The sequence below is a fragment of the Candidatus Enterococcus huntleyi genome (assembly GCF_009933175.1).
GTDB lineage: Bacteria > Bacillota > Bacilli > Lactobacillales > Enterococcaceae > Enterococcus_K > Enterococcus_K huntleyi.
Window position 1 is genome coordinate 1 of sequence record NZ_MAEJ01000008.1, and the last position, 194,085, is coordinate 194,085.

Annotated in this window: 185 protein-coding genes and 3 pseudogenes; 43 read left to right on the forward strand and 145 right to left on the reverse strand. The window is 39.6% G+C overall.

Annotated elements, in window-relative coordinates; genetic code table 11:
• Positions 1–71: 71 nt before the first annotated feature.
• The 5 genes from BAU15_RS05355 to BAU15_RS05375 all read right to left on the reverse strand — a co-directional run bounded on the left by BAU15_RS05355 (position 72) and on the right by BAU15_RS05375 (position 7,580).
• Positions 72–887: an oxamate carbamoyltransferase subunit AllH family protein gene (locus BAU15_RS05355; RefSeq protein ID WP_161841715.1), complete on the reverse strand. Its 816-nt coding sequence runs from the start codon at positions 885–887 to the stop codon at positions 72–74.
• A gap of 100 nt (positions 888–987) precedes the next feature.
• Positions 988–2,211: an amidohydrolase family protein gene (locus BAU15_RS05360; protein ID WP_161841716.1), complete on the reverse strand. Its 1,224-nt coding sequence runs from the start codon at positions 2,209–2,211 to the stop codon at positions 988–990.
• A gap of 19 nt (positions 2,212–2,230) precedes the next feature.
• Complete coding sequence (locus BAU15_RS05365) at positions 2,231–3,568, reverse strand: citrate transporter (RefSeq protein ID WP_420022118.1); 1,338 nt, start codon at positions 3,566–3,568, stop codon at positions 2,231–2,233.
• 47 nt (positions 3,569–3,615) lie between these two features.
• Positions 3,616–4,548, reverse strand: coding sequence for a carbamate kinase (arcC, locus tag BAU15_RS05370; protein WP_161841718.1), 933 nt, complete (start codon positions 4,546–4,548; stop codon positions 3,616–3,618).
• A 23-nt stretch (positions 4,549–4,571) separates the two neighbouring features.
• A complete protein-coding gene (locus BAU15_RS05375) occupies positions 4,572–7,580 on the reverse strand; it encodes a bifunctional FdrA/YlbE family protein (RefSeq protein ID WP_161841719.1) in 3,009 nt (1,002 codons plus the stop codon).
• A 121-nt stretch (positions 7,581–7,701) separates the two neighbouring features.
• Between BAU15_RS05375 and BAU15_RS05380 the strand changes: the two genes are divergently transcribed.
• Positions 7,702–9,294 (forward strand): PucR family transcriptional regulator, encoded by a 1,593-nt coding sequence (locus BAU15_RS05380; protein WP_161841720.1) that lies wholly within the window; start codon positions 7,702–7,704, stop codon positions 9,292–9,294.
• Positions 9,263–10,093, forward strand: coding sequence for an alpha/beta hydrolase (locus BAU15_RS05385; protein ID WP_161841721.1), 831 nt, complete (start codon positions 9,263–9,265; stop codon positions 10,091–10,093). The genes BAU15_RS05380 and BAU15_RS05385 overlap by 32 nt, the downstream gene beginning before the upstream one ends.
• A 177-nt stretch (positions 10,094–10,270) precedes the next feature.
• Here BAU15_RS05385 and BAU15_RS05390 read toward each other — a convergent pair whose 3' ends face one another.
• Positions 10,271–11,071 (reverse strand): AraC family transcriptional regulator, encoded by an 801-nt coding sequence (locus tag BAU15_RS05390; RefSeq protein ID WP_161841722.1) that lies wholly within the window; start codon positions 11,069–11,071, stop codon positions 10,271–10,273.
• Between the two features lie 85 nt (positions 11,072–11,156).
• On the opposite strand from BAU15_RS05390, the gene BAU15_RS05395 reads away from it, so the two are divergent.
• Positions 11,157–13,337 (forward strand): alpha-galactosidase, encoded by a 2,181-nt coding sequence (locus tag BAU15_RS05395; RefSeq protein ID WP_161841723.1) that lies wholly within the window; start codon positions 11,157–11,159, stop codon positions 13,335–13,337.
• A 54-nt stretch (positions 13,338–13,391) separates the two neighbouring features.
• On the opposite strand, the gene BAU15_RS05400 is transcribed toward BAU15_RS05395, so the two are convergent.
• The gene (locus tag BAU15_RS05400; protein WP_161841724.1) at positions 13,392–15,371 is read right to left on the reverse strand and encodes a sucrose-specific PTS transporter subunit IIBC; all 1,980 of its coding nucleotides are present in this window, start codon (positions 15,369–15,371) and stop codon (positions 13,392–13,394) included.
• Between the two features lie 234 nt (positions 15,372–15,605).
• Between BAU15_RS05400 and BAU15_RS05405 the strand changes: the two genes are divergently transcribed.
• Together BAU15_RS05405 and BAU15_RS05410 are read left to right on the forward strand one after the other, a co-directional pair.
• Complete coding sequence (locus tag BAU15_RS05405) at positions 15,606–17,090, forward strand: sucrose-6-phosphate hydrolase (RefSeq protein WP_161841725.1); 1,485 nt, start codon at positions 15,606–15,608, stop codon at positions 17,088–17,090.
• A 13-nt stretch (positions 17,091–17,103) separates the two neighbouring features.
• Positions 17,104–18,087 carry a LacI family DNA-binding transcriptional regulator gene (locus BAU15_RS05410; RefSeq protein WP_161841883.1) on the forward strand — a complete coding sequence of 328 codons (984 nt, stop codon included), beginning with the start codon at positions 17,104–17,106 and terminating at the stop codon, positions 18,085–18,087.
• Between the two features lie 72 nt (positions 18,088–18,159).
• Here the strand turns inward: BAU15_RS05410 and BAU15_RS05415 are convergent, their stop codons facing one another.
• The 7 genes from BAU15_RS05415 to BAU15_RS05445 all read right to left on the reverse strand — a co-directional run bounded on the left by BAU15_RS05415 (position 18,160) and on the right by BAU15_RS05445 (position 25,384).
• Positions 18,160–19,020, reverse strand: coding sequence for a triphosphoribosyl-dephospho-CoA synthase MdcB (locus BAU15_RS05415; protein ID WP_161841726.1), 861 nt, complete (start codon positions 19,018–19,020; stop codon positions 18,160–18,162).
• Positions 19,021–19,101: 81 nt separating this feature from the next.
• A complete protein-coding gene (locus BAU15_RS05420; RefSeq protein WP_161841727.1) occupies positions 19,102–20,217 on the reverse strand; it encodes an acyltransferase family protein in 1,116 nt (371 codons plus the stop codon).
• A 27-nt stretch (positions 20,218–20,244) separates the two neighbouring features.
• A complete protein-coding gene (locus BAU15_RS05425) occupies positions 20,245–20,832 on the reverse strand; it encodes a malonate decarboxylase holo-ACP synthase (protein ID WP_161841728.1) in 588 nt (195 codons plus the stop codon).
• Between the two features lie 3 nt (positions 20,833–20,835).
• Positions 20,836–22,518 carry a biotin-independent malonate decarboxylase subunit beta gene (gene mdcD / locus BAU15_RS05430; RefSeq protein WP_161841729.1) on the reverse strand — a complete coding sequence of 561 codons (1,683 nt, stop codon included), beginning with the start codon at positions 22,516–22,518 and terminating at the stop codon, positions 20,836–20,838.
• The gene (locus tag BAU15_RS05435) at positions 22,508–22,807 is read right to left on the reverse strand and encodes a malonate decarboxylase subunit delta (protein WP_161841730.1); all 300 of its coding nucleotides are present in this window, start codon (positions 22,805–22,807) and stop codon (positions 22,508–22,510) included. Before BAU15_RS05435 ends, mdcD begins: the two co-directional genes overlap by 11 nt.
• 16 nt (positions 22,808–22,823) lie before the next feature.
• Complete coding sequence (gene mdcA, locus BAU15_RS05440) at positions 22,824–24,470, reverse strand: malonate decarboxylase subunit alpha (RefSeq protein WP_161841731.1); 1,647 nt, start codon at positions 24,468–24,470, stop codon at positions 22,824–22,826.
• Positions 24,471–24,478: 8 nt separating this feature from the next.
• Positions 24,479–25,384: an acyltransferase domain-containing protein gene (locus tag BAU15_RS05445; protein WP_161841732.1), complete on the reverse strand. Its 906-nt coding sequence runs from the start codon at positions 25,382–25,384 to the stop codon at positions 24,479–24,481.
• A gap of 121 nt (positions 25,385–25,505) precedes the next feature.
• On the opposite strand from BAU15_RS05445, the gene BAU15_RS05450 reads away from it, so the two are divergent.
• Positions 25,506–26,390 carry a LysR family transcriptional regulator gene (locus BAU15_RS05450; protein ID WP_161841733.1) on the forward strand — a complete coding sequence of 295 codons (885 nt, stop codon included), beginning with the start codon at positions 25,506–25,508 and terminating at the stop codon, positions 26,388–26,390.
• Between the two features lie 95 nt (positions 26,391–26,485).
• Here the strand turns inward: BAU15_RS05450 and ruvB are convergent, their stop codons facing one another.
• The 9 genes from ruvB to BAU15_RS05495 all read right to left on the reverse strand — a co-directional run bounded on the left by ruvB (position 26,486) and on the right by BAU15_RS05495 (position 36,813).
• Positions 26,486–27,496, reverse strand: a complete 1,011-nt coding sequence (gene ruvB / locus BAU15_RS05455) for a Holliday junction branch migration DNA helicase RuvB (RefSeq protein ID WP_161841734.1) — start codon at positions 27,494–27,496, stop codon at positions 26,486–26,488.
• A gap of 12 nt (positions 27,497–27,508) precedes the next feature.
• Positions 27,509–28,105 carry a Holliday junction branch migration protein RuvA gene (gene ruvA, locus BAU15_RS05460; RefSeq protein ID WP_161841735.1) on the reverse strand — a complete coding sequence of 199 codons (597 nt, stop codon included), beginning with the start codon at positions 28,103–28,105 and terminating at the stop codon, positions 27,509–27,511.
• 103 nt (positions 28,106–28,208) lie between these two features.
• Positions 28,209–28,643, reverse strand: coding sequence for a peptide-methionine (R)-S-oxide reductase MsrB (gene msrB, locus BAU15_RS05465; RefSeq protein WP_161841736.1), 435 nt, complete (start codon positions 28,641–28,643; stop codon positions 28,209–28,211).
• Between the two features lie 672 nt (positions 28,644–29,315).
• The gene (locus tag BAU15_RS05470) at positions 29,316–29,576 is read right to left on the reverse strand and encodes an AbrB/MazE/SpoVT family DNA-binding domain-containing protein (protein WP_161841737.1); all 261 of its coding nucleotides are present in this window, start codon (positions 29,574–29,576) and stop codon (positions 29,316–29,318) included.
• A 424-nt stretch (positions 29,577–30,000) separates the two neighbouring features.
• A complete protein-coding gene (locus BAU15_RS05475; protein ID WP_161841738.1) occupies positions 30,001–30,918 on the reverse strand; it encodes an L-lactate dehydrogenase in 918 nt (305 codons plus the stop codon).
• 642 nt (positions 30,919–31,560) lie between these two features.
• On the reverse strand, positions 31,561–32,514 hold the full coding sequence (locus BAU15_RS15560; RefSeq protein WP_202622713.1) for a hypothetical protein: 954 nt from the start codon (positions 32,512–32,514) through the stop codon (positions 31,561–31,563).
• A gap of 27 nt (positions 32,515–32,541) precedes the next feature.
• A complete protein-coding gene (treR, locus tag BAU15_RS05485) occupies positions 32,542–33,255 on the reverse strand; it encodes a trehalose operon repressor (RefSeq protein WP_161841739.1) in 714 nt (237 codons plus the stop codon).
• 195 nt (positions 33,256–33,450) lie between these two features.
• A complete protein-coding gene (gene pgmB / locus BAU15_RS05490) occupies positions 33,451–34,101 on the reverse strand; it encodes a beta-phosphoglucomutase (protein ID WP_161841740.1) in 651 nt (216 codons plus the stop codon).
• 3 nt (positions 34,102–34,104) lie between these two features.
• On the reverse strand, positions 34,105–36,813 hold the full coding sequence (locus BAU15_RS05495; RefSeq protein ID WP_161841884.1) for a glycoside hydrolase family 65 protein: 2,709 nt from the start codon (positions 36,811–36,813) through the stop codon (positions 34,105–34,107).
• A gap of 431 nt (positions 36,814–37,244) precedes the next feature.
• On the opposite strand from BAU15_RS05495, the gene treP reads away from it, so the two are divergent.
• The gene (treP, locus tag BAU15_RS05500; protein ID WP_161841741.1) at positions 37,245–39,254 is read left to right on the forward strand and encodes a PTS system trehalose-specific EIIBC component; all 2,010 of its coding nucleotides are present in this window, start codon (positions 37,245–37,247) and stop codon (positions 39,252–39,254) included.
• Between the two features lie 260 nt (positions 39,255–39,514).
• Here treP and BAU15_RS05505 read toward each other — a convergent pair whose 3' ends face one another.
• The 23 genes from BAU15_RS05505 to BAU15_RS05615 form a co-directional block, all read right to left on the reverse strand.
• Positions 39,515–39,862 carry a DUF7006 family protein gene (locus BAU15_RS05505; protein ID WP_161841742.1) on the reverse strand — a complete coding sequence of 116 codons (348 nt, stop codon included), beginning with the start codon at positions 39,860–39,862 and terminating at the stop codon, positions 39,515–39,517.
• A gap of 249 nt (positions 39,863–40,111) precedes the next feature.
• Complete coding sequence (gene lepB, locus BAU15_RS05510; protein ID WP_161841743.1) at positions 40,112–41,179, reverse strand: signal peptidase I; 1,068 nt, start codon at positions 41,177–41,179, stop codon at positions 40,112–40,114.
• Between the two features lie 3 nt (positions 41,180–41,182).
• Complete coding sequence (gene lepB / locus BAU15_RS05515; protein ID WP_161841744.1) at positions 41,183–41,845, reverse strand: signal peptidase I; 663 nt, start codon at positions 41,843–41,845, stop codon at positions 41,183–41,185.
• Positions 41,846–41,851: 6 nt separating this feature from the next.
• Positions 41,852–42,514 (reverse strand): zinc ribbon domain-containing protein, encoded by a 663-nt coding sequence (locus tag BAU15_RS05520; RefSeq protein ID WP_161841745.1) that lies wholly within the window; start codon positions 42,512–42,514, stop codon positions 41,852–41,854.
• A 49-nt stretch (positions 42,515–42,563) separates the two neighbouring features.
• On the reverse strand, positions 42,564–43,730 hold the full coding sequence (locus BAU15_RS05525) for a WxLIP family cell surface protein (protein ID WP_161841746.1): 1,167 nt from the start codon (positions 43,728–43,730) through the stop codon (positions 42,564–42,566).
• Between the two features lie 134 nt (positions 43,731–43,864).
• Positions 43,865–44,704, reverse strand: coding sequence for a WxL domain-containing protein (locus BAU15_RS05530; protein WP_161841747.1), 840 nt, complete (start codon positions 44,702–44,704; stop codon positions 43,865–43,867).
• Positions 44,705–44,737: 33 nt separating this feature from the next.
• On the reverse strand, positions 44,738–45,538 hold the full coding sequence (locus BAU15_RS05535) for a WxL domain-containing protein (protein ID WP_237580142.1): 801 nt from the start codon (positions 45,536–45,538) through the stop codon (positions 44,738–44,740).
• Positions 45,519–45,866 (reverse strand): hypothetical protein, encoded by a 348-nt coding sequence (locus tag BAU15_RS05540; protein ID WP_161841748.1) that lies wholly within the window; start codon positions 45,864–45,866, stop codon positions 45,519–45,521. The genes BAU15_RS05535 and BAU15_RS05540 overlap by 20 nt, the downstream gene beginning before the upstream one ends.
• Before the next feature lie 15 nt (positions 45,867–45,881).
• Positions 45,882–49,631 carry a pectate lyase-like adhesive domain-containing protein gene (locus tag BAU15_RS05545; protein ID WP_161841749.1) on the reverse strand — a complete coding sequence of 1,250 codons (3,750 nt, stop codon included), beginning with the start codon at positions 49,629–49,631 and terminating at the stop codon, positions 45,882–45,884.
• 892 nt (positions 49,632–50,523) lie between these two features.
• Positions 50,524–51,078: a Maf family protein gene (locus BAU15_RS05550; protein WP_161841750.1), complete on the reverse strand. Its 555-nt coding sequence runs from the start codon at positions 51,076–51,078 to the stop codon at positions 50,524–50,526.
• Positions 51,079–51,187: 109 nt separating this feature from the next.
• Positions 51,188–53,314 carry a DNA mismatch repair endonuclease MutL gene (mutL, locus tag BAU15_RS05555; RefSeq protein ID WP_161841751.1) on the reverse strand — a complete coding sequence of 709 codons (2,127 nt, stop codon included), beginning with the start codon at positions 53,312–53,314 and terminating at the stop codon, positions 51,188–51,190.
• 15 nt (positions 53,315–53,329) lie between these two features.
• The gene (gene mutS / locus BAU15_RS05560; protein WP_161841752.1) at positions 53,330–55,888 is read right to left on the reverse strand and encodes a DNA mismatch repair protein MutS; all 2,559 of its coding nucleotides are present in this window, start codon (positions 55,886–55,888) and stop codon (positions 53,330–53,332) included.
• On the reverse strand, positions 55,872–56,258 hold the full coding sequence (locus BAU15_RS05565) for a YlbF family regulator (RefSeq protein WP_161841753.1): 387 nt from the start codon (positions 56,256–56,258) through the stop codon (positions 55,872–55,874). Before BAU15_RS05565 ends, mutS begins: the two co-directional genes overlap by 17 nt.
• A 10-nt stretch (positions 56,259–56,268) precedes the next feature.
• A complete protein-coding gene (locus BAU15_RS05570; RefSeq protein WP_161841754.1) occupies positions 56,269–57,066 on the reverse strand; it encodes a TIGR00282 family metallophosphoesterase in 798 nt (265 codons plus the stop codon).
• Between the two features lie 143 nt (positions 57,067–57,209).
• Positions 57,210–58,121, reverse strand: coding sequence for a dihydrodipicolinate synthase family protein (locus BAU15_RS05575; protein WP_161841755.1), 912 nt, complete (start codon positions 58,119–58,121; stop codon positions 57,210–57,212).
• 16 nt (positions 58,122–58,137) lie between these two features.
• Positions 58,138–58,944, reverse strand: a complete 807-nt coding sequence (locus tag BAU15_RS05580; protein ID WP_161841756.1) for a MurR/RpiR family transcriptional regulator — start codon at positions 58,942–58,944, stop codon at positions 58,138–58,140.
• A gap of 3 nt (positions 58,945–58,947) precedes the next feature.
• Complete coding sequence (locus BAU15_RS05585; protein ID WP_161841757.1) at positions 58,948–59,835, reverse strand: ROK family protein; 888 nt, start codon at positions 59,833–59,835, stop codon at positions 58,948–58,950.
• Between the two features lie 4 nt (positions 59,836–59,839).
• Complete coding sequence (locus BAU15_RS05590; protein ID WP_237580146.1) at positions 59,840–60,319, reverse strand: NanQ anomerase/TabA/YiaL family protein; 480 nt, start codon at positions 60,317–60,319, stop codon at positions 59,840–59,842.
• Between the two features lie 12 nt (positions 60,320–60,331).
• The gene (locus tag BAU15_RS05595) at positions 60,332–61,690 is read right to left on the reverse strand and encodes an ABC transporter substrate-binding protein (RefSeq protein WP_161841759.1); all 1,359 of its coding nucleotides are present in this window, start codon (positions 61,688–61,690) and stop codon (positions 60,332–60,334) included.
• A 14-nt stretch (positions 61,691–61,704) separates the two neighbouring features.
• A complete protein-coding gene (locus BAU15_RS05600; RefSeq protein WP_237580143.1) occupies positions 61,705–62,547 on the reverse strand; it encodes a carbohydrate ABC transporter permease in 843 nt (280 codons plus the stop codon).
• A gap of 12 nt (positions 62,548–62,559) precedes the next feature.
• A complete protein-coding gene (locus BAU15_RS05605) occupies positions 62,560–63,471 on the reverse strand; it encodes a carbohydrate ABC transporter permease (protein ID WP_161841760.1) in 912 nt (303 codons plus the stop codon).
• Between the two features lie 12 nt (positions 63,472–63,483).
• A complete protein-coding gene (locus BAU15_RS05610) occupies positions 63,484–64,185 on the reverse strand; it encodes an N-acetylmannosamine-6-phosphate 2-epimerase (protein WP_161841761.1) in 702 nt (233 codons plus the stop codon).
• Between the two features lie 2 nt (positions 64,186–64,187).
• Positions 64,188–65,144: an acetylxylan esterase gene (locus BAU15_RS05615; RefSeq protein WP_337247989.1), complete on the reverse strand. Its 957-nt coding sequence runs from the start codon at positions 65,142–65,144 to the stop codon at positions 64,188–64,190.
• A 486-nt stretch (positions 65,145–65,630) separates the two neighbouring features.
• On the opposite strand from BAU15_RS05615, the gene BAU15_RS05620 reads away from it, so the two are divergent.
• Positions 65,631–66,788 carry a hypothetical protein gene (locus BAU15_RS05620; RefSeq protein WP_161841763.1) on the forward strand — a complete coding sequence of 386 codons (1,158 nt, stop codon included), beginning with the start codon at positions 65,631–65,633 and terminating at the stop codon, positions 66,786–66,788.
• Between the two features lie 792 nt (positions 66,789–67,580).
• Here BAU15_RS05620 and BAU15_RS15705 read toward each other — a convergent pair.
• Genes BAU15_RS15705 through BAU15_RS05635 form a run of 4 tightly spaced genes read right to left on the reverse strand, consistent with a single transcriptional unit; the run spans position 67,581 to position 70,052 of the window.
• Entirely contained in the window at positions 67,581–67,754 is a 174-nt protein-coding gene (locus BAU15_RS15705; RefSeq protein ID WP_237580144.1) for a hypothetical protein, read from the reverse strand.
• 5 nt (positions 67,755–67,759) lie between these two features.
• Positions 67,760–68,536, reverse strand: coding sequence for a Cof-type HAD-IIB family hydrolase (locus BAU15_RS05625; RefSeq protein ID WP_161841764.1), 777 nt, complete (start codon positions 68,534–68,536; stop codon positions 67,760–67,762).
• Positions 68,537–68,558: 22 nt separating this feature from the next.
• Positions 68,559–69,197: a DNA alkylation repair protein gene (locus BAU15_RS05630; RefSeq protein WP_161841765.1), complete on the reverse strand. Its 639-nt coding sequence runs from the start codon at positions 69,195–69,197 to the stop codon at positions 68,559–68,561.
• 57 nt (positions 69,198–69,254) lie between these two features.
• Positions 69,255–70,052 (reverse strand): formate/nitrite transporter family protein, encoded by a 798-nt coding sequence (locus tag BAU15_RS05635; RefSeq protein ID WP_161841766.1) that lies wholly within the window; start codon positions 70,050–70,052, stop codon positions 69,255–69,257.
• A gap of 342 nt (positions 70,053–70,394) precedes the next feature.
• Between BAU15_RS05635 and rpsD the strand changes: the two genes are divergently transcribed.
• The gene (rpsD, locus tag BAU15_RS05640) at positions 70,395–71,006 is read left to right on the forward strand and encodes a 30S ribosomal protein S4 (protein ID WP_161841767.1); all 612 of its coding nucleotides are present in this window, start codon (positions 70,395–70,397) and stop codon (positions 71,004–71,006) included.
• 106 nt (positions 71,007–71,112) lie between these two features.
• Here rpsD and BAU15_RS05645 read toward each other — a convergent pair whose 3' ends face one another.
• From BAU15_RS05645 to BAU15_RS05655, 3 genes and pseudogenes are all read right to left on the reverse strand, one after another.
• Complete coding sequence (locus BAU15_RS05645) at positions 71,113–71,724, reverse strand: site-specific integrase (protein WP_161841768.1); 612 nt, start codon at positions 71,722–71,724, stop codon at positions 71,113–71,115.
• A gap of 60 nt (positions 71,725–71,784) precedes the next feature.
• Positions 71,785–72,712 (reverse strand): annotated as a pseudogene (locus tag BAU15_RS05650) (IS91 family transposase); the annotation flags it as partial.
• 80 nt (positions 72,713–72,792) lie between these two features.
• A complete protein-coding gene (locus BAU15_RS05655; protein ID WP_161841769.1) occupies positions 72,793–73,263 on the reverse strand; it encodes an isocitrate lyase/phosphoenolpyruvate mutase family protein in 471 nt (156 codons plus the stop codon).
• Positions 73,264–73,353: 90 nt separating this feature from the next.
• Between BAU15_RS05655 and BAU15_RS05660 the strand changes: the two genes are divergently transcribed.
• From BAU15_RS05660 to BAU15_RS05680, 5 genes and pseudogenes are all read left to right on the forward strand, one after another.
• Positions 73,354–74,079, forward strand: coding sequence for an ArsR/SmtB family transcription factor (locus BAU15_RS05660; RefSeq protein WP_161841770.1), 726 nt, complete (start codon positions 73,354–73,356; stop codon positions 74,077–74,079).
• Complete coding sequence (locus BAU15_RS05665; RefSeq protein ID WP_161841771.1) at positions 74,080–74,997, forward strand: helix-turn-helix transcriptional regulator; 918 nt, start codon at positions 74,080–74,082, stop codon at positions 74,995–74,997.
• Between the two features lie 56 nt (positions 74,998–75,053).
• Positions 75,054–75,530: a GyrI-like domain-containing protein gene (locus tag BAU15_RS05670; protein ID WP_161841772.1), complete on the forward strand. Its 477-nt coding sequence runs from the start codon at positions 75,054–75,056 to the stop codon at positions 75,528–75,530.
• Positions 75,531–75,605: 75 nt separating this feature from the next.
• Positions 75,606–75,926: pseudogene (locus tag BAU15_RS05675) on the forward strand (DUF1801 domain-containing protein); the annotation flags it as partial.
• A 363-nt stretch (positions 75,927–76,289) separates the two neighbouring features.
• The gene (locus BAU15_RS05680; protein WP_161841773.1) at positions 76,290–76,430 is read left to right on the forward strand and encodes a hypothetical protein; all 141 of its coding nucleotides are present in this window, start codon (positions 76,290–76,292) and stop codon (positions 76,428–76,430) included.
• Between the two features lie 7 nt (positions 76,431–76,437).
• Here the strand turns inward: BAU15_RS05680 and BAU15_RS05685 are convergent, their stop codons facing one another.
• On the reverse strand, positions 76,438–77,067 hold the full coding sequence (locus BAU15_RS05685; RefSeq protein WP_161841774.1) for a Type 1 glutamine amidotransferase-like domain-containing protein: 630 nt from the start codon (positions 77,065–77,067) through the stop codon (positions 76,438–76,440).
• A gap of 178 nt (positions 77,068–77,245) precedes the next feature.
• On the opposite strand from BAU15_RS05685, the gene BAU15_RS05690 reads away from it, so the two are divergent.
• Together BAU15_RS05690 and BAU15_RS05695 are read left to right on the forward strand one after the other, a co-directional pair.
• Positions 77,246–77,485, forward strand: coding sequence for a helix-turn-helix domain-containing protein (locus BAU15_RS05690; protein WP_161841775.1), 240 nt, complete (start codon positions 77,246–77,248; stop codon positions 77,483–77,485).
• A gap of 74 nt (positions 77,486–77,559) precedes the next feature.
• Positions 77,560–78,048 (forward strand): helix-turn-helix domain-containing protein, encoded by a 489-nt coding sequence (locus BAU15_RS05695; RefSeq protein ID WP_161841776.1) that lies wholly within the window; start codon positions 77,560–77,562, stop codon positions 78,046–78,048.
• A gap of 362 nt (positions 78,049–78,410) precedes the next feature.
• Here the strand turns inward: BAU15_RS05695 and BAU15_RS05700 are convergent, their stop codons facing one another.
• On the reverse strand, positions 78,411–78,899 hold the full coding sequence (locus tag BAU15_RS05700; RefSeq protein WP_161841777.1) for a hypothetical protein: 489 nt from the start codon (positions 78,897–78,899) through the stop codon (positions 78,411–78,413).
• 256 nt (positions 78,900–79,155) lie between these two features.
• Here BAU15_RS05700 and BAU15_RS05705 point away from each other — a divergent pair, with 256 nt between their 5' ends.
• A complete protein-coding gene (locus BAU15_RS05705) occupies positions 79,156–79,503 on the forward strand; it encodes a DUF1648 domain-containing protein (RefSeq protein WP_161841778.1) in 348 nt (115 codons plus the stop codon).
• A 125-nt stretch (positions 79,504–79,628) separates the two neighbouring features.
• On the opposite strand, the gene BAU15_RS05710 is transcribed toward BAU15_RS05705, so the two are convergent.
• The 3 genes from BAU15_RS05710 to BAU15_RS05720 form a co-directional block, all read right to left on the reverse strand.
• The gene (locus BAU15_RS05710) at positions 79,629–79,913 is read right to left on the reverse strand and encodes a hypothetical protein (RefSeq protein ID WP_161841779.1); all 285 of its coding nucleotides are present in this window, start codon (positions 79,911–79,913) and stop codon (positions 79,629–79,631) included.
• Between the two features lie 82 nt (positions 79,914–79,995).
• On the reverse strand, positions 79,996–82,119 hold the full coding sequence (locus tag BAU15_RS05715; protein WP_161841780.1) for a heavy metal translocating P-type ATPase: 2,124 nt from the start codon (positions 82,117–82,119) through the stop codon (positions 79,996–79,998).
• A complete protein-coding gene (locus BAU15_RS05720) occupies positions 82,116–82,475 on the reverse strand; it encodes an ArsR/SmtB family transcription factor (protein ID WP_161841781.1) in 360 nt (119 codons plus the stop codon). Before BAU15_RS05720 ends, BAU15_RS05715 begins: the two co-directional genes overlap by 4 nt.
• Before the next feature lie 349 nt (positions 82,476–82,824).
• Between BAU15_RS05720 and BAU15_RS05725 the strand changes: the two genes are divergently transcribed.
• On the forward strand, positions 82,825–83,682 hold the full coding sequence (locus BAU15_RS05725) for a helix-turn-helix domain-containing protein (protein ID WP_161841782.1): 858 nt from the start codon (positions 82,825–82,827) through the stop codon (positions 83,680–83,682).
• A 171-nt stretch (positions 83,683–83,853) separates the two neighbouring features.
• Here BAU15_RS05725 and BAU15_RS05730 read toward each other — a convergent pair whose 3' ends face one another.
• The 4 genes from BAU15_RS05730 to BAU15_RS05745 form a co-directional block, all read right to left on the reverse strand.
• The gene (locus BAU15_RS05730; protein ID WP_161841783.1) at positions 83,854–85,653 is read right to left on the reverse strand and encodes a glycoside hydrolase family 2 protein; all 1,800 of its coding nucleotides are present in this window, start codon (positions 85,651–85,653) and stop codon (positions 83,854–83,856) included.
• A 22-nt stretch (positions 85,654–85,675) separates the two neighbouring features.
• Complete coding sequence (locus BAU15_RS05735) at positions 85,676–86,506, reverse strand: carbohydrate ABC transporter permease (protein WP_161841784.1); 831 nt, start codon at positions 86,504–86,506, stop codon at positions 85,676–85,678.
• 2 nt (positions 86,507–86,508) lie between these two features.
• Positions 86,509–87,414, reverse strand: coding sequence for a carbohydrate ABC transporter permease (locus tag BAU15_RS05740; RefSeq protein WP_161841888.1), 906 nt, complete (start codon positions 87,412–87,414; stop codon positions 86,509–86,511).
• Positions 87,415–87,487: 73 nt separating this feature from the next.
• Entirely contained in the window at positions 87,488–88,867 is a 1,380-nt protein-coding gene (locus tag BAU15_RS05745; protein ID WP_161841785.1) for an ABC transporter substrate-binding protein, read from the reverse strand.
• Between the two features lie 196 nt (positions 88,868–89,063).
• On the opposite strand from BAU15_RS05745, the gene BAU15_RS05750 reads away from it, so the two are divergent.
• Together BAU15_RS05750 and BAU15_RS05755 are read left to right on the forward strand one after the other, a co-directional pair.
• Positions 89,064–89,975, forward strand: coding sequence for an ArsR/SmtB family transcription factor (locus BAU15_RS05750; RefSeq protein ID WP_161841786.1), 912 nt, complete (start codon positions 89,064–89,066; stop codon positions 89,973–89,975).
• 253 nt (positions 89,976–90,228) lie between these two features.
• Positions 90,229–90,768, forward strand: a complete 540-nt coding sequence (locus BAU15_RS05755; protein WP_161841787.1) for a biotin transporter BioY — start codon at positions 90,229–90,231, stop codon at positions 90,766–90,768.
• Positions 90,769–90,932: 164 nt separating this feature from the next.
• On the opposite strand, the gene BAU15_RS05760 is transcribed toward BAU15_RS05755, so the two are convergent.
• The 4 genes from BAU15_RS05760 to BAU15_RS05775 form a co-directional block, all read right to left on the reverse strand.
• Positions 90,933–91,442 carry a QueT transporter family protein gene (locus BAU15_RS05760; protein WP_161841788.1) on the reverse strand — a complete coding sequence of 170 codons (510 nt, stop codon included), beginning with the start codon at positions 91,440–91,442 and terminating at the stop codon, positions 90,933–90,935.
• A 191-nt stretch (positions 91,443–91,633) separates the two neighbouring features.
• The gene (locus tag BAU15_RS05765; RefSeq protein WP_161841789.1) at positions 91,634–92,398 is read right to left on the reverse strand and encodes a 3-oxoacyl-ACP reductase; all 765 of its coding nucleotides are present in this window, start codon (positions 92,396–92,398) and stop codon (positions 91,634–91,636) included.
• Positions 92,395–92,619 (reverse strand): DUF2829 domain-containing protein, encoded by a 225-nt coding sequence (locus BAU15_RS05770; RefSeq protein WP_161841790.1) that lies wholly within the window; start codon positions 92,617–92,619, stop codon positions 92,395–92,397. The genes BAU15_RS05765 and BAU15_RS05770 overlap by 4 nt, the downstream gene beginning before the upstream one ends.
• A gap of 72 nt (positions 92,620–92,691) precedes the next feature.
• Entirely contained in the window at positions 92,692–93,306 is a 615-nt protein-coding gene (locus BAU15_RS05775; protein WP_161841791.1) for a DUF1054 domain-containing protein, read from the reverse strand.
• A 252-nt stretch (positions 93,307–93,558) separates the two neighbouring features.
• Here BAU15_RS05775 and BAU15_RS05780 point away from each other — a divergent pair, with 252 nt between their 5' ends.
• Positions 93,559–94,197 carry a YdeI/OmpD-associated family protein gene (locus BAU15_RS05780; protein WP_161841792.1) on the forward strand — a complete coding sequence of 213 codons (639 nt, stop codon included), beginning with the start codon at positions 93,559–93,561 and terminating at the stop codon, positions 94,195–94,197.
• Positions 94,198–94,226: 29 nt separating this feature from the next.
• On the forward strand, positions 94,227–94,673 hold the full coding sequence (locus tag BAU15_RS05785; protein WP_161841793.1) for a DUF1801 domain-containing protein: 447 nt from the start codon (positions 94,227–94,229) through the stop codon (positions 94,671–94,673).
• A 112-nt stretch (positions 94,674–94,785) separates the two neighbouring features.
• Here BAU15_RS05785 and BAU15_RS05790 read toward each other — a convergent pair whose 3' ends face one another.
• Positions 94,786–95,412 carry a helix-turn-helix domain-containing protein gene (locus BAU15_RS05790; protein ID WP_161841794.1) on the reverse strand — a complete coding sequence of 209 codons (627 nt, stop codon included), beginning with the start codon at positions 95,410–95,412 and terminating at the stop codon, positions 94,786–94,788.
• A 219-nt stretch (positions 95,413–95,631) separates the two neighbouring features.
• On the opposite strand from BAU15_RS05790, the gene BAU15_RS05795 reads away from it, so the two are divergent.
• Together BAU15_RS05795 and BAU15_RS05800 are read left to right on the forward strand one after the other, a co-directional pair.
• Positions 95,632–95,820 (forward strand): hypothetical protein, encoded by a 189-nt coding sequence (locus BAU15_RS05795; RefSeq protein WP_161841795.1) that lies wholly within the window; start codon positions 95,632–95,634, stop codon positions 95,818–95,820.
• A gap of 95 nt (positions 95,821–95,915) precedes the next feature.
• Entirely contained in the window at positions 95,916–96,170 is a 255-nt protein-coding gene (locus tag BAU15_RS05800; RefSeq protein ID WP_161841796.1) for a hypothetical protein, read from the forward strand.
• Positions 96,171–96,234: 64 nt separating this feature from the next.
• Here the strand turns inward: BAU15_RS05800 and BAU15_RS05805 are convergent, their stop codons facing one another.
• Positions 96,235–96,648, reverse strand: coding sequence for a helix-turn-helix domain-containing protein (locus tag BAU15_RS05805; RefSeq protein WP_161841797.1), 414 nt, complete (start codon positions 96,646–96,648; stop codon positions 96,235–96,237).
• Positions 96,649–97,531: 883 nt separating this feature from the next.
• On the opposite strand from BAU15_RS05805, the gene BAU15_RS05810 reads away from it, so the two are divergent.
• The 3 genes from BAU15_RS05810 (at position 97,532) to BAU15_RS15920 (ending at position 98,713) form a co-directional block, all read left to right on the forward strand.
• Positions 97,532–98,074 carry a helix-turn-helix domain-containing protein gene (locus BAU15_RS05810; RefSeq protein ID WP_161841798.1) on the forward strand — a complete coding sequence of 181 codons (543 nt, stop codon included), beginning with the start codon at positions 97,532–97,534 and terminating at the stop codon, positions 98,072–98,074.
• Positions 98,075–98,252: 178 nt separating this feature from the next.
• On the forward strand, positions 98,253–98,411 hold the full coding sequence (locus BAU15_RS05815) for a hypothetical protein (protein ID WP_161841799.1): 159 nt from the start codon (positions 98,253–98,255) through the stop codon (positions 98,409–98,411).
• A 5-nt stretch (positions 98,412–98,416) separates the two neighbouring features.
• Entirely contained in the window at positions 98,417–98,713 is a 297-nt protein-coding gene (locus BAU15_RS15920; protein ID WP_420022119.1) for a type II toxin-antitoxin system RelE/ParE family toxin, read from the forward strand.
• A 109-nt stretch (positions 98,714–98,822) separates the two neighbouring features.
• Here BAU15_RS15920 and BAU15_RS05825 read toward each other — a convergent pair whose 3' ends face one another.
• The 17 genes from BAU15_RS05825 to BAU15_RS05905 form a co-directional block, all read right to left on the reverse strand.
• A complete protein-coding gene (locus BAU15_RS05825) occupies positions 98,823–99,701 on the reverse strand; it encodes a CPBP family intramembrane glutamic endopeptidase (RefSeq protein WP_161841800.1) in 879 nt (292 codons plus the stop codon).
• A 510-nt stretch (positions 99,702–100,211) separates the two neighbouring features.
• Positions 100,212–101,768 carry a putative ABC exporter domain-containing protein gene (locus BAU15_RS05830; protein WP_161841801.1) on the reverse strand — a complete coding sequence of 519 codons (1,557 nt, stop codon included), beginning with the start codon at positions 101,766–101,768 and terminating at the stop codon, positions 100,212–100,214.
• Positions 101,752–102,513, reverse strand: a complete 762-nt coding sequence (locus BAU15_RS05835; protein WP_161841802.1) for an ABC transporter ATP-binding protein — start codon at positions 102,511–102,513, stop codon at positions 101,752–101,754. Before BAU15_RS05835 ends, BAU15_RS05830 begins: the two co-directional genes overlap by 17 nt.
• 107 nt (positions 102,514–102,620) lie before the next feature.
• Complete coding sequence (locus tag BAU15_RS05840) at positions 102,621–103,028, reverse strand: hypothetical protein (protein ID WP_161841803.1); 408 nt, start codon at positions 103,026–103,028, stop codon at positions 102,621–102,623.
• Between the two features lie 213 nt (positions 103,029–103,241).
• The gene (locus tag BAU15_RS05845) at positions 103,242–103,436 is read right to left on the reverse strand and encodes a GHKL domain-containing protein (protein WP_161841804.1); all 195 of its coding nucleotides are present in this window, start codon (positions 103,434–103,436) and stop codon (positions 103,242–103,244) included.
• A gap of 45 nt (positions 103,437–103,481) precedes the next feature.
• Positions 103,482–104,651: a sensor histidine kinase gene (locus BAU15_RS05850; RefSeq protein ID WP_161841805.1), complete on the reverse strand. Its 1,170-nt coding sequence runs from the start codon at positions 104,649–104,651 to the stop codon at positions 103,482–103,484.
• Positions 104,644–106,050, reverse strand: a complete 1,407-nt coding sequence (locus BAU15_RS05855) for a sensor histidine kinase (protein ID WP_161841806.1) — start codon at positions 106,048–106,050, stop codon at positions 104,644–104,646. The genes BAU15_RS05850 and BAU15_RS05855 overlap by 8 nt, the downstream gene beginning before the upstream one ends.
• On the reverse strand, positions 106,050–106,802 hold the full coding sequence (locus BAU15_RS05860) for a LytR/AlgR family response regulator transcription factor (protein WP_161841807.1): 753 nt from the start codon (positions 106,800–106,802) through the stop codon (positions 106,050–106,052). The genes BAU15_RS05855 and BAU15_RS05860 overlap by 1 nt, the downstream gene beginning before the upstream one ends.
• A 428-nt stretch (positions 106,803–107,230) precedes the next feature.
• Positions 107,231–107,491, reverse strand: coding sequence for a hypothetical protein (locus BAU15_RS05865; RefSeq protein ID WP_161841808.1), 261 nt, complete (start codon positions 107,489–107,491; stop codon positions 107,231–107,233).
• A 193-nt stretch (positions 107,492–107,684) separates the two neighbouring features.
• Complete coding sequence (locus BAU15_RS05870) at positions 107,685–108,479, reverse strand: helix-turn-helix domain-containing protein (protein ID WP_161841809.1); 795 nt, start codon at positions 108,477–108,479, stop codon at positions 107,685–107,687.
• 315 nt (positions 108,480–108,794) lie between these two features.
• Positions 108,795–109,355: a DNA-3-methyladenine glycosylase I gene (locus BAU15_RS05875; protein WP_161841810.1), complete on the reverse strand. Its 561-nt coding sequence runs from the start codon at positions 109,353–109,355 to the stop codon at positions 108,795–108,797.
• Positions 109,356–109,367: 12 nt separating this feature from the next.
• A complete protein-coding gene (locus tag BAU15_RS05880) occupies positions 109,368–110,267 on the reverse strand; it encodes a metallophosphoesterase (RefSeq protein WP_161841811.1) in 900 nt (299 codons plus the stop codon).
• Positions 110,268–110,349: 82 nt separating this feature from the next.
• Positions 110,350–110,925 carry a GNAT family N-acetyltransferase gene (locus tag BAU15_RS05885; protein WP_161841812.1) on the reverse strand — a complete coding sequence of 192 codons (576 nt, stop codon included), beginning with the start codon at positions 110,923–110,925 and terminating at the stop codon, positions 110,350–110,352.
• Positions 110,926–111,133: 208 nt separating this feature from the next.
• Positions 111,134–112,117 carry a siderophore ABC transporter substrate-binding protein gene (locus BAU15_RS05890; RefSeq protein WP_161841813.1) on the reverse strand — a complete coding sequence of 328 codons (984 nt, stop codon included), beginning with the start codon at positions 112,115–112,117 and terminating at the stop codon, positions 111,134–111,136.
• A 37-nt stretch (positions 112,118–112,154) separates the two neighbouring features.
• Entirely contained in the window at positions 112,155–112,913 is a 759-nt protein-coding gene (locus tag BAU15_RS05895; protein ID WP_161841814.1) for an iron chelate ABC transporter ATP-binding protein FitD, read from the reverse strand.
• Positions 112,910–113,878, reverse strand: coding sequence for an iron chelate uptake ABC transporter family permease subunit FitB (locus BAU15_RS05900; RefSeq protein WP_161841815.1), 969 nt, complete (start codon positions 113,876–113,878; stop codon positions 112,910–112,912). The genes BAU15_RS05895 and BAU15_RS05900 overlap by 4 nt, the downstream gene beginning before the upstream one ends.
• On the reverse strand, positions 113,875–114,822 hold the full coding sequence (locus tag BAU15_RS05905) for an iron chelate ABC transporter permease FitA (RefSeq protein WP_161841816.1): 948 nt from the start codon (positions 114,820–114,822) through the stop codon (positions 113,875–113,877). Before BAU15_RS05905 ends, BAU15_RS05900 begins: the two co-directional genes overlap by 4 nt.
• Before the next feature lie 159 nt (positions 114,823–114,981).
• Between BAU15_RS05905 and BAU15_RS05910 the strand changes: the two genes are divergently transcribed.
• Both BAU15_RS05910 and BAU15_RS05915 read left to right on the forward strand, forming a co-directional pair.
• Entirely contained in the window at positions 114,982–115,437 is a 456-nt protein-coding gene (locus tag BAU15_RS05910) for a YueI family protein (protein WP_161841817.1), read from the forward strand.
• 11 nt (positions 115,438–115,448) lie between these two features.
• The gene (locus BAU15_RS05915) at positions 115,449–115,853 is read left to right on the forward strand and encodes a hypothetical protein (RefSeq protein ID WP_161841818.1); all 405 of its coding nucleotides are present in this window, start codon (positions 115,449–115,451) and stop codon (positions 115,851–115,853) included.
• An 895-nt stretch (positions 115,854–116,748) separates the two neighbouring features.
• On the opposite strand, the gene gshAB is transcribed toward BAU15_RS05915, so the two are convergent.
• From gshAB to rnc, 5 genes are all read right to left on the reverse strand, one after another.
• The gene (gshAB, locus tag BAU15_RS05920; protein ID WP_161841819.1) at positions 116,749–119,016 is read right to left on the reverse strand and encodes a bifunctional glutamate--cysteine ligase GshA/glutathione synthetase GshB; all 2,268 of its coding nucleotides are present in this window, start codon (positions 119,014–119,016) and stop codon (positions 116,749–116,751) included.
• Positions 119,017–119,356: 340 nt separating this feature from the next.
• Positions 119,357–120,361: a signal recognition particle-docking protein FtsY gene (gene ftsY, locus BAU15_RS05925; RefSeq protein ID WP_161841820.1), complete on the reverse strand. Its 1,005-nt coding sequence runs from the start codon at positions 120,359–120,361 to the stop codon at positions 119,357–119,359.
• 13 nt (positions 120,362–120,374) lie between these two features.
• The gene (locus BAU15_RS05930; protein WP_161841821.1) at positions 120,375–121,184 is read right to left on the reverse strand and encodes a Cof-type HAD-IIB family hydrolase; all 810 of its coding nucleotides are present in this window, start codon (positions 121,182–121,184) and stop codon (positions 120,375–120,377) included.
• Positions 121,185–121,286: 102 nt separating this feature from the next.
• Complete coding sequence (smc, locus tag BAU15_RS05935; RefSeq protein WP_161841822.1) at positions 121,287–124,862, reverse strand: chromosome segregation protein SMC; 3,576 nt, start codon at positions 124,860–124,862, stop codon at positions 121,287–121,289.
• A 22-nt stretch (positions 124,863–124,884) separates the two neighbouring features.
• The gene (gene rnc / locus BAU15_RS05940) at positions 124,885–125,577 is read right to left on the reverse strand and encodes a ribonuclease III (protein WP_161841823.1); all 693 of its coding nucleotides are present in this window, start codon (positions 125,575–125,577) and stop codon (positions 124,885–124,887) included.
• 467 nt (positions 125,578–126,044) lie between these two features.
• On the opposite strand from rnc, the gene BAU15_RS05945 reads away from it, so the two are divergent.
• A complete protein-coding gene (locus BAU15_RS05945; protein ID WP_161841824.1) occupies positions 126,045–126,359 on the forward strand; it encodes a hypothetical protein in 315 nt (104 codons plus the stop codon).
• Positions 126,360–127,434: 1,075 nt separating this feature from the next.
• Here BAU15_RS05945 and BAU15_RS05950 read toward each other — a convergent pair.
• The 10 genes and pseudogenes from BAU15_RS05950 to BAU15_RS05995 all read right to left on the reverse strand — a co-directional run bounded on the left by BAU15_RS05950 (position 127,435) and on the right by BAU15_RS05995 (position 139,303).
• Positions 127,435–129,225, reverse strand: a complete 1,791-nt coding sequence (locus tag BAU15_RS05950) for an oligopeptide ABC transporter substrate-binding protein (protein ID WP_161841825.1) — start codon at positions 129,223–129,225, stop codon at positions 127,435–127,437.
• Positions 129,226–129,247: 22 nt separating this feature from the next.
• On the reverse strand, positions 129,248–130,147 hold the full coding sequence (locus BAU15_RS05955; protein ID WP_161841826.1) for an ABC transporter permease: 900 nt from the start codon (positions 130,145–130,147) through the stop codon (positions 129,248–129,250).
• A 23-nt stretch (positions 130,148–130,170) separates the two neighbouring features.
• A complete protein-coding gene (gene opp4B / locus BAU15_RS05960; RefSeq protein WP_161841827.1) occupies positions 130,171–131,133 on the reverse strand; it encodes an oligopeptide ABC transporter permease in 963 nt (320 codons plus the stop codon).
• The gene (locus tag BAU15_RS05965; protein WP_161841828.1) at positions 131,133–132,077 is read right to left on the reverse strand and encodes an ATP-binding cassette domain-containing protein; all 945 of its coding nucleotides are present in this window, start codon (positions 132,075–132,077) and stop codon (positions 131,133–131,135) included. Before BAU15_RS05965 ends, opp4B begins: the two co-directional genes overlap by 1 nt.
• Positions 132,078–133,115 (reverse strand): ABC transporter ATP-binding protein, encoded by a 1,038-nt coding sequence (locus BAU15_RS05970; protein ID WP_161841829.1) that lies wholly within the window; start codon positions 133,113–133,115, stop codon positions 132,078–132,080.
• 237 nt (positions 133,116–133,352) lie between these two features.
• The gene (gene acpP, locus BAU15_RS05975) at positions 133,353–133,595 is read right to left on the reverse strand and encodes an acyl carrier protein (RefSeq protein WP_161841830.1); all 243 of its coding nucleotides are present in this window, start codon (positions 133,593–133,595) and stop codon (positions 133,353–133,355) included.
• A 339-nt stretch (positions 133,596–133,934) separates the two neighbouring features.
• A pseudogene (plsX, locus tag BAU15_RS05980) lies at positions 133,935–134,921 on the reverse strand (phosphate acyltransferase PlsX); the annotation flags it as partial.
• A gap of 44 nt (positions 134,922–134,965) precedes the next feature.
• Positions 134,966–137,008: an ATP-dependent DNA helicase RecG gene (gene recG / locus BAU15_RS05985; protein WP_161841831.1), complete on the reverse strand. Its 2,043-nt coding sequence runs from the start codon at positions 137,006–137,008 to the stop codon at positions 134,966–134,968.
• Between the two features lie 201 nt (positions 137,009–137,209).
• Entirely contained in the window at positions 137,210–138,889 is a 1,680-nt protein-coding gene (locus BAU15_RS05990; RefSeq protein WP_161841832.1) for a DAK2 domain-containing protein, read from the reverse strand.
• Positions 138,890–138,940: 51 nt separating this feature from the next.
• Entirely contained in the window at positions 138,941–139,303 is a 363-nt protein-coding gene (locus BAU15_RS05995; protein WP_161841833.1) for an Asp23/Gls24 family envelope stress response protein, read from the reverse strand.
• A gap of 278 nt (positions 139,304–139,581) precedes the next feature.
• On the opposite strand from BAU15_RS05995, the gene rpmB reads away from it, so the two are divergent.
• Together rpmB and BAU15_RS06005 are read left to right on the forward strand one after the other, a co-directional pair.
• Positions 139,582–139,770: a 50S ribosomal protein L28 gene (gene rpmB, locus BAU15_RS06000; protein ID WP_161841834.1), complete on the forward strand. Its 189-nt coding sequence runs from the start codon at positions 139,582–139,584 to the stop codon at positions 139,768–139,770.
• Positions 139,771–140,676: 906 nt separating this feature from the next.
• Entirely contained in the window at positions 140,677–143,322 is a 2,646-nt protein-coding gene (locus BAU15_RS06005; protein ID WP_161841835.1) for a YfhO family protein, read from the forward strand.
• A 170-nt stretch (positions 143,323–143,492) separates the two neighbouring features.
• Here the strand turns inward: BAU15_RS06005 and truA are convergent, their stop codons facing one another.
• The 33 genes from truA to rpsJ form a co-directional block, all read right to left on the reverse strand.
• Positions 143,493–144,239 (reverse strand): tRNA pseudouridine(38-40) synthase TruA, encoded by a 747-nt coding sequence (truA, locus tag BAU15_RS06010; protein WP_161841836.1) that lies wholly within the window; start codon positions 144,237–144,239, stop codon positions 143,493–143,495.
• 167 nt (positions 144,240–144,406) lie between these two features.
• Positions 144,407–145,204, reverse strand: a complete 798-nt coding sequence (locus tag BAU15_RS06015; protein ID WP_161841837.1) for an energy-coupling factor transporter transmembrane component T family protein — start codon at positions 145,202–145,204, stop codon at positions 144,407–144,409.
• A complete protein-coding gene (locus tag BAU15_RS06020; protein WP_161841838.1) occupies positions 145,194–146,063 on the reverse strand; it encodes an energy-coupling factor ABC transporter ATP-binding protein in 870 nt (289 codons plus the stop codon). Before BAU15_RS06020 ends, BAU15_RS06015 begins: the two co-directional genes overlap by 11 nt.
• On the reverse strand, positions 146,039–146,878 hold the full coding sequence (locus BAU15_RS06025) for an energy-coupling factor ABC transporter ATP-binding protein (RefSeq protein WP_161841839.1): 840 nt from the start codon (positions 146,876–146,878) through the stop codon (positions 146,039–146,041). Before BAU15_RS06025 ends, BAU15_RS06020 begins: the two co-directional genes overlap by 25 nt.
• Before the next feature lie 276 nt (positions 146,879–147,154).
• Positions 147,155–147,535 (reverse strand): 50S ribosomal protein L17, encoded by a 381-nt coding sequence (rplQ, locus tag BAU15_RS06030; protein ID WP_161841840.1) that lies wholly within the window; start codon positions 147,533–147,535, stop codon positions 147,155–147,157.
• 27 nt (positions 147,536–147,562) lie between these two features.
• Entirely contained in the window at positions 147,563–148,501 is a 939-nt protein-coding gene (locus BAU15_RS06035; protein WP_010767963.1) for a DNA-directed RNA polymerase subunit alpha, read from the reverse strand.
• Positions 148,502–148,582: 81 nt separating this feature from the next.
• Positions 148,583–148,972, reverse strand: a complete 390-nt coding sequence (gene rpsK, locus BAU15_RS06040; RefSeq protein ID WP_161841841.1) for a 30S ribosomal protein S11 — start codon at positions 148,970–148,972, stop codon at positions 148,583–148,585.
• A 27-nt stretch (positions 148,973–148,999) separates the two neighbouring features.
• Positions 149,000–149,365: a 30S ribosomal protein S13 gene (rpsM, locus tag BAU15_RS06045; RefSeq protein WP_161841842.1), complete on the reverse strand. Its 366-nt coding sequence runs from the start codon at positions 149,363–149,365 to the stop codon at positions 149,000–149,002.
• Between the two features lie 17 nt (positions 149,366–149,382).
• Positions 149,383–149,499, reverse strand: a complete 117-nt coding sequence (gene rpmJ, locus BAU15_RS06050) for a 50S ribosomal protein L36 (RefSeq protein ID WP_010742772.1) — start codon at positions 149,497–149,499, stop codon at positions 149,383–149,385.
• Between the two features lie 32 nt (positions 149,500–149,531).
• Positions 149,532–149,750, reverse strand: a complete 219-nt coding sequence (gene infA / locus BAU15_RS06055) for a translation initiation factor IF-1 (RefSeq protein WP_002288695.1) — start codon at positions 149,748–149,750, stop codon at positions 149,532–149,534.
• Positions 149,751–149,950: 200 nt separating this feature from the next.
• On the reverse strand, positions 149,951–150,598 hold the full coding sequence (locus tag BAU15_RS06060; RefSeq protein ID WP_161841843.1) for an adenylate kinase: 648 nt from the start codon (positions 150,596–150,598) through the stop codon (positions 149,951–149,953).
• 64 nt (positions 150,599–150,662) lie between these two features.
• Entirely contained in the window at positions 150,663–151,958 is a 1,296-nt protein-coding gene (gene secY, locus BAU15_RS06065) for a preprotein translocase subunit SecY (protein ID WP_161841844.1), read from the reverse strand.
• Positions 151,958–152,401, reverse strand: a complete 444-nt coding sequence (gene rplO / locus BAU15_RS06070; RefSeq protein ID WP_161841845.1) for a 50S ribosomal protein L15 — start codon at positions 152,399–152,401, stop codon at positions 151,958–151,960. Before rplO ends, secY begins: the two co-directional genes overlap by 1 nt.
• A 39-nt stretch (positions 152,402–152,440) precedes the next feature.
• Positions 152,441–152,620, reverse strand: coding sequence for a 50S ribosomal protein L30 (rpmD, locus tag BAU15_RS06075; RefSeq protein WP_161841846.1), 180 nt, complete (start codon positions 152,618–152,620; stop codon positions 152,441–152,443).
• 14 nt (positions 152,621–152,634) lie between these two features.
• Complete coding sequence (rpsE, locus tag BAU15_RS06080; RefSeq protein WP_161841847.1) at positions 152,635–153,135, reverse strand: 30S ribosomal protein S5; 501 nt, start codon at positions 153,133–153,135, stop codon at positions 152,635–152,637.
• Between the two features lie 20 nt (positions 153,136–153,155).
• Positions 153,156–153,512, reverse strand: a complete 357-nt coding sequence (gene rplR / locus BAU15_RS06085) for a 50S ribosomal protein L18 (protein WP_161841848.1) — start codon at positions 153,510–153,512, stop codon at positions 153,156–153,158.
• Positions 153,513–153,575: 63 nt separating this feature from the next.
• Positions 153,576–154,112 (reverse strand): 50S ribosomal protein L6, encoded by a 537-nt coding sequence (gene rplF, locus BAU15_RS06090; RefSeq protein ID WP_161841849.1) that lies wholly within the window; start codon positions 154,110–154,112, stop codon positions 153,576–153,578.
• Between the two features lie 31 nt (positions 154,113–154,143).
• Positions 154,144–154,542, reverse strand: coding sequence for a 30S ribosomal protein S8 (rpsH, locus tag BAU15_RS06095; protein ID WP_161841850.1), 399 nt, complete (start codon positions 154,540–154,542; stop codon positions 154,144–154,146).
• Positions 154,543–154,577: 35 nt separating this feature from the next.
• Positions 154,578–154,763, reverse strand: a complete 186-nt coding sequence (locus BAU15_RS06100; RefSeq protein WP_002356214.1) for a type Z 30S ribosomal protein S14 — start codon at positions 154,761–154,763, stop codon at positions 154,578–154,580.
• An 18-nt stretch (positions 154,764–154,781) separates the two neighbouring features.
• Entirely contained in the window at positions 154,782–155,321 is a 540-nt protein-coding gene (gene rplE / locus BAU15_RS06105) for a 50S ribosomal protein L5 (RefSeq protein ID WP_161841851.1), read from the reverse strand.
• 27 nt (positions 155,322–155,348) lie between these two features.
• On the reverse strand, positions 155,349–155,681 hold the full coding sequence (gene rplX, locus BAU15_RS06110) for a 50S ribosomal protein L24 (protein ID WP_161841852.1): 333 nt from the start codon (positions 155,679–155,681) through the stop codon (positions 155,349–155,351).
• 36 nt (positions 155,682–155,717) lie between these two features.
• Entirely contained in the window at positions 155,718–156,086 is a 369-nt protein-coding gene (gene rplN, locus BAU15_RS06115; RefSeq protein ID WP_069697070.1) for a 50S ribosomal protein L14, read from the reverse strand.
• 59 nt (positions 156,087–156,145) lie between these two features.
• Complete coding sequence (gene rpsQ / locus BAU15_RS06120) at positions 156,146–156,412, reverse strand: 30S ribosomal protein S17 (protein ID WP_161841853.1); 267 nt, start codon at positions 156,410–156,412, stop codon at positions 156,146–156,148.
• 24 nt (positions 156,413–156,436) lie between these two features.
• Positions 156,437–156,625, reverse strand: a complete 189-nt coding sequence (gene rpmC / locus BAU15_RS06125; RefSeq protein ID WP_010767948.1) for a 50S ribosomal protein L29 — start codon at positions 156,623–156,625, stop codon at positions 156,437–156,439.
• Positions 156,615–157,049 (reverse strand): 50S ribosomal protein L16, encoded by a 435-nt coding sequence (gene rplP, locus BAU15_RS06130; RefSeq protein WP_161841854.1) that lies wholly within the window; start codon positions 157,047–157,049, stop codon positions 156,615–156,617. The genes rpmC and rplP overlap by 11 nt, the downstream gene beginning before the upstream one ends.
• A 2-nt stretch (positions 157,050–157,051) precedes the next feature.
• On the reverse strand, positions 157,052–157,708 hold the full coding sequence (gene rpsC / locus BAU15_RS06135) for a 30S ribosomal protein S3 (protein ID WP_010767946.1): 657 nt from the start codon (positions 157,706–157,708) through the stop codon (positions 157,052–157,054).
• 13 nt (positions 157,709–157,721) lie between these two features.
• Positions 157,722–158,069 carry a 50S ribosomal protein L22 gene (gene rplV / locus BAU15_RS06140; RefSeq protein WP_010767945.1) on the reverse strand — a complete coding sequence of 116 codons (348 nt, stop codon included), beginning with the start codon at positions 158,067–158,069 and terminating at the stop codon, positions 157,722–157,724.
• Positions 158,070–158,093: 24 nt separating this feature from the next.
• Positions 158,094–158,372: a 30S ribosomal protein S19 gene (gene rpsS, locus BAU15_RS06145; RefSeq protein ID WP_161841855.1), complete on the reverse strand. Its 279-nt coding sequence runs from the start codon at positions 158,370–158,372 to the stop codon at positions 158,094–158,096.
• A gap of 42 nt (positions 158,373–158,414) precedes the next feature.
• Positions 158,415–159,245, reverse strand: coding sequence for a 50S ribosomal protein L2 (rplB, locus tag BAU15_RS06150; RefSeq protein ID WP_161841856.1), 831 nt, complete (start codon positions 159,243–159,245; stop codon positions 158,415–158,417).
• A 40-nt stretch (positions 159,246–159,285) separates the two neighbouring features.
• A complete protein-coding gene (locus BAU15_RS06155) occupies positions 159,286–159,573 on the reverse strand; it encodes a 50S ribosomal protein L23 (protein ID WP_161841857.1) in 288 nt (95 codons plus the stop codon).
• Positions 159,573–160,196: a 50S ribosomal protein L4 gene (rplD, locus tag BAU15_RS06160; protein WP_161841858.1), complete on the reverse strand. Its 624-nt coding sequence runs from the start codon at positions 160,194–160,196 to the stop codon at positions 159,573–159,575. Before rplD ends, BAU15_RS06155 begins: the two co-directional genes overlap by 1 nt.
• Before the next feature lie 27 nt (positions 160,197–160,223).
• The gene (rplC, locus tag BAU15_RS06165; protein WP_161841859.1) at positions 160,224–160,853 is read right to left on the reverse strand and encodes a 50S ribosomal protein L3; all 630 of its coding nucleotides are present in this window, start codon (positions 160,851–160,853) and stop codon (positions 160,224–160,226) included.
• 28 nt (positions 160,854–160,881) lie between these two features.
• Positions 160,882–161,190 (reverse strand): 30S ribosomal protein S10, encoded by a 309-nt coding sequence (gene rpsJ / locus BAU15_RS06170; protein WP_005880808.1) that lies wholly within the window; start codon positions 161,188–161,190, stop codon positions 160,882–160,884.
• Positions 161,191–161,997: 807 nt separating this feature from the next.
• On the opposite strand from rpsJ, the gene BAU15_RS06175 reads away from it, so the two are divergent.
• Positions 161,998–162,423: a hypothetical protein gene (locus BAU15_RS06175; protein WP_161841860.1), complete on the forward strand. Its 426-nt coding sequence runs from the start codon at positions 161,998–162,000 to the stop codon at positions 162,421–162,423.
• A gap of 83 nt (positions 162,424–162,506) precedes the next feature.
• On the opposite strand, the gene rpoC is transcribed toward BAU15_RS06175, so the two are convergent.
• Together rpoC and rpoB are read right to left on the reverse strand one after the other, a co-directional pair.
• Complete coding sequence (gene rpoC, locus BAU15_RS06180) at positions 162,507–166,154, reverse strand: DNA-directed RNA polymerase subunit beta' (protein WP_161841861.1); 3,648 nt, start codon at positions 166,152–166,154, stop codon at positions 162,507–162,509.
• A gap of 86 nt (positions 166,155–166,240) precedes the next feature.
• Positions 166,241–169,858: a DNA-directed RNA polymerase subunit beta gene (rpoB, locus tag BAU15_RS06185; RefSeq protein ID WP_161841862.1), complete on the reverse strand. Its 3,618-nt coding sequence runs from the start codon at positions 169,856–169,858 to the stop codon at positions 166,241–166,243.
• Positions 169,859–171,008: 1,150 nt separating this feature from the next.
• On the opposite strand from rpoB, the gene BAU15_RS06190 reads away from it, so the two are divergent.
• The 3 genes from BAU15_RS06190 (at position 171,009) to BAU15_RS06200 (ending at position 173,787) form a co-directional block, all read left to right on the forward strand.
• On the forward strand, positions 171,009–171,980 hold the full coding sequence (locus BAU15_RS06190) for an ABC transporter substrate-binding protein (protein WP_161841863.1): 972 nt from the start codon (positions 171,009–171,011) through the stop codon (positions 171,978–171,980).
• 98 nt (positions 171,981–172,078) lie between these two features.
• Positions 172,079–172,987, forward strand: a complete 909-nt coding sequence (locus BAU15_RS06195) for an ABC transporter permease (protein ID WP_161841864.1) — start codon at positions 172,079–172,081, stop codon at positions 172,985–172,987.
• The gene (locus BAU15_RS06200) at positions 172,984–173,787 is read left to right on the forward strand and encodes an ABC transporter ATP-binding protein (RefSeq protein WP_161841865.1); all 804 of its coding nucleotides are present in this window, start codon (positions 172,984–172,986) and stop codon (positions 173,785–173,787) included. The genes BAU15_RS06195 and BAU15_RS06200 overlap by 4 nt, the downstream gene beginning before the upstream one ends.
• A gap of 670 nt (positions 173,788–174,457) precedes the next feature.
• Here the strand turns inward: BAU15_RS06200 and BAU15_RS06205 are convergent.
• The gene (locus BAU15_RS06205; RefSeq protein ID WP_161841866.1) at positions 174,458–174,670 is read right to left on the reverse strand and encodes a zinc ribbon domain-containing protein; all 213 of its coding nucleotides are present in this window, start codon (positions 174,668–174,670) and stop codon (positions 174,458–174,460) included.
• Positions 174,671–174,825: 155 nt separating this feature from the next.
• Here BAU15_RS06205 and BAU15_RS06210 point away from each other — a divergent pair, with 155 nt between their 5' ends.
• Positions 174,826–175,782 carry a biotin--[acetyl-CoA-carboxylase] ligase gene (locus BAU15_RS06210; RefSeq protein WP_161841867.1) on the forward strand — a complete coding sequence of 319 codons (957 nt, stop codon included), beginning with the start codon at positions 174,826–174,828 and terminating at the stop codon, positions 175,780–175,782.
• 193 nt (positions 175,783–175,975) lie between these two features.
• On the opposite strand, the gene menA is transcribed toward BAU15_RS06210, so the two are convergent.
• The 3 genes from menA to pplA form a co-directional block, all read right to left on the reverse strand.
• Positions 175,976–176,932: a 1,4-dihydroxy-2-naphthoate polyprenyltransferase gene (gene menA, locus BAU15_RS06215; protein WP_161841868.1), complete on the reverse strand. Its 957-nt coding sequence runs from the start codon at positions 176,930–176,932 to the stop codon at positions 175,976–175,978.
• Positions 176,933–176,956: 24 nt separating this feature from the next.
• Positions 176,957–178,042 carry an FAD:protein FMN transferase gene (locus tag BAU15_RS06220; protein ID WP_161841869.1) on the reverse strand — a complete coding sequence of 362 codons (1,086 nt, stop codon included), beginning with the start codon at positions 178,040–178,042 and terminating at the stop codon, positions 176,957–176,959.
• Positions 178,043–178,400: 358 nt separating this feature from the next.
• On the reverse strand, positions 178,401–179,342 hold the full coding sequence (pplA, locus tag BAU15_RS06225) for an extracellular electron transfer flavoprotein PplA (protein WP_161841870.1): 942 nt from the start codon (positions 179,340–179,342) through the stop codon (positions 178,401–178,403).
• A gap of 256 nt (positions 179,343–179,598) precedes the next feature.
• On the opposite strand from pplA, the gene BAU15_RS06230 reads away from it, so the two are divergent.
• The 6 genes from BAU15_RS06230 to BAU15_RS06255 all read left to right on the forward strand — a co-directional run bounded on the left by BAU15_RS06230 (position 179,599) and on the right by BAU15_RS06255 (position 185,878).
• The gene (locus BAU15_RS06230) at positions 179,599–181,560 is read left to right on the forward strand and encodes an NAD(P)/FAD-dependent oxidoreductase (RefSeq protein ID WP_161841871.1); all 1,962 of its coding nucleotides are present in this window, start codon (positions 179,599–179,601) and stop codon (positions 181,558–181,560) included.
• 106 nt (positions 181,561–181,666) lie between these two features.
• A complete protein-coding gene (locus tag BAU15_RS06235; protein WP_161841872.1) occupies positions 181,667–182,092 on the forward strand; it encodes a NusG domain II-containing protein in 426 nt (141 codons plus the stop codon).
• Between the two features lie 14 nt (positions 182,093–182,106).
• Positions 182,107–182,673: a Gx transporter family protein gene (locus BAU15_RS06240; RefSeq protein ID WP_161841873.1), complete on the forward strand. Its 567-nt coding sequence runs from the start codon at positions 182,107–182,109 to the stop codon at positions 182,671–182,673.
• Positions 182,674–182,696: 23 nt separating this feature from the next.
• Complete coding sequence (locus BAU15_RS06245) at positions 182,697–183,683, forward strand: polyprenyl synthetase family protein (protein WP_161841874.1); 987 nt, start codon at positions 182,697–182,699, stop codon at positions 183,681–183,683.
• Between the two features lie 291 nt (positions 183,684–183,974).
• A complete protein-coding gene (locus tag BAU15_RS06250) occupies positions 183,975–185,333 on the forward strand; it encodes a citrate/2-methylcitrate synthase (protein WP_161841875.1) in 1,359 nt (452 codons plus the stop codon).
• 140 nt (positions 185,334–185,473) lie between these two features.
• Complete coding sequence (locus tag BAU15_RS06255) at positions 185,474–185,878, forward strand: hypothetical protein (RefSeq protein ID WP_161841876.1); 405 nt, start codon at positions 185,474–185,476, stop codon at positions 185,876–185,878.
• A gap of 164 nt (positions 185,879–186,042) precedes the next feature.
• Here BAU15_RS06255 and gor read toward each other — a convergent pair whose 3' ends face one another.
• The 6 genes from gor to BAU15_RS06285 all read right to left on the reverse strand — a co-directional run bounded on the left by gor (position 186,043) and on the right by BAU15_RS06285 (position 193,743).
• Entirely contained in the window at positions 186,043–187,392 is a 1,350-nt protein-coding gene (gene gor / locus BAU15_RS06260; protein ID WP_161841877.1) for a glutathione-disulfide reductase, read from the reverse strand.
• Positions 187,393–187,707: 315 nt separating this feature from the next.
• A complete protein-coding gene (locus tag BAU15_RS06265) occupies positions 187,708–188,955 on the reverse strand; it encodes a peptidase U32 family protein (protein ID WP_161841878.1) in 1,248 nt (415 codons plus the stop codon).
• A 12-nt stretch (positions 188,956–188,967) separates the two neighbouring features.
• Entirely contained in the window at positions 188,968–189,891 is a 924-nt protein-coding gene (locus BAU15_RS06270) for a peptidase U32 family protein (protein WP_161841879.1), read from the reverse strand.
• A 256-nt stretch (positions 189,892–190,147) separates the two neighbouring features.
• Positions 190,148–192,634 carry an ATP-dependent Clp protease ATP-binding subunit gene (locus tag BAU15_RS06275; protein ID WP_161841880.1) on the reverse strand — a complete coding sequence of 829 codons (2,487 nt, stop codon included), beginning with the start codon at positions 192,632–192,634 and terminating at the stop codon, positions 190,148–190,150.
• 5 nt (positions 192,635–192,639) lie between these two features.
• Positions 192,640–193,107, reverse strand: a complete 468-nt coding sequence (locus BAU15_RS06280) for a CtsR family transcriptional regulator (RefSeq protein ID WP_161841881.1) — start codon at positions 193,105–193,107, stop codon at positions 192,640–192,642.
• A 384-nt stretch (positions 193,108–193,491) separates the two neighbouring features.
• The gene (locus BAU15_RS06285) at positions 193,492–193,743 is read right to left on the reverse strand and encodes a prevent-host-death protein (RefSeq protein ID WP_161841882.1); all 252 of its coding nucleotides are present in this window, start codon (positions 193,741–193,743) and stop codon (positions 193,492–193,494) included.
• Between the last annotated feature and the right edge of the window lie 342 nt (positions 193,744–194,085).

Genomic DNA, 194,085 nt, shown 5'->3' on the forward strand with positions numbered 1-194,085 from the left:
AGATAGGGGTAGCATACCAAACTGTCGCAGGTTCTTTTTTAATTATTCTATTTTATAAGTCTTTTTCACAACTACTCAGCTTCACTCACTTGCACAGCTTTAGCCCCTAGCAACAGGCCGTAGCACATATCTGCCCCTGACGTATGTCCGACTGCCAAAATTGCTTGGATTATCTCGTCAAGATTCAGCGAATTTGGATTGATTAAATAGTCATTTAAATCTTTGAATACTGAGCTGACGTAGCCATCTGCGAGAGCTAAAAAATAGTTCTCACTGATGATTGTGGTTCTCTTGATTGATTGTTGGATTAGTTTTTGTAGCGTTGCAGCTTGTGATCTTTGATAGAGTTTGAGCATGTATAGATAGCCTAATAATAAGTCATCGCCACTGGGAGTTAAGCCTTTGCCTCGACCTATAAAATAAGTAATCATCTCTGGCTCTATTTCGGCTTTCGCAAGCTGTCGCGCAAAACGTTTTTCTTTGTCTGCAAACTCTAGCCCTAACTTCTTTTGTAATCCTAGGTCCGTTATTGAGTCAACCACTGTTTGAAGGTGTCCTTCGCTATAAGGTACCACCCCGATTGCTAAATCTTTTACTTTGGTGGGTTTTAATGAAAGAATTTGAACTTTTTGGCGGCTATATATCACCAATTGACTCTCTGAAATTTTTACCAAGTCGCCTACCTTTGTATAAGAACGAATGGCTTGGAAGTCTGCCTCGGTGACACGCAAACCAAAACTTGAGAGAAAGGTGGGATAGCTCGTCAAATTAATCAAACGCTGCCCGACGATTATATTGAGAGAATGCTCAAAAATACTATGAATCTTCCTCATCGAACCCCATCGTGTGAGTGGCATCAAATAGGAACTGATCGTTGTTTGAGTCATGCTAATTCCCACCTTTCTCCTCTTATGTACAGAGAGATAGAAGAGGATTGAGCTCTCTTCTATCTCCATTTTACTCTTTATTTGGACTAATTTGATTCATTTATTTCATGATAGTAACTGTTTTTTCAACTTTTACGGTTACTCGACCGTTCTTAATCACATAGGCACGCTCTGGGAAATCAATCAAAGCTGTTGCTATTGATGTGGTGTCTAACAAGACTAAATCGGCGTTTTTACCGACAGCTAAGCCGTAGTCTTTTAGGCCTAACGCCTTGGCTGGATTTTCCGTAATCATCGGTAGTACCGTTGGTAAATCATCTGAGCCGCCTAAATGTCCGACTGGCACAGCGAGCATCGCAATCTGGATGAGGTCGCCATTACCATAAGGTGTGAAGGCATTACGAATATTATTGGTTGCGAGTGCTACGTTAACCCCAGCATCACGCAATTTGCGGATTGGTGTCACCGCTCGTCTCACGTTAAATGAATCATTTCGTGCGCCTAAATGTAAGTCGGTTGCTGGCAGTGGCATGACATTGATTTTGGCCTCTGCCATACTGGCAATGACTTTTTCTAAGCGTTCCGGTTCCATCGCATGAAGGGCTGTCAAATGTCCGACTGAAACGCGCCCTTGATAACCTTCTTTGATCGTTTTTTCGCATAGATATTCGATCGATGTGTTATCTGCTTCATCGGCAAAATCTTGGTGTAAATCGATGTCTTTATCATATTTTTTAGCAATTTCAAAAATCAAATCAATGTGTTCGTTGGCTGGTGCATCGTTATACGGAATCCCACCGACCACATCTGCGCCCATTTCCATCGCTTCGTATATCATTTTTTCAGTGCCTGGCGCTTTGAAAATTCCTTCTTGTGGGAAGGCCACCACTTGCATATCGATAAACTCTTTGTATTCTTCTTTTAAACGCATAATTGTGTTAAAGCCTGTGAAGCCTTGTGCTGGATCGAATTCAGCATGGGTCCGAACAGCTGTCGCGCCGTGGCTGATAATCATTTCCAAGGCTTTTTTTGCACGCGTATAAATGTCTTCTTCAGTGAACGTTGGTTTCAACTTGGCTGTCACTTCGATGGCTTCTTTCAAGGTACCCGATTTATTAGGTTCGCGATCTGCAATCAAGGCTTTATCCAAATGAATATGACTTTCTACTAAACCTGGGATTAATACGCGGCCGTTTCCTTCGATGGTTTCCGTAGCTGTGCCTGCAATAGTCGGGGCAATTTCGGTGATTTTCCCGTCAGTAATTGCGACGTCTTGCAAAGGTTCACCATCGTTGATTCGTACTTGTTTGATTAATAAATCCATTTTCTTCCACTCCTTCGTTTTATCCAAAAATTAAACCAATTACTAACAAGATAACTGAAGCCATACTGAGCCATTTGACGTTCCCTTTGACCACCTCTAAAATAGGAATCTGGAAACCTGAAGATAACGCTTGCATCGTAATGTTAACGAAGCTCATTTGACTACCTAAACCGACACCCATAGTTACAAAACCTAAGGCAATTGGTGGAAATCCTAATGACACGGCGACAGGCAGGACTAGCGTAAGCACTGAGCCAACGTAAGCACCGGCGGGCACTCCAATCAAAACGCCGGTCAAAATAGCTACCGGAACCACGATAAACTCAGGTGCATTTTGGGCCACCCCAGCAATCACGGCAAAGGTTCCCGTTTGGGCAATCACATTGATAAAGGCTAAGAAAATCCCAACTTGGAACAGTCTCGTTAAGATATAAGTCGAGCCATCAACCATCGCTTCGACCGATTTATTCATCGAGAAGTCTGTACATAGGTAAATTAACGCTAAGGTTAGGACCATGTATACTAATGGCGTGAAGAAAGCAAAGTTAATTAAGTCATTTACGATAGGACCAAAGATTACCGCAAATAATAAGAAGATGGCTGGTAAAGTGATTTTAAATAGCTCGCCATTACTTTTCTTTTCGAACTCATCATCTTCTGATTCTTTAAAGCCGATATTACGACGTTTTGTTCCCCAAAAGGCTAAAACAATTGCTAAAATAACAAATACTAACCAGAATGGACGCATTTCAGCCACATACGTTGAAACACTGACATCCCCTAATTTTGATACAATGCTTGATTCTAAGGAAGCTGGTGAAGTGGTAAATGAGACTGCAGCAGCAAGAGACATCGCAGCAATTAATTCTGGTACCACGCCAACTGCGGCAAAAGCTAGCGGCGCGATAACCATGGCACTCCCGCCACCGATCCCTGACATGTAGGTTGCTGCAGCTAATAGAATAACAATAAATGCTGAGACATATTCAACTTTCCCTTTGGTGCCACGTTTCGCTAACGTCAAAGCAGCAGAGTAACTCCCCACCTTAAAGACAGCCATCGCTATAGCAGAATTGATGATAGGTACAGTAATACTCAGCATCGACGGAATCGTTTCTAAGAGCTGTTTGTTGGCATCGGCTAAACTAATTCCACCAATAATCATGGCCAACACACCGGCGACCAACCCAGCAATAATCATATCTACTTTTCTAAATAATAAGACCAAAACTAAGATTAACGGCACTAAAACTAATAAAGCTTTCAGTCCTGTTGGTGCGACAATACTGTCAATCTCGGCGGCATAGGCGCTGACCCCTGATACCGCTCCAAAAAGTATCGATACTATCAGAAACATTATTTTCTTGCGTTTATTCATCTCGTTTTTCTCTCCTTTTTGTTGGATTAACAAACAATGGTGGTACCGAATCCGTTAGGAATATTTCCTAAATTTTCGATTGAGGTGATAATCGCCTCTCTGTGAGGATGTGCTTTGACAAACGCCATCGCCGATTCAACTTTAGGTAGCATACTCCCTGGCGGAAATTGATTTTCAAGAATATACCCTTGGGCTTCTTCACAGGTCATCTTTTCAATCTTTTTCTGATTTGGCTGATTGTAATTGACATAAATATAATCAACTCCGGTTAGAACAATCAACCGATCTGCATTTATTTCTTCCGCCAGCTTCTGTGCAGAGAGATCTTTATCAATGACTGCTTCGACACCAGTCAGAGCGCCCTCTTCATTTCTAATCACAGGAATGCCCCCGCCACCTACGCAAATTGTGATAATCCCAGCTTCGATTAATGACAAAATAGTCTCTTTTTCAATAATTTGAATAGGCTTTGGTGACGCGATGACCTTCCGATAACCGCGTCCTGAATCCTCTTGGTAAATGCCTTCTCCTTTCGCTTGTTTTTCTTGTGCTTCTTGTGCTGTATAAAAAGGACCAATTGGCTTCGTTGGCACTTCAAAAGAAGGATCATTTTCGGAAACTTCCATTTGAGTGACGATACTCACGACCTCTTTTTTAATTCCTAAGTCGGCAAGTTCGTTTTGAAGTGCTTGCTGAATCCAGTAACCGATGCTGCCTTCTGTCATTGCAACGTTTGTATCTAATTTCATCATCGGAGTTTTGTCGGACTCCCCGACTGTTTGTTGAACTAACAAGTTTCCGACTTGCGGACCATTGCCGTGGCACAAGACCACCTCTTCTCCTTGTTGGATAAACTTGGCCAATTCTCGCGCCACATTGCGTACAACCTCACGTTGTCCTTCATCGGTTGGTATTTTATCGAGGATCGCATTTCCCCCTAGTGCAATTACATTTAACAAATTGGCTTTCCCCCTTTTAGTCGTTAGTCGACCTCAATTCCTAAATCTCGTGCGTAAGCTTCCAAGGCTTTTTCAAAACACGCAAGCGGTGCTCTAACAGTTCCAGCACCAATTTGACCAACGCCAGCATTTTTATGAGCAATGCCTGTATTAATGACTGGTGTGATGCCAGTTTCAACGACTTTGCGGATATCAATCCCTAGACAAGTCCCTTGGAAATCCCACGTCGGAATCGTCCAAGTTGGATTATGACCCTCACTAATCTTAGCCATTTCGTTGGAGGTATCTAGTGCATCCTGGAAACCACCAGCGCCGACAAAGCGCGTCACGCCAGGTGCTGCCACCATCGCCATACCACCAACACCGACCGTTTCAGTAATTGAACTATCCCCCATATCAGGATTGCCATCGTCTTCAGTGAAGCCAGTAAAATAGAGGCCTTTTGGCGTATTAACTGGTGCCGTGAACCATTCATCGTTGGTTTGAGCAATCCGAACCCCAAACTCGACACCATTTCTAGCAAGTGTTGTAACAATCGTGCCCTTCGCACCTTTTCTTGCTGTATCAGCCATCGTTTTAGCAGCGGCCATCATAATATTTAAGAAAAATTGATCGGTATCAGCTAAGAATTTCATCACATCGAAACGGGCTTGTGTATCCATGTCCACTAAGATAATATATGGGGCAACTTCCCGTAAAAAGTTTAGTGAAGCGGCAAAATTCCGTTGATGGAATTCATCCCCCATCGTTATAGAACGTGCGATAAGAACACTGAGATTAATACCATCCTCTGTTTTCTTTAAGGCACTAGAAAGTGTTGGTCCTAAGACATCACGTAGCCAATTTAGACGCGTAATAACCTCTTCAGAAAAGGCGCCAAAGCGTAAGACTTTCCCAATTCCTTCATTCATTGTGCAGTAACCTCTGGTGCCATCTAAGCGATTTTCAACAACTAGCACGGGCATATTTGCGGAGGTAATTCCACCCATTGGACCGACTGCATTGACATGGTGACAAGGAATAAAGCGGATTTCATCTTGCTTAATTAACTCGGTCACGTCATCTTCATTTTTCGCCCAGCCTTCAAAAATAGCGGCGCCGACGACAGCTCCCTTCATAGGTCCCGTCATTTCTTGCCAAGTGATTGGCGGTCCGGCATGAAGAATTGTTTTCTTCTCTTCATTCAACTCAGGAATCGCGTCTTTGGCAGGTACAACATCGATTAGGAACGGCTGCGCATTTTTAATCTTGTCTGTCACTTTTTGGTTTTCTACTTCAATTTGTTCGTCGTATTCCTCTAAAGCATTTAAAATTTTAATCATTTTTTTATTGCCATTGGCCCGTGGCTTCCAACTAAATTGTTCGGACTGCCCATCAAATTTATGGATTGATTCATTGAAGCTAGCTAACCCGATATTGATAATCCGTGGTTTCGTAGTCAATAATTCCATTATTTTAGGACTGATTTCTGGAATACTTACTTTTTCGCCGGTATATTCGCGCACGTCTTTATCCGCTTCCGTCACCTTCAAGCCTTTTAAGCCCAAAGCCAGAGCGACAGCTTTGGCATTGCTTTCTGCTACAAAAACACCATTTTCCTTCAACGTTTGAACCGCTTGGGCATAATTTTGCGGATCATTGTTTGTACCTACAACTGTTGCTACAAAATAAAGCGGCCGATTATTTTCCGCTGCAGTTTGCTGCGCTTCCTTAATAGTTGGTAATAGAGCATTGACCATATCTTCATGCGCGCCGTAGCCTAACACGAAGTCTAATAATATAACGCCGGTCTTCTCGTCAGCTGCATACTCTTTAATTTTCTTTATACGTACCTCTGGATCAATCATTGGGTGCGGTTTTCCTTGAGTATAGACATCATCGCCGAGGTCAATCACATCATAGCCATGCGATTGCAAGACGAATCCAGATTTCTTAACTAAGCCTTCGAGACCGACCGCTTCAGATATCAGCATGCCTGCTTCTGCCGCCAACGTGCCGCCTGAATATAAACCGGTAATGACTTTGTCTTCATCAAGTTGTGGTACATCTGGCAGTGAAACTTCTTCAAAATAATTCTTTTTAATCGCCACTTCATTCGCTAAATCCACTGCAATCTTCGCCGTTTCTTCTAACGTATGGGCTAAATACACTTTACCTTCATGAGATGCCGGTTTTTCACCTAAAAAGATTGCTACGACTGGTTTCGAGATACTTTGTAACAATTGAACCACTTCATCACGCACTTCTTTTGCAGGTGGCTTCGAGATAACACACACGACATCTGTTGGCTCATGATTTTCAAGCGCAACAATGGCATCCTTCATAGTAATGGCACCGACTGCATCACTTAAATCACGACCGCCTGTTCCAATTGCATGAACGACTCCACCACCTAAGCGATCAATAATCGTCGTTACTTCTTGAATCCCAGTTCCCGATGCGCCCACGACGCCAATATTGCCAGGCGCGATAACGTTGGTAAAAGCAATCGGGATACTAGAAATAATTCCGGTTCCGCAATCAGGTCCCATCATCAAGAGACCTTTTTCATGAGCCAATTTCTTCAAACGGACCTCATCCTCAATCGGAATATTGTCTGTAAATGAAAATACATGTAAGTCATTTTTTAACGCAACTTCCATTTCAGCAGCCCCGTATTCACCTGGAATACTGAATAGCGCCATATTAGCGTCTGGTAAATTAGTTAAAGCTTCCTTCCACGACGTCGAAACACGTTCAGTAGTCTCTTGGCTCTTCGAAGATAAATCGCCTAAGAAACGATCCACCTCAGGTAACACTAAATCCATTACTGAGTCGGACTGACTATCCACAACAATCATCAGATCATTAGGTGAAGCTGCTTTTGCTTCTTGCGTCAACAGCCCTGTGTTTTGTAAAATATCTTTATTTGCATCCGTTCCCATCATCAATTGACTCATCTCAACTTCTGCGAGATCATTGATTCGATTGGTCAGTAGCATCAGATTTATAGAGTCTTGATAATTATTTTTTAAAATAACAGTATTTAACATATTTATCCCCCTATCATTGAATACAATACCTATTGTAAATTTAATTGTATGGGTTTTCATCGGACAATATTCTAAATAAGTGTTATAATTTTTATCCATAAGGGACAAAAAGGAGAATTCTATGAAATTAAGAGAGCTTTTATCGATTGGTGAATTAAAAACGAGTAAACTCTTAACAAAAGAGATTGGTTTGGAGAATGAAGTTGATTCAGCGATGGTCTTAGAGGCGATTGATATTGAGGTTTGGAGTAAGAATAATCAATTAATCTTGACCTCCTTCTACGCTTTCAGCGGATTGGAGATGCCAGCACTCGAGGAATTCTTTTCAAAAATGAAACAGATTGGTGTAAGCGGACTAGTCGTCAAAATGGATCGTTTCATTACGATGATTCCTGTCTGGTTCATCGATTTATGTTTCAAGTATGAAATTCCACTAATTAAGATTGCCCAAGAAATTAGCTATGAAAAAATTCTTTTAACGATTTATGAACCCTTACTCAATCATCAAACGCACATCTTGCGGACCTATTATGAGGTGAGACAACGGTTCACCCAGTTGGAAAAAAATAACTCTTCTATAGAAGCAATTATGGAAGAATTTTATCAAATGATTGGTCATCCTTGCTCTTTAAAGCTTGTCGATAAGCAAGTCGAGGTTAGTTTTGGCGAGCAACTAAGTAACTGTATTGTGCTATCGAGAGAGCCCATCGCGAATGGTGAATTCACTAAAAATGACTATTCTCTTCTCACACTCTATTCACAATCTACAGCACAGGAACAAAAAGCAATCGAGGTCAGCATCTTCAATAGTTACTCCAGCAACTGTCTATTACTCGTTTATTTGGATAGCCCAGAGATTAAAGAAACCAATCTAGTAATCATTGAAAATACCATTGACGTGCTTCAGGAAAAATTCAATACCGAACGTTTATTAAATAAAGAACGCTACACTCGCCTAAACAATTTAGCCGATGCGATTTTACAAAACACGCCGGCGAACCCGCTTGAGCTAGACAGTCTTCTATCGGAAGCCAACATGCGGGATTATCCTGATTATCAGGCGATTGCTTTTTCAACACGTTCGACGACTATCCAATTGGTTAAGGAACGCATCTTAATCCAGCTAAAATCACTAAAAAGTCACTCCATCTTCTTTGATCAACACAGCTATTCAATCGTCTTATTTAATTTTGACGAGGCGAATGGCTCTATCACTAAACAACGAATTCAAAAGCTCTTGGGTCAAACAATCGAAAAATATCCTGAATTGGCTTTTTCTATTAGTAACGTCAAACCTAAGTCGGCAATCAAAGAAATCCTTGTTGAGTGCTTGGATATTTTGCGTTTCAACGAAACCTTTTATAGTGATGCGATTGTCAGTCTAGCAGATATCGGGATTTTCCGTTATTTCATTCAAAATGAACAATTAGAAGAAATGGATAGCTTTATTCCTGAAAATTTAGCTGCTTTAGCAAATAATAATTACGATCTTTTTGAAACCTTTTATCAGTTTTTACGCAATAATCGTAACTTCAATAAAACAGCGGACGAGATGTTTTTGCATTCAAAAACGATTCGCTATCGCTTAAATAAAATCGAACGTCTATTGGCGATTGACTTCAGCAATCCTTTGCAATTACTGAATCATGAAATTGGTGCCTACATTATAAAAATGAGGAGAAATGCTCGTGAAAAAGACCCTAAAATTACCTAACGGTTCAGCAATCGATTATTATCAATCTGATTTTCCGACCTCTCAGCCCAAAAACTATATTTTTTATTTCCATGGCGGCGGACTTGTTTACGGCACAAAAAGTGATTTACCCACCGAGCTTACCGAAGTTTTCTTAAAAAATAAGTACGAGGTCATCGTCTTCGACTATTTACTTGCACCCAATGCGACACTCGAAGAAATCCTTCAAGCCTTATTTGAATCCATTCAGTATGTTCAAGGAAAAATCACTAAAAACCGACCTTACAGTTTCTGTGGTCGATCAGCAGGCGGCTTTTTGATGCTCCAATTACTCAAACAGTTTCCTAGTCTTGCACCAGAATTTTTAGTGAATTTCTACGGCTATACTGATTTGGCTTTTCTAAATGTGGAACGAACACTTATTCCAACCGAGATAACAGAAAAAGACATTCAGACAATTGATACCAGCCCAACAGCAGCTGTCTGGGATGATCCATTTTTAGAACGCTTCCTGCTCTATCATTTTGCTGTACAGCAACAAAAACTCCTTGATTACTATGGACTGACTACACAAACAGCGGAAAAATACAGACTCACACAAGCAGACTTAGCCAACTTTCCTATCTGCTTCAGTACAGCAAGCACCACCGACAAGGAAATTCCTTTTCGCTATAGTAAACAGTTAGCCAAAGCAATTCCCGGCAGCCAGTTCGTTCCGCTATACTATCTCGACCATGACTTTTTAAAGCAAACCGATCAACCATCAGTCAAAGAGCTATTCACAAAACTCGATACCTGGCTACAAGGTCAAAGTAGCTAGTCATCGCCAATTTAACTTAATTCTATAAATGGAAGCCGTGAATAAAAGTTTGCTCACCAAAATAAACCGTCAGAAATCTTTCTCTCTTTTGAAAGAAGATTTCTGGCGGTTTATTTAGTTTATTTCGTAGTTACATTAGCCGACTAAGACAAATTTTTATGGAATAGTTTGCATCTTCTACAACTCCCGATAATAAAGAGCTTTCTGATTGCGATAGTCACTTGGCGTCATGCCCATTTCTTTTTTGAAGACTTTGCTGAAGTAATTGCCTGACGAAAAGCCGACTGTTGTAGCGACGGTTTCAATGGGGTCGTCTTGCCATAAAAATGACAGTGACTGACTGACGCGTACTCGCTTCAGATAATTCATCGGTGTTATCTTATAGGCCTCTTCAAATTGACGAATAATCTTATATTTAGACATGCCATAGCTATCTGCCAATTGATCCAAACTGATATCGCTCATATAATCCGTATCTAAATAAGCCTTTATCTGTTGGACGGTTTTCGACTTTTTCTGTTCTTGGGATTGCGTGTATTCCTTTAGCTTCAGAAATAAATCGAAGGAGATTCGAGCATTTTCAAACGCACTGATTTCTCCTGACTTTAGTTCATCTGCCAACGCCAATAATTCTTCTACAAATTCATCTGAACCTTCTATAATTGAAAATGGCGTTTCTAGCCATTGCAGCATCACGGCCGAAAACTCGATGAATAGAAATTGCCATTCTTCTCCGTAATAGCGATACTGTCCAGGTATTTTAGCAAAGAATGCTTGGTTTTTATTCAATCGTTGTTGTTTACCGCCTCTTTCTATATAACCAGTTCCACTTATGGTTAATTGAAAAACAATTAGTTGATCTTTTCTAACGCTGGCATCCCAATCATAGCTGGCACTTCCTTGCCCAATTCCAATTCCTCGTATGACGGGTAGTTGTGGCTCATTAAGATAATAAAATTGACGGACAAAATTCTGCAATTTTTTACCCTCCTTGAAATTATTTCCTCTTGTTGCTTCTCATTATACTAGATAAGATAAAAGAAATACGGAAGAGGTGCGATAATTGACAATATTATTTGATGAACAACAACAATTTTTCCATTTAAGCAATTCAACGATGAGCTATATTATCGGAATAGAAAAAGAAAAATATATTACCCATCTTTATTTTGGCCAACGACTTGAAAGCTATCATAAAGTCAATCAACTGCCTTATATTGACAGAGGATTTGCTACGAATCCAATTAATGAAGAACGGAATTTCTCTTTAAATGCTTTACCTTTAGAAACAAGTACTCAGGGTAGTCTGGATTTCCGCATTAGTAATTATCAGTTCCGCAACAATACTGGTGGTCGTGTCACGAATTTTATTTATGATCATTACGAAATTCTCGATGAAAAGCCGACTCTATCTGGGTTACCTTCTGTACGTGGTGAAAACGAGCAGACACAGACTCTGGAAATATATTTAGTGGATCATCAGCAGCAATTAGAGATGGTTCTTCGCTATACGATTTATGAAACGCTCGACATTCTTACTCGTAGCGTTGAGTATCGTAATCATGGAACTCAAGCGATTTATCTTGAAAATGCGGGTTCGATGATGCTTGATTTCCCGAGAAGTGATTACGACTTTATTACGCTATACGGTGCGCATACGAATGAAGCAAATATTGCTCGTCAACCACTACATCCAGGGATTCAAAAAATTGAGTCTGTTCGTGGCACAAGCAGCCCGCAGCATCAGCCATTTCTCGCTCTAGCAGATTCTCAGGCAACTGAAGATAGTGGTGTTGTCTATGGTTTTCATCTTATTTATAGTGGTAATTTTGTAGCGCAAGCAGAGGTTGAACAGTATGGGAGTACACGGGTTCAATTAGGGATTAATCCTGAAACCTTTGAATGGAAACTGGAAGCTTCGACGGCTTTCCAATCTCCTGAGGCTGTCTTAAACTTCAGCAACCGCGGCTTTAATCAACTGTCACAGAACTTTCACACGCTATACCAAACGCATTTGGTCCCTACCCAATGGAGTCAGACTGAACGTCCTATTCTATTAAATTCTTGGGAAGGAAATTATTTTGACTTCACCCAAGAAACGATTATCCAACAAGCGACTCTGGCAAAAGAATTAGGGATTGAGCTATTTGTTTTAGATGATGGTTGGTTCGGCGAACGTAATGATGATACGACCTCTCTTGGTGATTGGTCAGTAGATAAAAACAAGCTACCTGATGGCATTGATCATTTAGCGACCACCATTCAAGAAATGGGCTTACAGTTCGGTCTTTGGTTTGAACCAGAGATGATCTCAGAAAAAAGTGACCTCTATAAAAAGCATCCTGAATGGAGTTTACAAGTTTCTGGTTATCCGCAAACGCAAGGGCGTCAACAGCTTGTGTTAGATTTGAGTAGACGTGATGTGCAGGATTATTTAATTCAAGTCTTCGATACCTATCTCTCTTCTGGAAAGATTACCTATATCAAATGGGATATGAACAGGCATTTAACAGAGGTCGGGAGTTTTGGCCTTGCTCATGACCAGCAGAAAGAAGTCAGCCATCGCTATGTACTAGGTCTCTATCGGATTTTAGCGACAGTCACGACACGCTATCCTCAGGTTCTTTTTGAAAATTGTTCTAGCGGTGGCGGACGATTCGACCCAGGAATGATGGCTTACATGCCTCAAACCTGGACCAGTGATAATTCGGATGCCATTTGTCGTTCGAAGATCCAATATGGCTATAGTCTCCTATACCCACCAGTTATGTTAGGTGCGCATATCTCAGAAGTACCTAATCACCAGATTGGCCGAGAAACACCTTTAGAGACGCGTTTCTTGATTGCCATGAGCGGCAACTTTGGCTATGAACTCTCTCTTGAACGACAAACAAAAGAGGACCTAGCAGCCATTAAAGAGCAGATTGCTTTTTACAAAACACATCGAAAACTGATTCAATTTGGTTCTTTTTATCGACTCAAACCGTTCGATGAACAGGCATCTACCGCTTGGTTATTTGTCAATGACACGGATGCTTTACTTATCTATTCCCATGGACTCGCTCGTCCTGCCCAAACCGTTGAATACCTGAAAACAACCTATTTGGATGAGGAAGCTCTCTATAAAGAAACTCAGACAGGAAACATCTATAGTGGCAGTGAATTGAACCATGCTGGACTCTTAATTCCGCGCATCAAAGGTGATTTCAAAGGGTTCTCACTGCACTTCACAAAATTATCTTAACTCTCAACAAGTGCAACAAAAAAAGCGCCTAGGCGCTTTTTTTGTTGCACTTACTTAGTTATTGTCATTCGCTACGACTGTCAAAATATCTTGCCCACCCTCGACAGTACCATTCGACAATGGATTAATTGCTGAATAAGCTTTTGTATTGGTCACAATCAACATGACCGTTGTATCGAAGCCGGCTTGTTCTAACGCTTCACGATCAAAGGTACCCAAGATATCGCCTTTAGAGACTTTGTCTCCTTTTGCACGTTTTGCTTCAAAGCCGTCACCATTTCTTTTCACTGTATCAATGCCAATGTGAATCAGAATTTCTGCACCCGAAGCTGTTTGGAGTCCGTAAGCATGCTTTGAGGCATGACTGACCGTAATTTCACCATCAGCTGGCGCGTAGATAATTCCTTTAGTAGGTTTGAATGCCAGTCCTTTTCCCATCATTTCTGTAGAAAATACTGGATCATTGACTTGGCTTAATTCGACAACTGTTCCGCTAACAGGGGCCGCCAATACGTCGTCTTTCACTGCTTGACTAGACGCTGAATTTGCAGCAATTGCTGAAACTTCAGCTGACTCTTCAGTTTGATTAGCAGATTCTGAAACTTCTTCGCTTGCTAATAATGACATGTGACTTTTTCCGTAAAAATAAGTCGTTAAGAAACCAACAATTAAACTGATAACAATCCCAATCATAAAGAATGGCACAGATTTTGAAGCAATTGAGATAAAACCAATCACGCTCGCTGGTCCCATCGCTACTGAAACGACGTGGAATGCGCCAATGAAGACACAGGCAACAGCGGAAGCAATCATCCCACAAATGAATGGGAATTTCAGTTTTAGATTCACACCAAAGATTGCTGGTTCAGTAATACCTAGCATCGCTGAAATACTCGCTGAGGTTGCTAAACTTTTCTGTTTCTGATTTTTCGTAAGCATCATGATAGCAAGCGTCGCAGCTCCTTGTCCAACATTTGCCATAGAAGCAACTGGGAAAATAAATGAGCCGCCAGTTTTCGCAATATCTGCTAATAAAGTTGTTTCGATTGCAGGAAAACTTTGATGCAACCCAGTGATAACAATCGGTGAGTAGAATAAGCCAAAGACACCCAGACCAATTGCACCCGTCGTATTATAGAGCCAAACTAGCCCTTCGGTTAAACCATCCGAAACGATTCGCATAAATGGACCGACAACAATAAACGTTAAAAATCCAGTAATAATAATAGCTAACATCGGTGTAAACGTATAATCAAACGCATTCGGAATTCGTTTGTGGAAAAACTTTTCTAACATAGCTAAAATATAAGACACAGCAAGGATTGGTAACACGGAACCTTGATAACCTGCTTGGGCAACATTCATCCCAAAAATATTCCAGTAAGGCATGGTACCCTCAGCAATTGCATTGGCTACCCCATAGCCATTGACCAAATCAGGCATCACCATCGCCATGGCCATCGCTGCTCCTAAATAAGGATTTCCGCCAAATCTTCTTGTTGCAGAAAAACCAACTAGAATTGGTAGAAATGCAAACGGCGCGGAAGCGAGTAAGTTAATGATACTAGCAAAATCAGTGACATTCGGGAACATTTCGACAACCGATTGCGGGCCAAATAAATTTTGTGCCGTCAAGACATTATTGATTGCCATCAATAAACCACCAGCAACTAAAGCTGGGACAATCGGAACAAAGATATCTGATAAGACCTTAATAAAAGCCATCACAGGGTTATTCTTTTTCCCTGCTGCAGCCACTTCCTTCAAATCAGCTGTTGATGCTTCTTTTACATGCGTGATTTTCACGAATTCATCATACACGTTATTGACATCCCCGGCGCCAATAATGATTTGGAATTGATCGTTTGCTTCAAAAGTGCCTTTCACTGCGTCATTATTATCTAACGCTTTTTGATCGACTTTCGATGAATCCTTCAAGACAAGTCTTAGACGAGTTGCACAATGGGCCGCCGCTTGTACGTTGTCTTCTCCGAGGGCTTTATTTATCTCCTCAGCCACTTTTTTGTAATCCATTTTTATTCCTCCCATTAAGTTAATTCTATTATTTGATAAGTGAAATCGCTTTTTCAAAACAAAGTATGCCATTCTTTTTCAAAATTGTCAAACGTTTATCAATTTTAATTTTAATTAAAACGACAAACGCGAGAATGATATATTTGAAATTAACTTTATAATTGTTATACGTTTGACATATTATTTATTACAGTATAAAATATGCTCAAGAATACGCTTATAAGGAGACAACTCATGCCTTTAAAAAAACAGTGGACGCAAGCACAGCGCTACCGTCCTTATAAAGAATGGCCACAAGAATATTTCAACGCTCTAGAGCAAACGGTTAATGCCTCTATTTGGCGTTTACACTACCATATCCAACCGCAGACTGGCTTACTAAATGATCCAAATGGCTTTTCTTACTTTAATGAAAAGTGGCATGTCTTTTATCAATCTTACCCTATGGGACCGGTTCACGGCATTAAATCTTGGTATCACATGAGTTCTGCTAATTTGGTTGATTGGCAGGCAGAAGGAACCACTCTTTTACCAGATGGCCCATTCGATAGCCATGGTGTCTACTCGGGTTCTGCACTTCCGCTAGACGATAAATTATTTATGGCCTATACAGGAAATGTGCGCGATGAAACTTGGCAAAGGCATTCCTATCAACTCGGTGCCTTCATGACAAAGGATGGGCAGATTGAAAAATTAGAGCAGCCTTTGATTGTCGCACCTCCAGCAGGTTATACAGCTGAATTCAGAGATCCCCAGATTTTCCGTTATAAAGAAGAGTATCTTTTAGTGATTGGAGCCCAGAATCAAGAAGAAGCAGGCGAAGTTCTGACCTATAGTAGCGCTGATTTATTAAACTGGACGCTGATTGGAAATTTACGCTTTACTGAAGAGAAAATGGGCTTTATGGTTGAATGCCCTAACCTTTTAATTCAAGATGAATTTGCTTTACTCCTTTTCTGTCCTCAAGGATTAGATCCAGCGATTTGTTCTTATCAAAATATTTATCCTAATATGTATACGATTGGTGAACGGTATGACCGAACTGAAAATCAGCTGGTGAATCCTTCGGTTATTAAAAATTTAGATGAAGGCTTTGATGTCTATGCTACCCAAGCCTTTATAGCTCCTGATAACCGGATGCTTGCTATCAGCTGGGTGGGACTGCCTGAGATCGATTATCCCACTGATCAAGAAAATTGGGCCCATTGTCTGAGCATGGTAAAAGAACTCACGGTGAAAGATCAAATACTGTATCAGCAACCCGTCAAAGAGATGGTTGAACGTCGCTGTACAGAGCCTTTCAACTTCGAAAACAACGAAGCATTTTTCTATGACAGTCAAACAAACTGCTATGAGCTGAATCTAACGTTTGAAGAAGGAGCAGTCGGTACGCTCACTTTATTTAGTCATCCAGAACAAAATCAGGGATTAATGATTAATTTTGATTCTAAGCATGGTAAAATAAAGATAGATCGCAGCTTAGCTGGCGTACCCTTTGCTGAAGACTATGGCCAAACAAGAGAGTTCTCAATCAAAAAACAAGCACTCAGCTTGCAAATTTTTGTCGATTCTTCCGTTGTTGAAGTCTTCATTAACGAAGGACAAGAAGTCGCTACAATGCGCGCCTTCCCTTCGACAGAACAGACAGGTTTTCAGATTGACTGTTCTACTAATTATACAGGCACGCTATGGCAACTGCGAAAAAATACAGTGCTATAAAAGGATGGACAAAATGGTTGTCAAACTAACAGACGTTGCCAAAAAAGCGGGTGTCTCACCTACGACAGTTTCTCGTGTCATTAATAACTATGGCTCATTGAGTCAAAAAACCATTGATAAAGTAAATCTAGCGATGAAAGAGCTGAACTATCAGCCAAACTCACTTGCCCGTTCCTTACAAGGAAAAAATACTCAGCTGATTGGCCTGATTTTCCCGACAGTTGCGCACCCTTTTTTCGGAGAATTGGTTGAACGAATCGAAAGTAAATTATTTGATTTAGGCTACCGCGCCATTCTGTGCGACAGCGCCAATAACAAAGAAAAAGAGCGCCACTATCTCAACATGCTAGCTGCAAATAAAGTTGACGGTATTATCGCTGGTGCCCATAATTTGGGGATTTCAGAATATGAAGACATTGAGTTACCGATTGTTTCTTTCGACCGTTATTTAGCCGATAACATTCCGATTATCGGAAGTGATAATTTCCAAGGCGGGTACTTAGCTACCGAAACCTTATATATGCGTGGTGCTCGAAAGATTGCGATGCTTACAGGCTCGCAAGAATCTGACTCACCAACGAATTATCGTTTAAATGGGTATCTAAAATTTCTAGAGGAGCAGCAACTGGAACCTAAAGTTTTCCACCTGCAATCGACTGCTCGCTCGACCACGCTAAAGAATCTAGAAATCAAACGAATCCTAGAATCAGAAGAGATTGATAGTCTATTTTGTACCGATGATTTAACGGCAATTCTGGCATACAATCAATGCCAACAGCTAGGCATCAAAGTGCCAGAGCAGCTAAAAATTATTGGCTATGATGGGACAAAATTCGTTCAAAATTATTTCCCTCAGCTCTCAACGATTGCTCAGCCGTTAGCTGATTATGCGGAAATTCTGGTTGATTTATTACTACAACGAATTCAAGTACCAGATAAACCACTTGAGAAAAATTATTTATTACCCGTCAAGTTAATTCAAGGAACCACAACTTAAAAGACAAATAAAAAAATCACTTCCCCAAAAGGAAGTGATTTTTATTTGTCTAGATTTTCCCAACTCAATTCTCTACAACAGTCCATCCTGTTCTTTCATTCCTTGAACATAAAGACTGGCTGCCAGCAGATCAGCACTTCCTCCTGGCGAGATTTGTTTTTCCTCACAGTAGGCGATCAGCGCTAGAAATGCTTGATTGGGTAGGGCAGTTTGATTGGCTTCTTTGGCAAGCTGATGGACATGGGTCAGTGTTTCTTGATTGCTACGATATAAAATACACGTATCATCTAATGAACCAATAATCGCTAAGAGCATGTGCAGATTGCGCATTTGTGTGGTTTCGTCAGTATGGCGTTCGTACTCGTCCAATGCAAGTTGGACATGTGGATAGCCAGCGACTGCTTCCCCATAGGCTCCGGATACGCCAAATTGTTGTTTGACCTTTTGCCCGTGGGTAACTTTTGATTCACGGCTGACTGGTGCTTTCTGATAGGTCCGATCGGGATAAGCCGCTAGTTTTGCAACTTCGTCAAAGATTGTTCGCGTATCGACGAAGCCTTGCAAGCTCATTTGGCTAGCCGATACACTGACCAACAAGCCTAACGACCAGATAGCACCTTTATGCGTATTGACTTGGTCGGTTGCTTGATACATCGCTTCTTCTGCTTGTCGACCAATCTGCGCAATCGCTTCTCTTAGTTCCTGATTGACGGGTTTGCCCCATGCTGCTTGAGCCATTTCATAAAAATAAGGTGTTAACGCGCGAGCTGATTTGATGAATAATTGATAATTCATGTCTTCATGAGAGCCATTATTTAGTCGATCCACTAGGCCTGGTTTTGGCGTTAGACTGACTTCCTCAATCAAGGCTGCTTCCACCTTTTTCGCTAGTGTCCAACTAATTACTTGGCTCTTTTCAACCACTTTATTCATCCTCTGCACTCCTTCTTTTCATTTTATTATTCCTATTTATTGAATAAATAGGTCCTTCCGATTACGAATTCCTATGATTCTCTATTTCTTAACTAAATGAGCAACTTCCTTTTGTGGATGCACTAGTCCTTTAACCCATGACCACACGATATGCAAGATGAACGATAGGAAGAAGGCGCAGGTTGCTGTCAATAAGTAAGCAAAAATAATCATCGCGCCTGTTGGTAATTTCAACCAAGTATCTTTGAAGACCAATAATAACGTTTGGAAAACAAAGACGTTGGCTAAATAGGTTCTGTATGCGTAAGTTGAGAGCCATTTGAAAGCAGGTAAACAGAACGAATTTTTCAAAATCATCTTAGAAGCAAATAAGAAAACAGCAAGCACAATCAATAAGCTATAGAGACTTTGAATTGTATTGAGGTACGGCGCATTGCCGAAGCTAACCTCGCCGGGTGCTGCTAATATAGCTTTAATCGCGAACATTGTAATAGCTATTCCTACAGGAATCAACGCGAAACGAATTTTGTTAAGAACGGTGTACAACTCTTCATGATAACGGAAGGCTGCCGCACCATAAATGCCATAGATTAAAAAGCTGAGTACTAAACGATCAAGTAAATACCAGTCCTCATTGTGGACACCTGCAAAGACTTGATTTTGATAGAATAGGTACCAAACGACATACAAAACTGTCGCTAAAAATAACACAGGAAGCACTTGTTTTTTCTTGTTAAATACCTTGTAGCCTAACCAAACAAAGAAAGGCATTAGTAATTGAATTTGGAGCATCATCACGGTATACCACAAATGTGGCGCACCGTCACCCGTGACATATTTCAAAAGAAAGCTGGCTGTATCAGTGTATGGAACCTTTTGTTGAACCGCTGGAAAGACGAATAAATAAACGCTTGTCCATAAAAGATAGGGCACCACCAATTCAAAAAACTTTTCCTTCAAAAATTCGATATAGGTTAAATGCTGACTCGTTTTTACCATGTTATAAACAATTGCAAAAATAAACATTGGCGCCGTATATTTCATAATCACATAAAAAGCACCGATGAAGGTAGCCGTTGTTTCATTGTGTGTGTTGCTCAAGGCAAAGGTCAAAATCGTTTGCATCATTACGGCCGTTACGGCAAACACCTTTTGAAAATCACTTACATTAATCTTGATTTCTTTATTTTCAAACATGTCATCTTCTCACTTTTCTGTATTTTTTTACCATAACTCATCCGTTAATACAGGACCTGTAATGGTTTTAAGCAGGAGTTTCTTCCCATGATTTCTGAGGTACTCTTTTAAAGCAAAACCGCCTTTTTCAGTGATGATTTGTGTGTCTACTTGGTGAAAATATTCAAGGTTTTGCTGAATGACCGTTAAAGGTAAATCAGCTAGCTCCTTGGTATAAATAAGCAAATCAAAATCACTGGTTTCCTTCACAGTTGGAAATCCTGTGGCTAGCTCAAAGCCTAAACTCCCGCCAACACCCCATTTTGATCCTTTCAGAATTTTCTTTGCTTGTTGGAAAGCAAGATAAACAGGATATTGAGCAATTTCAGTTTTACGAAAGCTCTCTTTTTCGGTCAGCTGCCACGGATGAATGACTGCTGTCACGGCTTCTTGAGGCAGCTCAAAAGCAAATCGTTGACTGCGTTCTTTGCCTCTGAGGCCGACAGGTAGTTTATTTTGCGTGGCTGTTCCTCGACGCACGGTTGCATAGAGCGGATCTGTTTCACAAAACCAATCTGGCCAGTCAACTTGAAGAGCTTCCGTTTTTTGAAATTGCACAATATCATGAGCATCCATTACTTATCCATTCCATTCTTCATTCATTTTTTTGAACACTTTATTTGTTTCTACACGTCCACCATCGACCGCAATTTGATTTGTGTAACGATTAGTTAGCATCGTGTCGTTGGTTTCTCGAACATCTTTGATGGCTGCATTCACAGCAGAAATTACTTGATTAACGCTATCTTCCGTTGTTTCTTGACTGACAACTGTTTCTAAAAATGCATAGACAGCGCCTAATCGAGTAAAGTTTTTCACATCATAAGCAATTGCTGGTACTTTTTCAGCTGCCGCTTCAATTTCTTCAATCGTTCGATTAGTTACCCGTCCAGCACTCGCTTTAGACATCGCTTGGACATTGATTTCTTGACTATTCAAGGCGATTAAACGAGAGGATTGCAAGCCATGTGCTAAGAACGCACCTGAGATAGCATTTCCGGCAATCACGCCAATAACTGGGTGACCCGCTTGACGTAATTTGGCATAGCCTGCGGCACTATTTGCTAGCGCCATGTGGATCCCGATCAATTCTTCATTGTAGCCGTAAGCTTGGCTTGGCACATCAATAACTGCTACGATTGGACGCTTGACTGATTTGTCTTTATCTTCTTGATAGATTGCTTCAAGAATTTGTCCCATGCGAAAGCCTTCAACTAGACCCACTTCGCCATTTCTCACACGATACATCGGATTTTCGTTGTCTGGAATAATGCTAGTCACGACGGCTTCTTCCGAAAATTTATCAGATGCCCCATAATAGACTGTTCCGACAGAAGATTTAGGTTGGCTGTAGTTAGTTAACGCTTGGAACCATTGGTATCCCACGCTATCACTCACGAATTCTTGTGACTCAGTAATCGTTGGTAACGCCACTTTCTCTTCTTTATGATTGTTCAATGCTTGGTTGTAGTCCTCAATAGTCATCGGTTTAGATAGGTCTAATTCTGATAGAAGCGACAAGTAAAAGTCAGCTCGTTCGCTGCGATGACTGTCGACTCTTTCTTTGATTGCCGTACTTACCGCTGCCTGAATCGCTTCGACTGAGTCCGTAACCACTTCATCGACCACCTGCGCATTCAACCGTTGACGCGAACCTACTGTATTCCAAATGAGGTCTTTGTCGCTCGCATCAAATTCACGCACGCCAGCTTCTTGTTCAATGACTTCAGGTCCATTCAACCCAACTCGGGCTTTTTTCGTTGAAATCAAGTAACTCATTAGAGCTGACGTTATAGACATGCCACCAAATGAACCGACACGTCCAGGAACGACGCCAATCACTGGCACATATTTTTTCAAAGCCACGATTAAATTACCAATCTCTGAAATCGAAAGTAGGCCATAATTTGCTTCTTGCAAACGCACGCCACCGGTATCTAAAATCAGTACTGGAATAATTTCATTTCCTGCTTGATTTTCTTCTAGAACGTGGGTTAAGGCAGCAATAATTTTAGCGCCTGATACTTCGCCAATCCCGCCTCCTTGGAATTTTCCTTCTGTCGCAATCACAACGACTGCTTTTTGATCAATCGTACCGCGACAAACTACGATCCCGTCATCACTTTCTGGGACAATCCCTTGTGCGACCAAGTTCGGAGCAATCATTTGGTCAAAAGGATCAATCAATTCGCGGCCGCTTTTATCATCTAATAAGGCCGCGACACGTTCTCTTGCTGCTAATTCAACAAAACTATTTTTCATCTGAAATTTCCTCCATTGCTTGTGTCAATCGTAAATAAACAACACCTGGTGTCGCACCAAAATCATTAATTACGATATCTGACAAAATAGGATAACGATCAAAAAATCGCGTCAAAACATTTTTCCACACTTCATCAAAGCTATCGCTACCAGTACATACTCGAACAGTCGCTTCACTTTTTTCAGTTGGAAACAGTAATATTTCTAAGTCACCTGAGCCAACTACGCCCACATGCACTTTTTCTTTAATTGGTTGGGTTGCTTTATAGGTATACGTTAATTGTTCCATCTTCTCTATCTCCTTCTTATGACCAAGTCCGAAACTTCATTGGGGGTTCATACAAGCCATCTGACCATTCAACTAAATCGTCGATGGTTTGAGCAGCTAATAAAGAACGTTTAGCATCGCTACGTTTGATGCCTAAATCCTCTGGCAATTTAACAATTCCGGCTTTTCTCAATTCATCTAATGACGCTTTTGTGCTAGTCATGCCAATCGGTGTCACGCCACCAATCGCTGCAATCGCTGCTTGTTTTTCAGCTTTTGTTTTGGCTTTGTAGAGATAAGCAATCCCTTCTTCAGTCACAATATGCGTCGTGTCTTCGCTATAAATCATCACCGGTGCATTCGCAAGTCCCGCTTGTTTTTGCACATCGATAGCATCCAGCGTTTCGACAAAGACTGGTTTCTTGTTTGAGCCATAGGTTTCAACCATTTGAACCACTAATTTTTGGCCTTTGCCTAATGGATCGTCCCCTTGACGTAATGATTGCCATGCGGGTGTTGAATGACGACGTCCGCCAGGATTATGGCCCATGTTAGGGGCGCCACCAAAACCAGATAGACGACCTTTTGTAACCGTTGAAGAATTGCCTTCATAATCTAATTGTAAAGTTGAGCCGATGAACATATCCGCTGCATATTGGCCGGCTGTTTGTGATAAAGCACGGTTACTACGCATGGTGCCATCTTTGCCGACAAAGAACACATCTGGACGAGCCGAGATATATTTTTCCATGCCAACTTCGCCACCAAAACTATGAATACTTTCAACCCAACCAGACTCAATCGCTGGAATCATCGTTGGATGTGGATTTAAGACCCAATTCTTCGCAACTTTCCCTTTAATTCCTAAAGTTTCGCCATACGTTGGCAACAATAATTCGATCGCTGCGGTATTAAAGCCAATCCCGTGATTCAATGATTGTACTTCATGCTCTGCATAAATTCCTTTTAGAGCCATCATCGCCATCAAAATTTGGAGCTCCGTGATGTTTTGTGGGTCACGTGTAAATAGTGGTTCTAATTGATACGGTTCATCAGACTGAACAATCACGTCAATCCAGTCACCTGGGATATCGACACGTGGTAATTTATCCACCACTTCGTTCACTTGAACAATCACAATACCGTCCTTGAAGGCTGCCGCTTCAACAATCGTCGGTGTTTCTTCTGTGTTATAACCGGTATAAAGATTGCCTGCTTTATCTGCTTTATCTGCAGCAACTAAGACCACATTTGGAATTAAATCAACAAATAAACGGCCGTATAATTCTAGATACGTATGAATATCGCCTAACTTCATCGTGCCATCTTCGATCATTTGTGCGACGCGCACACTTTGAGCACCGGCATATGAAAAGTCCATCTTGTCAGCAATCCCTTTTTCAAAGATTGTTAAATGCTCTGGGCGAGAAATACTCGACATAATGATATGCAAATTATTGACTTTCTCTGTGTTGACTTTTTCTAAGCTCTTTGATAAAAAGCTCGCTTGTTTTTGGTTATCGCCTTCTAAAACAACCTTGTCGCCCGGTGTAATTAAGCGTTCCAAGACCTCAACAATTGCCTCAGTTTGAATGTATTTTCCATCCATCAATTCACTGATTTTCGCCATTGTCTTCGCTTTTTTCTCACGTTTTGAAGCCCAATTTCTTTTTTCTTTTTCCATTATCAAATTCATCTCCATTTTTCATATAGAAAGACTGTATCTTCCATTCCATGCTGTTCAAGGTTAAGCAGCCTGATTTCCTCACCAAACTTCGCTTGATAAAGATTCGTTAACGTCTTGCCCGGTGGCAGCTCGATGGCCATCTTCATGCCCAGTTCTTTTGTCACATCCATGATTTTATTCCATTGAACAGGGTGGGCAATGTTGTTCAGTAAATCTTGACGAATCTCCTCTTTATCAGTTGTTGCGCGCCCATCAGTATTTTTTAAATACGTACAAGAAGGAGGTGCTAATTGCGTGTGTTCAACAAAAGGTGCAAAAGCTTCGACCGTATCTTCCATTAATAAACAGTGGGAAGGAACGGCTACTTTTAATAACTTAGCTGTCTGAGCTTGATATTGCTTCGCTGCCTCAAGCGTATGCTCCATTCCTTGAATACTCCCTGAGATTGTCTGTTGCATCGGACAATTTTCATTAGAAACATACACCGGATGAGCTTCATCGAAGGTTTTAGCAACCAATTCTTCGACTTCTGAACGCGTCAGGCCAACAATCACACCCATACCAAAGCCACTGGGATAAGCTTTCTTCATCAATGAAGCCCGATGATAGACCAACGCGAGCATCTCGTTTAGATTCAGTACGCCACACGCATAAGCTGCGGCAAATGCGCCAATCGAATGACCCGCAACTAACTCCGGATAAATCTCTCGCTTCTTCAACTCATCCGTATAAAAAGCAGCCTTTACGACTAACGCTAATTGCGTGAACACCGTATCCTCATAACACAATGGCGTCTCTTCTAACAAAATGCCGGTTATTTTTTGACAAGCCTCGATATATTCCTTAGGCACATCCTTCAACATACCCAAGCCTTGCCCCCCTTGTCCGGGAAATAAAAATCCACTACTCATCACTGCACCTCCTTTCATATAAGAGCTTCTATGACTATCTTAACGAATCTCTGCTATAATGATAAATATCGATATGATAACAACCTATAACCATAAAGATATGGATGGAGGAAAACGACTGATGAATTATTTACATCTGCGTTATTTTAAGAAAATCGTTGAGACAAAAAATATCACTCAAGCAGCCAGAGAACTCTATACTTCTCAGCCTGCATTAAGTCGAGCAATGAAGAACTTAGAAAAAAATTTGGATGTGCCTCTGTTCTCTCACCAAGGTCGTAATATTGAATTAACTGCCTACGCAGAAAATTTCTATCCTTACGTTGTCAAAAGTCTTCAAGCACTCGATGACGGATTAGACGTGCTTCGTTCTTTAAACGATCAAGATATTTCTTCTATTGAGCTTCATTTAGATGTAGCCTCAATCTCGATACCTAGTCTGGTTCGGACTTTTTCAGAAAAGCATCCAGACATTCAGCTATCCATCATGCAACACGACACCTTGCCCGACTATACCCAGGCAAATGTTCTGTCGATTACTTCTGAGGAGAAAAAAGGCTTAATCAATAGCCCGATTTTAACGGAACCCGTCTATATTGCGCTGCCTAAAAATCACCCACTAGCTAAAAAAGAAAAACTTTATCTAGCAGACATCTTACGCGTGCCAATCACCATGCTCTCTAAGAAAAATGCTTTCCGAAAAACGATTGATTTAGCCGCAGAAGGCAAAGGAATCGAACTAACGATAGGCTCTGTCATGGACGATCCAGCAACCCTCAGATCCGTCCTACGACAAGGATTAGGAATTAGCTTCTTCCCAAAGATTTCATGGTCCTATGATCAAAACGACCCGTTCGTCATTCGCCCGATTGAAGATTTCCCGATTGAACGAACCATCTACCTATCATCCAATTTAACGAAAGACAATCCACTAGCAAAAACCATCGCCCATACGTTAAAAGACTTTTTCTTAACGCGCCACTGCCAAAACGTGGTAGACGAATAGCAGAACCTAAAAAAGAGAACAAGCTGTGAAGATTTGATATCTTCACAGTTTGTTCTCTATGTGTTTCAGTAGATAAATTGGTTCTATAATATTTCCTATTCATCTTTCCCCATATAAGGATAGTTGAAATGTTCATAAGCCAATGCTGTCGCAACTCGGCCTCTTTGCGTTCTTTTGATGAAACCTTTTTGAATCAGATACGGTTCATACATATCTTCCACCGTTTCCGTTTCTTCGCCGATGTTGACTGATAATGTACTCAAGCCTACGGGGCCGCCGCCGTATAATTCAATCATCGTTCGTAACAGTTTTTGATCGACATAATCTAAACCTGCCTGATCGACCTGCAGCATAATCAATGCTTGATCCGCCACACTTCGGTCGATCACCCCATCTGATTGAACTTGCGCAAAATCTCGTACACGTTTTAATAAACGGTTAGCAATTCGTGGTGTGCCACGTGAACGGCGGGCAATTTCTAGCGCCCCGTCTTCAACAATTTCTGTCGCGAAAATATCTGATGAACGAAGCACGATTTCTTTCAAGTCACTCTCTTTATAATATTCCATATGCGAAATAATTCCGAAACGGTCTCGTAAAGGCGCCGAAAGCATCCCCGCTCTGGTCGTCGCACCAATTAATGTGAACGGTGGGAGTGGAAAATGAACCGGATGAGCAGTCGGGCCTTGTCCCACCATGATATCCACATAAAAATCTTCCATCGCCGAATACAGCATTTCTTCCGCTACACGTGGTAGCCGGTGAATTTCATCAATAAATAACACATCGCCCGGCTCAAGCTCATTTAAAATAGCCACTAAATCGCCTGGCCGTTCAATCGCTGGCCCACTAGTTGTTCGGATATTGACCTGCATCTCGTTAGCAATCACCATCGCCATCGTGGTTTTCCCTAATCCCGGCGGTCCATAAAGTAAGACGTGATCCAACGATTCTTCACGATTTTTCGCGGCTTCAATGTAAATACTCAACTCTTGTTTGACTTTATCCTGACCGATATATTGTGCTAAGTACTGAGGACGTAATGATTTTTCTAAGCTTTCCTCTTGCTCATTTGTTTCTGGCGAGACGATTCGTTCCTCTGTCATCACGACTCCTCCTTACTTTTTCATCATGAGTTTCAAGCCTAAGCGTAGGTATTCATCCGTCGCCATAGCCGGTTCTTTTTCAAGCAATTTCTCGACACGTTTGGCTTCTTTTTCGCTGTAGCCCAAAGCTGTCAATGCAGATACAGCCTCTTCCAACGCTTGATTTCCGGAAACTTTTGGCGTAGCTTTCACCGCCACTTCGCCAGCTAACTCGCCTAATTTCCCTTTCAAATCCAAGACCATTTGTTGTGCCGTCTTCTTGCCGACACCAGGGAATTTTGTCAAATAAGCAACTTCTCCCGTTTCAACCGCCTGAATTAAGCCTTCATGATCCTCATTTGCCATAATCGCTAAGGCACTCTTCGGACCAATGCCTGAGACACTAATTAAGCGTAAAAATAATTGCTTCTCTTCTAAATTATTAAAACCATAAAATGAGTGAGCATCTTCTCGAATCACTTGATGAAGATAAATTTTCACTTCTTGATTTAATTTTGAGCTATAACGATAGGGATTTCCCATCGCAATCTGATAGCCGATTCCCTGCGTTTCAATAACAATATAAGCGGGACTAATAAAGGTCACCTGACCAATAATATATTCGTACATGTATTTTTCCTTTCTGAACATATATTCGCTTTATTGTAGCACAAATTAGCCCACGAAAAAAGTTCAGATAGCCTGAATCTTGCTACCTGAACCTATCAACTCTCTATTTCACCAAATCGACATAAGACTCATAGCCTTCTGCGCTCATTTTTTCCAAAGGCACAAAACGTAATGCAGCTGAATTAATGCAATAACGCAAACCACCTTGATCCTGTGGACCATCGGTAAATACATGCCCTAGATGAGAATCTCCCTCGTGACTACGCACCTCAACGCGATGCATGCCATGAGTAAAATCTGCCTTCTCTTTGACACCTTTTTTCTCAATCGGCTTAGAAAATGACGGCCAACCACAACCCGCATCATATTTATCAGTCGAAACAAATAGCGGTTCCCCACTCACGATATCGACATAAATTCCTTTTTCATAAAAATCATCATATTTCCCAGTAAACGGCCGCTCCGTCGCATTCTCCTGCGTCACCGCAAACTCAATCGGCGATAAACGCTCTTTCAATTCATCCTTAGATTTATCCATAATCGCATCCTCCTCCAGATAATCCAGCCACTCATTCTCTGAATTACTTTGGAAAAAGTATAGCACACGATCCACCACTCAGTGGGCTCCAATGCTCAAGGAAATCAATAAAATCAACAGCTAGAACATTCATCCGGCAAACAATTAACCATCGAACTTTCTCAGTACTTTCTTTACCCTTTTACTACATTTTCATCACAATTAATTCAAACTTATCCGTTATATTATATACATACCAACAAACAACCCTAACAATAATACTTTTTCATTTTTTTAACTCCTATTGCCCACCAGCTACCCTCTGGTGGGCTATTTTTTTGTCAGTTGCCAGTTGCCAGTTCCGCTTACCAAGTATCGCAGTAGCGGAATGGTATGCGTAGAGCAATCCTGTGAATTGGCACAATTCACTTCCTTTAAACGCTCTTAGCTGCTCAATACAATTTTTAAAGATCCATTTTGTGGGATGGTATGCGTAGAGCAATCCTGTGAATTGGCACAATTCACTTCCTTTAAACGCTCTTAGCTGCTCAACTCTATAGCTGTACAACCATCTAGCAGAATGGTATGCGTAGGACAATAAAGAAAATGGTACATTTTCATTCCTTACCCGTCCCTAGCTGCTCAATTCAACAGTTATAAAACCATCTAGTTGATTTCTCTATACTAGCTACCTCAAGTATTTTGTGAACCCCAACTATGCTCTCCAAATTTTTCTTTCATTTTTTCTTCAGAATAACTATTTTCCATGGAAAAATTTTTAAAGCTATCTTCGATTAATTCTCTATCATGCTCTCTTCCAACATTTTGGATATCCAGTATTATTTTTTCACCATCTTGTTTATAACCTACTACGTCTCCTACTCGTAAGTCACTTTCTTTTGGTAGAATAATGCCGATTGAGTTCCCAATTTTTCGGACCAATACATCTTCCATATAATTTTTCTCCTCATCTAAGTACGCTCTTACTTAGTTATAGTCTTTATTACAACTAAGCACAATGGAAATACATAGCTAGCATCAGAAAAGAAGGTAAAACAACTTTCTCGTTTCAATCAACTTATGAAATTCTACTACAGCAAATTCCTTATAAGTTTCTTTACTCTTTTACTACACTTTCATCACAATTAATTCAAACTTGTTCGTTATATTATATACATACCAACAAACAACCCTAACAAAAACACTTTTTCATTTTTTAACTCCTTTGCCCACCAGCTACCCTCTGGTGGGCTTTATCAGCTCCGCTTTTACAGGAACACCTAACGGAATGACATGCTAAGAGCAATAGTAAAACACTACCTCTAACCCAAAATCTCAACTCTTAACATTCCCCTACTAAACCAACGTTCCTATTCTATCACTCACCTTTTACGATCCCATCAAATGTTCCGCGAATCACCGTGATTGATTCCTGTAATTTTCCAGACTCTTCGTCAGTCAATACGCATGGACTCAATCGTTCTACCCCATTTTTTCCAACAACTGCTGGTTGCCCATAATAGATTCCCGCTGATTCATCATATGCTGAAATAGGTAAAATAGCCTGGGCATCGTTGAAAATCACTTGAATTAACGCCGTTGTGCAGGTCGCGATTCCATAACTGGTATAGCCTTTCCCAGAAAATATCTTCCAACCGCCCAATCGAGCATCCTCTTTCAATTGTTCCAAGTCTTGTTTTTCATCTAAATTAAAAATAGATTTTCCGCCGACCGTCACCGTCGACCAAGCAACGAATTGCGATTCTCCATGCTCACCATAAACAAAGCCTTCAATTGAACGACTATCTATGGTTAACGCTTTTCCTACAGCCTGTTTCATCCGCGCCGTATCTAGTAAAGTCCCTGTTCCAATCACCTGATTTGTCGGTAATCCAGTTAATTTTTGCATGTAAGTCGTAATTACATCACAAGGATCCGTGATTACTACGATAATCCCATTGAACCCTGAAGCCTTAATTTTTGGTGCTATTTCTTCAACCATTTTACTGGTCAAACGTAGCTCCAATAAGCGCCCGCCTTCACCCGCTAAGACAGTGATTTTCCCTGGGCAAAATACGATAATATCAGCATCAGATAACTCCTCATAGCTCTGGATTTTTACGACTGTTTTACTCGGCAAATGAACCTGTGCATCCAATAAATCGTATTGCTCAGCCACCGCCTTTTTCTCTTCCTTATCAATCAGTACTAGCTCGTCAGCAATCCCTTTTGATACCAATGAATACGCCAGTGTGCTACCAACATTCCCCAATCCAATAATCCCAATCTTTCTCATATGACACCTCTCAGTTTTTTTACTTATAAGCGTACCAAACTAAGAATAGATTAGTCAATCCTAATTTAATTGTCACCATATTTTAATTTTCAATCGGACGATAAATGACCTCTTTTTCCCACTAGTCTTCATTCGCACACTTTTCATGGTGAAAAAAGATTGATTTAACAGCGAAACCCAGTATCCAATGGATTCTCGCAGTTTGAAGCACCTATAAAATCTTGTAAAACAGTGCGAATGAAGACTAGTGGACTATTTCTCGTTTCAAGTTAATTAACACTAATAGTACCGAATGTATTTTCATGGAAAATCTCAGCACAATCCCTTCTCTATACGGTTCTATGACTTTTATGAGTTCCAAAAATCACATTTTTTGAGTAATAAAGGACCTCTTTTTCCCCACTAGTCCTCATTCGCACACTTTTCATGGTGAAAAACGAGGTAAAAATGATGATTCTAGATGCAAAACCTAATAGGCAATGGAATCCTACTACTTTGTTCTCTGCTAAAATCCCAGAAAACAGTGCGAATGGCGACTAGTAGAAAAAGGTCCTCACATTTTGCGAGGACCTTCCTTTTTATTATTCATTTAAGTGAATAGCCATCTACACTTACAGTATGCTATCCAATTTTCTTGTTAGCTTATTTTTTAAATAATCTAGCCCACAACCCAGGTTTCTTTTCGACTTTTACAGCTGCTTCAGCTGTTTTATTCGAATTGGTCTCAGCAGTCGCTTTTGCACTGGTATCTGCTTGAGTTGTCTCAGTTTTTTCGTTCGATTCTGTCGCAGATGGCTCTTTTTCATTCGCCTCTGTTTTTGAAGCTGCCTCCACTTGTTTATCTGCGATTTCAGTGGTCTCGCCAGTTGTCGAACCTGATTCCTCATTTGAATCTTCAGTTGGTTCTTCACTCAACTCTGCCTTTTCATCTGAATCTACTTCAGTTTCTTTCACACTATCGTCAGTCGTTTCTTCAGTCACTTCGTTTTCAGTTGACTCGTCAGCTTTTGTTGCTTCCTCAGCTTGTTGATCTTCATCAGTTTTACTAGTCTCCGCGGATGAACTTTCCTCTTGCGGCGTTTCGACCGTTTCACTAGCCTTCGTTGCTACTACTTCACTTGCTTCTTTATCTTCTTTTTCTTCAGGCTTAGTTCCTTCTATTGAAAGTTGTTGGTTTGAAGAATGACCAACTTCTACAGGCGCTTTTAATTCTTTCACCTGTGTCTGCAACAATTCAATTTGCTTATTGGCATGTAAGGTCAATTGCTGTTGCTGATCCACTAATTTTTGTTGTGTTTTGAGCATCTCTTGTAGGTGTTCTATCTGTTCGTCCTTCTTCTCGATGATACCCTTTAGAAAATCATCGTTATGGACTGGGTAATCGCTAGGTACTTCACTAGGTGTTTCCCTAGGTACTGTTTCCGTTTCTACCTCGTTGAATTCCGAACGAATCGTTGTTACAGCAGTTTTTGTTAGGTAGGTAACATTTCCTTTTTTGTAGGTAAAATCGCTAGGTAATTTCCGTACACGGTATTTTACTTTATCTTTACTGACTCCCAGTTCGTCAGCGAGTTCTTTAATCGTTAAGTCAGACATAAATCTCTTCCTTCCATTTTTTCTTCATTAAACTTTTCTTCTGCGAGCGAATTCCACAAATCGAAACTTGTCTAAGCGGTGAATCGATTCAGTATATTCAAAGCAGCGTGTATCTTCCAAATAAACTAAACTTCGGATGACAACGACTGGTTCATTTTCTTTTAATTCCATTAATTCTTGGACCTCTTTACTGGCCGATTCCACTGTAATCTCTTTTTGTGCATAGGCAATTTCTAGTTGTAGATCATTTTCAAAATAATCATAAATCGAATCGGCTGCTCGTTCTTTAGGTAGCTTAGGAATGATTGACTTCACTAAATAATCTTTATCTAGAATAACAATTTCGCCGTCAATTTTCCGTTGACGTATCAATTGCCAAACAACTTCGTCCGTCGACCAACCAGTTAGCTCACTTAACTTTTTAGGGACAACCGTCTCTTCCAATGTATGTACAATTGTCTGACTAGGAATACCTTGAGTCTGTTGTAATTCTTTATAGCTTGTTAACCCAGAAATTGGGAAATCGAAGCGATTCAAATCTAGCACAATTGACCCTTTTCCTTGTTTTTTTTGAATATAACCAGCATTAGTTAATAAATTCAATGCTTTACGAATGGTTTCCCTAGAGACGCCATAAATCTTGATCAATTGATTTTCACTTGGCAGCAATGTCTGCGGTGGGTATTCATTTTCTAAAATCTTTCGTTCGAGGTCTAAAAAAATTTCATTAAACTTATTCATGACCGGCTCCTTATCTGATTGACTACCTACAAGTATAATCGTCTGCTTTTTTTAAATCAACCACTAGTCGCACAGAAATCCAGTCTTCTTCCAGTAAAAATCAAAGAAAAATAGGCAGACTTCTCTTTGAACAAGAAAATTCTACCTATCCGCCACTTATCTATCACACTAGCCACTGCTGATGTGAGTTACTCTTTATTTAGCTAATAATTCATCGACTGATAATTCATCTAATCGGCTGACTACTTGATCAGCACCTTCTAATACTTCCTCTGTCTGCACGCCAACTGCATACATGCCCGCCGCTTTGATGGCTACAATTCCAGCTGGTGCGTCTTCAAATCCGACTGCTTCACTTGGTTCAATCCCCAAATCTTTTGCAGCTCGAAGGAAGATTTCTGGGTCTGGCTTCCCTTTCTTTAACAAACTAGGATCAACAATCACCGAGAATTGCTCTTTAATTCCAAGTTTTTCTAAAATAAATGGTCCATTTTTTGAAGCTGAAGCAATTCCACATGGCACGTTTTTCGCTGCTGCTGCTTGAAGAAAAGCTTCTACGCCAGGTAGTAAATCTGCCGGTGTCAAATCTTGTAACAATTGGACGTACTCTGTGTTTTTCTTTTCGGCTAATGCCTCTTTTTCTGCAGTAGAATATTGCTTAGATTTTCCACCATACTCAAGAATCCGTTCTAGAGAATCAATCCGACTGATGCCTTTCAATTGTTCGTTAAATTTCAAATCAATCGAAATGCCTAACTCATCTGCTAGCTGTTTCCAAGCCACGTAATGATATTTAGCCGTATCCGTAATCACACCATCTAAATCAAAAATAAACCCTTTTTTCATCTACTATTCTCCTAATCTGATTTCCATTTTTTTATTCGGTACAAGTTGAATGACCTGATCGTCGACCGTCATCTCAACTGCTTCACTTGCTTCTATTATAAGTTGTGTGTGCGAGACAGTAAATGAAAAATGAATGCCTCTAATTGTCAACTTGAACGATAACTCTTGCCACTGCTCAGGTAAACGAGGTTGCATGTGAATTCGTTCTTGTCTAATATCAATGCCCGCAAAGGTCGTCAGAGTGATAAATAAAGTAGCCGCCATCACGCCTGCATGAATCCCTTCGGCAGTCGTCCCTCCTTGAATATCTCGGTAATCAGACTGTAACGCTTCTTGGTACAACTGCCAAGCAAGCGACCGATCACCGACGATCGACGCCAGCTGTGCATGAACAATTCGTGAAAGTGTCGAACCATGAGAAGTCCGAGCCAGATAGTACGCTAGATTCTCTTCCAAATAATCTTCAGGCAATTGATAATTCATATCCTTTAGAAGCTGATCAACCCGTGTTTTATGCAAATTATAGAAAATCATCAGGCTATCGGCTTGCTTAGCCACCTTAAATTCATCCGCTGAGCGACCCTCTGCTTGCAAAATCCGATCCATTCGATAGATATTGCCATATTTTTCTTTGTAATAGGTCCAATCAACTTCTTCTAAATCAAAATAGCCTTCAAATTGAGCAATAATCCCTTCCGAATTAATTTCCAAATGCAGGGCATGTTTTATTTGTTCCATTTGCTTACGCTGTTCCTCAGTCAAAGCGACCTTCTCTTGAATAGCTGATAAAACAGACGGTTGATAGGTTTGATAAATTTTTTCGATTTCTTCGAACAACCACACCACCATCATATTGGTATAGGCATTGTCCGTTAATCCGCCTGTCTGACTGTCTGGGTAGGCTTCATGAAATTCGTCAGGCCCCATTACACCAGCAATCGAATAACGCCCCGTCTCCTGATTAAAGTCTGTTTTACTTAGCCAAAACTTAGCGATTTCTAGCAACAGCTCAATCCCATACTTTTCCATAAATTCATGGTCATTAGTATTGTGAGTATATAGCCAAACATTATAGGCAATTGCCAGTGAAACGTGGCGCTGCAAACGACTATGATCTTCACTCCATTCCCCACTAATTGGGTTCAAATGCAGTTCTTGTGACTGCTCAGTTCCATCAAGTCCTGATTGCCACGGATACATTGCTCCTTCATAGCCGACCTCTTTTGCCGCTTGTTTCGCAGTATCCAATCGTTGATAGCGATACATTAATAATTGTCGCGCCGTTTCCGGAAAATGAATAATGTAAAATGGTAAGATAAACAACTCATCCCAGAAAATGTGTCCGCGATATGCCTCACCATGTAACCCCCGCGCCGTAATCGAGGCATCCAACTGATGATTCCCCACTGGAGAACCAGAGACTAATAAGTGATACGTATGCAGGTGTAGCATTTTTTCAGACAAACGATCGCCAGCCAGACTAATCTCTGCTCGTTGCCACAATTTTGCCCAAGACTCACTAGAGGCACGCGTGATTTCTTCAAATGTTCCAGCTGGTGGATTGGCCTCCATACTTGATATTTCAGAATTTAGCGTATCATTTGAACGAGCCTTAGCACGCGCTTTTTCTGAGTAAACAGAAACGATCTTCTCCACCTTGATTGATTGTCCTTTTGTCACAGCGACGGGAATTATCTGACGCACCTTGGTATCGGTTTGTTCACTAGTCATATGCTCAAATGAAATAGCGTCACTCTTTAATTCTGCTTGCTGACAAATTAGTATATTCGATTGGCGAGTTTGCGCAAGTAAGCGGCTTTTAGTCCCTTCAGACCCAATTTCCAGCACCTCTAAATGATGATGCGTTAAGCTACGGTACCGCGCAACATTGTAATTATAAACGCCGCCATCTGCTTCACTAATTAATTCAATCTCACCCGAGAAATTCAATGGTGTTACTTGATAAGATAACGCGTAGAGATGTCTGTCGGCCATACTAACCACTTTTTTGGCGACTACTTCAACTTCTTTTCCACTAGCTGTTTTAAAATGAGTCGTACTCGTAAATAATCCTGTCCGCATATCAAGTGTTCGTTCAAAATAGCCAACTTGTTCTTCAGTAAAAAGCAACTCTTCCCCATCAATTTTTACAGTCAAGCCTTGCATATTAGGGGCATTGACGAAATCTTCGTTCTTAATTTCTTTGCCAGCAACCTCCGAAACAGCTGTATTATATAACCCAGCTAAATAAGTAGCAGGATAATGATCCTCGCTAATCCGCATCTCGGGCGTCGTTCCTCTTAATCCGATAAAGCCGTTTCCGACAGTCAATAGAGATTCCGCTGCATACTCGTCTTTCCCTGGTTGATAGCCATAATAACGAAGAAGCCAACCCATCTTTTCTTTTTCTTGCTCAAGCGCCTCTGCTTCTGATGTCGTCACTTCACTATCGAAGATAACCGGACAATTCCACGCTTCACCCAATGCCTGACGAAAACTCTGCACTGCGTCTTCAAACACGATTCCCTTTGGACTTTCTAAGTGTTTTTCTGTTTCAGTCAGGATCATTCCACTTGTCGCTTGAGGGAATTTTTCCGCAATCTCTTCTGCCAATTGTCTAACATCTATCTGGGTGTACGTCCCTGCCCAGCGCAACTCCTTCTTCTCGTCGCTTATTATCAGTTCATCTTTCACTCGCTTAATCGTTAGCATTTTTCGACACCCTTTCACTTGTCTATACATGTTACCATGAGTATAAATGATAGTGAAAGCTTTTTCAATAAAAACAAGTAATTTATTTTTTTCGCACCTAGATAAATCTCTAATAGAAAATTGGCCTTCTCTTTTATTTCCGCCTATTTAGCCCCTCCAAAACAGGACGATTCTTTTTTCTATTTTTTTAATTAGGCGTACTTTTCCCTGATTACTGAATCCATCTTTCCACTGAAGTATTCATTCACTCCCAATACTCATTTAATTTTCAAGCGAATTTTTGCCGTTCATTTTATAGAAGGAAACTTTTACAACTAGAAAAGATCGAAAAAAATATATTAAAACGCTTGCATTTTTTCTTGTTCAAAGGTATGATGAAAACGAATTAACAAACTTGTATACACAAGTTAAAAAGAAAGGGGTACAAAACTATGGGTAAGTATCAAGCAGATGCTGAGAAGCTTCTAAAAGAAGTCGGTGGCAAAGAAAATATTGCAGCAGTCAGTCACTGTGCGACAAGAATGCGTTTTGTTCTTAATGACCACAGTAAAGCCAACGAAGCCGCTATTGAAGATATTCCTAGCGTGAAGGGAATGTTTACCAATGCTGGACAATTTCAAGTCATTATTGGGAATGATGTTTCCGTATTTTACAATGATTTCGTTGCTGTTTCTGGTGTTGAGGGTGTTTCGAAGGATCAAAGTAAAGCCTTGGCCAAACAAAATCTGAATCCCGTTCAGCGAGCAATTGCTGTCCTAGCAGAAATTTTCACACCACTAATTCCAGCTATCATTGTGGGTGGGTTAATTCTCGGTTTTCGAAATGTTTTAGAGGGGATTCAATTTGACGGCTCAACAATTGTTGAAAAATCAGTCTTTTGGAATGGAGTCAATGGTTTCTTATGGCTACCTGGTGAAGCAATTTTCCATTTCTTACCTGTCGGAATTACTTGGAGTATTGCCAAGAAGATGGGGACAACACAAATTTTAGGAATTATTTTAGGGATTACTTTAGTTTCACCGCAATTATTAAATGCGTATAGTGTTGCACAGACGGCAGCGGCTGACATCCCGTTTTGGGACTTTGGCTTTGCTCAAGTTCAAATGATTGGTTACCAAGCACAAGTAATTCCCGCTATGTTAGCTGGGTTCTTACTGGCTTATCTGGAAATCTTCTTCCGTAAGATTATTCCGCAAGCCATCTCGATGATTTTCGTGCCTTTGTTCTCTTTGATACCGACAATCATTGCTGCCCATGTTATTTTAGGCCCGATTGGTTGGGTCATCGGTAGCTGGATTTCATCTATCGTAAATGCTGGCTTAACTTCTTCGGTGAACTGGCTGTTCAGTGCTGTTTTTGGTTTCCTGTATGCACCATTAGTAATTACCGGACTCCATCATATGACCAATGCCATTGATATGCAGCTAGTTGCTGACTTTGGCACAACCAACCTATGGCCGATGATTGCACTATCTAATATTGCTCAAGGTTCTGCTGTATTAGCTGTAATTTTCTTACACAGAGGCAATGAAAAAGAAGAACAAGTTTCTATTCCAGCGATGATTTCTTGTTATCTAGGCGTGACAGAACCCGCAATGTTCGGGATTAACTTGAAGTATATTTATCCCTTTGTCGCAGCTATGATAGGTTCTGGAATTGCTGGTATGTTCTCAACATTAATGGGTGTTCGTGCCAACGCAATTGGAGTTGGTGGCTTACCTGGCCTTCTGGCAATCAACACAAAAATTGGTGGCGGCTGGCTAGCTTACATTATAGCTATGGTGATAGCTGTCGTTGTTCCAATTATCTTAACAATTATTTTCAGACGTCAAGGAATTTTAAACAAACTAGATCCAGTCGGAGCAAATGGTGGCGCCTTATATGCCGCAGATACAGCACCCGAACTAGCTTCAGCTGCTGCAGGTGTTGGCTCAACTAACGCAACAAATATGACGGGAGCAACAGCTTCAGCTACTCAAATCAAAACAGAAATGTATTTTTCACCAGCTGATGGTACTATTCTGCCAATCACAGATGTGAAAGATCCAGTCTTTTCACAAAAAATGATGGGTGATGGCTATGCTGTGCAGCCAACAAATCCTTCTATCTACTCACCTGTTGAGGGTCAGATTACTAATATTTTTGACACCAAACATGCGATTGGTATTTTGACTCCGAATGGCGTAGAAGTGCTTGTCCATATGGGCTTAGATACTGTTGAGCTCAAAGGAGAGCCTTTCCACGTACATGTCAAAGTGAACCAATCAGTGACACCTGATACCTTGTTGGCAGACATGAACATTGAGCAGATTAAACAAGCTGGAAAAGAAACGGATATTATCGTCGCTTTAACCAACGATGATCGTGTTCAAGACTTCAAGCTCACAGCTTCTGGCTCAGTCACACATGCGCAACAGATTGGTGAAGCTGACGTAAAATAATTTCACGTAACCCAGCACCAACTCGTGCATTAAAAAAATACTATAAAAATAACAACAGGCAACCAGCCTTTATCCGGCTGGTTGCCTGTTGTTATTCACTTATTCTATGTGTTGTCTAGGCACTTTTCATCATGAAAAACACCTTTCAGCTCATAATCAATCGGTTTTATCTAGCTATTTTAATTTCCACGTCTATCTCGGTATCCATTTCGTTAGCCCTATCCGATTGCTTTTGCCTTTGACGTTTCGCTTGTTACCTATTACACATATCTAGCCATTTGAAAAAGTGAGACAGGTGCTTTCTCGTTTAATTTGTAACCAAACTGTTCTTTTGCGAAGGTTTTATAGCCACTCTCAGCTATCTCCATCACCTTTTCTTCAGCCAGTATGCCTTTTAAATCAAGAATAATCTGCAGCTGGGCATCATATCCTTGTAATTTACCGATACTCCACAAGGCATTTTGTTCAGATATCTCTTGAATGATTGTCTCAATCGATGTACAAATTTCCTGCATTCTCCCAGCAATTTTGGGATATTTTTGTTGAAAATGCTCTTCCTTGTAGATAGCTTCGAAGTGATGTATGTAGTCTGAGTGATTTATTTCCATTTTCTCTCCTCCTATCCAACAATAATAAACAGATTTCCCCTACAGCTATTGTCTGCGCAAACAGTTCTGTCTTTGCCGAAGACATCCTCTGCAATTATTCCTAGCTATAATTTTTAATTAATCAAATGAATGACTCAATTTGCCTTGTTTTCTTAAAGGTTTACTGAAATCACTAGCCAGAAAAACTGATCTAAACTAGTGATCTGTCAGCGCCTTTGAAATTTTTTTCTGTTGTTTTACTTTACCTAACTAATAGACTTTTCCAACCACTATCTCACGACTGACAAAGCCAAAATTCCGACTGTCCACCGACTGTTCATAATTATCTCCCAGTACAAAGTAGCTGTCAGACGGGATTGTACTAAATCCTTGAATTCCTTTTAAATCCTCCATCTTCAGCTCAACGGTGATCGTCCCACTAGGCAATTGCCCATCTGAAGGATTAATGGTTGTCGCAGCTTTAATGTAAGGATTAATATATAATGTGTTGCCAGACAACCAAATTGCATCCCCTGGCATACCAACAATCCGTTTTACATACGTCTCATCTGTATTTTTCAGCTGAAACATCACCAATTCTCCTCTTTTAAGATTCTTGGTTTTCTCTGTAAATACAATCTCTTGATCCTTTAATGTCGGACTCATAGACTGTCCTTCAATCCGATGTATTCGAATTTTAAAGAGGGCAAATACTAACACCATTAGACCGATAGTCAGCAAGGCACTTTCATAGATACGCTTGACCAATTGTTTGCGTCTACGTTTCTTTTTCTGCTCTTCTAAAAAAGCTGCTTTGCGTTTTTCATAAGCCGCTTGTTCAGCAGGTGTTCTTTTTTTTCGTTTCTTTTTCGGCGCAGCTGTTTGTCCGGCTGATCCCTCAGCAGACACTTCTGAGCGTTTCTTGCCTTTTTTTCTCACTGATTCTTTTTTTCTAGCTGGCCCTTTTTGTAAAGGTGGCTCTTCTTTAGGCCGTGCTGCACTAGCAAGCATGTTTGTCGCGTGTGTTATACTCTGTGAAGGGTGTTGTTTTTCTAAATGAGTGCTTTTTTTACGAGGTCCATCTGACGAGTTCATTTGCGGGTTTAATGGCGGGTTCTGCGGTGATTTCTGTGTATAAGTGTCTGCCAATTCAGTAGTAGGTAAATGATTGGTTGACTTCCCCAGTGGATTCACCTTTTCAGTATTGTTCATCTCTTTATTCGTAAACGTTTCTTTGTCTAAATTAAGCACAGAGTCTGCAGGAGTAGACAATGTTTTTGCTGTCTTATTTAAAGACTGACCTTCTTTTTTTGAACGGAATTTCTTCTCTAAATCCATTTGCTACTCCCCCTCCGACTCTCGCATACTGATAACACCGATTACCTGATCTTCTGCTACTGGGCCAAAATATCGGCTGTCTGTCGCATAGGATCGGTTATCGCCTAATACATAATAGGTATTCTTCGGCACCGACTGGATGCCTTCAACTTCTTGTCCCGAAAACTCGCCAAGCTTTGTGGCCTCTTCTGTTGGGACAGATTCCTTCGTCAAATAAAACTCGACTCGCTCTTCATCATTCACATACAGCTTGCCTTGACGTAGCTCAACTTTCTCCCCCGGTAAGCCAATCACCCGTCGCACAATCACATCACCCTTCACTGTCCGAAAAGCGATTAATTGATAACGAGTGACCGGTTGGCGGCGATTGACAATCACTACATCTCCGTCATCTAAGGTAGGCAACATACTATATCCATATACCTTAGTGACTGAGAAAAAGTAGAAAAAGACAATCGCCATAAAGAACAAACCGCTACCGATTGACACCAGCGCCATCCGAATCGTGCGCTTTCTCGCCTGCTTGCGCCGTTGTTCCATCAACCAACGCTTCTTACGCAGACGCCGTGCTCGTTCTTTTCTGGCTCGTAGTTGTTTCGATGTGTGCGCGCTTTTTTTTACATGTGTGTGCTTTTTTTTAGGAACTCTTTGACGTTCTTCCTGCATAAACGATCACTCTCGTTTCGATAATGCGTCTTCTTTCAAGCCGAAATGCTTCGTGACTTCTTTCTGAATCGTTAAGATGCCTGATAGATCGTCGACATAATTCTGACGTCTCTCTTCATCCTCCAGTATTTGGATCAGATCTGCAGAAATATTCAAGCCAAATTCTTTCATCTTTTTGTAATAGCGATTTAATATCCGCTGCCCCTGCACATTGATTCGGCCATCGGCACGTTTACTTCCGAAACTCGCCATTCGGCCAGAAAGTTCAGTAATATTGGTCCGTGCGCGACTCGGATCTTCTTCAATCAAGGCCAGCTGTCCTTGCATCTCGCTCGTCAAATAATACCCTGAGACAATCGCTGACGTATCGTCTTTTGAAAGAGCTGTGGATTGATAATAACGACCACCAAAGCCACCAGCTACCAACAAAATGCCAATCAAAAACAAGGAAATGGCCGTGGTCCGCTGTTTCTTGCGCGCCAGTCTCAGTTGTTTGATTTTGCGCATCCATAGACGCTTTTTCTTCTTTCTTTTTGGTGGTGTCATAGCCAACAAACGCTGGATTTCTTTTTTCGTCCCAAAAATTCGAATGAAAAAGACCATGCCAAAGACCCCACATAAAATCGAAATACTGATACAAGCAATAAATAACCAATCGATAATGCTCATATTCTTCCCCTCATTTTCTTGTTCTGATTTTTAGGAATGACGGTTACGGTCATTTTTCCTCAGGCTCTTTTGTACTCCGCGTTGGGCGTTTCTTCCCGTTACCTGTTTCTTTTTTACTCGCTGATTTTTGCGCTTTTCGCTGACGTTTGCGCGCTTCTGCTAGTTTCTGTTGTTTCTTCTTATTCATGAGACGGATCCCCACGAATAGACCAACAGCGACGACAACACCGGCACCAACGATCATAGCGATCAAGGTCCAATCAATCCCGCGTTCTTGAATCACGCCGACATCTTCTTGGTTAAACTTATCTGCTTCTTCTTTGGTAATGGTGAACTCTTCGGTCCATTCCCATTTCTTTTCCCCAATCGTTGCGACGACTTTCGCCCGGTAATCGCCGGCTTTCATTTCGTCACCTTCCATACTTACTGGAATCGTAATTTGAGAATTTGGTGCCATGTTCATCCCGCTTTGTTTCTTATCATATAAGACTTCATCGGAATCCTTGCCAAAGATTTGTGCTTCAACACTCATATCAGCGACAAAAATGGCGTTAATATTTGAATAATTAATAAAGATTGACCCGCGATAGTTACTTAACCCCGCGTAAACCTTGTTCATTTTCAATTCAGGTACAACAGGTGTACTACTTTCTTTTAGTAACACCCCAATCAAGTTGGCATAGCGGTTAATAATTGTCGCGTTCGGATCGACTTCCCCTTGATCCTTCGAGATCATGCGGATTCCTCCTGCAATCACGCCATCATAGGCAACATCGGGCATCGTGATTTCGACAGGAATCTCTTCTTCACTTTTTGCTGGCACGGTAATTTCTGCCGGCACTTTGACGATATCGACAAAGTCATACTTCAATGACGCATCTTTTTCCACTAGACTTGGTCCCCATTCAAGGACACCCGCTGAGTTGGTTTTCGTACTATTCAGCTCAAGCGATAAGGTCATGGGTTTATCAGACGTATTTTTAATTTTAATCTTGACCGTTTGTTTTTGACCCGGCGTCATCTTCAGATCCAGTCCACCACTCTCACTAATCTGGTTCTCTGGATGCATCACTTGGTATTCAAAACCGGCTGGGCTTTGCCCTTCGGTGCTACTGGCTGTTTCTGCTGCTTTCTCCTCTCCTACCCCATATGCAACACTGGGTACTAAGAATAAGCCACAAGCGATCATGACGATCATGAGTATTTTTTTCTTCATATAAGTCCTCCTCTTTTCATCATAGATTAAGACACAAAAGCTGCCTGATTTTGTCTCTCAACCTACTATGAATAAATAGGGTACAGGATTTCTCCTGTACCAACTATTTTTTCATTTACTTAGTTAAGTAATAATTATACTTCTGGTGTTGTTGCTGGAATTTCAGCGATTGTCCAAGTGATTTCAGCTTGGTAAGTGTTCGCTGTTAATTGAGCAGTTGCTGGAATAGTTAATTTAACTGATTCTTCAGATTGAGTTTTACCTTCTGCTGCTCCAGGAGTAGCTAGGTCACCAAATTTGATATCGAATACGCCGAAACCTTTTTCGCCAGTAGTAGATAATACTTCTACTGAATCACCAGCTGCCTCTGCAGAAACTGTTCCAGTTTGAGCATTTGGAGCTAATACGAAGCTTGATTTAAGAGTTGTGTTCGCTGAGTCAATCTCTGGTAAGTTCGCTGCGTTACCTTCAGTTGTTACTAATTTAGCGTTATCGAAGCTTAAAGTAGCTGCTTTAAGTACTAAGCTTTCATCTGTAGTTGCAGTGAATTGTTTAGTTAACTGAGCGCTAACAGTGTAGTCATGGTTTTTAACACCACGGATATCACGGAATTTTACAAAGTTTTCTGTTGTTACAGGATTATTTGCTGTATCAGTTGTTGTAAAGTTTTTCGCGTTATACACTAATTCTTTTGTGAAACCTTCAATATTGTGCTCATCGAAGTTTAAAGGTGTAGCCGCGATCATCATTAACGGGCTATAGTCTTCAGGTGTTCCTGGTTCAGTAATAACTGGACCTTCTTCTCCTGGAGGAGTTACGATTGGTTCTTCGTTACCTTGTTTAAAAGTTACTGAACCTGTACCTGTTACTGGTACTGGTCCTGCTACAGGTGCTGCTGAAGCGCCTACTGGTAATAATACTGCTGAGCTTACTAATGCTAGTAAAGCTGCTGAACATAGTGTTCTTGTTTTCATTTTTTGTTTCCTCCTAGTATGTATAAAAAATATTTATGGTAGCTCGGACAATGTCCAAGTTAACACCGTTTGGTAGGGTACTGCTTTTTTCTCTGTTTTTCCTGGTACGAGTAAGGAAACAGAATTATTTACGTATACATCCTGTTTATAGACGGGATCCGTCACGGGCTTCTTATCCACAAGCATTTGTTCCAATGAAGGTTTCATGGACAGCTTGTTTGTTTCAGAAGCACCAAATGAAATCAACCATGTGCCTTCACCAGCGCCGGGTTTTGCCGTCGCTAGATCATAGGTCGTACCTGGCATCATTTCAATCACATCTTTTTGGACCTCCGGCTTACCCGTTGATTGGTTCGCTGAGTTGGCCCATGAATGGTTGAGTGAAATCACTGCCCCATTCAAGATGATGTTTTTATCCTCTGGATTACGAAATTGGTAATCTTGAGAGAGCTGTAAGGTCCAGCCTTTGCCTGTTCCTCTGAAATCACTGACTTGGACGTAATTCGCCCGCGCCGGTGTTCCATCATGGAACAATTGCGCTTTCGCTGGATACACCTGATCCTCTGAAGAAACTACCTGTTGGTTAAAGTCCAAGGTCGGTACATAATCAATCCGTAACGATTTGCCGGTTGTTTCACTTTCACCAGGGTCAACAATCTTTCCAGGATTTTCTGGATCGACCTTTTCCCAATCATATTCACCGGTGAACTTGATTGTTCCGTTATTCGAAACGTCTGACGTAGCCGAAGCACTCTGACTTGCCAGAGCCAGGGGACCCACTACCATCAAGGTAAGTGAAGTAAGTAAGAACGATTTAAGAGACATGTTCTTCATTCTTTTGGTCCTCCTGACTTTTTCGTTTAAAGATTAGGAAATAACACCCTATAAATAGGAGCGCTACCCCACTAATCCAGAGACTTTTGGTGACTAACTCCCCGGTTTTAGGGAAGGTTTTACCGGTACCTGGCGTTTTGGGCGTTGGCTTTTTCACGCCAGGTGTGACTACACCAGGTTTCTTACTTCCTTCAACGAAAGTAATCGTTCCCTGGCTTTTTACCGAGCCGCCGTCCTTCTCATTAGCATAGCTAACATCTGTAAACAAGAGCGTTGAAAAAGAACAGAGCACGATAACTAGCATAGCGCTAGCTAATTTTTTCATCATTTCAGCACTCCTTCTTTATTCGCCTGGTAAAATATTGGCCGCAGCTGGTAATGGCGTATTTTCGATATTCCATTCCAAGACTGCTTGATATTTACCGACGCTCTCTACTTTTCCAGCAGGGACGTATAACTCAAATCCATCAGTGGTCGCTGTATCTGTCCAACCTTCACTTAAGTTATATAAGCCTTCAGCATCTGGTGCTTTATAGTCGTTACCGACTAAAGGCATCGCTTGATTCGTTAATGTAGTCGTTTTATCGCCTTTGACAAAGCGAATTGCGTCTCTTAACACATCTGTGCCAAGGTCGCCATTCTCATCGACTAAGGTCAATTCTTGCGTTAATTTCACGGTGATATGCCATGGATCTTGACGATTGGCTGCACGCGTGTCCTCAACGACCAACGGATTACTATACGTAGGCGTCGTCACATGTGTCGCTTTCTCATTGATTTCTCGAATATCAAAATCAATTTTTTCTGGTGCAGAGACTAAACTCAAAGTACCGTAAACGGCACCACCAGGGTTCGGGATTGCTCGACTTGTGCTAACTTCATACGTTTGGTACGTTGGATTTTCAACAAAACCAGGGACAAAAGTTCCAGCTTCTCTCGGGGTAAACCCGATCGCTTTGGCACTGTTGTAAATGATTTCACCGACAGCATTCCGTTTAACTTTGGCTTTAAAGGTCACGGTTTTTTCTGCCTGTGACACTAAATCGCCTAGGTCAATCGTCAGTTTGCGGGTTTCTTCATCATACGTGAAGGTTGTATCGGCAGGAGTAATTCCCGCTGTTTCAACACTTGTCGCATCGAATTCTAGATGTTCATCCAGAATATCTTCGATTTTGACATCTTTCCACGTTGTTTTGAATATCGCATTTTTCGTGTTTTTGACTTTCAAGGTATAAATCAAGGTATCGCCAACTTGTGTCGTTGTCGCCCCACCTTCAACAACCACTGATTTATTGATGGTTGCGGAATTTGGTAAGACATCTTCCACTGTGTAAGTAATAGCTTTCTTGAATGTCGCATCACGATATTTAACATCTGTATCTCCTGGATTTCGGTTACCCGTTTTGATGCGCGTTTTTTCTAGACCTGTTTGATCGAAATCAGCAGGTAAGGTTGAACGGTCTTCAAAATAAATCGTCACGCGATCACCAATTTCTAGATAACGAGGCAAGTTGTATTCCCACATGCCAAACTCATCGACATAGTCAGCGAACAAGAGTCCACCACCTTCAATCGTCACGCGAACCATGGCACCTTTCTCAGCGCCAATACCAGAGATTTGCTTAGTCGCATTGGTAATTTTGTTACCAACGATCCCTTTTGGTTCTGGCGGCGTAACATCAAGAACAGTTGTAGCATCAATCTCCTCTTGAACCCACGGACCACGTTTCGCTGAAGCAGTAATTTGTTTCCCTGCTACGTTAAATCGAGTATCCGTGACTTTCGCATAACCATCTGCATCAGTAGGTACAACACGTTTTACACCATATGTATCCACAAATGTGACTTCCGCTTGGCCTTCTGAAGCATAGACTGGAACTAAAACTGCATTCCCAAATTCATCAAAGTCATCAGCAGGCGTGTACCCGATAAGTACGCGAACGCCATAGGTTTTATCGGCATCCGTTACAGGAATCCATTCCGTTTGCGGCGCTACATTCATTCCGGCAATCCGTCTGAAGCCATTGTATTTAATAGTCCTCAAGACATTCAATAAATCAGAATTCGTTGAGCTTGGTGTTTGACCAGTGAACTTCATATTAGGAACTCTCTCATACGTATAATCCGATGGTCCCATTACATGACTCGTATTCTTCCACAGGTCGATATCAGAAGAAATAATCTCAAACGTACCTGAAGATGCACTTATATCTATGGCTCTACTTCGGAAATCCTTATCAGCATTTCTATTTCGGATATCAAATATTTTCGGCGAATCAAGCAAGAACTTGTTCCCAGTCATATTATTGAGATAGCCATTCATTTCTATAATCCCTTGACCAAACACTTGTAATGGGATATCTGTACCCTCAACTTGTCCAGCAATAAAGATACTTGATCCTGGTTCTCCTATAAATGATGAATTACTCGCATAATAATTGACTACCGAAGCACCACCTCGGCTTAACAAGTTGACAGTCGAGCCTTTTTTAGCAACAAACTTAGACCCATTATCGTCAAAACGAACCGCATTTCCTGTCATATTCGCGTTGAACGTTGCGTTCTCGCCAATAGTCATTGTTCCATAATGATGGTAAATAGCTGGGAAAATATACCCGGCACTTGTATTTCGATTATAGACAAAGGAGTTCTCTCCGACTGTATATTCTTTCGTTCCACCAGTATCAGCAGCATCAGCTAGATGTTGATACCATAGCGTCGAATAGTCGTAGTGAGTACATGTATTCAACCAGAAGGTACCTGGCTCAATCACAACACTTCCTGCGTAAAAGTTTTCTGCGATAGTTGGCATGTCATTATGACCATACATAGTTACTTCACCAGAATACGCACGGGCTAAACGGGCAACTCCACGAGCAGTCATTGGATCATGAACCGTCCGGATATTTCCAAATCGATAGTACCAATCCTGACCAGAATCTTCATTAATCCCATCACCCGTTACAAATGACCATGAGCCTGGTGCTTCAGGAACTGACCCCCCTATCCAACCAGATACAGTACTTGTACTACCAACAGCGTTTGTTCCTTGAATAGCAACCACATCATGCATATGGAAAAATGCGCGACTTCTGCCGTTTTCAGTAAACGAATTAGGTCTGAGGTTTGTTCTCAAGTTATGACCACGCGCTAAGTACAAAGCATACCCTTGTCCATCAATTTCAATCGATTTTTGTCGCTCATCCAATCTTGACGAAAGAGAAGTACCAGGATCGGTAATGTGTCCTTGCATCACGATTTTTGTCGTCGTTTGATCATTGTAGGCAGCGTAAAACTGCGCCCACGTCGATACATATTTGACATTCGCATTCGGATTAAAATTCCCGTGCTTCGCATTCGCTGCTGCAATCTCTGCAGCAGTTGCCGGAATAAAGCTACCTTCCGTCGCTTGCGCATAGATAGATGCTTGCGTATCAGGTTTCGTATTATCTAGAAGCTTGTTAAGATGATCCGTAATCGTTGGTGTAATCAATGGATACTGACTTTCAACCACTTCAGACTCTTCAGTCTTTTCAGTTTCCTTCGTCTCACTAGTAGACTCAGAAGCTGTTGAACTTTCGCTCGATGTTTCTTTTGTTGCTTTTGTTTCCTTTGTATCTTCTGCTGCCTTTTCCTCTTTCAAAGTCGCTACTTTGTTTTCCCCAGAGTTAAGGACTGCTTCTGCCTCAGAAAAATCATCAGATTGAACAGGAATTAAACCTTCACTCACTTTTTCAGAAAATGTAAATTTAACTCTTTCAGCATCCTTTGTTTCTTTGACTTCAAAATCTGTAAATCCTTCTACGACTTCTACATCTTCTTCGCTAGATGTTGTTTCTGAACTATCTGTTTCTTCTTCTGCTGCAAAATCCCCCATGACTTGCATCCCTTTTAAATCTAATGTGTATTGTTCATCGGCATCCGTTACCTTGACTTTCAAAGCTTTTCCAGCATCGGTTTCTACGAGAGATAACTGATACGGTTCTTCTTTGGCCTGTAAAGGCTGAATCCCTTTGATAATAGCTCCCCCAATTAAAGCTACAACAACCAACATAACGATTTTCAAATAATTATTTAGTGCATTCTTTTTCATTTTCTCACCTCCTCTCAAGTAGAAATTTCCTACTCAATGTTGCTTCTATAGATCAAACACTAACATCAGCTAGCTTTTAATCAACTAGAATAACTAGGGTTATATTTATGTGGAAAATAAATACATGAATGAAAACTCCTATTCATGTATATTAGGCATAATGCATTCAATTAGAACATCTCTGAATTCTCGATACAAATCTGTCTTTTAAATTAAATGGGTCGTACTTTGCTGTTAGGCATTCTAAATTTTTAAGTACCTCTCGCAAATTCGACTTTTTTAGCGCTCGCTAAATTTGCTTTTCTGTACTATTTTTCAAGTTTTTCTTATGTATTGCTCACGCTTATCTACCAAGGTGCTAGCATTTCTAGCCTATTTCTAAGCCCACTCTCGCAACCTCTTCTATGTATCGTCAGTTATTTATTGAAACAAATCATTTGTTCATCGCCCATCCAAAAAAATGACACTTACTCAGTCCCAAACTAAGTAATCCCCAAAACATTGTCATACTGATGTCAACTACCCCTTGATTCGTCCACTGTTATCAATCAAAAATTCATTCTCAGAAAAAATTTCTGCAAATCATTTTCAACTATAAAAGCGCCAGATTCGATTTATCTCACCGAATTCCGCTCTCAAATAACACGACTTATTATACCATAAGTTATTTTAATAGCTGTGTCAACAGCCTGAATAAAAAAAATTTTGATTTTTTTTATTTGTCAAATAAAATCCCCTATTAATTTTAGTCGCTCTATTTTCTCAGCAAAAAAAATGAGGCGTATACCAATTAGCTGATAGACACCTCATTTATTTTTAGACTTTATTTATATTTTATCCGTAGCTTATTGCGCATATTCCTCGCTAATCACGCCTAGTTAATCTGGCAAGCTTACAGAAATTCTTTTAGTAACTGATGAACGACACCGACCGGAAAACCGACAATACTATAGTAATCACCTTCAACTTTTTTGACAAAAATTGACGCAGCACCTTGGATTCCATAGCTACCAGCTTTGTCTGCATAATCGCCAATATCCAAGTAATCATTGATTTCGTCGTCTGTAATCTCAAAAAAAGTGACTTCCGCTGGCACAGTTTCTTCACGTATCTGTTGCCCTCTTCGTAAGACAACTGTCGTGTAGACCATTTGTTTCCGTCCGCTCATTCTTTTTAACATACCAAACGCATCTTCTCGCGACACAGGTTTTCCTAAAATCTCATTATCTAAAGCGACAATCGTATCACAAGCGATAATCAATGCTTCAGGATACTTTTCAGCAATCGCCGCAGCTTTGGCAGTCGCCATCTGAGCAACGTATTCTTTTGGCGTATCCCCTTCACGGACAGTCTCGTCAATATCAGCTGGTACGATTTCAAATGAGTCAACCAACTGACTTAACAACTCTTTTCTTCGCGGTGATTGAGAAGCAAGAATAATTTTCATAGAGGAGTATCTCCTTTAGCATTTATTTAAAACCGGACATCGCAGTCCTACGCCCTCTTATCCACTGAAGGACTTATTTACTGAGGATTTTATTTACTGAGAGTCTTAATTAATGTGGATCTTGGATACGTTTAAACATTCGTTCCATATCAGAATTCGTAAAATGGATCAAGACAGGGCGACCATGTGGACAATTAAATGGATTCTCACAGGTTTTTAAATCCTCTAGTAAAACACGTGCCTGTGCCTCATTCAAATAATGATTGGCCTTAATCGAACGTTTGCAACTCATCATAATCGCCGTTGCTTCACGGAACTTCTTGACGCTAACACTCCCCGTCGTCAGCAACATATCCACCATTTCGCGAATAATATCTTCCTCTTGACCCGCTGGATACCAGGTTGGATGAGCGCGCACAATGAAACTATTTTGACCAAAGTCTTCTAAATAAATACCGACTTCTTCTAATAATTCCCGTTGTTCTTTCAGTTTTAAGGCATCATTATTTGGATAATCCAAAATAAATGGTACCAACAATTCTTGCAAGTCATCACTTACTTCGCCAATCTTTTCACGGAAATATTCATATTTAATTCGCTCTTGTGCGGCATGCTGATCGACAATATACAAGCCATCTTTACTTTGGGCAAATAAGTACGTGCCATGCATTTGACCAAAATATTCTAGCTCCGGAAACCGTTGCTTCGGCCGTTCCTGTTCAAGTTTTTTGATTGCTTGAGCCAATTCTCGCTCACTGGTTCCGCCATGAAAATCAAACTCAGGGTGTTGATAACTTTCTCTTTCACCCTCTGTATCCACAGGTTCCAATGATTGCGCAGGTTTTTCCACCATCTTAGACTCAGATTGGGGAGACTCCTGACTAAACACTCGATAGTTATCCACAAGTCCATCTTGATTTTCTTTTGTCTTTCTAACAGTTTTATCCACAGATTCATCTTGTTCAAGCTGATTTACCAACATTTCTGTGGATTGATTTTCCTCTGCCTCATGTTTTCCAGTGATTTCCACAGAGTTATCCACCGGTTTATCCACAGTGTTGTGGACAGCTGGTTTTTCGACGAAAAAGTCGCCGGTTTCTCGATCAAAGGACAAGCTACCTGGTGTCCGCTTAGTGGAAATGGTCGTTTCTTGTTCCTCCACTAGATCAATTTCTAGTTGTTCCACTTTGGGCTGATCCGCGACTTTCTTTTTGAAGCGCAAATTATCCGCTGCATTAGGAATTAAATTCTCTTCCTGCAAGGCCTCACGAATCGCTTCTGATAATAAAGCCATCAATTCTTTTTCTTTTGATAAACGCACTTCTTGTTTTGTAGGGTGCACATTAACATCGACTAATAACGGGTCCATCTGAATCTCAATGACCGCAATCGGAAAACGCCCCACCATCAATTTCGACCCATAGCCAGCCACAATCGCCTTATTCAGTGCAAAGTTCTTAATATAACGACCATTGATGATTGTCGACAAATAATTGCGGCTCGCTCGCGTTACTTCTGGTAAAGAAACATAGCCAGTAATTTTAAAATCTAAATCTTCTGCTTGAATTTCCAACATCTTCTTCGCCGTAGCCAACCCATAAATCCCAGCAATCGTCTGCTTCAAATCACCATTTCCAGCTGTATTTAACATCCGATTCCCGTCATGAACTAAGCGAAAGGCAATCGTTGGATGACTCAAAGCTAAGCGGTTGACGATATCACCAATATTCGCCAACTCCGTTTGAATTGATTTAACATATTTTAAGCGAGCAGGCGTATTAAAGAACAAATTACGAATGGTAATCTTCGTTCCCTGACGTAAAGCCGCCGCAGTATGAACCTCAACTGAGCCACCCTTGAGTGAAATAAATGACCCTTGCTCCGCCCCTTGAACAGCTGTTTCCACCTCTAGCTCTGAAACAGAAGCGATACTAGGTAAGGCCTCGCCACGAAAACCCAATGTTCGAATTCTAAAGAGATCATCGCGGCTATGAATTTTACTCGTCGCGTGGCGTTTGAAGGCGTTCAGGACATCCTCTTCGGCAATCCCTTCGCCATTATCCACCACTTGAATCGTCTTCAGACCGGCTTCTTCTATTAGAATGTCAATCTGCGTGCCACCTGCATCAATCGCATTTTCGACAAGCTCCTTAACGACGGAGGCTGGGCGTTCCACCACTTCACCAGCCGCAATCTGATTGGCTAAGCGTTCTGATAATTCTTGGATTTTCCCCATAATCTCTCCTTCTTCCTAGATTCGTTTTTGAAGATCATATAACGTATTTAAGGCATCCATTGGTGTCATCTCAAGTAAGTTTAATTTTTTCAGCGTATCCACAACACCTAACTCTTCAGTCGATACCTCTGTAAATAAGGACAACTGTTGCGTCTCCTCTTCAACAAGCTCTTTCTTTTCAACGGTGTGACTCCCCGCCTCTAAAGCCTGTAAAATGGTCGCTGCCCGTTCTAATAAATTCGTGGGTAAGCCCGCAATTTTTGCGACATGAATTCCGTAACTCTTATCTGCTGGTCCCGCCATCATTTTGTGTAAAAAGACCACATCGCCATCCTTTTCAACCGCCCCGACATGGACATTTTTCAAATGAGCTAAAGCTTCATCTAAGACGGTTAATTCATGATAATGGGTAGAAAAGAGGGTTTTCGCACGCACTTCTTTGTGGATATACTCGATAATCGCCTGAGCCAGTGCCATCCCATCATACGTCGCTGTTCCTCGACCTAATTCATCAAATAAAATTAGACTATTCGGTGTGGCATGTCGCAAGGCTTGATTGGCCTCCATCATCTCCACCATAAAGGTACTCTGACCCGCGATCAAGTCATCACTAGCCCCAATCCGGGTAAATATTCGATCAAAAATCGGCAATTCGGCAGACTCAGCCGGCACAAAGCAACCCATTTGAGCCATCACAACCGTCAAAGCCAGCTGACGCATATACGTACTTTTCCCCGACATATTCGGCCCAGTAATCAACTGAATCATCTCGTTCGGATTCATCTGCACACTATTTGGAATGTATTCCTGATGCCCTAGAACCTTCTCAACAACCGGATGTCGGCCCTCAGTAATTTGTAAATTCTGCCCGTTACTCTTCATTTCAGGTCGCACATATTGATATTGTTCACTAATCGTCGCGAAGCTTTGAAGTACATCTACCGCACTCAAAGACTTAGCCAATTTTTGCAAACGAGCAATCGCTTTTTTGACCTCTTCACGGACACCTAAAAACAGCTGATACTCTAAATCAACTGATTTCTCTTCCGCCTCTAGAATTTGCGTTTCTAACTCTTTTAATTCCGGCGTAATGAAACGTTCAGCATTCGCTAAGGTTTGTTTCCGATCATATTTACCTTCTTCAAGATTGGCTAAATTCGACTTAGTGATTTCGATATAATAACCAAACACACGGTTAAAGCCAACTTTTAAGTTCTTAATCCCAGTCTCCGCTCGCTCACGTGCTTCTAACTCGGCTAGCCACTGCTTGCCATTTTTCATCGCTTCTCGATAGCCATCCAGCTGCTCATTAAAGCCATCCTTAATCACATTTCCCTCTGTAATTTGCAAGGGGGCTTCTTCACGAATCGCTTCATTAATCAACTCAACCAGCTCATCCATCGGCTCCATATCTAATAAAAGGTCATTCCATTGGCCTTGGTTAATTCCTTCTATTAATTCTCGAATCATCGGTACTTGCTCTAACGACGTTTTCAATTGAATCAAATCACGCCCGTTGACATTCCCAAACGCGACACGTCCCGCTAACCGTTCTAAATCATAGACCTTCGTTAAGGCACCTTGGATATCAATTCGCTCAAAATAGGCAGCAATTAAAGAAGCCACCATCTCTTGTCGTGAAAAGATTTGTTTCTGCTGAATTAAAGGACGATCCAGCCACTGCTTTAATAAGCGGCCACCCATCGCCGTTTTCGTTTCATCCAACAGCCACAATAACGTGCCATGTTTCTTGCCCGTACGAATCGACTGACTTAACTCTAAATTATATTTCGAATAATAATCCATTTTCAAAAAATGATCTGGTTGATATTCCAGCGCTTTTTGCAGATGATCCAAGCCTCGTTTTTGGGTCACAGATAAGTAAGTTAAAAGTTTACCAGTGACTTCTTTTTCCAACGCATTCTCTAATTCACTAGTGAGAAAACTAAACTCGGCATTCTCTTCCGCCGTTTCCTGCGTCGAAAACACAAGACCCAAGCGCTCGCGCAATTGTTTTTCTAACGACTCTGGCAACGTGCTACCTAAGACAATTTCCTTCGTTTGAAGTGCAGAAGCTTCATTTAAAACAGCCTCTTCATCAGCAAGCACCGCGGTCTTCAACTCTCCCGTACTCAAATCGACATACGCAAAGCCAAAACCAGACGCCCCAGCAACCACCGCAGTCAAAAAGTTATTCTCTTTGGCAGACAGCCCCTTACTATCCATGACCGTCCCCGGCGTTACTAGCTGAACCACCTCACGCTTGACCATTCCTTTGGTGGTTTTTGGATCTTCCACCTGCTCACAAATCGCCACCTTGTAGCCTTTTTCAATCAGCGTATCGATGTAGCCCTGCGCCGCATGATGAGGCACGCCACACATCGGAATCGGGTCATCGGCATTTCTATTACGACTAGTTAAAGTCAGCTCCAAAATTTGTGCTGCTTTCTCAGCATCTGCATAAAATAGTTCATAGAAATCACCCAAACGATAGAATAAAAAAGCATCCGGGTATTGATCCTTGATGCTTAAATATTGTTCCATCATCGGTGTATTCTTAGTTTTTTGAGGCATAAACTAATCCTCCTTCTAATTCTTTGTTGACGTTTCTCTGAATCAAATCTGTGATATGCTGTACCAAATCATTGGCTTCAATCAGCTGTTCACGGTAAGCCAAAACCAACGGATGTTGATTAAATTCCGTGGTTAAGCGATCCGCTTCTTTGAGCGCCACACGTTCCGCTTCCGGCTTACCATAATGGGCAAACTGAACCGCATCCTTTTGCGCTTGTTTGATTTGTTCAACCAATTCATCCAAATAGGCATTTTTTTCAACGCGAGCTTTCAACTCTTTGTACCGCTGAATGACTTCATTTCCATCCAACAACTCACTTAATTTATCTAAAGCAGCCTTTACTGCCAGTTCTTGTTCTAATAAATCCATAATTTCTCCTTTATTCGGAAAATGGGCGATCTTCACTAATTTGGATAGGCACAATTGACGTTGCTTTTCCAGTCTGTTCATCAATATCAATCACACACGCGCACAATAATGAACGGCCCTGTTCCACCACTTCAAAACGTTGAGGTAAAGTCGTGATAAAACGTTCAAGCACTGCTTCACGCTTCATCCCCAAAATACCATCATAAGGCCCCGTCATGCCAACATCACTTAAATACGCCGTGCCATTCGGCAAAATTCGCGCATCATTCGTTTGGACATGCGTATGCGTCCCCACCACAGCCGAAACTTGACCATCTAAAAACCAACCCATCGCTTGCTTTTCACTCGTCGTTTCGCCATGGAAATCAACAAAAATAAACGGCGTCCGCTCTTGGGCGATATTCACCAATTCCTCGGCTTTCTTGAACGGATCATCAATCGCGGTCATGAATGTCCGAGCCTGTATACTAATCACCGCAAGCTCAATCGTATTCACGCGCACGAAAACCATTCCTTGACCCGGCGTTTCTTCCGGAAAATTCGCCGGACGAATCATCTTTTTCGCATCATCGATAAACTCAAAAATATCGCGATTATCCCACGTATGATTACCCAGTGTCACGACATCAACACCATCTTGCAGAAATTTCTTATAAATTTTCTCTGTAATTCCGCGACCCGACGCCGCATTCTCACCATTAGCTATCGTCACCTGTGGACGGTATTTCTTTTTCATTTTAGGTAGGTAATCAGTCAACATTTGGCGACCCATTGAACCCACAACATCTCCAATAAATAGTAAACGCACACTATTTTCCTCTTTTCTATTCACATCTTTCCCTATTATAGTTGTTTTTCGAAAGAAAGAAAAGCCACGGGGAGAAAGGGTTAAAATAAAATTGTACAAAAAAAGTTACGTCTTCTCAACGCAACTTTTTGCTCATTACAATATTATTTAAATTTTGCCACATACGTTTGTATCAATTTATCTGCTTCATCTATAAGCAGTTGATCATTTGATGTAACAGGAAGCAGTGGTGCGCGAACACTTCCCACCTCTACTCCTCGTTTAGCTAAGATTGCTTTAATCACTGCATACATATTTCCTTCACAGCTAGTCAATTTCAGTATAATTTGATTGATTGCTACTTGTATCTCTTGCGCTTTGGCGATATTTCCTTCCTCAAAAGCTTGGTTAGCAGCTATAAATAATTCTGGCATAGCTCCATACGTACCACCAATTCCCGCATCAGCACCCATTATTCGACCACCAATATATTGTTCATCCGGACCATTAAAGACTATCGTCTCTTTATCAGCAAAATATTTAAATAGCTGGATATCTAGTACTGGCATTGATGAATTTTTCACACCTATTACTTGCGGATGAGCAGTCATTTCTTTAAATAAATCCATAGATAGGGCATACCCAGTTGTCTGAGGAATGTTATAGATAATAAAATCTAATTTCGTTGCATTCACCATAGACATCCAATACTCTTTAATCGCTCTTTCAGGGAGTGAAAAATAAATTGGTGGGATTGCTGCTAAAGCATCCACGTCAAGGCTTTCTGCATGCTTCGCTAACTCAACACTTTCTTTCGTTGATGGAGCCGCCACATGGGCAATAATTGTCATTTTCCCGCCAACAGCAGACATGACATTCTCTAATACTAATTTCCGCTCCTCAACCTTTTGATAAATACATTCACCTGAACTACCGCCAACATAAAGTCCAGTTACTCCTTTTTCTAAATAGTATTTAGCTAAATTTTGAACCCTTTCACCACTAATATTTCCTTCATCATCATAACATGCATAAAATGCGGGAATAATCCCTTTATATTTGTCTAAATTTTTCATAAAGTTTATTTTCTCCTTAAGTTTCATCAGTTCTAGTAATTATCTTAATTGTTCGACTCATTTTTTCGTTTAAATCTTCATTCTCTAATAACATCGTAGAAATTACATCAATTTGATACATAATTGCAAATTGAGAATTTACAAAACGTTGATTATCAATAAATAAACTACTGTATGCAATCAATGTTTGCTCTGATAGATTAGCTAATGTACTTTCAGGAAAACAGGTGATACTGATAATACGAGCCTCATTTTGTTTAGCATTCCTCAAAGAATCATTGACTTCTTTCGTTTCACCAGAAGTAGAAATTCCAATAACTAAATCCCCTTCTTTGGCCATCGAACTAGTAATCAGCATCATATGGGAATCTGTTGTAGATATAACATTCAATCCCATTCTTAATAACCGCTGGGTTAACTCAAGTGCTGTCAAACCAGAACTACCTACACCAAAAATAAATATTCTCGGTGTGGTCATAATTAATTGTACAATTTCTTTTAAACTTTCTTGATTTGTAAGCTTCTCAGTATTCTCTATCACTCTCGAATAGTAATCATATACTTCATTATTTAGTTCCATTTTGTTTTGTCTCTGTGTTGTTTGTAGAGAGCCTAATTGTATCTTCAAATCGACAAAACTTTTTTGATTTAGCTTTTTAGCAAATCTAGTAATAGTAGCTGGGGATGTCCCTGTCTCTTTAGCAAGCGTAGAGATATTGATATTCATCATTGTATTACTATTTTTTAATAAGTAAGTTGCCAACTTTTTTTCTTTTTCTGAAAATGATGGGAATTTATTTTGAATATCTTCTAGAATACTCATTTTTTAACGCCTCACTGACTGTCTTTTCTTAAAATTATACAACGCGCCTACCATTCCTGCATCATTTTTTAATTCTGCAAACTTTATTCGTGTCTGATTAAATATAGGATGTTGTATTTTATGACTCACAGTATTTAGAATTTTCTCTTTCAAAAATTCCTCTTGAGCCATAATTCCACCACCCAATACGAGACACTCAGGATTCAATAAGTACATAATATTCACAATCCCTGTACTCAGACTATCAACTAATACCTCAATCTCGCTCAGACATTCTTCATCGCCCGAAGTAGCTAAGATAAATATTTCCTCACCTGTTAATAGCTTCCCCTTTTTTTTACTGACTCTAGTGACAAGCGCTGATGTAGAAGCCAAATCTTGAAAATTTGTTCCATCAACTGTCAAATATCCTACTTCACCCGCTGTAAATCCTGTTCCATGATAGATATCCCCATCGAGCAAAATAGCTCCCCCTACTCCAGTTCCTACAGTTAAACACACCCCGTTTTCAATCCCTCTTAATGCGCCTTTCCAGTGTTCTCCGAGACATGCTGCGTTGACATCATTTTCAACTTCACATGGAATCGAAAATCTATTTTCTAACGTTTTTTTGATCTCAGTTCCCGTATAGTTAGGTATCGTGTATCCTGAATAGATAATCTTACCCTCTATCTGATTGACAACGCCAGCAGAAGAAACACAGATTCCAGCCAAAGGATGGTCCATCATGATGTCGGATATTTTTGCACAAATTGTCATCAAAATCCCATTCTCATTGGTTCGATTATCTGTTTTATCCGCTTCAAATTTGGCTAGCTTATTTCCCATTCCATCAAATAAGCCATATTTTATAGCGGTTCCACCAATATCAATACAAAGATAGTTACTCACTCAATCACATCCGTATCTTAAAAACTATTTTTTTAATCTTGGTACTCACGCCATCGATTTGAACACCTGTTTTATGTGCTTCATCAGGAAATAAAATTAAGAATTGTCCTTTGCTCATCCGAATGCTTCTATTTTTTTTACCATGAAGAAGATAATAATCTTCCTCTTCATGGTAGTCTTCTGCCTGCAAATCATTACCAATATCAATCATTTCTTCACCAGCAACTATATAGTGAATATCAGCCGCTACTTTGTGTGCTTCCCAAACCCTTTGAGTCTCATCTGAAGTCGGATACTCTATAAAATTAGCCTTAATTTTTTCGTTAAGCTCAATGCTTTGTACAGCAAATTTTTGTTCATCAAGCTCAATGCTTTGTACAGCAAATTTTTGTTCATCTAAGCTTTTAATGTACGTTTCTATGAGTATCAATTCTTTTTGAATAGATCCGACCTTTTCTAAAAAATCAAAATCAGCATATATCATCCCAGCCACATCCTACTTAAGAATTACAGATTTTTTTTCATTTGTTTCGATGATTCTATTACCTTGCTCAGCAAAGTTATCCAATGCCTCTTTTTCTGTTTTTTCGCCAGTGAATACTGCTTGAAGCTCTGGGAAAAATGCATTTCTTAATTCAGCATAACCTGGTGCATTGTTTGAGAAATTAATAATGTATTCTGAGTTTTTATTATACGCATCCAAATAAGGCAAATCTGGTGCCAACTCTTTAGAAACCGAATCACGTACTGGCAATGTATTTTGTGAAGCTTTTACCAACTCAGAATCTGTTGAATAGAATTTAACAAAATCCTTTGCAGCCTCCGTTTTGGCTTTGTCTCCTGTATTAAAGACAACTGAACTTGTTACGTAGGTGAATGATATAGGATTGCCTGATTCAGAAGGAATGTTAGCAAGTCGCATATCAAATTTCTCTACTTTTCCATCATTCATGTCTTTTTGTATGCCAGCGAATAAAACACTATTTGTAAAGTTGATAGCCGTTTGTTTATTTTGGAACATCGCATTCACATCGTTACTTGTCAATGATTCAGGACCAGAAGTTGTCAATCCTTTTTCACGTAGCTCATTCAAATAACTTAATGCTTCAACCCCGTTTTCCTCATTCACAATAATTTTCCCGTCTTTATCAAAAAATTCATTTCCAAACATTCTCATATACGACAAATTCCAAGTATCCCCTTGATTATTTTTTGCATATAAACCGAATGGAGCAACTTTACTATTTTTTTCCTTCAGTGTAGTCAAAATTGTTTTGAATTCTTCTAAATCCCACGTTTTAATCTCATGCTCATCACCAATGTATTGTTCTAAGCCTGCTTCTTTCAACATATCAGCGTTATAGGCTAAAGTACCTGGATTGTGACCAAATGGATAGAAATATGTTTGATCATTAATTTGAACATTATCCCAAATTGATTCGGGGATATCACCTTTGGTCTTATCATCAATAATGTCATCCAATGGTTCTAATACACCCATATGGGCATATTCGCTTAATGCGAAACTGGAATCAAAGAAAATATCTGGCAATGTTTTTGTTTGGATTGCCACGCTTAACTTATCCGAGCGTTGCTCACCTGGAATTACTTGCACTTTGATGTTAACATCAGGATTTTTTTCATTGTAGCGCTTTGCCGCCTCTTTAAAAAAGCTATCATAATCGGCTCCTTCTTCCGTCGAATCCATGACGCCTTTCCATTGAGGAGTTAACCAAACTTCTACATCAACTGGGCCATCCGCTTTTTCTTCTTTTGCCGATCCACCACCACAACCAGCTAAAAATAAAATAGCTGAACTAATCAGTACAAGAGAACCCAATACTTTCTTTTTCATAATTTTTCTCTCCTTTATTCTTTAACAGCTCCTGCTGCTATTCCTTTAGTAAAATATTTTTGGAACGCAATAAACACAACAATCATTGGGAGTGCTGCAATAGCCGCACCAGCAACTCGTAGCCCAATATTTGGATTAATTTCTTGCATAAGCCCTGCAACCCCCACGGTTAGAGTATTCATAGTTTTACTTCTTGCCATAAGTAATTGCCATAGATAATCATTCCAGAATGTCACAAAATTTAATATAAATAATGCGCCTATCCCAGGTTTAGCAATTGGTAGCATCAATCTGAAGAAAATAGTCCATTCACTTGCCCCATCAAGCTTCGCAGATTCTCGAATTGAGTCTGGAATTGATTCAAAGAATGATTTAAGCATGAATACGCCAAAACACATAGCTAAGTTAGGGATAATTAATGATTGATAAGAATCCACCCAATCAAAAGCAACAACAATTTTGAACAATGGAACGATAAATGTTTCTTTGGGAACCATCAACGAAGCAATAAACAGAGCGAATAAAACTTTTTTCCCCTTAAATTCTAGTTTCGCAAAAGCGTAAGCAGCTGCAGAAGAAATCACAACGCTCAAACCCGTCGTTACAAAAGAAACAAAGAAGCTATTAAACCCCCACCTCAAAGCTGGTTGATTATTAAATAATTCTTTAAAATTTCCTAGATAAAGTGATTTTGGCAATAAATCTGGAGGCATTTTATAGATATCTGCTGAAGTTTTAAACGAGTTCGTCAATAGCCACACAATAGGAAACAAGCTAAGTAACGCGCAGATAAACACAATAATATTCGAGATTAAGTCATACCTCTCCATATTCCTCAATTTTTTTAACAGTTTCATTTTTTCAACTCCTTACTTAGTCTTTCCAAACGTTTTAAATTGTGGTAATGATAGTAATAACGCTACAACAAACATCAGAACACCCACCGCAGAAGCAACACCGGTATTATTATAAACAAATGCATTTTGATACAGATAATACATCATCGTTACAGACGCGTTATTAGGTCCTCCACCCGTCAACAATTGAATAACAACGAATATTTTCAAGACTGCAATAATATTAATAACTGTCAAATATAAGGTTGTCGGTTTAACTAAAGGAATTAAAATCTTTGTAATTCTCTGCCATCTTGTCGCTCCATCTATCTGAGCGGCTTCGAAATAATCCTCTGGAATACCAATCATAGCCGCTACATATAAAATAATTGATTGTCCTACATTTCCAACAAATGTTACAAATATAATAGTTGGCATAACCCATGTACTACTACCCAATAAATTAACATCTGTTACTCCAAAATTTTCAAAAATATAGCTGATTAATCCATTAGCTGGATTTAAAAGGAAATTCCAAACCATACTCATAACAACCATAGATACCATTACAGGTAAGTAAAAACTTCCTCTAATGAATGAAATATATTTAGCTGATTTATCATAAACAGTCGTTGCAACGAATAAACCAAAAATGATTGTTAAAAATACAATTGCTACAACAAATAATACTGTGTTGATTATTGATTTTAAGAACACTGGATCTGCAAATAGTTCCTTATAGTTTTCTAAACCCACAAATATGTCCTCAGTATAAGTTTGTCTAAACAAGCTCATCTTGAATCCTTCAAACACTGGATAGACAATAAAGAGTAAAAATAAAATTAGCTGTGGTGCAACAAATAAATAGCCTGTAAAGGTTTCTTTATTTCTAGAAAAAAAGTTGCGTTTCTCCTTCGCTTTCTTGTTCCCAATTGAAGTTTCCATCTTCTTCTCCCCTCAATCTTTAGTTCCTTGCATCTGAATAGTATCGACAAAGCGTTTCGTAATCTCCTGTGGCCTAGTAATTGCTCCACCCGAAACAACACTATAACCACCAATATCTAACGCTTTTCTCGCTTTAGTCGGTGTATCTATTTTCCCTTCAACAATGACCGGCAAATTTGTCTGACTGATAATTTGTTTTAGATGTAAGAAATCATTATCTGCAATATTTTTACCTTTTGTCTCTTCTGTATATCCATATAATGTTGTACCAATAAAATCAAATCCAATCTTCTCTGCATAAGCGACATCTTCTAATGTAGCTGCATCTGCCATGAGTAATGTATCAGGAAATTCTTTTTTAATAGTAGATACTATATCAACTAAACTCTCCCCATTTGGCCTTCTTCTGGTTGTTGCATCCATTGCGATAACTTCGACTCCTGTTGCGCAAACTGCCCTCACTTCTTTCAATGTAGGGGTAATAAATACTTCTGAATCCTCATATACTTTTTTAATAATTCCAATAATAGGCAGGTCTACAACGTCTTGAATCGCTTGAATATCAACAATAGAATTTGCTCTAATACCAACCGCGCCTGCCTCTTGTGCCGCTTTAGCCATTCTGGACATAATAAATGAGCTATGTAGTGGCTCTGTTTCTAATGCTTGGCATGAAACAATTAATCCATTTTGTACATTTTTTTTGAAATCCATTTTTACACCTCTTCAATACTTGATTCTGTTAACCAATTAAAAATTTTATCATTTACCATCACATTCATTGCTTCGTGACCATATTCGGGCAAAATAATTTGCTCTTTTTCTGAGTTGACTCGATTATAAAAAGCAAACTGTGTAGATGGTGGACAAACATCATCTCTTAAGCCTGTTACTAATTTGACCTGTCCTGAAATCATAGAACCAAAATTTTTGATATCTATGTAATCCAAAGTTGAAAATATTTTTTCTTGTGTGTCATACAATGGATCAACAAATTTAAAATAGCGAAATAATTCGTCATATGGTTCAGTCTCTTGTCCTAAATGAATAACTCTAGGAAAATCAGATAGAAACGGATAAATAGCTACTATTTTACTAATTTTTCTATTTAATGCCCCTCCTACTATCGCAAGTGCCCCTCCTTGAGAAGCCCCATAAGTCATTAATCGTTGAGAATTTACTTGCGGAAATGTAGCAATTAATTCAATTAATGTATACACATCTAAATAAATATCTTTGTAAAATAAATGTTCGGGACCTTCTCTCATTCCTCGTATAACTTGACCTTTTACGGTTGTCCCAGAAAACAATCCTTTGTCTTCAGATTTTCCAGCTTGCCCTCGAACATCCATCGCAACTACAGCATAACCCTCACTAGCAAACTTTAAATACTCTGACCAGTCACTACTTCTTCCTTGATACCCATGAAAATGAAAAATTACAGGACAGTTATCTTTCTGTTTTGGGAAAATCACTTTCGCATATATTTGTGATCTATTCGTCCCACGAAAATAAAAATCAAAACAACTCGCATTCTTCAAAAAAAAATTTTTTTCTATCATTCGATATTCTGGTAATTCCTGAATTAGAGCTAATTGCATAGCCCAAAATTCAATAAAATCATTTGGCACTTCTCTTTCCCCGTTGTATACCTCCATCTCTGACATTTTCATTGTTTCAATCAAACTTAACACCTCATTTTTCGTTAGCGCTTACAACGACAATATATCACATGAAATTATTTTTATCAATACATTTTTAAAGAAAATAATTTTCACTAGAACGAAAATTTTTTTCTTTATATCATCAGTATGATATTAGTTCACATGTATGATTAGTACAAACTCACGAGCTCTAGCCTTTCCAAATAAAAAAACTTTTTGATCCCTATAACTGCTTTTCAAGATTTTCAGATACCTTTCTTCGACAACTATTACATTCTTTAATTTCTTTGAATCTATATATACTCTTACCTCATTTTGTATGCAATAATAGATAATACCACTATGTATTGCCACAAAAAATAACGTATATTATCACGCGGGAAATATGTTATATTCTATCCACAATACCGCGAAAGCGCTTCATATTAAATAACCCTCATGTTATAATAAGGAAGATTATTGTAAATGATTATATTAGGAGGATAAGTATTTTTTATGGGTGGAATTATTTTGTTGGTTGGGTTAGTCGGAATGCTTGGGAGTCTGGGATATTTGGTATTCTCCGTCCTTCGTAAACGGCCAAAGAAATCTGCTGGGATTGCCCTTGGAGTAAGCGCGATTGCTGCAGTGATTGGAATCGCTACGAGTGCGGCACCACTGACTCTTTCGGTGGATGCGGTGCAACTCACCACTGATGCACAGGGTGCAGCCGTTATAAAAGGTGAAACGAGTGAGGAAGCAACGCTCCATTTGGATGGCGAAGAAATAAAAAATAACAAAGGAACTTTTTCAGAAACGATCCAATTAGATAGCGAAAAAGAACATACATATGTGCTAAAAGCAACATTGGATAAAGAGCACAAAGACGAGAAAATCGTTGTCACACCGTCCAAAGAATTTGTGGCACTCTTAGAAGCGGAGCAAAAAGAAAAGGAATTACTTGCGGAAGCTGAAACAGCACTTGTATTAGCTGAGTCTGAACCAAATCAGAAAAATTTTGATGAGGCAGCAACGTTAGTCGAAGCATTAAGTAAAACTTACGATGACCACGACGAACGCTTGGCGACCATCAAGGAAAATATCGCCATTTACCTAGCAGTCGAGACGGCGGAAAAAAGTTTAGCTCGAAAAGATTTTGATGAAGCGAAGAAGCAGGTCGAATTAGCCAGCCTAAACAAAGAAGACTTAGTTGGACGAGTGACTGCTCTAAAAACAAAAGTCGAAGAAAAAGAAGCGAAGGACAAACTCTATGCTGAAGCGACAAAAGCCGTCGAAAATGCAGAAAAATCTCCTTCAAAAGATGCCCACAAATCTGCCGCTGATGCGTTAGCAAAATTACCGGCTGAAGATGAAGCCCTGACGAAACGCGTCGCGGCCGTGCAACAGACAGTCAAAAAACAGGAAGAGCTAGCGCTAAAAGAAAAGCAGGAACAAGAACAGCGCGAAAAGGAACAACTCGCGCAAGCAGAACAAGCTCACCAACAAAAAGAAGCGAACCAAGCAGCGGCAGCCAATCAAGCCGAAGAACACGTGTTGGTCACTCGAACAGGGAAAAAATACCACACATATAAATGCGGAAATGGCGATTATTATGAAGCAACACTCTCCGAAGCACTAGGACGAGGTTTAACACAGTGCTCCAAGTGTTACTAAAGAAAGACAGAAATAAATGAATATTAGTTAGTAAAAAAGCGCCCAGCAGAAAATGCTAGGCGCTTTATTTGTCGATAAAATATTTTCAATCCCTGTTATTTCTTTTTCGATAATCTTACTTTGCCAAGCATTTCTCAACTCAGGATATCAACTAATTGTTAAATCGAGAAAAAGGAAAAAATTTAAGTATACTTAATGTTTTGCCAATTTAGCTTTTGAAGAATTTTGACGCGTGATAGGAAGGTTATTCCAAAAATTTGGTATACTTAAAGTTTTCGGGTCTAATTTGGGACTTTCAATTTATTATTTCTCAAAAAATACAAAAGGCACGTTTTCCTTAAAAATTATAAGAAAATTTTGCAGACGATATTTTTCGTCTTTTTCAGTAGATAATTCATTTTTTTTGAATGTGAACCTAACTTCAAATGTGTTATTTATCCTTCTAAGTTGAATAACGATACGCTCTGTTCAATCTACACATCATATTCTATGCAGGCTGTTTCTTTAACGTTTAAAATGAAAAAAGCCAATAACAAGGAAGTTGATTCCAAGTTGTTAGCTCTTCAAATTTTTTTGATCAAAGTCAGGGAACTCTTCAATTAAATGAACATGTATATATTGTGTTGAGCAGCTAGGGACGGGTACGGTGGTGAAATGTTCCATTTCACTTAATCGTCCTACGCATACCATTCCTACTAGTGCTGAGGTAAAGAAGCGAACTGTTCCAGTTCGCTATTATCGCACAACGTTTACCATCCCACTACTCTGACACTTGGTAAGTGGAACTGGCAACTACTGCGATACTTGGTAAGTGGAACTGGCAAGTTGAGCGTTTTTGAGTTTTCTCTTGATAAACGGTGAAAAAAAAGCAGCTCCTTCGGACATAAGTCCGACTTCATCAAAAATTTGAAGAACAATTTTTATGAATTCTGGCTTATGTCTCGGAGCTGGACGCTTTTTTTTCATCCTTGTTATACCATTTTTAATTCTTTTAGGGCTTTCCAGATGCCGTCGTTATTGTTTGTGTCGGTGACTATTTTGGCTTCTGCCTGGACTTCTGGTGTGGCATTGCCCATGGCTACACCGATACCGGATAGGCGGAGCATTTCGCGGTCGTTTTCGCCGTCACCGAAGCTGATAATGTCTTCGGTTTTGATGTTAACTTTTTTAGCTAGGTTCAATAATGTCGCTGCTTTTGATCCGTTGTATGGTACCACGTCGACGCTATTTTCATGCCAGCGAACAAAACGGATTTTTTTATATTTTTCAGCAAAGCGTGCATCGAACGAACGATCAAAGAAGGCTAAAGCTTGATAGACGTCCTGTTCTTCGACGAAATATTCATCTAATTCTGGCAAGGTTGCCCCAAAAGATTTCATGGCTTCGTCCATTTTTTCAATATTGTTCGAGGTTGAACGTTTGGCTGTATCCAAGCCTACGTAGGCTGTATCGATCGATAACTCATTGGCTTCATCGACGAATCGTGATAACTCGTCGCGATCCAATAAATTTTGATAAACTTGTTGATGGTCTAAAAATGCAGCTGCTCCGTTACACAATACATAATTGTTAAACTCTAAATCTCTCAAAACGTCTTGAGCGTGGAATCGACTACGTCCTGTCGCGATCGTAACCAAATGTCCCTTTTCTCTCAAAATACTTAGCGCTTCACGCGTACTATCCAATGCTTCTTTGTTGCTATCTAGCAATGTTCCATCAATATCAAAGGCAAATAATTTTCGTCTCATAAATAAATTTCGTCTCACTTTCTTATAAATATTTACTTGCTTCTCGTTTGGCAAGCGGGCTCAATGTTTCGGCCGCTAAAAATTCGATAACCCAAGTAGCATCCGTCTTACTATATTCTCGTAAGGCCCAACCAATGGCTTTTTGAATAAAGAACTCATCTGTATACTTATCATAGATAATCGCTTTTTTCAATAAATCAAGATTCACCTGTTCCTTATGTTGCAGCTGTAAATTCAAAGCCATTCGACGATACCAAAAATTTTCATGGCCGTAAAACCAATTATACACTGTATGTAACTCATCAGGATGCAGTTTGACCCATTCGCTATAAACTTTACGCCACGCATCGATGCTATCCCACCAACTTTTTTCACCTAACAAAGGCAAGAGCGCCTTCATAAAATCTAGCGACAGACGTCGGACATTTTTCAAAGCCAGATCAATCGCGTAATACTGATATTCCCGCGCTTCTTTGTGGTAATTTTCTTGAATCACTAACAAGAGTTCCGGAAGCAACCAAGCTAGACTTTCCTTTAGATAGACTTTTTCCAGCTGAGCTCTTTGAGGCTTTGGCACACCAGCAAAGGGAAAATGATTTTTCATATACTTTTTCATAGGTGCTGCTTGTTCAGGTTGATTAGGAAAAATTAAAGGCTCCATTTTATCCTCCTTCAAAATAGAAAAAAGTGGTGCACAAACACGCACCACTTCCGCTGATTAATCTACATAATTCGATTTTGAGTTGTTTAGCCATGCGTAACCTAGACCCATCACTAAACCACCCCCAATATAATTCCCGATTAAAGCGAAAATTAAATTGTGAGCAACACTACCAGCAGTCATTGCTGCTAGTCCACCATTTGAAGCTGCATAAGCCAAAGTAAAGGCTGGGAAGTTTGCGATAACGTGTTCGTAGCCTAAGAAGGCAAAGATAAAGATAATGAAGATAATCGCTGCTACTTTACCAGCATCATCCTTCATTCTCATACTCACCAAAACGGCTATGTTTACGACAATATTTGCAAACATCGCTTCTACTAAAATCTGAATGGTCGACTTCTCTAATTTTGCCGTAATTCCTTCAAACATATAGTTATCCAGTGGCAAATTTTGAAAAGGTGCAGTCAACGAAATCAAGTAACCAAAGACTAATCCACCAATTAAGTTGAATAAAATACAGGTGAATAAAATCTTAGCAGCCATCGATAAATTAATTTTTTTACGATACACTCCAACGGTCATATATAACATGTTCGACGTTCCTAATTCTGCGTTCATATATAAAATCATGACAAGAGACCAACTAAACATAAATGCATAAAGAATCTTTCCTAAACCATGCACCATCGCTTCACCTTTCATCGCAATGGCAAACGCAATAGCAGTACCTAACGTTAAAAATAGACAAGCCAGCATCGCACGAACAGCATAACGCATGTAACTATTTTCAATTAGATTGACTTTCTTTTCTATAGAAGAATCAATCTTCTCAAATAAAGGTGATACAGGATTCATGTTTTTTTCTCCTTTTCTATAACAAAAATCTACAATTATATTCTAAAGAGGAAACGTTAATTTGTAAAGTTATTTTTGAAAATATTGACTTTTTTCTGAAAAACTTCTCACTATTTACATCCGAAACTACTTGACTTTACTTGAAAAAATGCCGTATACTAGTGATTGTGTAAAATAATGCAGCAGAAGAATAATAGCTCGTCCCCAGTTTGTTGCCCCGTTTCGGGTTCAATTGCGTAACCGCGGCTGCAAAGGTGAAGATTGGAGAACAAACTGTACGAATATGAATTGTTCAACGGATTATTTTACTCCAAAAAACTTATTTTATTGGAGGAACTTTAAATGTCTCGTTATACTGGCCCATCTTGGAAAGTATCACGTCGTCTAGGAATCTCTTTATCAGGAACTGGTAAAGAACTAGAACGTCGCCCTTATGCACCTGGTCAACACGGACCAAACAGCCGTGGAAAATTATCTGAATACGGTATGCAAATGGCTGAAAAACAAAAATTACGTCACACTTATGGAATCAACGAACGTCAATTCCGTAACATGTTCGTAAAAGCTAGCAAAATTAAAGAAGGTAAACATGGGGTTAACTTCATCATCTTACTAGAACAACGTTTAGATAACGTTGTTTACCGCCTTGGTTTAGCAACTACTCGTCGTCAAGCACGTCAATTAGTTAACCATGGTCACGTTTTAGTTGATGGAAAACGCGTTGATATTCCTTCATACCACGTAGAAGTAGGTCAAGTGATCTCTATCCGTGAAAAATCTAAAAACATCGTAACTGTTAAAGAAGCAGTTGAAGCAATTGTTGGACGTCCAGCATTCGTAAGCTTCGATACTGAAAAATTAGAAGGATCACTAACTCGTTTACCAGAACGTGACGAATTACATCCTGAAATCGACGAATCTCTAATCGTTGAATTCTACAACAAAAAACTTTAAGAGTTTTTACAAAGCACTCAAATCCTTTTATATCAAGGATTTGGGTGTTTTTTTCATCTCTTAAAATTAATAAAATCGGGTTTGACTTAGTTTTTGACTTAGTTACTTATTCAGCAAAATAATTCATCAACGTATCTACTGTCTTTTGACTAATGCCTTCTCCAACATGAGTATAGGTATCCAATGTTGTTTTTATACTAGAATGTCCTAGTCGAGTTTGAACTTCTTTGGCTGTGGCTTTACTCTCGAATAAAAGAGTCGCATGAGTATGGCGCAACCCATGCGTATTGATATCGGGCAGCCCGGCATTTTTAGTGATTCTTTTTAACATATCATAGATACTTGCATTATGAAGGATCTTGCCATTCCTTGAAAGAAATATATGAGCAGTATCTTTTCGCGCAACGATAGTAAAATAGTCCTCTTGCTTCTTTCTAAATGAGGATAACCTTTCTAATGTGTTTTCATCTATTATGACCACTCGATTAGAGGCAACATTTTTTGGTGTTCCAACTACCCAACCTTCATCGGTAAAGGTAAATGTCTTTGTAATCGATATTGTACATTTCTCGAAATCTATGTCTGACCAATTCAATGCTGTACATTCACCTATCCTCATTCCTGATTGAGCCAATAGTCGAAATACTATCTTCTGAACTTCATTAATATAAGGAACAACAATAACTTGTAAAAGCGCTCCTAGTTTCATATCTTTCATGCCTATAAGAATACCAACTGAAATTTTAAATATATATTAATTTATGAGACAAGACGTACAAAATCTACGAATCATTCTAAAATGAGTATCTGGAATATGACGAATAAGTGCCTTTATGAATTCCTCTACAGTCATGGTCATCGTTTCTTTTGTATTTGGTTCGCTTGTCTTTTTAATGAAACATCACCATTCCCCCGTCATACATTACTAACCGACCAAGGGCGATTGGCCCTCGTTTCATATAGCGGCTAATGTAATTTAATAGTCCCTTCGTATTCGTCCGACTTCGTTTCGGCGCATATACATAAAATCCATCACCATTTTTCGTGTATGCTTTCTGAAGAGCTCCTTGAACTCTTCGTTTGTGCCAATCAGGTAGTATACGACGAATTAGCTTTAAGACAGCGTTTTGCCAATATTTTCGCAACATCGAATAAGGAATATAGTCATATGTTTCCCACGTTCCTTGTTCGGTCACGCCTCTCATGGTGACCACCATATGAACATGAGGATTAAATTCTAATTTCGAGCCAAAGGTATGCAGAGTAGCCACAATGCCAGGTTGCATATGATGCTTTCCAAAAAATTCTAGGACAATACGTGCCGCTTCGTCCATCAAACCTTTCGAAAGAGCTTCTCGATAGCCGGCAATCAAAAAAATATTTCTCAATCCTTCATCTATCATGAAAATCACATGTCGATGAACCACACGAAACAAATCATTGGCTGTGACCTCTGCCCACTTTTGACTTTCGCCTACTGAACAGGTTGGACAAAACTTCCCTTTACAACTTAATGGAATGAGCTTCACGTCATGACAGCCGTCGCAAACCAGCAATCGATAGCCCTTTTGGATATCTCTACAGAATTGAAATTTTTTGACTTCTTTCCTAACCACAGGACGGATTCTTCGTCCATATCTCTCCAAGAAACGTTCCCAATGCTTATGTTTGTCAAAGAAAATAGCTTGAAGAAGATTCTTTTTCATACCCTTATTTCACAAAGATTCCGGACAAATGAAAAGGGCTAGAAAGCTTATCATTAAAAGCTTTCTAGCACCCTTATTTTTTATAATCCCTTTAATGTCAAAAAATGGAGCCCAATCTCTTTTTTCAATTCGTTCATACAATCAAGCTTATTCTTCATGACTTGCGCATCAGAAATTTTTTTATTAGGCAAGCCATCTTCAATATTGAGGCCAACAGCTCCGCCAAATAGCAATTGTTTAGTATTCTCGTAAATTTGGCTATCATTCTCGCCATAACCTCTTTCAAAATCGACAGATAACGGAATCGTAATTCTCTTCGTAACTCTCCTAACAGTTTCAAGTAGGATGTTAAGTGGTAATACTTCACCATCGGAAAAGCCATTCGCAAAAGCTATTCCCGCACTAGTAGTCGCAAGGGCTTCAAAGCCCCTTTCTTCAAAAATCCGTGCTCCACCAGCATCCCAAATATTTGGCAACACGAATATTCCCTCTCGCTTGTGCATTTCTTGAAATTGAGCTGCCTTGTCTTTTTGATTTTGAGTAATAATCATTCTATTCACTTCTCTCTTCTGATATGATGATTATAAATTACTATAAAGATACTTTGATGGCGGTCGAAGTATAGAAAAGAGATGAAACGAATGGATGGCACACCAAATCTTCCAGAAACAATCCAGCTTATTGGCGATCCTACAAGAATAGAATTACTGACAGGTATGATCGAAAATCGCTATTATACGGTCACTGAGCTTTCAAAAAGAACGCATGTCTCTCTCAGTACGACATCCTACCATTTAAAGAAATTGTCTAACATAGAATGGATAGACACCTATAAGCAAGGAAAAAATGTCTACTATGGACTGATTAACGATTCTATTACCAACATCATAGAATTATTAATGACAATCTCCGCACCCCAAAAAATCAATTCTTATAACCAAAAGAAAGAGTACTTGGAAATAAAAGAAGCGCGCACCTGTTATTCTTATTTAGCAGGTGAGTTCGGAGTAGACCTGTTTGATTTTATGCTAGAAAAGCATTATCTGGAAAATAAAAATCATGAGGATGCTATGACTGAAGCAGACACTGGATTTTTCAGAAGGATTGGTATAAGAGCGCCCGAATCCTTAAATGGAAAGCTTTGTATGGATTGGAGTGAACGCAGATTCCATCTTGCGGGGACTTTAGGTTCAGAGATTTGTTCAACCTTTTTACGACAGGGCTGGATCGTAAAATCTACTAAAAACAGGAGTATCGTTTTGTTAGTGGCTTCTCCAGAATGGCTGAAGACTATCTATGAAAATTCAAAAAGAATGAGAATTCATAGTAACAGACCGTGCTCTCACTCTAGGACAATGGTGAACTAAATGAAAAAAATAGAACGAATACTGGCGGTTATTGTGCTGCTTTTAGAAAATGATGTTATCACTACTTCGGAGTTAGCGGAAAGATTCGATGTATCTAAAAGAACTGTTTTTCGAGATATCCAAACAATTGAAAATGCAGGCTTTCCGATCAGCTCCAGCTATGGTCGAAATGGTGGCATCTCACTTATTGATTCCTTCAAGCTTCGATCATTAAGCCTTACAGAGGTTGAAAAGAAACTCATTTTGGATTCCTTAGCGATCAACGAAAAAATAATTGGTGAAACCCTTGAACCAAGTGTTTTGAAAGAAAAGGTTCGACTATTAGCAAATGCTGCTCTAGAAGATCAGTCATTGTCACTGGGCTCTCCCACTGTTCATCGCCCAGTGATTGAGCACCATATCTATGCTATAAATAAGCAAATTCGCAAATCACTGAATGAAAAGCTAAAAGCGGTGATCACATACATAGATGGCCAAGGTGATCAAACAACTCGGACAGTTCACCCCCACGAGTTGGGACTCTTCAACGGAAGCTGGTTTTTACGCGCTTATTGTGAGAAACGGCAAGCTTTTCGTTTTTTTAAAGTAACTAGAATCCGATCTTTTGTCTCAACCTCCGAAAATTTTAATCTAAGATTTGATGACAAAGCTGACCTTGCACCTTCTAAAGAATTTCAAATTAAGTTGGAATTCAAAAGATCAATGTTGGGTAAATTGTATGATTACTATATAGAAGAGGAACTGCAAATTATTGAAGATAAAATACACGTACATTTCTCCTCTTCATCCATTGAAGAAACTGCAACCTACCTTCTTCGATTCCAAGGAAATGTAACTATTTTAGAACCAGATGAGTTGAAGCAACAATACACACGAATCATACAAAAAATAAATAATTCTTTAAATGATGACATATAGTTGTCAGTGTTGGTAGTGCATACTATCAATATAAAAAGAAAAGGCGGCGATATTTAATGAATCTACATTTACAAAAAAAAGCAGCATTTAAAGTACTCGGTTTTAAAAACCAATTTCCAGTTATTGATAGGAAAGAAAATTTTGAAGAGATTGCTTCTATGTGGGCGGCTCTGACTCCTGAAAAAATGTCTCAGCTACTATCCGTTTCTGACGGTGAAGTGAATGGCTTTCTAGGTGTTTCTGACGAACGTGGGGAAGAAAACTTTAACTACGTTATTGGAACAACTAGTAAGGTAGATGAACAAGAAGGATTGGAACACATTGATTTTCCTAAAGCTGAATGGCTTAAATTCGAGTGTACAGGCCCTATTCCGAATGCTATGATGGCTTTGAAAAAAGAAATTATTTATAGCTGGTTACCAAGCTCCGAATTTCAACAGTTGCCATTCCCTCGTTTCGAAATTTATTTTCAAGGAGATATGTCTGCTGAATCATACCGAAGTGAATTATGGATACCTGTGAAAAGGAGGTAACACAAATGGAAGCTTTTTCTGACCTTAACGTAAAAAAGAAAATTTGATGGATACCCATCTGTTAAAAGAGAAGCTTTATTAGAAATCCGCCAGTTGATTTTTGATATTGCTAGAGACCTATCCCCTGATGAAAGTATCATAGAAAGTTTGAAGTGGAATCAACCTTCCTATGCCGTAAAAAAGGGAACACCTATCCGCTTAGATACTTTTGGTGTGGATAAGATTGCCCTTTTCTTTCATTGCCAAACACATCTTATTGAACAATTCCGAGAAATGTTTCAAGGAGATTTAGAATTTTCTAAAAATAGAGCAATCATTCTTGATCCCACTCAGTCACTACCAATGGATGATTTGCGTGTGTGTATCCAAATGGGCTTAACTTATCATCGCACGTAGATGGTCGGTTCCGATGATTTAAAATACCATAGTCAACCTTAAAGTACTAATCAGCCTCTCTTTGATATGCTCCCCTATCTAGGACAAAGAAATAAGTAAATTCTAGATAGGGGTATTTGTTATGAGAAAAAGAAGTATGAAGCTCACGCCAGAAGAACGTCTAAAGATAGTCGAAAGTTGTATTAGGCATGAAATGAGTATAAGTGGTGCCGCTAAGGAAGCCAGTGTCAACTAGATGACAATTAAAAATTGGTGCACCTTGTATGAAAATGAAGGACCCACTGGCTTGCTAGCTGCCAAGAAAAATAAGAACTATCCCAAAATGCTCATAAAGACTTCAAATCAGAAAGTGGTGGAAGTAGAATGAGTCAAACCCGTGAAACCAGCCAAGAAGAACGTCATGCCATCGTATTGGACTGCCTTGCCCATGACAAAGACTATACCCTATTGGACACAAAAAAAGAAGGACTACTAGAATCCTTCCCTTGTCATATATTTTATTAAAACGCTTCTAATTGAGTTCGTTTACTACATAGTACTGACTGTTTTCTACAATAATGGATTGATAATTATTTATGGGAACTAGAGTAAGTTTATCTTTATATAAATTAAATGTTTCCTTTACACTCTCTGTAAACGGTTCTTCTATATAATGTGGCAGGGGAAAGAAATTAATCACACTTAATGCTTTGGTATTATCTAGTTTTTTTCCCTCTTGTGGGTCGTCCATAAATCTTGCATAATCAACATCTGATGTTAATACTACTCCACCAGCAGATTCACCAATGTAGGGACACCCTTTTTTGATTTGCTCTTTTAAAGGTAGTAATAAATCTTTATTTTTCAATTCCTGTAATAAATAAAAGATATTTCCGCCAGAAATGACAATGGTTTGTGCTTCTTTAATTTTTTGGTAACAAACTTCTTTATCCTCTTTGGCGACATCTAATAGTTCTAGTTGATACCCTAAGTCACTAAGTGTATCTTTTCCCTCTTCAATATATTCTGTGTACTCTTCGACATTTCCAGCAGTTGGAATAAACAGAATAGTACTGCCTTGTTCAATTTTGTTTTTGTTTAAAAAGTTTGAAATATTCTTTTTGTTTCCAGCCAAATATGAATTAATTAGAATATTATCCATTGTTTTTTATCCCCCTAGTCCTTAAAGTTGAGTGAACCCTAAAAGCGAACTAACGTTCCTTTTTTTAAGGTAACATTTTACATCCTTGTTATCAAGTAGTTTCTCTTCTTTATGAACTTATTATTATCCAAAATATTATAAGGAAATTTCACTTCAAAGGATAATAGAGTATAGCGCAATGGCCATCAAGTATCAGGTTTCCTATCAAAATGTTTATAACTGGGTGAAGAAATACGAAAGGCTTGGCTACGAGGGACTTCAAGACCGTCGTGGCAGACGAAAAGCCGACCAAATCAGCCGCACACCCGAAGAAAAAATGTCAATCGGACTAGCGAAACTGCGCCGAGAAAATGACTACTTAAAAATGGAGAACGACCTGTTAAAAAAAGTGAGGGAATTTGGAAGGAGGAATCGCTAGGACAATTCAAAAAAGTAGCGGCTTATCAAGCCATCCAGCGTTTGCATGAAGAAAAGGGCTAGCCGGTCCAGCAGATGTGTGACCGACTTCAGGTCACGCGTTCGGCCTATTATCGCTGGTTGAAACTACCTAAAAGTGCACAGGAACAAGCCAATCAACAGTTGGTGGTAACGATCCGCAAGATTCACGAAGACCACCCAGAGGTGGGGTATCGACGGATCAAGGATGAATCGAAGCTCACGCATGAAGTGACGGTCAATGACAAGCGAGTCTTACGACTCTGTCGTCATGAACAAATCCAGTCCATCATCAAGCATCCAGCGAACTGTATCACGAAACGTGCCAAACAGCCCTTGGCTAATCGAGCATTATACAAACTAAATCAAGAAACGTTCCCAATGCTTATGTTTGTCAAAGAAAATAGCTTGAAGAAGATTCTTTTTCATATTCTTATTTACATAGATTTTGGACAAATGAAAAGGGCTAGAAAGCTTATCATTAAAAGCTTTCTAGCACCCTTATTTTTTATAATCCCTTTAAGGTGTACAAAAAAATCAGAATAGATTCCGCTATTCTGATTTTTATCTTCGTTAAACATATATATACTATTATAGATCAATTACTTTACCTAGTTCCCCACATTTTTTCAATTTAGTTTTGACTTAGTTTTTGACTTAGTTTCGAAAAATAGTCATCTCCATCCTTTGATTCAGCAAAATGAAAGAATGGCTTTATATCAGCCTTTTTGCTACCTATCTCTAGATAATGAAACCTCAAAAAAGATTCTACAACAAAAAACTTTAAGAGTTTTCAAAAAGCCAAAGTCTTTCGAGACTTTGGCTTTTTTTGTTCTCTTAAAATTAATAATGACTCCATCAAATTCTGAATAAGCAGCATCAATTGGTTCATTAGTAATGCCTTTTATCTAAAATCTCCCTACAACAGGGTAGGCATAAGAATAATCTTCAACAATCATTTTTAAGCTTTCTCGCGAAATATCTATAGAATCTAAAAATTTAATATTTTCTGGTTCATATAAATCTTCCCGTATTTTCCAAATTTCATACGAAAAATTATAATTTTTTAGATATTCTGAAAAATCTAAATAAAAAGAGTTTAAATCTTCAATAAATATCTCATAACAATACTTAAAATTTTTATCTATGTATTTATCAATTGTTTCTCCATCTTCTTTAAAAATTTGAAATGACAATGAATTGGGGGAGTTGTCAATATAAAATACTTTTTCGTCAGAAGCAATTTCTTTAGCATCAATTCCCATATTTTTTAAAAGTTCTGTTAATTCTCTTTTTGAATACCCTGCCTGTAATAATTCATCTAAAGTTTTAAAATCATCATCTCTAGTAATTTCTTGAAATTCTTCATTTGCAACAATATATAAACCTATAGACATAACGACCTCCTTTGAACTTTTTTATATTATACGTTGAGCATTCTGAAAATTCAATATTTTAAATAGAAGAACTGACAGGCCCTATTACTGACAACTTAAAGAAAAAAGCCAGAATGACGGGATTTCTATTCTGATTTTCTATTAGTGATTCAGTCTTTTTTAAGCCGATTGTTAAGTGTTGTAAATAAAAAGATCATGCGTTATTATGTATGCAAATAAAACTGTTCGGACATACAAAATTGGAGATGGATGAAGGATGTTGACTTTTATTTCTAACAATTATCGTAAAATTATTAAGCTAAATTACTTGTGGGCGTTGCTGGCTGTTCTCTATAATTTCTACCTTTATCCCAAACTCCCCTCAATCATACCCAATTACTTCCAATTTGATGGTACCCCGTCTAACCCTGGAGGACGAATGATTATTTGGGTTTTGCCCTGTATTTTTATTGTGTTCAGTATGCTATTTAATGAACACACACTTTCCAAAATTCCATCTAGGCTTAATCCTAAGGTAGCGAAAAGCATAGCTTTTGTTCTGCAGATTCTCTTTTGGATAGTTATTTTATCAGGCTATTTTGGTTTCACTTCTTTCATTCGTTAGGAAGCGAGAATGATTGCTTTCTATTAATTTTTTTCGTGGAAATTTCAAAAAGCCAGAGTTCTCAATTTGAGAGCCTGGCTTTTTTTGAGATTATTGACCATCCACACAGCACACATCTTCATCAATTAGAACTTCATAGTTGCATGAATGAAGTTAATGAGAATAAAAAATACGCTACCTGCAATGCTTAAAATTAATAGTAAAATTGAAACGAAGTTCCGATACGTTTCTCCCAAATTCACACTAAGTAACGAGCTGTCTTTTTGTATTCCTAATCTGTAGGCTGTTAGAGCAATAGCCGCTGAGATAAGAAGACCTGATACGCTGACAATAATGGTCGCCTTTAGTAGTAAAGCTAATACAAACCCCAGCAGTCCAGCTAAAAATAGCCAAAATATCCATTTTTTCACTTTTCCCACCTCACCAAAACAAGTATACGCCCCAATGCTACAAACGTCACTTATCAACCGTCACAAAGTTGTAACAAGACACCTATTTTGCTTTGACTTTCATTAATCGTAATCCGTTCAAAGTGACTAATAAAGTTGCGCCCATGTCGGCTATAATCGCGATCCATAAGGTAAGCCAGCCGGGAATGACGAGTAAAACAGCGATTAATTTGATGGCTAGTGAGAACGTGATATTTTGTTTGATGATTGACAAGGTTTGGCGACTTAATTTGACAATGAATGGTAATTTTTGTAAATCATCACCCATTAAGGCAACATCCGCCGTTTCTAATGCTGTATCCGTGCCGGCGCCGCCCATGGCGATTCCCACTGATGACGCGGCTAAGGCAGGTGCGTCATTGACGCCATCGCCGATCATCGCAACTTTCTCATAGGTTTGTTTCAGCGATTGAATGGCGGTTAATTTATCTTCCGGCATCAAGTCCCCTTTAATTTCGGTGACGCCAACTTTTTGACCAATCGATTGCGCGGTTGTCAGATTATCCCCGGTCAACATGATTGTGTGGGCAATCCCCATCTCGTGCAACTGCGTCAACACCGATTGACTGGATTCTCTCAGCTCATCTGCTACAGCGATGACGGCTAAAATTGTTTCGGCAGTGCCCAACATCAAGACTGTTTTTCCTTGTTGCTGGAAGGCTTGATAGGTTTCGTTAATCGTTGGGTTCTCTGGTAAAATCGCCGCAAATAATTTCGCGCTACCGACAAAATAAGTCGTTCCAGCAATTGTTCCTTGCAGTCCTTTTCCGGTAATTGACGTGAAATCGTCCACCGTCAGTGTTTGATACAGCAACGCTTTTTCATCGGCTCTTTTTAAAATTGCTGAAGCCAATGGATGTTGTGAATTAGCCTCTAATGTTGCAATCAGGGTGAAATATTCGTCTTCCTTCGTGCTATCTGTCGTTAGAAAATCCGTCACAACTGGCGTTCCTTTAGTCAGCGTACCCGTTTTATCAAAGGCAATTGCTTTAAGCTGACCAATCTCTTCTAAATAGATGCCACCTTTGACCAACACGCCATTTTTAGCAGCATTACCGATCGCCGAAACAATCGAGACCGGCGTTGAAATAACTAAGGAACACGGACAGCCGACAACCAATAAGGATAACCCTTGATACAGCCACATCTGAAAGTCGCCAGCGAAAAAGACTGGTGGCACCACGACGATGAGCGCCGCGATCCCCATAATCGCCGGTGTATAATATTTTGCAAATTTGTCGACAAAAGCCTGTGCTGGTGCGCGCTCGCCTTGCGCTTCCTCCACCAAATGAATGATTTTCGCGATCGTCGTGTCGTTGACCCGCTTGGTTACTTCAACTTCTAGCAAACCTTCTTCATTCAAGGTTCCAGCGAAGATTTCATCATTGATTTGCTTCTCAACCGGCACTGATTCTCCCGTAATCGCTGCTTGATTAACTGACGAATGGCCTTTAATAACCTGCCCGTCCATCGCAATTTTTTGCCCTGGTTTGATAATCATAATGTCGCCCACTTCAATCTGCGAGACAGGTAATAGCTGTTCCAAATTATTACGTCTGATTAACGCTTCTTTCGGTGCAATCTCCATTAATGAGCGAATCGATTGCCGCGCTTTATCCATTGAAAAGCGTTCCAAAGCCTCACTAATCGCAAATAAGATCACGACAATCGAGCCTTCCGCCCACTCACCAATCAAGGCCGCGCCAATAATCGCAATCGTCATCAAGGATTGCATCGAGAAATTCAATTTGAATAAATCGGTTAACCCTTCCTTGAATAAACTCACCCCGCCAATCACGATCGCCAGGATATATAAACCTTCTGTGAGGATGAATTCTTCGCCATTGATCAGTTGCGAGGCCATGGCTAAAATGATTAGGCCCAATGACAATAGCAACTGGCTATGTTTTTTCAGGAACGATTCTTTTTCCACCACTCTAACGGTGGTATCCTGTTCCTCTTGGACTTTTAAATTTTCGAAAGCTCCGGCAGCTTCAATCTCAGCTAACGTTGCTTCTCCCTCAATCGAAATTTTTCCCGCACCAAAGTTGACTTTGGCCGCGGTCACGTTAGGTAATTCAGTAACATTTCGTTCAAATTTCGCTGCACAATTGGTACAACTCAATCCCTCAATCCGATAGACGTGTTTGCCTGCTTGTTCACTCATGCGATTTCCTCGTTTTCTGTATATAATTGCGCATCCAACAACTGAATAATTTTTTTGTTTTTCAGATAATAATAGACCAATTTTCCCACTTTACGACTCTCAACAAGTCCATTTTTCTTCAGTGTTAACAAATGATGGGACGTTGTCGCCACGGTCGCCTCAATAATCGCCGCCATATCACAGACACACAATTCATCCTCGCTATTCAAAGCATAGATAATCTTCAAACGATTCTCATCCGCTAAAATTTTGAAAATTGTTTTTAATGCTGTGACTTCTTGCTTTTCCAGATTCTCTTTTGCGCGCGCCACTTTATCTTCGTGAATACAAGTCACTTCACAGATGTCATTCTTCATACAATTCTCCTTCACATTCAAATATATATTTGATTATAGAATAGCATGTTCAAACTTATTAATCAAATGAACATTTGAATGTTAAGCTGCTTTATTTTCGGACAAAATCCCCATCTAATAATTAATTTTAAAATTGGGATTAGACATCAGTTTCACCTTATTCGTTCTCTTATTTCCATTTCAACTCAAATTCCACCTACACTTATTTCCTCAACTCCATAGAATCCTCATTTAACAGTTCAGTTTAAAAACCTTGACACCGCGCGCCTTCTACGCAACGTAGAGTGACTTTTCAGCACAATCAGGTATACTTAAAGTAGATAAAGCACGGAGCAAAGGAGTGTTCTCTATGAATCTAGGTGAACAATTAAAACAGTACCGAAAAGAAAATCAGCTCAGCCAAAAACAATTAGCCGAACAGTTATTTGTCACGGATAAAGCCATCTCAAAATGGGAGACAGACAAAGGCTACCCTGATTTGAATATGCTACCTAAAATCGCCCAGTTACTCGACACAACCGTCGATGATTTACTCAGCGAGCGCACAAGCCCAAATTATTACGAATACAAAAGTGGGCGACAAATTTTGGGCAAGCCACTCATCCATATTGTCTTACCGACATTTAGACGATACAATCCCTATAACAATCTGTTCATCAATCGGAAGTTACTAATGAAGCGTAAAATTCCGCAAGCTAACGGCGTGATTGCAATCGGCGTATCAGCCAAAGGACTCATCAGCATCGGTCTAATTACGCGAGGCTTACTCTCATTAGGCGTTTTGTCGATAGGACTACTGTCAGTTGGCGTACTCGCTATCGGTGTAGTGGCAACTGGGAATACCCCCATTGGCATCTTTGCCCTGGGAAATATCGCTTTCGGCTTATTCGTCTTAGGCAACATCGCCATGGGTGTATTTGCCAGTGGTGATCTGACCATCGGCTGGACCGCTATCGGTAATCAGAGCTACGGCGCCCATAGTTTTTCATTAGGCGACGATTATACCGCTGAGATGTATCAAGTAGCTGTCACTACTCTGCATGAAAAAATCCAGCAACCCATTGTCGATGCCTTCTACAACATGAATATTTGGCTAGCCGCAAATCCCATATTTATCGTATGTCTCGCATTTCTTTCAGTCCTGTTATTCTTGTTCGAGTTTTTGATTGTCTATCTCAAACGTCATAAATTATTTTTTGATTATTAGATGAAACCACGGGATTATTATACTAACCTAGAACACGCAAATAAGGGAACCAGCAATCGCACTGATAGGCGATTCTTGGTTCCCTTATTTTCTTCTATCAAGCTTATTCAGTAGCAGAACTGACGCTTTTCAGATTCTACACCACAGCTGAACAGTTCGTTAAACCCTTAATTATTTCCCAATCGTTGTCGGGTGCCAGGCTTCATTGATTTTTTTAATTTCCTCTAACGGAACTTTCTCTTGTCGATCATAGGTCAGTAACCCATTAATCTCTTGTTCAACGTCCGTCAGTTGGGTATAACAAAATCCATGTAAAACTTCTGAGGAAAGTACAGCCTCTAACACACGGCCATATTCAGAGATAAAGTCTTTCTTAGAAAATGCAGTGGTATATCCCCAGCCTTTTTCATTACTCATATCAAAACCAATTCCACCGAATTCAGTTAATAAGATAGGTTCACCTTTATGGGCAAATCCATGATTATACACAAATCGGCGATTATGCGAGGGTGATAAAATATTTGCTTTATTTTTTAGTGATTCCGTGAAAGCTTCATATTTTTTCGTTTCATTTACTGTCCCATGCGCATAGCTGTGAACTGCACAGATATCAGTCTCAGTCATTTCCCAACCATCATTTGAAATAACTAACCGAGTTTTATCAATAGAATGAATTAAATGGTAAATTGCTTGAGAAAAATGTTGTTGCCTTCTATCCACGCTAATCTCCGGCACGCCCCAGCTTTCATTAATTGGAACCCAAGTAATAATACATGGGTGGTTATAATCTCTTTTGATAATTTCCAACCACTCATTGGTCAAGTAGGCAACTGTATCCTCTGAATAAACGGAAGGTGATGCGCACTCTCCCCAGACAATAAATCCGAGTTTATCTGCCCAATATAGAAATCTTGGATCTTCGACTTTTTGGTGTTTTCTACAACCATTAAAGCCCATTTTTTTAGCTAACTCAATGTCTCTTTTATAATCTTCATCCGTAGTAGCTGTCATCAAGCCATCCGGCCAATATCCTTGGTCTAAGACTAATTTTTGATAATAAGGGCGATTGTTTAAAAAGACCATCCCTTCGGACGTGTGGACCTTCCGCATACCAAAATAGCTATCCACCGCATCAATCAGCTGCTCGTCATCATAAACCTCTATGGATACGTCGTATAAATTAGGCGTTTCCGGAGTCCACGTCCAACCAGCACCATGATAATCACTACGTTCTACTTCATTATTAAACAAATAATAGCTTTTTTTGGTATACGTATCATGAATCACATTTTCATCTTCAATTAATGTTTGTCCATCATATTTAATCACCGTTTTTACTCTTTTTTTCAGGATATCTCCAGCAAATTGATAATCGATTTTGATTTCGCCTTCATCAAAATTGGGCGTGAAATACAAATTATCTATATACGTTTGTTTCGCTACTGGCTCTAACCAAACGGTTTGCCAAATCCCCGTTGTTCTCGTATACCAAATAGCTCGAGATTCCTTCTTCCAGTACTGCTTCCCTCTAGGAATTCGCTCATCTTCACTTGGATCAAAAACGTAGACAGTCAGCACATCTTCTTCAAAGTTCAACTCATTCGTGACATCTAAAGAAAATGAGGTATGACCGCCAATATGTTCACCCACAAATGAACCATTCAGATATATTTTTGTTTGATAATCCACTGCACCAAAATGCAGTAAAATACGTTGCCCTTTCCATTCCTCAGGTACGTTAATCGTTCTCTTGTACCAAACGTAATCGTGGAATTCATTTGTATGAATCCCACTATTTTTACTTTGGAAAGCAAAAGGAACCTCGATATTTAAGGGAAACTCTTTGTCCGGATGAAACCATTTTTCATTTAAACCTTCATTTTTATCATCAAATGCAAATGCCCATTGCCCATTCAAATTCAACCAGTTTTCTCTGACTAAACTGGGTCTGGGATACTCTTCTCTATACATAATTCACCTACTAATCCTATTATTAACCTTTGGTACCAGAACCAATACTAATCCCTTGAACAAAATATTTTTGTCCGAAGAAGAAAATTAATAAAGCTGGAATTGTCATCAATGTTGAAGCAGCCATCATCGTATTCCATTCTGAAGAATACTGGCCTTTTAATTGCATTAAACCAAGTGCGAGTGTGTATTTTTCTGGACTATTCAAATAAATAAGGGGACTAAAGAAGTCATTCCACGTATTCATGAAAGTAAAGAACCCTACAACCATCATAGCTGGCTTAACAAGAGGTAACATAATTCTGAAAAATATTTGGGGATGTGTTGCACCATCTAGAATAGCTGCTTCATCTAATTCTTTAGGAATTCCTGCGAAAAATTGTCGCATCAAAAAGATATTAAATCCGCCGCCGCCAAAAAATGCTGGCACGATTAATGGTACAAATGTATCAACATAGCCTAGTTCAGACCACATCATAAAAATTGGAATTAAAGTAACCGCACTTGGTAACATCATCGTAGCGATTACTAAAGCAAACCAAAAGTTTTTGAACTTAAAATCTAATCGGGCAAACGCATAACCAGAGAATGCCGAAGTAATTACATTCCCAAAAATTACAGGAATAATAATTATGAATGTATTTGTTAAATACAGTTTAAAATCCAACACTTCAAATACCTTCAGATAATTAGAAAACATAAATGTTTCTGGGAGCATTTTAGGTGGAAATTCAAAGATTTCTGTTGAATTCATTAGAGAACTTCTGACTAACCATAGAAATGGTAAAATCGAGACAATTCCTATGAAAATCAAAGGAACATACATCATTAATCTAGCTTTCTTTTTACTCATCTCTATTCTCCTCCACCGTAATATACCCAACTTTTAGCTGTTCTGAAAATAAATAAAGTAAAAATTGAGATAATAATTAATAATATCCATGCCAATGCTGATGCATAGCCAAACTGATTTTGCTGGAAGGCATTTCTATAAATCAGTAGCGCATAGAATAACGTCGCATTATTCGGTCCTCCGTTAGTCATGATATAGGCTTGAGAGAACGTTTGAAATGCCCCAATCAATCCCATAATTAGATTAAAGAAAATAATTGGTGTCAGCGAAGGTAAAGTAACATATCTAAATTTATGGAACCAGTTGCCGCCATCCACTTCAACAGCTTCCAATAATTGTGTTGGTACATCTTGTAACCCTGCTAAGAAGATCAAAGCCGTCCCTCCACAAGCCCAAACGCCCATCAAAATTAGCGACGGAATTGCCGTTTTTTCATCAAAAATCCAATCCGATGTTGGCAGATTTAATTTTGTTAAAATGGAATTAAATAAACCGAAATCCGGATTAAACAACCACAACCAAAGGATATTGGAAGCCACTGCTGGAACCACTACTGGCAAATAAAATAAAGTTCTAAAGAAGCCTTGCCCTTTAACTTTAGAATTCATCAATAGTGCAAGAATTAGTGCTGAAATCAAGGTTAATACAGTACTTCCAATCGCAAATATAAAGGTAATTACTAACGATTTTTTGAAAAACAAATCGTCAAAAAATATTTCTTTATAGTTATCAAGCCCAACAAATTTGTAATCAGCAATAACATTATAGTCAGTCAAACTCAGGTAAAGACTCGCTATCATTGGAACGACTGTAAAAATCAATAAGCCAAGTATCGCTGGAGAAGCAAATAAATAGCCGTAAAAATTTTCAATTTGTTTTAATTTGAATTTTTTCTTCTTTTTATTCATCAAACTCACTCACCACTCCTATAAAACCAACTAGCAGCTTTTAAACAGCTGCCAGTTAGTTTCAAAATATTATTTACTCAAACTTATATTTATCTCCTAATTCTTTCTTTAATTTAGGAATGATTTCATTTTCAATGACATCTTTTGCATCCTTTTTGCCTGTCCAGACTTGTTCTAATGCTGGATTTACAATTTGTTCAATCGTTGTTGCATCTTCAACGTAAAATGCTTTGTTTTTCGCTAAAGCATTCTCTTTTGCTTCAACTAAGGCTTCTTTTTTAAATTCAGGAGAGTTTTCTTGATTTGCCCAGATGTCTAATTTTTCAGGATCTGTATACCAATCATTTTGATTAGGTAACCATAAGCCAGAGTTAATTACATCAATACTATTTTCTGGATTTAGTAAGAATTCCAAGAATTCTTGTGTTTCCGCCCAGTTTTCTTTTGTATTATCATTATCAAAAACAACAATTGGAGGTCCAAAGTTCATTTGTACAACTTTTTGATCCATTTTCGGTAAAACACCCATTGCTAAATTAAGGCCTTTATCTTTCATTGCTGCGCTCAATGATCTTAAATCCCAAGAGCCAGTAATACTCATAGCCACTCGATTAGTTAGCAATGCAGTATCTGTAGACGGAATCGTACTTGCTTGTGATGGTTTAGGCATTACATAATGTTCATACATCAATGATTGAAGCTTATCGATTGCATCAATCGATTCTTTTTTACCTAGCAAGATTGTTTCCCCATCTTCACTAACCAATCCTCCACCATTACCAATTAAGAATGATTCATAGCCTAGACCAGTAAAATTAGAAATTCCATAAGTGGCAATGTTTTTTTCATCAAATCCATCTTCACCAGGATGTTTGCCATTTCTATCAACTGTTAATTCTTTTAATTTCTCAACAAATGTGTCCCAATCCCATGCTTTAGCTACTTCATGAGGTGGTAATTCAACACCAGTTTCTTCAAAGTATTTCTTGTTGTAGAACATCGTTAGCATACCTGGTCCTGCTGGAGAGCCATAAATTTTGCCATTACGATATTTAGAAGTCGTTTCTGCAATCTTCCCTTCAAAAGCGCCTCCTTCTGCATACAATTCACTCAAATCTTTTAATTTGCCGCTGTTTCCCCACTCAGCTGTACTACTTTCAACCATGTACCCAACATCAGGCAATGTTTTCGTACTTGCCATTGTGTTCAATTTCTCCATATAATTGTCATACGGAATTTGTTGCGATTTCACTTTAATCTTATCCTGAGAATCATTGAAGGTATTCACCAGCTTATCAACTGACTCCTTCTCAAGTGTGTCTCCCCAAAAAGTAAAATTAAGATTTACAACATCTGAATCTTTGTTACTTTCTGTTTTAGATTTATTGGGACCACATGCAGCAATTGCTAAAACTGAACTTAATAAAACCAAAAACAATGTAATTTTTTTCATTTTATCCCCTCGTTTTCCAATTTAATAAAATAATGAAACAAACAACTTGCAATCGATTACATTTCTGATTTTAAATTATAAACAGCTATAAATCAACATATTTTAAGTTGCTTTTTTTGTTAAATAAACTTACTATATATGTATAATCACTTCATTTTGTTTACTATATTTACAAATAAAGAAAAGAGGTTCACTCATGGAATTAAAAACTGACGAACAATCTTTACCCGTATATGAAGCCTTAGCGAATAAAACCCGATTAGATATCATCAACCTTTTATCAGAAGAATCAAACCTAAATTTATCCCAGATTGCAACCAAATTAAACTTGAGTAATCCCATGATTACCAAGCACATGAAAAAATTACTAGATGCTCGACTCGTTAAAATAGAAAAAAAAGCTGGGATATCTGGAATACAAAAAATTGTTTCGCTTAATATTGAGGAAATTCGAATTTTATTTCCAAAAAAATTATTCCCAGACTTCTTTTCCTACTCATCAAGTATCGGTATCGGCCTGTACACGGACTATTATGTCCTACCTACATGTGGTCTCGTTAGTCCGACTGGCAAAATCGGCATTTTTGATCAACCTAAGTATTTTTCTGATAATGAAAGAATCAATGCCTCGATGCTCTGGTTTTCAGAAGGCTTTATCGAATATAAAATTCCCAATCCACTTGGTGAAGATGATAATCCCGAGGTATTAGAAATTAGCACAGAAATCAGTTCAGAATTTGTTTTTTCAAATAATAACTGGCCTAGCGATGTCACTTTTTTGATTAATGATGTAGAAATCGGTACTTACACAATCCCAGGAAATTACTCAGATGTACGAGGCTTGTTAACACCAGATTGGTGGGATGATGTCTTAAGTCAATACGGTCTATTGAAACGAATTGGTATCAATAGATATAACACAAGTATCGATGGTGAAGTCTTATCTGATAAGACAATTGCTGACCTAAATTTAAAATCAAGTCCAACTATCTCACTTAAATTTTTGATTAAGCACGATGCAAAACATCGCGGTGGCTTAACCATATTTGGTGAATCATTTGGAAACCACCCTCAAAACATAGGAATTAATCTTTACTACTCAAACTAGATAACTCAATAAACCAAACTGATTTAACCTCTGATTAAATAACTGATAGCGGCGACTGAATGGCGCCGCTATTTTTTTGATTGTCAGTTAAAAACTTAGCTTGAAATTACTATCCTTCGTCTGATCTACTGAGTAAAACTTCTTAATTCTCCCGTCTATTTTACGCCTTCATATTCCCCCTAGACATCCAGGAATATTTAGTCTATAATTTCGTTAACCAATAATAAAAATAAAGTTAACGAAAGAGAGAGCTATGAAAACTTCACTGAAAGAATGGATTCTGGCTGCTGAATTTGCAGCAATTATTGCGGTACTTTCCCAATTTACGATTCCTCTAGGATTGATTCCTTTGACTGGCCAAACGCTGGCTGTCGGGTTAACGGCTACCTTACTCGGAAAGCGCACAGGCACCTACGCGATTTTAATTTATTTACTCTTAGGACTTGTTGGGCTTCCAGTATTCGCTGGTATGACCAGTGGTTTCGGCGTTTTATTTGGGACAACTGGTGGCTACTTGATTGGCTTTATCTTCAACGGATTAGTGACTGGGGCCATCTTAGAAAAGACTGCCTTCACCTACTCTTGGGCGATTATTGCTAATACTATCGGCGCCATGGTTACCTTATTCTTCGGGACTGTTTGGCTTAAAATTAGTGCGGATCTAAGCTGGCAATCGGCTTTTTCTTCAGGCTTCGTCTTTTTCATCCTGCCAGGAATTATCAAAGCTGTAGCCGCCGGTTATTTAGGAATTTTTATCCAAAAACGAATTCCCTCTTTGCGTTTACGAAAATAAAAGTAAATTCTTTTACTTATCGAAATAATGCTGCTTCGGTAACATTCAATTTGATAATTAGAGCCATGCAAAAAAGATACGCAACCAAAAGATTTTACTCTTTTAGTTGCGTATCTCTATTATGATTAGGTGTTACTCATTTATATAAGAAGTAAAGCGACTCTCTACTTCGTAAAATCAATTTTTTTGCTAGCCCAATGGATGATAATCCCACCGACTGTCATAGAAGCCAATTCACCAGCGCCAATAACGACCCAATTCAGGAAGAAAGGTGCATCATACAGAATGGTTAATTGCCCAGCAACCGTGAACATTGAAAAAGCAAATAAAATTGCTGTTACAATCATTTTGTGCTTCATATTTTTCAAGTTTCTAGTCACATAATAGTTCACGACTAAGACGATAAACGTCGAGACACTCCCAACAACAACGTCGATAATTCCCAGTGGTGACGCCATATTGGCGATTGCTACGCCCAGCGTTACAGCAATGATGTAGCGTTTGTTATACAAAGATAGATAGTTAAACATTTCCGATAGACGAATTTGGATAGCTCCAAAGCTAATCACGGATAAGAAGACCGTAATCACGACATATAGCCCTGTGATAAGCGCCATTCTTGCCGTTTCCGAGACCGTCCAACGAGTGGTGGTACGCGTTTTGTTCTGATTCATTTGTCATTCTCCTTTACAAGATTGCTCTTGCGTATAACTGTGACCAAAGGATGGGAGCACTAGATCACTCTCTAGTAAACTCCAACTGAAGTGCCACAGTGTGGGCGAACCCACTGCTATCTATAATACTCGAAAAAATGTTTTTTTCAAGAAAAATTTCAGATTTATCAGAAGAGACTGTTTGTCAGAATTTATTTAAGTAACCAACCGCCGTCGATAGGAACAACATTCCCTTGCAAATAGCTTGATTGACGGCTAGCCAAGAATAGCGTTAACGCTGCAACCTCTTCCGGCTGCGCCCAACGTTTAACCGGCGTTTCATCGGCTACCCATTTGGCCATCGCGCCATCGCCTTCAAAATCGGCTTTGTTCATCGGGGTCTGGATTGCTCCCGGCGCAATCGCTTTGACGGCAATTCCTTTATCGGCATAATCCAAAGCCAATTGTTTGGTAAATCCGGCAATCGCATGTTTCGCTGCTGTGTAGGCAATTCCGCCACCGCCAGCGACCAAACTCGCAATCGAAGCCATGTTAATAATTGTGCCAGACTCGCGTTTAAGCATTTCAGGTAAGACTAATTTTGTCAGCTGGAAGACACTTTTGACATCGACTGCCATCAGCTCATCCCAAAGCTCCTCACTGGTTTCCAATAAAGGGCGATATTCATCAAGAATGCCGGCTGTGTTCAGCAAAATATCAATCTCACCAAAGCGACTACGACAAGCCTCAACCGTCAAGCGCAATACCGCTAATTCCTTCACATCGCCCACTTGAAAAGCAAAGGTTTCTGGGTAAGCTGCTTGTAACTGACACATTTTGGGCTCTTGTAAATCTAATCCGTAGACTCGCGCTCCCTGAGCCAAAAAAGCTTCCGCCTGCGCATAGCCAATCCCAGATCCAGCCCCAGTCACTAAAACGGTTTGATTGGCGAACTCTTTATAAACAACCTCGCTCATCCTTCAACAATCATCCAGTCCTCTGCTAAAATATCGCAGACGGTTGGCGCAAAGCTAGAAAATCCTTCATCCGATGTCTTAATTAACAAATACGGTGTCACTGGTGAGCCATCATATTCATCGCCTTCAACCAAAGTGACATACAACTCAAAGCCGCTCCAGCCTTTACGTAGTATTTTCTTGCCGTTCTTCAATTCTGGTAAAATTTCTTCAAATGTCATCATTATTCTCCTCTTTTTCTATTGTTTTTATTATTAAACAAAATCAGTTCTGTTACGCATCACGCACGCTGCTTATTTCGGTGAATAGCCAATCGTTTCATGATAAATTGGTAATAGCGATTGATACGTCGCCCACATATATTCTTTAGCTGCTTCAGGTTTTTGCCATAACTCACTCTCTTTAGGAATGATGCGACCAATCTGAAACTCGCCTTTTTTTACATCACGAAAACGCGTTAAACCTTTCGTCAAATCAACATCGGTCAGCCGCTCCACTTTATCAATCGTATGGTCAAATGAAACCATCGTATCCTCAGGCAACTTGCCAAAAAGTCTCGGTTTATCTAGCATCGCCTGTGCCATCTCTTTTTCATTTTTAGGATTATCGATGAAGGATAGCCACATAAATACATAGTCTGGAAAGATACCTAGCTGGAAATGAGGCTCCATTTTATAACCGCGCTTCTTACGACTAATCGCCGACCAAGTATTTTCCGGCGGATAAACCGTCCGTCTACGATGCTGCGCGATATGCACAAACAACGCTTCGTTAACTTCTTTCTCTAATAACGCTTTAAAGGAATCATCCAATTCCTGAAATACCGGTTGAATTACCGCGCGAATCGCGGCCATTCGTTCGTCCAATCCATCTATAGCGAATACGTCAAAACTTTCTTCCGTAAACATCTTGATTCCTCACAATCTGTACAAATTTAATACGACTCTTTATTTTAACGGAAAATCAGAAAAATAGCCAAATCTGAATTTTTGACCCTCGCTAAGCTTTGCCTAAAAGTCTGAGGAAACTTTTTTAATTAAAAGAAGACTCCCTCCCCATTTCACTTAACGTCTTCCTATAAATGCTGAATCCCAGTCAAAATAAGTAGCTTTACTCAGCTATTCTCGTGTATACTTTGCTTTGAGAAAGGGGTGCTTTTGATGGCACAAACACTGCTACAAAAATTACGTCTACAACCCGATCAGAAGGTCACAATTTTACAGCGTCCGAGTGCGGATTATTTTGCTGAATTGAACGTTTCTGAAGCTTATCCAACAGAACCTGTCGAAACGATCATTTTATTTGTCAAAACCATCGACGAATTCAAAGAACAGGTCTTAACTATTGTGAAGAAAAATTTACTCGTTCCTAACGGTCGCTTGCTGATTGCCTATCCTAAAAAAGGCAATAAACAATTTGAAACCTTTGTCCATCGAGATGAAATTTTTCCAGCACTTAAAGTCGATGAAGAAGATGGCTATATCCCCGGTAGTGATTACAAATTCAATCAAATGGTCAAACTCGATGAAATTTATACCCTCATTGGCCTGAAACGTGTTACTAAAAAGAACACAAAGACAGCTGCCAGCCAATCGGTGGGTGATTACGTCGCCTTTATTCCAACATTAGAAAAAGAACTCGCAGCCGAACCGCAAGCTCTAGAATTTTTCAAATCATTAACCCCAGGCTATCAAAGAAATTGGGCCCGCTATGTCTACAGCGCTAAGCAAGAAGCGACACAAGTAAAACGAAAACAAGAAATGATTGATTTATTGAAACAAGGGATTAAGTATAAATAGCTATCCAGCTACTACTAAAGGAGGCTGTCATGGAAACGATTGAAGAATATGAAGCACAGCTGCCAGAGAAATGGCGAGCTAGTTACTTTTTGATGAAGGAAACACTGATCAAGCATTTACCAGATGGCTTTAAGCTGGTTTTACAATATGGTTTTCCCACCTTTGTCGTGCCACTTTCGGTGTACCCAAACGGCTACTTAGGTCGCACGGACGAACCGCTACCTTTCGTTTCTTTAGCAGCCCAAAAGAATCATTTGGCCGTCTATCACATGGGGATTATGGGCAATCGTCCACTGCTTGCTTGGTTCGAAGAATCCTACAAACAACAGATGCCTACCAAATTGAATATGGGAAAAAGCTGTATTCGTTTTACTAATCCAAAAACGATTCCCTATGCTCTCATCGGTGAGCTGATGGAAAAAATGACACCAGAAGATTGGATTACAGCTTATGAACATTATCAAGATAAGAAGTAAATAATCTATCAGCAATTGATTTTTTTCAATCTAAGTCCACATAAAAGCGAAGCCTTCCACATGAAGAAAAGGCTTCGCTTGTTCTATTATTTGACCAGTGACTCTTCGAAGCTTACTGATGGTTCACCCTTATATTTTTGATACCAGAATAATCCGATAGGTCAATTTTGATGCGCCCATCAAATAGAAAACTTTTTTTCGATTCTGCCCTCTTCTCTTTACTTAAGCTAACCGTCAATTCATCACCTGAACCATCAACCATGTAGCCTACAATTTGGTCCGATGCATCTACTACAATCATAAGTTGTTGGCCTTCCATATAGACTTCCTTTATTTCCTCTTTCTCGAAAGGCAAAATTTTGGACTCTGATAATTGGTCCGCTGGCTGGTTTTCTTTTACAAAATGAATACTCGGTTGTCTGTTCACCATTAAATAAATTGTTGAAAAAGTAGTCATAGTCAGTGCCACGAGGGCAACAATAATGATCCTTTTCCAATTCCGCTTTGTTACGCTATCAAATTCAATGGCCTCAACAATTTTTTTATCTTCATCTAAAAGATCATCGATGGAGACTCCAAACGTTTTTGATAAAATAATCAACGTTTGAATATCAGGGTAATTTCGGCCGATTTCCCAATTTGAGACCGCTGAGCGACTAACAGATAATTTTTCCGCTAACTCTTCCTGTGTTAAGCCCAATTCTTTTCTTTTTCCTTTTATCATCTCGCTAAATTCCATAAGCACCCTCCTCGATTACCTTGATTACCTTCATTGAAGCATATCATTTCCATTTTTACATGCGCGATTCTGAAACATTTTGATCGTATCGGTATTTTTGACTGCCACATCTTGTGACCTGCAGTTTTTAAGGCCTTTTTCATTATTTTTACAGACATATATTGAATAACATGATAAATTTAACCTATCAACAAAATTTGAGTGTAAAGGTGTGACTTTATGAAGAAATATGGTGTAGTATTTATTTTAGTGTCCTTATTTATCTTATTAATTTTACCAAAACTGATTTTCTCTGATTCAACTGACGTGGATTCAACTGGCATTGTCAATGCCATCCGTTTTAGTACACTATCATTAATTATTGCTGCAATTGGCATTAAACTCGTCTTTAACGATAACAAAAAATAGGAATACATAGACTTAGCCTCTTTATTTCAGCGAAATTCAGGTGGTTAATATAAAGATTACGTAGCACCGTCACATAAATTGATTGAGGTGGAAAAATGAAAAAAATACTTGATGAATATCAACGCACCAAGCAACCCACCGATGATTTTACTTGGTGGCTGATCCATCGAAAACTTAGATTACGAACCAAACTATTTATTGCCTTCATTCTATGGGCTTTATTCATAAAATTTGGTCTCAATTTGGTCTTTATGATCTATTTCTTTGAATTTTTCGCTGGTCTTTCGGTACTCTATTTTATCATTTTAGGCATCCTAAAATTCGTTAGCTTCATCAAAAAGAGAGCATAATTTTACCAAAATAAATAATCGCGTGAACTCTCTATCAAATTTGATGAGAATTTCACGCGATTATTTACTTATAGACTTTATGTAATACTTTGATGACTACTACTAAGACCATAGAAAGCATGATTAGACTGAAGCCAAGCCCAATCAGAACCCCCCCAGCTGCTTTATGTGTGATCAGTAGGCTGATTAGGCAGCAGATCAACCCGATTCCGCCTAAAAATAATCCTCTATTGATCATTTTTTTCTCTTTTTCCTCTTTTTTTACCGCATTCATGATTATTACATCCTCCTTGATTAAGTAATCTAAAGAAACGTCATAAATACTACTTAACTCAATCAAACTATAGATATCTGGCACACTCTTACCTGTCTCCCAATTAGAAATAGTTTGTCTAGAAACATGCAGTTTTCGAGAAATCTGTTCTTGTGTATACCCAGATTTTTTTCGATTATTTTTCAGTTTGTTTGAAATATCCATGTCCGCCTCCTAAACTCAATACTAGAGAATATTGCGCCCTTTATCAGCCAAAATCCGTTGTCTTTAACAGAATGTCAAAGACTTTTAGCGTATTTCTTACAGTGTACCATAGCAGATTTTCATGGGGAATAAAAAATAATTGATTTGATGATCTCGAACTATCACACTTTATCAATTACCTAGGTACACACATTATTACCCACCTAGCATTACCCACCCATTTTATCTACTCGTCTTTCAAAATTGTTAGTTCTTTTATGCTGAAAGTACATCTTGCGACTGATATATTTTGGTGAAGCGCTTTGTATAATAATGATATAGATAATCATAAGTGACAAGCTATCTTTCATAAACGCTACTTGCAAACACTTTTGACAAAATTGCTTAGCTGCAATGAATGAACCAACTTACATAATTTTTCGCACCTATTACTTAAAAATGTTTGGAGGAAATACCATGAAACAAAAAAAGCATAGAACCTACGGACAAAAGAAACTTCGTCAGACACTTAGTGATCTTATCGGATTCCTTTTAGTCTGGATTTCCTAAGCAATGGCTGTTTTCCTGAATTTTTATGTAGCCCAACGAAAAGAGAACTAGTCTTCTGTATAGTTGCAGCAGACCAAGCTCTTTTTTGCGTGTCTTTCTATAATTAAACTATCACTAATCAAGTCCATCTCAGTGGGTATTTACCTAGATTTTACCCACTGAGATTACCCACCACATTTCACATATTCACTCTTATTGTTCAGCAAAAATTCCACTTTAACAATCTAATATCCCTCATGTAAAGGAATTTTCACATTGAAAAAAAGCTCGATGTAAAGTATCTTTGATAGAGGAAATCCTATTAATAAATTAATCTAGAATCAAGGAGGACGACATGAATATTGGTGCTCAATTACAACAACAAAGAAAAAAATTAAATTATACACAGGAAGAAATTGCTGAAAAGATTCATGTATCTAGACAAACAATTTCAAGTTGGGAAAACTCAAAAAGTTTACCTGATATTACGAGCGTTATTCTATTGAGTGATATTTATGATCTTTCCTTAGACAATTTATTAAAAGGAGATAGAAAAATGATTGAAAAAATTGAAGCAGAAGAAAAATTGAAGAAAGCTAATGAACGGATTACACGTGCTTGCCAAGGAATCAGTGTCATTGCTATTACTATGAGTGTTATCTTTAGTTTTGGAGGTTCACTAGGGCTTGATCTTCAGATAGTTATCTCAACACTCGCAATAATACTCGCTCTACTAAATTTGTCTATACTCACTGTCTTCAATGAGTATAGACAAACTGTAGAAGGAACTGAACAAAAGAAAAAAACTCTTTCACCGAAATCAAGGATTATCCTAGCTTTTATCCTAGCATTAGTAGTTATTTCGTATTTCGTAATTATTTTTTTCTTTGTAAAATAATAATTGACCCAGCCTAATAGAAAAAGGCTGGGTCTTTTTTTCATTTTTTAATTAAATCAATTGCATCAAAAGGTGGTCACTTCCATTACAGCAAATAATTAAATTTTTACCCAAAAATAGATAGCACTCGAAAATCAATAGAATTAATGGTATAGTCGTCAAAAGGAGTTGTTTAGCAGTGGAAAATCCACCGCAAACACGTACTACCACGACAAAAGAATTTGAAGATGCACGTCGCCGCTTACTTTCAGAATTAGAAGAAGGTGAGAAATCAATCGAACGCAATGGTGGGATAACCTTAGAACAATTAAAAGAACGCGTGCGTGACCTATTATAAATTTAATCTTATCTAGAAAAATTGCTTATGATATCGCAGAAATCGGCAGGTATATGACTAAGATTGGTGTATATGAAATCAATATCACACATACTATAAACAAAATTTATAAGCGCATAGAGCAGTTACAATTTTTACCACATACAGGTGCCCCGTTAGATCTAAAAATTGGTGGTAAAACTGGTTATCGATGTGCTATAGTTAACAATTATGTTATTTTTTACAAAATAATCGGTAATAATATACGAGTAACGCGTATATTATCGGAACGTCAAGATTATTTTTACCATCTAGGTTTATAAAAATATACATACAAAAAGAGGATAGCCTGTGCTGTCCTCTTCTTGCATATATACCTAATATCAAAATCAAATTTACGAACAGCGAACGAGCCTCATTGCACCAGATAATCTATACAAGTAACTGCATAGCAATAGTGGCGATAGCTAACAAACTACATATAATAATATAGGTCAGCGTACCAAAATTTATAAACAAGGGTTTGAACGACACCTTTTTCATTTGCATGATTGTTTTTCTTACTGCCCCTTTTTTTAATACGAATAGGACCATCAGTACAGTCGCAGCAATCGAAATAGCCATTAGCGAGTAAATAACAATATAGCCTAATTTTCCATCGCCTAGTACTAACGGTAGAAATCCGCCAATAAAATTATTCAGAATATGAAATAGAATAGTATACATAATGTTTTTAGTTTCCCACATTATATAACCTAGAATTGCTCCTAGAATACTCGCATAAATAATTTGGCTGATATTCCCATGGAATAGGCCAAATGCTACACTACTAAATACAATGTATTGATATTTCCCAATTGGTGCGATCAATTTGTATAACAGCCCCCTATAGAGTAATTCTTCTAGGATTGGGCCTATACAGACAACGACTAATAAATTTTGGACCAAATCCATCTGAACAACGGCCGCACCGACGGCATTCCCATCATTTGCCCCTAATAGTTTGAACAGATAATTATAAGCTAGTGTAACAAAACTAGAGGTCCCGTAACCAAATATGAATAGTAGAATTAACTTTTTGATTGAAATTGTATTTTTTTCGTTGATCTTTGCTTTAGTCATCTTTCTTGTTATAACTAGTAACAGACCTACCCCAAATACGTAGATACCTATATAACTTGCTACCATAGTCCCAATTACACCTGAAAAAATTGTCGGAAAGGAACTTTCGAGAATTGGTCCCACCAGTTGTCCCAGAATCATAATGAGCGCTAAGCCAAACCCGATAGCACTGAATTGTTTCTTTACCATTAGTATACCTCCATATATCTTATTTATTCTTCTTTATTTTTCTGTACAAGCAATTGTAAAGAATAGATTCAGCCCTATTATTTATTACAAATTAAGCAAACTACACAGATTTCCTGATAAGCGAAAAAATGATTTTTTGCAATCCATGTAGGAGGGTTTTCGGAATGACATTAACGGGCACAATAACCACTAGACCAACGATTAGGTAAAGGGCGAGGACCAGCATAAGTAATTTATAAGGGTGCATTTCGATTGCCTTCTTTCTTCCTAGATTTTTATAAGTGTCCAGCTTGTCATTTTTCCAATCTTTGCTGTAAATATTACCTATAGTAACTTTAGTTTCGGCTGCGATTGGGAAAAACTGACACTTCTGACTGAGTAAATTTGTCTATCCCGACAGCCAACCAGTCACACTGAACGTAGAAAACACAAGAAATTCGTTGAACTGAATTCCTTGTGTTTTTCTCAACTCAGCAACTAGTTTTTAAGTCGCCATTTTTTATTAACAGCTTAATCGGCTTGCAGTGCATTGCCATTCATCATTGATGAACAGGCGTAGAGGATCGCGCCTGATAAACCGAGGTTGAAGAACAGCATTACAGGGATAAAGACGTTGATTGCGCCTAAGATGTCGCTATTTATTTTGTATAATAGATAAATTAGCCCGACACTTGGTGCTAAAATAACTGCCGTGACCACCATTCTGAGTGTTGAATTGATCATCTGATTGCTTCTTGTCTTCATCACGCGTAGCGATAGGACATTGCCGGCGAATAAAACAAAGACGAAGGACATGACAACTACCAAACCAACAATAAAATCCTTGGTGCTTGGATTGACTAAGAAAAGGGCTGGTAACATCATTAAGACACTCATCAGTAAGGTTTTACAGACTGGAATCAGTAAGGCATAAAACATTTTTTTGATGGCTGAATCAGGAATCAAGTAGATATAATTATTTTTCAAATCTTCTTCTAAAGCTGACTCACCGACATTCATGATCAAATAGCAGACCGCGAAGCCGACATAAACCATAAAATTCTTGTTGGCAATCAGCGCGCCCATCCCAATAACCATCGCGATACTGAAGAAATCATTGGTTTTAAAGAATTTTCTCGTTTTCTTCAGGACAAGAATGTTTTTCGAGAGAATCGCACCGGCATAGGGCTTATAATTCACGCTAGAGTCGACAACTTTTTGATTGGCTTCTTCTGTTTTACCAGCCATCGCCCGTTTGTAGTATTCCGTATAGTCCAGCGCATCGACCATCGCTTGCTCGTAAAAGTCGCCTTTTGCCCGAACCGTTAGGATAGAAAATAGAATACTGAAGACTGAGAATAGTGCATAAGGAATCAGGATGCCTAAAATATTGCCATTCAGTGTATCAAAGGCACTCTTGGCCCAGCCAATGAACGGCACATAATAGAATTCTTTTTGGTAGACAAAGCCACGTATCGCATCATCCATTTGTAACCCATTTTGAACGGCATTATAGGCCACAAAACCAACAATTGCCAATACAACAGCGCCGACCAGATAGAGTCTAATCTTACTTTTCTTACCTGAGATTAAATCCTTCAAATACAGATATTGCGTGAAGACAATCAATAGAAAATACGCTAAGGTATTGGTTACAAAGAGATTTAATATGTACCCTAATGGCATGGTAAACAGCTGGATTGTTCCCATGAAAATGAGCAAGGTGATGACTAGCGCACACATGACACTTTGAAATGCCGCGTCGATTAGCGTGTAACCCAGTATTTGTTTATCTGTATAGGGACCGATAAATAAGTAGTATGAATCTTCTTCAAAGAATAGTGCTTGTTTGCGTTGTAGCATAAATGTAGCAAACATAAATAACATAAGCACTAAGGAAACAATCCCGATTACTAGCACGCTAACCTCATCTAAAGGCGGATTAGATGTTCCTTTAAATAGTGGGAATAGGCCGACAGCCATTATTGCAATAACAAGTAAGGTAATAATTGCCGAAGTTGGTTTGGCAAACATACTCCGAATTTTTGCTTTCTTTTTGGTAAAGTATAAGTTAATAAGTTGCTTCACTAGAAACACCTTCCTTCATGCCAGTCAACTCTTCTGACAACAGCTGGCTGCTCTCTTCGTCTTCATTTAATTCGAAGAACAATTCTTTTAGTGATTTATCCGTTAATTCATGACGCATAACATCGGCTAAGACTTGGCCTTTTTTCATGATGTAGGCATGGTCCCAAATATCGTCAACCATATCAATAATGTGCGTACTCATCAAAATACTAGTGCCTTGTTTCTTCAATAATTGCATAATAGTCAAGGTATCTTGGATACTATTTGGGTCTAAGCCCATCATCGGCTCATCGACTAGTAAGGCTTTTGGCTCGACCATCAAGGCCAACGTCATTGATAATTTTTGACGCATCCCTTTCGATAATTCTTTGGCAATCGTCGTTTTCTTGTCTTTAATTTTGAAGAGAGCCAAATACTTATCCGCTTTTGCTTCATAATCAGGAATCCCATATGAGTTACCAATAAAATCGATGTGTTCCTTAATCGTTAACAAATCATATAAAACGGGTGTTTCTGGAATGTAGCCAAAGTTACGTTTGGCTTCAACGCTCAAATTCGGCTGTCCACAAATCGTGATTTCGCCTTTAAACTTTAATAAACCAATGATACTTTTGATCGTTGTTGATTTACCCGCGCCATTGCCCCCCAAAAGAATCGTAATTTCTCCTGGTCTAGCAACCAAATTCACATCATTTGCCCCAATTACTTTCCCATAATCTTTTGTTAAATGTTTCACTTCAATCATGATTTCACCCCACAGTAGTTTTCTAAAACTATAGTAATTACCTAGTAGTTTTTCTATAAAAACTATAGCATCTGGCTCGTGTAATTTTGACTGATTGTCCCAAACGGTTATTTTTCATTCCTAAACTGCACCTTATTTTGGAAATAGAGAGTCGCATAGAATAAGTAAAATAGATGAAACTCAATGAAAAAGCTGTAAATCAATTGTTCAAATCTCAAGGGAATCACCATACCAAACGCCCGTAAAATGTAGACTAGTGTAAACTCCACTAAGTAGAGTGAGATACTCGTGATAATGGCGTATTGTTGCGGTTTACTTTGATGATAAAAGAGTTGATTTAGAAACAAAATAAACGCCACGCCACTAATTAATAGGGCAACTATCAGTTGATAATAGGCAAACAAGCACAGGATGCCAGCTCCTAGAATAAGCAAAAAATACTTAAACTTGATAATTGGATAGGCGACTTCCCGATAGAGGATACTGAGAGTCACTGCAAATATAAGAATGTTCATATCACACACGCACCTTTAAAAAAATTGACGATAGCTATCTAAGAAAAGAGCTTTTTCGAACTATTTTGAAGTCCTTAGCTAGCGACTCTTTTCTTTCTATATTTACTATACCTTGCCACAAATAAAAAAGACCGTTTCTATCCCTTTCGGTCAAAAAACAGTCCTTATTAGTTAGTGTTTGGTCTACGAGGTGCTGTGTCGCACATTTATTTCTTATTCGACAATACTGAATGCTTGGATAAATTCATCATTTTGAATCGACGTTTGTTTCAAGACAAATTCATAACGATTTAAAATATTCTGATAACTACTTAAGCCCAATCCGCGATTCGTGCCTTTGGTTGAATAGCCTTCTTCCCAGATTTTTTGCAATAATGGCTTTTCTACTAACGAGTTCTTGACCAACACATTCAGTTCATTTGCTTCATTTAGTAGTAAAATACTGAGGCTGCCTTATTGCTGCTTGGCAACTTCCTCTTTGGCATTATCAATCAAAATCCCTAGGCAACGATTAAAATCACTGATACTAATCTTGACTGAGTCAATCGGGTAAGGAATCTCGATTGCATAGCGAATATTCTCTGTCTCCAGCTCCATCAGCTTGACTAATAGTAAGCTTTTTAATTCCATCACCTTTAGATTGGCTAGCTGGCTACTCAACATGATACTCGAGCCAATCTGCTCATCCAGATGATTCATCGTCGACGATAAGTAGTCTTGAATCGAGGAAATATCGCCTTCTTTGGCCTGCAAATAGATACTAGAAATAATATTCTTGTAATCATGACGCAGATTTTTCATCTCCACCTGCAGGTTCTCCAATTTTTGGATATAGAGTTGTTGCTGAATCAGTTCATTTTTTTGTCGCTCAACTTTTTCCATATTCATAAATAAATAGGAAGAGAACCAGATGAGGACTATGGTAAAACTGATGTCCGCAAAAAGAATCAAGACCATTTCGTTAGTATACTTGTGTATCGGATCAAACGAATTCACGAGAACTGCTTCATTAATCGCTTGGACAAACAAGGCGACGATGTGAGCAAAGACACTGATATTCACCACAATCACCAAAATCAACAGGTAACTGGTCGCTTTATAGTGGGAAATTTTTACCACTTTATCCACCGCATTCACTCGTTTTAGAATAAAGTAAATCCCTAAAGTCAAGAACGGCGTGACTGCGGAATAAACACAAGAGGCCAAAAAGAAATAACTTGATAAGTCGACGACACTATAAAAAATCCATAGTAATAAGTAACTACTGCCGATATAAATGATGTAACTGATCATGGCTGCCAACACAACTAGGGTATAATTTTTCTTGCGATAGGTTTTAAAAGCCACGACAACAACCGCAATATCCAGGATGTATAACAGATTATTGATAACCATGCCAGATAGGCCGGCGATACTAAACGAGGTCACATAGATGCTCCCACCAAATGAGATAACTTCCAAGAAAAAGGCAGCAATGACCATCCTCCAAGGGGTTATTTTCTCGCGAGTGAGTAACTGAATCGTAGCTACTAGGACGATATAGGACACCCAGCAAAAGATGAACTCAGTAACCATATAATAGTCAATAAAAAATAATTGCAAATTATCTAGCAATTCAGTCATTCAATTTCCCTCCAATCTTAAATAGTTGAATAAATTCATGCTCTTCAATCAAGGTCTGTTTAAACGCCGCTTCGTAGCGAGCCAAAATCCGTTGATAGCTACTCAAGCCAAGCCCACGATTGGCCCCTTTTGTCGAGTACCCTTCTTGCCAAATCTTTTGCAGCAACGGTTTTTCAACCAGCGAATTCTTCACCACTACGTGCAGTTCGCCGGACTCATTGGTCAGCTGAATGTGAACCGTCCCCTGCTTCTGATTACGGACTTCTTCTAAGGCATTATCAAGTAAAATCCCTAGGCAGCGGGTAAAATCGTTGGTACTCATCGCAATCTTCTCAATCACATAAGGAATCTGAAGAGTATAGGCAATTTTTTCCTCTTCGAGAGCCATGATCTTGACTAGCAAAAGACTTTTGACCTCCGCTACCTTCAAATTCACCAGCTGGCTGCTTAGCATGATGCCTGAGCCCACCTGCTCATCCAACAGATTCATGGTGCTGGATAGATAGGTCTGAATGGATGAAACATCGCCTTCTTTTGACTGCAAATAAATACTAGAGATCACATTCTTATAGTCATGACGGAAAGTTTTCATCTCGGATTGTAAGTTTTCCAACTTTTGTATGTATAATTGCTGCTGAATCAGCTCGTTTTCTTGCTGACGAACTTTTTCCATGTGCATAAATAAATAGGTAGAGAACCAAACCAAGCTGACCGTCACGCTACAAGCAATAAAGAAGACCACGAGACTCTCATTAATATTTTGATCCAGTAGCGCAACATCGCCGGTCGTGAACAGTTCACTAAATGCGACCATGGTACTGTTCACCAGATAATTAATCGCCCCGGTAATAATCAGTAAGCTTGCGAAAATAGTCCAAACAATTAGCTTAAACTGCATAATTTTAGCAAAGAGTTCATTTAACTTGATTTTCTTACACATTAGATAGAATAAACTCATCGGCAGAGCGGTCAATAGATTGGGGATAATAAAAACATAGCCAATGTAGGGTCCACGGGCGAGCAGCGTGATAAATAGATAGCTGAGTATAAAATCTGACAGATAATAGCTGGCATAGGTAAACGTAAACGCCAATAAAAACAGCTTCACCTGACGCTTTTGGACACTACGAAAATACATCAGATAGACCCCGGCCGTCAGAATCATAATCAACGAATTCCAACCAAAGACACCTAAGAGTTGAATAATCACTGGTGCCGTTGCGATTGCCATAAAAATAGCCGTCACAAGTGCTGCGACGAGTACATTATAGCTAAGCTTCTTTTTCTGGTTGAGTAAAAAACTCAGTAGCACCACCTGCATGAAATGGGCTAGAAAAACACCGATGAATTGAAAAACTCTTTGATGGGTAATCATAAAATAGAGTAGCTCACTGGCCATTAGCGGTACTCCTTAACGGTAGCTTTCATGCCACGAGAGACAAAGCAACTCTCGCCATTCTCAAAAGTAATCTCGTTATCCTTCGCATTAAAAGCTTTCATCTTGTCCAGATTCGCGATAAATGACCGATGAACCCGTACAAATGACTCGGGCAATTGCTCGGCTACTTCATTCAAATTTCCGGAAAACTCCATCATTTCCTCTTCCGTATGGACACTCACCACATGCTTTTTACTACTCGTCTCGAAAAATAAGATCTCCTTAATAGGAATATGCGTCACTCGGCCAAAGACTTTTACCTTAAAATAAGCTTCTTCACTGACCGTTAGCTCGTTATTTTGACCATGAATATGATCCAAACATTCATGAATCCGCTGTACAATCACCGCATTGTCATCCTTCACAATATAATCCATGACCTCTAGGCGATGACGAAATGTTTCTTGCAATAATTCATCATGCGTTGTTATGTATACGATAAATCCCCGCGGATCAATCTCCCGAATGCGTACCCCTAAGTCAAAGCCATTAAGTACTTGCTTCAAATCGACATCCAAAAAATAAATCCCTCGCTGCTTGGTTTCCTTCGCTTGTTGAATAATTTCTTCCGGAAAAGCCGAAGCCAGCACCACCTGAAAATCATAATCTTGAATCATACAATAAGACTCGATTGATTGTTGAACAAACTCGCGAATCCGTTGATCATCTTCACATATATATATTGGAACCATGGAATCACCCACCTTTTTCATTTCATTTTTTTCTTTGTTTCACTAGCTAGATTTACTGAATACGGCACAATAAATCGTTCCGCTCACTCCTCTTAGGCGAATCATCTACTGCAACCTTATCTTCAATCATCTAGCCTTTTTTCAGTTCGCCGTACCTTTATTCTACCTGATAAAAAGGAGAATACTAGAAAAAGAATAGATATTTTCTACTTCCACGCAAATAGTTTGCTCAGTTGTTCGACCAGAAATAAAAGGAAACTATAGTTGCCACAAATCCAGTCACTATGGTGTGCCTAGACAGTGAAAAACACCATCCTATCGGTAAGAATAGTGTTTTTCGTCAGTATTTATTTCGCCAAAATTTGGTTCTTAAATCTGACGTTTACATTGTCTATTTAACTTTTTTACTCTTCTTTTGTTCCTCTTATTCTGATGCTTCACTCTAGTCATTAGATCAGTTTGAGAAAAATCAGCGTGACCAGATACGGGATTGAAACAACAATAAAATAGAAGTAATAGTGCTTCGAAAAACCAGCTTCGTGTTGAGAATTTGCACGCATTCGGTCGCCAGATACAGCAGTACCAGATAATAGAATCCCTAAGATCAGAGTGGCTAGGCCAAAAAACATAATGAGGCTCTCAAAACCCAAAAAGTAGAAGAATAGGACACTTATGCTGGATGCAACAAACGTAAGCAGATAGTTTTTCATGCTGTTTCCTCCTCGAATTTATCGGTCGTTCATTCACCTAAATTATAGCATATTCCGATAATCGTCTCGCGGATTATCCCGATGACACATATCTTTTTAGCGCACTTCAGCGTCAACCTCTAGAATACAAAACAACGCACATTCTATTTTATAAATAGCCTGTGCGCTGTTCTCTCTTACTATCGATTCTTGCTTACTTCGCGTAATTCCGTATTTTTCTAAACAACCATGCATCCACGGTTCCTTTATCCAATTTGAAGATAAAAATGATTAGACAGATCAGGACTAACGTGATTTGCGATAAATTAAAGACGATGAATTCCATCGTAATCAATGATCCACCTATAGGTTCCATCGTATAATAGTTTAAGCCCAAAGAAATAATCATGGTGAGTATACTTAACAGCCAAATACTAATTCTCGTATAGCGCCATAAGCTGATCATCAGCCAGCTTCCTGCTAGACTGATGAGGGTAATAATCAGTCCGTCATTCCAAAACCAGCTTTCACTCGTCGGCAGCGCATACTGAATGGTTAATAATAGTGGCCAAACTAGGAAGGTAACCCCTAACATCGTTTTCAACAATCGCTCTTTTCCAGAATAACAAGCAATCGCAAAACTGCTACCAGCACATACAGAAGCACATAACACAATCAAGGACCATGAGGGTTTGCCGGTCAAACTAAAATCGACTACTAAACAAATCGCGTCTGCCAACACCAATCCACCAATAAAAATTAAAAATAAACTACTTAACACACTTCTTTTCTTCAAACTTGTAATCACTTTAACATCCCCTTTTAGTAACACATCTAGGGAGATTGAAAACAGTTCACTCAAGAGAACCAAACTTTCTATATCAGGATAACTACGCCCTACCTCCCAATTAGAAATCGTTTGTCTAGATACATTTAATTGTTGGGCTAATTCTTGTTGGGTCAAGTTAGCTTGCTTTCTCTTTTCCTGTAACCTTTCGCCTAAGTTCATCTATGCTTCATCTCCTGTTCACAGTATAAATTGTGTTTACTAAAAGAACCTAGAAAAGAAACTAAGCATCTAGCAAAATAGCTGCCTAGAATCTAAGCAAGCCTATTCTACCAATGATATTCTCCTCTTTAGGTTATCAGAACTTCTTTGATTTTTCCATCCATCATGGTTTCTTTTTGATTTAGCTATGTAGGTAAATTACCTAGGTATTACCTAGTAAATACAAATCGTTCATTTGTAGTCGATTTTCTCACAGGTTCAAATCCTACATTAGTGGATACACCTACTTGGGCATCCACTAATGTATCCGACAAATTATTGGCAGAGTTTTTTCCTAAAGCAAGACTCGATATGATCATTAACTAGTCCAATCGATTGCATGTAGGCATAAATCGTCGTACTACCTAAAAATTTGAAGCCACGTTTCTTTAAGTCTTTACTAATCTTGTCGGATAACTCTGTCGATGGCGGCACTTCGCTCAATTCCTGCCAGTGATTGATAATCGGCTGATGATTCACAAATGACCAAATATAGGTATCAAAACTCCCAAATTCTTCTTGGATTGCCATAAATTTTTGGGCATTATTGATGGCTGCTTTGATTTTCAGCGAATTACGGATAATCCCTGGATTATTCAACAGCTCTTCAATTTTTTTGTCATCATATGTAGCAATTATACGATAATCCCACTGATCGTACGCCTCATCAAATTGTGCTTCTTTTTTCAAAATAGTCAGCCAACTTAGCCCTGCTTGATTGGCTTCTAACATCAACATTTTAAATAATTGTTGGTCATTATGTTCCGGCACACCCCATTGATTATCGTGATAAACTGTTTCTAATTCATGCTTTTCAGCCCAGCCACAACGTTCCATTCTATTTCCCTCCTAATAGTCAATCAGCGTCATGGCTGATTGAAACTCATTCTTTAAATGTTGTTCTTTATACTGATCAAAAGCTGCTTGATTAGCTTTCAAAACACTTCTGATTTTCGCCATCTGGAAAGTCTCCATCAGCTGATTTTCTCGGATAAAGTCGCGCGTCAGCTGCCATTCATAAAAGTAGCCCAACGGTCGACAACTATAGAGCGTATTGCCAATCTGTTGCTCTTCAAATTTCCGATGCGTATGGCCAAAGACCACCTGCTGAACATTGGCAAAGCGATCAATTAGTTCTCCTAATGCTTCCGAACCCAGAAACGCATTCAGCTGATTCCAGCGCTGATATTTACCAGTCTGATAGACAATAAATTCGCGCTTAGGAACGAAATGAGTGGCTAAGACAACCTCGAGCCCTTTCTCTTCTAACTCCACTAAGATTTTTTCTAAACGCTGCAACCCCAAGCGATTAACCTCTGGATCAGAAAATTCCCGTTGAATAAAACGATCATACCAGTATAAATTTTTTAAGCGAAGACTCTCTTTTTCAGTATTCGTTGTCGAATAACTATAATCATACCAGCCGTTAAATCCTAGTAAGACTTTCTTTTCATTTAGAGGAATGAAGCGCTCATTTAGAAAATGAACATTAGGATAATGGGCCATCATCGCCTCACCGGTCACATCCGCCAGCTCATGATTGCCGAAGATAAAACTTGTAGCTAAGCCTTTATGATTAAAAAAATCCAGCACTGCCTGACAAGTCTTCAGACGATTAGCCGTATCACCAGCCAGATGCAGATGCGTCACCTCTTGCTCCATCAGGATAGTAAATAATTGCTGCAGCTCTTTTTCTGTAAAGTGATTAATGTCCACATGCAAATCACTGATAATCGCCAATCGACCCATGCCTACACCTGCCTTCTTCTAAAAAATACTTTGTTCCTATAAAATAAAAATCCGATCGAACCGTTTCTCTACTACTATTTGCTTACCTGCTCGCTGATTGTTTCAGCCATTCTTCCTTAGTCACGCCATATTGGATGTCTGTTACGATTTTTCCACGTAGTTTACGTGCAGCTGGAATCCGACCTTCCTTGGTTAAGCCAATTTTCTGCATCACTCGACCCGAATTTGGATTATCTTCATCATGCGTCGCATAGATTCGTGTCAGTCCCAGCTCATCAAAGCCAAATCGCATCAACTCGCGAGCGGCCTCTGGAACAATCCCTCGTCCCCAATAATCTCTATTTAGCGTGTAGCCAAGCTCACCGCTATTACTTCCTTCATCTACCCGCAAATCAATCGTTCCAACCATTTGCTGCGTCTCTTTTAATTCGATGCCATATTTACCAAAAGGCGCCGCCATAAAATAGTTCGCAATACTGATCGCGGTCTCTTCTTTATTTTGATGCGTTGGAAAAACAAATTTAGTTGTTTCTTCATCTTTTCCATACGCGTACATATCCTCGACATCCGCTAAAGTCACTGGACGCAAAATTAAGCGCTCCGTCGTCAAACGTTGATTTCGAGCAAAAATAAGATTCACATTTTTGACTAATTCCATAACCTTCACCGACCCTTCTGACTGTTTCTCTCTACTATACAGAACCCACGCAGAAAGTTCAAACAGGAATTTTTCCGCCTCTTGATTGACTCTCAGAAAGACATTTTATCTATAAAAAGAGTGGCAGCTTTTACGCTACCACTCTTTTCCGTGAATAAACGTTGCGCTAGAAGTTCCTTCTACCACAGACTTTTATTCAAATACTCTATTAAAATGCGTTATTCACATCTTCTAACATTAAATGAACAGATTCTAGTCCGCCACCGCTTAAATACCAAGTGTCTGGTGATAATTGAATGACTTTATCATTTTTACCAGCCGTCGTTTGTTTAACCAACTCGTTATCTGTTAGGTTGTTTTGGCTATCATCGCCACCGACTGCTTTAGTTCTATCAACAACGAACAAGATATCTGGATTTTTTTCTAAGACATATTCAAATGAAACACTTTGACCGTGTGTTGATGCTTCAATTTGATCATCCGCTTGCGCAAAACCAAAAGTATCATGCACGATACCAAAGCGTGAGCCTTGACCATAAGCTGATAATTGACCTTCATTTGCTAAGACAACTAGAGCTTTACTGCCACTTGCTTCAGCTTTTTCTTTCGTTGCTGCGATTTCTTTATCTAAGCTTGCTAAAGCATCCGCTGCTTCAGTTTCTTTGCCGAAGATTTTCCCTAAAGTAGTGACATTCTGTTGAATAGATGCCCATGTATTTTCGTTATCGACAGCTAAGAATAGCGTTGGCGCAATTTTCGATAAATCTTCCATGAAATCACGTTGACGACCAGAAATGATGATTAAATCTGGTTGTAATTGATTAATTTTTTCCAAATCAGGTTCTTTAAGGCCACCCGCTGATTCAACAGATGTGTATTTGTCTAGGTAAGTAGGTAAATTATCCACCGCTGCCCCAACGACTGCATCGCCGGCACCTAATGCATCAATTGTATCTAATGAACCATTGTCAAAAACTACGACTTTTTTAGGATTCGTCGGCACAGTTACTTTGCCGTTGCTATCTTCCACTTCAATCGTTTTCGGTGTTGCTTCGCTAGAACTTTGCGCGCTTTCTGAGCTTGCTGCTTCTGAACCAGATGCGGCGGTTTTTCCTTTATCTCCATTGCCACATGCGACTAATACCATACTCAAGGCAGCGACTGCTAGGCCTGCCAATAATTTCTTTTTCATTTTTCGTTCTCCCTTTGTTCAAATTATTTGTCTTTCCTTATTGGAAATACATACAGAATCGTTTGCCTTCAATCTCACATATACGGATATTCATGCCATATAGTTTATTTAGGACTTCACTTTGGATCACTTCGTCCGTTGTGCCATGGGCGAATAATTTGCCATCCTTCATAGCGACAATTTCATCGGCATAGCTTGCGGCGAAATTAATATCATGCAACACAATGATGATTGTCTTGCCTAATTCTTCGACTAAACGGCGTAACGTTTGCATCATTTGGACTGCGTAGTTCATATCTAAGTTATTTAATGGTTCATCGAGCAGTATATAATCCGTATCCTGTGCCAAGACCATCGCAATATAGGCGCGCTGTAATTGACCACCCGATAAGGTATCGATCATTTGATCAGCCATTTCCACTAAGCCTAAATTTTGCAACGCTTCTTCGACAATCCGATGATCCGTTTTGGTTAAACGTCCTTTACTATAAGGAAAACGTCCAAAATTAACCAGCTCTCTAACCGTTATTTTTACATTTGTGCCATTACTTTGTTTCAAAATAGATAATTTCTTTGATAACTCATTGGATTTCCATGCTTTAACTTCATTATGATCGAGATAGATTTCTCCGATATCCTTAGAAATTAAACGACTCATCATGGAAAGCAACGTACTTTTCCCAGCGCCATTAGGGCCAATAAAAGCCGTTAATTTATTTTCAGTAATGGGCAATTTGATTTCTGAAACAACCAGCTTGTCACCATACCGTTTGGAGACATTTTTTATATCAATCATGCTTGACGCTTCCTTTCATAAATCAGCTTTCCAACAAAATAAATCCCACCAACAAATTCGATAATTACACTCAAGGTTGTGTTCAAATGAAAGACTTGCTCGACTAAGAACTGCCCGCCAATCAGAAAGACAATCCCTAATAAAACCGCCGTCACAAAGAGTGTTCGATGTTTATACGTGCCCATATATTGATAACTAATATTGGCGATAATAAAGCCTAGAAACGTGACTGGCCCCACTAATGCAGTGGCTGTTCCAGTCAAGCCGCTCACTAATACTAGCAATAAAATCTGTAATCGAGGCAGATTGATTCCTAAGTTAATTGCTTGTTCCCGACCTAAGTGAAGCACATCCAACGTCCGACTCAAACTGAACAAGACAGCCGAAATTCCCAAAATAATCGCCGCAGCCCAAATCAGATACTGACTATCGACATTACCAAAACTGGCAAAGAGCTTTCCTTGTAATAAGTCATATTCATTCGGATCCATTAAGACTTGTAGAAATGTACTGCCGCTACTAAAGAGCGTGCCTAAAATCAGGCCAATCATTAATAACAGGAATAAATCATTTTGACTTTTGCCCAGCATGAATTTTGCTAGAAACAGACTAGCTACCACCATTAAGCCAATGGTCGTAAGGAAGAGTCCCAAACTTTGTTGAGACAGCATCGTGACACCACCAAAGACAAAAAACAAGCCGGTCTGAATTAAGACATACAATGAATCTAGCCCGAGAATATTTGGTGTTAGGAAATGATTCTGAGTCAAGGTTTGAAAACTCACCGTAGAAAAGCCAGTCGCAATCGCAACCAGTATGAACGCCAGCAATTTCTTCCCTCTAATCTGCCAAGCAAATGCGAAGTTCCCATAGGTATTGTAAGTCAGATAGACTCCACAAAATATCAGGCCGATAATCGCTATAAGAACTAATTTGCCGACAGTTGATTGAATCAATTTTTTCATGACTTTGCCCTCCTAGTTAATAGAATGACAAATAAAATACTGCCTAAGACGCCCACCACTACGCTGACCGGGACTTCATAAGGGGCAATCACAACGCGGGCAATAATGTCACAAATTAATAAGAAAATACTGCCAGCTATCGCCGTAATCGGTAAAGTATTCTTTATATTATCGCCATAGATTAGCGAAACTAGATTAGGAATAATCACGCCTAAAAACGGAATGCTACCCACCATAATTAAGACCACCGCACTAGCTAACGCAACTAAGCCAACGCCAAAAATCTGCATCCAGCGATAATTCACGCCAAGATTGGTGGCCAAATCCTCGCCAAACCCGACAATTGTGAATTGATAAGCAAATAAATAGATCACGATAAATAACGGGATTGTCAGGTATAATAACTCATAGCTCCCTTTCATCACAACTGAAAAATTCCCCTGTAGCCAAGAAGACATATTCTGAACCAGCTGGAACTGATAGGCAAAAAAGGTTGCGATTGAGCCAACAATATTGCCAAACATCACGCCAATCAGCGGTAACATTAACTGATTTCTAGCTGGTAATAATTTGGTTAAGCCAAGAAAAACCATCGTTCCGAGAAAGGCAAATAGAAAAGCGACAAACGAGCGGATCGATAGCGGCGCATTTGGCAAAAAGAGCATGACTACTAGAATCCCTAGTCGCGCACTATCCATAGTCCCCGCGGTTGTCGGTGAAACAAATTTATTTTGTGTTAAATGTTGCATGATTAAGCCGCAGACACTCAGCGTACTGCCCGCCAATAACAGACTAATCGTGCGGGGAATCCTCGTTGCAAAAAAGACTAACTGTTGTTGTACACTTCCTGCAAATAAGTCTGTGATTGTGAGGTCCTTCACTCCAACAAATAACGAGATACCCATTAATAATACAAGTAGTAGAAAAAGACCTAACCTTTTCATAAGTACGCTCCATTACATTCTAATTGAGAATGATTTTCATTCTTACTATAGTTTATGTGAAATTTTGAAGAAAATCAATGTTTTTTTCAACTCAATACTCATTCAGGAGTGTGCTATACTAGAGATAAGTAATGAAAACAGATTCAGGAGGTTAAAAATATGTCAGACGACCAGTTACAAAGTCACTTAGACCGCGGCCGCTATGGCAGTCCTTTGGTAAATCCAGATGAACAGCATAAATACATGGGGACATTTCGTGAACGCTGTGCCCTGAGTATGACCGTTGCCGAGATGAGAAAGAAAGAAAATCAAACACGTTTGGTACAGGAATTCAAAAAATACCCTGAGTTGACGGTCCTTTTAAACGGATCAATCTCAGCACAGCTCCAAACAACTTATATCCAATTAGCCACAAAAAATAACATGAAATTTACCGTAATCAATGATTTCGTGACCAACGAACCCGAAAGCTTAGGCCTATTACTTGCCGCAAAAGAGGCGCTTAATGAGGCAGTCATTGATATTGAAGAAAAATATGCAGCACCAAAAAATACACCGACAGAGGCAAAAGAACCCGAAGAAAAACAGGGTTTTTGGCATAAATTATTTCATTAGGAGACGATTTTATGGTGGGTTACACACAGTTAAAAGAAGAATTGTTACGCGTATTGGATGGCCACATTGATCTATTGAAGGACGTTGAGACGATTGACCCCAAACATTTAGACGGGATTGTCTTTATGATGCACAGCTTTGGTTTCATGTTAGACCGTGCACCAAAAGTCTTGGCGACTGAAGATGAAGAGGATATGCATTACATGATGTTTCAGTACTACAGCTTACTCAGTGAACTAAAATACAATTTGGCGATGAATTACTCTTATGCTACCTTAGCTGGTAAAAAATTATCGGAAATTGTAGACACCTTCCCTAAAACCTATGAAAAAGAGTTACGTCAATGGTGGGAACAAAAAACCGGCTTAGAAGTCGAAGAAACCAAACAAACAATCAGCATTCCAGCCTTTGAATAAGTGAATGCTAAATACACAAAGAGACTAGGTTCCCTATCGTAGACTTGATAGGTAACCTAGTCTTTTGTGTTTATACTTCCTCTATCAGAATGACTAAATTCTTAGTCCAATCTTTCGCCGTCTTGACATACTTATGACCAACCTATAAACACTATCACAACAGGCGATACAAAGATTTCAATGTGCCTAAATATAGTTTCTTTTAGGCACAAAATTGTTAGCATAATAAAACAAATTGATTGTCCTCATTTTTTAACGTTAAAATACCTTCAGCCATTGTTATTTTCTCTTGCAATAATCTTATTTGCCAAGCATTTCTTAACTCAAGAGTTAACTCTCTCTTAAATCGAAAAAATGTGGAAAAATTTGGTATACTTAATGTTTTGCCTATTTAACTTTTGAAGAATTTTGACGCTTACTAGCAAGGTTATTCAATAAATTTGGTATACTTAATATTTTCGGTTCTAATTTTGGGTGTTCAATTTATTTTTCTTCAAAAAAACACAAAAGCTACTTTTTCCTTAAAAATCACAAGAAAATTTTGGAGACGATATTTTTCCTATTTTTCAGTAGGTAATTTAGATTTTCGAATTCAAACCTAACTTCAGATGTGTTATATATCCTAGTAAATTAACCGTCTCATTTGCTAAAATTTTAACTATGCGTGTAAATTACTGAACCTTCTTTTCTTCGGCAAAACAACTAGCATCCATGAAGGAACAAAAACTGCTAACGATAAGTACTGTTTAGCCTACGCATCCTCTTTCATCCAAGAGTTCTTCACATTTCAACCAACTTATTCATTGTACTTACAATAGATATAATCTCTTTAACGAAAAAAGGCTTCACGCAACTAATCAGATGCGCGAAGCCATTTATAGTTCTATTCTATTTTTTATTTCACTACTTCCGGATACAACAGCTGTAAAACTTTCAGCGTCAAGCGGCGTTCTTTCCCTTGGTAAGGATAGACGTGCATATGCATCGCCGGATTAAAATTCGCCTCAATAATCCCGTAAGCTTTACTATCTGTTGCTGGATCCACGCTATGATCTGGAATAATCAAGTCGATGCCACTGATTTTAGCGCCTAATGCAGTCACCGCGTCTGCCGCGATTTTCTTATAGGCGTCCGTGAATTGGTCGGTCACATCGATAGAATCGCCACCGGTGCTGACATTTGAATTTTCTCTCAGATAGACTACTTGAGCTTTTTTAGGAATTGAATCGATGGTTAAACCTTGCTCTTTAAGCATCAGTTTTTCAATCTCACCCAGTTGAATCAATTCTAACGGTGCTCTGTGATGTGAGCCTCGTAAAGGATCCTGATTCTTTTCAGCAACTAATTCAGCAATCGTCCGCGCGCCGTCGCCAACAACATTGGCCGGTACTCGTAATAATATCGCTTGAACCTGACCATCGATTACGAAGAAACGATACTCAGTTCCCGGGAAGAATTCTTCAATCAAGATTTCGGTATCCTCTGAAAAAGCAATCTCTAAGGCTTTCTCATAGTCTTCCTGTGAAGCTCCTTCTTTAAAAATCGATATTCCTAGCCCGTAATTGGTTGATTTTGGTTTGACAACAAATGCTGTCTGAGCAAATTGAGCATACGCTCGTTTCGCTTCACTAATTTGCGTATATTCTTCGCCCTGCGGTACTCGGAAGCCAGCTTCTGCTAGGATTTTCTTGGTCACCGTCTTGTTTTCCATCATCAATGGTACGATATAGGAATCCTTGCTAGTCATATTGGCATTTTTGACGTACTCGACATGGCCTTTGTGCTGTAATTTTAAGAATTGATCCATCTCATCTAAAACCGTCACTGAAATACCTTTTTGAATCGCATCAAATAGTAAAATTTGCGTCGACAATTCCATTCCTCGATAGCCTGCTAATTGATAAGGACGTTCGTGGGCCTCATGATAATAAGCCATGCCTAAGTCAACAGCTAACTCCTTTTGACTCGCTTCTTGAATTTTGTTTAATATTTGTCCAGATAACGTCTGCTCAGGCTGCGTTAGGCGTTCTTTCAACGTAAGAACTAACTCTTTTTCCTCTGTCAATGCCAGTTCATCTAACATCGCCAGGATATCAGCAAATAACGCTTCGCCTTCTTCTAAAAGCTCCGTCTGTTCCAAAGGATTTTCCAAAGCTACTTGATTATTTAACAAATCACCAATAGCGACCCATTCGTCAGCCTCATGCTTTTCCTCTGTCCATAACAAATAAAGTAAGAAAATATGCAAAAATTGGACCTGTTCATCACTAATTCCCACCCGTTCAAACGGATTGACATCAATACTACGCAACTCGATATAACGAATCCCATACTCAGCCAATTCTGACATCTTTTTGCCGCCACGTAAACGCAGTGGTGCATAAAATTCTTTTTCTTCCGATAATTTGCCTGTCTCAACCATCTCAGCAATATTGTCCACATAAGTCGCTAACGACGCATAAGAAACCTTCACATTGTCATGATTCGTGTAGCCATATTTACTGCTACGGATACTACGGACTGGCTCATCTGGCTGCGGCTCATCTTCAAAATAGCGTGCTTCACTTAATGGTGACGCTCCATACAAATAAGTAATCAACCAACGATAACGTAAAAAGTTACGTGAAACCTTCATATAGATTTCCGTTTTAAACTCTTCTAATGAAGAGATTTCTGATTGTTGATTAAATAATTGCTTGACCAAGTCTTCCGCAAATTCAAAGTTAAAATGAATGCCACTGACCATCTGTTTACGTTTGCCATATTCTTTGGCTAGGTAACGTCGATAGAGCACATCCTCAAACTTATCTAATTTAGCAATGATAATATCTTCTTCTTTTTCAGGTAAAGCAGGTGGCATACTTAACGGCCACAACATTTCCCCATCGTCCAATGAGCGCATCGTTACATCTTGGATTGCTTCAAGGAAACGGAGCATTTCTTTGGCACTATCAGCCACCGGTGTAATCATCTCCACCTGTGTCTCACTAAAATCCGTTTGGATGTAGGGATGGAAAGCTCGATTACCTAAGACATTTGGATGGTCTGTACTAGCCAACTCTCCCGTTAAGGTCACACGTTGACTTTCTCGCTCTAACCCAAAGCGAGCCTTTTTCAAAAATGGTCGGACAGCATCCCGACGCATGAATTCTTTCATTTGCATAGTTCTTACACCTTTCTACTTCTACTACCCATTATTATATAGGAAAGTCAAAAGAAAACCTTTGAAATTGTCTCGCTAAATGACAGATTTCTAATTCTCTATTCGCTTAAATTTTTTCACTATGATTAGATGATACCACTATATCTAATGAAATAGACAAAAGAAATCATTTTCTTTCCTAAACAGCCAACTCTTCAAGTTTATTTCGATCCCTTGTCATTACCAAAAATAATCACAAAAAAGCGACCGAAATCTGCCAATTACAGCCCAACAGATTTCAGCCACTTCCTAAGTTTTCTTATTTAGTAAATCACGTAGAAGTTCCTCACGTGACACTCATTTATTCTTCTTTCAGCAACCCTTTGAATAAACCGACCACAAAGTCATTCGGTTCAAAGACTTCTAAATCATCGATGCCTTCACCTAAGCCAACTAATTTGACTGGCAAATGCAACTCATTACGGATTGCTAGCACAATCCCACCTTTAGCCGTGCCGTCCAATTTTGAAAGGACAAGCCCAGTCACATCAGTGGTTTCTTTAAATTGTTTTGCCTGAACCATAGCGTTTTGTCCAGTCGTCGCATCAAGTACCAACAAGACTTCATGTGGTGCTTCCGGAATTTCTCGTTGAATGACCCGCTTAATTTTTTCTAACTCATTCATCAGATTGACTTTATTTTGCAAACGGCCTGCCGTATCTACCAATAAGACATCGGCGCCTTCTGCTTTGGCACGAGCCACCGCATCGAAGACAACCGCCGCCGGATCGCCGCCGGCTTTGCCACGGACAACTTCTACGCCCGCGCGTTCGCCCCAGACAACCAACTGATCAATCGCACCAGCCCGAAACGTATCAGCCGCTGCCATCAAAACTTTTTTACCTTCTTCTCGGTATTGATGCGCTAATTTGCCAATACTCGTCGTTTTCCCAACGCCATTAACCCCGACGAATAGAATAACTGTCACGCCATCTTCTTGCAAATTAATCTCATTGATCTCGTTAATGCCCTCTGCTTCATACAAATCAACCAACTTTTCGATAATCGCATTTTGAACCTCAGCCGGTTTCTTAGCATTACGCAGTTTAACTTCTTGGCGCAATGATTCAGTGATTTTTATTGCGGTATCGAAGCCCACATCGGCGCCAATCAAGGTTTCTTCAAGCTCTTCAAAGAAATCCTCATCGACACTCCGGAAATTAGCAAACAACTCATTCATACGTTCGCCAAATGTTTTCCGCGTTTTTTCTAAGCCTTTGTCGTATTTCTCTTGGACTTCAACCACTTCTTCCGGTACTTGTTCTTCACCGGTAAAAGCTTTCTTGATCTTATCAAAAAATCCCATGGAATCCCTCCTTTTAATTTAAAACAAATTGTTCAATCGCCTGAGCAACCCCATCTTCTTGATTAGACGCAGTCACATAATCAGCCGCTGCGTGAACCTTTTCAACAGCATTCGCCATCGCCACACCCATACCAACATATTCAATCATCGGCAGGTCATTTTCTTCATCGCCAATACCCATAATTTCTTCGCGTTCAATCCCTAAATCCTTCGCCAACAGCGAAATTCCGTAGCCTTTTGTAATTCCCTTAGGCATAAACTCTAAGAGGTTACTACGCGTTTTAATTACTTCATAGTCCTCATAATATGCGGCCGGAATTTCAGCAATTTTCGCATCTAACATCACTTGATCCAATGCCACCACTACTTTATTATAAATCGCCGAACCATCAATCTCAGCAAGTGTGCTCGCTTTGAAATCCAATAATTTATTTAATTGACTATAGATAGACTTGTTCGCCGGTGAAGTCGGTAATTGCAAGACCAAGCCTTCTGATAAGACATCCAAAGGAATATCCAAATCCAGCGCCAACTGATGCAATTTTTGAACATCAGACGGCTCCATCACTGTCTGTTCCATAATCTCACCTGTGTCATTCTTTTGAACTAAGCCGCCGTTAAACGTAATACTATAATCTCCCGGTTCCAACAAATTTAATTCGTTCAAGAACCCTTCGATGGCTTTTAATGGGCGTCCCGTACAAATCACAATTTTGACTCCGGCAGCCTTGGCTTTCGCTAGTACCTGCTTGTTTCTTTCAGAAATTTGCTTCTGATCATTCAGTAACGTTCCATCTAAATCTATCGCAATCATCTTAATCATTCTGAACATCCCCCTTCCCAACTATTACAAGGATTTTGTCAGCCTCGCTATAGCGAACACTGCGTAATCCCCATCTGTACTCTTTACACTGGCCTCTAGGGTCTAGGCGCTGATAATCTTGCCGCCTTCTGTGACTTCTTCTAAGCGCACTGAGACAATCTTCGAAACACCCGATTCTTGCATCGTTACCCCATACAAGACGTTTGCTGCTTCCATCGTCCCTTTTCGGTGAGTCACCACGATAAACTGTGTATCATTTTGAAATTGGCTCAAGTAATGGCCAAAGCGTGCCACATTGGCATCATCCAAGGCGGCTTCCACCTCATCCAAAATACAGAATGGTACCGGTCGAACTTGGATAATTGAGAACAACAAGGCAATCGCCGTCAATGCTCGTTCGCCCCCAGACAGTAAACTCAAGCTTTGTAATTTTTTGCCTGGTGGTTGAGCTTCAATCTCAATCCCTGTGTTTAATAAATCTTCAGGATTCGTTAAGACCAACTCCGCCCGTCCGCCACCAAACATATTCGGGAAGACCGTCTGAAATTTCGCCCGAATCGCTTCAAAGACTTCACTAAACCGTATCTTAACCTCTTGATCCATCTCCGTCATCGTCTCGAATAATTGCTCTTTAGCTGACAATAAATCATCTCGCTGGGCAACTAAAAATTCATACCGCTCATTGACCTGTTCATATTGCTCAATCGCATTCAGGTTGACCGGTCCCAAGCGATCGATGTTGCGTTTCAATCGATTGACTTCCTGCTTCGTCTCTTCGATTGCCTCCACCTCTTCGGCTTGTTCCGCCGCAGCTTCAAAGGTTAGACTATATTCTTCTTGCAAATAGTTTAAGCCCGAATCCAGCTTCATCTCTGCACGATTCTTTTGTACTTCAATTTTCGTTTGGTCAGACAGCATTTGTTTTTGCTGGCGATTGTGTTCAGCCAGCTGCTGATCTAATGCATTCACCTGCGCCTGAACCTCTGTACGTTGCGCTTTTCTAGCCGTAATCTCTTCGCTGATTTGATCACGCTTCTCTTGCAACTCAGCCACCCGAATTGCCAACGACTCTTCCGTCACTTCATGATCTGAAACATCATTGGTCAACGCATCCAGTTGGCGAGCCAAGCTTTCTTTTTTATCCACTGCTTCCGCCAATTGGTCATCGGCGCCCTGTAGTTGCTGTTGAATGCTGACTAATTGCTCTTTTGCGACAGCCAAACTAGCGGTCAAACGCGCGTCCTCTTGTGTCAATTGTTGGCGTTTTTCTTCCATTAAATCGCTCTCTTGGCTGATTGACGTCATTTCCTGATCAATCGCAGCCAACTGTGCCTGCAACTCTGCTTGGTGCGTTTCTAAGCCCACTTTTTGCGCTTCATAAGCTTCAATAAATTCTTGTAGCTCCTTGGTTTCATAGCTAAAGATTTGCTGTTCCTTTTGAATCCGTTCTAGATCCGCCGTGATATTCTGTAATTGGTTCGCCACCTCTTGCTCTTTAAAGCGGGTCGTTTCCCCTTCTTCACGAATCTTTTCGACCTGTTCAGAAAGCTTCGCCACTTCTTGTTCTAACCGACGAACACTCTTTTCACGGGCCTGCTGCTCTTGATCTAACTCAGCATATTGCGTCGTTAACTCCTGCAGTTCCTGTGACTGAGCAAATAAGCTCCCTTGATTGCCGCGTTTATTCGCCCCACCAGTCATCGAACCACCCGCATTCATGACGTCCCCTTCCAGAGACACCACACGACACTGATACTGGATACTTTGAGCAATTTGGTTGGCACTCGTCAGATCCTTCGCAATAATAATCGTGCCCAACAGATTTTCAACAATTGTTGAAATCTTCTCTGGAAACTCGATCAATTGACTCGCGATTCCTAAGAACCCAGGAATTTTATTGGCCTTTTGCAAGGTACTCACAGCCATTTGACGCGGTTTAATCGTCGTCAATGGCAGGAAAGTTGCCCGTCCACCATGTTGCTGTTTCAGATAGGTAATCCCTTGACGCGCATCTTTCTCGGTCTCAACAATCACATGTTGCGCAGATCCGCCCAAGGCCGTTTCAATCGCCAAGGTGTACTCACCAGGAACTTCGATTAATTCCGCCACTGCGCCCACAATCCCAGATAACGTTTCTTTCTGTTTCAAGACCATTCGAACGCCTTGATAGAAGCCAGAATAGTTTTCTTGAATCTCTTGCAAACTCTTTTGCCGAGCACGCACTTGTTGCACCCGACTCATCAGCTGATACATCACCTGCTGCTCTTGCGCCAAGTTTTGCTGGCCTGACTTCAATTGCTGCTGACGCTGGACATAATCAGCCCGCTGTTGCACCAATTTCGCCTGCAATGCTTCATAACTCTCAGCAATCGTCTGTTTCTTCTCTTCCAGCTGATTATTACGCGCAGCCAACTCCTCATACTTCGTCAACGCCTGCTGATTCTTTGATGATTCCTGCTGATATTGGCGCTCTAAATGCTTCAATTCATTGCCTGTACTCGCCTGCTCCTGCATCAATTCTACATATTGTCCACGCAGCTCTTCCAACAATTCCTTAGAGGTTTTTTGGTACTTAACCAACTCAACTTCATTTTGCGCAATCGCCTGCTCAATCTCAAGAACCTCTGCGTTTTTTGCGCTCTTCTCTTCCTCTAAAGCAAGCATCGCCGCTTCTAATTGTCGGATTTTCTCTGTTGTTTCCTGCAAGTTTTCCTGATACTCTTTGGAACTCTGCAAGGTATGTTTTGAGCGCTCAACCATGACTTCTTTTTGCCCCTCAGCCTGTTTTAAGGCCTCAGTTAAATGAAGTAATTGTTGTTGAGCATTTTCTGTCCATTCATCCATCTCGCCACGTTTCCCTCTCAGAGAAACCAGTGTCTGTTCTGACTGACGAATGCCATTATTTAATTGTAGTAGCTGTTCATTCAATGCTGTCAGCTGCTGATTTTGCTCTTCCCAAGCCACTTTAGCTGTTTGAATCTCACTCACCGTCAAATTAATATCCGCTTCAGTCAAGCTTTCTTTTAGGCGTAAAAACTCCTTCGCCGCCTCGCTCTGGGCCGCCAAAGGAGTTAACTGATCTTCTAATTCATAAATGATGTCTTGGACACGACTCAGATTATCCTCAGTTTCAAATAACTTCTGCTCCGCTTTTTTCTTCCGTTGTTTGTATTTCAAAACCCCGGCCGCTTCTTCAAAGATTCCTCGGCGATCCTCAGGTTTACTACTAAAAATCGCTTCAACCTTCCCTTGGGAAATAATTGAAAATGATTCCTTACCTAACCCAGAATCCATAAATAAATCTTGAATATCCTTCAATCGACACGCCTGTTTATTAATAAAAAAATCACTATCGCCATTTCGATTATAGCGACGCGTTACACTAATTTCATTAAAGTCCAACGGTAAATAATGATCGCTATTATCCAAAATTACCGTCACTTCTGCAATATTCAGTTGTTTACGAGAATCGGAACCTGCAAAAATAATATCCGGCATTTTTCCGCCACGCAAGCTTTTGGCAGACTGTTCTCCCAACACCCAACGAACCGCTTCTGTGATATTACTTTTGCCACTACCATTCGGTCCGACAACTGCTGTCACACTGTTTTCATAATCAATCACCGTTCGATCAGCAAATGATTTGAAGCCAGCGATTTCAAGTCGTTTTAAATACACGAAAGACTCATGCTCCCTTCACTTATCCTTGCAAATCTTTCAACGCATTCTCTGCGGCATTTTGCTCAGCTAATTTTTTTGATTTTCCTTGCCCTGTACCAATCAATTTGCCTTCAACATAAACTTCTATCCAAAAAATACGTTCGTGTGCCGGGCCTTCTTCTTTCAGTAATCGATAATCAATCAAGACATCGCCCGACTTTTGTAACACTTCTTGTAACTTCGTTTTATGATCCATCTCATGTGAAAAAGCACCAGCCGCCACTTTTGGAAAAATGACTTTCTTAATAAACTCAAGCACCGTTTCGGTCCCTTGGTCGAGATACAAAGCCCCTAAGAAGGCCTCAAATAAATCGCACAACAACGCCGAACGCTTTCTGCCACCAGAATTTTCTTCCCCTCTACCTAGACGAATATATTGATCAAACTGACATTCCTTAGCAAAAATCGCCAATGTATCCTCACGCACAATCGCTGCACGCATCTTTGTCAGCTTACCCTCTGGCAGACTTGGGTACTCGCGATACAAATATTGGGAAACTAATAATTCCAATACGGCATCTCCCAAAAATTCTAATCGTTCATTATCAGATAAGTGTAAATTCCGATGCTCATTCACATAGGATGAATGGGTAAACGCTTGTTCTAGTAGATCGACATCAGTAAAAGTAATTGCATATCGTTCCTTCAATTCTTTGATTAGCTGTATATCCATTCGACAACATTCCCTTAATTATATTTACAATACTTCCCTATTATACTGGTTTTTTCCGATTTTTGAAATGCTTGCTACAAAAAGAATCCAAACTGCTCTCCAACTCTAAATTTTTCTTAAACTTTCACTCAGCCCTGCGACTAAATTATACAAAAAATGTCTATCCTCACCTATAAATCCACCCTCGCCTCCCTCTAACTAGAATACGCCAACAAGTTGGAAAATTATCCAGCAACCCACGAAATCATCTATTTCTCAACTTACTCATAAATATCGACAATCCTCAGCACAAGCACCGTAAAATCCTCATAATAAATCAGTTAATCCATCCACTAATTATCAGATTCATTAAATTTGGAATACGTTTACATATTTATACAGACAGCCCAACTATTCTCTGTTACGTTACACACAGCCAGTCTAAGAAACCTACGCTAAAGCACTGAAATAGCTACTATGAATAGGGAATGAATAATATTCCCTCCAACTTCAAGAAAAGGAGAACAACAATCATGTGGGACGTATTCTTCAAGATAACAGAAGCTTCATCAAGAATGTTACTCTGGATATCTGCAATATTCCTTATTTTTGCGCTTTTAACGTTAGCATCAATTTTCACCACGCCTTCAACTACCTATGAGTTAATTATTCAGATAATCTATTTTATTTTCTTTTTCGGGATGTCTCTTTTGGATTTTTATTTACACTTTAAGATTAGAAAATTGGATAAAAAGAAAGCAGAAGAAAAAAAGGCAGAAGAGAAAGACAGTTCAACAAAATAATCATATGGAGAGAAGCTGCTCCTACTAAATAAAAAGGAGAGCAATCAAAAGTGATGACGAATTAAATAAACTATCCACCGAAACTACCTACCTTCAGAACAGAAAATTACCATCCAAGATTAAAACAATTTACTGTGAACCAAATACACAAACACAACTAGCCTACAAAGAAACCCCTGAATTAATCAAAACACCAATTAGTAAAAATCCAGAAGACTTGGATACTTATTTCAAGAAAATAGCGGAACTATAGTTTGAGAACTTTATCCAACAATAATAAAAAAAGACAATTCATCTATTCGGATGAACTGCTTTTTTTTATGCAAAAAACTTAAAACCCCTTATCTAAGTCACAAAAATCCACAAGTAAGAATCTTCCAATTACCAAACAATTTTGCTAGAAGAATAATAAAAAAAGTTGTCCAGCATGTACATCAGTAACTATGTAAACTCTTCATGATATTCGAATTAAGATATTTATCATCTGGTCTTTTTTCCATCTTTTCATTTATCGAAACAAAATAATAGCTAGACAATCTAGCAGTAGGTATTCCTGCAATCAAAAAGTTCTGCAGTCCCTTAAGGGAAATTATGAATTACCAGCTGTTGTGTCAGTTCTACTTACCAAGTTTCCAAGTTGTAGAACGGTATGCGTAGGTCGATAAAAGGGAAATTGAAAATTTCGCATCCTTACCCGACCCTAGCCCTTACAGCTGGTTTGAACTGATTTAGCAATGAGATCAACGTTTTTTGTTGAGCTGCTTGCGACCAGACTGCAAACTGTTTGATGGAAGGAATTCCGGATGCGCCACAGTTCCTCGCACACGAAATAGTCATAAACCTTTAAACACAAAAAATCCACTGATATTTCGTCCATCAAGTCCGTTTTCCATTTTATCGAAACAAGTTTAGCAATGAGATCAACGCCCTTTGTTGAGCTGCTTGCGACCAGACGGCAAACTGTTTGATGGAAGGAATTCCGGATGCGCCACAGTTCCTCGCACACGCAATGTTTATACTCATCAAAATACAAAAAACTTGGTGAACATTACGTTCACCAAGTCTAGTTTATTAATTATTTTCTGTCTTTTTCAGATACAGCTACATCTGCCCAACGGTTAGTTGTGTCAGCATGGTAGTCGTAGTCGAAGTAGCTTACACGGTCATTAACTAAGATAATACGGTAGTTATAGTTTAATGGGAATGCAGGCACTTCTTCTTTTACTAATGCTTGGAAATCTTTGTAAGCAGCTTTGTTTTTAGCTTCATCAAAGGCATCTGCTGAAGCGATGCGTCCTAGGACTTCATCCATCTTCTCAGAGTTGTAACGCATCATGTTGTATTGAGCTTTACGTCCAAATGATTCGCTTGGGTTTGGATCTGTTCCAACGCCCCATGCAGCAGCGTAAACATCAACATCATCAGTATCGCCTAAAATCTTGTCATAGAATGAGTTAAAGTCGATTAAACGGCCAGTTGTATACTCAACCTTGATACCGATATTTTCCCAGCTTTGTTTCATGAAGTCAGCAACTGTTTGAGAGCTTTCGCCACCAGCCATTGCTGCAAAGTTAACAACGAATTCTTTACCATCTGGATCTTCTACAAATCCATCATCATTTGTATCTTTGTAGCCAGCTTCTTCTAATAGAGATTTAGCTTTCGCTTCATCAAATTTGTAACCTTCTAAATCAGCATCGTACACATCACCAGATGCAGGAACGATTACAGAGTTAGCGAAGACACGTAAACCAGAGTAAACTTTTTCACCTAATTGTTCTGAGTCAACTGCATAAGCCATCGCTTGACGAACTTTTACGTTACCCATTTTTGCATTAGGATCCATTACGTTTTCACCTTTAGCAGCATCGAATTTACCTAATTTGAAACCAATGTAAGAGTAGTAAAGCTCTTCACGGCCTAAGTTAGTGTAGCCATCGATATCAGCATATGAATCATACGTATCAGTAGGCATGTCTAACGCGATATCATATTTTTTGTTTTTCAATTCATCAACGACAGTTGTAGTTGGAACAACTGTTGCAACAATTTTATCTACTTGTGGTTTGTTACCATAGTAGTAAGGGTTTTTCGTGTATTCAACACTTTCCCCAACTTTTACATTACTGATGTAGAATGGACCAGTTGTTACAGGGTTCTTACGGATTTTGTCAGACTCTTGTAATTTTTTCACTGGAACATCACTTAAATAATGTTTAGGCATAGCGTATGATAGTAAGCCACTACCATATTGGATCGCAGGGTTTAATTCTTTGTAAGTGATTTCTACAGTTGTATCATCCACTTTTTTGATTCCTGAGATTGTATCTGCTTTACCTGCATGGTAATCTTCGATGCCGACGATGTTTTGTAATTTTTCATCGTAACGAACACCTGTGTAATCTTTATGAGCAACTACTTCATAAGCGAAAACTACGTCATCCGCTGTTAAAGCTTCGCCATCAGACCATTTTAAATCTTTACGTAAAGTAACAGTTGCTGTATTTTTTTCACGGTCAAATTCTACGTCTGCTAATCCACCATTCGTATATTTGAATTCGTTATCCGTTAAGAATAAGCTGTCATCCGCAATTTCTAATAATGTACCATCATACGCATCTTCATACAATGCATACGACCAAACACCTTGAATTTGATCATCAAAAGGAAGTGCTACGTTTAATGTTTCGCCTTCTAATGCCTTAGCTTTCGTGTTCTGTGTTTTCGGGAACTTCGCAGTTTCTACTTTGTCAGCTCCGCCATCCTTTGTGTCACTAGATGATGTTTTACTACCACCTCCGCCACAAGCAGCCAATAATGTTACGGCTGTTGCAACTGTTAGAAATCCTATAATCTTCTTCTTCATCCTTGTTCCTCCCTAATCTATATTATCCTAATCTTTGTTTCGCATCAGACGAACGACCTAACGCTTGTCCAATGTAGTTTATACTTAACATCATTATTAAAATAAATAATGATGCAGGTAACCAAACCCATGTTTTGTTAGCTAAAACATCAGATGTTCTAGCAAAACTAATCAGTGTACCCAAACTTGGGACATTTGGTGGTAACCCGAAGCCTAAGAAACTTAGCCCCGTTTCAATCCCAATGTTTGCCGCGAAGTTAATCGTCAAGTTCGTAATAATCAGCGTGCTTAAGTTCGGCATAATCTCACGGAACATAATCTTAAAGCTACTTGTTCCTAGAGTCTTAGAGGCACTCACATAATCACGACGTCCCTCTGACAAGGTCTTACTACGGAAAAGACGGGCTTTTCCGACCCAATAAAAGGCACTCATGATTGCCACGAAATTGAAGATCGTGTATTTAGGAATGATCGTCACAAATACGATAATCAGCATTTGCGTCGGTAAAACCATCACGAAATCAACAAAGCGCATTAAAATATTATCAATCACGCCACCGTAGTAACCAGAGATGATACCAAAACTTACCCCGATAATCGATGTAATGATCGTAATACTAAAACCAATTAAAATAGAATTTCTTGCCCCCACGATCAGCTGGCCAAACACGTCTTTCCCTGAAACATCGGTTCCAAGCCAGTGCAAATCTGAAGGATTGGCATATTTATTTAAAATATCCACTTTCATCAAGCTTACTTGGTCAATAAATAACGAGCCGACAAAGGCTACTAACAAGCAGATGATGACAATGATTAAAGAAGCAATCGCCACTTTATCTTTTAAGAATTCTCGTACAATTACTTGAAAGCCCATTGGCGGAAGGCTTTCTAATTGTTTCTCTTTTTCGTCATTTTTTTTCATTGAAACATTATCTTCCTTTCCACCTACTGGATTCTGATTCGTGGATCAACAATACTCATAATAATATCTGAGAGCAAGGTTCCCACTAATGTTGCGATTCCTAGAAGTAACACGAGTGCCGTAATAACACTATAATCTCGTCCACTAATCGAATCGATAAACAAGCGACCCATACCTGGATAACCAAAGATGGTTTCAATGTAAATCGCTCCTCCAACAAGGTTAGTGATTTCATAGCCTAAGATTGAGGCAACAGGTAATGAAGCATTTCTGAAAATATGACGGGAATAGATTTTGTTGATTGGCACCCCTTTAGAGCGCGCTGTCCGAACGTAATCTTGTGACTTAGAGTCAATGACTTCGGTTCGTAGATATTGGATAATCACCGCAGTCGATAACAAGGCCTGCGTGATTGCCGGCAGAATAATAAACTGCAGCTTATCAATATAATAGCTGATTGTCCCTGGCTCAAGTCCAATAGTTCCTGACCCACTCGTTGGGAACCACTGTAGTTGGTAACCAAAAGCCCATAAAACCAATAAAGCTAAAACGAAAGGTGGCATCGCGAAACTAATATAGTTGTAGACACCAACGATTCTATCTAAAATCGAGTTTTGATAACGTCCTGATAACATTCCTAAAGGTATTGCAATTAAATACGTTAACAGGAAGGTTAAAATAGCTAACCAAATAGTATTGGCCGCTGTCCCTGCAATAACATTTCCAACAGGCATTTTCTTAATGTAACTAATCCCGAAGTCCCCTTGGAAAGCATTGCCAATCCAACGAACATATTGTTGCGGCCACGGATCATTCAAACCAGCTTGCTCACGTAACTCAGCAATTCTGTTTGGATCTGTATTCGGCGTCACTAATCCTGAAAATGGATCCCCAGGCATCGCTTTTGCTAAGATAAACACCAACATACTAAGAATTATCAGTTGGGGAATCATCAAAAGTATGCGTCTAAAAATTGTTTTCCACATTAGTTTGTCCCCCCATCTTTCAGCGCAACCTGATGAGTCTCATTGATTTTGTGCAAATCATAGACGCGGCCATTTGCGTCGTAAAATTCAGTTTGTTTTTGGTTGTATTCCGCTTCAACACGACGGCGGTTCTCTTTATGCGCTTCGCGGTTTGCCACATCAATTTTTGGAATAGCTGATAATAAACGTTTCGTATAGATGTGTTGTGGATCTGTATAAATATCTTCACGTGAGCCAATTTCAACAAAACGGCCCTTGGTCATAATAGCAATCGTATCACACATGTGTTTAACTACCCCTAAGTCATGGGAAATAAATAAATAACTTAAGCCGTACTCTTCTTGAATTTGTTTCATGAAGTTTAAAACCTGTGCTTGCACAGATAAATCCAACGCTGAAACAGGCTCATCTGCCACAATCAATTTAGGACTTGTTGCCACCGCACGGGCGACACCTAAACGCTGACGTTGTCCACCTGAGAATTCATGGGGATACTTGTATAAGGCATCCTCTGGCATCCCAACAATATCTAACAAGCCTTTGACTTTTTTCTTCTCTTCTTGATCACTCAAGCGTTCAAAGTTACGAATCGGTTCAGCAATAATATCAATGACCCGTTTTTTCGGATTCAAACTAGACATCGCATCTTGGAAGATCATTTGGACATCTTTGTTGTAGTTGATTTTCTTACGGTTACTACTCTTAGTTATATTTTTTCCTTCATAGATAATCTCACCAGAGGTCACTTTCTCTAAACCGACAATCGCTTTTCCGGTCGTCGATTTTCCTGAGCCAGATTCACCAACTAGGCCGTAAGTTTTCCCTTTTTCGATTGTAAAATTAACACCATCTACTGCGTACACATAGTCAGTCACGCGGTTAAAGAAGCCGCTACGAATTGGATAGTGTACATTAAGGTCTTTAATTTGAATAAGTTCTGACATTTACACTTCTCCTTCTTCGTCTCTAAAATGGAAATGCTTATAACAAGTACAACGAACTAAATGATCAGGTGCCACTTCATGCAAACTAGGATTTTCTTCATGCTCGCTTTCAGCAATCCACGGAATACGTGGTGAAAAACGACAACCTGTGCGCACCATGTTTTTCAATGAAGGAACAACCCCTTCAATCACATGCAGTTCACTATCATGATTATCTTCTTGAGGAATCGAGTTCAATAATGAACGCGTATAAGGATGTTTTGGATTCGCGAATAGTTCTTCTACAGAAGCAACTTCCACAAATTGACCCGCATACATCACGGCTACGCGGTCAGCCATCTCAGCTACAACCCCTAAGTCATGGGTAATCAAGATAATGCCGGCTTCCGTTTCTTTTTGTAAATCTTTCAACAAATCCAAGATTTGCGCTTGGATCGTTACATCTAATGCCGTTGTTGGTTCGTCAGCAATGACAATCGGCGGCTTACAAGCAATCGCAATCGCGATAATCACCCGTTGGCGCATCCCACCAGATAATTCATGAGGGAATTGACGTCCCACACGCTCTGGATTTAGAATACCTACTTGATTTAATAATTCAATCGCACGCGTTTGGCGTTCTTGGTCGTTCATTTTTGTATGGTAAGAAAGACCCTCTTTGATCTGATCTTCAATTCTCATTAGGGGATTTAAGGCCGATAATGGATCCTGAAAAATCATACCAATATCATTACCGCGAATCTTATTGTACAATGTCTCATTTAAATTCGATAAGTTCAAATCATTGTATAAGATTTCTCCAGTAATTTTTGTATGAATTGGATCATGCAAGCCCATAATTGTAGTGGCCAAGGTACTTTTCCCACAGCCTGACTCACCCACAATAGCTAGAATTTCATTTTTTTCGAGGACAAAAGACACATCGTCTACTGCGTCATAAAAATCATCTTTAATCCGGAAACCAGTATGCAGGTTTTGTACGTCTAATAATTGATTATCATTTGACAATCGAATACCCCTCTCTCTTTTACCCTTCATTGAAGTTTGTTTTTTATATATGAAAAAAGATCGAACGCACGCTGTTTTTCAATGGATACAAATCTTTCTCTTAACATAATATAATAGTTTCTTAACAATTATATAGAAATCAATACGAGAATGCAAGATTATTTCGCCTAAAATGACCCAAATTGTCAGAAAAATCTATTATAATTTAACGTAGGATAAAAAAAAACAACGATTCATTAGATTTTTCTAATAAACCGTTATTTTTTATTACCCTTGGTGAGAAAGTATATATTCTACTGCGCCACCAACAGTTTCAATCTTTTCAGCGTCTTCATCTGAGATTTCAGTCCCAAATTCATCTTCAAGTTCTAAAACAAATTCCATAATGCTGATCGAATCAGCGTTCAAATCATCTTTAATACTTAGTTGATCATTTACCTTGTCTGCATCAATATCAAAATGGTTCGAGATAATATTCGCTACTTTAGTAAAAACTACTTCACGAGTCAATTGCATTCACCTCCACTGCTTTTGACAACCCTCTGTTAATAACAAAGCCATAGTACATTTTACTCAGAATCCGCTCATTTGTCCAGTATTTTTTCAAAATTGTTACAGAATAATGTCATTTTGATTTCTAAAGGCTCTTTTTGCCGAATCCGCTCACTTCTATGACTTGCCTGGTTGCGTATATTTTATTCTTTTTCTTCTATTAATAGTTCTGAATCATCGAATCTTTCAAGATCATCCTGAGACTGCTTATTCCGCTGCGTCTCCACTCGTTGTACTAGCTACCTCTGTCGCTGTCGTTGTTGCCGCTGCCTCAAGAGCCGCTTTTTTATCGACTTCTTCAAAATGAGCGACTAATTGGTCAACAACTTTCGTTTCTAGCATTGTGTGAATCTGACGAATCGTATAACGCACTGCATCCGGACCTGTCGCACCATGCGTTTTGACTACCGGTGCTTTTAAGCCAAATAAGACCGCGCCGCCATGCTTCGAATAATCCATCTCATTCTTCATGCCACGTAAAGCATTTTTTAATAGCAAAGCGCCCATTTTCCCTTTGAAGCCTTCTTCCAGAATAGACGATTTCAATAAACTCATCATGCTCATCGCCGTGCCTTCAATTGATTTCAAGACAGCATTCCCAGTGAAGCCATCCGTTACCACAACATCTGCTACACCACTTAATAAATCCCGCGCTTCGACATTTCCAATAAAATTAATACTTTCTTCTGCTTGTAACAATTCGAAGGCTTTCTTCGTTAATTCGCTACCCTTAGTCTCTTCAGTTCCATTATTCAACAAACCAACACGAGGTTTAGTAATTTTGCGAACTTTTTGGGCATAAAATGAACCCAAGACCGCATACTGAACCAAATGTTCTGGTTTATTATCAGCATTCGCCCCTAAATCTAGCATATCAAAGCCACCATCTGGCTGTCCCATCACAGGCATGGTCGACATAAGTCCTGGTCGTTCAATATTTTTAATTCGGCCAACGATGAATAAGCCAGCTGCTAATAATGCGCCTGTATTCCCGGCTGAAAAAATCGCATCCGCTTCGCCTGTTTTAACCGCTTGTGCAGCCAAGACCATCGACGCTGTTTTTTTACGACGGATGGCTTTCACCGGCTCGTCATCACTCGCTATTTTTTCATCCGTATGCACGATTGTTAGATTTTTTTCATTTGTAACATATTTTCTAATTTCTGCTTCTTTTCCATATAAGATAAACTCAATTTCTGGAAAATCCTGTTGCGCTAACATCACGCCTTCAACGATTGCTTTCGGGGCATTGTCGCCACCCATCGCATCTACTGCAATTCTCATTTCCTGTTCGCTCCTCTCAAATCAGCACCAGTATACCATAACTTTTAGTCAAAATAACGTCCTTCTGGATCTTCTATTTTGATTGCTTGACTCAGCCCCTGGTAGGCCTCCTCTGTTTGCCAGTGAGGAATTTTCCAAATTTTATGTGCCTCTTCTCTTGCGACTTCTAAAATATTTCCATCCGTCACTAAGTCGCCGACTATAAATTGGGGAATTCCTGATTGTCTGGAACCAAATACTTCCCCTGGTCCCCTCAATTCTAAATCTTTTTCACTCAAGAGGAAACCATTCGTTGTCTCCGTCATGATTTTCATCCGCTCGGCACCCATTTCATTCTTGGGATTAGCCACCAGAATACAATAAGAAGCCTCCGCGCCACGCCCCACACGACCACGCAGCTGATGCAATTGGGCTAAGCCAAAACGATCAGCATCCATAATCAACATAACCGTCGCATTTGGCACATTCACACCCACCTCAATCACCGTCGTTGAGACTAGAATCTGCAATTCACGCTCTTTGAATGCTTCCATAATATGATCTTTTTCGGTATTTTTCATTTTACCATGCAACAATCCCACCTGATACTCCGGCGAGTAGACTTGCTGCATATGTTCATAAATCTCTGTCGCATTTTTGACATCCAGCGCCTCTGACTCTTCAATTAATGGACAGATGACATAGACTTGATGGCTCAACGCCAGCTCTTTTCTAACCCACTCGAGAATACTATCCAGCTGTGGTGGCCGTATCCAACGAGTCTCAACAGGAATTCGACCAGCCGGCATCTCATCAATCACCGAAACATCCATTTCACCATAAGCCGTAATCGCTAAAGTCCGAGGAATTGGCGTAGCTGTCATGAAAAGTACATCTGGTTTAAGCCCTTTTTCGCGTAAAATCTTCCGTTGATTGACGCCAAATCGATGCTGTTCATCGGTAATGACCAAGCCCAGTTGGTGAAACACCACATTCTCTTGAATTAAAGCATGCGTCCCAATCACCACATCAATTTCACCACTCGCTAGTCGAGCCAGAATTTCGCGGCGCTCTTTCGCTTTGGTGGAACCTGTCAGTAAAGCTGTCTGAATTTCAAGCGGATCAAATAACTGATTTAGACTTTCCAAATGCTGCTGCGCCAAAATTTCGGTGGGCACCATTAGCGCCCCTTGAAAGCCCGCCGTCGCCGTCGCATATAAAGCAATCGCCGCCACCACTGTTTTTCCGCTCCCAACATCCCCTTGTAATAGACGCTGCATATGCTTTTTACTGCGCAAATCGCGACAAATCTCATTGGTCACGCGCTTTTGAGCAGCCGTCAATTCAAAAGGCAACGCCTGTGTAAATTGCTTCACTCGCTCGACATCATACAGAACAGATAATCCCTGTGCCTCTGATTTTTCTGCGCGCTTTAACCCTTGAATCTGCATTTGAAAAAGAAAGAACTCTTCAAAAATCACTCGGCGCTTCGCTTGCCGACTCTCCTCTTGATCTTTCGGAAAATGCATAGCGAAGACTGCTTGCTTGCGCCCCATTAACCGATATTTCTCTAGTAATTCTTCTGGAAGATTCTCTTCCAATTGTTGGAAGTAGCCTGTAAAAGCTGCTTTAATTAATTCAATCAAGGTTGTCTGCCGAACAGATTTACTGACATGATAGATTGGGGCAAAATCTTCCGTCGCTTGACTACCGAGAATCTTCATTCCCGTTAGCGCCTTTCGTTTCGCATCCCATTTGCCATACACAGCAATCTCTTCTGACAAAACAATCTTATCTTTCAAATAAGGCTGATTAAAAAAGGAGACGTTAAACACCGCGTGCTCTTGCATCATGCGAAACTGTAGTCGACTTTTCTTATACCCGTAACGACTCACCACCGGGTCAGAAACGACCAAGCCCTTCAAGGTCACCTTTTCCTGATCTTGAATTTCCAGTAGATTTTTTTCCTGGATATCCTCATAACGAAAAGGATAATACGTCAACAAATCTTCAACCGTTTGAATGCCTAATTCAGCCAGCTTACTCGCCCGTTTCTCGCCCACACCTGCCAAGACCGTCACCGGGTCCTTTATGCCTGTGCTACTCATGAATGCTCGCCTCCTCTCTTTCCTAATCTCTTTTAAAACACTTTGAAAAGTAGCCAGAACATAAATCAGTAAACGATTTACATCCCAGCTACCCATGGTGTACCTATCTATGTTTTGTCTCAATTACTTATATTACTGAAATTTCTTTCTTACCTGTCGCTGTTAGTCGATACTTCTAGATATCTACCTAGTTGATTCGCCTTATTCAGCAGAGAATAGATAAGGATAGACAGGTTGGTCTCCTTGATGGATTTCCAACTCTAAATCTTCATATTTTTCAGTCAAGGCCGCTCCTAATTTCTCAGCCTCAGCCGTTGTCCCCTCTTCACCGGTAATAATCGTCACAATCTCAGTGTCTTCGTTAATCATCTGCTCTAATGTAGCAAATGAAGTCGCGAAACAATCGGGATTTGAAATAACAATCTTGCCATCAATCATGCCTAAGAAGTCGCCTTCGGTAATCGTTACCCCATCAATTGAGGTATTACGAATCGCATGAGTCACTTGCCCACTCACGACACTTTCAAGCATTTCTTTCATGCCTTCTTTGTTATCTTCCAACGACGCTTGATCATTAAAGGCCAACATCGCCGTCATCCCTTGAGAGATAGTTTTCGATGGGACCACAGCCACTGGCAATTCAGCCACTTCCGCTGCTTGATCAGCCGCCATGAAAATGTTCTTGTTATTAGGTAAGATAATTACTTGATCAGCATTGACTTCTTCAATCGCTTTTAGGATATCCTCCGTACTTGGATTCATCGTTTGGCCGCCACTAATCACATAGCTAGCACCTAAACTACGGAATAATTCTTGCACACCTTCGCCGGCTGCAATCGCAATAATTCCATAAGGTGTCCGTGGTTTCTTAGCCACTGGCTTCGCTTGACCACTATCATGCTCTAGAATTGTCTCATGCTGTAGGCGCATATTATCCACCTTGATTTTCACAAGAGAACCAAATTTTTGACCATAATTCATGATCTCACCTGGATGCTCCGTATGTACGTGAACTTTAATAATCTCATCATCATTCACGACCAATAAAGAGTCGCCAAGTTTATCTAAATAGTTACGGAATTCTTCATAATCAAACTCACTATCCACTGTTGGACCTTCGCCAATTTTCACCATAATCTCTGTACAATAGCCAAAAGTAATATCTTCTGTCGCCATATGACCTTGCACACTACGATGATGTTCAGCATTGACCATATCATCCATTTCAGCTGGTGAAGGTTCAAAAACTGTTTCTAATTGGAACTCACCATTCAGTACACTCAAAAATCCTTCATAGATGAATAATAAGCCTTGACCGCCACTATCGACTACGCCAACTTCCTTCAGCACAGGTAAAAGATCAGGTGTTTTCGCTAAAGCACGCTTCGCACCCATCACAACAGACGTCATAACTTCCACACAATCGTCGGTTTCTTTCGCCTTTTTTTCACCCGCTTTAGCTGCTTCACGAGCCACTGTTAAAATAGTTCCTTCAACTGGTTTCATGACTGCTTTGTAAGCTGTCTCTACCCCACGTGTAAACGCAGCTGCTAAGTCTTGTGCGTTCAATGTGACAACCGTTGGGATTTGTTTTGAAAATCCACGGAATAATTGTGAAAGAATTACGCCTGAATTTCCTCGAGCGCCCATTAAAAGTCCTTTTGATAAGACAGTCGCTAACTCGCCAACCTTATCTGAAGCAGAATCCACTACAGCTTTCGCACCACTTGTCATGGATAAATTCATATTTGTACCTGTATCACCATCTGGCACAGGGAAAACATTCAAAGAATTGACATACTCTGCATTTGTTTGCAAACGATTCGCACCAGCCTGCACCATCTCTTGGAACTGACTTGCACTGATTTCTGTTACATTCACCTAAATAATCCTCCTTCAGATCCACTCGCTGTTTTTCAGCAAGTCTTCTGCCTAGTCTGGCAGTACGCGTACACCTTGAACAAACACATTGACTGAGTTAGCCGCAACACCAAGTAAAGTTTCTAAATTGTACTTCACTTTCTCTTGCACATTGCGAGATACTTCAGAAATCTTCGTGCCATAGCTGACAATCGTATAGACATCCACTGCGATGCCGTTTTCTTCTTGACGCACTACGACGCCACGCGCGTAATTTTCTCTACGTAAAATTTCAGTAATATTGTCTTTAATTTGATTTTTGCTTGCCATACCAACGATTCCAAACACATCAGTAGTTGCGCCGCCAACGACAGTCGCAATCACTTCATTCGTTATTTCGATCGTACCAGCTGACGTTTTAATTTTTACAGCCATTGAAATGACCCTCCTTAACGAGTCTATTAACCCATTTTCTACTACAATATTCTATCATAGGCAACCGGTAAATAAAAGGACGATCCCTCACTTACCTCGAATTATTAGCCGAAAAATGGCTATTGTCGCAATAACTTTGTCTAATTTACAATTTTTGCCTCTTAATGTCAATCGTCTTTGAAAAAATTCTCTTGTAAATACTTGTACATTATGTTAAATTATTTTAGTATGAGCTGAAAATTATTGCTCCAACATCAAGGCAAAGGAGGAAATTAAAAATGGCTAAAGTTTGTTACTTTACAGGTCGTAAAACATCAAGCGGAAACAATCGTTCTCATGCGATGAACGCTACTAAACGTACTGTTAAACCGAACCTACAAAAAGTTCGTGTGATGATCGACGGAACACCTAAAAAAGTTTGGGTGTCAGCTCGTGCTTTGAAATCAGGAAAAGTTGAGCGCGTTTAATATTGATTAATGAAATGTTTTCGAACCGTTCAATCGAACGGTTTTTTTGTTGTTCTTGTACTCAGAGCTTTATTTTGTACAACATTTATTAAAAAAATATAACTGTTCTAAGCGTTAGAAAGCTGTATGTTAAACTTTCTGGCGCTTTTTAATACCTTGTATTTATTCAGAGACTTTGCCGCATCCGGGATTCCTGCAATTGGAAAATTCTGAAGTCCCTAGAGGGAGATTATGAACTACCCGCTGTTGACCACAGTATTTACAGCGGGTTAAGAACTAATCTAGCAATGAGATCAACGCCCTTTGTTGAGCTGCTTGCGACCAGACTGCGAACTTTTTCGATGGAAGGAATCCCGGATGCGTCACTTGGTTTCAGCCAAACAAAAGATTCTATAGCTCTAGCAATAGTTGTACTCCTTTTGGTATTATTCCGAAAACCATTCTGACGATTCATCTGCCTAGGTTTGTTCTCGTGATTTACTCTCCTGAATTGTGCTTCTTTTGAATTGCCCTATTGAGGATGTTCTTTTCTTATTCTCAATTAGAAAACAAAAACGAGAACTGAGTAATCTATTTCTAGATACCCAATTCTCGCTGAATTATACACTGACCACAATGCATAATTCCGGTACATACCGTTTATGATACTCCTATGTGCACTCATTAGATTTAGTCCAATAAGTAAATAAATATGCGCTGTTATTTTTTAAAGATACCTTTTATTCGTAAAAATGTCAATATTCCATCAATATTTTTTATTATCTGATATTTATTATCAGAATAAAAAGACACTTGTAATCCTTAATTTGATAGGCTTTTTTGTAAATTTTTCCAAAAATTGGAGGTTTTCCTATTAAGATATGGTAAACTAAAATCAATCATTTTAGAAGATTCGGAGAGGTTCTTATGACAACAATAAAACGTTTTTTAAAAGCTAATCGTACATACATGCTCGCTAGTTTCTTTATCCCATTTTTTATTTTAGCCTTGATTTATCTGAGTATTGGGATTTATCCCGGAAGCAGTCGGAGCATTCTAGCCAGCGACGCATTCTCACAATTTTCGAATTTCCACGCCAGTTTTAAGAATATGTTGTCTGGCGATCAGAGTATTTTTTATACCTGGAACGGCTCCTTAGGCTTGAATTATCTTTCGTTGGTATCTTATTACCTCGGCGGATTTTTCACAGGAATTGTCTTCTTCTTTCCTAATCAATGGATGCCAGATGCACTGTATGTCCTAACCTTGTTAAAAGTCGCCAGTAGTGGGCTTGCTTTCTGGTTCTTAGCCAAACAAACATTTAAGCTCCCGCGCTGGAATCATGTGGCTTTGGCAGTCGCCTATGCCCTCTCTTCTTTTGCCATCGCCCATTCGGAGATTATCATGTGGATTGATGCGTTTGTTTACTTACCTTTGATCATTTTGGGTATTCATCGCGTCATGGATTTAAAGAAGCCAACTGTTCTATTTGTTTCCTATTTAATGCTCTTTTTATCCAGCTTCTATATGGGCTTCATGGTAGGTGTTTTTTCATTCTTGTACTTCTGCGTTCGCTTATTGACTCATTGGCACAAATACAAAGGTTCCGCAGTTCAATACGGTATCACTTCTCTATTAGCCGGCGGTGCTTCGATGATTATTATTCTGCCAGCCTTGATTGATTTGCGTGAGAATGGTGAAAAACTAAGTGAAATTACTAAGTTAAAAACGGAAGCAACCGGTCTTTGGGATATTCTCATAAAGAATATGGTTGGCGTCTATGATACGACGAAATACGGTTCTATTCCCTTTATTTATGTCGGATTAATTCCCTTAGTCTTTTGCCTACTCTATTTTCTTTCGAAACAAATTCCGTGGAAGGAAAAAGTTGGTTTTGCTAGCTTATTCGCTCTTTTAATTGCCAGCTTCTACTTGGTTCCTTTGAATCTTTTCTGGCACGGTATGCATGCGCCGAATATGTTCTTATTCCGCTATGCCTTTCTTTTCTCTTTTCTAGTTGTTTTTCTAGCCGGTTATGGTTGGGAACAATTTAAGCAGCAAGACTTAGGAAAGCTGAGTGCCATCATCTTCGTCTTAATCGGTGCTTTCTGCGTCGCTTGGGGCTCAAAAGGTGGAGAGAACTACGAGTATGTCACTACCACTTCCTTTATTTTAACCATCGTCTTCTTGGTGCTTTACCTTCTAGCTATTGGTTATTATCAGCTGGGTTCTTTCCCCAAGAAACGCTTAGCTATTTTGTTATTAGTCTTAATGAGTGCTGAAGCTATGGTCAATACGAGTGGAATGGTTCAAGGGATTCTTGACGACTGGAATTACGCTTCACGCAGTTTATATACGCAGCCTTATCCAGACATTAAAAAGTTAGTAGATACCACGAAACAAAAGAATGAGACCTTCTATCGTTTAGAAAATCTCGACGGTGTGTCAGTTAATGATAGCTTCAATTATGGCTACAATGGCATTGGTATGTTCTCTTCAATCCGAAATCGTCACTCTTCAACTTATCTGAATACACTAGGATATCGCTCACGAGGAACCAATTTAAACTTACGATACCCGAATAATACACTCGCTATGGACAGCTTTTTAGGCATGAAATACTTGATCTCTAAGAATGAAATCAGCGACTATGGCTTCACTCAAATCAAGCAATCAGGTACTTATCGTCTGTATGAAAATAGAAATGCGTTACCTTTAGGCTTCCTAGCCCCTAATACGATACAAAAAATTGAACAACCCGCAACAGACAATCTTACCAGCCAAACAAACCTGCTTAATGGTCTCAGTCAGTTGCAACAGACTTATTATGAATTTTATCCAACAGTAGTAATTGACCATAAGAATACCTTGATTAGTCAAAATGGCAATTCGGTCACTTACAAGGAAGAAAAACCAAATATCTCTAAAGATGTCACCTGGAATGTGACAGTTCCAGCGAATACGCAAGCTTACTTGAGCCTATTCCCGACAAATTTTAATCAATTAGAAAGCTCCACAGCGACGATTACAGTCAATGGTCGAAGTCAGAAATCACAGATTAATATTACTGGTCAATACTACGATCTAGGGTATTACGAGAATGAAACGACCTTTGAATTTACCGCCAGTTTCTATGGTACGTCAGAAGTCGGCTTCATCGAGCCTAAAGTTGTCGGGCTAGATACCTTAGCTTATCAAGCAGCTATCGATACAATCAAACAAAACGGCGTTGATTTTACCGTGAACGGCCGCACAGCCACTGGTAAAGTCACCACAGAAAGCGAGCAAACGCTCGTCACTACGATTCCTTACGATAAGGGTTGGCACGCGTCAATCGATGGTAAAAAGGTTGATATAACTGATTTTAAAGATGCCTTTGTCAGCTTAAAAGTTCCCAAAGGTACCCATACAATCAAGTTAAGCTATCTCCCTGCTGGTTTCCTACCAGGAGCGCTATTATTTGTTGGCTGCCTCGCGCTCTTCATTGCTTATCGCTATTGGCTCAATAAGAAAGAGCTAACTGCCACTAAACAAACACTGGGTCATGATCAATCAGTAGAACCAGTCGAGTAGTTAGCAACAAACAGTAGACAAATTAACCAAAAGAAAAAACCGTGAATGCAGAATCAGGCTCAAAAAGGCCATTTCTGTATTTCACGGTTTTTCTTTTCTCATCAGGAGATAATCCGCACTTCTTTCATTAAAAAGATACGACAGTCAGCTTGATACCTAGGATGATTATCCTACTCGTACTTCACTTCTACTAAATATAAACCTTCTGGATGTGCGGTTGGTCCAGCCAAATTTCGATCCTTAGATGCAATAATTTCAGGCAAGCAATCTTCTGGCATCCGACCATTGCCAATTTTTAGCAGAGTACCTACCAAGATGCGAATCATTTTATACAAAAAACCATCCCCACGAAAAGTAAATACCAATTCATCGCCCACTTCATTGACAGCCAAGCTCGCTTCATAAATCGTTCGCACCTTATCTTCAATCGGACTACCCGCTGCACAAAACGCCGTAAAATCATGGGTTCCCAGTAAATCAGGTAAGGCACGACGAATTTTTTCCGTATCAATTGGATAGGGAAAATAGCTCGCATAAAATCGACGAAACGGACTACGAGGCTTCCCAATATCCACACGAAACTGATAAGTTTTTTCTGTCACAAGGTAGCGCGCATGAAACTCTTCTGGCACTATCTCGACAGCCTTCACCGCAATATCCTCCGGCGTCTGCGTATCTAAGCCAAAACGCATCCGTTCCAACGGCCGTTCCTCAGGATAATCAAAATGAATAACCTGTCCCATCGCATGAACCCCGGCGTCCGTTCGACCAGAACCAAAAATTTGAATCGTCTGACCATTCGCCATCTTTTTCAACGTCTTCTCAATCTCTTCTTGCACCGTTCGACCATTAGGTTGTCGCTGGAACCCATTAAAATTTGTACCGTCATATGCTATTATCGCTTTATATCGAACCATACTTGCCTCCTCAATCTCATTCTCCACTTTAAACTAACTACTTTTTTTTGATAGCCAACCTATTTCTTCTTATCGGCCTACGCCACCTGTTTTAGTTAATAAAATTGGCATAGAATAAGGGAGAGGACGAGTTTTCATCCACTCCCTTATGAAATAATCATTATTTACTAACTTCTCAAAAAGACTAGTCCTACTGTCAGCAAGATAAAGCCAATAATTGCTAACGTATCTCGATTGTGCCAATGTAGTACACGATACTTCGTGCGGCCTTCGCCACCTTGGTAGCCACGTGCTTCCATGGCTGTCGCTAATTCTTCTGCTCGGTTAAAACTACTAACAAACAGCGGAATGAGTAAAGGAACCACAGCTTTCATCTTTTGAACGAGGTTACCTTCCCCAAAATCAACTCCTCGTGCGCGTTGAGCATTCATAATCTTTTCCGTTTCATCCATCAAAGTTGGCACAAAACGTAAAGCAATCGATAGCATCAGTGACACTTCGTGGACAGGAAAATGAACCACTTTTAAAGGACGCAGTAGATATTCAATCGCATCAGATAGTTCTAATGGCGGCGTTGTTAAGGTTAATAATGTCGACATAAAGATGATTAAGACAAAACGACAGAAGATGAAAATTCCGTTTGTCAATCCGAATTCAGTCACACTCAGAACTCCCCACTCCCAATAAACCGTTCCTCCACGGGTAAAGAAAATCTGTAACGCAACCGTGAAGAGAATTAGCCAGATTAGGGGGCGGACACCGCGAATAAAGAACTTCAAATCCACTTTTGATAATAAGACAGCAAATAGCGTAAAAGCCGCTATTAGTAAGTAAGTTTGCCAATTATTCGCCATGAAGATAATGCCGATAAAGTAAAAGCTAGCAACCAATTTCGCCCGTGAATCCATTTTGTGTACAAACGAATCGCCTGGGATATATCTCCCTAAAATCAGTTTATTCATCATGAGCAGATCCTCCTGACAAAGAAACAAGCTTATCGGCTAATTCATCGGCAGTTAGCGGAAGGGTGCCAAAAGAAACCCCTTTGGCCACTAATCGCTCCGCAAATTCAGTCGCGGTTGGCACACCTAACTGCTTTTCTTTCAACCAGTTCAGCTCTTGAAAAATTTCCTTAGGCGCGCCACCTTTGACGACCTGGCCTTTTTCTAAAACATACACATAATCAGCATAGTTTGCGACATCATCCATTAAATGAGTGACTAAAACAATCGTAATCCCAGCTTTTTCATGCAGCTCCAAGAACATTTCCATCATCTCTTTGCGTCCCTGTGGATCTAAGCCGGCTGTCGGCTCGTCTAAGACCAATATCTCAGGTTCCATAGCCAAGACTCCAGCAATCGCAACTCGGCGCATTTGCCCACCAGATAGCTCAAATGGCGAGCGTTCTAGATAGCTTTCATCAAGTCCTACCTGTTGCAACATCTTCTCTGCCAGTTTGCGTGATTCTTCCTCGCTCACACCGAAATTCTTCGGTCCAAAAGCAATGTCTTTGGCCACTGTTTCTTCAAAAAGCTGCGCTTCAGGAAATTGAAAAACAATACCGACTTTTTTGCGTATAGGTTTCAAGTTTTTATTATCTGTCTCAGGAACAATTTTTCGATCACCAATCTCAACCATGCCGCTCGTTGGTTTAACCAACGCATTCAGATGTTGAAGTAACGTCGATTTCCCACTACCTGTATGGCCCACTAACGCTGTATATGAGCCTTCTTTGATAGTCAAATTAATATCAAACAGAGCACGCTGTTCAAAAGGAGTATTCGGTTGATAGGTAAAGTCTACTTTTTCAAAACGGATGTCCATAACCAATCCACCATCCCTTCCTCAGTCAAATACTCACTAGGCACTTGAATGCCACGATCTTTTAGAGCCGCCTTCAGCTTCTCAGGAAACGGCAAATCCAATCCTAGCTCAATCAATTCAGGACCTGCCGAAAAAATCTCCTCTGGGGTTCCTTCACTGACTAACTCGCCTTGACGCATCACAAGAATACGATTGGCATTAGCTGCTTCGTCAATATCATGCGTAATTGAAATAACCGTTAAATTGCTTTCTTCTTTAATCTTTTGAATCGTCGAGATAACCTCTGCTCGACCTTCTGGATCTAGCATACTCGTCGCTTCATCCAAGATAATAATATCTGGGCGCAACGCTACAACTCCAGCGATTGCGACACGTTGTTTCTGACCACCTGATAGGCGAGCTGGCTCTTTCTTAGTAAACTCGCTCATACGAACGCCCTCTAAAGCGATTTTTACTCGCTCGATCATCTCTTCACGAGGAATTCCCTGATTTTCCAGTCCAAAAGCCACATCATCTTCAACAGTTGATCCAACAAATTGATTATCAGGATTTTGAAAAACCATTCCAACCATTTTACGAATAGACCAAACCGTTTCTTCGCTCAAAGATTGGTTGCCAACTGTTACAGACCCTGTATCAGGCATCAATAGGCCATTGATTGTTTTAGCTAACGTCGACTTCCCTGATCCATTATGGCCGATAATCGCAATCCATTCTCCCTTATTAATCGAAAAAGAAACATCTTGCAACGCCGGACGTAGATCATCAGGTTGATATTTATAAGTGATATTCTTTAATTCAATAATTGGCTCCATGATTACTCCTCATTCTTTTTAACATTCTTACTAACATTATCAAAAAAAGCCCTAATTTTCAATTATATTTACTGCGTAACAAATAAAATGCTTTTGTGTTCACAAAACAACACTGTCAAGACAGTTATTTTTGTGTACAAAAAAACACTTTATGATGAGTGCATACTCTCCAAATCAAAAGATTTGGAGAGCAGCGCTGAGCTAGACTCGGAGTAATAACTCCAACATCATAACACTCTAAAAGAATCATCTATAAAGTGATGGATTAGTGTGATTTTAGACAAGTTCTAAGATTACCATTGGTGCGCCGTCTCCGCGTCTTGGTTCTGTTTTCAAGATACGAGTATAGCCACCTTGGCGTTCTGCATAGCGAGGTGCGATATCATTGAATAGCTTTTGTAAAGCTGATTCAATCACGATTTCTTCGTTTTCTTCGCGTACACTTGCAACTTCGTTACGAACGAAAGCAGCTGCTTGACGACGTGCATGAAGATCTCCACGCTTACCTAATGTAATCATTTTTTCGGCAGTAGAGCGAACTTCTTTAGCACGAGCTTCAGTCGTTACGATACGTTCGTTAATTAATAAATCAGTTGTTAAATCACGCAACATCGCTTTACGTTGGCTAGATGTGCGTCCTAGTTTACGATAACTCACGTTGGTTTCCCTCCTTCGTAAAAGGTTTTAATCTTCTTTACGTAATCCAAGACCTAGATCATGTAATTTAGCCTTCACTTCTTCAAGTGATTTACGGCCTAAGTTACGTACTTTGATCATTTCAGGTTCAGATTTATTTGTAAGTTCTTGTACAGTATTGATTCCTGCACGTTTTAGACAGTTGTATGAACGAACAGATAAGTCTAATTCTTCAATTGTCATTTCTAACATTTTTTCTTTTTGTGTTTCTTCTTTTTCAACCATGATTTCAGCATTACGTGCTTCATCAGTTAGGTTAACAAAGATGTCTAAATGTTCAGTCATGATTTTTGCAGCTAAACTCATTGCTTCTAATGGTTCAATTGAGCCATCAGTCCATATTTCCATCGTTAATTTGTCGAAATCATCACGACGACCGACACGTGTATTTTCTACTTGGTAGTTCACACGACGTACTGGTGTGTAGATAGAATCAACTGGAAGAACACCGATAGGCATATCTTCTTTTTTGTTTTCATCTGCTTGAACGTAACCACGACCAGGTCTCACTGTTAAGCGAGCATGGAAAGTAGCTCCTTCAGAAACACTACAGATATATAAATCTTTATTGAGGATTTCTACATCACTATCAACGATAATATCGCCGGCAGTAACTGTAGCGGGTCCAGTAATATCGATTTCAAGGGTTTTTTCTTCTTGACCATACATTTTAAGCGCTAGGCCTTTAATGTTCAAGATGATTTGTGTGACGTCTTCTCTCACACCTTTGATGGTAGAGAATTCATGTAGCACACCATCGATTTGAATATTAGTGATGGCAGCACCTGGCAAAGAAGATAATAAAATACGACGTAGGGAATTACCTAAAGTAGTCCCATACCCTCTTTCAAGAGGTTCAACGATGAACTTGCCATAATCTTTCTCTTCATCAATTTTTGCGATTCTTGGTTTTTCGAATTCAATCATTCTTATCTTTACCCCTTTCAAAACGAAAAGTGTCTTGTTCAATGACGTTTTTTAATTCAAACTCAAAATGAGCTGCACTCATTAAACACGACGGCGTTTTGGAGGGCGGGCACCATTATGAGGAACTGGAGTCACGTCACGAATTGCAGTCACTTCTAAACCTGTTGCTTGTAATGAACGAATTGCTGCTTCACGTCCAGAACCAGGTCCCTTAACTGTTACTTCAACAGTTTTTAATCCGTGTTCCATTGCTGCCTTAGTAGCAGTTTCTGCTGCCATTTGAGCGGCAAAAGGAGTTGATTTCTTGCTTCCTTTAAATCCTAATGAACCAGCTGATGACCACGCTAAAGCATTTCCGTGAGTATCAGTGATCATGATGATTGTGTTGTTAAATGTAGAATGGATATGTGCAATCCCAACTTCTATATTCTTTTTTACACGGCGTTTACGATTCACTTTTTTTGCTACCATGAAGTTTTTACCTCCTTCACTTAAGATTTATTTTTTCTTGCCTGCTACAGTACGAGCTGGACCTTTACGAGTGCGTGCATTATTTTTCGTGTTTTGTCCACGAACTGGTAACCCACGACGATGACGAATGCCACGGTAAGAACCGATTTCCATAAGACGTTTGATGTTTAAGTTCACTTCACGACGAAGATCCCCTTCAACTTTCAAGCTGTCAATTTCAGCACGGATAGCATCAGTTTGTTCATTCGTTAAATCACGAACGCGAACTTCTTCTGAAACTCCGGCATTTTTTAGAACTTTCTTTGCAGTAGTGTTACCAATACCATAAATATAAGTAAGGGAAATCACTACACGTTTATCACGAGGAATATCTACTCCTGCAATACGAGCCATATCTGTTACACCTCCAATTATCCTTGACGTTGTTTATGTTTTGGATTTGCTGGACAAATCACCATAACGCGTCCATTACGACGAATTACTTTACAATGCTCACACATTGGTTTTACTGATGGTCTTACTTTCATGATAATACCTCCTGTGGTTTTACGGAGTACAATTATTTAAAGCGATAAGTGATCCGGCCACGGTTAAGATCATACGGTGATAATTCAACCGTTACTTTGTCACCTGGTAAGATACGAATATAATGCATTCGGATTTTTCCAGAAACAGTAGCAAGAACTTGGTGTCCGTTCTCTAATTCAACTTTAAACATTGCATTCGGCAAAGTTTCGACGACTGTACCTTCGACTTCAATCATATCTTCTTTTGCCACGCACAGTACCTCCTTGTACTTGTTTCGCATTTTCACACGATAAAATGGCGGAAACTGCAGTTCCCACCTCGAAATTCTCAAAATGATCCACTAGAATGATGACCACTCTAGAAGTCGGACTGACATATTTTATCATATTTTGTTAAACTTGGCAAGAAAAACTGCATTATGCAAGTCGGCTATGGGCAATTGATAATTAACTATCCTTCAATGATTTTTTTCACATCAACGAATACATCATCAATCTCACGATCACCATCAATACTTTGTAGCAATCCTTGCTCTTTGTAATAAGCTAGGATAGGTTCGCTATTTTTGATATTGATAGCTAAACGATTTTTAACCGTCTCTGGTTTATCATCTTCTCTTTGATAGAACTCATGTCCTCCACAACGATCACATGTACCTTCAACCGTTGTCGGGTTGAAAATTTTGTGGTATGTTGCGCCACAGCTGCGGCAGATGAATCGACCGGCTAAACGCTCGATCAATACTTCTTCAGCTACGTGGATGTCGATGACTGCATCAATTTTTTTGTTCAAGTCTGATAGCATCGCAGCCAGTGCTTCAGCTTGTTCCAAGGTACGAGGGAAGCCATCTAATAAGAAGCCTTTCTCTGTATCCGGTTCAGCTAAACGCTCTTTCACGATTCCATTTGTTACTTCATCGGGAACTAAAGCCCCTTTGTCTATATATGATTTTGCTTCCAGGCCAAGAGCTGTTTCATTCTTCATAGCTGCACGGAACATGTCGCCCGTAGAAATATGAGGAATGCCGTAAGCATCGATAATTTTCTCTGCTTGCGTTCCTTTTCCTGCACCAGGTAGCCCCATTAAAATGAGGTTCATTGCTGTACCCTCCTAATGAATTGTGAGAACGGTGCTGAGGAAAATCCTCAACACACTTTCTTACTTAATCAATAAATCCAACATACTTACGTTTTAACATTAAGCCATCTAACTGTTTTGCAGTTTCTAGTGCAACACCGATGACAATCAGTAAGCTAGTCCCACCTAAACCAATCGATTGCGGTAAATCCCAAATCATCTGAGCAGCGATTGGAACTAAAGCAACGAGGCCTAAGAATACAGCACCAACTGTACTTAAACGCATCAATAGACTAGAGACATACTCTTCAGTCCCTTTACCTGGACGAACACTTGGAATATAACTTCCTTGCTTCTGTAAGTTCTCAGAAAGCTTCTCTGGGTTAACCTGTACAAAAGCATAAAAGAACGTAAACGCGACAATTAAAATAGTATAAATCGTTGCACCAGGCAATGTGTTATAACTAAATATTTGTGTCACTACATCATACCAAGCCGCTCCTTCAAACTTCCCACTAAGTGCCTGTAGCACTGCGTTAGGAGTTGCGATAAATGAGCTGGCAAAAATTACTGGAATAACTCCAGCAGCATTAACTTTTAACGGTAAATAACTACTAGTTGGTGCTCCAGCAACGCGTTTTGTGTATTGAATAGGAATTTTACGTTCTGCTTGTTGGACATACGTCACAAGCGTTACAATAATCAGAATGGCAATGACTAAAATAGCAACAAAGATCGCTGATTTCCAGATTTCTGATGAGTCAATATTTACAAAGTAATCTTCATAAACTTCTTTGATTCCATCAGGTAAACGAGAAATGATCCCGGCAAAGATAATCATTGATACTCCATTACCAATTCCTTTTTCAGTAATTTGTTCACCTAACCAAGTCACAAACATAGTTCCAGCAGTCAAGATTAACCCGATGCTTACATAAGTTTGAATGTTAGGTGTTTTGACGAAGCCTAATTGTGCGTAAGTATTAAATCCAGCTGTTACCCCAATAGACTGAACAAACGCCAAGACTAGTGTTAAGTAACGAGTTGCTTGATTTAATTTTTTACGACCAACTTCCCCTTGTTTCGACCATTCCACAAATTTAGGAACGATGTCCATCTGTAACAATTGAATCACGATTGACGCGGTAATGTATGGTGAAACCCCCATCGAGAAGATCGAGAAGTTCTGCATAGCACTCCCACTCACCAAATTCATCATGTTAAAGAAAGGCAAGTCGCTTAAGCTTTTCAAGCTGTTTGCATCCACACCGGGCACAGTTACATGTGCACCTAAGCGGAAAGCAAACAGAACAAATACGGTAAAAAGAATTTTTGACCTAATGTCTTTTACTTTAAAAGAATCTTTTAATAGCTTAAACATTAAATCACCTCGATTGAACCACCGGCAGCTTCAATAGCTTCTTGCGCTGCTTTAGAGAATTTAGCGGCTTTAACAGTTAATTTCTTAGTAGTCAATTCGCCGTTAGCAAGCACTTTAATTCCAGCTTTTTCATTTTTAACGATTCCAGCTTCGATCAAAGCAACTGGGCTTACTTCTGCACCATCTTCAAAACGGTTTAACACGTCTAAGTTGATAACAGCATAGTCTTTGCGGTTTACGTTAGTAAATCCACGTTTTGGCAAACGACGGAATAAAGGAGTTTGTCCCCCTTCAAATCCTAAACGTACGCCACCACCTGAACGAGCTTTTTGTCCTTTTTGACCACGTCCGGCAGTTTTCCCATTACCAGAAGATGTTCCGCGACCTACACGATTGCGTACTTTGCGAGACCCTTCAGCAGGTTTTAATTCATGAAGTTTCATAGGTTTGGCACCTCCTTAAACAATCTAAATACATCTTTTTTAGACTTCTTCAACGTCCACTAAATGAGAAACAGTGTTAACCATGCCTTTGATTGCATCATTAGCAGGTTTAATAACTGTACTATTTACTTTGTTCAAACCTAACGCTTTAACAGTATCGCGTTGGTTTTGAGGACGTCCGATAACACTGCGTTTTAAAGTTACTTTTAATTCAGCCATTATTTTTGTCCTCCTTAACCGATAATTTCTTCAACTGATTTGCCGCGAAGTTCTGCAACTTCTTCAACACGTTTCAATTGAGTTAAACCTTCTACAGTCGCACGCACAACGTTAATTGGTGTGTTTGAACCTAGAGATTTAGATGTGATATCCGCAACTCCAGCTAATTCCAATACGGCACGAACTGGTCCACCAGCAGCAACTCCAGAACCTTCAACAGCAGGTTTCATAAGGATGCGTCCGCCACCGAATACACCGATTACTTCGTGAGGGATTGTAGAACCAACCATTGGTACTTCTACCAAGTTTTTCTTCGCGTCTTCAATCGCTTTACGGATAGCTTCAGGTACTTCTTGAGCTTTACCAGTTCCGAAACCAACATGTCCGTTTTTATCTCCCACAACAACTAAAGCAGCAAAACGTAGACGACGTCCACCTTTAACAACTTTTGTTACACGGTTGATTGCAACAACGCGGTCTTCTAATTCCAAATGTTTTGGATCAATATAAACCATGAATGGTGTTCCTCCTTCTCCTAAAATTCAAGTCCATTTTCACGAGCTGCTTCAGCTAAAGCTGCAACGCGGCCATGGTAAAGGTATCCACCACGGTCAAAGACTACTTTTTTGATGCCTTTTTCAGCGGCACGTTCAGCAACTAGTTTCCCAACTGCTGTAGCGACTTCTGTTTTTGATTCGCCTGATACTTCTTTATCTAAGGCAGAGGCACTTGCTAGCGTCACACCCGCTACGTCATCAATAACTTGAGCGTAGATGTTTTTGTTTGAACGGAAAATGTTTAAGCGTGGGCACTCAGCAGTACCAGAGATTTTGTTACGCACACGACGATGTCTCTTTTGACGTGTTTTATTTTTATCTGGTTTTGTAATCACAATTGTCACCTCTTTATTTTTGCTAGCCCTTAGGCTGCGAATAGCAATTCATATGAATTACTATTATTTACCAGTTTTACCTTCTTTACGACGTACGTATTCGCCAACATAACGGATACCTTTACCTTTATAAGGTTCTGGTGGACGAACGATACGAATATTCGCAGCTAATTCGCCAACATGTTCTTTGTTTGCGCCTTTAACGATTACTTGAGTGTTTGAAGGAACTTCAATTGTCACTCCAGCAGGTGGCACGATTTCAACTGGATGAGAATAACCAACGCTCAATACAAGTTTTGTTCCTTGTAATTGTGCACGGTACCCAACCCCAATTAATTCTAAAGCTTTTTCGAAACCTTCGCTAACACCAACAACCATGTTGTTGAAGTTTGCACGAGTTGTTCCGTGAATTGTTTTCATTTCTTTACTGTCGTTTGGACGAGTGAATGTCACTTCATTTCCTTCGATATTGATTTTAATATCAGAAGAGAAAGTACGTGATAATTCGCCTTTAGGTCCTTTAACTGTAACATCGTTTCCATCTTGAGTAATTGTCACGCCAGCAGGGATGACAATAATTTTATTACCAATACGGCTCACTTAGAGACACCTCCTTGTGTATTCTTTTAGATTACCAAACGTAAGCGACTACTTCGCCACCAGTGTTTTTAGCTCTCGCTTCTTTATCAGTGATAACACCTTCAGAAGTTGAGATGATTGCAATACCTAAACCATTAAGTACTTTTGGTACTTCGTCAGCTTTTACGTAAGCACGTAAGCCTGGTTTAGAGATACGTTTTAAGTTCGTGATAACACGCTCGTTGTTTTTTCCATATTTTAAGAAAACACGGATCACACCTTGTTTGTCATCTTCGATATATTCTACATCGCGGATAAAACCTTCACGTTTCAAGATTTCAGCGATATCACGTTTGATTTTTGATGCAGGCACTTCTAATACTTCATGTTTAACCATGTTAGCATTACGAATGCGAGTTAAAAAATCTGCAATTGGATCTGTCATGACCATTGAACTGTTTACCTCCTTTATGCAAGTTTACTTGTTTACCAGCTAGCTTTCTTCACGCCGGGAATTTGTCCTTTATAGGCAAGTTCGCGGAAGCAAATACGGCAGAGATGAAATTTACGATAAACTGAATGTGGACGTCCGCAACGTTCGCAACGAGTGTAAGCTTGTGTTGAATGTTTCGCAGGGCGTTTGTTTTTAGCAATCATTGATTTTTTAGCCACGTAGTTCGCCTCCTTTTTTTATTTTTGGAATGGCATACCTAATTGTCCTAACAACTCACGAGATTCTTCATCTGTGTTAGCAGTTGTAACAATAACGATGTCCATACCGCGTACTTTATCTACTAAATCGTAATCAACTTCAGGGAAGATCAATTGTTCTTTAATCCCTAAAGTATAGTTACCACGACCATCAAAGGCTTTTTTACTTACTCCGTGGAAGTCACGCACACGTGGTAAAGATACTGATACTAATTTATCTAAAAATTCGTACATTCTTTCGCCGCGTAGAGTTACTTTCGCACCAATTGGCATTCCTTCACGTAAACGGAAGCCAGCGATTGATTTCTTAGCTTTTGTAATCATTGGTTTTTGACCAGTGATAATTGCTAATTCCTCAACAGCTTTGTCTAAGTTTTTTGCGTTTGATACCGCATCACCAACACCCATGTTGATGACAATTTTATCAACTTTAGGAGTTTGCATAATAGAACTGTAGTTGAATTTTTCCATCAATGATGGAGTTACTTCTTTAAGATATTTTTCTTTCAGGCGGTTCATTCAATAAGCCCCTCCTTCCTCAAATAATTATTTATCTTCTTTTTTTGTAGGAGCTGTAATAACGGCTCCAGATTTCTTAGAAACTCGAACTTTCACACCGTCAACGACTTTGTATCCGATACGAGTTGCTTCACCTGTTGATGGATCAATCACCATTACGTTCGAAGCATCAAGTGGAGCTTCAAACTCAACAATTCCTCCTTGAGGAGCTGATTGTGAAGGTTTTTGGTGTTTTTTAGCAATGTTAACACCTTGTACTGTGACTTTATTTTGTTTAGGGAAGACAGCTAATACTTCGCCTTCTTTATTCTTGTCTTTACCAGTAATTACTTTAACTTTATCGCCTTTTTTAACAAACATTATTGTTGCGCACCTCCTTTGATAAGTGACTCACGATTATAAAACCTCTGGTGCTAGAGAAACGATCTTCATGAAGTTGTTTTCACGTAATTCACGTGCAACTGGGCCAAAGATACGTGTTCCACGAGGGCTTTTATCATCACGGATAATTACAGCAGCATTTTCATCAAATTTAATGTAAGAACCATCAGTACGACGAGCGCCTGATTTAGTACGAACGATAACGGCTTTTACTACTTCACCTTTTTTAACAACCCCACCTGGCGTTGCTTGTTTGACAGTAGCAACAATCACGTCACCAATATTAGCAGTTTTACGACCAGAACCACCAAGGACTTTGATCGTTAAAATTTCGCGCGCGCCAGAATTATCAGCGACTCTTAAACGGCTTTCTTGTTGGATCACGATGTGTATCCTCCTTTCAGATTTTGAAGTCTCAATCTATATAGGAAAATCTCGTTTTATTAGATAATAACTGCTTCTTCCACTACTTCTAGTAAACGGAAACGTTTTGTAGCTGATAATGGACGAGTTTCCATAATTCTCACGATATCGCCAACTTTTGCTGTGTTGTTTTCGTCATGAGCTTTGTATTTCTTAGAATATTTCATACGTTTACCGTAGATTGGGTGATTCTTCTTAGTTTCGATTGAAACAGTGATGGTTTTATCCATTTTGTCAGAAATAACTCGACCTTGGTAAACTTTACGTTGATTTCTTTCTTCAGTCATACGATGAATGGCCTCCTTCCACTATTAGTTAGCTTGTTCACGCAATACTGTTTTGATGCGTGCAATCGATTGACGTACTTGTTTAATACGTGCAGTGTTTTCTAATTGACCTGTAGCTAGTTGGAATCTTAGATTAAACAATTCTTCTTTTAATTGTTTCTCTTGGTCTAGCATTTCGGCAGTGGTTAATTCTCTGATTTCTTTAACCTTCATTCGATTCACCACCCATTTCCTCACGTTTTACGATTTTCGTTTTGATAGGTAATTTGTGAGAAGCGAGACGTAATGCTTCGCGAGCTACTTCTTCAGGTACGCCTGCAATTTCAAACATGATTTTTCCACGTTTTACTGGTGCAACCCATCCTTCAGGAGCGCCTTTCCCTTTACCCATACGAACGCCGATCGCTTTAGATGTATATGATTTATGAGGGAAAATTTTAATCCATACTTTCCCGCCACGTTTCATGTAACGAGTCATAGCAATACGAGAAGCTTCGATCTGACGGTTTGTAATCCAATGTGATTCAACAGCTTGTAAGCCGAATTCACCAAAAGCGATTTCTTTTCCGCCTTTCGCTTCACCACGCATTTTTCCGCGGAATTCACGACGGTGTTTTACACGTTTAGGTACTAACATGTTTATTTCCCTCCTTTCTCAGTGTTCTTTTTAGTTGGAAGAATTTCTCCACGATAAATCCACACTTTAACTCCTAGTTTTCCGTATGTTGTATCTGCTTCTTCCCAAGCGTAATCAATATCAGCACGCAAAGTGTGCAATGGAACTGTTCCTTCAGAATACCCTTCTGAACGCGCAATATCCGCTCCGTTTAAACGGCCTGATACTTGAGTTTTGATTCCTTTAGCGCCAGAACGCATTGTGCGTTGGATGGCTTGTTTTTGTGCACGACGGAAAGCAACACGGTTTTCTAATTGACGTGCAATTCCTTCGCCCACTAATTTTGCATCTAAATCTGGTTTTTTGATTTCAACAATGTTGATGTGAATTCTTTTACCAGTTAATTTGTTTAATTCTTTTCTTAGGTTTTCGACTTCAGATCCGCCTTTACCAATTACCATACCTGGTTTAGCTGTGTGGATTGAAATATTCACACGATTTGCAGCGCGTTCGATTTCAATTGTAGACACAGCAGCATCAGCAAGCCTAGTCGAGATAAATTTACGGATTCTTAAATCTTCGTGTAAAAATTCAGCATACTCTTTTTCAGCATACCATTTTGCATCCCAATCGCGGATGATTCCTACACGCATTCCAATTGGATGTACTTTTTGCCCCACTGAATGTCCCTCCTTATTTTTCTGATACGACTACTGTAATATGACTTGTACGTTTGTTGATTGGTGAAGCTGATCCTTTAGCACGTGGACGGAACCGTTTCATAGTTGGTCCTTCGTTAACAAAGGCTTCAGATACTACCAAGTTTTCAACATCTAAGTCAAAGTTATTTTCTGCATTAGCAACTGCTGACATCAACACTTTTTCGATGATTCCAGCAGATTTGTTTGGTGTGAATTTCAAAATTGAAATTGCATCTGCAATGCTTTTACCTCTGATAAGATCGATTACTAAACGGGCTTTACGAGGTGAAGTGCGAACTGTTTTTGCAGTTGCTTTAGCTGATGTAATTTGTTCTGCCATTTGTATTTATCCTCCCCTCAAAAATTAGCGTCTAGTTTTCTTATCGTCTGCAGCATGGCCACGATAAGTTCTAGTTGGTGCAAATTCACCTAATTTGTGTCCTACCATGTCTTCTTGAATGTATACTGGTACATGTTTACGTCCATCGTAAACTGCGATTGTAAATCCAACAAAACTAGGGAAAACTGTAGAACGACGAGACCAAGTTTTAATAACTTTTTTCTTTTCGGCACCTTGTTGAGCTTCAACTTTTTTCATTAAATGCTCATCAGCGAAAGGTCCTTTCTTTAAACTACGACCCATGGTGAACCTCCTCTCAAATTGTGTAACACTCTGTTAATCAAATTATTTAGTTCTACGACGAACGATAAGTTTGTCTGATTTAGCTTTTTTGTTACGAGTTTTGAAGCCAATAGCTGGTTGACCCCAAGGTGATACTGGTGATGGGCGTCCGATTGGCGCTTTACCTTCACCACCACCGTGTGGGTGATCGTTAGGGTTCATTACGCTACCACGTACAGTTGGACGTTTACGCATCCAACGAGAACGACCGGCTTTACCAATGTTAATTAATTCATGTTGTTCGTTACCAACAGAACCAATTGTTGCACGGCAAGTTGCCAAGATCATGCGTACTTCGCCAGAGTTTAAGCGGATTAATACGTATTTGCCTTCTTTACCAAGTACTTGAGCACTTGTTCCAGCTGAACGGATTAATTGTCCACCTTTACCAGGTTTCATTTCAATGTTGTGAACAACAGTACCAACTGGAATATTTTCCAATGGTAAGGCATTCCCAATTTTAATATCTGCATCTGGTCCAGAAACAAGGCGCATGCCCACTTCTAATCCTTTAGGTGCAATGATATATGCTTTAATTCCATCCTCGTAATGAACTAACGCAATGTTAGCTGAACGGTTTGGATCGTATTCGATAGTTTTAACCAATGCTGGTACATTGTCTTTATTACGTTTAAAGTCAATGACACGGTATTGGCGCTTGTGACCGCCACCTTGATGACGAACAGTGATGCGACCGTTGTTGTTACGACCGGCATGATTTTTCATCGGCTGTAACAAAGTTTTTTCTGGTGTTGAAGTTGTGATTTCAGCAAAATCAGAACCAGTCATGTTACGACGGCCATTTGTGGTAGGTTTGTACTTTTTAATCGCCACGTCTTATTCCCTCCTACTTTATTGTTTCTTTTAAAAATGCTTATTCAGCATCGAAAATTTCGATTGCTTTAGAATCTTCTGTTAATGTCACAACTGCTTTGCGACGTTTTTTTGTATATCCTGCATATTTGCCCATGCGTTTAAATTTAGGACGCACGTTAATGATGTTCACGTTTTTAACTTTCACATCAAAAGCCGCTTCAACAGCTTGTTTTACTAAAGTTTTGTTTGCGCGAGTGTCCACTTCGAAAGTGAATTTCTTTTCATCCATAGCAAGCATAGATTTTTCAGTGATCACAGGGCGTTTAATTACGTCTAGTAAGTTCATTATGCAAGCACCTCCTCAATCTGAGTAAGAGCAGTTTGTGTTGCTAACACTTTGTCATTAGATACAACGTCTAGAACACTTACATTGTCAGCAGTAACAACTGAAACTTTCTCAAGATTACGTGCAGATAAAGCTGCAAAATCATTTTCTGTTTCAATTACTACTAACACCTTAGAGTCAATAGATAATTTAGCAAGAACTTCTTTAAATTCTTTCGTTTTTGGTGCTTCGAAGCTTAATGCATCAACAGCAACCAATTTATTTGAAGCAACTTTTTCTGATAAAACAGATTTCATTGCTAAACGACGAACTTTTTTAGGAAGCTTGTAGCTGTAAGAACGTGGTGTTGGTCCAAAGACAACTCCACCTCCACGCCATTGTGGTGAGCGGATTGATCCTTGACGAGCACGACCAGTTCCTTTTTGGCGCCATGGTTTACGACCACCGCCACGGACTGCACTACGGTTTTTAACTTTGTGCGTTCCTTGTCTTAATGAAGCACGTTGCATGATGATTGCATCAAAGACAACATTTTCATTAGGTTCGATTCCGAAGATTTCTTCGTTTAAAGTGATTTCACCGTTTTGGGTTCCATCTTGTTTAAATAATGCGATATTCGGCATTCCTTAGTTCCTCCTTTCCTGTACTAATTATTTAGCTTTCACAGCTGATTTAATAGTAATTAATGATTTTTTCGATCCAGGAACATTTCCTTTAATAAGGATAACGTTTCTTTCAGCGTCTACGCGAACGATTTCCAAGTTTTGGATTGTTACGCGATTGCCACCCATACGGCCAGCAAGTTTTTTATTTTTAAATACACGGTTAGGTGCAACTGGACCCATTGACCCAGGACGACGATGGTAACGAGAACCATGAGACATTGGTCCGCGGCTTTGGCCGTGACGTTTGATAACCCCTTGGAATCCTTTACCTTTTGTAGTACCTGTAACATCAATAATGTCACCTGCTTGGAAAACATCAACAGCGATTTCTTTTCCTACTTCGTATTCTCCTAGCTCAACATTTTTGAATTCTCTAATGAAGCGCTTAGGAGCCGTGTTTGCTTTTGAAACATGACCTTTCGCAGGTTTGTTTGATAAAACTTCACGTTTGTCTTGGTAACCAACTTGAATAGCTTCGTAGCCATCAGTTTCCATTGTTTTCACTTGTAGAACTACGTTTGGCGTAGCTTCAACAACTGTAACTGGGATTAGTTCGCCAGATTCAGTGAAGATTTGTGTCATTCCCACTTTTTTCCCTAAGATTCCTTTGGTCATGAGTACACCTCCAACTTAATTTTTTTGATTATAGTTTAATTTCAATGTTCACACCAGATGGTAAGTCAAGCTTCATTAAAGCATCAACTGTTTTTGGTGTTGGGTTCACAATGTCAATCAGACGTTTGTGTGTACGCATTTCGAATTGTTCGCGTGAATCTTTGTATTTATGAGTCGCACGAATAACAGTGTAAAGACTACGTTCTGTTGGTAATGGAATTGGACCAGATACACTAGCTCCAGTTCTTTTTGCAGTTTCTACAATTTTATCCGCTGATTGGTCTAAAATACGGTGTTCATACGCTTTTAAACGGATACGAATTTTTTGTTTTGCCATCTTATTCCCTCCTTCGCCTATTTTGAAAAGTAGACATAGCTCCACGAAAATTTTCCGTCACGCTCGTTCGTGGCAAAGCGTCCGGGCGTGTCGCAACCTCTCGTTTCTTAGCCGGCAGTTTTCTTTCGAGCCCCACCAGTGTCTGTTCGCTCACACAAACAGCACCTTTATGATTATATTACAGAAAAACCTAGATAGCAAGCCTTTTTCTTGAAAAAATAAATTTATTTTCATGACTGCTTTTTCTTTCTTTTCTAATTTTACTTACCACTTATTTTTGATTTATTTTATTTTTCTTACCTAAATGTCTCCATTCAATAAATAAGTTTTATTCACTTCTGCTGTTTTTACTATTTATATAGAAGGAACTGATCATTTTTTTGTAAAAATACGAGCCTTCATAGATAAAATCCATGAAGACTCGTGCCTTTATTCAACTCTATTCACCTGAAGCCAAGAGCACTCCCCTACTATTTCTTAAACGCTTAACAATGCTTCATTACCGTTCCATTTTCAATAGTCGGCTGCCTCTGACTGAGACCAAACAGGCGGCTCCATTCCCTCTTTATCCCTCTTTAATTTTTAAATTTCCATAATATTCTTTATCTAACTAAGACTTCCGGATAGCCAACTTATATAATAAAAATACAGTAGTAATAAAAACGGGAGGAGGAATTATAGTTGATCTGAAGAAGAAAGAGAAGTTTATTTTTACTAGTAGCAGGTAGGCAATCACGGGTTTGGTTAACAAAAAACTATGCTTTTCTATACATAAGATAGACCAATCGAAAAACAAGGAGTGAAATTATGCTAAAAAAAATAATCGGTTTAACAATGACCGTTTTAACTGTCCTTATAGTTGCAGGCTGCTCAAATAAAATGAGTGAGTTAGATACCCAAACGGAGCCATCTGCTCATTTTAGTGAAAAAGAGGTCAATGCTGCGTTAGAGGAAGTAAAGACTTACTTTGCAGAAGATACGACCGTGACTAAAGTCAAAAAAATCTCTTTCTCTGAAGCCTATTCAGAAAAAGAACTAGCCGTCTATGCCTCAATGAATGATAAAGAATATCCAGCATTACTAGAAGAATACTTAGTCATCTCTGTCGATTTTACAACAGCCAAAGAATCAGGCTCACGAAATCCTGAGGAAGAAAATACAGACTACAACATGCTTTTACACTACTCAAAGAACAAGAAATGGGAAATCATTGAAACAGGTACCTTTACTTAGGCTCCTTCTAAAAATCAAACAACCGCAAAAAAACACTTGAGCGAACGGCATCAATCCGTTTCACTCAAGTGTTTTATTTTAGTCTATTGATTTTTTAGCGCATCTTCTGCAGCCATTTGTGCTTCGATGTCAGAAATGCTGTAGACATTTTCACTTGCCACACTTGCTTCTTTTGGTTCCATGTTACGGTAACGAGCCATACCCGTACCAGCCGGAATAATTTTCCCGATGATAACATTTTCCTTCAAGCCTAGAAGTGGATCTTTCTTCCCACGAATCGCAGCATCTGTTAAGACACGTGTTGTTTCCTGGAATGAAGCAGCTGACAAGAAGCTGTTTGTTTCTAATGATGCTTTAGTGATACCAAGTAAGACTGGGCGAGATGTCGCAGGGACACCACCAGCAACTAATGTATCGTAGTTACGGTCTTTAAATTCAGCAATATCTAGTAATGTACCTGGTAAGATATCTGTATCACCTGGATCCATCACGCGGACTTTGCGTAACATTTGACGAACCATTACTTCGATATGTTTATCGCCAATTTCTACCCCTTGCATACGGTAAACACGTTGTACTTCACGGAGTAAGTAGTTTTCAACAGATAAGACATCACGAACTTGCAACAATTGTTTTGGTTCGATTGATCCTTCTGTTAATGGTGCACCACGATGGATGTAATCACCTTCAGCTACTTTCATACGCGCTGTATAAGGAACAGTATACGTACGTGTATCTGTTTTCCCTTTAATCGTAACTTCTTTCACACGTGTTGCAGATTCTTCAGAAATATCGATGACTTCACCGGTTACTTCTGTGATAACTGCTTGCCCTTTCGGATTACGTGCTTCAAAAATTTCTTGGACACGAGGAAGCCCTTGAGTGATATCATCACCGGCAACCCCCCCGGTATGGAAGGTACGCATGGTTAACTGAGTTCCGGGTTCACCGATTGATTGAGCGGCAATTGTACCAACTGCTTCCCCAACCTCAACGTCAGAACCAGTCGCCAAGTTACGACCATAACAATGTTTACATACGCCGTGTTTCGTATTACATGTGAAGACTGAACGGATAGTCACAGTCTCAACACCTGCATCAACGATTTGACGAGCGATATCTTCTGAGATTAATTGATCAGCTTCGATAATCACTTCATTAGTTTCTGGACGACGGACTGTTTTACGTGTATAACGGCCAATCAAACGTTCTTCTAATGATTCGATGATTTCGTTACCTTCACGGATGGCTTTAATTTCTAAACCACGGTCCGTGCCACAATCGTCTTCACGAATGATAACATCTTGTGCTACGTCAACTAAACGACGAGTCAAGTAACCTGAATCGGCTGTCTTCAAGGCGGTATCGGTCATCCCTTTACGAGCCCCGTGAGTCGAGATAAACATTTCTAAGACAGATAAACCTTCACGGAAGTTAGAGATGATCGGCAATTCCATGATTTGACCATTCGGAGCGGCCATCAGTCCACGCATCCCAGCAAGCTGAGTAAAGTTGGAGATGTTACCACGGGCTCCTGAATCAGACATCATGAAGATTGGATTTTTCGCATCCAAACTTTCCATTAAGCGTTGTTGAATATCATCTTTGGCAGCATTCCAGACGGCGATTACACGTTCATAACGTTCATCATCGGTAATCAATCCACGACGGAATTGCTTCGTAATTGTATCAACTTGTTTGTGGGCTGCATCAATGATTTCTTGTTTTTCATGAAGAACCATGATATCGGCAATCCCAACAGTAATCCCAGCCATTGTTGAATGTTTATACCCAAGATCCTTCATACGGTCAAGCATCTTAGAGGTTTCAGTAATTTTGAAACGCTTGAAGACTTCCGCAATGATATTTCCTAAGTTTTTCTTCTTAAATGGTAAGACTAATTCACGTTCTTTGATGATGCTAGGAATATCTGCTCCTGCTTCAACAAAGTATTTATCTGGTGTTTGAACGGTTAAGTTATAATCCGTTGGTTCATTCAGATAAGGGAATTCTGGTGGCATGATTTCATTAAAGATAATCTTACCAACTGTGGTAATCATCATGCGTTCTTTTTGCCATTCAGTGAATGGTTTGTCGCCTAAAGCATTTGGCGCTACTCCGATACGTGAATGTAAATGGACATAGCCATTACGCCAAGCGATAACCGCTTCGTTCATATCCCGGAAGATCATGCCTTCGCCTTCACGACCATCTTCTTCCATCGTTAAGTAGTAGTTCCCCAAGACCATATCCTGAGAAGGGGTAACAACTGGCTTACCATCTTTTGGATTCAAGATGTTTTGTGCCGCTAACATTAGCATACGTGCTTCTGCTTGGGCTTCTTCATTTAAAGGAACATGGACAGCCATTTGGTCTCCATCGAAATCGGCATTGTAGGCTTCACACACAAGTGGATGCAAACGAATCGCACGACCTTCAACTAAGACTGGTTCAAAGGCTTGGATCCCTAATCTATGCAATGTAGGTGCCCGGTTCAATAGCACTGGATGTTCACGGATAACGTCTTCTAAGACATCCCAAACTTCATCTTCTTGACGCTCAATCTTACGTTTAGCGTTTTTGATATTTGAAGCTAGTTCACGTTGAACAAGTTCACGCATCACAAATGGTTTGAATAATTCAATTGCCATTTCTTTTGGCAATCCACATTGATACATTTGTAAGTTAGGTCCTACAACGATAACCGAACGACCAGAATAATCGACACGTTTACCTAGTAAGTTTTGACGGAAACGACCTTGTTTCCCTTTAAGCATATGAGAAAGAGATTTCAATGGACGGTTACCTGGTCCAGTTACTGGACGGCCACGACGACCATTATCAATCAAGGCATCAACGGCTTCTTGAAGCATCCGTTTTTCATTTTGAACAATGATGTTTGGTGCATTCAAGTCTAATAGACGTTTCAAACGGTTGTTACGGTTAATCACTCGACGATACAAGTCATTTAAATCACTTGTCGCAAAACGACCACCTTCTAATTGAACCATTGGACGTAAATCTGGCGGGATAACGGGAATAACGTCCATCACCATCCAGCTTGGTTCATTACCAGAAGCACGGAAAGCTTCTAAAATGTCTAAACGACGAATTGCACGTGTCCGTTTTTGACCTTGCGCAGATTTCAATTCTTCTTTAAGAGTGATTACTTCGCCGTCTAAATCAACATTGTCTAGCAATTGTTTGATGGCTTCAGCTCCCATTGCAGCATGAAATTCTTGCCCATATTGGTCACGTTTATCACGGTATTCACGTTCAGTTAATAATTGTTTTTTCTCTAAACTAGTATCACCTGGTTCAATAACTACATAGGAAGCAAAATAAATGATTTCTTCTAAGGCACGAGGACTCATGTCTAAGACAAGACCCATCCGAGAAGGAATTCCTTTAAAATACCAGATATGAGAAACTGGTGCTGCTAATTCAATGTGGCCCATCCGTTCACGACGAACTTTTGAACGTGTGACTTCAACCCCACAACGGTCACAAACGATTCCTTTATAACGAATCCGTTTATATTTTCCGCAGGCACATTCCCAGTCTTTTGTAGGACCAAAAATACGTTCACAGAACAACCCTTCGCGTTCAGGTTTTAAGGTACGATAATTAATCGTCTCAGGTTTTTTTACTTCACCATAAGACCAGCTTCTGATTTTTTCGGGAGAAGCCAAACCTATTTGCATACTCTCGAATTTATTTACATCGATCAAACGGGGTTCCCTCCATTTCAATTTCGTGGCAATCTGCAAGACGGCTCTGCCGCCTTGTCAGATAAAGATACAGATATAAGACTGATTTAGTCTAATGTGTCCTCTGCCGTTTCAAATTTTTGAACAGCCGTTTCTTGTTCTTCTTGAAGTTTAGCAGCAGCTTGTTTCTCTAATTCTTTGGCATTTTGTTGTTCCGCAAATTTAGTTAATGCGTCAACAGTAATCAAATCATCATCATCGTCATCCATGTCACGAAGTTCAATTTCTTTTTCTTCGATATCTAGGACACGCATGTCTAATCCAAGTGATTGTAATTCTTTGACTAATACGCGGAATGATTCCGGTACGCCAGGTTTTGGAATTGGTTCGCCTTTGACGATTGCTTCGTATGTTTTCACACGACCGACTACGTCATCTGATTTGTACGTTAAGATTTCTTGTAAAGTATACGCAGCACCATAAGCTTCCAGTGCCCATACTTCCATTTCCCCAAAACGTTGTCCACCAAATTGAGCTTTACCACCCAATGGTTGTTGCGTTACTAATGAGTAAGGTCCAATTGAACGAGCATGTAATTTATCATCAACCATGTGGGCTAATTTGATCATATACATAACACCTACAGAGATACGACCATCAAATGGTTCCCCTGTACGGCCATCATAAAGGACTGTTTTCGCATCTCTAGCCATACCAGCTTCACGAACAGTTTCCCAGACATCTTCATCGGTCGCGCCATCGAAAACTGGTGTCGCAACGTGGATGCCTAACTGACGAGCAGCCATCCCTAAGTGTAATTCTAGTACTTGTCCGATATTCATACGTGATGGTACCCCTAGAGGATTCAACATGATATCGATTGGTGTACCGTCTGGTAAGAAAGGCATGTCCTCTTCCGGCATAATCCGAGAGACAACCCCTTTGTTTCCGTGACGTCCGGCCATTTTATCGCCTTCGTGAATTTTACGTTTTTGCACGATATAGACACGCACTAACATATTCACACCTGGTGATAATTCATCGCCAGCTTCACGAGTAAAGATTTTGACATCGTGCACGATTCCGCCACCACCGTGAGGAACACGTAGAGATGTATCACGTACTTCACGCGCTTTTTCACCGAAGATTGCATGTAATAAACGTTCTTCAGCAGAAAGTTCAGTCACACCTTTAGGCGTCACTTTACCGACTAATAGATCGCCATCTTTGACTTCAGCACCAATGCGGATAATCCCCATTTCATCTAAGTCTTTCAAGGCATCTTCACCGACGTTTGGAATTTCACGAGTAATTTCTTCAGGGCCTAATTTTGTATCACGAGCTTCTGATTCGTATTCTTCAATATGAATAGAAGTATAGACATCATCTTTCACAAGACGACGGCTCATGATAATCGCATCTTCATAGTTATACCCTTCCCAAGTCATGAAACCGACCAAGACGTTTTGGCCTAAAGCCATTTCGCCTTCTTCCATTGAAGGACCATCTGCTAAAGTATCGCCTACTTCAACTTTTTCACCTAAGTGAACGATTGGACGTTGGTTATAACTTGTTCCTGAGTTTGAACGACGGAATTTAGTTACTGAATATTTGTCTAGGGCACCATTGTCACGACGAACGCGGACTTCAGATGCATCAACAAATTCAACAACCCCATCATGCTTACATAATAATGCAGCTCCTGAGTCATGGGCTGATTTGTATTCCATACCAGTACCTACCCAAGGAGAACGTGGTTGAATCAACGGTACTGCCTGACGCTGCATGTTGGCACCCATCAAGGCACGGTTGGAGTCATCGTTTTCTAAGAACGGGATACAAGCGGTCGCGACTGCTACTACTTGTTTTGGAGAAACGTCCATATAATCGACTTTATCGATTGAGATTTCTAAGTTTTCACTTTGCGAACGAGCCATAACAACTTCTTCAGCAAAGCTACCGTCTTCATTTAATAATGAGTTCGCTTGCGCTACGATATAGTGATCTTCGATGTCAGCTGTTAAATAATCGATGGTATCTGTTACGCGACCTGTTTCACGGTCAACACGACGATACGGCGTTTCGATAAAGCCAAATTTGTTCACTTTGGCATAGCTAGACAAACTATTGATCAATCCGATATTCGGGCCTTCAGGCGTTTCAATCGGACACATACGACCATAATGCGAGTAATGTACATCTCGAACTTCATAACCAGCACGGTCACGTGTCAAACCACCAGGCCCTAAGGCTGATAGACGACGTTTATGCGTCAACTCACCCAATGGGTTCGTTTGATCCATGAACTGTGACAACTGAGAAGAACCAAAGAATTCTTTGATACTTGCGACAACTGGACGAATATTAATCAATTGTTGTGGTGTCAATGTTTCTGTATCTTGAATTGACATTCTTTCACGAACCACACGTTCCATACGAGCTAAACCGATACGGAATTGATTTTGTAAAAGCTCACCAACTGAACGGATACGACGATTACCTAAGTGATCGATATCATCCACATTGCCGATACCTTCCATTAAGTTTAAGAAATAACTCATAGAAGCTACAACGTCAGCCGGACGAACTGTGCGAATCGCTGATTCAGGATAGCCATTACCGATAACATTGACTTCACGTTCAGGATCTTTTGGTGAAAAGACTTTGACTACTTGAACAGTCATCGGCTCAGTCACAACCCCATCCTCTGAAGGATAGTAAGTTACTGAGTTTAAGCCATTATCGATATGCTCGCCTAAAGTTGCCATCACTTGATGCGTTAAAACTGTGCCTTTTTCGACAAGAATTTCGCCTGTTTCTGGATCAACTAAAGTTTCAGCTAAAGTTAAGTTTAAAAGACGTGTTTTTAAGTCTAATTTTTTATTAACTTTGTAACGACCAACATTTGCAAGGTCATAACGTTTTGGATCGAAGAAACGCGCATTCAGCAAGCTACGAGAGCTGTCTGCTGTTTTAGGTTCGCCTGGACGTAGACGTTCGTATACATCTTTCAAACCTTCTTCAGTACGTGAATCACTGGCATTTTTGTGTAAATCTTTTTCGATGGTGTTACGTAAGCTTTCGCTCTCACCAAAGATTTCAAAAATTGTATCATCTGAGCCAAATCCTAGCGCCCGAACTAATACAGTTAAAGGAATTTTACGCGTACGGTCAATGCGGACATAAGAGATATCTTTAGCATCTGTTTCCATTTCTAACCATGCACCACGGTTAGGGATGACAGTCGAACCAAAGCCTTCTTTACCGTTTTTATCAACTTTTCCATGGAAATAAACACCTGGAGAACGAACCAACTGAGAAACGATAACACGTTCTGCTCCGTTGATGATAAAGGTGCCCATCTCAGTCATTAGTGGGAAATCGCCGAAGAAAACTTCTTGAGACTTGATCTCGCCTGTTTCACGATTCGTTAAACGTAACGTCACGTGTAAAGGTGCTGAATAGTTCGCATCATGTGCACGAGCTTCTTCAACTGTGTACTTAGGTTCTTTTAATTCATAATCAACAAATTCTAATGATAAGTTTCCGTTAAAATCATCAATGGGTAAAATGTCTTCAAACATTTCTCTAAGTCCTTCATCAAGGAACCATTGATAAGAGTCTGTTTGAATTTCAATCAGGTTTGGTAATTCCAACACTTCACTGATTCGCGCGAAGCTTCTACGCTCACGGTGTTTTCCGTATTTTACTACGTGTCCAGCCAAGTTCTTCACTCCTCTAATAAGTCTTCAAAATGCTATCCGAGTCTTTTTGTTACAAATTAATTACAAATATTAAAATTGAGTAACAATAAGCATTTTTTGCGGCTTTTAGGCAAAAAAAAACCAAAAATAGAACGTTCTCTTGAAAAGTATTTTCTTGAGCTTCTACTTTTGTTTCCCTATTTAAACCGGAACGGACAATATTTCGTTCCTGCTTTGATTATCGTGTCAGATAGTTTTTGCAACTTCATATATTACACTCTTTCAGCTGAAAAGTCAACACCTTTTGAAGGATATTCTATAGTAGGTTTTCATTCTATTGGGTGAGTAGAAATCTTTTTTCAGTTGCATAGAGATCCTTTTCAAGTGTCATAAAACACCTTTGTTCACTCACTTGTGGCTAGACGACATTTTTCGAGGTGAAAATCAGTATTGGAATGACCGATTTTAAGGAAGAATCCACTAGGCAAGGGATTGCCAGTTCTACTTGCCTAGTTTCAGAGTAGCAGAATGGTATGCGTAGGCCGATATAGAGGAAATGGGACATTTTTCTTCCGTACCTGGCCCTAGCCAATGTATCAAGCTGTTCTCTTAAAATGCCTAAAACCGCCACGGCTAGCCACAAGTCGCCGATTTTGAGTTTCTAGCTAAATACTATAGAAAGCTGAAGACAGAGTTAATTGCGAATTGCGACTGACTTTAGAAAATTGTCAGCAGGATACAACGAATAAAAAATAAATTCAAGCCAAATGCTTTGATAATTCGCCTTGTCAAAGGACGATGGTTATTTTATTTAACAAAAAACAACGAATATTCTGAAAATTCACAAACTTTTCATTGACAACTCATTTAATTTTCATTTATACTAAGAACAATTCAATTGTTGGAGGGGTTCTTATGACTCATTTAGATACTACACAACTGAATAATCTTTACTTTAGCTATTTTAGATAAGTTTGTATTCATCATTGTGGATACAAACAGACAACGTAAGTTTGTATCTATAATGGCTAGAGAATTTGCATCTGCAAAAAAAGCCACGTAGACAATACTAAGTGGTGAGCAGAGAACGATTGTTTTCGACCTTTTCAATCCATTTAGGCATATTGTCTGAATGGATTTTTTATTTTCAGAAAATTAGGAGGAATTTGGGATGAAAAAGAAAGTATTAGCAGGATTAGGAATTATTTCATTATTAGTATTAGGAGCATGTGGCTCAGGAAAAGAGCAAGCAGCTGAAACCGATGGCAGTAAAACGATTGGTGTTTTACAGTTAGTCAAACACGGTTCGTTGGATGCTTCTTATGAAGGATTTAAAGAAGGCTTAGCTGAAAATGGCTACAAAGAGGGCGATAATTTAACGATTAATTACCAAAACGCGCAAAATAATCAAGATAACTTGAAGAGTATGAGTGAAAAATTAGTCAAAGAAAAACCAAATTTACTGTTGGCGATTGCGACACCGGCCGCTCAATCTTTATTAAATGAAACGACAGAAATTCCGATTGCCGTAACAGCGGTGACTGATTTAGCCGATGCAAAATTAGTTAAATCAAACGAAGAACCTGGTGGAAATGTGACGGGAACAACCGATATGGTGCCTATCGACAAACAAATCCAGTTACTATTAAGCATCGTTCCTGAGGCGAAAACCATCGGAATTATGTACAACAACGGTGAAACAAATTCGAAAATCCAAGCTGATTTAGCTGAAAAAGCTTTGAAAAAAGCTGGCGTAGCCGTGAAAGTCTTGACTGCTAATTCAACAAATGACGTACAACAGGTAACAATCAGTTTAGCCAAAGACGTTGACGGTATCTACGTACCCACTGACAACACCTTCGCCAGTGCTGCACCTGTGATTGGCGAAGTCGCAAAAGAAACTAAAACGCCTGTCGTTGCCGGATCTGTTGAACAAATTGATGACGGCGGTCTAGCAACCTTCGGAATTGACTACCATTTACTAGGCAAACAAACTGGCGCAATGGCTGCTAAAATTTTAGATGGCAAAGCTGAGCCTGCTTCATTACCTGTTGAGTCTGCGAATGAATACAAATTAATCGTCAACAAAGAAATGGCTGAAGCTCTAGGAATTGATCCTGATAGCATCAAAGCGCCTGAATAATTTTTCTCTGTATATAGCAGAGTGCACCAAGAGTAGTGGGGTTCAGCGACCCACTCTTTGACCCCACTATTTTCTATTTGAAAGGAAGAGACACTTTTATGAGTAATTTATTAACAATTTTCATCTCATCGACCTCCCAAGGACTGTTGTGGTCGTTATTAGCCATCGGTGTATTTCTCACGTACCGTATTCTAGACATTGCCGATTTGACGACGGAGGGTAGTTTTCCGCTGGGTGCGGGGATTGCCGCAATCAGTATCACGCAAGGTTTATCCCCTATTTTAGCCAGTCTGCTAGGATTTTTAGGTGGCGTAGTAGCTGGGCTTGTTTCCGGAATTCTTCATACCAAATTAAAAATTCCTGCGCTATTGGCTGGAATTATCACGATGACTGGTTTATATTCGATTACCAGCCGCGTCATGAATGCACCCAACCTAACTTTGATTGGTCAAGACACCTTTTTCTCTTGGTTAACTCCTCTAGGTTTAACGAAAACCAACACGGTCATCATCGCCGGTGCGTTGGTGGTTCTAGTCGTGATTATTCTCCTAGTGCTCTTCTTCAGAACGGAGTTGGGTCTGGCCATTCGTTCCACTGGGGATAATTTAGAAATGAGTGAAGCCAACGGAATCAATACCGATAATATGAAAATGATTGGTTATATGATTTCAAATGGCTGTATTTCTTTGGCCGGTGCCCTGCTGGCGCAAAATAATGGTTATGCTGATGTCAACTCGGGGATTGGTACAATCGTGATTGGCCTGGCTTCGATTATCATCGCCGAAGTGCTGTTCCGCAACAAACCGTTACCGATTCGTTTAGCGACTATTGTTTTAGGTGCCATTATTTATCGTTTTATTCTTGCTTTGGTCTTCGAGCTAAACATTCCATCCGATTACTCAAAACTAGCTTCCGCACTGGTACTGGTCGTTTGTCTATCTTTACCGCAAATTCGTAGCAAGCTATCAACAAAGCGTCCAATGACTAAAGGAGGGACTGGAAAATGACTGCCGTTTTAACGATTGAAAACTTACATCAAATTTTTGAAGCCAATACCGTTAATGAAAATCACGTCTTAAAAGGCATTGATTTGACGATTGAAGCCGGTGAATTTGTGACTATTATCGGTGGAAATGGCGCCGGTAAATCGACTTTGTTAAACAGTATCGCTGGCACCATCCCAACAACCACAGGCAAGATTTGCCTACATGGGAACGATATCACGAAGAAATCAGTGACCAAGCGTTCAAAAGATATTAGCCGAGTCTTCCAGGATCCACGAATGGGGACTGCCGTGCGTTTAACCGTTGAGGAAAATTTAGCGTTAGCTATGTTACGCGGCCAAAAACGCGGCTTTCGTAGCGGTGTGCAAAAGAAAGACCGTGCCTTCTTTAAAGAACAACTAGCTCATTTAAACCTCGGATTAGAAAATCGCTTGCAGGCAGAAATCGGCTTACTATCAGGCGGCCAACGACAAGCTATCACCTTACTGATGGCAACGTTGCAACGACCTGAACTAATTCTCTTAGATGAACACACTGCGGCGCTCGATCCGAAGACTTCCTTAACTGTGATGTCTCTGACAGAAAAATTAATTACTGAGCAAAAACTAACTGCCTTCATGGTGACCCACGACATGGAAGATGCGATTCGTTACGGCAATCGCCTGATCATGCTCCATCAAGGACAAATTGTCGTCGACATCGCCGGCGCCGAAAAAAATGAATTAACCGTACCTCAGTTAATGGAACTCTTCCATAAAAACAGTGGCGCAGAATTAAAAGATGATCAACTATTATTAGTCTAAAAAATAGAAGCCAACGTAAAATAAACAAATTCGTTTATTTTTACGTTGGCTTTTTTTTGTCCCATTATTTAACGCTAGAATAAGTTCAATCCTTGTTATTTTCTCTTTCGATAGTCTTACTTTACAAAACGTTTCTTAACTTATGTAATAACTGATTCTTAAATCGGAGAAATGGAAAATATTAAGTATACTTAATATTTTGCCAATTTAGCTTTTGAAGAATTTTGACGCGTAATAGGAAGGTTATTCCAAAAATTTGGTATACTTAAATTTTTCGGGTCTAATTTGGGACTTTCAATTTATTATTTCTCAAAAAATACAAAAGGCACGTTTTCCTCAAAAATTATAAGAAAATTTATGAGACAATGTTTTTACTTTTCTTTCAGTAGATAATCTAGATTTTTTAATTCAAACCTCACTTCAAATGTGTTATATATTCCAGCAACTAGAATGGACATCTCCCATTTTCTCTATCGTCCCTTCCTACGCATACCCTTCCACTAATTTACTTAAATTAGGAGAACTGACCCTATTAAAAAAGCATAAATAAATACCCCCATACCAGACTTTTTATATCGCATTGTCCAGTATAGGGGTAACCTATCAATTTGTAGAAGCTTACTAATAACAGATATCAGACCGAGTGAAGCTTGGCTAGTCTCCTTAAAAATTAACCACCCATCAAGAAGTCTAAAACATTCCAACCATCACTTGTTTGGCTTTGATACAATTCAGTAAAGCCACATTGTTTACAGCTCACTGTGATAAATTTCTTGTTTTGAACATCAAAGATTTTGGCGAAATTCCCACCTGTTGCCTGAAACTGATCAGACACATAATGCATACAGCCACACTTTTCACAGACATATTGTTTTTTATCCATTTTTCATCGCTCCTCTTTCAGCTAGTTCTGCTTTGTTTATACTTTTATTATACTAAATTTCAGCAGAAAATAATCCGCCTAAAGATGTATTCTTTGCTGATTAATCCGGTTAATTTTGCTACACTAAAGATAATAACTGAAATGAGGAGCAACCAATGTCTACGAAAATGCGTGTCTTAGCTCTATTAAAAAATACATCGGCCGCTTTAAGTGGCGAAAAAATTGCCCAAGAATTAGGCGTCTCTCGGACTGCTATTTGGAAAGCTATCAAAGAGCTGGAAAAAAGTGGCTATCAATTTGAACATCAAGCGATTGGTTATCGTTATCTGCCTTCTGATGTTCTCTCAAAAGAAGACATCACCCAACAACTACCGGAAATGGCAGTCGAAGTTTCTCCAACTTCCGATTCAACGATGAAAGTCGCCAAACATGCCGCTATCGACGGTCAAATCGGACCCAAACTCTTTGTCGCCGATATGCAAGAACAGCCAAAAGGCCGTTTCGGTCGGCCCTTTTATGCAGAAAAAGGCCGCGGTATCTATATGAGTCTCTTATTAAGTCCAAATCGTTCTTTTGAAGAGCTCCCACAATACACGGTCCTAGCAGCTGTCGCCGTCTCCGAAGCCATCGACTCTTTAGTCGGCGTCACAACCGAAATCAAATGGGTCAACGATATCTATCTCAATGGCAAGAAAATTTGTGGCATTCTTTCCGAGGCAATTAGCGATATGGAAAGTGGTAACATCGCTCATATTATTATTGGGATTGGCTTGAATTTTTCGCTACCACAAGAAAATTTTCCGGCTGAGCTACAAGAGAAAGCTTCTTCCCTCTTCCCTAACGGTCAAGCAACACTCACTCGAAATGAATTAATCACCAAAATTTGGCAACGTTTCTTCTATCACTTGGATCATTTAGACACCAGCGATTACTTAGCAATCTATCGCGAGAAATCCTTTGTCTTAGGAAAAACGGTCACCTTCGTTCAAAAAAATCAGACCCACACTGGCATCGCCACCTCAATAACTGAGCTAGGTGAGCTGGTCGTCCAAGTCGGATCAGAGCCATTCGTGCTCTCCTCTGGTGAAATCAGTCTGAAAGAGATTAAATAAACTCCTTTTCAAAATTTATTTACGCAAAAGTGATTTCCCTAGATGGCAAGCGATCAAATCATGATTATCGAAGGATTATAAACCAGAAAAACGGTACCCTATTATCAACTAATTGGGTACCGTTTCTCTCTTATTCTATTCTAAATTTTTCTACTCATCCGCTGTACTTGTCTTACGAACTATCTCAGATAATTTAAGCTAGCTTCTGCCAGATAAACGTGAAGACTAGTCCCAATACATAGCTGCCATTAAACAGAACCATATTCTTAATTGCATAACCAAAGCTACTAGGTTGAGGTAAGACTTCCTTGTACTCAGTCAGATTCTTATGGATTTTCGGTAAAGTCAAGAAAGTAATCAGTATTGGCCATTCATACAAGCCAACTAATAGCCCGATTAACATAATCAAATAACAGCCATACATCAAGCCTTGAAATAAGACGATTCCTTGCGGCCGCCCGATATAATAGACTAAGGTGTATCGACGATTTTCAATATCGCGATCCAAGTCACGTAGATTATTAGCTAGCATGATATTGGCAATCGTAAAAATTAACGGTAAAGAAGCGACGAAAACAGCCAAAACTGCCCAAATGCTACCCTCTAAAGCAAACAAACCTGATCCAAAATCAACATCCAGATAAAAGATTTGTTTATTTGCCGTATTCAAGTAGACCGTCATAGCAAAGATGCCTAACCCCATCGTCACGCCACTAAAAATTTCCCCCAGTGGCATTCTCGATAACGGTACCGGACCAAACGTGTAGAAAATCCCAATGAAACAGCACACGCCTCCCATTATCAGTAACAGCCAACCAGTAAAATAAGTCAGCAATAACCCCAGACATAACACGAAGAATATCATGCCTAAAATCATATTACGAACCAATGTTGGCGAAATTTTTTCACGGCCAATCACATTTTCTTCGTATTTATAGACATCCGAGTGGGCTTTTTGATAATCCATATAATTATTAATCGCCGTCGTTGCTAAATCAAAAATAAGCATGCCAATAAAAAATAGAACCGTATACCCCCAATGAACTTGCTTAAAATAAGTCATTGAAAAAAGCAATCCGATAATAAATGGAAAGACACTGGCCACCTTTGTTCGTATTTCAACAACCTCTAAAAACACCTTGACTGACATTTTCTCCCCCACTTTTCTGACCCTTTATTTCAATTCACTACGGTCGCCCATGGTATAATCTGAATCCTCATCTAATTTAAACTCATCTTTAATGGCATCCGTCACATAAACTTTGCCTTCTTTAGTCACAAAAATAGCATTGGTGCCTTTATCGGTTTCTTTTTCGATATAATCCAGACCCGCTTTGACCCCTTTATCGAAAATAACCGTCGTTAAACCATCGCCATCAATTGATTTATCGGTAATAACTGTCACACTTGCCACGTCATTTTCATACGGATAGCCCGTTTTTGAATCAAAAATATGATGGTATTTCTTGCCATCCACTTCTAAATAACGTTCATAAATCCCTGAAGTTACCAATGTCTTATTGGTTTCTTTGATACTCCCCAAAACTGAACCTCTAGCAGAATTCGGATCTTGAATCCCAACATTCCACGGTTCATCTGTGCCCCGAGGACTATGACCTAAGACGTAAACATTCCCACCTAAATCAATAATTGCCGTCGTCACACCTTGTTTCTTCAAAACTTTAACTACTTCATCCGTGATATATCCTTTAGCAATCGCACCCAAATCGATAATCATGCCTTTTTCTTCCAGATAAACAGTCTGATTTTTATCATCAAACTTCACTTTATGGTAGTCAATATGTTTCAAACCTTCATCGATTTCAGACTGCTCAGGCTTTCTAGCATCATCAAAGCCAATCCGCCACAATTGCGTAATCGCCCCAATTGTCATGTTAAAACCAGCATTTGATTCTTCACTGTAGTCATAGGCTTGCTTTAATAAACCATACATATCATCCGTCACTTTGACCGGCTTAATTCCAGCCTGGGCATTAATTTCATCAATCTCTGAGCCTTTTTGGTTGATGGTAATTTTATCGCCCAACTCTTTAACTCGCTTGAACGCTGGCTCTAGTGCACTTTCCTTGCCATCATCGTAGACACGAATGCGGACATAAGTCCCTAATAAGAACTGCTCCTCTGAATAAGGATCGCTATTAATTTTCGGTGCCTCTGCTTTTTTATCTTGACTACATGCGGCCAACAAAAACACAGCTACAGCAGCGAATAACAAATAAATTGCTTGTTTTTTCTTCATAATTTCCCTCTTTTCAAAAGTAAATCCATACAACTTCTATATAATAGCGCGTTTTTAGCTCCTTGAAAAGCACTTCACTTGCCATCATAATTGTTTTTTCACAAACTTAGCTCTTTTCTAATTTTTAGTCTTTTTTTCTAAAGCTCCTTAGACCCAACAAGACTTCACAAAGTTTTCTTACTAAAATAATGAGCAAAACCAACTATCCCTTCATCGGAACCATAAACTATTGACCTAAAAATCAGGCAAACAGCCTCAGAATTATCGAAGCTTGATAGGCTCAATAATGGCAAAAAAAATCTGCGACAAACCGAAGTTTTGCCACAGATTTTTAAAATTTCATCAATCAGATAATTGATTATTCAGTTACAATGTTATCTACTTCAATTGCAGTAGTGTCGCCTTTTTCAGCAGCATTTACTAATTGTTCAGCGTAGATAATGAATGAATGTGAGCTGTGAGTCGCACCAGTTACAACTTCAATGTTCGCTGGAGAAGGTTCTTCACCATTCATTGCTTTAACAAAGTTGTCGTTTAATTCTGGAATGAATTTTTCTGGGCTGTTGCCAGCTTTTTCATCCATCATTTTGTTGTAGTCAGCATCTTCTTGTTTTGATTTGCCGTCTTTGTTGATGTTGTCGTATTCAGATTTAGTTACTTTTCCGCCTTCAACAGTCATCACAAATTTAGCACGGTAATCGTTTGAGTAGTTCTTTTCTTCTAATGTATACGTACCATCTTTCAATTCCGCACCATTGTCGATTTCGATTGTTTCAGTGTTGCCAGCTTGAGCTGCTTGAATTAATTGTTGTGCATAGTTTTGGAATGATTCAAATGAATGAGTCGCACCAGTTACAACTTCAATGTTTGCTGGGCTTTGTGCCGCTTCTAACGCTTCGTTGAATTTAGGAATAAATTCTTCTGGGTTCGTACCAGCTTTTGATTTCATCATGTCATTGTAGTCAGCATCTTCTTGTTTAGATTTGCCGTCTTTGTTGATGTTATCATATTCAGATTTCGTGATTTTACCATCTTTTACAGTGATGCTAAATACAGCACGGTAATCATTTGAATAATTTTTTTCTTCTAATTTATAGGTACCATCTTGTAGAGGTCCACCAGCAACAACTTTTGCTTCTGAAGATTCTGCTGTAGCAGAGCTATCTGAACTTACTGCAGAAGATGCAGCAGTTGATTCGCTAGATGAATCACTCTTCTTGTCATCTGAGCTACATGCGCCTAAAACTAATACAGATAATGCCAACATAGCGAAGCCTGTCACAAATTTTCTTGATTTCATTACTTTTTTCCACCTTTTCCTTTGTTTTTCACAAAAATGGTTTGTGATACACTATACATTTTAGTCATTCTATTTAAGAAGTCAATCATTTATGATAAAAATTTCACAAATTTTGCGGTTTTCTGAGTAAGAATTAATAATTGCCTATTTTTCGTTAAAAAACGAGCGTAACGATTAGACAAATCCCCTTAACCTCTATATAATGTAATAGATTGTGTATTAATTATCTATTTTATTATTAAGGAGCGGATTTTCAATGACAAAGCAAAATATTGTCGTTGTAGGTGCAGGGTATGCCGGCGTTTCAGCTACGAAATTCTTGGCAAAGAAACTGAAAAAAAACAGTGATGTTCAAATTACCTTAATTGATCGTCACTCTTATCACACTATGATGACTGAATTACATGAGATTGCAGGTGGACGTGTTGAGCCGACTGCTATCCAGTATGATTTACAGCACTTATTCTCACGTCAGAAAAACGTGAATCTTGTTACGGACACTGTGATTGGCATAGATAAAGAGAACAAAGTCGTGAACACGAAGAATGGTCAGTATCCATTTGATCACGTAATTTTAGGTATGGGTGGCGAACCGAACGACTTCGGTACACCTGGCGTCAAAGAGAATGGCTTCACATTATGGTCATTCGAAGATGCACTGAAAATTCGCGAGCACATCGAAGAAACAGTTGCTAAGGCAGCGATTGAACCTGATGCAGAAGTTCGCAAAGCGATGTTGACTTTCGTTGTCTGTGGTTCAGGATTTACTGGTATCGAAATGATCGGTGAACTAATCGATTGGAAAGATCGTTTAGCAAAAGACAACAAATTAGATCCTAGCGAATTCACTTTAATGGTCGTTGAAGCTGTGCCAACAATTCTAAACATGTTGACTCGTAACGACGCTGCTAAAGCAGAACGTTACTTGAAACAAAAGAATGTTACTTTATTAGTAAATTCACCAATCGTTGAAGTGGCTCCTGATCACATCAAATTAAAAGATGGTTCAACTGTTCCAACTCATACATTGATTTGGACTGCCGGAGTTAAAGCAACTTCTGATGCAGCTGACTTCGGATTAGAAGCAGCTCGTGGTCAACGTTTAGTTGCTAATGAATACATGCAAGCTAAAGGGTATGAAGACAAAAACATTTATGTTATCGGTGACTTAGTGTATTACGAAGAAACACCTAATACACCAACACCACAAATCGTTCAAGCCGCTGAGCAAACAGCTCATACAGCTGCAGCGAATATTGTTTCTTCTATTAAAGGAGGAGACAAACACAAATTTAAGAGTAACTATCAAGGTTTCATGGTTTCTATCGGCTCTAAATGGGGCGTAGCGAACTTATTTGATAAAATTCATTTAAGTGGTTTCTTAGCTATCGTGATGAAACACATTGTTAACTTGAAATATTTCTTTGATATTCGTTCTGGTTACTATATGTTCCAATATATCATGCATGAATTCTTCCATATTAAAGACGACCGGAATGTTGCCCGAGGCCATTCTTCTCGTTACGGAAATGTTCTATGGAGTGTGCCATTACGCGTCTTCTACGGACTTGTTTGGCTCGTTGAATCTGGTAAGAAAATTATTGGTGAAGGTGAATTATTCAAGCCAAGTACATGGTTTGGTGATGGCTCTTGGTTCAAAGGCGACAGCGTCTTCCCTTGGACTTGGGAATATAATGTAGCTGATGCTGCATCTGGTGCTTCTGAAGCAGCTTCGACTGCGACTGATGCTGCTAGTGCTGCGTCTGGTGCCGCTGATGCTGCTACTTCTGGAGCTGGTGAAGCTGTTGCTCAAACAGCCCACTTCGGTTTAAGCTATGCTTATGGCGAACAACCAATGGTCGTGATTGAAAAATCACCAGATTGGTTCACCAAAGTTATGCAATTCATTATGCCAAATAATGATGTTGCTATGTTCTTCCAAAAATTCATGGTTTTCTTTGAAATTGCTTTAGCTTTAGCTTTAATTGCTGGTTTGTTCACTTGGTTATCAAGTGCAACAACAATTGTCTTGGTCATCACTTTCTGTATGTCTGGTATGTTCTATTGGGTAAACATTTGGTTCATCTTTGTGGCCTTTGCTCTAATGAACGGTTCTGGACGCGCGGTTGGTTTAGACCGTTGGGTAATCCCATGGATTCAACGTACTCTAGGTAAATGGTGGTACGGGACGACCAAATCTCTTTACGGACAAAAATAACCTTTCAATCAAGGAAAGTTCTAGGTGAACCCTAGGACTTTCTTTTCTTCTTATGATAAAATTAGGACAGTCTTTAAAATTGATCGTACGGAAAGGAGCAACGCGAATGAATTGGCGTGAATTTATCAAAAAAAGCCGCCTAAAACCTTGGGATATCGTCATTATTACTGGACTCATTCTCGTTTCGTTTGCCCCCTTAGTGGTTTTTGCTCTCCAACAAGAGTCAGACACAGAACCCTCTGTCACTAAGCAAGCGGTGCTTCGTGTCGACGGTGAAGAAATTAAAACCTTTGATTTGATTGAAGGCCAAGAATCTTACACCTACACTTATGAAGATGAACATGGCGATTACAATGTTATCGAAGTCAGTGACGGCATGATTCGGATTAAAGAAGCAGATTGCGGCGACCAAATTTGTGTACGTCAAGGATGGGCCAAAAAAAATGGTGAAACGCGCGTCTGCCTGCCTCATAAGCTAGTCCTTGAAGTCCAAAGTTCAGATGGGAGTGATGAGGGTAGTCTAATTTATTAAGACTGCTGTATATTATGAGCCGATTACAAAGAAATATTTTTATCTCGCTGCTCGTTGCACAAGGAGTCGTTATCGGCTTAATTGAGAATATGATTCCCTATCCCTTTGCTTTTGCCCCTGGTGCCAAGCTAGGCCTAGCAAACTTAATTACGATTATCGCAATTTTTACTATGCCGAAAAAGGATAGCTTCTTATTAGTTTGGATGCGCCTGATTTTAACGACCCTGTTAGGTGGAACCTTATCTACCTTCTTATATAGTATGAGTGGTGCCTTACTCAGTTATTTTGGGATGCTACTCGTCAAACAGCTCGGCCCTAAACGCGTCAGTATTATTGGTATCAGCGCAACAGGTGGCTTTATGCATAACGTCGGACAACTAGTCACTGCCTCTTGGATTGCCCAATCATGGGCCGTCATGCTCTACCTACCCATTTTATCAGTTATAGGCTTACTCTCTGGCATCGCCATTGGGATTGCTGCCAACTACTTACTGACACATGTTCAAACACTACGAAGATTCCAGTTAGACTATGAAAAAAATAGTCGACACAAATGGAGCCAGCTTGATTCGAAAAAATAATTGTTGTACACAAGGAGTCCGCTATGAAACTTCATCCTCTATGGAAACCTTATCCATCCATTTCAAAAGAGTTAGCAACAACCTTGAATTTGATGGAAAAGTCGATAAATTTAAAAAACAAAGCGGTTGAAAAAGCCGTACTTGAAATGATTCATTCAGGTGGGAAAATGTTACGCCCTGCCTATCAGCTACTCTTCTCACAATTTGGTCCGCAACAAGATCGGCAAAAAGCTATGGCCCTTGCTGCCTCTATCGAGATGCTGCATACCGCAACACTCTTACACGATGATGTCGTGGACGATGCTGACTTACGCCGTGGACTTCCCACCGTTCGTTCGACATTTGGCAATGACGTCGCGGTCTATGCCGGCGATTATTTGCTCGTGTGTTGTTTCAAACTGTTAGCCGACTATTCAGGTTCCTTAAAAAGCCTACAACTCAATTCACGGAGCATGGAAAAAATTCTCAGTGGTGAGTTAGGCCAGATGGAAAGTCGCTATCAATTTGATGGGACCGTAACACAGTATATTGAGAATATTTCTGGTAAAACCGCTGAACTTTTTGCCCTAAGCTGCTCGATTGGTGCTTACGAAAGTGGTATGAATCAACGGTTTGCTAAAAAATGTGGCGACATCGGACTAAATATCGGAATTGCTTTTCAGATTATCGATGATATTCTCGACTATACGCAAGACAGCCAAGAAATCGGTAAACCCGTGTTAGAAGACGTTCGCCAAGGAATCTATTCGCTGCCTCTACTTTATGCATTGCAAGAAGATAAGCAGTCACTGTTACCTTACCTCGAAAAAAGAGAAGCGATGACAGAAGACGATACGCAGCAAGTCTTTGCGCTTGTCCATCAGCTACACGGCGTCGAAAAAGCCCAAGAATTAGCTGAGATCTACACTAAAAAAGCCTTAACAGCGATTGATTCATTGCCTGAGAATGAACAGCAAACAAAAGTAATCTTAGCTACCATTACTAAAAATATTTTAACGCGCACTAATTAATCAACCTTAAGCATTATCAAACAGCACCTGACAACTATCGCTAAAAGCGGCTAATTGTTAGGTGCTTTTTTTTGCCCTTATGAAAAGTCTAAATACTCTGGCACACAATTAGTTAGACCTACTTCAGTCCAAATTCAGTTCCATTTAATAACAAGTTTTCTTTTTAAACCCTGTTATATCAAGTCACAACCCTCCTAAAAATAAATCAAAAGCGCTGGACAAAATCATTTTTAACCTATAAAATGAGAATATTATGTAATTTACATTAAAATTAAATGGAGGTTTTCTAATATGACAGATATTTTTCACACGACTCCCGAAATTATCCATTTGGCCAACTACTGTTTACAAGAAGATAAGATAGATAGCTCTCTTTATACCACTTATGAAGTCAAGCAAGGGCTCCGTGATGTTAACGGAAAAGGCGTAATGGCTGGCTTAACAAATATATCCATGATCCATTCTCAACGATTAGAAAATGGTCAGCTCGTTCCCTGCGAAGGCGTCTTGCAATATCGTGGCATTGATATTAAACAATTAGTTCAAGGCTTTTTACAAGATGAGCGACTCGGCTATGAGGAGGTCAGCTATTTGCTTCTTTTCGGTCAACTTCCCTCAGCTGCTGAACTAGCTGATTTCAAAAAAATTCTGACAAAAAAACAAACTTTACCGACAAACTTTGTCCGCGATATCATCATGAAGGCTCCCTCAAAAGACATTATGAACACGCTGGCTCGCTGCGTTTTGACACTAGCATCCTATGATACAAACGCCGATGATGTCTCGTTACCGAATGTCCTCAATCAATCCTTGATGTTGATTAGCGTCTTTCCGATGCTCGTCGTATACGCCTACCACGCCTATAATCATTATGGCAACGATAATAGTATGTACATCCATTATCCACAGGCTGATCTTTCTACCGCAGAAAATATCTTACACATGCTTCGCTCGACAAAATCTTATACCCCAATGGAAGCAAAAGTCTTAGATATGGCGCTTGTTTTACATATGGAACACGGCGGCGGAAATAACTCAACCTTTACAACACACGTCGTCACCTCTTCAGGTACAGATACCTACTCGGCGATTGCAGCCGCATTAGGCTCACTCAAAGGACCAAAACATGGTGGGGCGAATATTAAAGTCACTGAAATGATGAAAAACCTCAAAGAAACACTGACTGATATGACTGACGAAGCGCAGATTAGAGACTATCTCGTGAAGCTTCTCAGAAAAGAAGCCTTCGATAAAAAAGGCTTGATTTACGGCATGGGTCACGCTGTCTATTCAATCTCCGATCCTAGAGCCGATATATTCAAGGGCTTTGTCGAAGATTTAGCCAAAGATAAAGGCCGCGAAGAAGAATTCAAACTCTACTCATTAGTCGAACAAATCGCGCCCGAAGTCATCGCCGAAGAACGAAAAATCTATAAAGGCGTCAGTGCCAATGTCGATTTTTATAGCGGCTTTGTCTACAGCATGCTAGATTTGCCAGAAGAATTATACACACCGATGTTCGCTGTCGCAAGAATCGTCGGCTGGAGCGCCCATCGCATGGAAGAGCTGATTAATGTTAACAAGATTATTCGTCCTGCCTATGAAAGTGTCTGCGTCGAAAGAGACTACGTCGACTTAAGCAATCGATAAGCGCTCAGTCTGAGGTCTGATGACAAGTCTTACCGGAAAAAGCTATACTAAAATATGCAATTACTCGGTGAGAAAGGACTGACGACGTTGTCCCTAGAGGATGCCAGTTCCACTTGTACAGGAACACCTAGAGGAATGGTATGCGTAGGGCCATAATAGAAAATGGAACATTTTCATTCCTTACCCGGACCTTAGCAGATTACTTGATGCGACAATTCAAATTGATTGGTGAAGCAGCTGGCGGCGCGATTGCCACCACTTTAAATTTGAATAGAAGCCAAATTAACCTTGGGCAAATAGAAGATGAACATCGTAATCTTCACTCAGGAAATGATCTGTTAGAAGACTACCTGCTCAAAGGAAAAATCCATAAAGCTTATTTACTCATTCAAGATCAAAAGTACCGTCTATCCTATTTAGATATGACCACTTTAACCACTTCTTTTATTCAATTTTTGAGAGACCTTTCAGATGAAGAAAAAGTAGCTTTAGAGATTGATCAGAAACGAATGGATTATTACAAGATGAGACTAAATGAACTGTGATCCGAGGTTGTTCCAGAAGTGGTCAGCTTCAGTGAACAGCACCAGTAGATAAGAAGAAACTACTTCTGGAACACCGTTTATCTCTCTCTAAAACAACACAAAAACACTCCGCAGAAAAAGAATTCCTTCTTTTTCTGCGGAGTGTTTATTCATTTATCTAGCGCTTAGCGCATTGTAACAAATTCTTCAGCACCCGTTGGATGGATGGCTACCGTATTGTCGAAATCTTTTTTGGTTGCGCCCATCTTGATTGCGACCGCAAACCCTTGTAACATTTCATCAACCCCTTGACCAATTCCATGAAGTCCAATGATTTTTTCTTCTTCGCCGAGACAGATAAGTTTCATCTCACATTTTTGACGATACTCACTTAAGGCAAAGTACATCGGTGTAAAGCGTGAACGATAAACCTTAATCTGATCCGTTCCATATTGCTCAATCGCCTGATCTTCAGTTAAGCCAATCGTCGCAATCGGTGGATGGGTAAAGACCACTGTTGGTACCAAATTATAGTCCAAATGTTCGTCTGTTTTACCATTAAATAGTCGTTCTGACAAACGACGCCCAGCCGCAATCGCTACCGGTGTTAAATCAATTTTTCCAATCACATCGCCAATCGCATAGATACCTTCGACGTTCGTATTTTGGAATTTATCGACTTCAACAAAGTCCTTGTCTGATAATTTCACGCCTGTATTTTCCAAGCCTAATTTGCTAGTATTCGGCACACGTCCACCAGCAAAAAAGACTTTATCCGCTGTAATCGATTGACCATTTTCAAAGTGAACTGTCACCTGACCATCCGCTTCTTTGACCAATTCTTTAGCAGTCGAATTGGCATACAAATGCATGCCAGCTTCCTGATACATTTCCACCAAATTATCCGTCAACATCTTATCAAATGTTCGTAGTGGCCGCTCTTTTCGGTAAGCCCAATGCACTTCTGTCCCTAAACCATGCATCACACCGCTAATCTCAGCGGCAATGTAGCCAGCCCCTAACATCACGACTTTTTTCGGCTGCTCAGTTAAAGCAAAAAAATCATTGGAATCTAACGCTAATTCGCCACCAGGAATATGCATTGTCGAAGGTTGTCCACCGGTCGCCAGTAAAATTTTAGGCGCTGTGTATAACTCGCCATTGACTTCCACCGTCTGAGCATCTTTAAATGTGGCATAGCCTTTCACCACTTCAACCTTGTTACTATCTAGTCCACGTTGGTAGGCACCATGTAAAAATTCGATGTAGGCTTCTCGCTTTTCCACAAGCTCTGTAAAATTAAAGTTTTCCACAGACGCATCAATCCCGTAACTCGCCGCATCTCTGTGGATCATTTCCAGCATACTACTTGCTTGCCACATAACTTTTTTCGGCACACAACCGACATTCACACAGGTGCCACCTAATTCATTACCTTCTATTAATAAGACCTTTGCTCCATGCATTCCCGCACGATTCGCAGAAGCAATACCGCCACTCCCGCCGCCAATCACTAGGTAATCGTATTTTTTCATTCCAATTCCCTCCTTCTAATGGTCCGGCATAACAATCATTTATTGCCCTTTTTCAATTGTAACAGCCTTCTCTCTTTCAATCACTTTATCAGCTTCATTTATCATTCAAAATGAGTCCCTTAAAAAGATTTCCACAAGCACTCGTCATTCCAGCAGTTATCCACAAGTTTATCCGTCAAATTCTCATTATTTTCTTATAGTTACCCGCAATAAATGCCTGCCCTATGGTTATCCACAGAGACAGACATCGATAGAGAACATTAACAGGGAAATTTCTCTAGACTTCCCTAGGATTTTCTCGCTTGTTCTGCTTGTTTAATCTTCTTTTTTCTTACGAATCATATCACCAGGACTCACTGGTTGTTCCACAGGCATTGTCAAAATCATCATTGGATTAGGTGCCCGATCGATTGATTCACCGTCTTCGTTATACATAACCTTCACCGATTGAGAGAAATGAGTGAAGCCAGGTCCGTAAAATTCAATTTCATCCCCCACAGAAAAATGATTTCTTTGACGAATAGTTGCTACTTTCGTTTCTTCATCATAAGCCATCACTTCGCCAACAAACTTATACACAGGTATTTTACGACGAGGGCCAAATAATTGCTCCTCTTCTGTCGGTGTGCGGTAATAAAAACCAGTCGCCAGCTCACGTTGCGCGACTTTCCACAGCTCATCCACCCATTCTTGTTTGCAGACGTAATTTTCAGGATCTTCCATATAACTATCCACAGCTGCTTTATAGACATTGGAAACTGTTGATACATAGTGGATAGATTTCATCCGACCTTCAATTTTAAAACTGTCCACACCATTTTCGATTAATTCTGGAATATGTTCAATCATCGACATATCCACAGCACTCATAGAAAACTCTTCCGGCACTTTGCCTTTCGCTACCAAGCTATCTCTTTCGCCAGCAAACGGCATATCAAATAAATCATATTTCCAGCGGCAAGACTGTGAACAACCGCCACGGTTCGCATCGCGCATCGACATATGGTTCGATAAGGTACAACGGCCTGAATAAGAAATACACATCGCGCCATGAATAAAGGCTTCAATCTCAACATCGGTATGCTTACGAATCTCAGCAACCTCTTCCATTGAAACTTCTCGCGCCAAGACCACGCGTTCCAAGCCTTCCTCTTTCCAGAATTCCAACGTTTCAAAATTCGTTGCAGAAGCCTGTGTCGATAAGTGAATCGGTAAGCCTGGTGCTTCCGTCGCACAAATCTCAATCAACGTTGGATCAGAGACAATCACTGCAGAAATGCCGACATCGCGTAATTCTCTGAAAAACTCGCCAGCCCCTTCTTGATTGCCTTCATGAGTCACCATATTCGCTGCGACATAGACTTTTGCGTTATGTTCCTTAGCAAAAGCTACGCCTTCAGCCATCTCTTCATAGCTAAAATTCCCTGCTCGACTTCTTAATCCATAGGCATTCCCGCCAATATATACCGCATCTGCGCCATAATGAATCGCTGTTTTTAATTTTTCTAAAGTTCCCGCCGGAGCCAAGACTTCCGGACGCTTTAATTTACGTGTTGTTGCCATCATTGTACTCCCTTATTTAATTTTGTCTGGGTCCAAATGGAAGAATCCTTCATCTAATCCCCGATTTTCTGGATGTAATACTTGCACCTTTTGCGTCAAAGTTTCCGCTACTTCATCTGTCCATTGACCCTTTTCTAGCTGCTCTTTTGCTTCAACAAATAATTCGACAATCGAAAGAAATGCATCGCCCGTTGTGAACAAGCCATCAAGCTTCCAACGAGTATAATTTTCCTCTTCAAGCTTCGCCAATTCCACCATCAGATTCACATCATTATTCGCAAAAATATGCGTCCCATGACTATCCTCATAGATTGAATAATGCGTATCCTCTTTTTTCGGCTCAGATAAAAAGAGCCCACGACTTTTCCCAGTTGACTCTGGTAATTCCGTATAATTATAATAATTTTGCAATAAAGGTCGTTTCGATTGATGGATACAGGTTGCCCCATAGACTAAAACTTCAGCCGGGACTAACAAATTATCCGACATTGCCTGCATTTCCTCAAAAGGCACTTCTCTCGCAAGAACCGCGCCAATCGCGCCTTTTTTCGCCCAAAAATTAATCTGACGCGAGCTTGTCACCATCGTTTCTGCATCATAAATATAAGGAATTTGCAGTGCCTCATTTTTCTTCATCGTGTAGATGACCCCCGGATCACCAACCGTAATCTCATCCACTTGAATCTCCTTCAAGAACGCCAAATATTCAGGAATATCCTTCATTTTTTCCGGATGCATAATGCCATTCACTGCAACATTGACCTTTTTCCCCAATTGATGAGCAAAGTCCACCAACGCTTTTTGTTCCTCGCGCGAAAATGAATACGGTAAACGCAAGCCAAATCGCTCTTCACCAATATATACTGTATCAACCCCTGCAGTTAAAACTGCTTGTGCCTGCGCGACAGATTCCGCGGTTGCCACTAGTTCAATCATACACTTTCTCCTCTTATTAATTTTTCGTCATTTCCCTTTATCGGCTACAAAAGAAATCCTCTATCATTCTCCGCCATTCAACACTTTGCTATTTTTTTCCATTCAAAAAAGCAGCGAATGAATGGATAGACCCCAAAAAGCTAGAGAAATCCTAACCTCGTGGGACAGCCCATGCACCGCTGCCCGTATTTACTTATTTTTGGTTTGCCTACTGCAAAATGAGTGTGGCAAATTCGTTTGTCTAACCCTCTTTTGCTTAGACTGGTTGTAGCGTATCTTCGACTTCTTTTTTATTTTTTACCGACACAGTTATTTTACCCTTTGTTGCGCCAATTGTCACGCTATCTCCGAAATGAATTTGACCAGAAAGCAAAGATTCACTCAAACGATCTTCAACTTCTTTTTGCAGCGCACGACGAATCGGTCTTGCGCCATACTCTGGATCAAAGCCAACTTTACTAATAACATCAATCGCAGCACCAGTAATCTTAACTTTTACATCTTGCTCGGCCAATCGTTTCACAACAGCCTGACTCATAATCTTAACGATCGAATGAATCTCATCCTTACTCAACGAATGGAAGACAACCGTTTCATCGATTCGGTTTAAGAATTCTGGTCGGAAAGCTTTCTTCAACTCTTCTAAAATACGTTTTTGCATCGCCTTATGATCTTTTGTCAGATCCTTAACATTAAAGCCGACATTCTTCTCTTCACGAATCTCAGTTGCTCCGATATTAGACGTCATAATCAAAATCGTATTTCTAAAATCAACTTTACGCCCTTTGGCATCTGTTAAATGACCATCATCCAAGACTTGTAACAAGATATTGAAGACATCCGGATGGGCTTTTTCCACTTCATCCAACAAAATAACAGAATACGGTTTTTGACGAATTTTTTCAGTCAACTGACCGCCTTCGTCATAGCCAACATAACCGGGAGGCGAACCAATCAAACGACTAGTACTATATTTCTCCATAAACTCGGACATATCGACACGAACCAAGGAATCTTCGCTACCAAACATAGCTTCTGCCAAAGCTTTAGCAAGTTCTGTCTTACCGACACCTGTTGGTCCTAAGAACATGAAGGAGCCAATCGGCCGTTGTGGATCTTTCAGGCCACTTCTTGCTCGGCGAATCGCTCTAGAAACAGCTTGCACGGCTTCTTCTTGACCAACTACACGATTATGGAGTGTCGCTTCAAGTTCTAATAATCGCTTGCTTTCTTTCTTCTCTAATTGTTTTAGCGGCACACCTGTCCACTGAGAAACCACGGTCGCCACATCTTCTTCAGTCACTTGATTAGCATAGCCCGTTTCATTTTTCGCTTCAACGTAGACTAAAGCTTCCAATTTTTTTTCAAGGCGTTTTTCTTTTTTGCGAATTTGGGCAGCTGTTTCAAAGTCCTGTTTGCGAATCGCTGCTTCTTTTTCTGAAGATAAAACAAGCATTTCTTGTCTCAATTTCATAGTTTCAGTCGGTTCATCTGCTTTATCCAAACGAACTTTCGCCGCAGACTCGTCCATCAAATCAATCGCTTTATCTGGCAATTGGCGAGAATTAATATAACGCACAGATAATTGCACTGCCGCACGTAAAGCGCCATCTGTAATCTCAACATGATGATGTTCTTCGTAGCGACTTCTAAGACCCATAAGAATTTCTTCTGCTTCATCTGGTGTCGGTTCATCCACTTGAATACGGGCAAAACGACGTTCCAAAGCAGAATCTTTTTCGATATATTTCTGATATTCATCCAATGTTGTCGCACCGATTGTTTGCAATTCACCACGAGCCAAGGCCGGTTTCAAGATGTTCGACGCGTCAATCGCACCTTCCGCGCCACCAGCACCAATCAAGGTATGCAATTCATCAATGAATAAAATGATTTCGCCATCTTGATAGATTTCTTCGATGACTTTCTTCATGCGATCTTCAAACTCACCACGATATTTCGTGCCAGCTACCAATGCGCCCATATCCAGCATCATCAATCGTTTCTTCTGCATTTCTTCGGGTACTTCTTGAGCAATAATCCGTTGCGCAAGACCTTCAGCAATCGCTGTTTTACCAACACCTGGTTCTCCCACTAAGACAGGATTATTCTTCGTTCGACGACTCAATATTTGAATCAAGCGTTTCACTTCCGCACTTCTGCCAACCACTGGGTCCAGTTTGCCATCTCGTGCAAGTTTTGTTAAATCACGAGCCAACGAATCCAAGGTTGGTGTCCCTTGCGTTGCCTGGTTCTTTTGATTAGTTTTACGACGGTTGCCAGGATTTCCCTTGGATTCAGTCACGCCCATCTTGCGTTTTAATAATTGGCGCATTTTAGATAAATCCATCCCTAAATTCATGACAATCCGCGACGCCAAAATCTCGTCATCACGCAATAAACCGAGTAATAGATGTTCAGTGCCAATTGCTGGCACACCAAAGCGTTTCGCTTCATCTGCCGCATAAGCAAAAATCTGTTTAGCTCTCGGCGAATAAGGTAAATATATCCCTTGTGGGTAAGATTTGATCGTGCCATAGCCAATCAAATGCTCAATCTCTTCTCTCACATCTTGGACATTTAAGCCCATTTGACGCAATGTTTTTCCAGCTATTCCCTGGTTTTCTAATAATAGAGCAACTAATAAGTGCTCTGATCCAACTGATTGATGTTTAAAAAATTTCGCTTCTTCTTGTGCAATAGTTAATACTACGCGTGCACGTTCTGTAAATAGTTCGTTCAAAGCGCTCACTTCCTTTCTTCATAACTCAAACGTTCTAAAAATGCTCTCAATATTTGAGCACGCAAGACATTTTCTTTTGTTGATATACCTAACACGTTTTTAGAAATCGCACTAAGCATTAAATTCCCTTCATTTCGCGTAATAATCTCATCCTCATACATTTTTTGGATAATAGCCAACGCGTTTTTCTCACTTAATTCATGATCAAAGAGCTGATTAATTCGTTCTAAAAGCTGACGTTTATCCGATAACTGAACTTTAACAATTCGGATGTAGCCACCTCCGCCACGCTTACTTTCAACTGTATAGCCACGTTGAATGGTGAAACGGGTATTAATCACATAATTGATTTGTGAAGGAACACAATTGAATAGATCCGCCATTTCGGCACGTCGAATCTCAATCATTTCACTATTTTCAAGAATGCTCTTTAGATATGCTTCAATCAAATCTGACGTATTATGATTACTCATTCGCTTCATTCCCTTGACTAATATTGACCTTAATTATAGCGAACTTAAGAAGAGAATGAAAGAACTATGCTTTCACTTAAATAAAAATAAATATTTTTGTCATAAAGCTACCTACTATGTAATCAAATATCCTGAGACGGTCATCGATTGAGCTATTCTTATTTTACTCTTTTAGCGATTATTTTTATAGATAAATTCTATATAAAATCCGATTTCTATACCTATACGACAAGCAACAAGACAAAAAAGCTACTTGGCATTTCCCATTTCGCTAGGAAGTGTCAGATAGCTATAGTAAATACAAAGAGGAGCACGTTCGCTACCTCTTTGTTCAATATCATACGTCCAATCCAATAGATGTAGGTACAATGTTTTTATAAACCATTAAGTTAAACCAAATTCTATAGTAATATCTTCCTGGGAAACTAAAGTAGCACCATCAGCGACTTCCTGTTCAGCTTCGGCTAATTCGCTAAGGAGTTTCATGCTCGCCTGAATTCCTTCGTATTCGTTCAGATCAACGATTGCATACTTACTATGTCCATTTTCTGTAAGATAAACGGGATTGCCTACAGTGACTTCACTAAGAACTGCCTGATAATTTTTTAAAACTGAAACAGGTTTGATGCTTGGCATAATTAACACCTGACTTTCTTTAGACGTAGTATACTACACTTTACTTAAAATTTATCGTAAAATCCCAAATTTTAATACATTCTTATTTCTATCAGTACATCCCAACGCCGTACAAAAAAAAGGTTCTATAATATTTAGTGTTGGTGGAAGATTTTCGAATCTTCTCCCAACACTATTTTTGTAAGCAAATAAATAGAAAGAGAGATAGCCAAATTGATAGAATTGAGTCACCACAAAACAATCATCAAGGAGGATATCTCTCATGGACTATCATACTAAAAAATTACTTGGTTTAACAGACAAAAACTTTCAATTCCCAGAAAATTGGTTAGAATCGCGGAC

Bases quoted from the DNA above. Each gene is read 5' to 3' on its own strand.
- BAU15_RS05760 (WP_161841788.1), bottom strand. From the start codon at position 91,442: ATGAATCAGAACAAAACGCGTACCACCACTCGTTGGACGGTCTCGGAA.
- gshAB (WP_161841819.1), bottom strand. From the start codon at position 119,016: ATGCAAATGAAAGAATTCATGCGTCGGGATGCTGTCCGACCATTTTTG.
- BAU15_RS05475 (WP_161841738.1), bottom strand. From the start codon at position 30,918: ATGAGAAAGATTGGGATTATTGGATTGGGGAATGTTGGTAGCACACTG.
- BAU15_RS05380 (WP_161841720.1), top strand. From the start codon at position 7,702: ATGAAATTAAGAGAGCTTTTATCGATTGGTGAATTAAAAACGAGTAAA.
- BAU15_RS06175 (WP_161841860.1), top strand. From the start codon at position 161,998: ATGCTAAAAAAAATAATCGGTTTAACAATGACCGTTTTAACTGTCCTT.
- BAU15_RS05780 (WP_161841792.1), top strand. From the start codon at position 93,559: ATGGCACAAACACTGCTACAAAAATTACGTCTACAACCCGATCAGAAG.
- lepB (WP_161841744.1), bottom strand. From the start codon at position 41,845: ATGCAGGAAGAACGTCAAAGAGTTCCTAAAAAAAAGCACACACATGTA.
- BAU15_RS06035 (WP_010767963.1), bottom strand. From the start codon at position 148,501: ATGATTGAATTCGAAAAACCAAGAATCGCAAAAATTGATGAAGAGAAA.
- BAU15_RS05945 (WP_161841824.1), top strand. From the start codon at position 126,045: ATGAATAATATTCCCTCCAACTTCAAGAAAAGGAGAACAACAATCATG.
- BAU15_RS05355 (WP_161841715.1), bottom strand. From the start codon at position 887: ATGACTCAAACAACGATCAGTTCCTATTTGATGCCACTCACACGATGG.
- BAU15_RS05905 (WP_161841816.1), bottom strand. From the start codon at position 114,822: ATGAAAAGGTTAGGTCTTTTTCTACTACTTGTATTATTAATGGGTATC.
- pgmB (WP_161841740.1), bottom strand. From the start codon at position 34,101: ATGAAAAAAGGGTTTATTTTTGATTTAGATGGTGTGATTACGGATACG.
- BAU15_RS05690 (WP_161841775.1), top strand. From the start codon at position 77,246: ATGGCCATCAAGTATCAGGTTTCCTATCAAAATGTTTATAACTGGGTG.
- BAU15_RS06240 (WP_161841873.1), top strand. From the start codon at position 182,107: ATGAGCCGATTACAAAGAAATATTTTTATCTCGCTGCTCGTTGCACAA.
- gor (WP_161841877.1), bottom strand. From the start codon at position 187,392: ATGAAAAAATACGATTACCTAGTGATTGGCGGCGGGAGTGGCGGTATT.
- BAU15_RS05625 (WP_161841764.1), bottom strand. From the start codon at position 68,536: ATGAGACGAAAATTATTTGCCTTTGATATTGATGGAACATTGCTAGAT.
- BAU15_RS06060 (WP_161841843.1), bottom strand. From the start codon at position 150,598: ATGAACCTCATTTTAATGGGGCTACCTGGTGCAGGAAAAGGAACGCAA.
- BAU15_RS05850 (WP_161841805.1), bottom strand. From the start codon at position 104,651: ATGACTGAATTGCTAGATAATTTGCAATTATTTTTTATTGACTATTAT.
- BAU15_RS06205 (WP_161841866.1), bottom strand. From the start codon at position 174,670: ATGGATAAAAAACAATATGTCTGTGAAAAGTGTGGCTGTATGCATTAT.
- msrB (WP_161841736.1), bottom strand. From the start codon at position 28,643: ATGGATAAATCTAAGGATGAATTGAAAGAGCGTTTATCGCCGATTGAG.
- BAU15_RS05360 (WP_161841716.1), bottom strand. From the start codon at position 2,211: ATGGATTTATTAATCAAACAAGTACGAATCAACGATGGTGAACCTTTG.
- BAU15_RS06155 (WP_161841857.1), bottom strand. From the start codon at position 159,573: ATGAACTTACTAGACGTAATTAAACGCCCTGTGATCACTGAAAAATCT.
- BAU15_RS05600 (WP_237580143.1), bottom strand. From the start codon at position 62,547: ATGAAACTGTTAAAAAAATTGAGGAATATGGAGAGGTATGACTTAATC.
- BAU15_RS05565 (WP_161841753.1), bottom strand. From the start codon at position 56,258: ATGGATTTATTAGAACAAGAACTGGCAGTAAAGGCTGCTTTAGATAAA.
- rnc (WP_161841823.1), bottom strand. From the start codon at position 125,577: ATGGATATACAGCTAATCAAAGAATTGAAGGAACGATATGCAATTACT.
- rplE (WP_161841851.1), bottom strand. From the start codon at position 155,321: ATGAACCGCCTGAAAGAAAAATATCTTAAAGAAGTAACTCCATCATTG.
- BAU15_RS05860 (WP_161841807.1), bottom strand. From the start codon at position 106,802: ATGAAAAAGGTGGGTGATTCCATGGTTCCAATATATATATGTGAAGAT.
- BAU15_RS05915 (WP_161841818.1), top strand. From the start codon at position 115,449: ATGGTGGGTTACACACAGTTAAAAGAAGAATTGTTACGCGTATTGGAT.
- rpsD (WP_161841767.1), top strand. From the start codon at position 70,395: ATGTCTCGTTATACTGGCCCATCTTGGAAAGTATCACGTCGTCTAGGA.
- BAU15_RS05810 (WP_161841798.1), top strand. From the start codon at position 97,532: ATGAATATTGGTGCTCAATTACAACAACAAAGAAAAAAATTAAATTAT.
- BAU15_RS06200 (WP_161841865.1), top strand. From the start codon at position 172,984: ATGACTGCCGTTTTAACGATTGAAAACTTACATCAAATTTTTGAAGCC.
- BAU15_RS05790 (WP_161841794.1), bottom strand. From the start codon at position 95,412: ATGGAATTTAGCGAGATGATAAAAGGAAAAAGAAAAGAATTGGGCTTA.
- BAU15_RS05385 (WP_161841721.1), top strand. From the start codon at position 9,263: ATGCTCGTGAAAAAGACCCTAAAATTACCTAACGGTTCAGCAATCGAT.
- menA (WP_161841868.1), bottom strand. From the start codon at position 176,932: ATGTCAGTCAAGGTGTTTTTAGAGGTTGTTGAAATACGAACAAAGGTG.
- BAU15_RS05375 (WP_161841719.1), bottom strand. From the start codon at position 7,580: ATGTTAAATACTGTTATTTTAAAAAATAATTATCAAGACTCTATAAAT.
- BAU15_RS06210 (WP_161841867.1), top strand. From the start codon at position 174,826: ATGTCTACGAAAATGCGTGTCTTAGCTCTATTAAAAAATACATCGGCC.
- BAU15_RS05545 (WP_161841749.1), bottom strand. From the start codon at position 49,631: ATGAAAAAGAATGCACTAAATAATTATTTGAAAATCGTTATGTTGGTT.
- BAU15_RS06230 (WP_161841871.1), top strand. From the start codon at position 179,599: ATGACAAAGCAAAATATTGTCGTTGTAGGTGCAGGGTATGCCGGCGTT.
- BAU15_RS05725 (WP_161841782.1), top strand. From the start codon at position 82,825: ATGAATCTAGGTGAACAATTAAAACAGTACCGAAAAGAAAATCAGCTC.
- BAU15_RS05735 (WP_161841784.1), bottom strand. From the start codon at position 86,506: ATGAGTAAAAAGAAAGCTAGATTAATGATGTATGTTCCTTTGATTTTC.
- truA (WP_161841836.1), bottom strand. From the start codon at position 144,239: ATGGTTCGATATAAAGCGATAATAGCATATGACGGTACAAATTTTAAT.
- mutL (WP_161841751.1), bottom strand. From the start codon at position 53,314: ATGGGGAAAATCCAAGAATTATCAGAACGCTTAGCCAATCAGATTGCG.
- BAU15_RS05900 (WP_161841815.1), bottom strand. From the start codon at position 113,878: ATGAAAAAATTGATTCAATCAACTGTCGGCAAATTAGTTCTTATAGCG.
- rplO (WP_161841845.1), bottom strand. From the start codon at position 152,401: ATGAAACTTCATGAATTAAAACCTGCTGAAGGGTCTCGCAAAGTACGC.
- pplA (WP_161841870.1), bottom strand. From the start codon at position 179,342: ATGAAATCAAGAAAATTTGTGACAGGCTTCGCTATGTTGGCATTATCT.
- BAU15_RS05550 (WP_161841750.1), bottom strand. From the start codon at position 51,078: ATGAAAATTATTCTTGCTTCTCAATCACCGCGAAGAAAAGAGTTGTTA.
- BAU15_RS05365 (WP_420022118.1), bottom strand. From the start codon at position 3,568: ATGTTTCTGATAGTATCGATACTTTTTGGAGCGGTATCAGGGGTCAGC.
- BAU15_RS06285 (WP_161841882.1), bottom strand. From the start codon at position 193,743: ATGCCAAGCATCAAACCTGTTTCAGTTTTAAAAAATTATCAGGCAGTT.
- BAU15_RS05680 (WP_161841773.1), top strand. From the start codon at position 76,290: ATGAGTCAAACCCGTGAAACCAGCCAAGAAGAACGTCATGCCATCGTA.
- BAU15_RS05420 (WP_161841727.1), bottom strand. From the start codon at position 20,217: ATGTTTGAAAATAAAGAAATCAAGATTAATGTAAGTGATTTTCAAAAG.
- BAU15_RS05835 (WP_161841802.1), bottom strand. From the start codon at position 102,513: ATGATTGAAGTGAAACATTTAACAAAAGATTATGGGAAAGTAATTGGG.
- BAU15_RS05720 (WP_161841781.1), bottom strand. From the start codon at position 82,475: ATGAAGAATGACATCTGTGAAGTGACTTGTATTCACGAAGATAAAGTG.
- BAU15_RS05445 (WP_161841732.1), bottom strand. From the start codon at position 25,384: ATGAGTAGTGGATTTTTATTTCCCGGACAAGGGGGGCAAGGCTTGGGT.
- BAU15_RS06265 (WP_161841878.1), bottom strand. From the start codon at position 188,955: ATGGCAACAACACGTAAATTAAAGCGTCCGGAAGTCTTGGCTCCGGCG.
- BAU15_RS06025 (WP_161841839.1), bottom strand. From the start codon at position 146,878: ATGGAGCCAATTATTGAATTAAAGAATATCACTTATAAATATCAACCT.
- BAU15_RS05610 (WP_161841761.1), bottom strand. From the start codon at position 64,185: ATGGATTTCAAAAAAAATGTACAAAATGGATTAATTGTTTCATGCCAA.
- BAU15_RS05875 (WP_161841810.1), bottom strand. From the start codon at position 109,355: ATGGAACGTTGTGGCTGGGCTGAAAAGCATGAATTAGAAACAGTTTAT.
- rpmC (WP_010767948.1), bottom strand. From the start codon at position 156,625: ATGAAGGTTAAAGAAATCAGAGAATTAACCACTGCCGAAATGCTAGAC.
- BAU15_RS05700 (WP_161841777.1), bottom strand. From the start codon at position 78,899: ATGTCTATAGGTTTATATATTGTTGCAAATGAAGAATTTCAAGAAATT.
- BAU15_RS05645 (WP_161841768.1), bottom strand. From the start codon at position 71,724: ATGAAAGATATGAAACTAGGAGCGCTTTTACAAGTTATTGTTGTTCCT.
- BAU15_RS05410 (WP_161841883.1), top strand. From the start codon at position 17,104: ATGGTTGTCAAACTAACAGACGTTGCCAAAAAAGCGGGTGTCTCACCT.
- secY (WP_161841844.1), bottom strand. From the start codon at position 151,958: ATGTTTAAGCTATTAAAAGATTCTTTTAAAGTAAAAGACATTAGGTCA.
- BAU15_RS05765 (WP_161841789.1), bottom strand. From the start codon at position 92,398: ATGAGCGAGGTTGTTTATAAAGAGTTCGCCAATCAAACCGTTTTAGTG.
- BAU15_RS05840 (WP_161841803.1), bottom strand. From the start codon at position 103,028: ATGAACATTCTTATATTTGCAGTGACTCTCAGTATCCTCTATCGGGAA.
- BAU15_RS05795 (WP_161841795.1), top strand. From the start codon at position 95,632: ATGAAGAAATATGGTGTAGTATTTATTTTAGTGTCCTTATTTATCTTA.
- BAU15_RS05880 (WP_161841811.1), bottom strand. From the start codon at position 110,267: ATGGGTCGATTGGCGATTATCAGTGATTTGCATGTGGACATTAATCAC.
- rpsS (WP_161841855.1), bottom strand. From the start codon at position 158,372: ATGGGTCGTAGTTTAAAGAAAGGACCTTTCGCTGATGAGCATTTAATG.
- BAU15_RS05660 (WP_161841770.1), top strand. From the start codon at position 73,354: ATGGATGGCACACCAAATCTTCCAGAAACAATCCAGCTTATTGGCGAT.
- BAU15_RS05705 (WP_161841778.1), top strand. From the start codon at position 79,156: ATGTTGACTTTTATTTCTAACAATTATCGTAAAATTATTAAGCTAAAT.
- BAU15_RS05575 (WP_161841755.1), bottom strand. From the start codon at position 58,121: ATGAAAAATTTAGACAAATATAAAGGGATTATTCCCGCATTTTATGCA.
- BAU15_RS05620 (WP_161841763.1), top strand. From the start codon at position 65,631: ATGGGTGGAATTATTTTGTTGGTTGGGTTAGTCGGAATGCTTGGGAGT.
- lepB (WP_161841743.1), bottom strand. From the start codon at position 41,179: ATGGATTTAGAGAAGAAATTCCGTTCAAAAAAAGAAGGTCAGTCTTTA.
- mutS (WP_161841752.1), bottom strand. From the start codon at position 55,888: ATGCCTCAAAAAACTAAGAATACACCGATGATGGAACAATATTTAAGC.
- rpsM (WP_161841842.1), bottom strand. From the start codon at position 149,365: ATGGCTCGTATTGCAGGAGTAGATATTCCTCGTGATAAACGTGTAGTG.
- rpsE (WP_161841847.1), bottom strand. From the start codon at position 153,135: ATGGTTTATATTGATCCAAAACATTTGGAATTAGAAGACCGCGTTGTT.
- rpsK (WP_161841841.1), bottom strand. From the start codon at position 148,972: ATGGTAGCAAAAAAAGTGAATCGTAAACGCCGTGTAAAAAAGAATATA.
- BAU15_RS05615 (WP_337247989.1), bottom strand. From the start codon at position 65,144: ATGAAAATGTCAGAGATGGAGGTATACAACGGGGAAAGAGAAGTGCCA.
- BAU15_RS05730 (WP_161841783.1), bottom strand. From the start codon at position 85,653: ATGTATAGAGAAGAGTATCCCAGACCCAGTTTAGTCAGAGAAAACTGG.
- rplD (WP_161841858.1), bottom strand. From the start codon at position 160,196: ATGCCGAATATCGCATTATTTAAACAAGATGGAACCCAAAACGGTGAA.
- recG (WP_161841831.1), bottom strand. From the start codon at position 137,008: ATGAGTAGCACAGGCATAAAGGACCCGGTGACGGTCTTGGCAGGTGTG.
- BAU15_RS06190 (WP_161841863.1), top strand. From the start codon at position 171,009: ATGAAAAAGAAAGTATTAGCAGGATTAGGAATTATTTCATTATTAGTA.
- BAU15_RS05450 (WP_161841733.1), top strand. From the start codon at position 25,506: ATGAATTATTTACATCTGCGTTATTTTAAGAAAATCGTTGAGACAAAA.
- BAU15_RS05890 (WP_161841813.1), bottom strand. From the start codon at position 112,117: ATGAAAAAGAAATTATTGGCAGGCCTAGCAGTCGCTGCCTTGAGTATG.
- BAU15_RS06270 (WP_161841879.1), bottom strand. From the start codon at position 189,891: ATGATTGAACTAGTGGCAACCGCGGAATCTGTCGCGCAGGCACAAGCA.
- BAU15_RS05435 (WP_161841730.1), bottom strand. From the start codon at position 22,807: ATGGAACAATTAACGTATACCTATAAAGCAACCCAACCAATTAAAGAA.
- BAU15_RS05825 (WP_161841800.1), bottom strand. From the start codon at position 99,701: ATGGTAAAGAAACAATTCAGTGCTATCGGGTTTGGCTTAGCGCTCATT.
- mdcA (WP_161841731.1), bottom strand. From the start codon at position 24,470: ATGGAAAAAGAAAAAAGAAATTGGGCTTCAAAACGTGAGAAAAAAGCG.
- ruvA (WP_161841735.1), bottom strand. From the start codon at position 28,105: ATGTACGAATATATTATTGGTCAGGTGACCTTTATTAGTCCCGCTTAT.
- opp4B (WP_161841827.1), bottom strand. From the start codon at position 131,133: ATGTGGAAAACAATTTTTAGACGCATACTTTTGATGATTCCCCAACTG.
- BAU15_RS06255 (WP_161841876.1), top strand. From the start codon at position 185,474: ATGCGTAGGGCCATAATAGAAAATGGAACATTTTCATTCCTTACCCGG.
- BAU15_RS05805 (WP_161841797.1), bottom strand. From the start codon at position 96,648: ATGGATATTTCAAACAAACTGAAAAATAATCGAAAAAAATCTGGGTAT.
- mdcD (WP_161841729.1), bottom strand. From the start codon at position 22,518: ATGAAAAATAGTTTTGTTGAATTAGCAGCAAGAGAACGTGTCGCGGCC.
- BAU15_RS05535 (WP_237580142.1), bottom strand. From the start codon at position 45,538: ATGAAGAACATGTCTCTTAAATCGTTCTTACTTACTTCACTTACCTTG.
- BAU15_RS06005 (WP_161841835.1), top strand. From the start codon at position 140,677: ATGACAACAATAAAACGTTTTTTAAAAGCTAATCGTACATACATGCTC.
- BAU15_RS05785 (WP_161841793.1), top strand. From the start codon at position 94,227: ATGGAAACGATTGAAGAATATGAAGCACAGCTGCCAGAGAAATGGCGA.
- BAU15_RS05910 (WP_161841817.1), top strand. From the start codon at position 114,982: ATGTCAGACGACCAGTTACAAAGTCACTTAGACCGCGGCCGCTATGGC.
- BAU15_RS05580 (WP_161841756.1), bottom strand. From the start codon at position 58,944: ATGAGTATTCTAGAAGATATTCAAAATAAATTCCCATCATTTTCAGAA.
- BAU15_RS05695 (WP_161841776.1), top strand. From the start codon at position 77,560: ATGTGTGACCGACTTCAGGTCACGCGTTCGGCCTATTATCGCTGGTTG.
- treR (WP_161841739.1), bottom strand. From the start codon at position 33,255: ATGAATAAGTTTAATGAAATTTTTTTAGACCTCGAACGAAAGATTTTA.
- BAU15_RS05800 (WP_161841796.1), top strand. From the start codon at position 95,916: ATGAAAAAAATACTTGATGAATATCAACGCACCAAGCAACCCACCGAT.
- BAU15_RS15705 (WP_237580144.1), bottom strand. From the start codon at position 67,754: ATGAAAAAAAAGCGTCCAGCTCCGAGACATAAGCCAGAATTCATAAAA.
- rplC (WP_161841859.1), bottom strand. From the start codon at position 160,853: ATGACCAAAGGAATCTTAGGGAAAAAAGTGGGAATGACACAAATCTTC.
- rpmD (WP_161841846.1), bottom strand. From the start codon at position 152,620: ATGGCTGAATTAAAAGTAACTTTAAAACGCAGTGTTATCGGACGTCCT.
- rpsQ (WP_161841853.1), bottom strand. From the start codon at position 156,412: ATGACTGAAGAAAGAAATCAACGTAAAGTTTACCAAGGTCGAGTTATT.
- rplP (WP_161841854.1), bottom strand. From the start codon at position 157,049: ATGTTAGTACCTAAACGTGTAAAACACCGTCGTGAATTCCGCGGAAAA.
- BAU15_RS05770 (WP_161841790.1), bottom strand. From the start codon at position 92,619: ATGACATTTGAAGAAATTTTACCAGAATTGAAGAACGGCAAGAAAATA.
- BAU15_RS05995 (WP_161841833.1), bottom strand. From the start codon at position 139,303: ATGGCTGTAAAAATTAAAACGTCAGCTGGTACGATCGAAATAACGAAT.
- BAU15_RS05635 (WP_161841766.1), bottom strand. From the start codon at position 70,052: ATGAATCCTGTATCACCTTTATTTGAGAAGATTGATTCTTCTATAGAA.
- BAU15_RS05505 (WP_161841742.1), bottom strand. From the start codon at position 39,862: ATGGAAATAAATCACTCAGACTACATACATCACTTCGAAGCTATCTAC.
- rplV (WP_010767945.1), bottom strand. From the start codon at position 158,069: ATGGCAGAACAAATTACATCAGCTAAAGCAACTGCAAAAACAGTTCGC.
- BAU15_RS05665 (WP_161841771.1), top strand. From the start codon at position 74,080: ATGAAAAAAATAGAACGAATACTGGCGGTTATTGTGCTGCTTTTAGAA.
- rpmB (WP_161841834.1), top strand. From the start codon at position 139,582: ATGGCTAAAGTTTGTTACTTTACAGGTCGTAAAACATCAAGCGGAAAC.
- BAU15_RS05520 (WP_161841745.1), bottom strand. From the start codon at position 42,514: ATGAGCATTATCGATTGGTTATTTATTGCTTGTATCAGTATTTCGATT.
- BAU15_RS05630 (WP_161841765.1), bottom strand. From the start codon at position 69,197: ATGGAGCCTTTAATTTTTCCTAATCAACCTGAACAAGCAGCACCTATG.
- BAU15_RS05970 (WP_161841829.1), bottom strand. From the start codon at position 133,115: ATGAAGGGTAAAAGAGAGAGGGGTATTCGATTGTCAAATGATAATCAA.
- BAU15_RS05715 (WP_161841780.1), bottom strand. From the start codon at position 82,119: ATGAGTGAACAAGCAGGCAAACACGTCTATCGGATTGAGGGATTGAGT.
- BAU15_RS05755 (WP_161841787.1), top strand. From the start codon at position 90,229: ATGAAAACTTCACTGAAAGAATGGATTCTGGCTGCTGAATTTGCAGCA.
- BAU15_RS05685 (WP_161841774.1), bottom strand. From the start codon at position 77,067: ATGGATAATATTCTAATTAATTCATATTTGGCTGGAAACAAAAAGAAT.
- BAU15_RS05670 (WP_161841772.1), top strand. From the start codon at position 75,054: ATGAATCTACATTTACAAAAAAAAGCAGCATTTAAAGTACTCGGTTTT.
- BAU15_RS06220 (WP_161841869.1), bottom strand. From the start codon at position 178,042: ATGAAGAAAAAACAAGCAATTTATTTGTTATTCGCTGCTGTAGCTGTG.
- BAU15_RS05885 (WP_161841812.1), bottom strand. From the start codon at position 110,925: ATGGAATTAGTCAAAAATGTGAATCTTATTTTTGCTCGAAATCAACGT.
- BAU15_RS05855 (WP_161841806.1), bottom strand. From the start codon at position 106,050: ATGGCCAGTGAGCTACTCTATTTTATGATTACCCATCAAAGAGTTTTT.
- BAU15_RS05425 (WP_161841728.1), bottom strand. From the start codon at position 20,832: ATGGATGCTCATGATATTGTGCAATTTCAAAAAACGGAAGCTCTTCAA.
- BAU15_RS05965 (WP_161841828.1), bottom strand. From the start codon at position 132,077: ATGTCAGAACTTATTCAAATTAAAGACCTTAATGTACACTATCCAATT.
- BAU15_RS05895 (WP_161841814.1), bottom strand. From the start codon at position 112,913: ATGATTGATATAAAAAATGTCTCCAAACGGTATGGTGACAAGCTGGTT.
- BAU15_RS05495 (WP_161841884.1), bottom strand. From the start codon at position 36,813: ATGCTAACGATTAAGCGAGTGAAAGATGAACTGATAATAAGCGACGAG.
- BAU15_RS05950 (WP_161841825.1), bottom strand. From the start codon at position 129,225: ATGAAGAAGAAGATTATAGGATTTCTAACAGTTGCAACAGCCGTAACA.
- ruvB (WP_161841734.1), bottom strand. From the start codon at position 27,496: ATGACAGAGGAACGAATCGTCTCGCCAGAAACAAATGAGCAAGAGGAA.
- BAU15_RS05955 (WP_161841826.1), bottom strand. From the start codon at position 130,147: ATGAAAAAAAATGACGAAAAAGAGAAACAATTAGAAAGCCTTCCGCCA.
- BAU15_RS15560 (WP_202622713.1), bottom strand. From the start codon at position 32,514: ATGTCTGACTTAACGATTAAAGAACTCGCTGACGAACTGGGAGTCAGT.
- BAU15_RS05775 (WP_161841791.1), bottom strand. From the start codon at position 93,306: ATGTTTACGGAAGAAAGTTTTGACGTATTCGCTATAGATGGATTGGAC.
- BAU15_RS05740 (WP_161841888.1), bottom strand. From the start codon at position 87,414: ATGAATAAAAAGAAGAAAAAATTCAAATTAAAACAAATTGAAAATTTT.
- BAU15_RS05405 (WP_161841725.1), top strand. From the start codon at position 15,606: ATGCCTTTAAAAAAACAGTGGACGCAAGCACAGCGCTACCGTCCTTAT.
- BAU15_RS06195 (WP_161841864.1), top strand. From the start codon at position 172,079: ATGAGTAATTTATTAACAATTTTCATCTCATCGACCTCCCAAGGACTG.
- BAU15_RS05865 (WP_161841808.1), bottom strand. From the start codon at position 107,491: ATGAAAAACTATCTGCTTACGTTTGTTGCATCCAGCATAAGTGTCCTA.
- BAU15_RS06020 (WP_161841838.1), bottom strand. From the start codon at position 146,063: ATGGACATCCGTTTTGAAAAAGTAGACTTTACCTATCAACCGAATACT.
- BAU15_RS05870 (WP_161841809.1), bottom strand. From the start codon at position 108,479: ATGAACTTAGGCGAAAGGTTACAGGAAAAGAGAAAGCAAGCTAACTTG.
- BAU15_RS06280 (WP_161841881.1), bottom strand. From the start codon at position 193,107: ATGAGTAATCATAATACGTCAGATTTGATTGAAGCATATCTAAAGAGC.
- BAU15_RS05930 (WP_161841821.1), bottom strand. From the start codon at position 121,184: ATGATTAAGATGATTGCGATAGATTTAGATGGAACGTTACTGAATGAT.
- BAU15_RS05530 (WP_161841747.1), bottom strand. From the start codon at position 44,704: ATGAAAACAAGAACACTATGTTCAGCAGCTTTACTAGCATTAGTAAGC.
- ftsY (WP_161841820.1), bottom strand. From the start codon at position 120,361: ATGGGATTTTTTGATAAGATCAAGAAAGCTTTTACCGGTGAAGAACAA.
- BAU15_RS06015 (WP_161841837.1), bottom strand. From the start codon at position 145,204: ATGATGAATAAACTGATTTTAGGGAGATATATCCCAGGCGATTCGTTT.
- rpsH (WP_161841850.1), bottom strand. From the start codon at position 154,542: ATGGTCATGACAGATCCAATTGCAGATTTTTTAACTCGCATTCGTAAT.
- BAU15_RS05470 (WP_161841737.1), bottom strand. From the start codon at position 29,576: ATGGAAGATGTATTGGTCCGAAAAATTGGGAACTCAATCGGCATTATT.
- BAU15_RS05540 (WP_161841748.1), bottom strand. From the start codon at position 45,866: ATGATGAAAAAATTAGCTAGCGCTATGCTAGTTATCGTGCTCTGTTCT.
- rpmJ (WP_010742772.1), bottom strand. From the start codon at position 149,499: ATGAAAGTAAGACCATCAGTAAAACCAATGTGTGAGCATTGTAAAGTA.
- BAU15_RS05605 (WP_161841760.1), bottom strand. From the start codon at position 63,471: ATGGAAACTTCAATTGGGAACAAGAAAGCGAAGGAGAAACGCAACTTT.
- rplX (WP_161841852.1), bottom strand. From the start codon at position 155,681: ATGTTTGTTAAAAAAGGCGATAAAGTTAAAGTAATTACTGGTAAAGAC.
- BAU15_RS06235 (WP_161841872.1), top strand. From the start codon at position 181,667: ATGAATTGGCGTGAATTTATCAAAAAAAGCCGCCTAAAACCTTGGGAT.
- BAU15_RS05415 (WP_161841726.1), bottom strand. From the start codon at position 19,020: ATGAATAAAGTGGTTGAAAAGAGCCAAGTAATTAGTTGGACACTAGCG.
- BAU15_RS05590 (WP_237580146.1), bottom strand. From the start codon at position 60,319: ATGATATATGCTGATTTTGATTTTTTAGAAAAGGTCGGATCTATTCAA.
- BAU15_RS05400 (WP_161841724.1), bottom strand. From the start codon at position 15,371: ATGGATTACAAAAAAGTGGCTGAGGAGATAAATAAAGCCCTCGGAGAA.
- BAU15_RS05655 (WP_161841769.1), bottom strand. From the start codon at position 73,263: ATGATTATTACTCAAAATCAAAAAGACAAGGCAGCTCAATTTCAAGAA.
- BAU15_RS05595 (WP_161841759.1), bottom strand. From the start codon at position 61,690: ATGAAAAAGAAAGTATTGGGTTCTCTTGTACTGATTAGTTCAGCTATT.
- BAU15_RS06250 (WP_161841875.1), top strand. From the start codon at position 183,975: ATGACAGATATTTTTCACACGACTCCCGAAATTATCCATTTGGCCAAC.
- BAU15_RS05745 (WP_161841785.1), bottom strand. From the start codon at position 88,867: ATGAAAAAAATTACATTGTTTTTGGTTTTATTAAGTTCAGTTTTAGCA.
- BAU15_RS05750 (WP_161841786.1), top strand. From the start codon at position 89,064: ATGGAATTAAAAACTGACGAACAATCTTTACCCGTATATGAAGCCTTA.
- rpsJ (WP_005880808.1), bottom strand. From the start codon at position 161,190: ATGGCAAAACAAAAAATTCGTATCCGTTTAAAAGCGTATGAACACCGT.
- BAU15_RS05525 (WP_161841746.1), bottom strand. From the start codon at position 43,730: ATGAAGAAAAAAATACTCATGATCGTCATGATCGCTTGTGGCTTATTC.
- treP (WP_161841741.1), top strand. From the start codon at position 37,245: ATGGGTAAGTATCAAGCAGATGCTGAGAAGCTTCTAAAAGAAGTCGGT.
- BAU15_RS06245 (WP_161841874.1), top strand. From the start codon at position 182,697: ATGAAACTTCATCCTCTATGGAAACCTTATCCATCCATTTCAAAAGAG.